This is a genomic window from Allobosea sp. RIT-PG3_2, assembly GCF_057321085.1.
Window position 1 is genome coordinate 342,692 of the sequence record NZ_JBXWCA010000001.1, and the last position, 229,538, is coordinate 572,229.

Annotated in this window: 197 protein-coding genes, 3 tRNA genes and 5 pseudogenes (2 of these 205 running past the window's edge); 99 read left to right on the forward strand and 106 right to left on the reverse strand. The window is 65.1% G+C overall.

The annotated features are described in order from the left end of the window. Positions 1–41, forward strand: the 3' portion of a protein-coding gene (gene gyrA / locus AC2FAN_RS01525) for a DNA gyrase subunit A (RefSeq protein WP_485172458.1). 2,758 nt of this gene lie to the left of the window's left edge; 41 of the gene's 2,799 nt are visible here — the last part of the coding sequence; the start codon falls outside the window, past its left edge; it ends in the stop codon at positions 39–41. Between the two features lie 297 nt (positions 42–338). Next, the gene (gene aat, locus AC2FAN_RS01530; protein ID WP_476806522.1) at positions 339–1,010 is read left to right on the forward strand and encodes a leucyl/phenylalanyl-tRNA--protein transferase; all 672 of its coding nucleotides are present in this window, start codon (positions 339–341) and stop codon (positions 1,008–1,010) included. A gap of 10 nt (positions 1,011–1,020) precedes the next feature. Here aat and AC2FAN_RS01535 read toward each other — a convergent pair whose 3' ends face one another. Together AC2FAN_RS01535 and AC2FAN_RS01540 are read right to left on the reverse strand one after the other, a co-directional pair. Next, positions 1,021–1,593: an FUSC family protein gene (locus tag AC2FAN_RS01535; RefSeq protein WP_265053188.1), complete on the reverse strand. Its 573-nt coding sequence runs from the start codon at positions 1,591–1,593 to the stop codon at positions 1,021–1,023. A gap of 3 nt (positions 1,594–1,596) precedes the next feature. Next, positions 1,597–2,223 carry a DUF2155 domain-containing protein gene (locus tag AC2FAN_RS01540; protein WP_442865016.1) on the reverse strand — a complete coding sequence of 209 codons (627 nt, stop codon included), beginning with the start codon at positions 2,221–2,223 and terminating at the stop codon, positions 1,597–1,599. Positions 2,224–2,467: 244 nt separating this feature from the next. Here AC2FAN_RS01540 and AC2FAN_RS01545 point away from each other — a divergent pair, with 244 nt between their 5' ends. Continuing rightward, positions 2,468–3,193 carry a DUF1028 domain-containing protein gene (locus AC2FAN_RS01545; protein ID WP_485172459.1) on the forward strand — a complete coding sequence of 242 codons (726 nt, stop codon included), beginning with the start codon at positions 2,468–2,470 and terminating at the stop codon, positions 3,191–3,193. Between the two features lie 121 nt (positions 3,194–3,314). On the opposite strand, the gene AC2FAN_RS01550 is transcribed toward AC2FAN_RS01545, so the two are convergent. Together AC2FAN_RS01550 and AC2FAN_RS01555 are read right to left on the reverse strand one after the other, a co-directional pair. Beyond that, complete coding sequence (locus AC2FAN_RS01550; protein WP_265054815.1) at positions 3,315–3,725, reverse strand: NADH:ubiquinone oxidoreductase subunit NDUFA12; 411 nt, start codon at positions 3,723–3,725, stop codon at positions 3,315–3,317. A gap of 120 nt (positions 3,726–3,845) precedes the next feature. After that, positions 3,846–4,568: an NIPSNAP family protein gene (locus tag AC2FAN_RS01555; protein WP_265053186.1), complete on the reverse strand. Its 723-nt coding sequence runs from the start codon at positions 4,566–4,568 to the stop codon at positions 3,846–3,848. A gap of 693 nt (positions 4,569–5,261) precedes the next feature. Between AC2FAN_RS01555 and AC2FAN_RS01560 the strand changes: the two genes are divergently transcribed. Next, positions 5,262–8,987 carry a vitamin B12-dependent ribonucleotide reductase gene (locus AC2FAN_RS01560; RefSeq protein ID WP_476806524.1) on the forward strand — a complete coding sequence of 1,242 codons (3,726 nt, stop codon included), beginning with the start codon at positions 5,262–5,264 and terminating at the stop codon, positions 8,985–8,987. Positions 8,988–9,499: 512 nt separating this feature from the next. On the opposite strand, the gene AC2FAN_RS01565 is transcribed toward AC2FAN_RS01560, so the two are convergent. From AC2FAN_RS01565 to AC2FAN_RS01580, 4 genes are all read right to left on the reverse strand, one after another. Then, a complete protein-coding gene (locus AC2FAN_RS01565) occupies positions 9,500–10,849 on the reverse strand; it encodes an HlyD family type I secretion periplasmic adaptor subunit (RefSeq protein ID WP_485172460.1) in 1,350 nt (449 codons plus the stop codon). A gap of 50 nt (positions 10,850–10,899) precedes the next feature. Next, complete coding sequence (locus AC2FAN_RS01570) at positions 10,900–13,542, reverse strand: calcium-binding protein (RefSeq protein ID WP_485172461.1); 2,643 nt, start codon at positions 13,540–13,542, stop codon at positions 10,900–10,902. Beyond that, positions 13,539–15,335: a type I secretion system permease/ATPase gene (locus AC2FAN_RS01575; protein WP_485172462.1), complete on the reverse strand. Its 1,797-nt coding sequence runs from the start codon at positions 15,333–15,335 to the stop codon at positions 13,539–13,541. Before AC2FAN_RS01575 ends, AC2FAN_RS01570 begins: the two co-directional genes overlap by 4 nt. Positions 15,336–15,420: 85 nt before the next feature. Then, entirely contained in the window at positions 15,421–24,591 is a 9,171-nt protein-coding gene (locus AC2FAN_RS01580; RefSeq protein ID WP_485172463.1) for a peroxidase family protein, read from the reverse strand. Positions 24,592–25,070: 479 nt separating this feature from the next. Here AC2FAN_RS01580 and AC2FAN_RS01585 point away from each other — a divergent pair, with 479 nt between their 5' ends. After that, positions 25,071–26,561, forward strand: coding sequence for a sensor histidine kinase (locus AC2FAN_RS01585; protein ID WP_485172464.1), 1,491 nt, complete (start codon positions 25,071–25,073; stop codon positions 26,559–26,561). A gap of 7 nt (positions 26,562–26,568) precedes the next feature. Here the strand turns inward: AC2FAN_RS01585 and AC2FAN_RS01590 are convergent, their stop codons facing one another. Next, positions 26,569–27,294, reverse strand: a complete 726-nt coding sequence (locus AC2FAN_RS01590; protein WP_485172465.1) for a response regulator — start codon at positions 27,292–27,294, stop codon at positions 26,569–26,571. A gap of 195 nt (positions 27,295–27,489) precedes the next feature. On the opposite strand from AC2FAN_RS01590, the gene AC2FAN_RS01595 reads away from it, so the two are divergent. The 5 genes and pseudogenes from AC2FAN_RS01595 to AC2FAN_RS01615 all read left to right on the forward strand — a co-directional run bounded on the left by AC2FAN_RS01595 (position 27,490) and on the right by AC2FAN_RS01615 (position 31,452). Beyond that, the gene (locus AC2FAN_RS01595; protein WP_476808084.1) at positions 27,490–28,836 is read left to right on the forward strand and encodes an Nramp family divalent metal transporter; all 1,347 of its coding nucleotides are present in this window, start codon (positions 27,490–27,492) and stop codon (positions 28,834–28,836) included. Positions 28,837–29,101: 265 nt separating this feature from the next. Continuing rightward, the gene (locus tag AC2FAN_RS01600) at positions 29,102–29,401 is read left to right on the forward strand and encodes a PRC-barrel domain containing protein (RefSeq protein ID WP_485172466.1); all 300 of its coding nucleotides are present in this window, start codon (positions 29,102–29,104) and stop codon (positions 29,399–29,401) included. Between the two features lie 169 nt (positions 29,402–29,570). After that, the gene (locus tag AC2FAN_RS01605) at positions 29,571–29,828 is read left to right on the forward strand and encodes a hypothetical protein (RefSeq protein WP_485172467.1); all 258 of its coding nucleotides are present in this window, start codon (positions 29,571–29,573) and stop codon (positions 29,826–29,828) included. 193 nt (positions 29,829–30,021) lie between these two features. Further along, positions 30,022–30,272, forward strand: a pseudogene (locus AC2FAN_RS01610) (transposase); the annotation flags it as partial. A gap of 77 nt (positions 30,273–30,349) precedes the next feature. Further along, positions 30,350–31,452, forward strand: a protein-coding gene (locus AC2FAN_RS01615; protein ID WP_485172468.1) for an IS3 family transposase whose coding sequence is annotated in 2 segments (ribosomal slippage) — positions 30,350–30,611 and positions 30,611–31,452 — 1,104 coding nt in all. Because the reading frame shifts where the segments join, the coding sequence is not laid out codon by codon here. A 158-nt stretch (positions 31,453–31,610) separates the two neighbouring features. Here the strand turns inward: AC2FAN_RS01615 and AC2FAN_RS01620 are convergent. The 4 genes from AC2FAN_RS01620 to AC2FAN_RS01635 all read right to left on the reverse strand — a co-directional run bounded on the left by AC2FAN_RS01620 (position 31,611) and on the right by AC2FAN_RS01635 (position 35,180). After that, entirely contained in the window at positions 31,611–32,831 is a 1,221-nt protein-coding gene (locus AC2FAN_RS01620; RefSeq protein WP_485172469.1) for a phosphoribosyltransferase-like protein, read from the reverse strand. A 191-nt stretch (positions 32,832–33,022) separates the two neighbouring features. Beyond that, positions 33,023–33,421 (reverse strand): hypothetical protein, encoded by a 399-nt coding sequence (locus AC2FAN_RS01625; protein ID WP_485172470.1) that lies wholly within the window; start codon positions 33,419–33,421, stop codon positions 33,023–33,025. A gap of 52 nt (positions 33,422–33,473) precedes the next feature. Beyond that, entirely contained in the window at positions 33,474–33,836 is a 363-nt protein-coding gene (locus tag AC2FAN_RS01630; RefSeq protein ID WP_485172471.1) for a hypothetical protein, read from the reverse strand. Between the two features lie 201 nt (positions 33,837–34,037). Further along, positions 34,038–35,180: an alanine racemase gene (locus tag AC2FAN_RS01635; RefSeq protein WP_485172472.1), complete on the reverse strand. Its 1,143-nt coding sequence runs from the start codon at positions 35,178–35,180 to the stop codon at positions 34,038–34,040. Positions 35,181–35,278: 98 nt separating this feature from the next. On the opposite strand from AC2FAN_RS01635, the gene AC2FAN_RS01640 reads away from it, so the two are divergent. After that, a complete protein-coding gene (locus tag AC2FAN_RS01640; protein ID WP_485172473.1) occupies positions 35,279–36,184 on the forward strand; it encodes a LysR substrate-binding domain-containing protein in 906 nt (301 codons plus the stop codon). 246 nt (positions 36,185–36,430) lie between these two features. Beyond that, the gene (locus AC2FAN_RS01645) at positions 36,431–37,435 is read left to right on the forward strand and encodes an asparaginase (protein ID WP_485172474.1); all 1,005 of its coding nucleotides are present in this window, start codon (positions 36,431–36,433) and stop codon (positions 37,433–37,435) included. Between the two features lie 152 nt (positions 37,436–37,587). Here the strand turns inward: AC2FAN_RS01645 and AC2FAN_RS01650 are convergent, their stop codons facing one another. The 5 genes from AC2FAN_RS01650 to AC2FAN_RS01670 form a co-directional block, all read right to left on the reverse strand. After that, positions 37,588–38,937 (reverse strand): LLM class flavin-dependent oxidoreductase, encoded by a 1,350-nt coding sequence (locus AC2FAN_RS01650; RefSeq protein ID WP_485172475.1) that lies wholly within the window; start codon positions 38,935–38,937, stop codon positions 37,588–37,590. A gap of 24 nt (positions 38,938–38,961) precedes the next feature. After that, complete coding sequence (locus tag AC2FAN_RS01655; protein ID WP_485172476.1) at positions 38,962–39,711, reverse strand: ABC transporter ATP-binding protein; 750 nt, start codon at positions 39,709–39,711, stop codon at positions 38,962–38,964. Continuing rightward, complete coding sequence (locus AC2FAN_RS01660) at positions 39,708–40,574, reverse strand: ABC transporter permease (protein ID WP_485172477.1); 867 nt, start codon at positions 40,572–40,574, stop codon at positions 39,708–39,710. The genes AC2FAN_RS01655 and AC2FAN_RS01660 overlap by 4 nt, the downstream gene beginning before the upstream one ends. Before the next feature lie 27 nt (positions 40,575–40,601). Continuing rightward, positions 40,602–41,645, reverse strand: a complete 1,044-nt coding sequence (locus AC2FAN_RS01665; protein WP_485172478.1) for an ABC transporter substrate-binding protein — start codon at positions 41,643–41,645, stop codon at positions 40,602–40,604. Positions 41,646–41,971: 326 nt separating this feature from the next. Beyond that, entirely contained in the window at positions 41,972–42,517 is a 546-nt protein-coding gene (locus tag AC2FAN_RS01670; protein WP_485172479.1) for a cupin domain-containing protein, read from the reverse strand. A gap of 136 nt (positions 42,518–42,653) precedes the next feature. Between AC2FAN_RS01670 and hisD the strand changes: the two genes are divergently transcribed. The 5 genes from hisD (at position 42,654) to AC2FAN_RS01695 (ending at position 48,387) form a co-directional block, all read left to right on the forward strand. Continuing rightward, positions 42,654–43,961 carry a histidinol dehydrogenase gene (gene hisD, locus AC2FAN_RS01675; RefSeq protein ID WP_485172480.1) on the forward strand — a complete coding sequence of 436 codons (1,308 nt, stop codon included), beginning with the start codon at positions 42,654–42,656 and terminating at the stop codon, positions 43,959–43,961. Between the two features lie 125 nt (positions 43,962–44,086). Then, positions 44,087–45,139 (forward strand): ABC transporter substrate-binding protein, encoded by a 1,053-nt coding sequence (locus AC2FAN_RS01680; protein ID WP_485172481.1) that lies wholly within the window; start codon positions 44,087–44,089, stop codon positions 45,137–45,139. A gap of 181 nt (positions 45,140–45,320) precedes the next feature. Further along, a complete protein-coding gene (locus AC2FAN_RS01685) occupies positions 45,321–46,391 on the forward strand; it encodes an ABC transporter ATP-binding protein (RefSeq protein ID WP_485172482.1) in 1,071 nt (356 codons plus the stop codon). Next, positions 46,388–47,557 carry an ABC transporter permease gene (locus AC2FAN_RS01690; RefSeq protein WP_485172483.1) on the forward strand — a complete coding sequence of 390 codons (1,170 nt, stop codon included), beginning with the start codon at positions 46,388–46,390 and terminating at the stop codon, positions 47,555–47,557. The genes AC2FAN_RS01685 and AC2FAN_RS01690 overlap by 4 nt, the downstream gene beginning before the upstream one ends. After that, positions 47,554–48,387 (forward strand): ABC transporter permease, encoded by an 834-nt coding sequence (locus AC2FAN_RS01695; protein WP_485172484.1) that lies wholly within the window; start codon positions 47,554–47,556, stop codon positions 48,385–48,387. Before AC2FAN_RS01690 ends, AC2FAN_RS01695 begins: the two co-directional genes overlap by 4 nt. Positions 48,388–48,528: 141 nt before the next feature. Here AC2FAN_RS01695 and solA read toward each other — a convergent pair whose 3' ends face one another. Next, positions 48,529–49,710 carry an N-methyl-L-tryptophan oxidase gene (solA, locus tag AC2FAN_RS01700; protein ID WP_485172485.1) on the reverse strand — a complete coding sequence of 394 codons (1,182 nt, stop codon included), beginning with the start codon at positions 49,708–49,710 and terminating at the stop codon, positions 48,529–48,531. Positions 49,711–50,339: 629 nt separating this feature from the next. Here solA and AC2FAN_RS01705 point away from each other — a divergent pair. From AC2FAN_RS01705 to AC2FAN_RS01720, 4 genes and pseudogenes are all read left to right on the forward strand, one after another. Beyond that, positions 50,340–51,275, forward strand: a complete 936-nt coding sequence (locus AC2FAN_RS01705) for a sulfurtransferase (protein WP_485172486.1) — start codon at positions 50,340–50,342, stop codon at positions 51,273–51,275. A 72-nt stretch (positions 51,276–51,347) separates the two neighbouring features. Further along, positions 51,348–52,553, forward strand: a pseudogene (locus tag AC2FAN_RS01710) (YeeE/YedE family protein). 239 nt (positions 52,554–52,792) lie between these two features. Then, entirely contained in the window at positions 52,793–54,382 is a 1,590-nt protein-coding gene (locus tag AC2FAN_RS01715) for an OpgD/OpgG family glucan biosynthesis protein (RefSeq protein ID WP_485172487.1), read from the forward strand. Positions 54,383–54,594: 212 nt separating this feature from the next. After that, entirely contained in the window at positions 54,595–56,520 is a 1,926-nt protein-coding gene (locus AC2FAN_RS01720; RefSeq protein ID WP_485172488.1) for an AI-2E family transporter, read from the forward strand. A gap of 38 nt (positions 56,521–56,558) precedes the next feature. Here the strand turns inward: AC2FAN_RS01720 and AC2FAN_RS01725 are convergent, their stop codons facing one another. From AC2FAN_RS01725 to AC2FAN_RS01735, 3 genes are read right to left on the reverse strand one after another with little or no spacing between them, the layout of a single operon-like run. Continuing rightward, a complete protein-coding gene (locus tag AC2FAN_RS01725; protein WP_476807242.1) occupies positions 56,559–57,191 on the reverse strand; it encodes a hypothetical protein in 633 nt (210 codons plus the stop codon). Between the two features lie 44 nt (positions 57,192–57,235). Beyond that, positions 57,236–58,105 carry an alpha/beta hydrolase gene (locus AC2FAN_RS01730; protein ID WP_485172489.1) on the reverse strand — a complete coding sequence of 290 codons (870 nt, stop codon included), beginning with the start codon at positions 58,103–58,105 and terminating at the stop codon, positions 57,236–57,238. A gap of 36 nt (positions 58,106–58,141) precedes the next feature. Further along, complete coding sequence (locus AC2FAN_RS01735) at positions 58,142–59,842, reverse strand: thiamine pyrophosphate-binding protein (protein WP_476807244.1); 1,701 nt, start codon at positions 59,840–59,842, stop codon at positions 58,142–58,144. 168 nt (positions 59,843–60,010) lie between these two features. Here AC2FAN_RS01735 and AC2FAN_RS01740 point away from each other — a divergent pair, with 168 nt between their 5' ends. Beyond that, positions 60,011–60,730: a FadR/GntR family transcriptional regulator gene (locus AC2FAN_RS01740; protein ID WP_485172490.1), complete on the forward strand. Its 720-nt coding sequence runs from the start codon at positions 60,011–60,013 to the stop codon at positions 60,728–60,730. A 13-nt stretch (positions 60,731–60,743) separates the two neighbouring features. Here the strand turns inward: AC2FAN_RS01740 and AC2FAN_RS01745 are convergent, their stop codons facing one another. From AC2FAN_RS01745 to AC2FAN_RS01770, 6 genes are all read right to left on the reverse strand, one after another. Then, positions 60,744–61,604: an ABC transporter permease gene (locus tag AC2FAN_RS01745; RefSeq protein WP_476807246.1), complete on the reverse strand. Its 861-nt coding sequence runs from the start codon at positions 61,602–61,604 to the stop codon at positions 60,744–60,746. Positions 61,605–61,610: 6 nt separating this feature from the next. After that, positions 61,611–62,555 carry an ABC transporter permease gene (locus tag AC2FAN_RS01750; RefSeq protein WP_265053150.1) on the reverse strand — a complete coding sequence of 315 codons (945 nt, stop codon included), beginning with the start codon at positions 62,553–62,555 and terminating at the stop codon, positions 61,611–61,613. A 100-nt stretch (positions 62,556–62,655) separates the two neighbouring features. Further along, the gene (locus AC2FAN_RS01755) at positions 62,656–64,251 is read right to left on the reverse strand and encodes an ABC transporter substrate-binding protein (protein ID WP_485172491.1); all 1,596 of its coding nucleotides are present in this window, start codon (positions 64,249–64,251) and stop codon (positions 62,656–62,658) included. 91 nt (positions 64,252–64,342) lie between these two features. Next, a complete protein-coding gene (locus AC2FAN_RS01760; RefSeq protein WP_485172492.1) occupies positions 64,343–64,801 on the reverse strand; it encodes a RidA family protein in 459 nt (152 codons plus the stop codon). Next, positions 64,794–65,804: an NAD-dependent epimerase/dehydratase family protein gene (locus tag AC2FAN_RS01765; RefSeq protein ID WP_485172493.1), complete on the reverse strand. Its 1,011-nt coding sequence runs from the start codon at positions 65,802–65,804 to the stop codon at positions 64,794–64,796. The genes AC2FAN_RS01760 and AC2FAN_RS01765 overlap by 8 nt, the downstream gene beginning before the upstream one ends. Continuing rightward, entirely contained in the window at positions 65,791–66,924 is a 1,134-nt protein-coding gene (locus AC2FAN_RS01770; protein WP_476807250.1) for a mandelate racemase/muconate lactonizing enzyme family protein, read from the reverse strand. Before AC2FAN_RS01770 ends, AC2FAN_RS01765 begins: the two co-directional genes overlap by 14 nt. A 101-nt stretch (positions 66,925–67,025) precedes the next feature. Between AC2FAN_RS01770 and AC2FAN_RS01775 the strand changes: the two genes are divergently transcribed. Beyond that, positions 67,026–67,472, forward strand: coding sequence for a hypothetical protein (locus tag AC2FAN_RS01775; protein WP_485172494.1), 447 nt, complete (start codon positions 67,026–67,028; stop codon positions 67,470–67,472). Here AC2FAN_RS01775 and AC2FAN_RS01780 read toward each other — a convergent pair. The 6 genes from AC2FAN_RS01780 to AC2FAN_RS01805 form a co-directional block, all read right to left on the reverse strand. Next, on the reverse strand, positions 67,466–68,197 hold the full coding sequence (locus AC2FAN_RS01780) for an amino acid ABC transporter ATP-binding protein (RefSeq protein ID WP_476807252.1): 732 nt from the start codon (positions 68,195–68,197) through the stop codon (positions 67,466–67,468). The two genes, AC2FAN_RS01775 and AC2FAN_RS01780, sit on opposite strands and share 7 nt — an antisense overlap. After that, positions 68,178–68,831: an amino acid ABC transporter permease gene (locus AC2FAN_RS01785; protein ID WP_485172495.1), complete on the reverse strand. Its 654-nt coding sequence runs from the start codon at positions 68,829–68,831 to the stop codon at positions 68,178–68,180. The genes AC2FAN_RS01780 and AC2FAN_RS01785 overlap by 20 nt, the downstream gene beginning before the upstream one ends. Continuing rightward, positions 68,831–69,490, reverse strand: a complete 660-nt coding sequence (locus tag AC2FAN_RS01790; protein ID WP_485173041.1) for an amino acid ABC transporter permease — start codon at positions 69,488–69,490, stop codon at positions 68,831–68,833. Before AC2FAN_RS01790 ends, AC2FAN_RS01785 begins: the two co-directional genes overlap by 1 nt. 108 nt (positions 69,491–69,598) lie before the next feature. After that, on the reverse strand, positions 69,599–70,402 hold the full coding sequence (locus AC2FAN_RS01795) for a transporter substrate-binding domain-containing protein (RefSeq protein WP_485172496.1): 804 nt from the start codon (positions 70,400–70,402) through the stop codon (positions 69,599–69,601). Positions 70,403–70,480: 78 nt separating this feature from the next. Beyond that, positions 70,481–71,467, reverse strand: a complete 987-nt coding sequence (locus AC2FAN_RS01800) for a 2-hydroxyacid dehydrogenase (protein ID WP_265053140.1) — start codon at positions 71,465–71,467, stop codon at positions 70,481–70,483. A 20-nt stretch (positions 71,468–71,487) separates the two neighbouring features. Beyond that, entirely contained in the window at positions 71,488–72,249 is a 762-nt protein-coding gene (locus AC2FAN_RS01805; RefSeq protein WP_485172497.1) for a GntR family transcriptional regulator, read from the reverse strand. A 192-nt stretch (positions 72,250–72,441) separates the two neighbouring features. On the opposite strand from AC2FAN_RS01805, the gene AC2FAN_RS01810 reads away from it, so the two are divergent. Both AC2FAN_RS01810 and AC2FAN_RS01815 read left to right on the forward strand, forming a co-directional pair. Continuing rightward, complete coding sequence (locus AC2FAN_RS01810; protein WP_485172498.1) at positions 72,442–73,641, forward strand: mandelate racemase/muconate lactonizing enzyme family protein; 1,200 nt, start codon at positions 72,442–72,444, stop codon at positions 73,639–73,641. Between the two features lie 10 nt (positions 73,642–73,651). Continuing rightward, positions 73,652–74,419, forward strand: coding sequence for an SDR family oxidoreductase (locus AC2FAN_RS01815; protein WP_485172499.1), 768 nt, complete (start codon positions 73,652–73,654; stop codon positions 74,417–74,419). Positions 74,420–74,535: 116 nt separating this feature from the next. Here AC2FAN_RS01815 and AC2FAN_RS01820 read toward each other — a convergent pair whose 3' ends face one another. From AC2FAN_RS01820 to AC2FAN_RS01860, 9 genes are all read right to left on the reverse strand, one after another. Next, positions 74,536–75,090 carry an invasion associated locus B family protein gene (locus AC2FAN_RS01820; RefSeq protein ID WP_485172500.1) on the reverse strand — a complete coding sequence of 185 codons (555 nt, stop codon included), beginning with the start codon at positions 75,088–75,090 and terminating at the stop codon, positions 74,536–74,538. 354 nt (positions 75,091–75,444) lie between these two features. Further along, positions 75,445–76,401, reverse strand: a complete 957-nt coding sequence (locus AC2FAN_RS01825) for a hypothetical protein (protein ID WP_485172501.1) — start codon at positions 76,399–76,401, stop codon at positions 75,445–75,447. Between the two features lie 135 nt (positions 76,402–76,536). After that, positions 76,537–76,974, reverse strand: a complete 438-nt coding sequence (locus AC2FAN_RS01830; protein ID WP_485172502.1) for a hypothetical protein — start codon at positions 76,972–76,974, stop codon at positions 76,537–76,539. Further along, on the reverse strand, positions 76,971–77,129 hold the full coding sequence (locus AC2FAN_RS01835; protein ID WP_485172503.1) for a TetR/AcrR family transcriptional regulator: 159 nt from the start codon (positions 77,127–77,129) through the stop codon (positions 76,971–76,973). Before AC2FAN_RS01835 ends, AC2FAN_RS01830 begins: the two co-directional genes overlap by 4 nt. Before the next feature lie 385 nt (positions 77,130–77,514). Then, positions 77,515–79,254, reverse strand: coding sequence for a hydantoinase B/oxoprolinase family protein (locus tag AC2FAN_RS01840; protein WP_485172504.1), 1,740 nt, complete (start codon positions 79,252–79,254; stop codon positions 77,515–77,517). Between the two features lie 10 nt (positions 79,255–79,264). After that, positions 79,265–81,346, reverse strand: a complete 2,082-nt coding sequence (locus AC2FAN_RS01845; protein WP_485172505.1) for a hydantoinase/oxoprolinase family protein — start codon at positions 81,344–81,346, stop codon at positions 79,265–79,267. A 36-nt stretch (positions 81,347–81,382) separates the two neighbouring features. Then, entirely contained in the window at positions 81,383–83,047 is a 1,665-nt protein-coding gene (locus AC2FAN_RS01850) for an ATP-binding cassette domain-containing protein (RefSeq protein ID WP_485172506.1), read from the reverse strand. A 17-nt stretch (positions 83,048–83,064) separates the two neighbouring features. Next, positions 83,065–84,939 carry an ABC transporter permease gene (locus tag AC2FAN_RS01855; protein WP_485172507.1) on the reverse strand — a complete coding sequence of 625 codons (1,875 nt, stop codon included), beginning with the start codon at positions 84,937–84,939 and terminating at the stop codon, positions 83,065–83,067. A 39-nt stretch (positions 84,940–84,978) separates the two neighbouring features. Continuing rightward, positions 84,979–86,109 (reverse strand): ABC transporter substrate-binding protein, encoded by a 1,131-nt coding sequence (locus AC2FAN_RS01860; RefSeq protein ID WP_485172508.1) that lies wholly within the window; start codon positions 86,107–86,109, stop codon positions 84,979–84,981. Positions 86,110–86,446: 337 nt separating this feature from the next. Between AC2FAN_RS01860 and AC2FAN_RS01865 the strand changes: the two genes are divergently transcribed. From AC2FAN_RS01865 to AC2FAN_RS01880, 4 genes are all read left to right on the forward strand, one after another. Beyond that, positions 86,447–86,905, forward strand: a complete 459-nt coding sequence (locus AC2FAN_RS01865; RefSeq protein WP_265053128.1) for a hypothetical protein — start codon at positions 86,447–86,449, stop codon at positions 86,903–86,905. After that, positions 86,902–87,603 (forward strand): DUF1028 domain-containing protein, encoded by a 702-nt coding sequence (locus AC2FAN_RS01870; protein ID WP_485172509.1) that lies wholly within the window; start codon positions 86,902–86,904, stop codon positions 87,601–87,603. The genes AC2FAN_RS01865 and AC2FAN_RS01870 overlap by 4 nt, the downstream gene beginning before the upstream one ends. A 20-nt stretch (positions 87,604–87,623) precedes the next feature. Continuing rightward, positions 87,624–88,334, forward strand: coding sequence for a DUF1028 domain-containing protein (locus AC2FAN_RS01875; protein ID WP_485172510.1), 711 nt, complete (start codon positions 87,624–87,626; stop codon positions 88,332–88,334). 186 nt (positions 88,335–88,520) lie between these two features. After that, a complete protein-coding gene (locus tag AC2FAN_RS01880) occupies positions 88,521–90,239 on the forward strand; it encodes a dihydroxyacetone kinase family protein (protein ID WP_485172511.1) in 1,719 nt (572 codons plus the stop codon). A gap of 144 nt (positions 90,240–90,383) precedes the next feature. On the opposite strand, the gene AC2FAN_RS01885 is transcribed toward AC2FAN_RS01880, so the two are convergent. The 6 genes from AC2FAN_RS01885 to AC2FAN_RS01910 form a co-directional block, all read right to left on the reverse strand. Beyond that, a complete protein-coding gene (locus AC2FAN_RS01885) occupies positions 90,384–91,241 on the reverse strand; it encodes a hydroxymethylglutaryl-CoA lyase (RefSeq protein ID WP_265053124.1) in 858 nt (285 codons plus the stop codon). Position 91,242: 1 nt separating this feature from the next. Then, on the reverse strand, positions 91,243–91,947 hold the full coding sequence (locus AC2FAN_RS01890) for an ABC transporter ATP-binding protein (protein ID WP_265054813.1): 705 nt from the start codon (positions 91,945–91,947) through the stop codon (positions 91,243–91,245). Between the two features lie 2 nt (positions 91,948–91,949). Next, a complete protein-coding gene (locus AC2FAN_RS01895) occupies positions 91,950–93,743 on the reverse strand; it encodes a branched-chain amino acid ABC transporter ATP-binding protein/permease (RefSeq protein WP_485172512.1) in 1,794 nt (597 codons plus the stop codon). Then, on the reverse strand, positions 93,743–94,660 hold the full coding sequence (locus tag AC2FAN_RS01900) for a branched-chain amino acid ABC transporter permease (protein ID WP_485172513.1): 918 nt from the start codon (positions 94,658–94,660) through the stop codon (positions 93,743–93,745). Before AC2FAN_RS01900 ends, AC2FAN_RS01895 begins: the two co-directional genes overlap by 1 nt. Positions 94,661–94,777: 117 nt before the next feature. Then, positions 94,778–95,980: an ABC transporter substrate-binding protein gene (locus tag AC2FAN_RS01905; RefSeq protein ID WP_485172514.1), complete on the reverse strand. Its 1,203-nt coding sequence runs from the start codon at positions 95,978–95,980 to the stop codon at positions 94,778–94,780. Positions 95,981–96,134: 154 nt separating this feature from the next. Next, entirely contained in the window at positions 96,135–97,457 is a 1,323-nt protein-coding gene (locus tag AC2FAN_RS01910) for a hydroxymethylglutaryl-CoA reductase, degradative (protein WP_485172515.1), read from the reverse strand. A gap of 156 nt (positions 97,458–97,613) precedes the next feature. Here AC2FAN_RS01910 and AC2FAN_RS01915 point away from each other — a divergent pair. The 11 genes and pseudogenes from AC2FAN_RS01915 to AC2FAN_RS01965 all read left to right on the forward strand — a co-directional run. Beyond that, a pseudogene (locus AC2FAN_RS01915) lies at positions 97,614–97,769 on the forward strand (hypothetical protein); the annotation flags it as partial. A 198-nt stretch (positions 97,770–97,967) separates the two neighbouring features. Beyond that, positions 97,968–99,032 (forward strand): aminotransferase-like domain-containing protein, encoded by a 1,065-nt coding sequence (locus tag AC2FAN_RS01920; RefSeq protein WP_485173042.1) that lies wholly within the window; start codon positions 97,968–97,970, stop codon positions 99,030–99,032. 1,334 nt (positions 99,033–100,366) lie between these two features. After that, positions 100,367–102,520: pseudogene (locus AC2FAN_RS01925) on the forward strand (autotransporter family protein). A gap of 258 nt (positions 102,521–102,778) precedes the next feature. After that, positions 102,779–103,726, forward strand: a complete 948-nt coding sequence (locus AC2FAN_RS01930; protein WP_485172516.1) for a LytTR family transcriptional regulator DNA-binding domain-containing protein — start codon at positions 102,779–102,781, stop codon at positions 103,724–103,726. A 187-nt stretch (positions 103,727–103,913) separates the two neighbouring features. Then, positions 103,914–105,125, forward strand: a complete 1,212-nt coding sequence (gene ampH, locus AC2FAN_RS01935) for a D-alanyl-D-alanine-carboxypeptidase/endopeptidase AmpH (protein ID WP_485172517.1) — start codon at positions 103,914–103,916, stop codon at positions 105,123–105,125. 14 nt (positions 105,126–105,139) lie between these two features. After that, the gene (locus AC2FAN_RS01940) at positions 105,140–111,649 is read left to right on the forward strand and encodes an autotransporter domain-containing protein (RefSeq protein WP_485172518.1); all 6,510 of its coding nucleotides are present in this window, start codon (positions 105,140–105,142) and stop codon (positions 111,647–111,649) included. A 404-nt stretch (positions 111,650–112,053) separates the two neighbouring features. Next, on the forward strand, positions 112,054–112,281 hold the full coding sequence (locus AC2FAN_RS01945; protein WP_485172519.1) for a hypothetical protein: 228 nt from the start codon (positions 112,054–112,056) through the stop codon (positions 112,279–112,281). A 348-nt stretch (positions 112,282–112,629) separates the two neighbouring features. Continuing rightward, positions 112,630–115,338, forward strand: a complete 2,709-nt coding sequence (gene mgtA, locus AC2FAN_RS01950) for a magnesium-translocating P-type ATPase (RefSeq protein WP_485172520.1) — start codon at positions 112,630–112,632, stop codon at positions 115,336–115,338. 54 nt (positions 115,339–115,392) lie between these two features. Beyond that, positions 115,393–115,716 (forward strand): hypothetical protein, encoded by a 324-nt coding sequence (locus tag AC2FAN_RS01955; protein ID WP_485172521.1) that lies wholly within the window; start codon positions 115,393–115,395, stop codon positions 115,714–115,716. Between the two features lie 119 nt (positions 115,717–115,835). Then, positions 115,836–116,312, forward strand: coding sequence for a DUF2493 domain-containing protein (locus tag AC2FAN_RS01960; RefSeq protein WP_485172522.1), 477 nt, complete (start codon positions 115,836–115,838; stop codon positions 116,310–116,312). 155 nt (positions 116,313–116,467) lie between these two features. Further along, complete coding sequence (locus tag AC2FAN_RS01965; protein WP_485172523.1) at positions 116,468–117,184, forward strand: MgtC/SapB family protein; 717 nt, start codon at positions 116,468–116,470, stop codon at positions 117,182–117,184. A 121-nt stretch (positions 117,185–117,305) separates the two neighbouring features. Here AC2FAN_RS01965 and AC2FAN_RS01970 read toward each other — a convergent pair whose 3' ends face one another. The 6 genes from AC2FAN_RS01970 to AC2FAN_RS01995 form a co-directional block, all read right to left on the reverse strand. After that, positions 117,306–117,602 (reverse strand): YciI family protein, encoded by a 297-nt coding sequence (locus AC2FAN_RS01970; RefSeq protein WP_485172524.1) that lies wholly within the window; start codon positions 117,600–117,602, stop codon positions 117,306–117,308. A gap of 44 nt (positions 117,603–117,646) precedes the next feature. Then, positions 117,647–119,374, reverse strand: a complete 1,728-nt coding sequence (locus AC2FAN_RS01975; RefSeq protein ID WP_485173043.1) for an FAD-dependent oxidoreductase — start codon at positions 119,372–119,374, stop codon at positions 117,647–117,649. Then, positions 119,374–120,153 carry an SDR family NAD(P)-dependent oxidoreductase gene (locus tag AC2FAN_RS01980; RefSeq protein WP_485172525.1) on the reverse strand — a complete coding sequence of 260 codons (780 nt, stop codon included), beginning with the start codon at positions 120,151–120,153 and terminating at the stop codon, positions 119,374–119,376. The genes AC2FAN_RS01975 and AC2FAN_RS01980 overlap by 1 nt, the downstream gene beginning before the upstream one ends. Before the next feature lie 93 nt (positions 120,154–120,246). After that, on the reverse strand, positions 120,247–120,987 hold the full coding sequence (locus AC2FAN_RS01985) for an SDR family NAD(P)-dependent oxidoreductase (protein WP_485172526.1): 741 nt from the start codon (positions 120,985–120,987) through the stop codon (positions 120,247–120,249). Between the two features lie 91 nt (positions 120,988–121,078). After that, positions 121,079–121,849: an SDR family NAD(P)-dependent oxidoreductase gene (locus AC2FAN_RS01990; RefSeq protein WP_485172527.1), complete on the reverse strand. Its 771-nt coding sequence runs from the start codon at positions 121,847–121,849 to the stop codon at positions 121,079–121,081. A 50-nt stretch (positions 121,850–121,899) separates the two neighbouring features. Continuing rightward, positions 121,900–122,694, reverse strand: coding sequence for an SDR family NAD(P)-dependent oxidoreductase (locus AC2FAN_RS01995; RefSeq protein WP_485172528.1), 795 nt, complete (start codon positions 122,692–122,694; stop codon positions 121,900–121,902). 558 nt (positions 122,695–123,252) lie between these two features. On the opposite strand from AC2FAN_RS01995, the gene AC2FAN_RS02000 reads away from it, so the two are divergent. The 7 genes from AC2FAN_RS02000 (at position 123,253) to AC2FAN_RS02030 (ending at position 129,868) form a co-directional block, all read left to right on the forward strand. Next, positions 123,253–124,494, forward strand: coding sequence for an ABC transporter substrate-binding protein (locus AC2FAN_RS02000; RefSeq protein WP_485172529.1), 1,242 nt, complete (start codon positions 123,253–123,255; stop codon positions 124,492–124,494). A gap of 77 nt (positions 124,495–124,571) precedes the next feature. Beyond that, positions 124,572–125,513, forward strand: a complete 942-nt coding sequence (locus AC2FAN_RS02005) for a branched-chain amino acid ABC transporter permease (protein WP_485172530.1) — start codon at positions 124,572–124,574, stop codon at positions 125,511–125,513. A gap of 3 nt (positions 125,514–125,516) precedes the next feature. Then, positions 125,517–126,767 (forward strand): branched-chain amino acid ABC transporter permease, encoded by a 1,251-nt coding sequence (locus tag AC2FAN_RS02010; protein WP_485172531.1) that lies wholly within the window; start codon positions 125,517–125,519, stop codon positions 126,765–126,767. After that, positions 126,764–127,516 carry an ABC transporter ATP-binding protein gene (locus AC2FAN_RS02015; RefSeq protein WP_485172532.1) on the forward strand — a complete coding sequence of 251 codons (753 nt, stop codon included), beginning with the start codon at positions 126,764–126,766 and terminating at the stop codon, positions 127,514–127,516. Before AC2FAN_RS02010 ends, AC2FAN_RS02015 begins: the two co-directional genes overlap by 4 nt. Further along, positions 127,513–128,223: an ABC transporter ATP-binding protein gene (locus AC2FAN_RS02020; protein ID WP_485172533.1), complete on the forward strand. Its 711-nt coding sequence runs from the start codon at positions 127,513–127,515 to the stop codon at positions 128,221–128,223. The genes AC2FAN_RS02015 and AC2FAN_RS02020 overlap by 4 nt, the downstream gene beginning before the upstream one ends. 57 nt (positions 128,224–128,280) lie before the next feature. Then, entirely contained in the window at positions 128,281–128,967 is a 687-nt protein-coding gene (locus AC2FAN_RS02025) for a hypothetical protein (RefSeq protein ID WP_485172534.1), read from the forward strand. A 100-nt stretch (positions 128,968–129,067) separates the two neighbouring features. Continuing rightward, positions 129,068–129,868 (forward strand): IclR family transcriptional regulator, encoded by an 801-nt coding sequence (locus tag AC2FAN_RS02030; RefSeq protein WP_485172535.1) that lies wholly within the window; start codon positions 129,068–129,070, stop codon positions 129,866–129,868. 37 nt (positions 129,869–129,905) lie between these two features. Here the strand turns inward: AC2FAN_RS02030 and maiA are convergent, their stop codons facing one another. The 3 genes from maiA to hmgA are packed head-to-tail and all read right to left on the reverse strand — an operon-like array spanning position 129,906 to position 133,213. Further along, complete coding sequence (gene maiA / locus AC2FAN_RS02035) at positions 129,906–130,538, reverse strand: maleylacetoacetate isomerase (protein WP_476807646.1); 633 nt, start codon at positions 130,536–130,538, stop codon at positions 129,906–129,908. A 7-nt stretch (positions 130,539–130,545) separates the two neighbouring features. Continuing rightward, a complete protein-coding gene (fahA, locus tag AC2FAN_RS02040) occupies positions 130,546–131,850 on the reverse strand; it encodes a fumarylacetoacetase (protein ID WP_485172536.1) in 1,305 nt (434 codons plus the stop codon). Between the two features lie 7 nt (positions 131,851–131,857). After that, on the reverse strand, positions 131,858–133,213 hold the full coding sequence (hmgA, locus tag AC2FAN_RS02045) for a homogentisate 1,2-dioxygenase (RefSeq protein WP_485172537.1): 1,356 nt from the start codon (positions 133,211–133,213) through the stop codon (positions 131,858–131,860). A 161-nt stretch (positions 133,214–133,374) separates the two neighbouring features. Here hmgA and AC2FAN_RS02050 point away from each other — a divergent pair, with 161 nt between their 5' ends. The 9 genes from AC2FAN_RS02050 (at position 133,375) to AC2FAN_RS02090 (ending at position 142,057) form a co-directional block, all read left to right on the forward strand. After that, entirely contained in the window at positions 133,375–133,809 is a 435-nt protein-coding gene (locus AC2FAN_RS02050) for a MarR family winged helix-turn-helix transcriptional regulator (RefSeq protein WP_265054812.1), read from the forward strand. Positions 133,810–134,160: 351 nt separating this feature from the next. After that, entirely contained in the window at positions 134,161–134,787 is a 627-nt protein-coding gene (locus tag AC2FAN_RS02055) for a GNAT family N-acetyltransferase (RefSeq protein ID WP_265053115.1), read from the forward strand. Between the two features lie 138 nt (positions 134,788–134,925). Then, the gene (locus AC2FAN_RS02060) at positions 134,926–135,942 is read left to right on the forward strand and encodes a PLP-dependent cysteine synthase family protein (protein ID WP_485172538.1); all 1,017 of its coding nucleotides are present in this window, start codon (positions 134,926–134,928) and stop codon (positions 135,940–135,942) included. A gap of 532 nt (positions 135,943–136,474) precedes the next feature. Further along, positions 136,475–137,011 carry an OsmC family protein gene (locus AC2FAN_RS02065; protein WP_485172539.1) on the forward strand — a complete coding sequence of 179 codons (537 nt, stop codon included), beginning with the start codon at positions 136,475–136,477 and terminating at the stop codon, positions 137,009–137,011. A gap of 50 nt (positions 137,012–137,061) precedes the next feature. Next, on the forward strand, positions 137,062–138,084 hold the full coding sequence (locus AC2FAN_RS02070; RefSeq protein WP_485172540.1) for an ABC transporter substrate-binding protein: 1,023 nt from the start codon (positions 137,062–137,064) through the stop codon (positions 138,082–138,084). Continuing rightward, the gene (locus AC2FAN_RS02075) at positions 138,071–139,090 is read left to right on the forward strand and encodes an ABC transporter permease (protein ID WP_485172541.1); all 1,020 of its coding nucleotides are present in this window, start codon (positions 138,071–138,073) and stop codon (positions 139,088–139,090) included. The genes AC2FAN_RS02070 and AC2FAN_RS02075 overlap by 14 nt, the downstream gene beginning before the upstream one ends. Beyond that, entirely contained in the window at positions 139,084–139,890 is an 807-nt protein-coding gene (locus AC2FAN_RS02080) for an ABC transporter ATP-binding protein (RefSeq protein WP_476807470.1), read from the forward strand. Before AC2FAN_RS02075 ends, AC2FAN_RS02080 begins: the two co-directional genes overlap by 7 nt. A 36-nt stretch (positions 139,891–139,926) precedes the next feature. After that, the gene (gene copC, locus AC2FAN_RS02085; RefSeq protein WP_476807469.1) at positions 139,927–140,280 is read left to right on the forward strand and encodes a copper homeostasis periplasmic binding protein CopC; all 354 of its coding nucleotides are present in this window, start codon (positions 139,927–139,929) and stop codon (positions 140,278–140,280) included. Between the two features lies 1 nt (position 140,281). Then, entirely contained in the window at positions 140,282–142,057 is a 1,776-nt protein-coding gene (locus AC2FAN_RS02090; RefSeq protein ID WP_485172542.1) for a CopD family protein, read from the forward strand. Between the two features lie 108 nt (positions 142,058–142,165). Here the strand turns inward: AC2FAN_RS02090 and lhpI are convergent, their stop codons facing one another. The 11 genes from lhpI to AC2FAN_RS02145 form a co-directional block, all read right to left on the reverse strand. Next, complete coding sequence (lhpI, locus tag AC2FAN_RS02095) at positions 142,166–143,902, reverse strand: cis-3-hydroxy-L-proline dehydratase (RefSeq protein ID WP_485172543.1); 1,737 nt, start codon at positions 143,900–143,902, stop codon at positions 142,166–142,168. A gap of 168 nt (positions 143,903–144,070) precedes the next feature. Continuing rightward, entirely contained in the window at positions 144,071–144,259 is a 189-nt protein-coding gene (locus AC2FAN_RS02100; RefSeq protein WP_265053106.1) for a DUF3008 family protein, read from the reverse strand. A 28-nt stretch (positions 144,260–144,287) separates the two neighbouring features. Then, positions 144,288–144,665, reverse strand: coding sequence for a VOC family protein (locus AC2FAN_RS02105; protein WP_476807466.1), 378 nt, complete (start codon positions 144,663–144,665; stop codon positions 144,288–144,290). Continuing rightward, a complete protein-coding gene (locus AC2FAN_RS02110) occupies positions 144,662–144,982 on the reverse strand; it encodes a GNAT family N-acetyltransferase (protein WP_485172544.1) in 321 nt (106 codons plus the stop codon). The genes AC2FAN_RS02105 and AC2FAN_RS02110 overlap by 4 nt, the downstream gene beginning before the upstream one ends. A 333-nt stretch (positions 144,983–145,315) precedes the next feature. Next, on the reverse strand, positions 145,316–145,879 hold the full coding sequence (locus AC2FAN_RS02115) for a carboxymuconolactone decarboxylase family protein (protein ID WP_485172545.1): 564 nt from the start codon (positions 145,877–145,879) through the stop codon (positions 145,316–145,318). Between the two features lie 36 nt (positions 145,880–145,915). Next, entirely contained in the window at positions 145,916–147,094 is a 1,179-nt protein-coding gene (locus AC2FAN_RS02120; protein ID WP_485172546.1) for a mandelate racemase/muconate lactonizing enzyme family protein, read from the reverse strand. Between the two features lie 11 nt (positions 147,095–147,105). Then, positions 147,106–148,593 carry a M81 family metallopeptidase gene (locus AC2FAN_RS02125; RefSeq protein ID WP_485172547.1) on the reverse strand — a complete coding sequence of 496 codons (1,488 nt, stop codon included), beginning with the start codon at positions 148,591–148,593 and terminating at the stop codon, positions 147,106–147,108. Positions 148,594–148,610: 17 nt separating this feature from the next. Next, positions 148,611–149,462, reverse strand: coding sequence for an ABC transporter permease (locus tag AC2FAN_RS02130; RefSeq protein ID WP_476807462.1), 852 nt, complete (start codon positions 149,460–149,462; stop codon positions 148,611–148,613). Continuing rightward, entirely contained in the window at positions 149,459–150,403 is a 945-nt protein-coding gene (locus tag AC2FAN_RS02135; RefSeq protein WP_485172548.1) for an ABC transporter permease, read from the reverse strand. The genes AC2FAN_RS02130 and AC2FAN_RS02135 overlap by 4 nt, the downstream gene beginning before the upstream one ends. Positions 150,404–150,648: 245 nt before the next feature. After that, complete coding sequence (locus AC2FAN_RS02140; protein WP_485172549.1) at positions 150,649–152,187, reverse strand: ABC transporter substrate-binding protein; 1,539 nt, start codon at positions 152,185–152,187, stop codon at positions 150,649–150,651. Between the two features lie 41 nt (positions 152,188–152,228). Next, positions 152,229–153,260 carry a succinylglutamate desuccinylase/aspartoacylase family protein gene (locus AC2FAN_RS02145; protein ID WP_485172550.1) on the reverse strand — a complete coding sequence of 344 codons (1,032 nt, stop codon included), beginning with the start codon at positions 153,258–153,260 and terminating at the stop codon, positions 152,229–152,231. Between the two features lie 81 nt (positions 153,261–153,341). Between AC2FAN_RS02145 and AC2FAN_RS02150 the strand changes: the two genes are divergently transcribed. Both AC2FAN_RS02150 and AC2FAN_RS02155 read left to right on the forward strand, forming a co-directional pair. Next, complete coding sequence (locus AC2FAN_RS02150; RefSeq protein ID WP_265053097.1) at positions 153,342–154,082, forward strand: GntR family transcriptional regulator; 741 nt, start codon at positions 153,342–153,344, stop codon at positions 154,080–154,082. Next, complete coding sequence (locus AC2FAN_RS02155; protein WP_476807458.1) at positions 154,082–155,278, forward strand: mandelate racemase/muconate lactonizing enzyme family protein; 1,197 nt, start codon at positions 154,082–154,084, stop codon at positions 155,276–155,278. The genes AC2FAN_RS02150 and AC2FAN_RS02155 overlap by 1 nt, the downstream gene beginning before the upstream one ends. Positions 155,279–155,463: 185 nt before the next feature. Here AC2FAN_RS02155 and AC2FAN_RS02160 read toward each other — a convergent pair whose 3' ends face one another. Then, complete coding sequence (locus AC2FAN_RS02160) at positions 155,464–156,480, reverse strand: amino acid ABC transporter substrate-binding protein (protein ID WP_265053095.1); 1,017 nt, start codon at positions 156,478–156,480, stop codon at positions 155,464–155,466. A gap of 363 nt (positions 156,481–156,843) precedes the next feature. On the opposite strand from AC2FAN_RS02160, the gene AC2FAN_RS02165 reads away from it, so the two are divergent. The 10 genes and pseudogenes from AC2FAN_RS02165 (at position 156,844) to hydA (ending at position 168,004) form a co-directional block, all read left to right on the forward strand. After that, the gene (locus AC2FAN_RS02165; protein ID WP_485172551.1) at positions 156,844–157,710 is read left to right on the forward strand and encodes an ABC transporter substrate-binding protein; all 867 of its coding nucleotides are present in this window, start codon (positions 156,844–156,846) and stop codon (positions 157,708–157,710) included. A 262-nt stretch (positions 157,711–157,972) separates the two neighbouring features. After that, positions 157,973–158,806 (forward strand): amino acid ABC transporter permease, encoded by an 834-nt coding sequence (locus tag AC2FAN_RS02170; RefSeq protein ID WP_485172552.1) that lies wholly within the window; start codon positions 157,973–157,975, stop codon positions 158,804–158,806. A gap of 11 nt (positions 158,807–158,817) precedes the next feature. Next, positions 158,818–159,651 carry an amino acid ABC transporter ATP-binding protein gene (locus tag AC2FAN_RS02175; RefSeq protein ID WP_485172553.1) on the forward strand — a complete coding sequence of 278 codons (834 nt, stop codon included), beginning with the start codon at positions 158,818–158,820 and terminating at the stop codon, positions 159,649–159,651. Positions 159,652–159,668: 17 nt separating this feature from the next. Next, a complete protein-coding gene (locus tag AC2FAN_RS02180; protein ID WP_485172554.1) occupies positions 159,669–160,508 on the forward strand; it encodes an ABC transporter substrate-binding protein in 840 nt (279 codons plus the stop codon). Between the two features lie 59 nt (positions 160,509–160,567). Further along, positions 160,568–161,440 (forward strand): polysaccharide deacetylase family protein, encoded by an 873-nt coding sequence (locus AC2FAN_RS02185; protein WP_485172555.1) that lies wholly within the window; start codon positions 160,568–160,570, stop codon positions 161,438–161,440. A gap of 159 nt (positions 161,441–161,599) precedes the next feature. Beyond that, positions 161,600–163,030 (forward strand): amidohydrolase family protein, encoded by a 1,431-nt coding sequence (locus AC2FAN_RS02190; protein WP_485172556.1) that lies wholly within the window; start codon positions 161,600–161,602, stop codon positions 163,028–163,030. 58 nt (positions 163,031–163,088) lie between these two features. After that, entirely contained in the window at positions 163,089–163,994 is a 906-nt protein-coding gene (locus AC2FAN_RS02195; protein ID WP_485172557.1) for a LysR family transcriptional regulator, read from the forward strand. 179 nt (positions 163,995–164,173) lie between these two features. Continuing rightward, the gene (locus AC2FAN_RS02200) at positions 164,174–165,475 is read left to right on the forward strand and encodes a hydantoinase/carbamoylase family amidase (RefSeq protein ID WP_485172558.1); all 1,302 of its coding nucleotides are present in this window, start codon (positions 164,174–164,176) and stop codon (positions 165,473–165,475) included. A 211-nt stretch (positions 165,476–165,686) separates the two neighbouring features. Further along, positions 165,687–166,334, forward strand: a pseudogene (locus AC2FAN_RS02205) (aspartate/glutamate racemase family protein); the annotation flags it as partial. A 188-nt stretch (positions 166,335–166,522) separates the two neighbouring features. Next, complete coding sequence (gene hydA, locus AC2FAN_RS02210) at positions 166,523–168,004, forward strand: dihydropyrimidinase (RefSeq protein ID WP_485172559.1); 1,482 nt, start codon at positions 166,523–166,525, stop codon at positions 168,002–168,004. 443 nt (positions 168,005–168,447) lie between these two features. Here the strand turns inward: hydA and AC2FAN_RS02215 are convergent. Together AC2FAN_RS02215 and AC2FAN_RS02220 are read right to left on the reverse strand one after the other, a co-directional pair. Continuing rightward, positions 168,448–168,524: transfer RNA gene (locus AC2FAN_RS02215), tRNA-Asp, on the reverse strand. Between the two features lie 117 nt (positions 168,525–168,641). Continuing rightward, a complete protein-coding gene (locus AC2FAN_RS02220) occupies positions 168,642–169,037 on the reverse strand; it encodes a hypothetical protein (RefSeq protein ID WP_485172560.1) in 396 nt (131 codons plus the stop codon). A gap of 186 nt (positions 169,038–169,223) precedes the next feature. On the opposite strand from AC2FAN_RS02220, the gene AC2FAN_RS02225 reads away from it, so the two are divergent. After that, a tRNA-Val gene (locus AC2FAN_RS02225) sits at positions 169,224–169,299 on the forward strand. Positions 169,300–169,443: 144 nt separating this feature from the next. On the opposite strand, the gene lon is transcribed toward AC2FAN_RS02225, so the two are convergent. The 5 genes from lon to AC2FAN_RS02250 all read right to left on the reverse strand — a co-directional run bounded on the left by lon (position 169,444) and on the right by AC2FAN_RS02250 (position 176,160). After that, the gene (gene lon, locus AC2FAN_RS02230) at positions 169,444–171,870 is read right to left on the reverse strand and encodes an endopeptidase La (RefSeq protein ID WP_265053083.1); all 2,427 of its coding nucleotides are present in this window, start codon (positions 171,868–171,870) and stop codon (positions 169,444–169,446) included. A 345-nt stretch (positions 171,871–172,215) separates the two neighbouring features. After that, positions 172,216–173,484 (reverse strand): ATP-dependent Clp protease ATP-binding subunit ClpX, encoded by a 1,269-nt coding sequence (gene clpX, locus AC2FAN_RS02235; protein ID WP_265053082.1) that lies wholly within the window; start codon positions 173,482–173,484, stop codon positions 172,216–172,218. A 274-nt stretch (positions 173,485–173,758) separates the two neighbouring features. Further along, positions 173,759–174,382, reverse strand: a complete 624-nt coding sequence (locus AC2FAN_RS02240; protein WP_265053081.1) for an ATP-dependent Clp protease proteolytic subunit — start codon at positions 174,380–174,382, stop codon at positions 173,759–173,761. A 160-nt stretch (positions 174,383–174,542) separates the two neighbouring features. Next, on the reverse strand, positions 174,543–175,985 hold the full coding sequence (gene tig, locus AC2FAN_RS02245) for a trigger factor (protein ID WP_485172561.1): 1,443 nt from the start codon (positions 175,983–175,985) through the stop codon (positions 174,543–174,545). A gap of 90 nt (positions 175,986–176,075) precedes the next feature. After that, a tRNA-Leu gene (locus AC2FAN_RS02250) sits at positions 176,076–176,160 on the reverse strand. 188 nt (positions 176,161–176,348) lie between these two features. Here AC2FAN_RS02250 and AC2FAN_RS02255 point away from each other — a divergent pair. After that, positions 176,349–177,785: a multicopper oxidase family protein gene (locus AC2FAN_RS02255; protein WP_485172562.1), complete on the forward strand. Its 1,437-nt coding sequence runs from the start codon at positions 176,349–176,351 to the stop codon at positions 177,783–177,785. A 160-nt stretch (positions 177,786–177,945) separates the two neighbouring features. Here the strand turns inward: AC2FAN_RS02255 and AC2FAN_RS02260 are convergent, their stop codons facing one another. Together AC2FAN_RS02260 and gnd are read right to left on the reverse strand one after the other, a co-directional pair. Then, complete coding sequence (locus AC2FAN_RS02260; RefSeq protein ID WP_485172563.1) at positions 177,946–178,470, reverse strand: gluconokinase; 525 nt, start codon at positions 178,468–178,470, stop codon at positions 177,946–177,948. 5 nt (positions 178,471–178,475) lie between these two features. Continuing rightward, on the reverse strand, positions 178,476–179,510 hold the full coding sequence (gene gnd, locus AC2FAN_RS02265; protein WP_485172564.1) for a phosphogluconate dehydrogenase (NAD(+)-dependent, decarboxylating): 1,035 nt from the start codon (positions 179,508–179,510) through the stop codon (positions 178,476–178,478). A 56-nt stretch (positions 179,511–179,566) separates the two neighbouring features. Between gnd and AC2FAN_RS02270 the strand changes: the two genes are divergently transcribed. Beyond that, on the forward strand, positions 179,567–179,887 hold the full coding sequence (locus AC2FAN_RS02270) for a DUF2000 family protein (protein ID WP_485173044.1): 321 nt from the start codon (positions 179,567–179,569) through the stop codon (positions 179,885–179,887). A 5-nt stretch (positions 179,888–179,892) separates the two neighbouring features. On the opposite strand, the gene AC2FAN_RS02275 is transcribed toward AC2FAN_RS02270, so the two are convergent. Further along, positions 179,893–180,195, reverse strand: a complete 303-nt coding sequence (locus tag AC2FAN_RS02275) for a hypothetical protein (RefSeq protein ID WP_485172565.1) — start codon at positions 180,193–180,195, stop codon at positions 179,893–179,895. Positions 180,196–180,201: 6 nt separating this feature from the next. After that, positions 180,202–181,212 (reverse strand): 1-aminocyclopropane-1-carboxylate deaminase, encoded by a 1,011-nt coding sequence (locus AC2FAN_RS02280; protein ID WP_485172566.1) that lies wholly within the window; start codon positions 181,210–181,212, stop codon positions 180,202–180,204. A gap of 160 nt (positions 181,213–181,372) precedes the next feature. On the opposite strand from AC2FAN_RS02280, the gene AC2FAN_RS02285 reads away from it, so the two are divergent. The 3 genes from AC2FAN_RS02285 to AC2FAN_RS02295 all read left to right on the forward strand — a co-directional run bounded on the left by AC2FAN_RS02285 (position 181,373) and on the right by AC2FAN_RS02295 (position 182,707). Further along, entirely contained in the window at positions 181,373–181,837 is a 465-nt protein-coding gene (locus tag AC2FAN_RS02285; protein ID WP_442864950.1) for an Lrp/AsnC family transcriptional regulator, read from the forward strand. Between the two features lie 101 nt (positions 181,838–181,938). Then, complete coding sequence (locus AC2FAN_RS02290; RefSeq protein WP_485172567.1) at positions 181,939–182,367, forward strand: MerR family transcriptional regulator; 429 nt, start codon at positions 181,939–181,941, stop codon at positions 182,365–182,367. Continuing rightward, complete coding sequence (locus AC2FAN_RS02295; protein WP_485172568.1) at positions 182,303–182,707, forward strand: carboxymuconolactone decarboxylase family protein; 405 nt, start codon at positions 182,303–182,305, stop codon at positions 182,705–182,707. Before AC2FAN_RS02290 ends, AC2FAN_RS02295 begins: the two co-directional genes overlap by 65 nt. Before the next feature lie 48 nt (positions 182,708–182,755). Here AC2FAN_RS02295 and urtE read toward each other — a convergent pair whose 3' ends face one another. The 5 genes from urtE to urtA all read right to left on the reverse strand — a co-directional run bounded on the left by urtE (position 182,756) and on the right by urtA (position 188,673). Further along, complete coding sequence (gene urtE, locus AC2FAN_RS02300; protein WP_265053071.1) at positions 182,756–183,451, reverse strand: urea ABC transporter ATP-binding subunit UrtE; 696 nt, start codon at positions 183,449–183,451, stop codon at positions 182,756–182,758. 199 nt (positions 183,452–183,650) lie between these two features. Next, positions 183,651–184,415 carry an urea ABC transporter ATP-binding protein UrtD gene (urtD, locus tag AC2FAN_RS02305; RefSeq protein ID WP_485172569.1) on the reverse strand — a complete coding sequence of 255 codons (765 nt, stop codon included), beginning with the start codon at positions 184,413–184,415 and terminating at the stop codon, positions 183,651–183,653. A 5-nt stretch (positions 184,416–184,420) separates the two neighbouring features. Continuing rightward, on the reverse strand, positions 184,421–185,560 hold the full coding sequence (gene urtC, locus AC2FAN_RS02310; protein ID WP_265053069.1) for an urea ABC transporter permease subunit UrtC: 1,140 nt from the start codon (positions 185,558–185,560) through the stop codon (positions 184,421–184,423). Further along, positions 185,557–187,158 (reverse strand): urea ABC transporter permease subunit UrtB, encoded by a 1,602-nt coding sequence (gene urtB, locus AC2FAN_RS02315; protein ID WP_476805929.1) that lies wholly within the window; start codon positions 187,156–187,158, stop codon positions 185,557–185,559. Before urtB ends, urtC begins: the two co-directional genes overlap by 4 nt. Before the next feature lie 225 nt (positions 187,159–187,383). Then, the gene (gene urtA, locus AC2FAN_RS02320) at positions 187,384–188,673 is read right to left on the reverse strand and encodes an urea ABC transporter substrate-binding protein (protein ID WP_476805928.1); all 1,290 of its coding nucleotides are present in this window, start codon (positions 188,671–188,673) and stop codon (positions 187,384–187,386) included. Positions 188,674–189,370: 697 nt separating this feature from the next. On the opposite strand from urtA, the gene rnr reads away from it, so the two are divergent. The 6 genes from rnr (at position 189,371) to AC2FAN_RS02350 (ending at position 194,252) form a co-directional block, all read left to right on the forward strand. After that, positions 189,371–191,686: a ribonuclease R gene (gene rnr, locus AC2FAN_RS02325; RefSeq protein WP_485172570.1), complete on the forward strand. Its 2,316-nt coding sequence runs from the start codon at positions 189,371–189,373 to the stop codon at positions 191,684–191,686. Then, positions 191,686–192,132, forward strand: coding sequence for a DUF983 domain-containing protein (locus AC2FAN_RS02330; protein WP_485172571.1), 447 nt, complete (start codon positions 191,686–191,688; stop codon positions 192,130–192,132). Before rnr ends, AC2FAN_RS02330 begins: the two co-directional genes overlap by 1 nt. A 13-nt stretch (positions 192,133–192,145) precedes the next feature. Then, the gene (locus AC2FAN_RS02335; RefSeq protein WP_485172572.1) at positions 192,146–192,880 is read left to right on the forward strand and encodes an NUDIX hydrolase; all 735 of its coding nucleotides are present in this window, start codon (positions 192,146–192,148) and stop codon (positions 192,878–192,880) included. Positions 192,881–193,042: 162 nt separating this feature from the next. Then, positions 193,043–193,210 carry a 50S ribosomal protein L33 gene (rpmG, locus tag AC2FAN_RS02340; RefSeq protein ID WP_038367996.1) on the forward strand — a complete coding sequence of 56 codons (168 nt, stop codon included), beginning with the start codon at positions 193,043–193,045 and terminating at the stop codon, positions 193,208–193,210. A gap of 352 nt (positions 193,211–193,562) precedes the next feature. Continuing rightward, on the forward strand, positions 193,563–193,838 hold the full coding sequence (locus AC2FAN_RS02345; protein WP_476805924.1) for a hypothetical protein: 276 nt from the start codon (positions 193,563–193,565) through the stop codon (positions 193,836–193,838). Positions 193,839–194,093: 255 nt separating this feature from the next. Continuing rightward, on the forward strand, positions 194,094–194,252 hold the full coding sequence (locus AC2FAN_RS02350) for a hypothetical protein (protein WP_265053062.1): 159 nt from the start codon (positions 194,094–194,096) through the stop codon (positions 194,250–194,252). 444 nt (positions 194,253–194,696) lie between these two features. Here the strand turns inward: AC2FAN_RS02350 and AC2FAN_RS02355 are convergent, their stop codons facing one another. Together AC2FAN_RS02355 and AC2FAN_RS02360 are read right to left on the reverse strand one after the other, a co-directional pair. Further along, positions 194,697–196,073 carry a PleD family two-component system response regulator gene (locus AC2FAN_RS02355; protein WP_476805923.1) on the reverse strand — a complete coding sequence of 459 codons (1,377 nt, stop codon included), beginning with the start codon at positions 196,071–196,073 and terminating at the stop codon, positions 194,697–194,699. A 17-nt stretch (positions 196,074–196,090) separates the two neighbouring features. Next, positions 196,091–196,462, reverse strand: a complete 372-nt coding sequence (locus AC2FAN_RS02360) for a response regulator (protein ID WP_265054810.1) — start codon at positions 196,460–196,462, stop codon at positions 196,091–196,093. Positions 196,463–196,594: 132 nt separating this feature from the next. Between AC2FAN_RS02360 and AC2FAN_RS02365 the strand changes: the two genes are divergently transcribed. Together AC2FAN_RS02365 and AC2FAN_RS02370 are read left to right on the forward strand one after the other, a co-directional pair. Further along, positions 196,595–196,885: a DUF3572 domain-containing protein gene (locus AC2FAN_RS02365; RefSeq protein WP_476805922.1), complete on the forward strand. Its 291-nt coding sequence runs from the start codon at positions 196,595–196,597 to the stop codon at positions 196,883–196,885. Further along, entirely contained in the window at positions 196,882–198,231 is a 1,350-nt protein-coding gene (locus AC2FAN_RS02370) for a DNA polymerase IV (protein ID WP_485172573.1), read from the forward strand. The genes AC2FAN_RS02365 and AC2FAN_RS02370 overlap by 4 nt, the downstream gene beginning before the upstream one ends. Here AC2FAN_RS02370 and AC2FAN_RS02375 read toward each other — a convergent pair. Then, entirely contained in the window at positions 198,188–199,048 is an 861-nt protein-coding gene (locus AC2FAN_RS02375; RefSeq protein ID WP_485172574.1) for a cell envelope integrity EipB family protein, read from the reverse strand. The genes AC2FAN_RS02370 and AC2FAN_RS02375 overlap by 44 nt on opposite strands. Positions 199,049–199,240: 192 nt before the next feature. On the opposite strand from AC2FAN_RS02375, the gene AC2FAN_RS02380 reads away from it, so the two are divergent. The 8 genes from AC2FAN_RS02380 (at position 199,241) to AC2FAN_RS02415 (ending at position 204,991) form a co-directional block, all read left to right on the forward strand. Further along, positions 199,241–199,714: a RidA family protein gene (locus AC2FAN_RS02380; protein WP_265053057.1), complete on the forward strand. Its 474-nt coding sequence runs from the start codon at positions 199,241–199,243 to the stop codon at positions 199,712–199,714. Beyond that, entirely contained in the window at positions 199,714–200,490 is a 777-nt protein-coding gene (locus AC2FAN_RS02385) for a glycerophosphodiester phosphodiesterase family protein (protein ID WP_485172575.1), read from the forward strand. Before AC2FAN_RS02380 ends, AC2FAN_RS02385 begins: the two co-directional genes overlap by 1 nt. After that, positions 200,487–201,725 carry a GNAT family N-acetyltransferase gene (locus tag AC2FAN_RS02390; RefSeq protein ID WP_485172576.1) on the forward strand — a complete coding sequence of 413 codons (1,239 nt, stop codon included), beginning with the start codon at positions 200,487–200,489 and terminating at the stop codon, positions 201,723–201,725. Before AC2FAN_RS02385 ends, AC2FAN_RS02390 begins: the two co-directional genes overlap by 4 nt. Further along, a complete protein-coding gene (locus AC2FAN_RS02395; protein ID WP_485172577.1) occupies positions 201,718–202,494 on the forward strand; it encodes a hypothetical protein in 777 nt (258 codons plus the stop codon). Before AC2FAN_RS02390 ends, AC2FAN_RS02395 begins: the two co-directional genes overlap by 8 nt. A gap of 87 nt (positions 202,495–202,581) precedes the next feature. Further along, entirely contained in the window at positions 202,582–203,010 is a 429-nt protein-coding gene (locus AC2FAN_RS02400) for an HIT family protein (protein WP_485172578.1), read from the forward strand. Between the two features lie 62 nt (positions 203,011–203,072). Continuing rightward, on the forward strand, positions 203,073–203,537 hold the full coding sequence (locus AC2FAN_RS02405; protein WP_485172579.1) for a carboxymuconolactone decarboxylase family protein: 465 nt from the start codon (positions 203,073–203,075) through the stop codon (positions 203,535–203,537). A 74-nt stretch (positions 203,538–203,611) separates the two neighbouring features. Next, entirely contained in the window at positions 203,612–204,079 is a 468-nt protein-coding gene (locus AC2FAN_RS02410) for a carboxymuconolactone decarboxylase family protein (protein ID WP_485172580.1), read from the forward strand. Between the two features lie 21 nt (positions 204,080–204,100). After that, complete coding sequence (locus AC2FAN_RS02415; protein WP_485172581.1) at positions 204,101–204,991, forward strand: sigma-70 family RNA polymerase sigma factor; 891 nt, start codon at positions 204,101–204,103, stop codon at positions 204,989–204,991. On the opposite strand, the gene AC2FAN_RS02420 is transcribed toward AC2FAN_RS02415, so the two are convergent. The 5 genes from AC2FAN_RS02420 to clpS form a co-directional block, all read right to left on the reverse strand. Beyond that, a complete protein-coding gene (locus AC2FAN_RS02420; protein ID WP_476805913.1) occupies positions 204,988–205,350 on the reverse strand; it encodes an AzlD domain-containing protein in 363 nt (120 codons plus the stop codon). The genes AC2FAN_RS02415 and AC2FAN_RS02420 overlap by 4 nt on opposite strands. After that, positions 205,347–206,072: an AzlC family ABC transporter permease gene (locus AC2FAN_RS02425; RefSeq protein WP_485172582.1), complete on the reverse strand. Its 726-nt coding sequence runs from the start codon at positions 206,070–206,072 to the stop codon at positions 205,347–205,349. Before AC2FAN_RS02425 ends, AC2FAN_RS02420 begins: the two co-directional genes overlap by 4 nt. 147 nt (positions 206,073–206,219) lie before the next feature. After that, entirely contained in the window at positions 206,220–206,501 is a 282-nt protein-coding gene (locus AC2FAN_RS02430) for a hypothetical protein (RefSeq protein WP_485172583.1), read from the reverse strand. 7 nt (positions 206,502–206,508) lie between these two features. After that, positions 206,509–209,040 (reverse strand): ATP-dependent Clp protease ATP-binding subunit ClpA, encoded by a 2,532-nt coding sequence (gene clpA / locus AC2FAN_RS02435; protein WP_485172584.1) that lies wholly within the window; start codon positions 209,038–209,040, stop codon positions 206,509–206,511. A gap of 46 nt (positions 209,041–209,086) precedes the next feature. After that, positions 209,087–209,428, reverse strand: a complete 342-nt coding sequence (gene clpS / locus AC2FAN_RS02440; protein ID WP_265054809.1) for an ATP-dependent Clp protease adapter ClpS — start codon at positions 209,426–209,428, stop codon at positions 209,087–209,089. 302 nt (positions 209,429–209,730) lie between these two features. On the opposite strand from clpS, the gene kdsA reads away from it, so the two are divergent. Together kdsA and AC2FAN_RS02450 are read left to right on the forward strand one after the other, a co-directional pair. After that, positions 209,731–210,600, forward strand: coding sequence for a 3-deoxy-8-phosphooctulonate synthase (gene kdsA / locus AC2FAN_RS02445; protein ID WP_476805909.1), 870 nt, complete (start codon positions 209,731–209,733; stop codon positions 210,598–210,600). Continuing rightward, positions 210,593–211,789 carry an MFS transporter gene (locus tag AC2FAN_RS02450; RefSeq protein ID WP_485172585.1) on the forward strand — a complete coding sequence of 399 codons (1,197 nt, stop codon included), beginning with the start codon at positions 210,593–210,595 and terminating at the stop codon, positions 211,787–211,789. The genes kdsA and AC2FAN_RS02450 overlap by 8 nt, the downstream gene beginning before the upstream one ends. Positions 211,790–211,797: 8 nt before the next feature. Here AC2FAN_RS02450 and queF read toward each other — a convergent pair whose 3' ends face one another. Continuing rightward, positions 211,798–212,253, reverse strand: coding sequence for a preQ(1) synthase (queF, locus tag AC2FAN_RS02455; protein ID WP_265053043.1), 456 nt, complete (start codon positions 212,251–212,253; stop codon positions 211,798–211,800). Between the two features lie 316 nt (positions 212,254–212,569). Here queF and AC2FAN_RS02460 point away from each other — a divergent pair, with 316 nt between their 5' ends. Together AC2FAN_RS02460 and eno are read left to right on the forward strand one after the other, a co-directional pair. Continuing rightward, positions 212,570–212,713 carry a hypothetical protein gene (locus AC2FAN_RS02460; RefSeq protein ID WP_485172586.1) on the forward strand — a complete coding sequence of 48 codons (144 nt, stop codon included), beginning with the start codon at positions 212,570–212,572 and terminating at the stop codon, positions 212,711–212,713. Positions 212,714–213,073: 360 nt separating this feature from the next. Then, entirely contained in the window at positions 213,074–214,357 is a 1,284-nt protein-coding gene (gene eno, locus AC2FAN_RS02465) for a phosphopyruvate hydratase (protein ID WP_485172587.1), read from the forward strand. Positions 214,358–214,379: 22 nt separating this feature from the next. Here the strand turns inward: eno and AC2FAN_RS02470 are convergent, their stop codons facing one another. After that, positions 214,380–215,036 carry a hypothetical protein gene (locus tag AC2FAN_RS02470; RefSeq protein ID WP_485172588.1) on the reverse strand — a complete coding sequence of 219 codons (657 nt, stop codon included), beginning with the start codon at positions 215,034–215,036 and terminating at the stop codon, positions 214,380–214,382. 171 nt (positions 215,037–215,207) lie between these two features. Here AC2FAN_RS02470 and AC2FAN_RS02475 point away from each other — a divergent pair, with 171 nt between their 5' ends. After that, positions 215,208–216,176, forward strand: coding sequence for a DMT family transporter (locus AC2FAN_RS02475; RefSeq protein ID WP_476805903.1), 969 nt, complete (start codon positions 215,208–215,210; stop codon positions 216,174–216,176). Here the strand turns inward: AC2FAN_RS02475 and AC2FAN_RS02480 are convergent. The 5 genes from AC2FAN_RS02480 to AC2FAN_RS02500 all read right to left on the reverse strand — a co-directional run bounded on the left by AC2FAN_RS02480 (position 216,108) and on the right by AC2FAN_RS02500 (position 220,083). Next, entirely contained in the window at positions 216,108–216,893 is a 786-nt protein-coding gene (locus tag AC2FAN_RS02480) for a hypothetical protein (RefSeq protein WP_476805902.1), read from the reverse strand. The two genes, AC2FAN_RS02475 and AC2FAN_RS02480, sit on opposite strands and share 69 nt — an antisense overlap. Next, entirely contained in the window at positions 216,890–218,053 is a 1,164-nt protein-coding gene (gene tgt, locus AC2FAN_RS02485; RefSeq protein WP_476805901.1) for a tRNA guanosine(34) transglycosylase Tgt, read from the reverse strand. Before tgt ends, AC2FAN_RS02480 begins: the two co-directional genes overlap by 4 nt. A 184-nt stretch (positions 218,054–218,237) precedes the next feature. Then, entirely contained in the window at positions 218,238–218,594 is a 357-nt protein-coding gene (locus AC2FAN_RS02490) for an ArsC family reductase (protein WP_485172589.1), read from the reverse strand. A 10-nt stretch (positions 218,595–218,604) separates the two neighbouring features. After that, positions 218,605–219,312: a glutathione S-transferase N-terminal domain-containing protein gene (locus AC2FAN_RS02495; RefSeq protein WP_476805899.1), complete on the reverse strand. Its 708-nt coding sequence runs from the start codon at positions 219,310–219,312 to the stop codon at positions 218,605–218,607. Between the two features lie 114 nt (positions 219,313–219,426). After that, on the reverse strand, positions 219,427–220,083 hold the full coding sequence (locus AC2FAN_RS02500) for a 2'-5' RNA ligase family protein (protein ID WP_485172590.1): 657 nt from the start codon (positions 220,081–220,083) through the stop codon (positions 219,427–219,429). Positions 220,084–220,181: 98 nt separating this feature from the next. On the opposite strand from AC2FAN_RS02500, the gene AC2FAN_RS02505 reads away from it, so the two are divergent. Together AC2FAN_RS02505 and AC2FAN_RS02510 are read left to right on the forward strand one after the other, a co-directional pair. Further along, on the forward strand, positions 220,182–221,087 hold the full coding sequence (locus AC2FAN_RS02505) for a LysR family transcriptional regulator (RefSeq protein WP_485172591.1): 906 nt from the start codon (positions 220,182–220,184) through the stop codon (positions 221,085–221,087). A gap of 164 nt (positions 221,088–221,251) precedes the next feature. Then, the gene (locus AC2FAN_RS02510) at positions 221,252–222,169 is read left to right on the forward strand and encodes an alpha/beta fold hydrolase (RefSeq protein ID WP_485172592.1); all 918 of its coding nucleotides are present in this window, start codon (positions 221,252–221,254) and stop codon (positions 222,167–222,169) included. 121 nt (positions 222,170–222,290) lie between these two features. On the opposite strand, the gene guaA is transcribed toward AC2FAN_RS02510, so the two are convergent. Both guaA and AC2FAN_RS02520 read right to left on the reverse strand, forming a co-directional pair. Beyond that, a complete protein-coding gene (gene guaA, locus AC2FAN_RS02515) occupies positions 222,291–223,859 on the reverse strand; it encodes a glutamine-hydrolyzing GMP synthase (RefSeq protein WP_485172593.1) in 1,569 nt (522 codons plus the stop codon). Positions 223,860–223,908: 49 nt separating this feature from the next. Then, a complete protein-coding gene (locus tag AC2FAN_RS02520) occupies positions 223,909–225,207 on the reverse strand; it encodes an RsmB/NOP family class I SAM-dependent RNA methyltransferase (RefSeq protein WP_485172594.1) in 1,299 nt (432 codons plus the stop codon). A gap of 182 nt (positions 225,208–225,389) precedes the next feature. Here AC2FAN_RS02520 and AC2FAN_RS02525 point away from each other — a divergent pair, with 182 nt between their 5' ends. Both AC2FAN_RS02525 and AC2FAN_RS02530 read left to right on the forward strand, forming a co-directional pair. Then, positions 225,390–225,530: a hypothetical protein gene (locus AC2FAN_RS02525; protein ID WP_265053028.1), complete on the forward strand. Its 141-nt coding sequence runs from the start codon at positions 225,390–225,392 to the stop codon at positions 225,528–225,530. A 257-nt stretch (positions 225,531–225,787) separates the two neighbouring features. Beyond that, a complete protein-coding gene (locus tag AC2FAN_RS02530) occupies positions 225,788–226,948 on the forward strand; it encodes a glycerophosphodiester phosphodiesterase (protein ID WP_485172595.1) in 1,161 nt (386 codons plus the stop codon). 125 nt (positions 226,949–227,073) lie between these two features. Here the strand turns inward: AC2FAN_RS02530 and AC2FAN_RS02535 are convergent, their stop codons facing one another. The 3 genes from AC2FAN_RS02535 to AC2FAN_RS02545 all read right to left on the reverse strand — a co-directional run. Next, positions 227,074–227,349: a hypothetical protein gene (locus tag AC2FAN_RS02535; RefSeq protein WP_476805892.1), complete on the reverse strand. Its 276-nt coding sequence runs from the start codon at positions 227,347–227,349 to the stop codon at positions 227,074–227,076. A 185-nt stretch (positions 227,350–227,534) separates the two neighbouring features. Then, positions 227,535–228,251, reverse strand: coding sequence for an amino acid ABC transporter ATP-binding protein (locus AC2FAN_RS02540; protein ID WP_057193382.1), 717 nt, complete (start codon positions 228,249–228,251; stop codon positions 227,535–227,537). A 98-nt stretch (positions 228,252–228,349) separates the two neighbouring features. Then, positions 228,350–229,538, reverse strand: the 3' portion of a protein-coding gene (locus AC2FAN_RS02545) for an ABC transporter permease subunit (RefSeq protein ID WP_485172596.1). 191 nt of this gene lie beyond the right edge of the window; 1,189 of the gene's 1,380 nt are visible here — the last part of the coding sequence; its start codon lies off the right edge, out of view; it ends in the stop codon at positions 228,350–228,352.

A 229,538-nucleotide genomic window follows, 5' to 3' on the forward strand; every position in this document is an offset into this window, starting at 1 on the left:
TCGAGGACAGCGCACCCGGCGAGGAAGCTGCGGAAAGCTGATCTTTCAGCGTGTTGCGGCGGTGTTTTCAGGTCGTTTCTGAGGCCACCGCCCGTCCTGCCTGCAGGAGCCATGCATGATCAATCTCGTCATGCTCGGGCTTGACCCGAGCATCTCGGAAACCAGTTCCCTCCGGTCCTGAGATTCTCGGGCCTGCGCTTCGCTCCGCCCGAGAATGACGCTTGCCATTCCGCTACTCCGATGCGGAGACCGGCGACCGCCTGACGTGACGATCAGCTCCTTTGCGAGTACGGCAGCTTCTGTTTGACTCCCCGCCCACGCCGCGCTCCCATCCACGCATGAAGGCCCGTTCCGTGCCCGTCCGCTCGCCCGCGATCACGCCGGAGATCATGCTGCGCGCCTATGCCGCCGGCATTTTTCCGATGGCGGAGAGCGCCGACGATCCGAGCCTGTTCTGGGTGGAGCCGGAACTGCGCGGCATCATCCCGCTCGACGGATTCCATCTGTCCAGCCGGCTGGCGCGCACCGTCCGCTCGGACCGTTTCGAGATCAGGATCGACAGCGATTTCGACGCGGTGATCGCCGCCTGCGGCGAAGCCCGCCCGGACCGTCCCGAGACCTGGATCAACGGCCGCATCCGCGCGATCTTCAGCGAGCTTTTCGCGCTCGGCCATGTCCATACGGTGGAATGCTGGCGCGAAGGGCGCCTCGTCGGCGGTCTCTACGGGTTGTCGCTCGGCGGCGCCTTCTTCGGCGAGAGCATGTTCCACCGCGAGACCGACGCCTCCAAGGTCGCACTCGTCCATCTCGTCGCGCGGCTCAGGCGCGGCGGCTATCGGCTGCTCGACACCCAGTTCCAGACCGGACACCTCGCACAGTTCGGCACGATCGAGATTCCGCGCGACGCCTACAGGCCCAGGCTCGACGATGCGCTGCGCCACCGGGGCAACTGGCATGCCTGGCCGGCGCGGGCGATCTTGAGCGGCAGCCAGGCGCTCGCCGAACTCTGAGCAGTCCCTATCAGGCCGGCCGGCGCGGATCGAGGCGCTCGGCCAGCCAGACCACGGCGATCGCGACGCTGACGCCCCAGCCCACCTCGACGACGCGCGAGAGCATCATCTGCTGGGCGCTCGTGCCGGGATGGGGAACGAGCAGGATGATGGTGGCGGTGATGCCGGCCAGCCGCGCGGCGCTGGCGACGTTCAGCATCCAGGCGGCCAGCACCGAGAGTGCCGCCGCGAGCAGGTAGCTAAGGATGTTCTGCCCGGTGACCAGCACGACCGCGACGCCGATCCCGCCGCCGATGGCCGCGCCGACGAACTGGTCGCGCGCCGTCGTCCGTGTCGCCCCGAATTCGGTCTGCACCACCGCGATGGCCGTGATCGCCGCCCAGAAGCCCTCGCGCAGCCCCAGCGCCTGCGTCGGGAGATAGGCAGCGAGTGCCGCTGCGCTGGACATCAATGCGTGTTCGAGCCCGTCCCGAAAGCGCTGCCCGGCCGAGAGCCGCTTGCGCAGCTCGGAGAGGCGGCGGCGCAGGCGCCTGATGCGCGTCGTCTCGCGCCCGGCCCCTTTATCGGCGCCGTCGGGCGACACGGATCAGCCGCCGCCGGTCGGGTCGCGACCCTGCCCGGGGTTGGTCGGGAAGAAGCGCTGGCTCGGGCGCTGCGGCTGCACCGGCACGCCGCGCGGCGGTTCGACATCGATGCGCCCGCCGGGCAGCGGCGCCGGCTGCTGCAGCGATGGCGGCTGGTTGGGATCGCGCGGCGGTGTGCGCGGCCGGCGCGGGTCTTCCGGCGCTGGTGGAGGCTCGGCTTCCTTCGGATCGACGACGAGCTCGGTGCCGCCCTTGCAGTCGGTCAGCCACACGTCATAGATCGCGTGCTCGACGCCATGCAGGCCGGGGCTCGCCGCGTACATCCAGCCGGTGAAGATGCGCCGGTATTCGTTCTTGAAGGTGACCTCGTCGACCTCGACGAAGGAGTCGGTCTGCGGCGCCTCGGTCGGCGGCCGGGTCCAGCAGACGCGCGGCGTCAGCTGGAGGGCGCCGAACTGCACGGTCTCGTCGACCGCGACCTCGAAGGAGATGATGCGGCCGGTGATCTTGTCGAGCCCGGCGAAGACGGCGGTCGGGTTGCGGATGCGGTCGGCCTGCGCCGGCCCCATCGCGGCCAGCATCGCGACGGCGCTCGTGGCGAGGCCTGCCAGGATCGGAAAACGGAACAACGACGGCATGCTGGCGCGAATCTCTTCGACAGCGCGGAAGGACCGCGACGAGGCGCAGTAACACGGCAAACGCAGCGGAAAAAGGGCATCGCGCCTGAAATGCCGCCAGCAACCTAAGCTGCACCGACATCGATGGCCGGTGCGGTCTGGCAGGACCACCGGTTCACGTCTCGCGATAGAGCGCGCTTTGCAAAAAGTCGAATGGGCGCCTATTGCCCCTCACTGCCGAGACGAGGAACGCTCCATGACCTGGTCGATTGTCGCAAGACACGCGCAAACCGGCGCGTTTGGCATCTTGTGCGCATCGAAGGCGCTGGCTGTCGGAGCTGTGGTTCCGTATGGAGCCGGCCGCACCGGTGCGATAGCGACCCAAGCCCTCGCCAACCCGTTTTTCGGCGTCGACGGGGTGAGGCTGCTGCAGGAAGGCTGCTCCGCGCGTGACGTCGTGGCTGCACTGTCAGCCTTGGACGAAGGTCGCGACCACCGACAAATCCATCTGGTCGACCGCGAAGGCAGGGTGTCCGCCTATACGGGTTCGGCGTGTATCGGCTGGAGCGGGAACGTCGAAGGCCCACAAGTCTCCGTCGCGGGAAATATGCTGACGGGGCAGCAGGTCGTCGATGAAACCCTGAATGCCTATGTCTCGGCCTCCGCCTTGAGTTTTGACGAGCGCCTCATCGTCGCAATGGAAGCCGGCGAACGCGCAGGAGGCGACAAGAGGGGCCGCCAGTCCTGCGCCATTCGCATATGGACCGAGGCTCCGTTTCCAAGCTTCGATCTGCGGGTCGACGACCATCCTGAGCCGCTGAAAGAGCTTCGTCGCCTCTGGCGGCTTGCCCATCAGGGTTACGTGCCGTTTCAGACCGCTCTGCCAACGCGCTTGAAACCAGCGGGCTGTACGGATCGCGATGCGGTCTACCGCATGTGCGCCGAATATGCGGCGACATGGAACGCTGAGCACGCCGAATAACAGCTGAGCCGGTTCTGTTTCCCCGACCGCCCGAAGCATTCGCCGCGCCGGCTATCTTGCCCCACCGACCATGAAAAAGGCCGCCCCGAATGGAGCGGCCCTGTGTCTCGGAGCCTTCGCCTCAGCGGCCGGGCGTCCAGGCCTGGTAGTCGCCGGTCGCGGCCGGGCGCTCGCCTTCGGCCAGGGTGGAACCCTGCGGGCGATAGGCCAGCGCCGTGCCGGTCCAGTTCTGCTGGTGCGGCTCCTGCCATTCGCGCGGCTGATAGCTTTCCTCGGACGGCGCGACGTCGACGGTGTGGTGCAGCCAGCCGTTCCAGCCGGGCGGGACCTTGGAAGCCTCGGCCTCGCCCTTGTAGATCACCCAGCGGCGCTGGAAGCCGAGCGCCTTGTCCTTCACCCCGCCTGCGGTGCGGTAATAGACATTGCCGAACTCGTCCTCGCCCACCTTCTCGCCGAAGCGCCAGGTGTGGAAGCGCGTGCCGATGGTCTGGCCGTTCCACCAGGTGAAGATCTGCAGCAGCCAGTCCTTCATCGTCGTCAGTCCGTGCAGTTGCGGCGCCGCGCAGATATGCGGGCGCGTCTCGGCCTGACTTATGGCGGCAGCGCCCTGCCCTGTCCAGCCCGGAGCAAGGCGGCCTAGCGTCACGCCGCGCTAACGCAGGCGCGAGCGCCCCGTCGGTATCAGCTCCGCCACCTCGACTGAGGTCGCGGCCGCTCCAGCGCCAATCGTGCCCAGCGCCGCGGCGACGGCAGGGCTCCCGCCCTCTGGCGGCCGAACGACCGTCACCACGACATTCGCTTCCGCCCGCACCGGCAATCGGGGGAAGCCGTTCGGGCTGTGATCGCTGATCAGGCTTGCCAGAACGGTCGCGCCCGCGGCGAGAGCCGTATCCGCGATCCGAGCCGCCTCCTGCCGCAGCTCGTCTTCGGCTGAGATCGCGGGGACGTGATGGGTCGAAACGAGGATCAGCCTCCCTGCATCCGGGAAGATGCCGGTCGGCCGCTCCGGCAGACCGGCGAAAGCCGACTCGCTCCCCGCCGGCTTCAGCATCAGCACATCGTCGGAATCGATCATGGTCTTGTTGGCGGCAGGGCCATGCTTGGCCCAGACCGGCCCGCCATAGAATCGCGGCAGCGAAGCACTGCGCACCGCCTGATCGGCAAAACCGCGGAACCAGACAAAATGATCGGGCTGGCCGGAATCGCGGAACTGTCCGACGACGCTCATGCCGACATCTTCCTGCGTCTCGACGAATTCCGCATCGAACAGGGCGATCAGCGTCTCACGCTGCCCTCGTTTCAGCAGGTAGCGCCTGAGTTCGAAAACGGTATCCGCGGCGGCAAGCGAACTCGCCTTCGATGCGACTTGAATCATGGCGGCCCATATAAGGAAGAGCGATCTCCATCCAATCTCGTCGCGCCAATGCCTGATTCTGTCAGGAGCGCTTTGCCGGATTTTCGCCGTGATTCGGCCTGCCCGCCGCCATGATGCGCGGGCCGAAGCGCACCGACTTCAAGCACTTGGCCCGCTCCCCGAAACCGCCCTATGTGGCACGCTTGCGACACGCCAGGATTCACGCCTCGTCAACCATGAATAGTGGGGATTTTACGGACTGCGCTTCGCTCGGCTCTGTGGCAATCTTGCCGCGGGCCGGCGATTCTCGTCGCTATTTCCAAGGCTTAGCCGGCGCCTTGAAACTTATCCCCATAACTCACACATACCTACCAGATGTCGTGTCCACAGGGATGGCAGCGCACTATTCCTTGACGAACGGTAGCGATCGGCGCTAGATTTTGACCATCGCATGACAGCCGGTGGCAACCCCTCTGGATGACTGCGGAACCCTAGTTTTCCAGAGTGTTCCGGGCCTGCCGCCGCATCCGCGCCTAACGTGGAAGCGAACGGGATTGCGCGGGCATTTTGGGCGTGACCGGGCCTGCAAGCGGGGCGACATCGCCGAGGACCCACAGGGCGTCGAACCGAGTTTTGGCTGACATCAGGAGCCGGTGATCAACCGGCCGCGCGAGGCTTCAAGGCAAGCCCGCGGCAGATCAAGGGACGAAGATCATGCGCATCGAGCGCCGCTACACCACCGCCGGACAGTCGCCCTACGCCGCGATCCCGTTCCGATCGGCCGTCAGCGAGATCAAGAACCCGGACGGCTCCGTCGTCTTCCGGCTGGAGGGTATCGAGGTTCCCGAGGCCTGGTCCCAGGTCGCGAGCGACGTGCTCGCCCAGAAGTATTTCCGCAAGGCCGGCGTCCCCGCCCGCCTGAAGAAGTTCGAGGAGAACGACGTTCCCTCCTTCCTCTGGCGCTCCGTCGCCGACGAGGCCGCTCTCGCCGAGCTGCCGGAGGGCGAGCATTACGGCTCCGAGATCTCGTCGAAGCAGGTCTTCGATCGCCTTGCGGGTTGCTGGACCTATTGGGGCTGGAAGGGCGGTTATTTCTCTTCCGAAGAGGATGCCCAGGCCTTCCATGACGAGCTGCGCTTCATGCTCGCCACCCAGCGCGTCGCGCCGAATTCGCCGCAATGGTTCAACACCGGCCTGCACTGGGCCTATGGCATCGACGGCCCCAGCCAGGGCCATTTCTACGTCGATTTCAAGACCGGGAAGCTGGTGAAGTCTAAGTCGAGCTACGAGCATCCGCAGCCGCATGCCTGCTTCATCCAGGGCGTGCAGGACGACCTCGTCAACGAGGGCGGCATCATGGACCTGTGGGTTCGTGAGGCCCGCCTGTTCAAATACGGCTCCGGCACCGGCTCCAACTTCTCGATGCTGCGCGGCGAAGGCGAGAAGCTCGCCGGCGGCGGCAAGTCCTCGGGCCTGATGTCCTTCCTCAAGATCGGCGATCGCGCGGCCGGCGCCATCAAGTCGGGCGGCACGACGCGCCGCGCCGCCAAGATGGTCGTGGTCGACGCCGACCACCCGGACATCGAGGCCTATATCGACTGGAAGGTGAAGGAGGAGCAGAAGGTCGCCGCCCTCGTCACCGGCTCCAAGACCGTCAAGAAGCACATGAAGGCCGTGCTCAAGGCCTGCATCAACTGCGAGGGCGAAGGCGATTCCTGTTTCGACCCCGAGAAGAACCCGGCCCTCAAGCGCGAGGTGAAGCTCGCCCGCAAGGCGCTGGTGCCGGACAACTACATCAAGCGCGTCATCCAGTTCGCCAAGCAGGGCTACAAGGACATCTCCTTCGATACCTACGACACCGACTGGGATTCCGACGCCTATCTCACCGTCTCCGGCCAGAACTCGAACAACTCGGTCTCGCTGACCGACGATTTCCTGCGTGCCGTCGAGACGGATGCGGATTGGAACCTGATCCGCCGCACCGACGGCAAGGTCGGAAAGACGCTGAAGGCGCGCGACCTCTGGGAGAAGATCGGCTACGCAGCCTGGGCCTCGGCCGATCCGGGCCTGCACTTTAACTCGACGATGAACGACTGGCACACCTGCCCGGCCTCGGGCCGGATCCGGGCGTCCAACCCGTGCTCCGAGTACATGTTCCTCGACGACACGGCCTGCAACCTGGCCTCGGCCAACCTGCTGCAGTTCTACGACAACGAGACCAAGAGCTTCGACGTCGCGGCCTATGAGCATCTCTGCCGGCTCTGGACGGTCGTGCTCGAGATCTCGGTGACGATGGCGCAGTTCCCGTCCCGCGAGATCGCCGAGCTCTCCTACGAGTACCGCACGCTCGGCCTCGGCTACGCCAATATCGGCGGCCTGCTGATGACCATGGGTCTCGGCTACGACTCCGACGAAGGCCGTGCGCTCGCCGGCGCCCTCACCGCGATCATGACCGGCGTCGCCTATGCGACCTCGGCCGAGATGGCAGGCGAACTCGGCCCCTTCCCCGGTTACAAGAAGAACGCCAGCCACATGCTGCGCGTCATCCGCAACCATCGCACCGCGGCCCATGGCCTTGCCGATGGCTATGAGGGCCTGAGCGTCACCCCGGTTCCGCTCGACCATGCGACCCTCGCCCGCCTCGGCGGCTCGGCTGTCACCATGGCGGAGCGCTCGCGCGCCGTCTGGGACCAGGCGCTCGAGCAGGGCAAGCGCTACGGCTACCGCAACGCCCAGTCGACCGTGATCGCGCCGACCGGCACGATCGGCCTCGTCATGGATTGCGACACCACCGGCATCGAGCCCGACTTCGCCCTGGTGAAGTTCAAGAAGCTCGCCGGCGGCGGCTACTTCAAGATCATCAACCGCGCCGTGCCGGACGCGCTCAGGGCGCTGGGCTACCGCGAGGCTGATATCGCCGAGATCGAGGCCTATGCCGTCGGCCACGGCTCAATGAAGCAGGCGCCGGGCGTCAATCCCTCGACGCTGCGCTCCAAGGGCTTCACCGACGAGAAGATCGAGGCGATCGAGAAGGGGCTGAAGAGCGCCTTCGACATCAAGTTCGTCTTCAACAAATGGACGCTGGGCGAGGATTTCCTCACCGGCACGCTCAAGGTCCCGGCCGAGAAGCTCAACGACATGTCGTTCGAGCTCCTGCCCTTCCTCGGCTTCACCAAGGCCGAGATCGAAGCGGCGAACGTCCATGTCTGCGGCGCGATGACGCTGGAAGGCGCCCCGCACCTCAAGACCGAGCATTACAACGTCTTCGACTGCGCCAATCCCTGCGGCCGCATCGGCAAGCGCTATCTCTCGGTCGAGAGCCATATCCGCATGATGGCGGCGGCGCAGCCCTTCATCTCGGGCGCGATCTCCAAGACCATCAATATGCCGAACGAGGCCACGGTCGAGGACTGCAAGAGCGCCTATATGCTCTCGTGGAAGCTGGCGCTGAAGGCCAACGCCCTCTATCGCGATGGTTCCAAGCTCTCGCAGCCGCTGAACTCGGCGCTGATCTCGGATGAGGACGAGGATGCCGACGACGCCATCGAGGCACTGGTCGCAGCGCCGATGGCGGCGCGCGCCACCCAGATCTCGGAGAAGATCGTCGAGCGCATCGTCGAGCGTATCGAGCGCAAGCGCGAGCGCGAAAAGCTGCCCGACCGCCGCACCGGCTACATCCAGAAGGCGGTGGTCGGCGGCCACAAGGTCTATGTCCATACCGGCGAATATTCGGACGGGCGCCTCGGCGAGATCTTCATCGACATGCACAAGGAGGGCGCTGCCTTCCGGGCGATGATGAACAACTTCGCCATCGCGGTCTCGCTCGGCCTGCAATACGGCGTGCCCCTGGAAGAGTATGTCGAGGCCTTCACCTTCACCCGCTTCGAGCCCTCGGGCTTCGTCGCCGGCAACCAGTCGATCAAGAACGCGACCTCGATCCTCGACTACGTCTTCCGCGAGCTCGCGATCTCCTATCTCGGCCGCAACGACCTCGCCCATGTCGATCCCTCCGAGATTGGCCATGACGTGATCGGCGGCGGCGTCGGCCAGGACAAGGCGCCGGACGCGACGGCTCCGATCACCTCGACCCCGCTGGCCTCCACCGGGTTCCGCCGCGGCAAGCCGATCAACCTGCTCGCCATCCAGGGCGGCGGCGCGGCCAACGATGCGGTCGCCCGGTCGGTTTCATCGGTGACGGCGCTCGCCACCGCCGGCGCCACCGCGCTGAAGGAAGAACCGGAAGCCTATGGCGAGGCGGAGATCGCCAAGCTCGGCTTCGCGGCCCCGGCCGCCCAGCCGTCGCAGTCCGAGCGCCGGGCCGAGGCGATCATGAAGGGCTATGTCGGCGACAGCTGCGGCGAATGCGGCAACTTCACCCTGGTCCGCAACGGCACCTGCCTGAAATGCAACACCTGCGGATCCACGACAGGCTGTAGTTGATTATTCCGGGGTGCCCGGTTTGAAAAACGAGGCATAGTGTTGCCGCGATTGTAGGAGAAGTTCCGCAATCTGATTTTTGACGCCCGGCCCTGCCGGGCGTCACTTCGTTTTCAAACAGGCCAAGAAGCTCGGTTTTCCTGCCAGCTGGCAATCCAGTCCGCCCTCTGCAAGGGCGCCACTTCGGCAAAGCTCGTTCGAAAATCGAGTGGCCTCCTGTCGAACTATTGTTGATTGCCCGGTGCCCGCGCCCCTCCCCGCGTCCCGTCTATCGGCTTCGCGAGCGGAACTCCGACAGTTGCGACGACCAATCTACCGCTCTCAATGGCCGGGCGAGCAGCGATGAGCACGTTCATTTCTGGGAACCTGAGCTTCCGAAGCTGGCCCATTGCGGACGTGCGGTATGTCTGCTCCCGGATGGTCCCAGTTTGGCGCGGGCAGGGCCAGCGCGTCGACAATTTCCACGCTGTTAGATCCAGTTACGTTGCTTCAGTTCACTCGCAGGTGAATAGAACTCAGCGCTCCAGGAACATCCGGCTCGCATGGTCGGTGAAAGGCTTGGTCAGGAACGAGAGCGCCTTGCGCTCTTCGGTAGTGATCATCACCTCGACCGGCATTCCCGGCAGGAGCTTGCGGTCGCCGAGCACCGCGATATCCCCTTCGATCTGGACCTCGCATGTATAGTAGTTTTGGCCGGTCGCGGGATCTTTCGTCGTGGCCGGCGAGACATGGCTGACCCTGCCGGGAATTTCGGGCGTCATGTTGCGATTAAAGGCTGAGAAGCGCAGACGCGCGGCCTGACCGGGTTTGACCTGGTCGATATCAGCCGGTGCGATACGGACCTCGATCGTCAGTTTTGCCCCGATGGGAACGATGGTGGCGAGCCGCGCAGCCGGCGTGATGACGCCGCCGATGGTGAAGATCGTCATCTCGTTGATCGTCCCGGCGATTGGGGAGCGGATCTCGGTGCGTGACAGCCGGTCTTCGCCGGCGACGCGGCGGTCCTGCAGCTCCGACAGCTTGGCTTCGACCAGACGCAGTTCGCGCTGCGCCTCCGTCCGCGCGGTGTCGTTGATGGAGATGATCTGCAGCCGGGTTTCGCTGATGCGAAGCTTGGCACGCGCGAGCGTCGCCTCGATCTCCCCGCGCTCACCGAGCAGCCGCGCCCATTCCCGGTTGATGTTGAAGACCTTTGAGCCATCGATATAGCCCTTCTGGAAGAGCCCGAGAAACTTCGTGCGCTCCATCTCGACGAGCCTGAGCTCCTCGGATTTGGCGACATGCCGCGCTTGTAGCCCCTTGATCTCCTCCCCGGACTGGACGATGCCGATCTCGAGCTGCTCCTTGCGGCTTTCCCGATTGGTTCTGTTCCCCTCGAACAGACGCGTCTCGCCCTTGATGATCTCAGCGGCTTCCTCGGAAAAGGCGGCGAGAGGGGAAGGGAAATCGACCTTGTCGAAACCGTCACGCTCGGCGACCAGCCTGGCGCCGCGGGCAAGATGCTCCGCCAGCTGAGAGCGGACGATCGACAGTTCCGCACGGGTCTGGACGTCCTCGAGCTGGAACAGAACCTGGCCCTCGCTGACGTTGTCGCCCTGCCTGACCGCGATCGACCGGATGATGCCGCCGTCGCGATGCTGCACCTCCTTGAGGTTCTGATCGACCTTGACCATTCCCTGGCCGAGAACCGCGCCATTGAGATTGGCCGATACAGCCCAGCCACCGAATCCGACCACGAGCAGCAACGCCAGCGCCACGCCGGAGGCAATGTGCGGACCGAGGCCGAAATCGGCCCGCCGTTCGGCCGCGCGAGCGCCTTTCTGTGCCTTGGCGAAGAGCTTGGCGTCGAAATTTTGGGCATTCATGACACGAACCCTCTCGGCGCCATAGCGAGCGGCGACCACACCACGCTGGATCAGTAATAATACAATTTGTGAGCACCATAGATTTCGATCGAGAAATCCTTTTCGTCCTGCTGCGCGACGAAGACATCGACAAAGGTCCTGTCGTCCTCCCCGATCTTTTCGATGCGGAAACGGAACGGGCGTCGGTCCTCGTCGGTGCCGTTATAGGTTTCGTTGAACGGGTCGATCTCGGTACCGCCAGCCTCGGCGTCGGAATGGACCTGGTATTGCTTGACGATGATGCGGTCGCCCTCCTCGAGATCGAGGATCTGGTGGATCAGGTCGTTATCGGCGGGAGCGGATACATCGAACTCGAACCGGTCATCGCCCCTGCCGCCCGTCACCGTCGCGCCCTTCGACCCCACGATGAAGTGGTCGTTTCCCTCGCCGCCGATCAGGGCTTCGAAATCGAGAACCGTATCCTCCCCGATCTCGATGCCAACGGCCCTGTTCTCCGTCAGGTCGACGGTTACGCCATCGCTCGTCTGGGAAAGATCGAGGGTGTCATGCCCCTCATCGCCATGGAGGCAATCGTCTTGCTGATCCAGTGAGGCAATCACGATATCGTTGCCCGATCCCGCTCTGACCGTATCACGGCCCATTCCTCCATCGAGCGTATCGTTCCCGTCCCCGCCCTCGACGATGTCATCGCCGTCCCCGGCGCGGACAACGTCGTCGCCATCGCCGCCGTCGACCTTATCGTCGCCGGATCCGGCAAACACGACATCGTCTCCGTTCCCTGCATCGACCTCGTCGTCGCCTGTGCCGGCATCGATGACATCACAGCCATCGCCGCCCACGACCTCGTCGTCGCCGGCGCCGGCGAGCAAGGTGTCGTTTCCTTCGCCGCCATCGGCGAGGTCGTCGCCCTCCCCGGCATCGACGAGGTCGTCGCCCCGACGACCGACGAGAACGTCGTTACCGGCCCCGCCCGAAAGCGTGTCGTCACCGTCGCCCCCGTCCAGACGATCGTCCCCCGCCTCGCCGAAGAGGGTGTCGTCGCCCTCCTCGCCGAACAGAAGGTCGGATCCAGCACCCGCCTTTGCGACGTCGTCGCCGCCGCCGAGCCGCATGACATCGCGTCCGGCGCCGAGCTGAACCAGTTCGACGCCAGCGCCGCCGAGCACCGTATTGTTGCCATCGGCGGCGCTGACGTGGTTCAGGCCGTTCCCGACCGAAATGATGTTATCGCCCGATCCGCCGTCAATCTCGCTGTCGCCGTCGCCGGTCGCGATGATGTCGTCGCCGGGACCGCCCGAGATAACATTGTTGCCAGGGCCGCTGCGGATATGGTCGTTGCCCGGGCCGCCATGCAGCTCGTTGTCGCCGGCGCCGCCGTCGATTGCATCGTCACCGGCCTCGCCGAAGATCGTGTCGTTGCCGTCGCCGCCCGAGAGTTCGTCGTTCCCCAGGCCGCCGACAAGAAGGTCGTCGCCAGCTTCGCCGAACAGGCGGTCGTCGCCGTCCTCGCCGTAAAGGCGGTCATTGCCGGCGCCGCCGAATAGGACATCCATGCCGGTGCCGCCATAGACGACGTCGTTACCGGCGCCGGCATAGACGATATCGTTGCCGGCACCCGCTATGATGTGGTCGTCGCCCGCGCCCCCGTGCACGATGTCGTTGCCGGCCCGCGCATCGACGGTGTCGTTCCCATCGCCGGCCCTGATCAGGTCGGCACAGTCCGTGCCGGTCAGCACGTCGTCACCGGCAGTGCCGTCCAGCTCCAGGATTTCGACCACCCGGAGTACCGCGACCTGCGAGACGGTCGCGATGCCATCGGTCACGCCGTAGCTCACGAAGACGGGGCCGTAATATCCGGCAGCCGGCCGGTATTGCCAGCCGTCTTCGGTCAGCTCGATCGTGCCTGACGACACCTGCAGGTTGCGGGCCGTCAGCGGATCGGCGTCGGCATCCGACGCGCCCACCAGCAACCCCGCCGCTGTCAGCAGCAATGTCTGACAGGCACCGATCTCGCCAAGCTGGACCGATTTCGCCAGGCGCGGGGATCGGTTACGGGTCGTTGGATCCTGCGGTCCAACCGGATCGGGATCGGGATCGGGCCCGTCGGGAGGATCATGCGGTTCGGGAACGAAGATCACCGGGTTGAAAGGCGCCACGACGACCGGCACCCGCGCGCCGCCCCCCTCGATCGGGACAAGAAGGGGGCTGCTCGACATGCTCGCGCCGCCGATCGTCTGCGAGCCCTCCGCGGTAAAACGGTTGTCGTTGCTGACCCGGTCCAGGCCGAATGCGATGGTTTCGCGCACGAAGGGCTGCAGGGGCAGCTGCTCATAGTCGATCGGCGGTGAATCGATGCCGAGGAAATCCACCAGCCCCGGCACCGGATCGCTCGCCGCGCCCGAGCCGAGTTCGTGGTCGTTCTTGTCCTCGGGAATCGAACCGGTTTCGTCCGGGTCGCCCTGAGGCTCCACCTCGCCGGCCGGCTGGGGTGCGGCCGCAGTGTCAACTGGGCCTGGCTCCGGTTCGGCCTGCGTCGAGGTCAGCGAGCGCAGATATGCGGCGACCGCCAGAACGATCACCGCGAGAGCGGCCGGCCAGCGTGACGGCGCGGGCTCTCCCTGCGCCTTCCGGTAGATTTCCTCAGCTGAGGGTGCGGAATTCCGAGCGGGCCGGAGCGCCTTGACCTCGATCATGCTGTCACCCTCCTGAGCGGACCAGCGCCCGCATCGATCCCGCTGGCGGCGGGCAGGCGTGGTTCGACCGGAACATCGGTCCCGGCGGGTGCGGGCTGCTTCTGTACGGGGTTGAGGATGGAGTCCCTGGGACCGAAGCCGGTAAGCTTGCCGCCCTGCACGACGCCGAGCAAATCGACCGCGACAAGTGCGCTCGGCCGGTGGGCGACGATGATCGCGATGCCGCCGCGCGCCTTGATGCCTTCTATCGCCCTCGTCAGGGCTGCCTCGCCCTCACTGTCGAGATTGGAGTTCGGCTCGTCCAGCACGACCAGGAAGGGATTGCCATAGAGCGCGCGGGCCAGGCCAATGCGCTGGCGCTGGCCGGCCGAAAGCGCGGTGCCCTGCGGGCCCAGCCGCGTCTGATATCCTTCCGGCAGCTTCACGATCATGTCGTGGATGCCGGCTGCGGTCGCTGCGGCCACGATGGCGGCCGGGTCGAGATCCGGCGCAAGCCGCGAGATGTTATCGCCGATGCTGGCGTCGAGCAGGCTCACCTCCTGCGGCAGATAACCGAGATGGCGGCCAATCGCATCCTCGGGCCATTGCTCCAGATTCGCGCCGTCGAGCCGAACCGAGCCGCGCAGGCACGGCCAGATGCCGGTGAGCGCGCGAACCAGGGTGGTCTTGCCGCCGCCGCTGACGCCGATGATGCCAAGTGCCTTGCCCGCGGTCAGCTCGAAACTGACCTCGCTCAGCAGCACCTGGCCGGATCCCGGCGCGGCGACCGTGATACGATCGACCCCGAGGGATCGGTGCGGTGCGGGCAGCTCCATCGGCTCGACCGCCTTGCTCAGCGCCACCACGGTCTCGCGCAGCCGCCCGAAGGCGAGGCGCGCGGCGACGAAGGATTTCCAGTTGCCGATCGCCTGGTCCACTGGCGCGAGCGCCCGCGCAGAGGCGACCGACGCGGCGATGATCGCGCCCGCGGAAAGCTCGCCCTTGATGGTGAGGAAGGCGCCGAGGCCGAGGGTCGCCGATTGCAGGATCATGCGCAGGACGCGCGCGACTGCGCCGAAGGTCCCGCCGAGATCGCTGGCACTGGTCTGCAGCGCCAAGTGCTCACGATTCACACGGTCGAAGCGTGCCACCGCGCGGCCGGAGAAGCCCATGGCCCGCACGACCTCGGCGTTGCGGGCATGGGTCTCGGCCATCGCATTGCGGGCGATCGCGGCCTGGCGCGAGCTGCTGCTCAGCCTCCGCGCCAGAATCTCGCTCAGGAGCGTCAGCAGAGACAGCACCACGGCGCCGCCCAATGTCAACGCGCCCAGCCAAGGGTGCAGGAAATACACGAAGGCCAGATAGAGCGGGATCCAGGGCAGGTCGAACAGGGTCGCCGGACCCTGGCTGCCGAGAAAGCCGCGCACCGTGTCGACGTCGCGGCCGCGCTCGAGTGCCTCCGTGCTGGAGAAGCCGAAACGCGGCATATCGAGCGCGACGCGATGGGCGAGTGGCGCGATATCTTTGTCGAGCCGCGCGCCGATCCGGATCAGGACCTGCGACCGGACAATGTCGAAGCCGCCCTGGAACAGATACAGGCCGATTGCGAGGATGGAGAGGGCGGCGAGCGTCTGAACACTGCCGCTGGTCAGCGCGCGGTCATAGACCTGCAGCATATAGAACGAGCCGGTCAGCGCGAGGATGTTGATCAAGCCGGAGATCAGGAACAGGAACAATGCGACCTGGCGGAAATCCCGGGTCAGCACGGCTCCGTCGCGTTTGCGGGCTTCGGTAAGACGGGCAGAGGAGGCCATGGCAGCGCGCCCTTGATCTTAGCGGTGAAGGAAAGTGGAGAAGGCGGGCGGACCACGCGGCCCGCCCGCCGGCCTTCGTTCACATTCACAAGACGAAGTTGTTTGCGTTCAGGTTGTGGCTGCCCTTGAGCTCGATGCGGAACTCCTCCGCCGCGTCGCCGCCGACATTGCCGCTCACAACCGTGTAGGCGACGCCTTCCCGCTCCTCGTAGGACACCATCAACTGTGCCGCCGCATCGAAGGCAGGCCCATTGACGAGCGTGAAGTTCTGGTTGCCCGCCACCCCACTATTGGCATCCATGCCGGACAGATCCAGGCGATCTCCGGGCTGGAAGTCGAGGATAGTGTCGCCATCCGCGCTCTCGACATCGGAGAAGCGGAAGACGTCATCGCCGGCGCCGCCCTCCATCACATTCACCGCGCGACTTGCGGTGATCGTGTCGTTTCCGGAGCCGGTCGCGACGTTCTCGATGTGCCACAGCGTGTCGCTGCCGCTCTGGCTGCTGACGGCGCTGCCGCGCCCCAGCATGCCATTGCCGAGATCCACCGTCAGATTGGCGCTGATCGCCGACAGATCGAGCGTGTCGACACCGTTGCCGCCATCGATCTCGTCGCCGTAATAGGTGTCGTTGCCGTCACCCACCTCGCCGACGAACAGGTCGTTGCCGGCCCCGCCGAAGGCAGCATCATCGCCCGCTCCGGCATTGATGACGTCGTTGCCGCCCTGGCCGAAGAGCCTGTCGGCTCCGGCCTCGCCATTGACCAGATCAGCGTCCGCTCCGGCGAAGACATGGTCGTCGCCCGAGCCGCCATGCACCGTGTCGCGACCCGCGCCACCGTCGACGAAATCGGCGCCCTCGCCACCGGAGATCGCATCGTCCCCGGCTTCGCCGATGAGGACATCGTCACCGGCCAGGCCGATGATGCTGTCGCCGCCGCTCGTGCCGAGCAGGACATCGCCCGAGGCCGTCCCGACGCGGACGTTGCTGCCACCCGTCGGCGTGGGAGCCGGCGTACCCGCATCATCGTCGTCAGCGTCGCAATCGTCATCGTCGTCGTCGTCATGATCATCGTCATCTTCGTCTTCGTCTTCTTCATCGCCGGAGCCGAATTGCGGCATCCCATCGCCGGCGGTGAAGCAGATGCTATGTGTCGGACTCGTCATGGTGGTCACGCCGTTCGCGTCGGTCGTGATCTCGTAGTCCTCCGGCGCCGCGCCGTCGGGCAGCTCGATCACGTCCTGCGGCCGCAACGTCCCAACGATGGTGTCGTTGCCGCCATTGGAGCGGAACACGATGCGGTGCGCCGAGGTCAGGGCCGAAATGTCGACAGTGTCGTCGCCGGCCGCACCATCGATCGTGATGGTGTTGAGGCGCAGGCTCGTGGTCGAGAAGTCGCCGATGATCTCGAAGCTGTCGTTGCCGGCGAGACCGCCAGTTCCCGAAGGATCGGCGCCGTTGATGCGAATTTCTTCGATCTCGCTGAGTTCGGCGATCACGGAAGCGGCATCGGTGCCGTTGCGGGTAACGACGATCTCAGTGGCCGCCAACAGCGCCGCTGCCGGATTGAGCGCCGCGAATTCGGCCCTCGTATAGAGGCGGTAGGTTTCGGCCGAAGCATTGCCGACGATCGAGAAGGTGTCGCCGGCGCCGCCTTCGGTGCCGCCGTCGACTACGTCCCTGCCATCGGTCGGGCCGGAGGCATTGGCATTCCAGACGATCGTATCGTCGCCGTTGCCGCCATTGACGGTGTCCACACCGGCATTGAGGCCGGGAATGGTCGCGTTGACGATGAAGTTGTCGATAAAGACGTTGTCGCCGCCATCCCAGTCGCCATTTACCTGGAAACGGATCGCGGATTGCGGCCCGATTTGCTGCGCCGACAGGGCCACCGAGAAGTTGGTATTGGTCGAATTGAGCACGCCACCGGCCAGGTTCTGCCAACTATTGCTGGTGTGATTCCAGGCTTGGACGGTCACGTTCTCCGTGCCGGTGACGCTGCCGTCGCCGGTAAAGGCAAACTGCACCGTCGCCGAGGTTGCGCCAGTCAGGTTGAAGGCGCGCTGGATCCATTCGCCGCCATCAAGGTTCTCGTTGAACTGCAAGCGACCGCCCTCGATGGAGATATCGCCACCGGTGGCACTGGTGGTCTCGCCACCGCCTTCGGCCCAGTCTCCGGCGAAGGAGATTGTGCCATTATTGTTCGAATAGGCCTCGGTGCCGAAGCTGTCGACAAAGGCGCCGTTGTTGCTGCCGATCCCGCCCAAGAGCGTGTCATTGCCGTCGCCGCCATTGAGGATGTCGGCACCTTCGCCACCATTGACGACGTCATTGCCGCCATTGGCGTTGACGGTGTCATTGCCGCCATTGGCATTGAACGTTTCGGAAGTGGTTCCCACGCCGTTGAGCGTATTGGCGTTGTTGTCGCCGTTGATCGTGCTAGTGGGCGCGGCGCCGGCCAGGATGAAGTCGAGCGCGCTGACGCCGACCGCGGTTGCACCGGTGCCGGAGACCGTGGCCTCGACCTCTTCGAGGCGGATGGTCCCGAGGACCACGCCACCGGCAATGCCGCCGGCATCATAGATCGTGATCAGGGTATCGTCCGTCGCACCGTCTTCGATATCGGCGATGGTCACCCGTTGGGCGAAGTTCGCTGCCGTGATCCCCAGGGCGCTGATATTGATCAGGTCCTGGTTGGCGGCGGTGCCACCGACCGAGTCGAAGCTGTTGATGATGTCGGCGCCGAAGCCCGCAGCGTTGTAGACGACGGTGTTGAAGCCGCCGCCGACATCGATGGTGTCGTTGCCGGCACCACCGATGATGGTGTCGTTGTCGTCGCCACCGTTGATCGTGTCATTGCCGTCCCCGCCATCGAGCAGGTCATTGCCGTCGCTGCCATTGAGCGTGTCGGTACCACCGGCACCGAACAGCTCGTTGTTCGCGTTATTGCCGTTGATGACATTGTTGGCGGCGTTGCCTGTCCCTCTGACTGCCGTGTCGTTGAGGTCGAGATTCTCGACATTGGCGCCGAGCGTGAAATCGACGCTGGATTCAACGAGATCGGTACCGCCGACCACGAGGTCCGTATTGGTTTCGGTCACCACATCGCCGGCATCGTCGACGAAGTAGGTGTCGTTGCCATCGCCGCCGATCATGGTGTCGGCACCGAGGCCACCCCGGAGGATGTCGATGCCGCCGAGCCCGCTCAGCGTATCGTTGAGGTCGCCGCCGGTGATGTCATTGTTGCCGGCATTGCCGGTGCCGACAAAGGCTCCCGCATCGGCCCCGCGATAGACGAGGTTTTCGACATTGGCCATGGCTGCCATGGACAGCTCGGTCATGAAGGTTTCGACCGTGTCCGTGCCTTCGCCGGCAGCTTCCACCACCACGTCGAGCAGGTCGTCGACGCCGTAGGTATCATTGCCGAGGCCGCCGACCAGCGTGTCGCCGCCACCCGCTCCGACGAGGTCGAGAGCATCCGGATCGCCTGTATCGCGGGCATCGAGGTCGTCATTGCCCGCGCCGCCGACGAGCAGGTCGTCGCCGAGGCCGCCGACGAGATCGTCATTGTCGCCGCCGCTGAAGATCAGGTCATTGCCGAGACCGCCGGTTATGGCGTCATTGTCCGCGTCCTCACCAGCGATGAAATTATTGGCGGTGGAGGCCGCGAGGTTGACGGTGCGCGTCCCGCCGGTCGGATCCGCCCGGCTGACGGCATAGTCGCCGACCAGCTGATAGCCATTGAAGAAGGCGCCATTGAAGTTGATGAGCTCGATGCCCGTCTCCGCGGTGGTGCCGGTATAGTGGCCATTCACGGTGATGGACTGCTGCGTGCCGGTGGGCAGCGTGTAGTTGATCACCAGATTGCCGTTCTCATTGCCTGTATTGCTGTCAAAGGCATTGAGGGCGTTGATGGTCAGGATCGGCAGGCCATCCACATCGAAGCCCGTGCTGGGGGCCAGGATGGAAATCTTGTCTGCCGTGCCTGCGCCTACGCCGCCGGCTTCGTTGATGACGTCGATGCCGTCACCGAGGCCGAACGAATAGGTGTCGTTGCCGGCCCCACCATTGAGCGTGTCGCCGGCGACAGCACCGCTGCCCACAGTGGTGCGGGTAATAGCCAGGGTGTCGATCGAGACAAACTCGTTTCCTTCTAGCGTGCTGGTGACAAAGCGGATCGCCGCATTTGCCGTGAAGGGACCAGTACCGACGAGAGCGAGATTGATATTGCGCGCCGCCAGGGACGACGTGCTGTTGATAGTGTCGACCAAGATGAAGTCGGCATCGAGGCCGCTCCGCGAGAAATAGACCCTGACAGCGTCGTCGTCTGGTGCGGCGTCAAGGCTGTTTCCGCCGGTGCTGCGGCCCACGGTGTAGGTCAGAGTGGCTGCAATTGCATCGGCAAGGTTGACGGTGCGCTGGATCTGGCCGCCATCCCCGGCATTGAACCGTAGGTTGTCCTGACCATCATCGAGGCGAATCTGGCCGGTAGTTGGGCTGCCTGTCGGTTGGCCGCCGGGCGCGTTGCCGTCGCCGGCTTCTGTCCAAGGCGTCGTCCAAGCGGTATTGCCGTTGGAGTTGGCGAAGCTGCTAGTGTTGAAATTGTCCTGGAAGGTCACGGTCGTTAGGGCAGCGACCGCGCCATCGGCGCCGCCCACCAGGATATCGTTGCCGCCATTGCCGTTGAGAACGTCGGAGCCGGCAAGGCCGAGGATCAGGTCGTCGGCCGCCGTGCCGTTGAGCACGGGCTGGTTGAGCGGAGCCGCACCCTGCGGGGCAAGGCCATTGTCGCTATAGGGCGTGCCCACGATGATGTTGAGTGCGCCGCCGCCGGCGAACTCCACCTTTTCGATGTTGCGCAGCTTGTCGGTGCCATCGAGCGAGTCTTCGACGGCATGCGAAACGACGATCTGCCCATCCGCCGTGGCCGAGAAGGCATATTCGCCGCGGGCGCCCTGGAACCGCGCGATGTCCACGTCGCCGCTCGTCGTGTCCGTCTTGATCGTGCGGACGATGCCGAGCTGGCCGGGATTGATCGAGCCGTTGAACATGCTCGCGGCTAGCGTCGTCATGCTGTTGTGATAGGCGATCGGCGTGCCGGTCCGCTCGGTGGTCGCATAGACGGCGATCTGCACGTCGAGCCACTTGTCGCCGTCGATGATGTCATCGCCGGCATTGCCCTGGATGATGTCGCTGCCGTCGCCGCCGAGGATGATGTCGCCGGCATTGAAGACAACGGTGCCGGCCGCCATTGCGGTGACCTGCGCAGGAGTAAGACCCAAGACTTCGGCAAGGCCAGAGATCAGCGCCAGGCTTTCCTTGGTCAATTGGCTACCGCGATAGCCTTCCTGGCCGGTCGTTCCATCAGGAGCATTGGGGTCGAAGGGCAGGCGTTCCGAGCCCAGGGCATTGGAGCCGCCGAGCACGTCGTTGTATTTCGAGCCCGACAAACCTTCCATGGACGCATATTCGTCGAGGGCGGCATTCGCCGGCAGCGTCGGGGCTTCGTCGAAGACGATGGGCCGCGACAGGTCGGCATTGATGCCGAAAGTGCTGTCCTTGTAGGTCGCCCAGTCATAGCCCGACATGCCGGCCATTTTGCCGCGGCCGGTGCTGCCCACCATGATGTCGTCGCCGCCTTCGCCGATGAATTCGTCGAAGCCGCCATCGCCGAGGAACACGTCGTGTCCGTCGATGCCGTCATGGGCGAAGACCTCGTCGAAATTGTCGCCGGGGGCGCCGTCGAAGGTGCCGGTTTCGATCCAGTCGTCGCCCTCGTTGCCGAGGATGCGTTCGGCATTGCGGTTGCCATAGATGAAGTCGTTGCCGGTGCCGGCGAACACTTCCGAGCCCATGTCGGTGCCGAGGAAGATGAAGTCCTGGCCGTCATTGCCCATGACGAGGTCGAGGCCCGGGCCGGCATGCACGACGTCATTGCCCTTGCCTGCCTTGATGTTGTCGTCGCCGCCCATGTCCTTGATGATGTCGTCGCCGTCACCACCATTGAGGATATCGTTGCCGAAACCGCCTTCGATGATGTCGTTGCCGCCGTCGCCATAGACGGTATCGTCGCCGATGCCGGCAATCAGGACGTCATTGCCCGAGGGATTGAACGTATTGCCCGGATCGGTTCCGCCGAGCACGACGTGGTCGCTGCCATTGTATTTGAGATAGTTGGTGTCAGTGCCTGCCGTCGCCGGATTATTGCGGACGACCAGTTGGGTCAGGATGCCGGTACCGGTCGGGTCAATGCCCAGATTGTCGGCGCTCTCGTCGATATCGGTCGTCAGAGGATTGTCTTCGACAATGCCGTCGGCGCCCCCGCTTTCGCCCAGGCCCGGATTGTACTGCCGGCGCTGGTCGATCTCGAGGATGAGGCCGGGCGTCGAGAACACGTCCGATGGCAGGTGCGTCGCGTCGGTATTGCGCATCATCATGGCGGCGAAGGAATTGTTCTCCATTTCGCCGAAGAGATGCAGGCCGTCGAGGCGCTGCAGGTAGTAGAAGCGGTCCCCGCTCTGCAGCAGTTCCATCTGTGCTTCGAAGACGAAGTTGAAGGTGGCGCCGAGCATGCCTCCGAAGGGCATGATCTTTTCGGCAAGGCCGCCGATCCAGAGATCGATATTCTCGAGGCCGCCCAGGTTCGCGGCATAGATGCCGGTGCCGTTGAGGAATGCCTCCGCATCGGTCGGCATGACGAAGGCCGGATCAGCGGCGAATTTGCCGAAGGGCGTGCCGAAGATCAGCGTCATCGCGGCGTCGCGCTTGCCTTCGGCCGTCGTTTCGCCGGTGATCAGCGAATGCGTGCCGTAGGCCGCCACGAAGTTGATGATCGAGGCTTCGTGCTTGAGGTTGCCCGCAAAGTCGATCCAGCTCGTATAGGGCGTCAGGAGGGCATCCTGGTTGGTCATCTCGAAGAAGGTGCGGCGCGCTTCATTGAGCGAGGGCACGCCGACGTCACGGCCACGGGCGAGGTTGATGGTGGCGAGATCGAGCGGCAGGCCGAGCAGGTTGTTGCGCAGCGCGCTGGTGATGAACTCGTCGATCTCGTTGCCGACCTGGCGGGTCATGCCACGGATGATCGCGCCCGCTGCAATTCCGTCGTCGACGCCATCGGTGCTGGTAAAGGCGGTGGGATTGAGGAAGCCCTGGATCAGGCTGATGTGGTTGGGATTGAAGTTCGGGTCGAACTGGTCGATCGACTCGGTCAGCATGGAGTGGCCGAAGCGATAGACCACATGCGCGAACTCGGCGAAGATCGTCGGGTCCATCATCGTATCGAAGCCATCGGGCACCAGGAACACGTTGATGTTGGGCTGGACCTTGCGGGCGAATTCTTCGAACACCAGGTGCTGGTATTGCATTTCGGTGCCGAACTTGGCCGCCTGGAAGATGCGTTCGCCATCCCAGGTGAAGCTGTCGAGCAGGGCCTTGAGGGCCACGGCGTCGGTCGGCAGTGTCGCCGGCAGGGCGTTGAGCTGCGCCTGGGTGATGTCGACCACGAGCCATTCATTGATGAAGGCCAGGTCCTTGCTCTCGAGCACCGTCGCCTTGGTGTGTTCGGCGAGGCGGTTGTGTTCGGAGTGGAACACGTGGTGGACGGCCGTCAGGCCGATGTTTTCATTGGCGCGACCGTCGCCGGCGACGAAGTGGGCGTCGAGCAGCTCGTTGTCATAGACGCCCGGTTCGTTGCCGGGATTGTCGAGCCCGATGGTGATGTCGCCGTCAGCCAGTCCGGTCGGCACTGCATTATGGGCAATGTCGGCGAGGAAGGCGTGGTTGAGCCGGACCGCCTCGGTCGGGACCGCCGGTGCAACGACGTCGAACAGGTTGGAGGGATTGACCGGATTGGCGAGATTGCCTTCGACCGTGAGGTCGTCACCGGTGTTTGGAATCCCGTCCAGACCGATATTGTAGATGATCTGCGGAAGGCCGTTCGGGCCCGGGATGAAATTGCCATAGGGGTCGGTGCGCAGCAGCGGCACCTTGCCCACATCGTTGTCGGTCAATTCGATGCCGAGCAGGGTCGCGGCCTGCGCCTTGACTTCGCCCCAGGTGGCCATGCCGCCATTGGCGCCTTCGATCAGGTGGCCGGTCGAAACCGGGCCGCCGGCGGTCGCTGCATATTGGCGCAGGAAGACCTGGTGCGAGGGGTGCGAGGTATAGGTCTGGTTCTGGTCGACATAGGCGGTCGTGGTATTGACCGGGCGCACGTCATCCGCCGTACCCAGCTGCCCGTCCGGGCCGGCCGAAACAGTGGCGCGGGTCAGAACCATGAAATTGGTGGTGCTGCCCTGGACATAAAGCGGATCGTCGGGGCTGAGCGGAATCATCACGGTGCCGCTGCCGCCTTTGTTGACGAGATCGAGGCCATGGTCGAAGAACTGGCCGAAGAGGGTAAACCAGGAGTTGAACGGAGCCGAAAGGCCTTCGTCTGGCGCGAAATTCGGGATGTGGACGTTGATGCCGTCCAGCGCGATGCCGTTCTCGGTCAGCAGTTCGAAGAGGCCATTGCCGGTCGGCGCTGGCCCGGCGGCGACATCGATAGCCGCCTTTGCCGCATCGAGGGCGAGCCGCGCCGCATCGGCGGCGTCCTGCAGGGCCTCGTTGCCTGGGCTGGCTGCTGCTGCTGCGGCGGCCGAAGCTTCAGCGCGCGCGGCTTCCTCGAATGTCTTGAAAAGCGGCTTGAGTGGAACGTAGAGCGCGGCAATCTGGCCGGTGATCACCATGCCAGGATCTTCAACCCCGGCATTCTGAAGAGCTGTCAGGATGGCAGCCGGGTTGGAGAGCGTCTGGTCGACCAACAGATTGCTGATCACACGCACATAGGGGTCGATGACATCGCTCGGGCCGGCGCGATTGCCGATGGTGATCGGGCCATTCGGTCCGGGAACCTGCATGGTCGGTCCGTCATTGTCGACGCCGGGCCGATATAGCATCGGAACGGGGCCAGCAGGGCCAGCGCCATCCGGGTCCACCATGATCGTGCGGAAGGTCGGATTCATCAGCTCGTTGAACGGCGTATCGGACGCGCCCCACTTTTCCTGGCCGGGAAGCAGGTGATTGTAGGAGCCGTCGACGGTGCGAAGCCCCCAGGAGAGGTTGTAGGTCGGAATCGATCCACCGGGTCCAAACAGCGGCTTTGCCGGGTTGCCCGGATCGCCGGTCGAGATGCCCTGCCGGAACGCAGCGTCAGCCTCAGCGATCTTGATCTGCTTGAGGATGAAGTCCAGGTCGCTCTTGATGTAGGTTACCATCGTACTTATCCCCAATGTTATGGACACCAAGCGCAACTTCGCGCGAACTGAGCTTTAACAGGGCATCGACGCTGCATTTATTCGAACGGGGCTTCGGTCTTCTCGAAACATGACGAATAGACCGCAATGCGACGCTCATGATCTCAGCGAGTATCATTGTACTGGGGCGCGTTTGTTCATAGATCGGAAGGTCCAGCCAAAGAGTGAGACTTTGGTCCGTATTCCCAGGCGACCTTTTTCGGCTCGATGCGAAGATCGGCAGGGTCGACAACACGTCATGTTGCGCTGCGAATTCACAATCGCAATCGCAATAAATCGCGTCCCGAAACATGATTACAACGCCATGTCAGCACGCTGCCGGGCAACGGCATCAATGCTGTCGTCCGCATGTCGCCATTTCATTCCGATTTGTTGTAGATTTCGTCCCAGATTCGCTGGATGAGTGATTGTTAGGTCTGCGGCCACAAAATGGATCACGGATGGGCAAGCCTACTGATGGAAAGCTCGAAAAAAACCCGGTGACCGTAGAAGGACGCGGGCAAGCGGTTTCCAGTGTTCAAAAGCTTGCGCGCTGGCTGGCGGCGCTGAGCCCATTTGTGAGGCCCTGGCGCGCCCTCAGCTTGGAGCGCAAATTCTTGCTCACTGCCACACTAGCCATCGTGTTATCGATGGTGACGTTGGGTTACTGGGTCGAAAAGCGAATCCGCGTAGGTTGGATTCAGGGCATGGCGGAGACAGGCGCTCTTTATCTCGAGGGCTTTCTGGCGCATCATGTCCAGACGCTCGAAAATTCCCGGATCTTGCCCGCAGCGAGCCAAATCGAGATCCAGAACTTGCTGTCCAATACCCGCCTTGGTAACCGGGTCGCGATCATAAAGATCTGGGGGCTCGACGGAAATCTTATATACAGTACGAACAATTCAGATTCACATGAAAAACTTCATAGCGGCTACATCGATCGTATTAAAGACGGGCAAGTCGTTGTTGATGATGACACAGACGACCATGCTTCAGAATTAAAATCGATTAACATCACTCCGAGACTGATCGAAATTTATGCGCCTATATACAAAATGAATTCCAATAACATAATAGCCATCGGGGAATTCTATGAGTATGATAAATTTCTGATAAGTGAGATTAAAAGCGTCAAATACGGAACCTGGTTCCTGATATTCAATGTTTCAATCATAATTATTGTTCTTTTACATATAATCGTGAGTAAAACTGGCAAAACCATTGGAGACCAACAAGAATTGCTGGAAGCCAATTTTGCCCGCGCGGCCGAATTGGCAAAGAGAAACAACGCCCTGCGGCGCGCGGCAGATCGCGCTCGGCTCAATGCGACGGTCTTGAACGAGACATATCTCGCCAGCATTGGCGCGGATATCCATGACGGGCCCATCCAGGTGCTCAGCCTGATGATGCTTAAACTGCCTGATGCAAAGGCGAACGCAACTCAACCTGACGAACTGGGCATGGTGCGGAAGGATCTGGAGCCCCTGATCCAGCAAACGCTTGCAGATCTGCGTAATCTCTCCGCTGGGCTGGTGCTTCCCGAGGTCGAGAATCTGTCCCCGATGGAGACGATCGATCTGGCGATCACGCGGCACGAACACCAGACCGGAACCATGGTCCTGCGCAATCTCGAGGATTTGCCCGAGCGCGTCTCGCGCGCCATTCGGGTCTGCGCATATCGCGTGGTTCAGGAGGCCCTCAACAATTCCTACAAACATGCAGGAGGCCAGGGGCAACGGGTGTCCGCGCGTCGCAACGGCAAGATGCTGGAGATCGTGGTGACGGATATTGGCACGGCTCCGACATTGCAACGCCACCATCCCGCGCGCAGTGCGAAGCTCGGGTTGCAAGGCATGGACAGTCGCGTCAGGGCGCTCCGCGGCAGCCTGACCATCGCGCGGCTGGTCAACGGCGGGACCGAAGTTCGAGCAATTCTGCCGGTGCGTTCCTGATTCCGGCCTAAATCGATTTCTGCGGCCGCGGCGAAACGCGCATGCCCTCAAAAGCCGAGGGATTCAGCCGCTGTGCTGCGATCACCACTTCCAACCTGTTGCGTGCCTTCAGTTTCTGCATGAGAAGCGTCATATAGCCCTTGACGGTCTTCTCGCTGAGGGACAATGCGCTCGCAATTTCTCGGTTCTGCTTGCCGCACAAAAGCAGCCTGACGATCTGATCCTCCCGAACGCTGAGCTTCGCGCTCTCTGCGACCTGTCGGTCCAGCGCTTTACCGTGCAAGGCGCTGATCACTTTGGCGGCAAAGCAGGGAGTGATGTAAATCTCGCCCCGACACGTCATCTCGATGGCCTTGATCAGTTCATCGGCGCTGCTGCCTTTCAAGACATAGCCTTTGGCGCCCGCCTCAAGGGCTTGAATGGCATGGTCCGTGTTCGTCGAGGCCGTAAATACGACAATCTTCATGTCTGGCGCCGCTTTTGTAGCGTCTTTGATCGCCAGAAACGCGTCCCCCGGCATGTTCAGGTCGACTATCATCGCGTCAGGTCGGAATTTTTCTGTAATCGAATAGATGTCGCCCGCATTTGAGCCGGCTGCAGCCAATGAAAACCCGACATTTCGTTGCATGAGGGCCATAAGACCTTCCATTAAGAGTGGATGGTCGTCGACAACCGCGATCGATATTTTCCCCATATTCCCCTCATTTTTTAGCTTGCATTCACGACGCCGCATTTAGGAGTAACTGCAACACCATGATAAACGATTGAGTAATTGTCAAAATTATACGGATTTGCACTACGAAGTACCTCTTTATTGCCGTTATCTACCCCTGAGTAATAAGAATTCAACTTGCGAATCCTGAGAGCTGACATAGGCTGCTGTTGTTGCGTCATCTTTCCCCGGCGCAACGCCGAGGCCGACGGATTCATGACGGCGAATATTGGCCATCAGCCGAGAAAAATCGGTTGGCAACGCGCCCCGCGCGAACCTTCGCTTGTCGAGGCCTTTGCCTCGGTGCCATTGGGCCCCGGAGCGACATCGTGGCGAAGATTCCTCGCCTTTCTGGGGCCGGGGTACCTTGTTGCCGTAGGCTATATGGACCCTGGGAACTGGGCGACCGCCGTCGCCGGAGGATCCCGCTTCGGCTATGCGCTCCTCTTCGTCGCTTTGCTTTCGAACGTCATGGCGATCGTTCTGCAAGCGCTCTGCGCCCGACTCGCGATTGCGACTGGCCGCGATCTTGCGCAGGCCTGTCGGGACGCCTATCCGCCTTGGATAAGCGTGCCTCTTTGGGTGCTGGCGGAACTCGCCATTTGCGCGACCGACCTCGCCGAGGTGCTTGGAACAGCGATCGCGCTCAATCTGCTCTTCGGCCTGCCGATTGAGGTCGGCGTGGTACTGACCGCGCTCGATGTTTTCGTCGTGCTTTGGCTGCAGAACAAGGGCATTCGCTGGATCGAGGCTTTCATCATCACACTGCTCGGCGTGATTGCCATTTCCTTCGCCATCCAACTGGCGATGGCGAATCCGGACTGGCGCGAAGTGCTAGGTGGATTTGCCCCGAGCCGCGTAATCCTAACCGACCCTGATATGCTCTATCTGGCGCTCGGCATCATCGGCGCAACGGTCATGCCGCATAACCTTTATCTACATTCGGGCATCGTCCAGACTCGCGCCTACGGCCGTGAGGAGCGCGACCTCCGCGAGGCGCTTCGCTTCGCGACGATCGATTCCAGCGCCGCCTTGCTCTTCGCCTTTCTCGTCAACGCCTCGTTGCTCATCGTCGCCGCGGCGATATTCCACTCCGCCGGCCAGACCCACGTGGCCGAGTTGGAGCAGGCTTATAAGATCCTTACGCCGCTTCTGAACAGCGCAACTGCGCCGACACTCTTTGCGATCGCGCTCCTGTGCTGCGGCATAAATGCCAGCGTGACGGCGACCATGGCCGGGCAGATCGTGATGGAGGGCTTCATCGAGATCCGCTTGCCAACATGGCTGCGGCGCCTGGTAACCCGCCTCGTCGCCATTCTGCCCGCGGTGATCGTGCTGCAATTTTACGGCAACACCCGCACCACGGACCTCCTGATCTTGAGCCAGGTCGTATTGGCCCTGCAATTGCCTTTCGCTGTGACGCCGCTGGTGTTGCTGACAGCTTCACGCAAGAAGATGGGGGCTCTTGCACCGCCCCTCTGGCAGACAGGGCTGGCCAGCGCGATAGCGGTTGTGCTGATCGCGCTCAATCTGACGCTTGTCACGGGCATGGTGTTGCGGTGATACGCACCGCCCGCCCAGGAACCGGCTCATTTGGTGGGAGCGGGCGGATATCGATCAGGTCGGACTTTTGAACTGAGCAACTCGGCCGATCGATACCGGCTTTCAAAAATGCTTCTTCGAAATCGAATTCCTGGTCGTTCTTTCGATTCTCCTTCGATTCAAAAACTCTACCGAGACCAAGTCGGTCAGAACTTGATTGGCTCGGCGGCGGAACAGCGGTTGTCGCCACTCGTTCATTCCGCTCTGGGGAACGAGGAGGAAAATCATGGACCATTCGAAGCATGCGCGTCTCTCCGCTACCGAGCTCAACGCCGGCGTCCTCGAGGGGGCTGCGATCTATGGTCCAGGCGACGAAAAAATCGGCTCGGTCTCTCACATCCACGGCGTGGGGTCGGCGACCCAGGTTGTTGTAGACGTCGGTGGCTTTCTAGGGATCGGCGCAAAGCCTGTGTCGGTGGCTCTCGATCAGCTTGAGTTCATGCGAGACGAAGATGGCGATGTGCATGCCGTTACGAGTTGGACCAAGGACCAGCTCAAGGAGATGCCCGAGCATGTCGACCCATAAGGGCCAGGGATTTTCCGCAATCGCCGCAGTCTCGCTCGCGCGCGGCCGGGCCTTTTTGGCATCGACATTCGGTGGGGAAAGGTGTCTGATAATGGGGCCGTCGTCTCCATACCGCTTTTGGACATGACCGCGTGCGGCGCTTCCTGACTCGATTGAGCGGAGACACGCTATGATTACCGGAAATGGCTATCTGTACCTGCGCAATGGGCGCCGGGCTGAAGTTTCCTACGAGTTTGCGAGCAACGACGACGACCGTCGTGCCGGCCATCTTCTCTTCGATACGACGATATTCGACGACACCCTGTTTTGTCACAGGCTCATCTTGGGCTGCGAGGACGGCGAGGCCGTCGCGGTATCGATCTTGAACCGCGGCGATAGGCACCTCGCGGTCACAGGTCGTGTGCTCGCTCGGATTCAGTCTGCATAGGGACACGATTATCGCGCTGGACGATCCAGCCCGGCCACGCTTTCCTGCCTGGCACGGTCCTGACGGCCATTGCCGGAGTAGCGTGGGTGCCAGCTGATAGATGCTGACCGAATATGCCAGATAAGTCCACCTAGGCTCAGGACCTATTAATTTGGTCTGTGGTGTGATTCACGGTGTCTAGGAGGATGCCGTGATGGGGGATTTGTTTCTGCTGAGCGAGCGGCAGATGACACGGATATCGCCGCATTTTCCGCTGTCGCACGGCGTATCACGGGTCGATGATCGGCGCGTGGTCAGCGGTATCGTCTATGTCATCCGCAACGGCCTGCAGTGGAAGGACGCGCCCAAGGATTACGGTCCCCACAAGACGCGTCTCACAACCGCTTCCTCCGCTGGAGCCGGCTCGGCGTCTTCGACCGGATCTTCGCCGGGCTTGCCGGTGATCTGAGCCCTTAAAACTGGATCGCTTTGAGCTAGAGTTTTCCGCGTCGTTTCCCATGGGCTGGGAGGAGCGGAAGACGATGAAGGATTCGAAGTTCTCGGACGCGCAGAAGGCGTTCATCCTGAAGCAGGGCGCGGATGGGATTCCGGTGGCGGAGATCTGCCGGCGGGCCGGGATCAGCCAGGCGACCTACTTCAACTGGAAGAAGAAGTACGACGGGCTGCTGCCGGCTGAGATGCGCCGGCTGAAGCAGCTCGAGGACGAGAATGCGAAGCTGCGCAAGCTCGTCGTCGACCTCGCGTTGGACCGCGAGATGTTGCAGGACGTCATCCGCCGAAAGCTCTGAGGCCTGGTCGCAAGCGCGAGCTTGTCGGCACGATGTGTGGCGAGTGGCAGGTGTCGATCCGGCGGGCCTGTGCGGTCCTGGAATTCGACACCTCGAGCTACCACTACAAATCGTGCCGGCCCGACCAGGCCCCCTGGGCAGCCCGGATCAAGGCGATCTGCGAAACCCGCGTTCGCTACGGCTATCGCCGTGTCGACGTGCTGCTGCGGCGCGAGGGCTGGCATGTCAATCAGAAGCGGATTCGAAGGATCTACAATGAGTTAGGCTTGCAGCTCCGGAACAAGACGCCCAAGCGACGGGTCAAGGCGAAGCTGCGCGAGGACCGCGCGCCCGCGACGCGGCCCAACGATATCTGGGCGATGGACTTCGTCCATGACCAGCTCGCCACCGGCCGCAAGATCCGGGTTCTGACGGTGGTCGACACCTTCTCGCGCTTCTCGCCGACCGTCGATCCGCGCTTCAGCTACCGGGCCGAGAACGTCGTCGCCACGCTTGAAAGGGTCTGTGCGAAACTGGGCTATCCGAGGACGATCCGGGTCGATCAGGGCTCCGAGTTCGTCAGCCGCGACCTCGACCTGTGGGCCTATGCCAAGGGCGTCACCCTGGACTTCTCACGGCCAGGCAAGCCGACCGACAATGCCTTCATCGAGGCGTTCAACGGCCGCTTCCGCAGCGAATGCCTGAACACGCATTGGTTCCTGACGCTTGCGGATGCGGCCGAAAAGATGGAGGCTTGGCTCAGATACTACAACGAGGATCGGCCGCACGGGGCCATCGGCAACAAGCCCCCGATCCTGCTGCAAAATCCCGGCGGAGCGCCCAGCTCACCGTCGTGATTGAAGGCCGGAAACTCCAACCTCCGGCGGTCCAGCAAATGGTCTCGGATCAATCAAACTCAGGACTCTCCCTCAGGTCGGAGGAGAAATGGGTCTCAGGTCACGCATCCCGGGTTGTGAAACCCGGCACCGCTTGCGCGGTGCATTGCTAGACGACACTACGGAGCCCTCAACTGGGTTGGAAAATAGAGCTCATCATCTTGGCGGGCAAGTATTAGCGCCCCGTGCTTTGCTGCTTTCCACCGCAATTCGCGCCGTCCCAGTTTGGTCCGTCGACGGGTCGGAGATAACCATCCAGCAATTGACGCCACTTCCACAATTTCGGTGACTCTGGCGATTGGCAGGCGCGTTCGCGCGGAGAGGCCTTCTATGGACTGCAAACCGCTTCTCACGGCGTGCAGAACAAGCATGGTGTGCGTCCACACGCTGCCCGATTGCTTGTGCAGAATCTCGCGGGCATTCCTAACACCAAGCAATTCTGTCGATTGCTTTACAACATGGTCCGAAGTGTCCGCAACTTGATCCAGCTCCGACATTAGCGTGCTCCGGCCTTGAAAAAGCGGTTGCCAGCCGTTCAGCGAGCTATGAAATATCTGGGGTGCGTTGTTCGGAATGCCGTGAGAAAACGCGATTAGCGAGCCGGTGGCGTTGAACCCCATCGGCCACTTTGATCCCTTCGGATACTTTTTGCACAGATCCTCGATGGCTTTGAGGTCGGCTCCCATGAAGGTCTCACTGACGACGGGACATGCCGCGTAGATCGTCAATGTTGGATTGAGGCGATGGTCAGCCACAGTCTTGGCACCCCATTCTGCGGCTGAATAGTAAACGACCTCGAATTCAATAAGCCCATATGACCGCCAACTCTGGATGCTCGCTACATTTCCGAAAGCTTCCAGCATCTCGCAGGCACGCTTACCCGAGCCGATGAAGTCAGTGACGATGACAATTTTTCGGACCCGCTTCGCTCGCAAATCATCGGGCCCAGGATGAGATAGAACTGTAGCTGGATTGGCATTGCGGAATTTAGATATCAGGGCAGCCAGGATGCCTTCGCTGCCAACATCCTGCCTATTAGGCGACACTAAAACCGGCTGGACGCCATGACCCGTGGCTCGTCCTCGTTCAGTCTTTGGGAACAACGGCAACACAGTGCCGTCTGCTTTAGCCATCTCTCGCTCGGCGTAGAGCGCGATCACCTGACCTGCTTCCCTCGCGCAAGCGGCGATCACCGCGAGTTGCTTGGTCATCTTTGAATTGAACTCGCTGGCACTAATTAGCAGCAATCCATCGAGCAACTTCTTTGCTATCGGCTTGTCAACAGTATCGAAGTTTTGCAGCCAAGCCTCGCCTGCAGCTGTACCCGATAGAAAGCTCATTGTGGTTTCATAGTCCCAGTCATGCGAACTCGCTCCACGTTCAGCGGTATATGCATCTCGCCCCACATGAGCGACTTATAGACTCTGAACGTTGGCGACGCTTTCGACTAGTGTGCCACAGCCCGCCTCGGGTTAGCGCTCGTTGTTGTCGGCGGCGATCGATCGAAAAGCTAACGTCGGTGCATACGGGCTTACGGCTGGCAGACGACATAACCGACTGCTCCGATTTCCGCGCAGGCAGAAAAGAAGCCCATCAGGATCCAATACAGCTGAACGAAATTCGGCCTGGGCGGATGACCGTCAGCGGCTTGCGCAAAGCCATTGGCAACGTCGGTACGGCTCAGCGAGGAGGTAACGATAAAAACCCGGCGGACGACATCAGGCGCCCCGACCACTTGGCCAATCTTGACCTCAACCTCGTCGCGTGCGCCGCCGCGGATGTACCGAGCGATTGCGGTCATCGCTCCATCATTCCGATAGCTAGTGTCCCAGCCTTCGTATTTGACCGCCATCACATCTCCGGCGAGGTTAAGCCGGCCGAGATTCTTGATGCCCTGACCGACGGCATCATGAAAGGCGGATGCGCTCAACGAACGATCGCCGTGCTTGGCGTGATAGAAGCTGATCGTCGCCGGGGTCGTCTCAGTCGCGACGCCGATAAAAATCGGCCCACTCGTCGCCGAGATCGTCGCAGATGAGCACGTCCTCACGCGCAACGCTGTCCACGACAGCGCGGAAGACCGAACCTTGCGAGAACTCGGCCTGTCCGTTCGCGAACGATCCCTTCTCGCTTGTGGCCGCACCGAGCGAGGGATTCGCGATGAGGTGCCGCAGGAACATTTTTCCGCCGCCGACCAGCGCGTCGTCTCGGAAGAGCGTACCGTTCACATACGCTAGGCTGAGATCGTTGAAGAGGACAGTAAACATATCTTCCTCATCAACGTATCGCGAAAGGGGTATGCGATCTTCATCCGCGCCAAGCCCAAGCGCAGCATCTTCGACCATCACATCGGTGAACAGAGGCTTCTCAAGTTGCCTGAGAGCGATCCGGGTTTTGCCGATCCGGAGCGCGCCAACCCTGTCGCAGGCATCTAGGGAGTCTCCAGACTCCAGACGGATGACCGCGACCAGCTCCTTGCGGGCGACTTCGTCGGCGTTAATCCCTGATGAACTTTCCTCCCCGCGATGATCTGAATAATTGATCGCCTACCAGCCGCCGAAGCGTTCCCACCGGACGAGCGCTTTGCCGCCTTCGGCGGGGATGACATCGTAGGCATCGAACTGGCTCGCCGTCGCGCAGGCATGGTTCGGCAGGATGCGCAGCCTGGCGCCAATTCGAAAATCAGGCAACGTCGCGCGACTACCGGGCCTCACGGTTACGATGCCGTGTTCCTGGTTCGCCGACGCCAGGATGAGGTCGGGGATTACGCAGCCCTCCGCGTCGCAGACGACTCCGTAACCCTGGTCCACGGCCTGGTTCGCCGTGCCCCGGTCGCGAGACATGGCCATCCAGCCGGCATCGACAAGAATCCAGCCGCGACAGCGCTGGTGTCCGATCACGGTCGTCAGCACCGAGAGGGCAATGTCGTCGGTCGCGCAGACGCCGATACCGGCCATGAAAAGGTCGAAAAACGTAGAGACGCCCGCCCGGATTTCCGTCACGCCGGCCAAGTTGCGGGCGGCAAGCGCGGTCGGGGTCGAGCCGACGCTGACCACGGGGCATCGCAGACCGGCATCTCGGAGCCGCGTCGCGGCCCTAACCGCCGCGGCGCGCTCCCGCTCGGCGAATTCCGCCTGGGCTTCTTCGCCGACCGCGCCGTAGCTTTCGCCGGCATGGGCCATCACGCCCCGGAGTTCCGCTCCCTCGCTGAGCTGGCGTCCGATCCGGATCAGCGCGTCGTCCTCCGGACCGATACCGCCCCGGTGGCCGTCGCAGTCGATCTCGATCAGCGCCGGAATTGGCGAGCCTGCCGCCCGGGAGGCTTTCACTACGGCATCAGCCTGCTCGGTCGTATCGAGGATCACAGCGAGTTCGCAGCCAGCGGACCGAAGGGCAGCGACGCGGGGCAGCTTCTGCGGGGCGATACCAACGGCATAGAGGATGTCCCGGACGCCGGCTGCAAAGAACATCTCTGCCTCTCGCAGGGTCGAAACCACTGCCGGCCCGTTGCCATCCGCAAGAAGCCGACGGGCAACTTCTATGGATTTCGCGGTCTTGAGATGCGGGCGGAGCGCCACGCCGAGCCGTGCGGGGCGCTCGCGCAGCCGGTCGATATTGGCGAGCATTCGGCTTTCCTCGAGCAGCAGTGCTGGCGTGGGCAGCGCGGCCAGCTTGTCGGCGACTTTCATGGTTGCCTCCCGTCCTGAACGTGTCGGGCGGGACCTTAGCCGTTCGCGCATCCAGGCAGAATTTACCTGATCTGCATCTTGGATTAAGTCTGAGCTTAATGCTGACGTCTCAGGATCTGTCCTTCTTTTCCGCAGTCGCCCGGGCGCGTTCGCTCGCAGCAGCAGCCCGCGAGCTCGACGTAACGCCGCCGGCCGTGTCGCAGCGCCTGCAAGGCTTGGAGGCTCGTCTCGGGGTTCGACTGGTGAACCGCGCAGGTCGTCGCCTGACGCTGACTGCCGAGGGGACGTTGCTCGCCGAGCAAGGTGGCGACGTGCTGGAGCGAATGGAAGGAATTTCGGCTTCGCTCCTCCAACGACGCAATACCGTAAGCGGCCGCCTGCACGTTGCGGCGCCATTTGGGTTCGGCCGCGCCCATGTCGCGCCGGCGATGGCAGAGATGCGCCGCCGCTTCCCGCAGGTCGAGCTCACACTGACGCTGCACGACGATCCCGGCAGCGTCCGCAGCGAGCAATGGGACGTGATCGTCCAGGTTGGTCCTCTGGCCGACAGCGCGCTTGCACTGCGACGGCTGGCCCCGAACCGGCGAATCCTGTGCGCTGCGCCGGCCTACCTCGCTGCACGTGGCGCGCCCGAAACACCGAGCGACCTGGAACGGCATGTCTGCGGCGTCATTCGTGAAGACCGGGCCGACGTGACGCTGTGGAGCTTCTCCGCAAAGGATGGAGACACGGCCACAGTTCGTGTCCGGCCGGCGCTCGTCAGCAACGACGGCGAGGTCATCAAAGGCTGGGCCCTCGCCGGGCTCGGGATCGTTCAGCGATCGGAGTGGGACGTTGCGGACGACTTACGCGACGGGCGGTTGGTCGAGGTACTCTGCCCCTGGCGCCTGCCTGACGCCGACGTCGTGGCACTGCTCGGCCCACGTCAGGGCCGGGCAGCCCGGATGGAGCATTTCGTGCAAATTCTAAAGGATTGCTTGTCACGCACGCCTTGGCGGCGGTGAGAAGGTGCGACGTCCGGCATCCGCTTGCCGGTCAAGCCAAGAGCATTCAAAGCACTGCGCGGCGATGGATGCTTTCAGAATGTGGCTGGCGGATCAAATCGACGAAAGGCCGGCTTCTTTTTAGCCAGCTATCTGGCGTGGCTCCTCCTAGTCGTATCCGGCATAACGCAATGAACGATCGTCGCTGGCCCAAGGTTGCGCTCCGTGCGATTTGTTGACCGAAGCGGCCAGATGCATCGAGCTGATATGACAAAACACGAGGCGAAGGATCTGCCACGGATCACGGTGATCGGGACCGGTGGAACGATCGCGTCTGCGGCTGCGAGCGCGGACGATTTTCACAATTACAGCGTCACCAGCACCGCAAAGGAAATTCTGGCAGCCGTGCCCCAGATCGCCGAGCTGGCCCGCATCGAGATCCAGCAGCCGATCAATATCGAAAGTTTCCGGATCGACAATGCGATCCTGCTGGACATTGCCCGTGCCGTGGCCTCGGCCGTTCAAGACCCTCAAGTCGATGCCGCTATCGTCACACACGGCACGGATACGCTCGAGGAAACGGCCTATTTCCTGAATCTGGTCGTACCGACCGACAAGCCTGTTGTTGTCGTCGGCGCAATGCGCCCGGCCAATGCGTTAAGCGCCGACGGTCCCCTCAATCTTTATAATGCTATCCTTACGGCAACCGCGCCAGAATCCGCCGGCAAGGGTGTGCTGGTTGTGGCGAACGGCCATGTATTTGGCGCGCGCGACGTCGTGAAGCGCGACACGTCTTCGGTCGACGCCTTCCAAGCCAACAAGTATGGAATTCTCGCCGAGATCAGCGGGAAATCTGTGCAGTTTTTGCATCGCTCGGAGCGTCTTCATACGCGGCGGAGCGCATTCGATATCGCTCGTCTGGATCGCCTTCCGCAGGTCGATATCTTGTTCGACCATCCGGGCGCGGGTTCTTACCTTTGCGAAGCCTGTGTGGCTGCCGGTTCCAAGGCGCTCGTCGTCGCGGGCATGGGCAACGGCAGTCTGTCACCGGGCATGCGCAAGGGGGCAACCGTCGCGCGCAATGCAGGCGTCACAGTGATCCGTGCCAGCAGAACCGGCCAAGGCATCGTTGCTCCCCTACGCAGCGACGCCGAGCTCGGCCTTCTCGTCGCCGGTTCACTGACGCCGCAAAAGGCGCGAATCCTGGCGGCGGTCGGCATCGCGAGCGAGATCCCGCACGAGGATCTACAAGCACTGTTCGAGACGTACTGATTTATCGGCGCCCGCGAGCGTATCGTTGATAAATCACTACCCTAGCCCGCCTCGGGGAATGCTATTCGAGACGGCCTTGGATTCGCGGAGATCTGGCACATCGGCCGCTATGGCGGCGGTTCAGGCTGCCAGGCGCGGGACGGCGCCCGCGCTCATGCGGAGCGCTTCGCCGGCACCGCTGGATCGAAGTGGCTGGGAACGGGGTCCAGGCCCAACCGGTCGCGGAGCGTCCCGTCGCCATACTCGCTTCTGAACAGGCCGCGGCGGCGCAGCAACGGGACAACCTCGCCCGCGAATATCTCGAACTGTGCCGGCAGGATCGGCGGCATGACGTTGAAACCGTCAGCCGCGCCGGACAGGAACCAGTCCTCGATGATGTCGGCGATCTGCTCCGGCGTTCCGGTCGCGGTGAAATGGCCGCGCGCGCCGGCCAGGCTGTGCAGCAGGCCGCGCAATGTCGGCCGCTCGCGCGCGACAAGGGCGGTGATCGACTGGGCCCGGCTGCGCGAGGCCTGAACCTGCGACGGGTCGGGGAAGTCGTCCGCCGACAGAACCTGGTCGAGCTTGAGATGCGAAAAGTCGTGTCCGCCGAAGCGGCTCGACAGCCTGGCCAGTCCGACGCTCGGGTGTGAAAGTTCGTTGAGCTCCTCCCAGACCCGCCTGGCTTCCGCCTCGGTCGAGCCGATCGCCGCGCTGAGGCCCGGCAGGATGACGATCTGGTCCGGGCTCCGGCCAAGCGTACGCGCTTGCGTCTTGATGTCGGCGTAGAAACCGATCGCGCTTTCCTTGGTGAGATGCGCGGTGAAGATCGCCTCGGCGTAACGTGCGGCGAAGGCGCGGCCGTCGGTCGAGGCCCCGGCCTGGACGAAGACCGGGCGCCCCTGCGGCGAGCGCGGGATGTTGAGCGCACCGGCCACGCTGAAATGGCTGCCGCGATGCTCGGCGCGCCGGACGCGATCCGGTTGGGCATAGATTCCATGCTCGCGGTCGTCGATGACGGCGTCCCTTGCCCAGCTGTCCCAGAGCTTGGAAACAACCTCGACGAAGTCGTGGGCGCGCGCATAGCGCTGGTCGATGCCGAGCTGCGTCTCCCCGCCGAAATTGGCTGCGGCGCCCGGTGCCCAGGAGGTCACGATGTTCCAGCCGATCCGCCCGCCGCTGAGGTGGTCGAGCGAGGCGAATTGCCGGGCGAGGTTGTAGGGCTCATTATAGGTCGTCGATGCGGTGGCGATCAGCCCGATGCGTTCGGTCAGCGCGGCGAGCGCGCCGAGCAGCGTTAAGGGTTCCAGCTCGCCACGCGCAGCATGGGCCAGCTCGTCGCCGAGCGCGAGCTGGTCGGCGAAGAAGATCGAGTCGAGCTTTGCCGCCTCGGCCGCAAGCGCGAGATCGCGGTAGTAGGCGAGATCGCTCAAGGCCTTCTTCGTCGAGGCGGGATGGCGCCAGGCCGTTTCGTGATGGCCGCGGCCGTTGATGAAGAGATTGAGGTGCAGCTCGCGTGACATGGCGGATCGACCTGTGAGTGGGAGCTAAATGGCATCGGAGACGCCGAGCGCCGCGAGCAAATCGCCGCGCAAGGCCTCGAAACGGGAATCCTTGAGCCGGGGATGCGCCAATGCCACCGGCCGGTCGACGACGATGCTGCCGCCCTCCATCACGAGGACGCGGTCGGCGAGCTTGATCGCCTCGTCGACATCATGGGTGACGAGCAGCACGGTCGGCTGATGCTGGCGGATCAGGCGGAAGAGCAGCTCATGCATCTTGATCCGCGTCAGCGCGTCGAGCGCGCCGAAGGGCTCGTCGGCGAGAAGCAGGCGCGGCTGGCGCACGAGCGAACGCGCCAGCGCGACGCGCTGCTGCTCGCCGCCGGATAGGTCGTTCGGCCAGGCATCCTCACGCCCGGCCAGGCCGACATCGACCAGGGCCGCGCGACCGCGCTCATCCGCATCCGCCACGCGCAGACCGAAGACGACGTTCTGCAGCGCGTTCTTCCACGGCAGCAGCCGGGAATCCTGGAAGAGAACGGAGCGATCGGCGGGAACGCCGATCCGCCCCTCACCCTCGACGCCGTCGTCGAGCCCCGCGATGGCGCGCAAGAGCGTGCTCTTGCCCGAGCCGCTCTTGCCGATGAGCGCGACGAACTGGCCCGGCGCGAAATCGAGCGAGACATCGCTCAGCACATTGCGGCCCGAGAAGCGGCGGGTGACGCCGCGCAGCGTGACGGCAGCCGAAGCGACGCCGCCCGGCGGCAGGTGCAGCGGATGGGCCGAGGCGTTCACGAGGCGAGCGCCTTGCGATAGGACAGCGCCTTGCGTTCCCAGTGCCTGACGGCGAAATCGGAGCCGAGGCCGAGAATGGCGTAGATCGCGAGGCCGACGACGATGATGTCCGTCTGGCCGTAGTCGCGGGCGCGGTTCATCAGATAGCCGATGCCTTCGCTGGTGTTGATCTGTTCGAGCACGACGAGAGCGGTCCAGCAGGTCGTGACGGCGAGCCTCAGGCCGGTGAAGAAGCCCGGCAGAGCACCCGGCAGGGCAACTTCGCGCAGGAAGGCGCCGCGTGTCAGCCCGACGCTGCGGGCGAGCTCGACATGGCGGATGTCGATACCCCTCAGCGCGGCGTGGGTGTTGATGTAGATCGGCACCAGCACGCTGGAGGCGATCAGCGCGATCTTCATCGTTTCGCCGATTCCGAGCCAGAGAATGGCAAGCGGAATCAGTGCCAGCGTCGGCACGGCCCGCTTGATCTGGACCAATCCGTCGAGCGAGGCCTCGCCGATCCGGCTGAGGCCGGAGGCGAGCGCCATCGCAAGCCCGATCGCGACGCCGATGCCGAGGCCGAGATAGGCTCGCTTGGCCGATGCGAGGAAATGGTCGGCCAATGTGCCGTTGGCGAGAAGCTCGAAGCCGGTGAGCAGAGCGGTCGATGGCGCCGCGAGGAACCTGGGAGAGAGCCAGCCGAGGACAGAGGCGAGTTCCCAGATTACGATGAGCGCGACCGGGCCCAGCAGGATTCCTCCTGTCGGCAGCCGTCCGGGCGCCAGCTTGGGCAGCCGGCCCGCATGCGCCCCGGACGTGCGGGCGGCATGCCCCTCGACACCCGCTTCTGCCTGGAATGCGGTGGCATAGGTGATCAGGCTCATGGCGGTCCTTTCGTCCGAACCGGGACGTCAGTTGGTCTTGGTCGCGATGACCTCGTCGAAGCGCAGGTCGAATTCGTCGCGCGCATCAAGCCGCTTCGGCAGGTCGCCCGCTTCATGGATCACGTCGATGAGCGATTGCTGCTTGGCGATCAGGCTGGCCAGCAGCGGAAACTGGTAGTCTCCCTCGGACTCGACGATCTTGCGCCCATCGGCCGGCTTCAGGTTCTGACGCTTGACGTAATAGGCATCGACCCAGGCATCGACATTCTTGTGGGACCAGCGGCTGGCGTCGATCCAACCCGCGACGAATTCGCGGATCGCCGCCGCCTTCGCCGGATCGTCGAGCGCCTTCTTGCTCGCGTAGAGATAGGTCAGGCTTTTCGGCAGCCTGTCGTTCTGCTCCTTGGGCAGCGCGCTGGCGCCGCGATCGGCGAAGTCGGTGAGATAGCGCGAGAAATGCGGCTCGTTGAGCGCGGCGACATCGACCTGGCCGGTCCGGATCGCGTCGGGAAAGTCGGCGGCCCTGAGCGGCACAAGCTTGACGTCCTTGCGCGTCAACCCGGCAAGCTTCAGCGCGTTCAGCACGAAGGGCTGGCGCCCGGTGCCCTCGCCATAGGTGATGCTCTTGCCCTTCAGTTCCTCGAGACTGTTGATCTTGAGGCCGGGACGGACGGCAAAGAAATAGTCTGTCTCGGAGGAGACCCGCGCTGCGACGATCGGGATATTCTCGCCCGCCGCATGGGCCTGGATCGGCGGCGTGTTACCGACCGTCGCGAGATCCAGCGCGCCGGCCCGGAACGCCTCCAAAATCGCCGGCCCACCGAGGAAGTTGGCATAGGTGACGGTGCTCGACAGCTGATCCTGCACGCCGGAGGCCCGGATCAAGGTCTGCAGCGCTTCATTCTGATCGGCAACGACCAGCTTCGTGCCGGCGGGAATCTGCGATGGCAGAACTCCCTGTGCCTTTGCGGCTCCGGCGACAGAGACGATGAACGGCACGAGCAGCGCCGCCTTCAGCAGCGCGCGGCGGTCGGCTTCGAAGCGTTTCGAATGCTCGGTCGCATCGACCATGTTCGTACCCTTTCGCGGATTCGTGTTCGACGCCGATCCAGCGCCGAGGCATCAAATCTTGCGAAAGGATCGTTCGTTAAGTCAAACGAATGTTCTTTTTAATATACGACGCAATCCCGAAGAACCTTCCAGCATCACAACCTGATACGAGAAGGAATAGGTCGAACAGCCCAACGCGGCGGCCGACAAGGCCGATTGCCGATCCGCGTCGGCACGCCAACCGACGCTGGTCGCGCCACGCTATAATTACGTTCCTCCGCCCTGAGCGGAGATTGAGTTCGGCTCTGAGAGCCGACAATCGCAATACGCCCACCCTCGCCCGGCCTCTAATAGGTAGGAGGCGTGATGGCGCTCACGATTTCGCTCGTTTCCGTCGAGGCATTCCGGAATCGGTGCGGCTCCCGGCTGTCGAAATAATAACCATCGCCAGGCTGCAGGATCGACGTCCGGCCCGCGACCGTGACTTCGACGGCGCCGCGGATGACCAGGCCACCTTCCTGGGCCGAGTGGGAGAAGGCCTCGCCCGTATCGGCGCCGGGAGCGTAGGTCTCGTGCAGCATCAGCATCGAGCGGTTAGGAAAGCCCGTTCCGATGACGCGGTAGGAAATGGCGTCCACGCGGCCGATCTCTGTCATTTCCGCTGCCCGGCAGAAGGGATTTGGCGGTGAAACGGCGTGAAAATCCAGAAAGAAGCCCGATAGCGTCGTGCCGAGCGCGTCGAGGATGGCGTGCAGCGTATCGAGCGACGGGCTGATCAGGTCCCGCTCGATCAGCGATACCGAGGAATGGGACACGCCCGAGCGCAAGGCGACGGCGCGGACGGAGAGCTTCCGGCGCTGGCGAAGCTCCCTCAAACGGTCGCCGACCTTCATGGAAAGCCTCCTTCGTGCGGGCGCAGCATCTGAGCGCAACTGGTGATTATTTTCAACACGCCTGCCCGCCCTCCTTGCGTTGCCTCGATGCGCCACGGAAGCTTGCAGCTCACTCCTGCTCACCGGAACACACTGCATGTCCAAGTCTGATCCCGCCCTGGAAGACCGGATAACGCGCATCAAGGCGCCCCAGCGCAGTGCCTGGAGCGACAACACCCCCGTCGAGGCCACGGTGAAGGCCGTTCTGGAGGCGGTGCGGCGGGACGGCGACGCCGCCCTGCGGCATTATTCCCGCGAGTTCGACAAGGTCGATATCGAGGCATTCGAGGTCACGCCCGCGGAGCGCGCCGCTGCGCTCGAAGGACTCGAGAAGCAGACACGCGCTGATACCGAATTCGCGATCGAACGGGTGCGGAGCTTCGCCGAGGCGCAGCGCAAGACGCTGTTGCCCCTGGAGATCGAGGCGCTGCCGGGCCTGCATCTCGGGCACCGCATCATCCCGATCGCTCGCATCGGCGCCTATGTGCCGGGTGGGCGTTATCCGCTGCTGTCGGCGCCGATCATGACGATCGTGCCGGCCAAGGTCGCCGGCTGCGACGAGGTCATCGCCTGCCTGCCGCCCGCAGCCCATCCGGCGATGATCGCCGGCTGTCATCTTTCCGGTGTCGACCGGATCTTCCGCGTCGGCGGCGCGCAGGCGATCGCCGCGATGGCATTCGGCACGGAAAGCATTCCGGCCGTCGACAAGATCGTCGGCCCCGGAAACGCCTATGTGAACGAGGCCAAACGGCAGGTCTTCGGGCTGGTCGGCATCGACCAGTTGGCCGGGCCGAGCGAAATCTTCGTCGTCGCGGACGAGACCGGCGATGCCGTGACGATCGCGGTCGATCTGCTGGCACAGGCCGAGCATGACGTGCGCACCCGTGTCGGCCTGATCACCACCGATCGCACCCTGGCGGAGAAGGTGCTCGTCGAGATCGAGCGCCAGCTCGGCAATCTTTCGACTGCGCCGGTGGCCGCCGCCGCCTGGCGCGATTATGGCGAGATCGTCGTCTGTGCCGACGAACCGGCCATGCTTGCCTATTCCGATCATATCGCCGCCGAGCATCTCGAAGTGCACACGCGCGATGCGCATGCGACGGCGGCGAAGCTGCGCAATTACGGGTCGATCTTCATCGGGGTCGCCGCGAGCGTGGTCTATTCCGACAAATGCTGCGGCACGAACCACACGCTGCCCACCATGGCGGCCGGGCGCTACACCGGCGGCCTCTGGGTGGGTTCCTATCTCAAGACCTGTACCCATCAATGGCTCGACGAGCGCGGCGTCGCGGCCGTGGCTCCGCCGGCCATGCGCCAGAGCGCGAGCGAAGGCCTGGAGGGGCACAGGCGGGCAGCGGCGCTGCGGCTCGCGCCGGCGCAGTTGCTGAGCGAGATCGGAGCCTGACCGGCGACAAGATTTTCCGGAAACCCTCTATCGCACCACGAAAAAGGGGGTTCCAATGAGGGCAACAACGATCCTGTCCGCGAGGGGCGGAGCGGGTCGCTGCAGCAGAAGCAGGGAGAAGATCCATGACGTTTCTGAAATCCATACTCGGCAGCACCGCGCTCGCGGCGGGGCTCGTCATCGCCGGCCTCGGCGCGGCATCCGCCCGTGACCTCACCGTCGTATCCTGGGGCGGCAACTACCAGGACGCGCAGCGCAAGATTTACTTCAAGCCCTTCGCCGACAAGAGCGGCAAGCCGGTCCTCGACGAATCCTGGGACGGCGGCGTCGGCGTCGTCCAGGCGAAGGTGAAGGCGGGAACGCCGAACTGGGACGCCGTGCAGGTCGAGGCCGACGAGCTCGCCATCGGCTGCGCCGACGGCCTCTACGAGAAGCTCGACTGGACCAAGCTCGGCGGCAAGGACAAGTTCCTGCCGAGCGCCGTCAGCGATTGCGGCGTCGGGGCGATCGTCTGGTCGACGCTCCTTTCGTACGATTCCGACAAGCTGAAGACGGCGCCGACCTCCTGGGCGGATTTCTGGGACACCAAGAAATTCCCGGGCAAGCGCGCCCTTCGCCGTGGACCGAAATATGCGCTCGAATTCGCGCTGATCGCCGATGGGGTCGCGCCGAAGGACGTCTACAAGGTGCTGCGCGACAAGGGCGGCGTCGATCGCGCCTTCAAGAAGCTCGACGAGATCAAGTCCGACATCGTCTGGTGGGAATCGGGCGCCCAGCCCCTGCAGCTGCTGAAGTCCGGGCAGGTCGTGATGACCTCGGCCTATAACGGCCGCATCAGCGGCATCAACAAGACCGAGGGCACCAAGTTCAAGACCGTCTGGCCGGGCAGCATCTACGCGGTCGACAGCTGGGTGATCCTGAAGGGCAGCCCGAACAAGGACCAGGCGATGGACTTCATCGCCTTCGCCAGCCTGCCGGAGAACCAGTCCAAGCTGCCGCAGGACATCGCCTACGGCCTGCCCAACAAGGCCGCCGCGGCCGCCGTCCCTGCGGATCTCGCCGCCGACCTGCCGACGGCGCCGCAGAATCTCGAGAACGCGATCGCGATCGACGTCGATTACTGGAACGACAACATCGAGGACCTGACCAAGCGCTTCAACGCCTGGGTCGGCAAGTAGGTCGGCAAGGAGGTCGGCAACCAGCCGCCTCCGGTTTGCCGCTCGTCATCCAACAAGTCCCCGGGCGCGCGAGAACGTGCTCGGGGCTTGCCGGCCGACCGCTTGGCGTGCCCTGCCCTTCCGGCAATCCTCGCCGCGGCCGCAACGGCTTCGCCTCATCCGTCACGGGAATATTGATCCTTTGCGAGATCCGGATCCGTTCATTCATTTCGAGGCCATCAGCAAGGTATTCGGCACGGTAACCGTGGTCGACTCGCTCGATTTCCATGTCGCGCGGGGCGAGTTTGTCAGCCTGCTCGGCCCATCGGGCTCGGGCAAGACGACGCTCCTGATGATGCTCGCCGGCTTCGAGACGCCGTCCGGCGGGGGCATCCATGTCGACGGACGGCGCGTCGAGCATCTGCCGCCGCACAAGCGTGAGATGGGCGTCGTCTTCCAGAACTACGCCCTGTTCCCGCACATGACGATCGCGGAGAATGTCGGCTTTCCGCTCAAGATGCGGGGCGTCGCCCGGGCGGAGCGCGAGACGCGGGTGAAGCGCGCGCTCGACCTCGTGCGCCTTGGCCAACTCGCCGACCGCAAGCCTTCCCAGCTCTCCGGCGGCCAGCAGCAGCGCATCGCGCTCTCCCGCGCCCTCGTCTACGAGCCCAAGGTCGTGCTGATGGACGAGCCCCTGAGCGCGCTCGACAAGCAATTGCGCGAGCATATGCAGCTCGAGATCCGCGCGCTGCATCGCGAGCTCGGGCTGACGGTGATCTTCGTCACGCATGATCAGGGCGAGGCGCTGACCATGTCGGATCGTGTCGCCGTGCTGAACCGCGGAAAGATCGAGCAATTCGATACGCCGTCGGGCCTCTACGACCGGCCGCAGACACGCTTCGTCGCCGAGTTCATCGGCGAGACCAATCTGCTGGCGGGGCGCGTGTCGCAGCGCCAGGGCGAGGTCGCGACGATCGCGCTTGCGGCTGGCGGGAGCGTGACCTGCGACAGGGCGGCAGCCTTTGAGGCCGGCCATGACGTCATGGTCTCGGTTCGTCCTGAAATGCTGCATCTCGTGCCGGATGCTGCTGCGAACGCATTGCCGGTGACGATCGAAGACCATGTCTATCATGGCGATCACATCCGCCTGCACCTCGCCTATGGCGAGAGCCGGCTCGTCGCCAGGGCCGGGCGCCGCGATGCGGCACCGCCGATCGGCAGCAGGGCGTTCGCCAGCTTCGCACCCGGCGATTGCTCGCTGGTGGCACCATGAGCGCGCGCCTCCGGGCAACGCTCCTCATCCTGCCGCTGGTGGTGTTCCTCGGCCTGTTCTTCCTCTGGCCGCTCTGGATGATGGTCTCCACTGCGGTGCAGGGTGGCACCGTTCGGCTGGCCTTTCCGCAAACGGCAATCGCCATCGCGAGCTGGAATGGCAACAGCCCGCCGCCGGCCCCGCTGCAAGCTGCACTCGTCCGGGATTTGCGGGCCGACACGCCGCAGGAGCGCTTCGGCGATGCCGTGCGCACGCTCAACAGCCAGCAGGCCGGCTTCCGCACGCTGCTGCCGCGCACGGCCCGTGCCGTACGGGAAGCTGGCGAAACCGACGTGGCAGACCTCGTCACGGTCGATCCGCGCTGGGGCGACCTAGCCTATTGGCTGGCGTTGAAGCGCAGCATGCCGGCTTATACGGACGCCAATCTGCTGGCGGCGGTCGACCTCAAGCGCAATGACGATGCGCGGATCGAGCCGGTCGAGTCCGACTTCGTCGTCAACCGCGCGATCATGCTGCGCACCTTCATCATCGCGGCACAGGTGACGCTGCTCTGCGCGGCGATCGGGTTGCCCTTCGCGATGCTGGCGGCGAGCGTATCCGGGTGGAAGCGCAATGCGCTGCTCATTGCCGTGCTGCTGCCGCTATGGACATCGCTGCTGGTGCGCACGGCGGCCTGGCTCATCCTGCTGCAGGATAACGGGCTCATCAACCAGACGTTGCGTGCGATCGGGCTGATCGATTCGCCGCTTTCGCTCATCTACAACCGCACCGGCGTGCTGATCGCCATGACGCATGTGCTGCTGCCGCTGATGGTGCTGCCGATCTATGCCAGCCTGATCGCAATCCCGCGCAACCTGATGCCGGCCGCCGCGGCGCTGGGCGCGGCTCCGCTGCAAGCCTTCCGCCACGTCCTGCTGCCACTTGCGATGCCCGGATTGCTCTCGGGCTCGCTGCTCGTCTTCATGGTGGCGCTCGGCTACTACATCACCCCGGCCCTAACCGGCGGAGCGGGCGACCAGATGATCAGCTCGGTCATCGCCTTCTACGCCACGGGAACGGCCAACTGGGGCATGGCTGGCGCGCTCGGCCTGTTCCTGCTGGTGCCGACAACGGTGCTCTACATCGTCTACAATCGGCTTTCGCGCACGCCGCTGGTGCAGACATGAGCGGGGCTTCGATTCGTCCGGGCGGCGTGGCCTTCAACACGTTGAGGCTCGCCTTCGGGGCGCTGGCCGTCGCCTTCCTGCTTTTGCCGCTCGTCGCGATCCTGCCGCTCGCCTTCACCGACAGCGTCTTCCTCGTCTATCCGATCACCGGTCCCTCGACGCGCTGGTTCGGCGCGCTCGCGCAAAGCCAGGCCTGGACCCGCGCAATCGTCAATTCGCTGATCATCGGCACGGGCGCGACAGTCGTCGCGACCGTGATCGGGACACTGGCGGCACTCGGGCTGAGGCGCGAGCTCGTGCCGTTTTCCGGGCTGCTGCGCTCGGTTTTCCTGCTGCCGATGGTCGTGCCTGCCGTGGTGCTCGGCGTCGGCATGCAGATCCTCTACGCCCGCATGGGCTTGGCCTCCAGCTATCTCGGCGTCATCATCGCTCATGCCGTGCTGTGCGTGCCCTTCGTGCTCGTCAATGTCGCGAGCTCGCTCGCCAGCATCGATCCGGCGCTGGAACGGGCCGCCGCTAGTCTCGGCGCATCCCCGGTCAAGGTCTTCAGAAGCGTGACGCTGCCGCTGGCCATGCCGGGCATCCTGACCGGCGCCGTCTTCGCCTTCGCCACTTCGCTCGACGAGGTGGTGATCACGCTGTTCGTCGCCGGCCCCAACCAGACGACGCTCGCCCGCCAGATGTTCTCGTCGCTGCGCGAAAACATCAGCCCGGCGATCGCAGCGGCGGCCTTCATCATCATGATCCTGACGTTCGTGCTGCTCCTCGCCGTGAAGGGTGCCTCGCTCTACCAGGCGCTGCGCAAGCGGCAGAGGATCGAGATCAGCTAGCTCGGGCGTCATTACGAAGGCATGTGTCGCTTCGGTTTCGATTTGCGCCACCTGGTGCCATCCTGGCGTGGCGGTCATGCTCGCGATCGCCGCTCGCCCGCCGCGACGTGTTGAAGATCGGGCAAGCCGCGCGCAGCAGACTTACCCTAGCTTAGCGTCACGGCCATCGCGTCGGTCGAAACGTCCCAGCCGGAAGGACGACAGGTCGATACGGCTTGAGCCATCCAGGACAAGCTGGCTCACGGCTTCGCCGATCGCGGCCGAATGCTTGAAGCCGTGCCCTGAGCATGGCGACACCACGAGAACGCGCTCGCTGCGCGGCCATCGATCGATGACGAAGCCGCCATCGGGCGAAACAGTGTAGAGGCAGGTCGCGCGACGCGAGACATCGACATTCAGGCCATCGAGCCGCCCTTCGATCGCCTTCGCGTAAAACTCCCGCGATTCAGCCTCGTCGCTCGAACGGTCGAAATGGTCCGGGTCGACGAAAACGGACTTCTCCCCATGCGCAACCTTCACCGAGCCGTCGATCGCTGGAAAGCCGTAGAAGCCCTGCCGCTCGCCTGACGCCCAGATGAAAACCGGTGCGTCCTTCCACTCGCGGGCGGCCGCGGACTCCAGACCGTACCAGTGAAGGATTTCGCGCGTAGGGCGCAGCAGGCTGGTGAAGTCCGGGCCGAGCAGCTTGCTCGCCCAGGCCCCCGCGCTCACCACGACGCGGCCCGCGCGGATCGTATCATGGTCGGTCCTCAGCTCGACATGATCACCCTCCGGAACGATCGCCTGGACGCGGGTGTCGAGCGACAGCCGCGCACCTGCCGCGACGGCGAGGCGCAGTTGCGCGGAAACGCAGTGCTCCGGCCGCAGATAGCCGCCCTCCGGCTCGACATAGACCCGCTCGCCCTCGGCCGCGTTCAGCCAGGGATAGCGGCGTCGCGCTTCGACGGCATCGACGACTTCGTGGTCGATCCCCTCCCCTTGCGCGACCGCGGTGACGCGATCGACATAATCTCCGGAGCCCTGGCCCGGCCCGCCGCCAGAAACAGCCAGGAAGCCGACCTGGCCGAACAGGCTCTCGCCGGTGCGTGCTTCCAGTTCCTTCCATATCTCGTGGGATCGCCGCACCAGCGGCACCAGCTCCCTGCCTTCCGCCACTGCAAGCCGCGTGATCCGCGTTTCGCCGTGGCTCGAACCAAGCTGATGCGGCGGACTGAACTGGTCGATTCCGAGGACCTTCGCGCCGCGCGCCGCGAGCTGAAACAGGGCGGCGGAACCCATGGCGCCGAGGCCGAGAACCGCGATATCGACTGATTTCCGGACCATGCAGCACTCGCGACAGCTCGCCGCCCGCAGAGATTCGCGGCGGGTTTAAAGGGTTGAAGGCGATCGCTCACATTGTTGGAGCGGGCGCATCCAGGCCGTCAATATTAGACTACTAACTTAGTAGATTATCTGCTCGACGGCGTTCGTTTGTGGAAAGACTTCCACCGTCCACGGCTCCGGGGGAATTCTCTTCTCAGGTCTATCGAGTGCCGCCTGCCGGGCGGATCGGATCGGGAATCGACCTTTTTGTCTGCCTTGCCTCGTCGGCGCGCCTCTCAGCGGCGCCGGCATAAGGGGCGCAGATCCTTGGCCATCCAGATTTCCCGCTTGCCGCTTGCCGAACAACGCAGCACGAGGCTGCTCTGCCGCAGATTCCCGCGCACAGGGCGACGCGCGCGCCTTCGCCTTCGGACCTGCCGCCGAACAAGATCGAAGACCACACAATGCGGCGCCGAGCCCGGCGAATGGGCAGGGGCAAACGGCCCGTCGAGCCGCGGCGTTTTCTTAAACCTAGGTCGTACGACTTTTTCGTTCTCCGCAGCGGTCAAACAAAAAAATCCTGTTCGGCTTCCGCTGATCGCTCTGTGGCGAAATCATGGCGAACCCATTCAGTTGAAGGAGATCGCGCCATGTCCGCCCTGTCCCTGCTGCGCCGAAGCGTCCTCTCGCTCGCAGCAACCTTGCTGCTCGGCGGCGTCGCGCTCGCGAATTCCGGCCCGCTCGTCACCACCGACTGGCTGGAGAAGAACCTTAGCGATCCGAAGGTGCGGATCGTCGAGGTCAGCGTCGAGCCCGGCCTCTATGAGCGCGGGCACATCCCCGGCGCGCAGAACGTCGTCTGGCATACCGACCTCGTCGACACGGTCGAGCGCGACATCGCCAAACCTGAGAAATTCCAGGCGCTCGCCCGCAAGCTCGGCCTCGACAAGGATGTGACGATCGTCCTCTACGGCGACAGCAACAACTGGTTCGCCGCCTGGGGCGCGTGGGTGTTCGATATCTACGGCCTGCGCGACAACGTGAAGCTGCTCGATGGCGGCCGCAAGAAGTGGGAGCTGGAGAAGCGCCCGGTCTCGACCAATCCCCCGGCCATCAAGGCTTCTGCCTTCACCGTCGCCGAGCCGAACCGGAAGCTGCGCGCCCGCCTCGCCGATGTCGTCGCGACCGTCGAGAAGAAGTCGGAGGCTCGCGTGCTCGACATCCGCTCGGCCGATGAGTTCTCCGGCAAGATCATCGCGCCGGCGGGCTTCCAGGAGCTGGCGCTGCGCGCCGGACATATCCCCGGCTCCGTCAACGTGCCCTGGGCGCAGGCGGTCAACCAGGCCGACGGCACGCTGAAGTCGCCCGAGGAGCTGAAGAAGCTCTACGCCAATGTCGGGATCGACGGCTCGAAGCCGGTCATCACGACCTGCCGCATCGGCGAGCGTTCGAGCCATACCTGGTTCATCCTATCGCGCGTGCTCGGCTATCAGGTCGCGAATTATGACGGCTCCTGGACCGAGTACGGCAACACCGTCGGCCTGCCGATCAGCAACCCCGCCGGCACGGTGTGGGGCGGCAAGTAAGCCGCCTTCGCTTCGATGAGCATATCCGAAGAAAGCGGCGCACTGGAGTATCAGCGCGCCCGCGAAGCGACCATGGCGGGCCCGGCCGCCGCGGCCCATCGCCTTTCCGGCCCCCCTTGGGGCATCGTGATCGCGCTCTGCCTTGCCGGAGCGCTGGCGGCGGCCATCGTCGCGGTCGGCCGCGATGGCGATCCGGCGCCGCAGCTGCAGCTGTCCCTGATCCTCGGCGCCGCATTCGGCTTCGTGATCCAGCGATCGCGCTTCTGCTTCCTCTGCATCTGGCGTGACTGGCTGGACCGGCGCGACCCGCGCGGCCTCCTGGGCATCATCACGGCTCTCGTCATCGGCATCACCGGCTATACGCTGATCTTCGGTGCCTGGCTGCCAGACCCATCAGGATCGCGCCTGCCTCCGACGGCCCATATCGGGCCGGTCAGCCTCGCGCTTGTTCTCGCGGGCCTCGCCTTCGGCGCGGGGATGGCGATCTCAGGTTCCTGCCTCAGCGCCCATCTCTATCGCCTCGGCGAAGGCTCTCCGACAGCGCCCTTTGCCCTGATCGGCGCCGTGGGCGGCTTCATCATCGGCTTCCGAAGCTGGAACGGGCTCTATCTCTGGACAATCGCGGATGCGCCCATCCTTTGGCTGCCTCGCCACCTCGGCTATGGCGGCGCGCTGGTCGCCTCGCTCGCCGTTCTGGCTGTGCTAGCCTTATTCCTGCTGCGCGCTCGCCCCCTCCCCGCGCGGCGCGAACTGCCGGAGCGCGATCCTCTCGTCGCCGTATTCCGGCAGCGTTGACCGGCCTGGCTGGGCGGCCTTCTTGTCGGCCTGATCGGGGTTGGCGCCTATCTGCGCCTGTCGCCGCTCGGGGTGACGGCCGAGATCGGCTCGCGCTCACGCCAATTGGCTGCCGCGTTCGAGTTCCTGCCTTCGCGCCTGGAGGGCCTCGACAGCTTCCGGGGCTGCGCCACCATCATCCGTGACGCCTTGCTGACACCGAACGGCCTATTCATCGCCGGCCTGGTTGTGGCAGCGCTTATCGCAGCCCTCCTTGCTGGGGAGTTCAAGCCTCGCTGGCCAAGCATCGGCCAAATCCTGCGCGGCCTTACCGGCGGCGTCCTGCTCGGCTGGGGAACGGTGATCGGCCTCGGCTGCACCGTCGGCACCTTGCTGTCGGGGATTTCAGCGGGCGCCCTTTCGGGTTGGGTTTTTGCAACAGCTTTGGCCGCGGGCGCCACGGTCGTTCTGAGACTCGGGCGTCGTTTCGGATTGCCTTTGTAAAACGTCGGCAGCGGCCTTTTCGATCAGGCGATCGGCGCCGCACTCAACGCGACCGCCCAAAAGGGCGAGTGTCTCAGTTTACAAGCCCCCGGGTCCCGCCTCCTTCAGGTACCAGAAGCGGACATTGCGGACCTCCGGATGCGTGGCCGCAATGGCTCGTCTGGAACCCGGAAACCTCGCTGCAGTTGGAGGCTTACCCGTAGCGTGGTCGTTATCCTTCCCGGGGTCAGGAGTCTGTCGTGTCCACACCGTCCCGTCGCAGGATCCTCGCCTTGCTGTCCAGCGCCTGGGCGATGGGATACCGCTCAGCGGAGGCTCAATCGACGGCAGATGCCAGGAAGGGCTTCGGCTACGAAAACGTCGTTCAGCAAGCTTTGGCGCTGGCGGAGCGACCTTTCGATGCCGAAAGCGCCGCGATTCCGGCCGAATTATCGAAGCTGACCTATGACAGCTACCGGGAAATCCGCTTTCGTCGCGACAAGGCGTTCTGGCGCGATGGTGGTTCGGATTTCCGGCTCCTGCCTTTCCATCTAGGTTTTCTTCACAACAAGCCGGTCCAGATTCACATCATCAATCACGGCACCGCGGTCCCGATACCGTTCACGACCGGGCTGTTCGAATACGGCAAGGTGCCGGTTCCCAAGGGGCTCTCACCCGCGCTCGGTTTTGCGGGTTTCGCCGTGACGACCAATCTGAACGACCCAAAGGTGCAGGACGAGGTCATCTCCTTCCTGGGCGCGAGCTATTTTCGCCTGATCGGGCGGGGGCATCGCTATGGGCTTTCGGCTCGCTCTTTGGCGTTGGACGTCGGCGGGAAGCAGCCCGAGGAGTTCCCGTTTATGCGGGCGCTCTGGCTCGAGGAGCCCTGGCGCGAAACGACCGAACTCGTGATCTACGCACTCCTGGACTCTCCTTCGGTCACCGGAGCTTATCGCTACGTCGTCAGCCCAGGCCGGGAAACCTATGTGGATGTGACCGCGACGATCATTCCTCGCAAGGAGATCGCGCGGGTCGGCATCGCACCGCTGACATCCATGTTTCAGGCTGGCGAGGGCGATCTGGCCCAGCGAACAGATTTCCGGCCTGAAATTCACGACTCCGATGGGTTGATGATGCAGTCCGGCGGGGGCGAATGGATCTGGCGTCCCATCCGCAATCCAAAGGCGCTGCGCATATCGAGCTTTGGCGACAAGAACCCGCGCGGCTTCGGCCTCATGCAACGCGACCGGGAATTCGGCAGCTATCAGGATCTGGAAGCGCGATACGATGCGCGGCCGAGTTACTGGGTGCAGCCGCAGGGAGATTGGGGGGATGGCCGGATCGATCTCATCGAAATCCCGACGGTGAACGAAGCGTTCGACAATGTGGTTGCGTGCTGGACCCCAAACACGCCCCTGCCCATCGGACGGCCCGCCGAATTCCGGTATCGCATTTCTGCGATATCGGCGACATGGCATCTGCACCCCTACGCGCAGGCGCAACAGAGCTTCAATGGCTCTGATGTCGAAGATGGTGTGGTGGATGGCAACGGCACAAAGCGATTCATCATCGATTTTGCCGGGGGCGACCTCGCCTACTACCGGAACGAGCCAGAGCGATTGGAGCTCGTCGCCACGACGACGAGCGGCGCGATTACTTCCAAAATCCTTGCGTTCAACACGCCGCTCAAGGGGGTGCGCGCGATTGTCGATGCGACCCTGCCTGACGGCCAATCGGCCGAACTCAGAATCTTCCTCAGATCGCGAAATCGAACATTGAGCGAGACGTGGACCGCGACCTGGTCGGTTCCGGCTGGCGACTCTGCTCCACCGAACAAGCCAAAGAATTGACTTACGGGACAATCAGGGCGTTCCGCTCGGTTTCGGGTTCTCATGGTTGGTCGAAGACAGTCCGCGCTCAGATTCCGCTTCACCCCACATTCATCACAAGAGGCCCCATCTCAATCGAACAAAACAGAGACCAAGTAGAGGCTGACAGCCTGCATCGTGAGATCTTTCCCGTCGGATGGTGAGCCGACATCGCGGTCCAAGGAAAATGAAAGATGCGCGAGATCGTGACTTCATCGGCTACCCCGAGTGCAGCAGCGAAGTCGCCCAGCGACGGCGTCGCCAGCCTTGCCATTGGAGCGTTTATCATTGCCGCGCTGTATTTCGGACGAGAGGTCTTCGTCCCGGTGGCGCTTGCGGTCCTGTTCAGTTTTGTCCTGGCGCCGCTGGTCAAAGGATTGCAGAAGCTCCGCGTCCCACGTGCCCTGGCGGTCATCACGGTTGTCCTGATAGCATTCGCGGGACTGGCCATCCTGACCATGGCCATGGTCGGCCAGGCGACGCAATTGGCCGGTCAATTGCCGATCTACCAGAGCACGATGCGCGCGAAGATCGCCGCGCTGAAAGGTTCGGAAGCCGGCAGCGGAGTTCTCAGCCGGGCTGCGGATGTCCTGCAAGACCTGGGCAAGGAACTTGATCGTCCCAAGCCGGAACTCCCCCCTGCCAACGAGCCGCCCGCGGGCGCTCGGGAGGGCCGTCCGATTCCCGTCGAGGTGCACCAACCTGAGCCCGGCGCGATGGAAACGCTGCAGGCATTTCTGTCGCCGCTGATCCATCCGCTCACCACGACGGGAATCGTGCTGATTTTTGTGATCTTCATCCTTCTGAAGCGGGAAGATCTTCGAAACCGCTTCATACGGCTGACCGGCACCCACGACTTGCAAAAGACCACCGCCGCATTCGACGACGCGGCCAGACGTCTAAGCCGGCTGTTCCTTACTCAACTGATCGTCAATGCGGTGTTCGGCATCGTCATCGGTTGCGGCCTTTGGGCCATAGGTGTTCCCAGCTCACTGCTATGGGGCATCCTTGCAGCAATCCTTCGGTTCATACCTTACCTCGGAGCGGTTCTCTCAGCGGTCTTTCCAATGGTGATCGCGGCATCGGTCGATCCCGGCTGGACGATGCTCCTGCTGACGGCCGGCTTGTTCCTGATCGCAGAACCGATTGTCGGCCATGTGATCGAACCGTTGGCCTACGGCCGCTCCACCGGCCTGTCGCCCGTCGCCATCGTCGTCGCGGCGACATTCTGGACCTGGCTATGGGGTCCCATCGGACTCGTTCTGGCGACGCCGTTGACGGTGTGCCTCGTGGTTCTCGGCCGGCACGTCGAACGGCTGGAGTTCCTGGACGTCATGTTGGGTGACCGACCGCCGCTTTCGGCACCGGAGATCTTTTATCAGCGCATCCTCGCAGGGGACCCGGCAGAAGCGGCCGACAAGGCCGAGGAGGTGCTGAAGGAACGCTCGCTTTCCGCATACTACGATGAAGTCGCGCTCGAAGGCCTACGTCTCGCCGCGGCGGACGAGGCGCGCGGCGTTCTCGACGCAAGTCGTCGAGACCAGATTCTCGCGACCGTGCGCGAGGTCGTCGACGATCTGTCGGACCACGACGACCGGCGACCAGGACCCACCGCTGCAACAACCGATCCGGAGAGCGAGGCGGCCGTCGAACAAACAGATGAAAGCGAAGGAACCTCCGATCTGCCCGTGCTCGCCGAGGAGGCGCTGGGCGAGGCCTTCAAAGGCCGAGATCGCGTAATCTGTATCGGCGCACAGTCGCAGCTCGATGAGGCGGCTGCGCTGATGCTGAATCAGATCATGGAGAAGCACGGCCTGGCCGCGAAGGTTCTTCCGCCGAGCACGCTGTCAGCGGAGGGGCTTGCTCAACTCGCTGAACAGAAGCCGGCCCTGATCTGCCTTTGCTATCTCGGTGCGCAGAGTACGGCTCACATGAAATATGCCATCAAGCGCCTTCGCCGTCATATGCCGTCGACCATCCTCGTGCTGGGCTGGCTGTCACAAGCGTCTGATCCAGCAATGGATCTCAAGGGAGCGCTGGACGCCAACGAGGTGGAAACCTCCCTCCGAGGCATTTGTCGGGTCTGTCTCAAATCAGCTGAGCGCGATGCTACGGTTTGACCAAGGGCCTGCGGTCGCTACGCTCGGCAGGTTCGGCGTTATGCCGTCGGTGCCAACAGGCACTCGCCGAATAGATGAAGTCTGACGGCGCGCGGCTTTGCGGCTTCTTCCGGATTGGCGGGGATGAACGAGCTTTCGCCGCCGGCAAGCGCGGTCGGCAGCAGCATCACGCGAACGAAAACGTTTTCGGCGCCGCTGATATTCGTCCCGATGACCGTCTCATGCCCGCTTTCGAACCAGGCCTGTCCGGGCCCGACGCGGTCGAGCTGGTCGCCGACATCGGCGAGCAGCAATCCCGTCAGCAGCCTGCGAATGCCTGGGCCACGGTGGCGATGAGCGGGCGTTCTCGCTCCCGCTCCGGATCCGACACGATCCGCACGGAGCATGAAGTCACCCTCGGGCAAGGTGACGATGCGGGACAGCACCGGCGACAATCCGTTGCCTTCGCGTATGACAGAACCCTCAGGCGTCAGCTCGAACAGCCAGGCACAGCCGGAGCTGGCAACGAGATCTCCCGGGCGCGCGAACCCGCCGTCCCCTTCAGCAAACCGGCAGTCGCCAATCACAACTTCTCCCGCCTGCGCGAACGCGAAGGCGATATTGTCGCGCTCCAGCCTGCAAGTGGCCGGCGCGCCGATATCGTAGGCGGTTAGTCTGTATCGGCGAGCCATTCGTCCGTCCTTACCCGTGTTGCGCGCGCCGAGCCTCCGAGAGATCAGCGGGACTGTCCGACGACCGCCTCGAGGATCGGGCTTCCCGGTTCACGGAACTCGTTCAGGATGTCGAAATGGCCCCAGCGCGGCAGCGTGTGGACTTCCGGATTCATGCCGCTGCGGTGGAGATGATGCGAGTAGCGGTAGCTTTGATCGATCCAATGCCATGGCTCGAGGCCGCCCACGAAGACGGTGACCGGACATCTGACACGCACGTCCCGCCGCTCGACATCGCGGCGTTTTGCGATCTCTTCCGTCAGGCGCACATCCGCATTGACGCTGGTCGGCATGACCGGTCGCGGATCGTAGATCCCGCTGATGAGCACCGCGCCGCTGACGAAGCCCGGATCGACGCCCTCCGCCGCCCAGTCATGCGCGAGGCATTCTGCGACGAGATGGGCGCCCGCCGAATGCCCGGACAGGCTGACGCGCCCGGGATCGCCACCGAAACGGTGCGCTTCGCGTCTCACCCAGGCCAGAGCCGCAATCGCGGATTCCGCCACGCCGTCAAGCGTCGAAGCCGGGCAGAGTTCGTAATTCGCGATCACGGTGGTGATCCCGGCCGCCACCAGCGGAGCGGCGACGAAGGCGAAGTTCTCCTTGTCCTGCGCACGCCAATAGCCGCCATGATAGAAGATATGGACCGGGCTCGGCTCGGTTTTCCGCGGCGCGGGATAGATGTCGACCTTGCGCAGAGCATGCTCGCCATAGGACAGGTCTGCATGGCGTTCCAGCCGCGCCAAGGCTTCGGCATTGATCGGCGCCCGGTCTGCCTGGGCGTCCTTGAAATCCGGGAACGCTGCCTGCGGATTATATTGGAGCTCGTGCTCTTCCGCGCTGAGCGCGGACCAGAAGAACTGATCGGAAGACATCTTAATCCTCTGCCGGTCGATGGCACTGCAATTCCTTCAAGCGGTCCGGGCCAGACGCTCCAACGAGCTGCTGCGCAGCTTCGAAAGCGTCGAGCGGACGGAGAGCGCCTCCGGATCGGTCACCAGCTCGATGAGTGCCCCGGTGCCTGCGCTGCGTGCGCGCTGCAGCGCCGCGTCGAAATCGCCCGTCGCTTCCACGCGCTCCGCATGCAGGCCATAGGCCTGCGCCAGCGTGACGAAATCGGGGTTCGTCAACGCCGTGCCGCTTTCGCGTGCCGGATAATGGCGCTCCTGGTGCATGCGGATGGTCCCGTACATGCCGTTGTTGACGACGATGAACACGATCTTCAGCCCATATTGCGCCGCCGTCGCCAGCTCCTGCCCGTTCATCATGAAGCAGCCATCACCGGCGATCGACACCACCTCGCGCTCCGGAAAGGCGAGCTTCGCCGCCACCGCGGCCGGCACACCATAGCCCATGGCGCCCGAGGTCGGGGCGAGCTGCGTGCGGTAGGTGGAGAAGGGCCAGTGGCGATGCAGCCAGCCGGTGTAATTGCCGGCTCCCGAACAGATGATGGTGTCGTCGGGGAACGCCTCGCGAAGCTGCACGATCACCTCGCCCAGATTCACCTGGCCGGGCTGCGCTGTGGGGACCAGGCTCGCCTCGTAGTCGGCGCGGCACGCGCGCGCCCATTCGGCCCATGCCGGCGCCGCGATGGGCGCCTGCGCCGCAAGCGCCGCGATCGTCGTGCTGGCCGCGGCATTGATCGGCAGATCGGCCTGGTACACCCGGCCGAGTTCATCCGGATCGGGATGCACGTGAACCAACGTCTTCGCGGCTGGTCGCGGCGGGGCCAGGAGCGTGTAGCCCGCCGTCGTCATTTCCCCCAGCCGCGGACCGAGGACGAGCAGAAGATCGGCCTCGGCAAGGCGCCTGACGAGACTGGGCTCAGCCCCGATCCCGAAATGGCCGACGAAGCAGGTGTCAGCGTTCGGCAGATAATCCTGGCAACGCAGCGAAACCGCGACCGGCACGTGGTTGCGGCCGGCGAAGGCGACGAGGTCGCGCCCGGCCTGCGTGGTCCAGCCGCCGCCGCCCGCGATCACCATCGGCCGTTGGGCTTTCGCCAGCATCGCCATGGCATCGGCGACCTGATCCGAGCGGGGCGCGGCCGGCAGCGGGTCGGCCCGCCGCCCCAGGTCGATTTCACCTTCGACGACCGCGCTGAGCATGTCTTCCGGCAGCGACAGAACGACGGGTCCGGGCCGTCCGGCCATCGCCGTCTGGAAGGCACGATGCAGATATTCGGGGATTCGCGCGGGGTCGTCGATTTGCGCCGCCCACTTCGCCAACGGCGCGAACATCGCTCGGAAGTCGACTTCCTGGAAGCCCTCGCGGTCGGCGAAATCGCGCCCGACCTGGCCGATGAACAGGATCATCGGCGTCGAGTCCTGGAAAGCGGTGTGGACGCCGATCGATGCGTTCGTCGCTCCAGGCCCGCGTGTCACGAAGCAGATGCCGGGACGACCGGTCAGCTTGCCGTGAGCCTCCGCCATGTTTGCCGCCCCGCCCTCCTGGCGGCAGACGATCAGCTCGATCTCGTCGCGCTTGTCGTGCAAGGCATCCAGCACGGCGATGTAGCTCTCGCCCGGCACGCAGAAGACGCGGTCCACCGCCTGCAAGGCAAGGCAATCCACCAGCAGCTGCGCGCCCGTCCGTGCCATTCGCTCGCCCATAACAACGCTTCCCTGCATGAAACCGGTTCAATCCTTAACCAATATCACCCAATTACAACCAATGGCCATCGATTTTTCCGCACCGCCTCGGTCGATCACGCCTTTTGAACATCTGGCGAGAATGAGGTATCGATATTCGAGAATTGGCGGGACCAAACCAGACCAAACATGATCGAGCACCTGGCAAGACAACCGGACGAGCCCAGCGCGCGGCTGAAATCCGATTCGGACAGTCATGCCATCTACCAGAGCCTGCGCAGCTCGATCGTCGAGGGACAGTTGCGGACGGGCGCGCGCCTGCCGACCGAAAGGGCGCTCGCTTCGCGCTTCGGCGCCGCCCGCAACACCGTGCGCAAGACGATGAACCAGCTCGCCGACGAAGGGCTGATCATCCGCCATGTCGGGCGGGGCACTTTCGTGGCCCGAAGCCAGTCGAAGACCAGCGCGGAAGCGAACGCCGAACCCGATTTCAGCCTGGGCGAACTGCTGGAGGCCCGCCTGATGTTCGAGCCGACACTGGCCGAACTGGTCGCGGAACGGGCGACCGAGCAGGATCTCGCGGCGCTGTCGACCTATCTCGAAGCACTTCGCAATGCCGCGAGCTGGAGCGAGTTCAAGGAAGCCAAATACGCCTTGCACCTCGCCATCGTCCGCGCTTCGCGAAACAGCTTCCTCGTCTCGGTGTTCGAGCGGATCATCGCGTCGCGGCGCAAGGCAGGTTGGGGTCGACCGGGTGGTCATCCGCTTCCGATCAGCGCCGTGCGCGCGGCCGCCGCTCGCGACAATGCCGCGATCATCGACGCCTTGAAGGCCCGGGACGCGAGCAAGGCGCGCGACCTCATCAGCAGCTATCTCCTGCGCACGCTGATGTCGGTCAGCGAGAGCTGACGCCCCGGCTGGTTCAGCGCCGGTCCATCCGGCGCTGCAGGGCGCGGCCCACCAGCATCAGTGCGAGCGCCGTGATCAGAATGGCGAGGCCCGGAAAGGCCGACATCCACGGCGCCAACAGGATGTAGTCCTTGCCCTGCTGAAGGATCGCGCCCCAGTCGGGCGTCGGCGGCTGAACGCCGAGACCCAGAAATCCGAGTGCGGACTGGATCTGCAGCATGAGCGGAAACAGCACCATGCACTGGACGAGGATGACGGGCAGGACATTTCGCGCGACGTGCCGCATGAGAATCAGGCGCGGCGACAGGCCGAGGCTGCGGGCTGCCTCGACATAGGTCATGCCGGCTTCTGCCATGGCTCCCGATCTGGCGATGCGGAAGAAGAGCGGCACGTAGACGACCGTGAGGGCGAAGACGAGGTTGATGGTCTTCGGGCCGAGGATGCCGGTGACCATCACGCCGAAGATGATCGGCGGAAAGCTCAGGATGACGTCGACGAGCCGGCCGAGCACCATGTCGATGCGCCCGCCGAGGAAACCCGAGATCATGCCGAGCGCGCCCCCGATCAAGGCCGCGGCAGCCAGGGCCGAGGCGCAGATCGACAGGGTCATGCGCGCGCCATGCACGACGCGGGCGAGCACGTCGCGGCCGACATCGTCCGTCCCGAATGGATGAGCCGACGAGGGAGCTTCCATCGCCCTGTCGACATTGACCGCCAGCGGCGAATGGCTGGTGAACAGGCTCGGAAACAGCACGACCAGCAGCACGAAGGCGAGCAGAACCACGCCGAGAGCCAGGTCCGGCTCGAGGCGCGCGCGCAGAACGAGGCGCGACAAGCGGGCGCGGAAGGAAGGAAAGGTTGGTGAGGTGCTCATGTCGGACTAACCCAGCCGGACGCGTGGATCGATGATCCGGTAGGAGAGATCGACAAGCAGATTGACCAGCATGGCCACCACGACCACGACCAGCAGCCCGGCCTGCAGCACGGGATAGTCCCGCGTCTCGATCGACGACAGCAACAACCTGCCGAGTCCCGGCAGCGCGAACAGGCTCTCGATGATGACGGCACCCCCCAGAATCTGGATGAGGATCAGGCCCATGAACGTCACCAGCGGAATCGCGATGTTGCGCAGCAGATGGGTGAAGAAGATGGTCCGCGTGGGGACGCCCTTGGCGGTCGCGGTCCGCACATAGTCCTGCCCGAGGGCGGAGACGATGCTCTGCCGCACGAACTGGCTGTAGGCGGCAGCCTGCAGCAAAGCGAGGCTCAGCACCGGAAGGGCGATCATCGAAAGGTTTTCGCCCAAGGCTTCGGTCGGTGGCACGTACATCAGCGGGGGCGACCAATCGAAGCCGGCCGACATGCCGACCAGCAGCATGAGACCGATCCAGAACACCGGCGCGGCCAGGCCGAGCAGATTGAAGGCCTGGACCGCGCGGTCGAGCGCGCGGCCTTCGTAGATGGCGGAGAGAATGCCGAGCGGGACGCCGATCAGCGTCGCCAGAATGAGGGTGGCGAAGGCCAGCTGAACGGTTACCGCGAGCGCCGAGCCGATCATGCCGAGGACGGGCTGCCCGCGCGTCCAGCTGGTGCCGAAATCGCCGGTGAGGACATGCCCGAGCCAGCCGAGATATTGCCGCCAGACCGGTTGATCGAGGCCGAAGAACTCGCGCAGTGCCTTGGTCGCGATCGGGTCGCTGGTTTGGCCGAGCATCTGGCCGACCACGTCACCGGGCACCGACCGCACCAGCAGGAACACCACCATCGACGCCAGCAGCGCCGTGACGGCAGAGGCTGCCAGTCGTTTTGCGAGATAAGCGCCCATCGGACTCCGCGGATTTCAAGACAGGAAGAATGGCCGGCGCGGAGTTGGAGGCCGCGCCGGCGTTGCAGGCGACGCCATGCGGCGCCGGATGCGGGCGGGATCAGCCGACCCAGGCGCGCGCCAGGCCGTAATACCAGCCGGTGGGATGCTGATCGTAGTTGTGCACCCTTTCGCCCCTGACGACGACATGGTCGGCCGAAAACAGCATGATCGTCGGCACGCTTTCGGCCATCACCTGCTGATAGCGTGTATAGATCTCACGGCGCTTTGCCGGATCGCTCTCGGCACGCCCCTCGTCGAGCAGCTTGCTGGCTTCGTCATTCTTCCAGTTGCGGAAATCGGCGCCTTCCGGCGCCTTGTGGAAGTGCCGGTAGAACAGCAGGTTCGGGTCCGGAACCGTCGCCCAGTCGTTGAAGGTGAAGCCCATCTGCTTCGACTGGAAATTCTTGACCCAAACGCCCAGCTCGACGCGCTGGATCGAGAGTCTGATGCCGACCTTGGCGAGCTGCTCACGCAGGATCACGCTGGCGGCGTCCATCCAGTCGTAGCCGATGATCGAGGTCAGGGTGAGATCGAACCCATCGGGGTGGCCGGCCTCGGCCAGCAGCTTCTTGGCGGCGGCGATGTCGAGCTTCTGGTTTGGCAGCTTGTCGAGCGGCGCGCCCCAGCTCTCCTGCATGCCGGCGACCATGGTGCCGACCACGTTGCCGAGCCCGCCGATCGAAGCGCGCATGATCTCGTCCTTGTCCACCGCCAGGGCGATGGCGCGGCGGACGCGTTCATCGTCGAGCGGCTTGAGCTCGGCACCGAGATCGATGGCCTTCTGGTTGAAGGACGGCTTCCGCTCGACAACGAGCCCGGCGACACCTTCGACCTGCTTGACGTCCTGCGGGCGGCTCAGCGTCGCGATGTCGATGCGCTTGTTGCGCAGGCCGACGAGCAGGCTCGCAGCATTCGGAACGAAGATGAAGTTGATCCGGTCGAGATAAGGAACGCCCGGCTCCCAGTAATCCGGGTTGCGGACCAGGGTGGCATTGCTGTTGGGCTTGAACTCGGCGAGCTTGAACGGCCCGGTGCCGACGCTCGCCTGGTTAAGTTTGGTTTTCGCATCGGCCGCATCGAAATAACCGGCCGGGACGACGCCGCCGTATTTGTTGCCGAGCGTCATCGGCAGTGCCGCGTTGGGCGCCGAGATCGTGATCTTGACCGTCGCGTCATCGACGGCGTCGATCGCCGTGATCATGGCGAAATCGCCGGCCCCGGGCGAGCCGTTCTTCGGGTCCCGAATATAGTTGTAACTGTAGGCGACGTCCTTCGCGGTCATCGTCTGGCCGCCATGGAACTTCACGCCCTTGCGCAGGCGCACGGTATAGACCAGCCGGTCGGCAGACAGGTCGAAACCTTCGGCGAGCAGCGGCATGGCGGTGCCGTCGGGGCTTTCGTAGAACAGCCCCTGATAGATCAACACCGTCAGCCGGATGCGCGCATCGGCCGCCTGATGAAACGGGTCGAGTCCCGGAGGCTCGACGAGCAGACCCATGTTGAGGGTTCCACCCGTCTTCGCGCCCGTGGGCTTCGGCCCGTAGAGTTCGGCCGCGGCGGCCGAACCGGCGAAGGTCGCCGTGGCAATAAATCCTCCGAGGGCCAGCAGCAGGCTGCGGCGGTCGACGCCGCCAAAGAGATCCGAATCCGACATTGTTGTTTTCCCCTCACCGGGCTCCGGTTCGGATCTGCTGAGATCCTGGGATGGCCGGGCGCCCGTTGGCCGGTACCCCATGTCGAGAAGCTCAGTCGCGATAGGCCACTACCAACTCGATCTCGACGGCCGCATCGCGCGGTAGTTCGGCAACCCCGACTGCAGAGCGCGCGTGGCGGCCTGCCTCGCCCAGGATTTCGCCGAGCAGGTCGGAGGCGGCGTCGAGAACCTTCGGCTGGTCGTTGAAGCCGGGAGCCGACGCGACGAAGCCCGTCACCTTCAGGACGCGTTCGATCCGATCGAGGCTGCCCAACGCCTGCTTCAAGCAGGCCAGTCCCTGCAGGATACAGATACGCGCCTCGGCGCGAGCGGCTTCAAGCGAGACCCCGGCGCCGGCCTTGCCTCTGACCTTGACCTCGCCGTCAACCTTGGGAAGCTGACCCGCGACATAGGCGACGCCCCGGTGCAGCCTCACCGGTACGTAGTTGAACGAAGGCGAGGCAGCCTCCGGCAGCTCGATACCGAGCTCGGCAAGACGCTGGTCAATCATGGGCTTGTCCCGGAATTGGCGCGAGAAGATCTTCGACGAGGCCGTCAAGGTCGTAGCGCGGTCCGAAGCCGGTCTCGGACACGAACCGACTGCCGTCGCTCAGCGGCAACAGCAGTGCCGGCTCGATGCGCTCGAACCCGATCTCGACCCCCGGTCGCCTCGCCCGGACGGCCTCGATGATGTCGAGGATGCTCGCCTCGAACCCCTTGATGTTATAGGCCGGCCGGACCGGCCCGCTATGGCGCAGCGCCGTCAGCATCGCCGCCGCCGCGTCGACGACATGCATCAGGTCGACGGGGTGGTCGTGAAACGTCACATGCGCCGGGCGCCCTTCGCGTGCCGCCGCAAAGACCTCGGAGATCGAACTCGCGGCGCCTTGATACCAGAGCCCGGGGCCGAGGATCAGCGGCAGGCGCATGCTGACGATCTCGACGCCGTGCCGGCGCATCAGGAACTCGGAAAGCACCTCCGCCATCTGCTTCGTCACGCCGTAGACGGTGGTCGGAGCCGAGACATCGTCTTCGTTGACATGCGTGGTCGCATAGGCAGATGCGGGGCCATACACCACGGCGGAACCGGTCCAGACGATGCGGTTCACGCCAGCGTGGCACGCGGCCTCGACGAGCCGGCCGTGGCCGGCGACATTGATCTCGAATGCGGCATCGGCCTCGGCTTCCCCGGCGCGCATCAGGCCCTGCTTGCCGACGCTATGCGCCACGCAGGACACCACCTGCGTCGGCTTGAACCGGGCAAAGGCCGCGTCGAGAGCCTCGCGATCGCCGATGGAGCCCTCGAACACCTGATAGCGGCCGGCGACATCGGCAAGCCGGTCCTCGGCCATGGCAGGCCCGAACAGAACCGGGGCATACCCAGCACGGATCAGGGCGCGGACGACATGAGACCCGACAAAGCCCAGTCCGCCGGCGACAAGCACGGTGCCGGCGCTGCCAGGCCTCGACGCCAGCTCGGTGGAATCAGGTTCGACTGCATCAGCGAAGGACATGGCGATCCACCGCATTCCAGTCGATCTCGATACCGAGGCCGGGCGCGTCGGGCACGGCGATCACGCCATCGACCTGCTGGAGCGGATCGACCAGGATTGAATCCCGCAACGGGTTGTCGCCCAGATCATATTCGACCAGCGTCGGGCGCGGGACATTGCCGCCATGGGGATAAACCGGCAGCGACGCGACGAAATGCACCGCCGCCGCCAAACCGACCCCGGTGCCCCAGACATGGGGCGACAGGCGCAAATGCTCCATCATCGCGAGCTGGGCGATCTGACGGCCCTGCCAGAAACCACCGCAGAGCGAGAGATCCGGCTGCACGACATCGACAGCACGCCGATCGATCAGGCGTTTGAAGTCGAAGGCGGTGTAGAGGGCCTCGCCCGTGGCGATCGGGACCGGACTCCAGCGGTGGAGCGCCTCATAGCCGGCGAAATCCTGAGGCGCGAGCGGCTCCTCGACCCAGCCTATGCCGTAGGGGACGAGCCGGCCGATGCTCTCGCGCGCGAGATCGAGGGTGTAGTTGGAGTTGATGTCGACCAGGATCTCGACATCGGGGCCTAGAATCTGGCGCGCCGCAGCGACACGCTGCTCGTCGCTGGCCGGCGACACGCCGATCTTGATCTTGATCGAGCGATGGCCCGCCTTCGCCATCGCTTCGATCTGCGGCTCGAAATCGCGCTCGCTATTCTCCGTCAGATAACCGCCAGACGCATAGATCGGCACCTGGGAAGCCTGCTTGCCGCCGATCAAGCGGTGAACCGGCAGGCCCAGCGCCTTGCCCGCCGCATCCTTGGCAGCCATGTCGATGCCGGAAATGCTCCAGGTCAGGGGACCCTGGACGCCGAAATGGTAATGGCGAGCCAGCATCTGCGAGAAGACATGCTCGATGTCGAGCACGTGACTCCCGAGCAGGTAGCCCTTTACCAGTGGCAGCATGGCGAGATTTACCGTGGGCATGCCCCAGCATTCGCCGACACCTTCGGTTCCGTCGGACAGGCGCAGGCGGACCAGGGTCGTGGCCCGGGCGCTCGCGAGCGACTTTGCCATTCCATAGCTGCGACCGGGGGGAAGCTGCGCCTGCAAGGGGATGAACGCGATGTCTTCGATGATCATGGCCCGTCGCATTCCTTGTCCAGCCAATGCAGATCAATTTCAGCCAATGTTGAACCAATTTGAGGGCGAGCGCAATATCGTCGAGACGTGGCCGTCGCTACATGCTGTGCGGCGCCCATCTGCAGCTTGATGCCAATAGCTGCGCTGCGCATCTCGACCGGCCGAAGCGCGAGCACCGCTTCGCCGGACTATTCAACATCGACAAGAATTCGATCGGCGAAGAGCCCGGGGAACGCGCCCGTCTGAATAAGCAGGCAGGCCAGGATGTTGCGCGCATCAGGGCTTTTCAGGCCATCGACACATGTCTGGCTTGCGCAAGCCAGATCGAAGCAATGCGCCGCGGCTCAACGCGAACTGCCAACCGGGGCGTTGCGCCCGATCAGGTGGCAAGCGCAGTGGCGCCAACAGCCGCCATCGAGCCGTCGTCCGAAAGCGGACGCTCGAAGCTCACCTATGGAATATCCACCTTCGCATTGCGGAAGCAGAATCGTTTGTGCTCCGCCAGGGTCCGAGCCAAATCATCGACGCGGAGCGAAGACGCTCAATGAGCGCCAGCCCTGACGAAGTTCGCCAGCTCAGCGGTCTGGGGGGTTGCGAACAGCGCCTTCGACGCCCCCTGCTCCCAGATTTTCCCCTGATGCATGAACACCGTGGTGTCGGCCACGGTCCGGGCGAAGTTCATCTCGTGGGTGACGAGCAGCATGGTCATGCCACCCTTGGCGAGCTTCTCCATGACGATCAGCACCTCGCCGGTCAGCTCCGGGTCGAGCGCCGAGGTAACCTCGTCGAAGAGCATCACCTTCGGCTTCATCGCCAGCGAGCGGGCGATGGCGACACGCTGCTGCTGGCCGCCGGAGAGGTTGTCGGGGTAGCTGTCGAACTTCTCGGAGAGCCCGACCTGCGCGAGCACGTCCTTTGCCAGTGCGAGCGCCTCCGCTTGGGAGACGTTCTTGGTGATGCGCGGCGAGAGCATGATGTTCTGGCCGACCGTCAGGTGCGGGAACAGGTTGTAGCTCTGGAAGACGATGCCGACATCCTTGCGCAATTCGCGCAGCTTGGTCGGGTCCTGCGTTGTCGTGTGGCCGGCGACCTCGATCTTGCCGGCATGGAAGGTCTCGAGCCCGTTGATGCAGCGCAGCAGCGTCGATTTGCCCGAGCCGGAGCGGCCGATGATGGCGACGACCTGCCCTGTCTCGACGCTGAGCGAGACGCCTTTCAGCACCTCCAGCGAGCCAAAGCGCTTGTGGACGTCTTCAATGAGAACGGCTGGCATTCATCACCTTTTCGAGATGGCGGCTGAGCCGGGACAGCGGGAAACAGATCGCGAAATAGATCGCACCCACCAGGGTGAATATCTGGAAGGCCTGATAGGTCGCGTTGTTGACCAGCATCCCGGCACGCATGAGGTCGACGAAGCCGACGACCTGGACGATCGAGGTGTTCTTCACGAGCTGGACGAGGAAGCCGACCGTCGGCGGCAGCGAGATCCGGACCGCCTGCGGCAGGATGATGTAGCGGTACTGCTGCGACGTGGTCAGCGCCAGCGAGGCGGAAGCCTCCCATTGCTGACGCGGTACGGATTCGATCGAGCCGCGCCAGATTTCGGCGAGATAGGCTGAGACGTAGATCGACAGCGAGGCCGAGGCCGCGAAGAAAGGCGGCAATTCGATGCCAACAGCCGAAAGCCCGTAATAGCTCATGAACAGCACCATGAGGACCGGGATCGACTGGACGACCAGGATGTAGCCGGCCGCGAACTGGCGCAGCAGCTTGACCCGGGACAGGCGCATGATCGCGAAGGCGCCACCGAGGATGCTGCCGATGAAGAAGGCTATTGCCGTGAGCGCCAGCGTCCAGCCGGCGGAACGCAGGATGAAATAGGCCTCTGGCCAACCGAAGGTCTGCATCAGGCGGCCTCCCCATGCGCTTCGGTGAGGCGCGCGAGGCCCGAGACCTGCGGAAAGAGCTTCCGGCCGAGCCAGTTCAGGAACAGCTTCAGCGAGAGCGCCAGCACCAGATAGATCACGGTGACGACGATGTAGGTCTCGAAACTGCGGAAGGTATCCTGCTCGATGATCGCGGCCGTGCCGGAGAGCTCCTGCACCGAGACGAAGGAGCAGATGCTGGACGCCAGCATCATCAGCACGAACTGGCTCGACAGCGCCGGCCAGACACGCGCGAAAGCCGGCTGCAGGATCACATATTGCAGGACCTGGCGCTTGGTCATCGCCAGCGCCATGCCGGCCTCGATCTGCGACTTGTGGATGGAGTCGACGCCCGCGCGAATGATCTCGGTCGCGTAGGCGGCAAGGTTGAGCGTCATCGCCAGGATCGAGGCCTCGAGCCCGTTCATGCGGATGCCGATCTGAGGCAATCCGAAGAAGATCATGAAGAGCTGGACCAGGAAGGGCGTATTGCGCATCAGCTCGACATAGGCATCCACGAGGTAGCCGGCCCAACTGCCTGCGAGGCTGCGAAGCGCGGTCATGAGCGTGGCGAGTACGAGGCCGAGGCCGATCGCGATGAAGGATAGCGCGATCGTCAGCATGACCCCGTTCAGGATCATCGGCCATCTGGAAAAGACGTCTTGGAAGAGCAACGGCGCGCTCCTTCGGCCCTGGAGGTCGAGAGGGATCGCCGGCGCGCTGGAACGCGCGCCGGCTCGAGCGTAGGATCAGAAGGTCGGCAGCGGCGGCAGCGGGCTGCCGACCCATTTCTGGGCGATCGCATCGAGTTCGCCGTTCTGCTTCACGTAGTAGATGAAGTTGTTGAGCCACTGGCGCAGCTCATAGGCGTCTTTGCGCATCGTCATCGAGTTGGGCTGCATGCCGAAGACGAATTTGAGTTCGGTCTCGGTCTCGCCGCGCGCCTTCATGGCGGCGTTGGCCTGGGCGTCGGGGCCGGCGATGGCCTCGACCTGGCCGGAGAAGAGCGCCTGCATCGTGGTCGCGTCGTCCTCGAAGCGCAGAATGGTGAGGTTCAGCTCCTTCTCGCGGCTGGTGAACTCGCGTTCGACGCTGGAGCCGCGGTTGACGCCGACCTTCTTGCCCTTCAGGTCGTCCCAGGTTTTGATGGCGACGTTCTTCTTGGCGTAGATGCCGGTCTGGAAGGCGCTATAGGGAATCGAGAACATCACCGCCTTGGCACGCTCGGGCGTCGGGGCGAGCGTCGCAACGAGGAAGTCGACCTTGTTGGCCTCCAGCGCCGGGATACGGGCCGGCGGGGTGAGCTGCACCATCTCGACCTTGACGCCGAGATATTTGCCGATCAGCGCGATGACGTCGGCATCGTAGCCGATCGCATTGCCCTGCGAGTCGACCGAGCCATATGGCGGCGCGCCGATCAGCACGCCGATCTTGACGGAGCCGCGTTTGATGATGTCGGTGACCGACTGGGCCGAAGCCTGACTTGCCACCAGCATGCCGGCGCCCAGCGCCAGCAAAGTGCCGGCAACCCTGAAATGCTTGAAGAGACCCATGGTGCGCTTCCCTACTTTTTGCGGATTGTCCGCGGTTGGCCCAGCCGGCTTCTTGGCGTCCGGCTCGGAAATCGGAGATCAGGCGACGGCTTTGCCCTCGCGCACGAGGTTGGTCAGAGGCTCGCCGGCGAAACAGCGCCGGATGTTGTCGGCGATCGTCTGCTGGCGGCGGCGGATCGTGCCGCTCGTCCAGCCCGACATATGCGGCGTCATCACGATGTTCGGCAGTTCATGAAAAGGCAACGAGCCCGGCAGGGGATTCGCGTCTTCGGAAGAGGGATATCGGTACCAGGTGTCGATCACGGCACCGGCGATGCGCTCCTGCTTTAGCGCCTCGTACAGCGCAGCCTCGTCGAGCAACGGGCCACGCCCAACGTTGAAGACGACCGCATTGCGGCGCATCGCGGCGAATGCGTCAGCGCCGACGATCCCTCGGGTTTCCGGGGTGAGCGGGAGCGAAACAACGATCGCGTCGGCCGAACCCCAGAACGCGTCGAGCCGGTCGAGCGTGAAAGAGCGGTCGACGATCTCGGAGGTCGCGACCGGGCTGCGATTGGCGACATTGACCTGCATCTCGAAGGCCTTGGCACGCCGTGCGATCGCCTTGCCGATATGCCCGAAGCCGAGCAGGCCGATGGTCTTGCCGGCGATCTCGCCATGGACGCGGTCGGGCGCGCCCGCCCAATAGGCCCAGTCGCCGCGGCGCAGACGCTGATCGGCATCGGCGAGCGGAATGTGCCGCGCCAGCAAGGCGCTCATCACATATTCCGCGATCGCCTGCTCGTGGCCGAAGCAGTTGCAGAGGCTCGTCTCGGACGGGAGCTTGTCGAGCTGGACCGCGTCATAGCCGGCCCCCGGCACATGGAATAGGCGCAGATTCGTCAGGGCGGGCAAGGTGGCATCGAACTTCACGCCGACGACGACATCCGCATCGGCATAAGCACGGCGATCGGCTTCGGCCTCGAGTTGGTCCGGGAGGACACGGATATCGGCGTCCGATCCCACCAGCCCGGCGAAGCCTTCGCTGAAGGAAGCGGCATTCTCACCATGAAAGACGATGCGCATGATCGGCGGCTCTCTTTACGTCAGGTATTTAGCAGCGGCTCTAGGCTGCAATCCAGCAAGGAAGGGTCGATTGCGGCCTCCATCTCGTCGAACATGCCATCGACGAAGCCTATCAACGCATCGGAGGCCGCGACGGCCCGGTCGCCATGACGCGTCGCGATCGCGTTCAGCACGGCGATATGGTGGTCGATGGTGCCTTCCAGCCCGACACGATGGGGCATGTAGTTGTGATAGATGAAGCCGATGCGCCGGAAGATCGTGTGCAGCGGGCGCAGCGTATGTTCCAGGAAGGGCTCGGCCGCCGCCGCCAGCACCATCTGATCGATGCGCCGGTCGAGCGTGTTGAACTCGGCAAGAGTGAGCCCGGCGCGGCGCTCGCGCAGCAGGCGTTCCATGTGCAGCATCTGGTTGCGGTGCGAGGGGCCCGCGCGCTCGGCCGCCAGGCCGATGACGAAGCGCTCCAGATCGCGCCGTAGCTTGAGCAGCAGCCGCTCTCGCGCCAGATCGATCGGAGCGATCTGCAAACCGTGGCGCGGGCGGATGACGATCAGCGTGTCGGCCGCCAGCCGGTTGACCGCGTTGTGGATCGGCGTGCGGCCGAAGCCGGTCAGATCCTGCAGGTCCTGCATGGCGAGAAAGCGGCCCGGCTTGAGCTCGCAGGTCACCAGCATCTCTTCGATGCGCCCATAGGCGAGCTCGAACAGGTTCACGCGGTTTTGCCGCTTCGGCGTCGCCGTGTCGTCGGCTGCAACCAGCCGCGGCTGGTTCTGGCGCTTCGCCATGACCCTGTTCCTCCCGCGTGGCGCTCTGTAGCGGCGCCATCTTGAACGCAACGATAAACATGTTGTGAAATTTTACAAGCGCTCCTATGGTCCCAGACTGCACGGCCATCATCGCCCTTTGGCAGGCCGCGACAAGCGAACAAGGCGCTCCCGAGCTCGTCTCGCCGAAGAGCGCAGCTCCGGGAGGCTGATTTGAAGATCACCGCGATCGAAACGCTGCGGACGGACGAGTTCGCCAATGTGCTGTGGGTACGGGTGCACACCGATGCCGGCATCGTGGGTCTCGGCGAGACCTTCTACGGCGCCGCCGCCGTCGAGGCACATCTGCACGACACGCTTGCGATGCGCCTGCTGGGCAAGAACCCGCTGCATATCGAGGCGCTGCACAAGGAAATGACCAACCTGCCGATGGCGCAGGCCTCGACCGGCGTCGAATCGCGCGCCACATCGGCGGTAGACATCGCGCTCTGGGACATCTTCGGCAAGGTCTGCGGCCAGCCGGTGCATCAGATGCTCGGCGGGCTCTGCCGCGACAAGCAGCGCATCTACAATACCTGCGCTGGCTACAAATATGTCCGCTCGCAGAACATCAAGCCGGTCTCGACCTGGAATCTCGGCGAGACCAGCGGCCCCTATGAAGACCTCGACGGCTTCATGAACCGGCCCGATGCCGTCGCCGAGAGCCTGCTCGAAAGCGGCATCACGGCGATGAAGATCTGGCCCTTCGATCCGCCGGCGATCGAGAATCAGGGGCTGTACATCACACCCGAGCAGATGCGGAAGGCGATCGAGCCCTTCGAAAAGATCCGCAAGGCCGTCGGCGACAGAATGGAGATCATGGTCGAGTTCCATTCGCTCTGGAACCTGCCGACCGCGATCAAGATCGCCCGTGTGCTCGAGCAGTATGAGCCGAGCTGGTACGAGGATCCGATCCGGATGAACTCGCCGCAGGCGCTGGCCGAGTTCGCGCGCTCTACGACGGTCTCTGTGACCGCCAGCGAGACGCTGGGCTCGCGCTTCCCTTACAAGGACATGCTCGACCGCGATGCGATGCATGTCGTCATGGCCGATCTCTGCTGGACCGGCGGCTTGACCGAAGGGCGCAAGATCGCTGCGATGGCGGAGACCTATCACCGGCCCTTCGCGCCGCATGACTGCATCGGACCGGTCGGCTTCATCGCCGCGATCCACGCCTCCTTCAGCCAGCCGAACACGCTGATCCAGGAATCGGTGCGTGCCTTCTACACCGGCTGGTACAAGGAGCTCGTCACCGAGATGCCCGTCATCAAGAACGGTTACGTCTACCCGATGGAGGCCCCGGGGCTGGGCGTCGAGCTGCTGCCGGCAGTCTTCGAACGTCCGGACCTGCATCATCGCCGTTCGAGCCTGTGAGGATTCCGGGATGACCAATCCGCTTTTCGATCTCACGGGTCGCACTGCCCTCATCACAGGCTCCTCGCGCGGCCTCGGGCGGGCGATGGCGGAAGGTCTTGCGGCGGCCGGCGCAAGCATCCTCGTGAACGGTACCGACCCTGCCCGTGTCGGTGCCGCCGTGCAGGAGATGCGTCAGGCCGGCTTCGAGGCCAATCCTGCCGCATTCGACGTCACTTCGGAGGAGCAGGTCGTAAATGCCTTCGCCGGCTTCGACGCGTCCGGTGTCACCGTCGACATCCTGGTCAACAACGCCGGTATTCAGTTCCGCAAGCCGATGGTGGAACTGGCGACAGCGGACTGGCAGCGCGTGATCGACACGAACCTGACATCGGCCTTCGTGATCGGACGGGAAGCTGCGAAGCGGATGATCGCGCGCGGCCACGGGAAGATCATCAACATCGGCTCGCTGACCAGCGCCTTGGCACGTGCCACCGTCGCCCCCTACACCGTCGCCAAGGGCGGCATCAAGATGCTGACCCAGGCCATGGCGGCCGAGTGGGCAGAGCACGGCATCCAGGCCAATGCGATCGGCCCTGGCTACATGCTGACCGATATGAACCAGGCGCTGATCGACAATCCAGCGTTCGATGCGTGGGTAAAGAACCGCACGCCGTCCAAGCGTTGGGGCAGGCCCGACGAGTTGATTGGGACGGCCGTATTTCTTGCTGCGCCCGCGTCGAATTACGTCAATGGACAAATCATATATGTCGACGGAGGGATGATTTCCGTTCTGTGATACTGGAATAGCTCAGAATGGGCGCGACCTCGGCGCGAAAGCCCCGCGCTGCCGGACGCTCGGCTGCACGCGGCACAAACGCGGGAACCGGACGGAGCGAGCGGCGCTTCGATATCTCAGAGGCGCTCCTTGGCGAGTGCGTCGAGCGCCTGATCGAGACCTCGGCTCGATAGGGGCAATGCCAGCTCACGACCGGCCGCGTCCTTGAACAGGATCCGGCCCTGCTCGGTCGCCTTGCGCCACTGCTTCAGCACATCGTCGCCTGGAACGACGTCTGCAAAACAGCCGGTCGGAAGGCAACGCCGCCAAGGCAAGTCGACCGGCTTGGCATCCTTCTCGCCCATGAAGATCTGCACGCTGCTCGGGAAGGAGACGCTGGCCGGCATGACGGCGGTGATACGCACCGGCTCGCCGTTCGCGAGCCGCCCGAGGGCGACCTGCGCAAGCGGGGCCTGCTGGCCCTGCGCCTGAAGAACCTGCGCAACCTCACAGACCCGCGCCGCCCTGGCTGCGTCGACGATGCGCTGGCAGCGCAGCGTCCAGTCGCCGAAGCTCGCCGTCGTGACTGTGGGCTCCGATGAGACCGCAGGGATCGACGGCGGGGCAGCGGGAGGCGCCGCTGCCGGCTTCGCCGGGCCGTTCTGCGCGAATCCCGAGCCAATTGAGGCCACGACCACTCCAAGAGTCGCCAAGCCCAAAATCATCTGCTTCGCCTGCACAGCCCACCTCGACACCGTTCCGTCTCACCCCAGGCGACGACGGCGTTTGCATCAGGGCACTCGGCCCTCGGCAGACGCCCGCTGACGTAAATGAAGCGGGCGGCGAGTTGCTTTTCTGGCGAGGCGACCTTCCAGACGCCCGGATGATGGGCGCATCAATTCTCAGATTGCTCTTCTATGTGCAATATGATTGTCAAAAATGGTCACTTGCCCGCGCCGGCCATGCGGGGTCTTAGACGACGGGCTGCCCGGATCGGCCCGCAGGCCCACAAGATCGCCGCTTCACGGCATTGCCAGACGTCTTCGTCAGCAAGATTGGCTGCCCAATGCCTCAGGAGCCATTTCTCGGCCGAGCAACGGCAAGCCTGACCCAAGCGTCTCTGTGCTTGCCTGCGTCCGTTCGAAGGCATCGTCGATGATTGCAAGCTTCAGAGCCTGGAAAGCGGCGTACTCCAAACGAAAGGTTCTCGACAGCCAGATCGCCGAATGGCCTGGCGCTCCGCACCAGCCTAGCCCACCAAGAGCCGCGGCAGCCGAGAGGGTGCGCCCCGTATGCGTGCGGGACAGCGATAACGGGCGAGCCAGGGATGAAACCGAACTCACATTCGTCATCGCCCTCTCCTCGTCGAAGGAGGCATCTGCGCTCAGACCCGCGATCAACCGATCCATCAGGCTTCCGCCGTCGTCGACGGATGCGAACGCCGCGTAAGTCGGCGCAGGGGCCCGGATCTGCTCGGATGTTAAGAGTCTCTCAGCCACGAGCGGCGCCAGCTCGGACAGAAGAGGATGCCCTGCTTCCGTCCAGCGCAGCGCACGATTGTCGCCATCCAATGCGTCCAGTGCTGTCAGATGGAGGACATACCACTCGATCAGCGCTCCCAACGTCGCGCCGGCTGGCTCAACCAGCCCGGCGCCGTTGCCCGCGCCGCGGTTGACCGGCTGTATCAGGCCGTACTGGAGCGCCTGCGCGAAGAAGGCCGTGGCCGTGTTCCGGCTGGCCAATCGATAAGCCAACACGGCATCAACAAACTCCTGCCGTGTAATCCCGAAGCGCCCTGCCCTCGCCGCTTCAAAAAAGCGCCAGAAGGCCGCATGGCACATCAGCCAACGCTGCTGTGTAGAGAATTGGGAAGCGAGGCGCGGAGCGATCGTCTGCACCCCAACAAATCCCGATGCGAGCCGATGCACGACACGGTGGAAGCGACGATCAGCCAGCCAATCCTGCGCTTTCGATTCCAGTGACTGCGATTCCAATGATTGCATTCGCTGCCCCCGCAAATACGAACGAACCTGCTGCCGCAACGTGCGCCTAGCACAAAATGCACATGTTGGAGAAAACTGAGAAACCGAAAGCAAACCTGAATCGAACGTTTGCCAGCCTGTGCGCGCCAGCGCTGCTCAGGCGGCTCCTTCCACGGTGCCGTGGAGCAGGGCTCGAACCATACCGCGATAGCGAAGTATCAATTGGTCAGGCGGAATTGGCGGCAAGCTCTGATTGGTACCGCGTGCACCGTCAGCCAATAGTTGAGCCAGATCGGCAGGACTTATTCCCGCCCTGATCTTAACAAGGGCCTTCGCCTCAAGCTCCTCGATGAAAGAGGCCAGCTCAGCTTGAAACGCAATCGCCGACGCGACCATAATATCGCGGCAGCGACGAAATGCCTGATCATTGATCTCGACCGCATGAGGCGACCTGGCCAGCCGGCGCCGCGTATCTCCATAGCGAACGTCAAGGATCGTCGCGAGCACGTCGACCGTGCTTTGCCCACTGACCAAAGCCGATCGAGCGGCGCTCATGCCAAGATCGACTGCGTAAGCGTTACCGTTCTCGATCAAAAATCGAAAATCTTGCTCTTATTTCTAAAATAGTTATACAATGTACGACGCGTTACATCTACCGATTTGGCGATGCTGATCATCGTAAGGTTAGCATGGCCGTGATCAAGGAACGCCCGCTCCAGCCTTGATACCAGCTCTGTTCGAGTGACCATCAAACCCGCCTAATCGACTTCCGGATCATCAAGTGGGAGCTATGCTCCCCGTCAGACGATTCAGCCGACTGATACTTGTCGCGGTTTTTTCCAGACCGCAATGCAAGTTGGTTCTCGAGCTGAGCCGACAGTCACGAGCGCCGCAATGGGTCCCTGATCTCGTTACCCGGAAGGCGTCCGCCACTTGAGGCAGGCGGACGACGCGGCCGCCCGGCTCCGGAGAGAGCCGACCATCGGGATATTCAAAGAGCAGCGGCCGCATGGCAGGCGCTCGTTAGCGCGTCGCCATGCGGCCGGCAGCAAGCTCGTCATCAGTCACGAGCCTTGGTGCTCGGGCGGCCAGTCATTCACCTGAGCAGATCAGGAGATGCACCGGTATCGCGCCTCAAGCCGTCGGCAACAGCGAACAAGCAGTGCGGGCCTTGCGCGTTTCGGTCTCGTCGATGTCCGAGCCATCCTCGCTGAGCACGATCTTGTAGAGGCTCTGCGCCGCGCGGGCGGAGACCAGTCCCTGCCGGACGTCTCGCAGAACAGCCTTGGGCGCACGCTCGGCCGGATCGCCGAAACCACCGGCGCCCGCTGTCCGCATGCTGAGCACATCGCCTTTCCGGAGAGGATATGTCCCCTTGGAGTGCAGGTTGCGCTCGCCTGGCTGGCCCGGGTTCAGGATCGTGGCCCCCAGAGAGCCCGGCAGCCCGCCTTCCAACCCGTAAGGCGCGTTGACATAGCGGTCGCCGAGGTTGGTCACGAGTCCGGCCTCGGCCAACAGGCGCACGTCCTTGCGTACCGCCATGCCACCCCGGAACCGCCCTGCCCCCCCGGTATCAGGTATGAGTTCCATCCGCTCGACAAAGACCGGCGCATTCATCTCCTGGACCTCGACCGGTGTATTGGTGCCGTTCGTCGGAGAGGTCGTGGCCTCCTGACCGTCGCGGTGGCGGTGCGCTCCGACGCCGCCGATTGCCGTCATCCAGGCGAGGAAAGGCTTGCCGGTATAGGGGCTGACAAAGCCGCTGACCTTCGGGTTGCAGAAGCCGGAGCTGGCAGCGATCACGCGGTCGGGCACGATCTGCGCAAGCGCGCCCATCACCACCTCGTAGATGCGGTTGGCGTTGACGGCGCGCGCGCCGCTGGCCGCTCCCGGATGGGGATTGACGTAGCTGCCCTTGGGCGCCCGGATCTCGATGCAGCTGATGATGCCGAAATTCTGGGGCGAGCGCGGGAGCGTGACCGCCTTGATGGCCGCAATGCAGTAGGATCGCGTGTACTGCATGTAGGCGTTGATGCCGGCCGGCCTCTGTGGGCCGGTGCCTTCCCAATCGCAGATGATGCGACCGTCCTCGACGGTGAGCGCAAGCTGAAACGGCACGGGCTCCGTGCCCGGCCCGACATCATCGAGTACGTCGCTGAAATGGTAGGTACCCTTGGGTAGCTCCGCGATCGCTTCGACCATCGCGTCACGGCTGCGCGAAACGATGTCGCGCATGCAGTCGGCGAGTTGCGTGGTCCCGTATTGCCGAGCGAGCGCCTGCATGCGGGCGACACCGGTCATGTTCGCCGCATATTGGGCATGCAGGTCACCGAGAACATCCTTGATGCGGACATTTCCCTCGATGATGCGCAGGATTTCCCGGATCGGCTCCCCTGCCTTGTAGAGAAGGACGGGCATCAGCTTGATGCCCTCCTGGCAGGTTTCGCTGACGCCGACCACTTCCTCGCTGCCCGGCGCACTACCGCCGACATCGATATGGTGGGCGATATTGACGGCGTAGCCGATCAATTCGTCGTCATGGAAGACAGGCGTGACCATGAAGAAGTCCGGAAGATGCCCGGAGCCGATCGTGGGGTCGTTGCAGATGACCGCGTCGCCCGGTCCAAGAGTGCCTTTCGGGTAGTAGTCGAGCATCTGACGAACGGTGAACGCCATCGAGCCGAGATGGCCAGGGCTGTAGTCGCCCTGTGCGATCATATTGCCCTCGGCATCGAAAACGCCCGTCGAGAAATCGGAGCCTTCGCGCACCGTCATCGAATATGCGGTGCGCAGCAGCGTGCTGCCCATCTCGGCTGCAGTGGAGAGAAGGCCGCCCCACACCACCGAGAACGTAACTGGATCGATCGTGCTCATCGCGGTTTCCTCAGTTCAGCGTGGTGATCAGGTTGCCGTGGGTGTCGACAGTGGTTTTGCTTTCCGGAGGCAGGACGATGGTCGACTCCCGCTCCTCGACGATGGCAGGCCCGGCAAAGACATCGCCGGCGCTCAGCGCGTAGCGGTCATAGACGTCGCACAGCGTGAATCCGGCGGTCTCGGGGAACCAGACCTGACGCTGGCCGCGCCTGGCCCGCTCGACACCTCCGTGCAGCTTCGGCAGTTCGTCCATGGTCAGCGTCTTGCCGACGGCGATCGCGCGCAACCGCCAGTGAACCGCGACGATCGTCCAGTCGGGATCGAACGTTCGGGCGCCATAGGATTTGGCGTAGGCGGCGTGGAAGGCCTCGCGAAGCATGTCGAGATCGGACTCCGCGTAAGGATAGGCTGGCAGATCGACGGCAATCTCGAAGCCTTGGCCAGCAAAGCGCATGTCGCAGCTCGCCGAGAAGCTCTGCCTGTCGCGCGGGACGCCGGCATCATCGAGCTGCCCGCGCGCCTGTTCCTCAAGGTCACAGTAGAGGGCGTTGATCTCGTTGATCGCGCCGGCGTCAAGATTCATCACCTGGGTGCGCGCCAGATCCAGAGAGGTCTCCGCCATCAGGAGCCCGACGGCGGACTCCACGCCCGCGGCGCGCGGGAAGACGACCTTCGGGCAGCCGAGCATGCGTGCGAGGCGGGTGCCATGGACCGGGCCGGCGCCGCCGAACGGCACAAGCGCGAACAGGCGGGGGTCCTTTCCGCAATTGATCGTCACCGCGCGCGCGGCCTGCGCCATCTGTGCGGTTACGATCTCGTGGATGCCCCAGGCAGCCTGCATGACGTCGATGCCCAGCGGGACGGCGACGTCCCTCTCGATCGCCGTAAGGGCCGCTTCGCTGTCGAGCTTCATCTCGCCGCCGAGGAAGTAGTCCGGATTGAGATAACCCAGCACGAGATCGGCATCCGTGACGGTCGGCTTGGCGCCGCCGCGCCCATAGCAGGCCGGACCGGGCACGGAACCCGCGCTTTCGGGGCCGACAGCGATCGCGCCGAGTTCGACCTTGGCGATGCTTCCGCCTCCCGAGCCGATCTCGATCAGATCGACCGCCGGAATGCTGACCGGCAGGCCGCTACCCTTCTTGAGGTGGGTCATGTCCACCTCGAACTGGCTCGTCAGCAACGGCTTTCCATCCTCGACCAGGCAAAGCTTAGCGGTGGTGCCCCCCATGTCGAAGGAAATGAGATTGTCAGTGCCCGCTGCGGGTGCGAAGCGCGCTGCCGTCAGGACGCCGGCGGCTGGGCCGCTTTCGATGATGCGGATCGGAAAGCGCTTCACCGTCTCGACGGTCGCCACGCCGCCGTTGGATTGCATGATCAGCATCGGCACTTGCGCGCCCAATGCCCGCAGCTGCCGATCCAGCCGCTCGATGTAGCTGGCCACCCCGGGCATGACGTAGGCATTCATGACCGTCGTGCTGGTCCGCTCGAACTCCCGATAGAGAGGCGAGACCTCGCAGGAAATCGACACCATCAGATCGGGGGCGTCCTCCCGCAGAATGTCCGCGACGCGCTTTTCATGCGAAGGGTTTGCGTAGGAATGGAGGAAGCAGACTGCCACGGCGACCACGCCCTTCTCGACCAGTTCCCGAGCGATCGAGCGGACCCCGTCCTCGTCGAGCGCGGTCTCGACCTCTCCGGTCCAGAGCATCCGTTCGGCGACCTCGAACACAAAGTCCCGCGGAACCAACGGCGCCGGGCGCCCCGCCATGTTGTCGTAGAGCTCGTACCGCTTCTGGCGGCCGATCAGGATCACATCACGAAAGCCCTTGGTGGTGATCAGCGCGGTCGGCGGGCCCTTGCGCTGAATCACGGTATTCGTGGCGATCGTCGTTGCATGAACGACTTCGGCAATCTCGCTCATCGGTCGGCCGCTCTGGGCCATCCGGGCCTTGAGGCCCTCGATCACGGCCTCGGCCGGATCGGCCGGCGTGCTCAGCACCTTGCCTATCTCAAAATGCCCCGTAGCCGGGTCGAGCACTGCAAAATCGGTGAATGTGCCGCCGATATCGACGCCAACGCGCAAGCCCATCGCAGGGACCTCCAAATGGAACGGCTTCGAGCCGGATCAGTGAGCAAGACTGGGCGCGAGGCCCGATGACGCAGAGGCGGAGGCCGAGACATGCTCTCCGCCGAGGTAAGCTTCCCGGACCGCCGGGTTCTCGCGCAGTTCGTCCGCGCGGCCTTCCATGATCACGATGCCGTTGCGCAGGACGTAAGCGCGGTCGACCAGCTCGAGTGCCTTGTTGGCGCTCTGCTCGACCATGAGGATGGTCAGACCTTGCGACTTCCAACGCGCGAGGATCTCATAGACGCGGTCGACCATCAGTGGGGACAGGCCCATCGAAGGTTCGTCGATGCAGAGGATTAGCGGTTTGCGCAGCCAGGCCCGCGCCATAGCGACCATCTGCTGCTCGCCGCCCGACAATGTTCCGGCGAGCTGGTCGAGCCGCTTGCCGAGCCAGGGAAACTCGGCGACAGCCGCCTCGACGTCGCGATCGAGTTGCTGGCGGGGCACATGGCGCCGCGCATAGCCACCCATCAGAATGTTGTCGCGGACCGTAAGCTCGGCAAACATGCGCCGACCTTCCGGGATCGAGGCAATGCCCTGATCGATCACTTCGGCCGTGGAGCGTGCCTCCAGAGGTCGTCCATACAGCAACACCTCGCCGCTGCGCGGCGTCGTCAGTCGCAACACCGTCTTGATGGCGGTGGATTTGCCGGAAGCGTTGCCGCCGAGCACCGCAACGGCCTCGCCGCGGCCAACCTGCAGGGAAACGCCGAAAAGAGCCTGGACCGAGCCATAGAAGACGTCGACCCCCTTGAGTTCGACGGCCGGGCTGTCCGGCTCCCCCGGCATCGCAATCTCGGGCTGGTGGTCGATATGACCTTTCACGACAATGGAACTGCGCGCATTGCCGCCTTGGCCGAGATAGGCCGCAGCCACTTCCGGGTTGGCGAAAGCCCGATCGGGCTCGTCATCGACGATGATCTTGCCCTGCGCCATGACGATCGTGCGCTGCGTCAGCTTGCGGACGATATCGAGTTTGTGCTCGACCATGACGATCGCCATCTGGGGAAAGCGCTGGCGCATATCGATGAGCAGGTCGGCGAGCTCGTGGCTTTCCGTCGGATTCATCCCGGCGGTCGGCTCATCGAGCAGCAGCAGATCCGGAGATGTCGCCAGCGCTCTGGCGATGTCCAGGCGCCGCCGGTTCGCATAGGAAAGGCTATGCGTCGGACGATCGCGGCGCGGCCAGAGACGCTCCCCGAACATCTTGAGGATCTCCTCGACCTTTTCGTCGGCCTCCCGGGTTGCCGTTCGATATGCCGCGAGGCCGAAGATCGCCCCGAGCGGCTCGGTGAGATGTCCGAAGCGGGATCGTTGACGACCACCGCCTATAAGGCCGCGTTGCGTGCCCACGCGAGCGCTCTCGGCGATCGTCAGCGCCGGAAAGACGCGGCTGGTCTGGAAGGTGCGGGCGACGCCCAATGCGGCGATATCCTCCGGCGCCAGCCCGTCCAGACGATGCCCCTTGAAGCTCACGGACCCGCCGGTCGGCTTGACGAAGCCCGTAACCGCCTGGATCAGCGTCGACTTTCCGGCGCCATTGGGCCCGACGATGCCGACAAACTCGCCGGGGGCCACCGACATATCGACGCCGCCGATCGCTTTGAGCCCGCCGAAGCTGACCTTCAGATCGGTCAGCTCGAGGTTGGGATTTGGGTTCATGGCTCGTGTCCCGTGCATCAGCGGACTCCGGCAATCCCCTGCGGGCGGAACCGCAGCGTGAGGTAGAGGACTGCCCCGAAGAGGATCATGCGGAACTCGGCCGCATCGCGGAGCATCTCGGGCAGGACGATGAGCGCGGCAGCGCCGAGCAGCGCTCCCGTCAGGTTGCCAAGGCCTCCGAGCACGATGATGGCAACCATCAGGAACGAGGTGTCGAGCCGGAAGCTGTCCGGGCTGATGAAGCGCTGCAGAAAGGCGAAGAGGCCTCCAGCCAGACCGGCGCAGATTCCGGCCATGACGAAGGCGGTGACGAGATAACGCCGCACGGGCAGCCCGGCCGCATGGGCCGCGACGCGGTCTTCCCGGATCGCGCGCCAACTCAGCCCGACAGGCGATGCGAGCAGGCGCCCCACGACGAGCACGGCCACGATCAGCAGGCCGACAGCCAGCCAATACTGTGTCGAGACCGACGCCATCGACACGTCCGGCAGAAAAGACAGCGAAGGGCGGGGTATGCCGAAGACACCGTTGGGGCCGCCCGTGACATCGGTCCAGTTGAGCAGGACGAGCCAGATCAGCACGCCAATAGCGAGAGTGGCGAGCCCAACGACATGCCCGGTCAGGCCGGCGCAGACGAGGCCGACGATCCCGGCCAGAGCGGCGCTGACAGCCGCCGCCGCCAGCAGGGCGAGATCGGCTGGTGCCCCCTGCTTTGCGCTGAGAGCAGCGACATAGGCCCCGACGCCGAAGAAGCCGGAGAAGCCGAGGAACATGATGCCAGCCGCGCCCGAAAGCATCGTCAGCCCGGCCGCCAGCAGTCCGAAGATCGCGATCAGCAGCGCAACCTGAATGACATAGGCGGAAACCGGCAGGAAAGGCAGGACCAGGCAGGCCGCGACGCCCAGGGCCAGCAGCGGATAAGGCAGGTTCAGCCCGCGGATCTGCGGCAGCGCCTGGCCGCCCTGCCCGATCAGGATGCTGGTCGAGGGCATCACACCGGAAGCGCCCCGCGAGCCGCCCAGCGCGTCGAGCCGCTTGTCACCAAACAGGCCTTGCGGCCGGAAGGTCAGGATGACGAGCAGGATGCCGAACGCAACCATGTCGCGGAAGCCTTCGCCGACATATCCGACTGCGAGCGCCTCCAGGATGCCCAGCAGAAGGCCGCCGGCGACGGCGCCGGGAATGCTCGCGAGACCGCCGAGCAAGGCCGCCGTAAAGCCCTTGAGACCGAACGGCACACCCATCTGCGGATAGACGGTCTGATAGTACATTGCGACCATGACACCGGCGACGGCAGCCAGGGCCGCACCGAGGCCGAAGGCAAGCAGGCGCAGGCGGTCGGTTCTAACCCCCATCTGCCGGACGGCATCCATATCCTGCGACATGGCGCGCAGCGCCCTGCCCGCCCAACTCCGCGTCAGGAACAGATACAGCGCCACCATCGAGGAGAGAGAGATCACCAGGATCGCTGCGTCCATGCCGGTGACATAGGCTGCGCCGACAACGACGCTGTAACCCGATAGCGGGTTCGGAAATGGATGTGCTTCCGGCGTCCAGATGATCTCGGCCGCCTGATCGAGCATGAAAGTGATCGCAAGCGTCGAAAGCAATGGAGCAATCCAAGGCGCATTCTCGAGCGGGCGCAGCGCCACCCGTTCGATCAGCATGCCGACTGCGGTGGTGAGCGCCACGGAACAGAGAGCAGCCACCGCCAGGGGCAGCCCGAGGCGCACGCCGGTATAAGCAAAGAAGGCGCCGAGCATCAGAAGGGAGCCCTGAGCGAAGTTGATCAGGTTCGTCACGCCGAAGATCAGCGAGAAGCCGATGGCGACGAGCGCGTAGACGTTCCCGATCACCAGCCCGTTCAGGATCTGGCTGAGGAATTCGATCATGGTTGCGGCATCCTCTCTGAAGCCGGCGCCAACAGACGGTCAGTTGAAGGGTTCGTAACCCTTGCCCTTCACCACGATGTAGTTGATCTGCCGCTCGCCAAGGTCGCCGGAGCCTTCGTATTTCAGGCTGCCGCTGACGCCCTGGATCGGCGCCGCGGCGGCGATCTGGTCGCGCACGGCCTGGCGGGTAAGCGGCTTGCCCGCGGCGGCCAGCTCCTTCATCGCGCTGGTAACGATCAGCATCGCATCCCAGGTGAAAGCCGAGTAATAATTCGGCTCCTTCCCGAACTTCGCCTCATAGACCTTCGTGAATTTCACCGCTTCCGGCGCCGAAGCCAGGAACAGGGTAGGCATCACGACGCCCTCGGCGGCACCGCCGGCCAGTTCGATGAACTTGGGGTCGTTGAGGGTATCCGTGCCGGCAACCTTGAGGTTCGGCTCGGCCTGGCGCAACTGCTGCATGAACAAAGCCGATTCCGCATAGTGGCTCACAAGGAAGATGCCATCGGGAGCCGCGGCCCTGATCTTGGTGATCAGCGGGCGGAAATCGCGGGTCTCCGGGATCATCGCCTCGGACAGCACGACCTCGGCGCCCAATTCCTTGAGGCGCTTGCTCATCATGGTGTTGGTCACCATACCCCAATCGTCCTTGAAGTAGACGATCGCGATCTTCTTCATGCCGAGCTTCTTGAGCAGCATGTCGGCATGGGGCTGCACCATGGAAGCGTGTGTGGGCGTCGTGCGGAACTGGTAGGGGCTGATCTTTACATAGTCCGGATGACCGGCCGTCGGCGCCACCTGGGCGAGCTTGGCTTCCGCGAGAATAGGGCCGGCCGCCATCGATTCCGTCGAGGTCTGCCCACCGACCACTGCGAGCACCGCCGCATCCTGCGCAAACTTCTGGGCCAGCGTCGCCGCCTCGCGCGGGTTACCCCGGCTGTCCTCGACGCGAACCTCGATCGGACGCCCTCCGATTCCGCCTGCCCCGTTCAGCTCATCGGCGAACATCGTCGCCGCCTCCTTGAAGCGCACCCCCAATGCCGAGCGCTCGCCGGACATCGGACCGAACAATCCGATGACGATCGGCTCGGCGGCTTTCGCCGCGACATGCGCCGATCCTGTCAGCGCAAGCGCAACGGTCGCGCCGATCAAAAATGCAGAACCCTTCATGTGACCCCTCCCAGGGCGATGAGAACCATCGACTGAAAGTTTATTGACTAAACTAATTGGATCGCAAGCGAAAAATATAGACGCCCGGCGACCGCCCCATCGACAGCGATGGGAATACCACTTCAACATATTGTAAAATCGACTTTAATTCAGATTTTATCACCGACAGCAGACCGCAGAACGAGATGGAAGATGCCGTTAAACTGAACGTTAAAGGCCTAAATTTCGGGCGCTCGCGCTTTCTAGAATTCGAGCACCAAGCCCCGACTTACTAAACATTCCTCTTGATCGTCAGCGGAGAATGGCGTTTGGTTGCGCCATGACGAGACCTAAGAAAATGCCCGCCTCTACGGCCCGAGATTTCGAACTGTTCGACGAGCGCATGCCCGTCCGACGCTACAAGTTACTTTTGCAGGCGTTCCTGAAGCGCCGAGGCACCGGCGCGCGCCAGGCGATTGCCGAGTCACTCGGCCACACGCGCAGCTTCGTGACGCAGATCACCAGCCCAGCCTACGATCTCGCGATCCCGGGGGGACAAGTCCGAGCGATTGTTAAGCTCGCGGAGCTGACGCCAGAAGAGGAGCGCATCTTTCTGGAGGCCTATGTCGAAGCGCATCCCGAACGCGCCGCAGAAGTTTACGCGCAAGCGGATCGTTCCTTGAGCATCGCGCTTCCGGACCTGGGCGACCCCGCCGCGCAGGCGCGGCTCGAGACCCTCATCCGCCGCCTTGCCGAAAGCGCGATCGAGAGCTTCGTGGATGAAGCCCGTTCCCAGCAGATCGACGACGCCGCATGAACATCGATCTGACTCACAGGGGCACGATGCTGAGCGTGCTCGCGCGGGACCCGCGCGACCGCACACTCGGCATCGCACTCGCCTCGAGCTCGATAGCGATCGGTTCGCGCTGCCCCCACCTGGAAACGGAGCAAGCCGCCATCGCGAGCCAAGGCTTCACCAATCTCAAGGTCGGGCCGCTGGCGCTGGATCTGGTGCGTTGCGGATTGACCGCCGCGGAGGTTCTGGAAGCGCTGCGTCAGCACGACCGCTGGCTCGAATATCGTCAAATCGGGATTCTGACCGCCGACGGACAGATCGGCGCGCATACGGGCAGCGAGGCAACCGGCTGGGCGGGGCATCGGATCGGCGATGACCTGCTCTGCCTCGGCAATGGCCTTGCGCTGGGCGCGGCGGCGCTGGACGCCGTGGCAGAAGGCTTCGCCGGCACGCCATCCGGAACGCTGATGGCCGATCGCCTGTTGACCGGCCTGGAGAGCGCCAGGCGGCTGCTGGGCGACAGCTTTCCGATCAACTCCGCCTCGCTTCTCGTCCGCTCGCCTGGTGCAGAAAGCCAGATCGACCTGCGCATCGACCTGCCGAGCCGGTCGATCGAAGACGGCGGTGATGCTCTTGCCGATCTGCGCCGTCTCTACGGCGAGTATCTGCCATTGGTCGACACTTACGCCGCCCGCTCGGTGGCACCTCGCGCCTTCTGACCCAAGCTGGGAGATCGCCCATGACGTTCACGATTGTCGCCCGCTGCCCTGAAACCGAATTGCTTGGCGTCTGCCTTGCGACCAGCCCACTCGCGGTGGCTTCCCGCTGCCCGCATGTACGTGGCGGCGTCGCGGCAATCTCGTCGCAGTGCCATTCCGATTGGCGGCATGGCCTGACCGGCCTCGAACTCGCCGCCAAGGGGTGGAGCCCCGATGAGATCCTCGTCGCCTTGCGGCACAAGGATCGCTTCTTCGACTACCGCCAGATCGGCATTGTTACCGCCGATGGCTGTGCGGCTGCTCATAGTCCCGTAAACGGGGCCGCACATACCGGCCACCGTGTCGGCGAGGGCTTTGTCGCAATGGGCAACGGACTCGCCGGCCCCCAAGTCGTGGACGCCATCCACGATGCGTTCGTCGCGAACGAAGCCATACCGTTCTTCGAGAGGTTGGTGCGGGCGATCGAGGCAGGCGCCGCCGCGGGCGGAGAGCCGATCGGTCACAAATCCGCCGGACTCATCGCCTGCGCTCCGGACGTGGAGAGGCCCTTGATCGATCTGCGGGTCGACATGGCGAACCCATTGCCGGCCGAGGGAGGAGATGCGGTACGCGACCTGCGCCGCATCTTCGACGCCTATGAACCGCTCGTGCCGTACTATGCGGACTATTGGCTGGATCATCCCGATATCTCCTATGCGCAATTCCTGGATCTCGACAGCCGGAGGCCGTGAGCGTCCGACCGCTGGGCGATCGGCTTGTGTCGAGTCTCGGAGAGCGATCGATCGGCACCGATGAATCCGAGGGCCTGCACAGGCTGAAATTCCATGGCCGAGCAGCCCCATCGCTGCGAGCCGCAATTGTGATAGTTGGCCAAGCCATACGAAGTGAGATCCGAGCGGGCCTTGAGGGAGCATGACGTGAAGAAGCTCATCAATGACCCGCGTCAGGTCGTCAGGGAAATGCTCGAGGGCGTCGTCGCGCTCCATCCTGAACTGGCCCTGCTGGCGGAACACGACGTCGTCATCCGCAGCGATCTCCCCGAACCGGCCCGGCGCGGTGTTGCGGTGATTTCCGGGGGTGGTGCTGGGCACGAACCAGCCCATGCAGGCTATGTCGGCGCGGGCATGTTGCACGCCGCCGTCGTGGGGGACGTATTCACCTCGCCCTCCGTCGACGCGGTGCTTGCCGCCATCGATGCGGTCGCGGGGCCGTCGGGAGCGGTCCTGATCGTCAAGAACTACACCGGCGACAGGCTCAACTTCGGCCTGGCTGCGGAAATCGCACGAGCAGGCGGCATCCCTACCGAGATCGTGGTCGTGGCGGACGACGTCGCCCTCCGTGAGCGGGTGCTAAAGGAACGAAGCCGGGGAATCGCGGGCACGGTCCTGATCCACAAGATTGCGGGAGCGCTGGCCAAACAGGGGCAATCCCTAAACGAGGTCGCCGCAGCAGCGCGGGCTGCGGCCGACTCCGCTAGGACCATGGGTGTGGCACTCGGTGCCTGCACGATTCCGGCGGTCGGTGTCCCGAGCTTCGAACTGGGTGACGACGAAATCGAATTCGGCCTGGGCATACACGGCGAACCCGGCATGGTGCGGCAGAAAGTCGATTCCGCAGATGCCATCACGGACCGGATGTTGGATCTCGTCCTCAAGGATGGCGGCTACGGTGATGCCGCACGCGTCGCTCTGCTCATCAATAATCTGGGTGGCACCACGCAGATGGAGCTGTCCATTATCGCGCGGCGTGCCCTCGCCTACCTGCGCGAGCGAGGCCTGGTGGTCGAACGCGCCTGGGCCGGTACCCTGTTGAGCGCGCTCGAGATGCCGGGCTTCTCGATTTCCGTCATCGCTGTCGACGACGAACGGCTCGAACTCCTGGATTGGGCTACTCAGGCTTCAAGCTGGCCGGGGCCCGGGATCATACCGCGGACCACGGCCACAATTCCTGCGGCGAAGCCGGACGTTGTGAAGGATGTGGTGACTTCGGCCGACAGCCTTGGTGCTGTGGCCCGAGCGGCCGCGCTCGCCTGTGCGGAAGCACTGGAAGCGGCCGAGCCACGCCTGACCGAGTTGGACAGGAAGGGGGGCGATGGAGACCTCGGAGTCAGCATGTGTCGCGCCGCAGCCGCGATCCGTACCTGCTGTGCCTCCGACAGTTCCGCCAGTGCTGCAAGCGTGCTCTTCCTTCTGGCCAATGAGTTGCGACGCGCGATTGGCGGCAGTTCGGGACCGTTCTACGCGGTAGGCCTTTTGCGAGCGGCACGCCGTCTCGCCGAGGGGCCGAGCACCAGTCTCGCAGACTGGGCCGATGCCTTTGCCAGGGGCGCCGAAGCCGTTTCCGAGCTTGGAGGCGCACGCGCCGGTGACAGGACGATGCTCGATTCTCTTCTGCCGGCGGCAGACGCCCTGGCCGACGCGGCTCGTCGGAAGCTGCCTCCGGCCGAGGCGTGGCGGCTGGCAGCGGATGCTGCAGCGGCTGGCGCAGAGGCTACGGCAGCGATGCAGCCACGCCTGGGGCGAGCGAGCTATCTTGGAGAACGTGCACTGGGTTCACCAGATGGCGGAGCCGCCGCGGTTTCGACCTGGCTCGACGCGATTGGCCATCGTTCGCGCGGGCTGTTGTTGGCGCCCTGAAGCCGACTGCGCTCGCCGATGCCGCCGATTGCTGCAAGCATGAATGTGCGCTGACTTAACAATCCGCCACTGGGCCGTACAGCCGGACAAAGGACTTCACCGAGTTGCGATAAGCCGGATCGACAGCGCCGCCTTTTCGATACGTCACGATCGCAGGAGAGTGCCGATCCACGCGGCCGCGCTACGCAATGCGACGAGGTCGATGCCGGTTTCGATACCCTTCGCTGCGAAGTGAGCCGCGAGCCGCTCCGTGGCCAGATTGCCGGCCGCTCCCGGCGCATAAGGGCATCCGCCCGTGCCCCCGATGGCGCCGTCGAAAACGCGCAGACCGAGCCGCCAGGCCGCCTCGACGTTGCCGAGCGCGCGCCCGGAGGTGTCGTGGAAATGACCGGCCAATTTCGTGGCGGCGGCAACGCGCAGGGCCGCTTCTATCATCTGCGCAGTACGGTCCGGAGTGCCTCGCCCGATCGTGTCCGAGAGCGCGATCTCCGAGCAGCCGATGGCGAGGAGTCGCGCCGTGACTTCGGCGACTGCTGAAGGCGCGATCTCACCCTCGTAAGGGCAATCAAGCGCGCAAGAGACGTAGCCGCGTACCGGCACGCCTGCACTTCGAGCAAGCGCCAGCACCGGCTCGAAGCGGGAGATGCCCTCCGCGATGCTGCAGTTCGTGTTCTTCTGAGAGAAGCTCTCGGAGGCGGCCGTGAATACCGCCAGTGCCTGCGCACCGGCTGCGAGCGCCGCTTCCGCTCCGCGTTCATTGGGCACCAGCGCAGAATATGTCACGCCCGGCCGCGGGAACAGGCAGCGCATCACGGCGTCATGGTCCGCCATCTGCGGCACCCAGCGCGGCGAGACGAAGGCAGTCGCCTCTATCCTGGCGAGGCCGACGCTGGCCAGCTTGCCGATCAGGGCGAGCTTGTCGGCGGTGGCGATCGGGACCTTCTCGTTCTGCAGCCCGTCGCGCGGACCGACCTCGACGATGACAACCTCACGATCTGCCATCTCAGGCGCCGAGATAGGCCGAGCGGACGCGCTCGTCGCGAAGCAGCTCTGCGCCGGTGCCTTCGAGCGTGATCGTGCCGGTCTCGATGACATAGGCCCGGTCGGCTACGGCAAGCGCCTGATTGGCCATCTGCTCGACCAGCAGGATCGTCACTCCCTCCTCGCGCAGCCGGCGGATCACGGCAAAGACCTCGCGCACGATCAAAGGTGCCAGGCCGAGCGAGGGTTCATCAAGCAGGAGCAGCTTGGGCCGGCTCATCAGGGCGCGCGCGATCGCCAGCATCTGCTGCTCGCCGCCCGACAGCGTACCGGCAAGTTGGTCCCGCCGCTCGGCCAGCCGCGGGAAGATGCCGAAATAGCGCTCGATATCGGCGGCGATGCCATCGTCGTCCCGACGGGCATAGGCACCCAGCACGAGATTGTCGCGTACGCTCTGGTCGCCGAAGACCATGCGCCCCTCCGGCGAATGGCCGATGCCGAGACGCACGCATTCGTGCCCCTTGATGCCGGCGATGTCGCGCCCCTCGAAGCGGATCGCGCCGCCGGCGACCTTCACCAGCCCGCCGACAGCCCGCATCAGCGTCGACTTGCCTGCGCCATTGCCGCCGATCAGCGTGACGACTTCGCCCTGCCCGACGGACAGAGAGATGCCTTTCAGTGCCTCGACCGCGCCATAGCGGACCTTGAGCCCCTCGATCGCGAGCATGGTCATGCGGCGTCTCCGGTCACGGCAGCGTCGTCCTCGGCGCCAAGATAGGCGGTGACGACCTTTGGATCCTTCCGGATCACCTCCGGGCGCCCTTCGGCGATCAATGCGCCGTAATCGAGCACCAGCACATGCTGCGAGATGCCCATGACCAGATCCATGTGATGCTCGATCAGCAACACGGTGACGCCGGCCTGCTGGATGCGGCGGATGACCTCGCCGAGTTCATGCGTCTCCTGCGGATTGAGCCCGGCCGCGGGCTCGTCGAGCAGCAAAAGCTTCGGCCGCGAGGCGAGAGCGCGGGCGATTTCGAGCCGACGCTGCAGGCCATAGGGCAGGCTTTTGGCGGGCTCGTGAGCGCGCTCGCCGAGGCCGAGGTCGCCGAGGAGCGCCAGCGCGTCGGCGCGCGCCTTGGCCTCGACATGACGGCTCGATGGCAGGCCGAGCAGCGAGGCGGCAAAGCCGGTCTCGATGTGCAGATGCGCACCGAGCAGGACGTTGTCGAGGGCCGAGAGATCGCCGAACAGCTTCAGGTTCTGGAAGGTTCGGGCGATGCCGAGCGCAGCGACGCGATGCGCCGGCAGGCCGACCGTTTCGTGCCCCTGGAACCTGATCGAGCCGCCATCGGGCACGACATGGCCGGAGAGCAGGTTGAGCAGGGTCGTCTTGCCGGCGCCGTTCGGGCCGATCAGCGCATGCACCTTGCCGGCACCGATCGCGAAGGAGACGTTGCGAACCGGCACGATGCCGCCATAGGCCTTGTAGAGGTCTTTCACGACCAGGATTTCACCGCCCGCCAACGCCGCCGGCGCCGCGGCCAGAGCGCTGTGGCCGGCGACGCCGGGCAGGCTCCGGTCACGCCTGCCCCAACGCTTCGCAAGGCCCGAAACCGCGCCGGCGATGCCGTTCGGCATCAGATAGAGCGAGAACAACAGCAGGGCGCCGTAAGTGAAGTGCTGCAATGCCGGCCAGCGCGCCAGCCAGGCGTCGAGCAAAGTCAGGATCACCGCGCCGAAGAGCGGGCCGTAGAGCGAGCCCGAGCCGCCGAAGATCACCACCACCAGCAGGAAGATCGACAGGTTGAAGGTGATGAAGTCGGAGTTGAAATACTGGTTCTGCTGCGCGACCACGGCGCCGGCGAGCGCGCAGGTCACGGCCGAGATGACGAAGGCCAGCGTCTTGGCGCGCACCACCGAGATGCCGACCGACTGCGCCGCCGGCTCCGCCATCTGCACCGCGAGGAAGGCGCGGCCATAACGGCCGGCGAGCAGCGAGCGCAGCATCAGATGGGTCGCGATGCAGAGCGCGCCGACGAACCAGACCCAGTGCAGGTTGGTGAAGCTGGTACCGCCGAGCGAGGGGGCGTTGATGCCGTAGAAACCGGCCTGGCCCTTGAAGATGTCGGTCCACTCCGTGACGACCTTCTCGACCACGATGCCGAAGCCGATCGTCACCATGGCGAGGCTCGGCCCCGAGACGCGCACCGACGGCATGGCGATGACGAGGCCGAAAATCGCGCCGAAACCGCAGGCCAGCACCAGCGAGAGCCAGGGATTGATCCCCCATTCGATATTGGCGATCGCCGCCGTATAGGCGCCGACTGCGAAAAGGCCGGCATGGCCCAACGATTTCTGGCCGGCATAACCGACGAGCACGTTCAGCCCGGCGGCTGCGAGATAGTTCACCCCGATGGTGAACAGGATCTGCAGGTGGAAGTCGTTGAGGGAAAGATAAGGCACCAGCGCGAGCGCCGCCGCCAGCGCCCCCACCCCGATGGCATGGCCGAGCGCGGGCATCAGATCTTCTCCACGCTGCGCGCGCCCATCAGCCCGCCGGGCCGGACGACCAGCACGATGATGATCAGCAGGAAGATGGTGATCTCGCGCATCTCGGCACGCCAGAGCCCGACCAGCGCCTCGACCACGCCGAGCAGGAAGCCGCCCAGCATGCAGCCGCGCGGGCTGGTCAGCCCGCCGACGATCGCGGCAGAGAACGCCTTGAGCGCGATGCCGAGTCCGATGAAGACGGAAGCCGTTGTGATCGGCGCGATGAGGATGCCGGCGAGCCCCGCCAGGCCCGACGAAATGACGAAGGCGAGGATAACGATGGTTTCGACGTTGATGCCGACGATCGCAGCCGCCTGCGGGTTGAAGGCGACGGCCCTGAGCGCCTTGCCGAAGCGCGTCTTGCGCAGGACGATGTCGAGCCCGATCATCACCGCGACCGCGACGACCGCGATCAGGACCTCCTGCGGCCGGATACCGGCGCCGGCGATGCGCCAGACCTCGCTACCGAGCGGCGACGGCACGGCGATCGAAGCCGGGCCCCAGATCGCCAGTGCGGTGTTCTGCATGATGATGCCGAAGCCTATCGTGCTCAGAACCCAGTTCAGCCCCCCTGCCCCGACGAAGGGCTTGATCGCGCAGTAGTACAGCGCGACGCCGATCGCGCCGACCACGACGACGCTCGCCACCGTCGCCAGCCCATAGGCCGTGAGCGTCATCTCCTGCTGCGAGAGATTGCCGAAATGCGGCTTACCGGCAGCCAGCAGCAGGAGCGAGACGCCGACCAGACTGCCCGGCACGAGGAAGGCGCCCTGGCCGAAATTGAAGGTCTTGGTCGTGGCATAGGTGATGTTGAAACCGAGCGCGATCAGCCCGTAGATCGCGCCTAGCGCCAGACCGCTGGCCAGAGCCTGAAGAAAAGCTGTCATGGTCTCTCCGCGAGCCGGCTGTGCCGGCACCGAACCTTGCGATCTGACATCACGCCCTCGTCCCGGCTTTGTGCAACGCTTCGGCCGGGACGACCGGTTCGCTTCTTCACCTGCCGCTTAACGCTTCAGATCGGCCGCCGTCAGCCCCTTCACGACGGCGTCGTCGACCTTGACCACACGCCCGTTCTTCCACTGCGCCAGATGGAAGTCGGCAACGCCCAGCGCCTCGTGCTGCTCCTTGCTGAAGGGCTTGTCGTAGAGCTTGATGATGCCCTGGACCTTGCCAAGGTTCTCCAGCGCCTGCTGAAGCTTCGGACCATCGGTGCCATCCGCCTGCTTGACGGCGGCGGCGATCAGCATCACCGCGTCATACCCTTGAGCGGCCGAAACGAAGGCAGGCATGTTGGGATACTTGGCGATGAGGCGCTTGTTCAGCGCGACGGCGCGCTCGTTCGCGTCCTCGGTCGTCGAGGCGGCGAAGATCGTCTTCTCGGAGAGCTTCTGCCCCGCGATGTTGACGAGCGGCGTGTTGATCGAGCTCCAGGTCGAGAGCAGGCCGGGATAGTAGTCCATCTTTTCCATGCTCTTGAGCACTTGCGCCGTGGCATCTCCCAACGAACCGGAGAGCACCATATCGGCACCGGCGGCCTTCAGCTTGGCGAGCTGCGAGGTCATGTCGGTGTCTTTGGGGCCGAACTTTTCGATGCCGACCGGCGTGATGCCGTGCAGCGCCAGGATCTCCTGCAGGTCCTTCGTCGCGGCCTGGCCGTATCCGGTGGTGTCCGCGATGATCGCGATCTTCTTCGTCTGGGAAGCCTTGACCGCATAGGCGGTGAGCAGGGCGAGCTGCTCCCGGTCGACCATCGAGACGCGGAAGATGTAGTTCTGCGCTTCCTTGGCGTAGCGGGCGGTGATGTCGGTCGCCGTCGCGACATGCGATATCACCGGCACCTTCTTCTGCTGCGGGATGTGCAGCCAGGCCAGGGCGTTGCCGGAATTGGTCGGGCCGACGACGGCAGCGACCTTCTCGTTGTCGATCAGCTCGTTCATGTTCTGGATCGACTTGGGCGGCGCGCCAGCATCGTCGCGCACCACGCCGACGATCTTGCGGCCGAGCACGCCGCCCTGCGCGTTCAAATCCTCGATCGCGGCCTGGAAGCCGTAAAGGCCAGCCAGACCGAGCTCGGCGGCGCCGGTGGCCGACTGGTCGGCATTGTAGCCGATCTTGATCTCGTTCTGGGCGAAGGCCGGCAGCGCCAGTGTCATGCCGGTCGAGACCAGCAATGCGCCAAGCGCGCGACGGGAAATCAGGGTGTTCATGCACGTTCCTCCGGTGGTTCGTCCGCTTTGCGCGGTTCTGTGGTGATGGATGGTATCGCGGCGTCTAGATGGTGTGGTCCTGGCTCGAAGCCGCGTCGTTATCCGGGGCAAGCCCGCGATTGGAAAAGCCGCTTCCTGACATGGCGAGCATGCTTCAGCCCCCGCGCCGCCGTTCGGCGAGCAGCTCGCGGGCCCGGTCGACGCGGACATCGTGGTTGCGGGCGAGCTCAGCGGCGACCGCGTCGATCTCCGCGCCCTCGGCCCCGGCGACGATGGCGATGTTCCGGGCATGCAAGGCCATATGGCCGCGCTGGATGCCTTCCGTCGCCAGCGCCCTGAGCGCCGCCATGTTCTGGGCGAGCCCGACCGCGACCGTGACCTCGGCCAGCTCCTGTGCCGTCTTGACCCCGAGCAGGCGCAGCGACCATTGCGCCAGCGGATGCGTCTTGGTGGCGCCGCCGACCAGACCGAGCGCCATCGGCATCTCGATCGAGCCGACGAGATTGCCGTCGCGATCCTCCTCCCATGTCGTCAGCGAGGTATAGCGGCCGCTGCGTGCTGCATAGGCATGGGCGCCGGCCTCGATCGCGCGCCAGTCATTGCCGGTCGCGACCACGACCGGGTCGATGCCGTTCATGATGCCCTTGTTGTGGGTGGTGGCGCGGTAGGGGTCTATCGCCGCGAAGACGTAGGCGTCGAGCATGCCCTCGATCATCCGCCGGCCAGAGAAGTCCTTTGTCGCCAGCGCTGCCTCCGGAACGGTGACGGTGGCACGTGCCAATCTGAGATCGGCGAGGTTCGACAGGATGCGCAGGCGAACCGTTCCGCCGGTGACGCGCTCGACGATCGGCGCCACCGTCTCGGCCATGGTGTTGACCGTATTGGCGCCCATCGCATCGCGTACATCGACCAGCAGGTGCATCACCACGATCGGTCCGCGCGGCGTTTGCGGGAAGACATGGACCTCGATGTCGCGACAGCCACCGCCGAGCGAGACCAGAACCTTGTCCTTGGCATTGGCGGCGGCGACGATCTCGTCGCGCGCGGCGATGAGCTTGTGCCGCGCGCCCTCCGGATCGCCGATGCCGAGAAGCTGGACCTGCGCCCGCATGATCGGGCGGTCGCTCGACGTCCGGAAGCCGCCCGAGCCGCGCGCGATCCGCGCCATATAGGAGGCGGCGGCGACGACGGAAGGCTCCTCCACCGCCATCGGGATCAGATAGTCCCTGCCGTTGACGGTAAAGTTCGTCGCGACGCCGAGCGGCAGCTCGAACGTGCCGACGACATTCTCGATCATGCCGTTGGCGAGATTGAGAGGCAGCCCGCCGGGCTGAGCCAGCAGGGCTACGTCCTCCGGACCGAGGCCGGCAGCGGCCACCGCCGTGTCCAGCCGCGCGGCACAGGAGAGGCTACGGTAGTTTTCGATACGCGAGTTCACTGGGCGCGCGACGCCATCGCGCGCTTCTGCCGTCGTCATGGTGTTTCCTCCACCCGCAGCCCGGGCCTTCTGTCGGCTTATCGCCCGACTTGTTGATTGACAGGCTCAAGCAAAGGCGGGACAGGAACAAGGGACAATTTGCTGACAAACCCATTCTCTGTACCAGTCAGTTTGCTGGTACGACCGCGAGGGGCGATGGATAAGCAGGCCGAGGTCAACCGAACCGAAGGCATCGTTGCGCGCATCGTCCGTGCGATCGAACAAGGCCTGCTTCAGCCGGGCAAGCGCATGGGATCGTTGCGGGCAGCGGCGGAAGAATACGGCGTCTCGAAGAACACCATGGTCGAGGTCTATGACCGGCTGGTCGCGCAGGGGCGGCTCGAGGCGCGGCGCGGCTCCGGCTTTTTCGTTCGGGCGCCAGGCCAGCGCCCCAACGACGTCGCTCCGCCGCATATGACCGAGGCGATCGACATCGTTTCGCTGTTGCGCGAGCAGCTTTGCCAGGTCCATCCCGTCCGCGTCGGAGACGGACGCCCGCCAGCGTCCTGGATGGAGGATTCCGAACTCGGCCGCCATCTGCGCATGCGCACCGGCAAGGGCGATCCGCCGGCAGAGCACGGCTACGGCGACCCAACGGGTTATCCACCGCTGCGCGCCCAGATCGGACTGATGCTGGCGGAGCGCTCGATCCATGTCTCGCCAGCGCAGATCTTGATGACTTTCGGCGCCAACCACGCCCTCGACCTGATCATCCGCCATCTCCTGCAGCCCGGCGATACAGTCCTTGTCGACAGCCCCGGCTACTATCCGCTCTTCGGCAAGCTGAAGCTCGCGCGCATCGAGATGGCGGGCGTCCGGCGCCGGGCGGACGGCCCGGATCTCGACGATCTGGCAGCTCAGATCGCGCGGTATCGGCCCAAGGTCTTCTTCACGCAGTCGTTGGCGCATAACCCGACCGGCGGCTCGCTCACTCTGCCGGTCGCCCACCGTCTGCTTCAGATTGCGGCTCACCACGATCTGACGATCGTCGAGGACGACCCCTTCTCCGACGTCTTGCCGGTCAGCGCGCCGCGGCTCGCCGCGCTCGATCAGCTCGAACGCGTGATCTATGTCGGGACATTCTCAAAAACGCTCTCGGCCAGCCAACGTATCGGCTACGTGGCGGCAAGCCCGGCACTCACCCGTTCACTGGGTGACATGAAGATGCTTACCGTTGTGAACAGCTCCGGCTATCTGGAGCGCCTGGTCAGCGATCTGATCGCCAGCGGCCAGTATCGCCACCATCTGAAGCGCCTGCGCGAACGCATCGGCAAGGCCACGGCGCGCGCGCTCGGCAATCTCGAGCAACTCGGTCTGCCCGTTTTTGCGCGCCAGGTAGGCGGCTATTATCTTTGGGTCGCATTGCCATCGGGGCTGGACGACCTCGCGCTCGCGCGCCGCGCCTCGGAGCAAGGGATCTTCATCGCGCCCGGCACAGTCTTCCTTCCTGACAGGCGTCAGCTGGAACTGGACGGTGGGTTGAACGGCATGCGGGTCAACGTCGCCTATGCGGACGACCCGGCCTTTGTCAGCTTCCTTCAGTCGGAAATGGCCAGTTTCGCCAAGCTTGCTTAGATCAGCCGGCCCCGAGACGTTTCCACTCGGCTGTGTGGCTTCAGAGGCAAGAGCCGGGCTGCTGTCGGAGATCGAAGTCCCGCCGGCCACTTAATCCCTTCGATGAACGGGCCGTTGCAATCTGGGAGATCGTGACCAGCAACGGTGAGCCATGCGTCTCCGCGAGACGGCGAGCAAATCCCGACCCGGCAAACCCAAATGGTAGAATCGACCTGACCGTTTGCGCACAAACGGGCGTCCGACCAGTCGATTGTACTCAATTATCAGGATGTTTCGATATTGCCGGCAGTCCCCAAGGCATTTTCCGGTCGACTTCATGCTCCATCGGCAGCATTATACCGGGGCTCGACTACATGCGAGGCCTGTATATGCGGCGACGCCTGCGAGAGACCAGGACAAGGCGAAATTCTACTCGCGGCTTGATGCCTGCACTTGCGCCGGGTCTCTTTGGGCTCTTGGCGGCTTTGCCTGCCTGGGCGCAGTGCGCGCCCGATCCGCCGGGACCAGGCGCGACGGTGACCTGCTCGGGCTCCGATAGCGACGGTTTCGCGGCGCCCGCCAATACGCCGCTCACCGTCGATGTCGTGCCGGGCGGCACCGTCCTGCAGGCTCCCGCGACGGGACAGGCCGTCACCTTCGGCCTGAACACGGCTGGAAACGTGCTCAACAACAATGGCTCGATTGCCGCTTCCGGAAACGCCGCCACCGCGTTGACAGGCGTGACTTTCTTGTCCGGTACGGGCGCCGGCACGAGCATTCTCAACAATTTCAGCAGCATCTCCGCCACCAACGCGGGGGCCGGCAACGCGCTCGCCATATCTCTCCTGCAAGGCAACGCGATCTCGACGATCCGGATCGTCAATGCCACCGGCGCGACGATCGCCGGAACGGCGACGGGAGGCGGCGCCGGCGTGGGCGTGAACCAGAATTTTGCGGCGGGCGCTTCAGCCCGCTCGCTGGTGATCGACAATAGCGGGATCATTCGCGGATCGACCAATGCGATCGCTGCCGGCACCGGCGCGTCCAGCGCCGCACAGACCATCGTCATCAACAATGGCTTCGGCGGCGCGGCAGCTCAGATCAATGGCGGAACCGGCGCCGCGATCACCTTTGCCGGCAACGGCCTCAACACCCTCAACAACCTCGCCACCGGAACGATCAACGGCGACATCGTCAGCACCGGAAACGCCTCGATCGTCATCGACAATTCCGGCGTGATCAACGGCAACGTCAATCAGGGCAACAGCGCCGATACCTTCATCATGCGCGGCGGCGTGGTGAACGGCACCGTCGATCAGGGCAGCGGCCTCGGCGATGGCGTCGATCGCTTCACGATGACCGGCGGCACGATCAACGGCAACGTCAACCAGGGCGGCGAGCTGGACTTCGCCACGATCTCCGGCGGCGTCATCACCGGGGGCCTGAACGAAGGCGATTTCGTCACGGTCACCGGCGGCCAGATCGGCTCGATCGACATGACGCTCGCCAACAACATCCTCACCATGTCGGGCGGGCTCGTCGTCGGCAATGTGCTGGCGGCTCAGAACAACGACACGCTCAACCTGGCCGGCGGGCGCATCGGCGGCCTCGTCAATTTCGGCAACGGCAACAACGTCTTCAACATTGCCGGCGGCAGCGTCGGCGGCTTCCTGCTCAGCGGGAGCGGCACCGACACGGTGAACTGGAACGGCGGCGGCGTGCTCGAATCCGGCTTTCGGTTGGGTGCAGGCAACGACGTGGCGACCTTCACCAACCTGACGACAGCGAACATCGTGCCGGGCGCCGTGATCGACGGCGGGCTCGGTGTCGACCGCCTGACCTGGGTCAATACGAGCGCAACCGGCGTCGCCCGCTTCACCAATTGGGAGCTGTTCGAGCTCACCAACAACTCTCAGCTTACCTTCGCCAGCACGCTCACGCTCGGCGATGCCGGCAGCGGGACGGGAACGCTGTCGATCGACGCGACGAGCACAGTCTTTGCCGGCAACGGCATCCATGCGATCGCGCCCTTCACGGCCGGCCAGTTCATCACGGTCAGCAACGCCGGCACCGTCGATCTCACCAACGGCCCTGCGGCCGCGAGCGACAGCCTCACCATCATCGGCAGCTATATCGGATTGAATGGCGGCTTGAGGTTGCAAACGGTGCTCGGCGACAGCACCTCGCCCTCCGATCAGCTGATCATCTCCGGCGGCTCGGCGAGCGGGCAGACGGGCATCACGGTCGTCAACCTGGGCGGAACCGGCGCACTGACCCTGGGCAGCGGTATCCGGGTTGTCGATACGATCAACGGCGCGACGACCGCGGCCGGAGCCTTCACGCAGGCGGGGCCGATTGCGGCGGGGGCCTTCGAATACGCTCTCTATCGCGGCGGCGTCACCCCTGGCACCGAGCAGAATTGGTATCTTCGCTCCACCGCGCCAGCGCCGTCCACCGTGACGCCGCAACCTCAGCCGGCGCCGGGAGCCCCAACCGCCATCTTGCCGCCATCCCCGGGCGCGCCAACGATCGCGACGCCAGACGGGCCGGTGGTGGCGCTCTACCGCCCCGAAGTAGCGCCCAATGCGCTGTCTCCCGCAACCGCGCGCATGCTCGCCCTCGGCACGCTCGGAACCTTCCACGAGCGCCAGGGCGATCAGGAGCTGTTGCGGGCAACCGGCATCGCATCAGCCGGATGGGGACGCGTCTTCGGCCAGCAACGAGAGCAGCGGCTTTCCGGCGATGTCAGCCCGGAATTCAAAGGCAGCATCATCGGCCTGCAAACCGGCCTCGATCTCTATGGCATCGACCGGCCAAGCGGTCACCGCGACCGCTTCGGCGCCTTCTTCGGCTATGGGAGAGCCGAAGGTGATGTTCGCGGCTTCGCCCTCGGGCAGGTGCGTGCATCCACGGGCAAGCTCGGGCTCAATTCCTACAGCCTTGGCGCCTACTGGACCCATATCGGACCGAGCGGCTGGTATGTCGACACCGTCCTGATGAACAGCTGGCTGGATGGCACGCCGCGTTCCGACCGCGGCATTCGTTCGGAGGCGGACGGTTCGGTCTTCACCGGCTAGGTCGAGGCAGGCTATCCCATTGCGCTGGGCGGTGGCTTCGTCCTGGAGCCGCAGGGCCAGCTCATCTGGCAACGAACATCGCTCGATCGGACGAGCGACCTGTTCTCCTCGATCGAACAGGGCGGAACCGACGCGTTTACAGGGCGTATCGGCGCGCGCCTGCAGGGCAGCCTGCTCTGGGGCCCGACGGAGATCAGGCCTTATCTGACCGCCAATCTCTGGCGCAGCTTCGGCGGCAGCGACAAAACCTATTTCGATACCAACCTGATCACGACCCAGCGCGAAGCGACCGCCTTTGAAATCGGCGGCGGTGTCAGCGCGCAGATCACCCAGGCGGTGAGCCTCTATGCGAAGGCGAGCTATCTCACGAACACAGATTCGAACCGCAATCGCGGTTTGAGCGGCAATGTCGGGCTTCGCGTGACCTGGTAGCATGGAAGATTGACGCGAGCTTCCAGGCAACATTCGTTCGACGAGATGTTTCGAACCACGTCAGATTCTCGTGAAGGCCGACCCGTCTCCGGGGCTGGGAAACGGACATTCGCGGCCAGCCGAACGCCATATCTTCACGGCGAGCAGATTGTCCCGGATGGCCTATTCTGGCGCGCGCAGAATCAGGGTCTCATGACACGATCACCTGGAGTGGAGATCGCGTCTGTGACAGCCAGCCGGCATCGACAAACCGGTGCGATGCATCCGACCGAGCAGATCACGAAAACCGAATGGCGCGATAGCGTCTATGAGGTTCTTTCATTTGCTGCCTGCGCCGCCCATTCGGCACCGGACTGGGCCTATCTGGCGGCCAGGCAGCTTATGCAACAGCCAGGTGATGCGGCGATCTCAGCCACTCTGGCCGAGATCGGCAGAGCGGCTGGCGCCGACCGGGCCTGGATGTTCGAGTACGACGACGATCTCCTGCGGTTCAGAAACACCCATGAATGGAGCCGGGAAGGAGTCCACTCCTTCGTCGAGGACCTTCAGAATACGCCGGTGACGATGATCGCCTGGTTGCATCAGTTCCTCGCTGCCGGCGAGGCCGTGATGATCAACCGCGTGGCCGATCTGCCGCGGCCGGCACGCCCGCTGCAGGTGGAAATGCTCCGTCAGGGCGACAAGAGCGTGCTCAGCGTCCCGGTTTTTCACGAGGGGCGGTTGAAGGCCTGCATCGGCTTCGACGCCACGGCCGCGTACCATCGGTGGCCGCCGTCCGACATCAAGGCCCTGTTCCAATCTGCGGAGCTGATCGGGCTGGCGCGCTATGGCGAGCGGGCGAAGCCGGCGCCGAGCGGCAGCGCAAATACCTTCCCGCCGCTGATCTATCTGCGCCGGCAGGGGCGAGCAGTCGGCGTCGAGCTGAACGCGATCGTCGGGGTGCGGTCGGCGCGCGACTATGCGGAGGTCTGGCTTCGCGACGGAACGAAGGTGCTCGACCTGCGCCCGCTGGCTCTCTGGACGGGGCTCCTGCCGTCGGCGTCTTTCCTGCGCATCCACCGCACCGCCATCGTCAACCTGCAGCATGTGCAAGGCCTGGACCGGGCCAGCGGAGACCGCTGGCATATCGCCTTCAGGCATTTCGCCGAGACATGGCCGGTTTCGCGCAGCCATAGACAGGAACTCCGCCAGCGGCTCGGTGTCTGACGAGGGAGATTCCGATACCAACGGGCACGCTCGAAATCCCTTCCGATTGGTAAATTTTCGTCATCAAGCTCGCGCGGTCCGGTCATTCACCGAACCCGCATGTCGATTGGTCGAAATACTGTTGAACTGGGACGCCGGCGCGAACTCCCGTTCTCATCCGATCAGAGGATGAAACACCAGATTCACCGTGCCGCTTCCCCATCTCCGCCTTAGCTCCGTTCTCGGCATCGTCGGCGCGGTCAAGCGCCGTGCGGCGCTCCACTCCCTCCTGCCCGCGGCCCTCGTCGTCGCGCTGTCATCGGGCTTGCCACGTCCGGCGGCAGCCGAAGACCTCGCCCTGCGGGACGCCGCCTCGATGGCCGGCGTCGCGATGTTCCTCAATGCCCGTGCCCCAGGCCTCGTGCTCGCCGTCGTTCACGGACAGGACAGTTTCGTGGCGGGCTATGGTGAGACGAGTCCCGGCAACGGCAAGGAGCCCGATGGCCGCTCGATCGTCCGCGTCGGGTCGATCTCGAAGGTCTTCGCAGGCGATCTTCTCGCCAGCATGGCCGCGGAAGGCCGCGTCTCGCTCGAGGCTCCGCTTGCCCGCTATGCTCCGGCGGGCAAGGCGCCGCTGCCCTTCGGCGACCTGCCGATCACGCTGCTCGACCTCGCGACCCATTCAGCCGGCCTGCCGCGGGAGCTTGCCGATCCCGCCACGCCGCCTGGCGAGAAGAACCCTTTCGCCGGCTTCAAGGCCACTTATTACTGGGACTGGATTGCCACTCACCGCCCCGCCTATCGCCCGGGGACGGCTGCGATCTACTCGAATTTCGGCTTCGGCCTGCTGGGCGAGGCACTCGCGAAGGCGGGCGGCAAAGCCTTCGCGGACCTTGTCCAGACACGCATCACGGCACCGCTTGGGATGTCCGACACTGGCTTCGCGCTGTCGGAGACCCAGAAGCCTCGCCTGATGTCCGGGCTCGACCCGCTGGGCAAGCCCGACCCGAACTGGGAGGTGACCGAGGTGATGCAGGCCAGCGCCGGCATCTATTCCACGGCCGACGACATGGTGAAATGGATGCGCTGGCATCTGGCGGACGACATTGCCGGCCAGCCGGCCCGCACGCTCGCCCATGCGATATGGCGACCGCATGACGGGCTCACCCGACTTGTCGGAGTCGAGGCGACGGATTCGATCGGCATGGGGCTCGGCTGGATCGTCAGCCGCCCGCGCGAGCGCGTCCCCCTGCTCCTCGGCAAAAGCGGCGGCCTCGGCGGCTTCATGAGCTATGTCGTGCTCGCGCCCAACCGGAAGCTCGGTATCTTCGTGTCCGTGAGCCGGGTCGATTTCGGCATGTTCGAGGGGTTGCGGCAAGCGGTCCGCGATCTGGCGGCAGAGCTAGCGCCGGCACAGTAGGACGGCTCTGACCCATGGCACAGCCGGGCATTCGGGGGACGGGACAAGCGGCCGGCTCGGGAGCCGAGCGCGTCCCCCCTGTTTCGGTATCGATCGCCACAGCGACCGGAAAGCCGCCGCGAAACAGCCTCCTGTCCGAGCTGTCCTCGACGACGGCGTTCACCGGAGCCGCCCGGGTTCTGGCTGCGTCGGTCACCTTCTGCGGTCTTGTCGCAGCAATTGTCCCCGCCCAGGCGCAATATGTGGCCGGCGGCAGCGGCGGCTCGGCAGGGCCCTCGTCCGATCATGGCGTCCAGTCCGGGGGTGGCGGCTTCGTCGGAGGTGGCAATCCCTATCAGGGCGGTAGCGGCGGCGGCGGCGCCAGCGATCAAGCGGGCTCTCCAGGCGCTTCTGCTGGCGGCGGAAGCGGCGGACATGGCGGCAAGGGCGGCACGGCGGGAGGGGCTGGCGCCATCGGCCCGGTCACGAGCGGCCTCGGCTCGCCGCTTCCCTCCGGTTCGGTCTCCGGCGCCGCGGGCGGTGGCGGTAACCCGGGCGGCACGGGGGACAAAGGCATCGACTTCGGCAAGGCGGGACGGGCCGGCGGCGGTGGTGGCGGCGGCGGCGGCGGCGCGCTCGGCTGGCAATCCGGCTTCGGCACCACCGTCACCGGCATCGGCCAGCAGATCAGCGGCGGCGCGGGTGGCGCGGGCGGAGCCGGCGGAACCGGCGGCAATGGCATTCTGAGCTACTGGATCTACATGAATCTGGCCCAGCCCGGCGGAGTGGGCGGTGGCGGTGGCGGTGGTGGCGGCGGCGGCCCTGGAATCGTCGACCATGGCTGGCTGACCATCGCGACGAATGGCCTGGTGACCGGCGGCGCTGGTGGCAAGGGCGGCAATGGCGGCATATCCGGCACCAGCTACGGCGGAACCGGCGACGGCATCCCGACCTGCACCTACACCGAATTCGGTGTCTCCTGCACCGACTTCCCGAGCCTGCCGGCCAGCCCCGGCTATTCGGGATCGGGAGGCAGCGGCGGCGGCGGCGGATACGGCATCCTCGGCCTCAAGCTGGGCAGCACCAACTACGCGATCACGAGCCAGGCGGGAGCCACTATCCGCGGCGGTGACGGCGGCGCCGGCGGCAACGGGTCGGTCGGCGGCGAGGTCGCCGGAAACGGCGGCAATGGTGGCAATGGCGGTGGCGGAGTCTTCCTGGACGACGGCTTCTGGATCGACAACAGCGGCACAATCGCCGCTGGAAACGGCGGCCGCGGCGGCAATGGCGGTGGTGGCCTCACCGCCGGCAATGGCGGCAAAGGCGGCAACGGTGGCGATGGCGTCCTTGTCCAGAACGGCACCGTCCTCAACGCAGCCGGCGCAGCGATCTCCGGCGGTAACGGCGGGGCCTCGGGGAAGGGAGCCGTCGTCACGCAGGGTACGAGCGGGAGCGATGGCGAGGCCGGCGATGGCGGCAGCGCCATCCGGATGCAGGGCGGCCCGAGCATCACGAATTTCGGCACCATCGCCGGGGGCAATGCCGGTGCGGGCAGCACCGCGGCGCGCGGCGGAAGCGGCATCCTCGCCTTCGGCTCCACCACGGTCGTCAATGGCGGCACGATCAGCGGCGGGCTCAATGGCGACGGGACACGCGCGCCCGCCATCATCCTCTACAACGCGATGAGTGCGCTGGAGCTGCGAGCCGGGTCGAACATCGTCGGCGACGTCCGCGGCGCGTTCGCGCCACGGCTGATCTTCGGCGGAGACCAGAACAGCAGTTTCGACCTGTCGGCGCTTGGCAGGACATACAAATCATTCCCGCTCCTCGTCAAAACCGGCCTGAGCACCTGGGCGCTGTCGGGAACGCCGCTCGCGTCAAACCGGGAGGTGGATGTCGAAGGGGGAACGCTGGTGCTCTCGGCCGGAGCCAGATTGCTGACCTATGGCGATGGATACATCAACCGCGCCTCGGGCCCCTCGGCCGAGATGCGCGTCGCGGGAGCCAATGCCAGCTGGGAGGTTTCCAATGCCTATAGCGGCAGCGGCGGCATCACCGTCGGCGACACCAGCAGCGGCAGCCTGACCGTCGCGGCTGGCGGAAAGGTCCGCGCTATGGCCGTCACAGCTGGCGACAAGGCGGGCGGCGACGGCAACGTCACCGTGACGGGAGCCGGATCGAGCCTGACAGCGGACGCGATCACGATCGGGCTTTCGGGCACCGGCGCGCTCACGGTTTCGGATGGGGGCAGCGTCAGCCCGGGCGGCAGCGGCAGGATCGACGTCGCCAGGAACGTCGGCAGCAGCGGCGCGGTCAATATCGGCACAGCAGCCGGCCAGGCTGCGGTCGCTCCGGGAACCCTGGCGGGCGATATCCGCTTCGGCGCCGGCTCCGGCGCACTTGTCTTCAATCATATCGCCAGCGACTACAGCTTCTCCCGCACCATCTCTGGCGCCGGCAGCATCCGCTTCCTCTCGGGCACGACGACCCTGACCGGCAACAGCAGCGGATTCACCGGCGCGACCGCTGTAGAAGCCAGTACGTTCAGGATCGCGCAGGGCGCGCAGCTCGGCGGCACTCTCGCGATCGGTGCGGGCGGGCGTGTCGAGGGCGAAGGCCGCATCGGCGCGACGACGATCGGCAATGGCGGGACGCTCGCGCCCGGCGGTGCAACCTCGCTGACGATCGCCGGCGGCCTGACCGCGAATGCCGGAGGTACCCTCACGCTCGGGACGGCGGCGCCGCTGCTCGTCACCGGCGATTTCACGCTCAACGCCGGCAGCTTCGTCGGCTACCAGCTTCCGGCCACACTGGCCGGTGTCGCCCTTCCCGGCTCCTCCGCCGTCCAGGTGAGCGGCAATCTGGCGCTCAACGGCGCGCTGCTCAACATCGGCATCGCGAGCAGCAGCGCGCAGCCGGGCATCGGCTACCAACGTCTTTTCACCTATGCAGGCGCGCTGTCCGGCAACCTGCTCCTCATCGGCTCCACGCCGCCGACGACCCCTATCGCCTACAACTATCAGGTCGACACCACACGCAGCGGCGTGGTCGACCTGCTGGTCCAGCCCAATGGCCTCAACATCCTGCAGCTCTGGGGCACGACCTCCTCGGGAGGCGGCACGGGCAACTGGAACGCCGGCAACGCGAACTGGCTCGATCTCGGCGGTAGCGTTCCGACGAGCTGGGGCTCCGGCTATGGCGTGTTTCGCGGCCCCGGCGGGGTGGTGACGATCGACGGTGCGCACAACGCGGTGGGGCTTCAGTTCGCCGGCGGCAGCTACACCCTCGCGGGCGGCGCAGGCGGCAGCCTGAACCTGCACAGTTTTAGCGGCGGCGGCTTCTCGATACCGGTTCCCGAGATCAGTGTCCTTGCCGGCGAGACGGCGACGATCTCGGCGACGATCACCGGATCGGACGGCCTCGCCAAGACCGGCGACGGCACGCTAGTCCTCGGCGGCGCCAACAGCTATGGCGGCGGAACCACGATCGCGGGCGGCGTCCTCCAGATCGCCGGAGACGGCAATCTCGGCGCGGCGAGCGGCGGACTGACCTTCCAGAATGGCAGTCTGCGCACAACAGCGGATATGCTGTCCGCCCGCAACGTGATCTTCGGCGGTTCCGGGGCGTTCGATACAGATGCGGGTACGACGCTACGGCTGAGCGGCAATCTCGGCGGAGCGGGCGGCCTGCTCAAATGGGGCGACGGCACGCTCGCCCTGTCCGGCAGCAACAGCTGGGCCGGCGGCACGCTGATCAGCGCCGGCACCGTGCGGGCCGAAAGCGCAGGCGCCCTGCCCTCCCACACAGGCTACGTGCTCACCGGCGGAAAGCTCGATCTCAACGGGTTTCCGTTGACCGTGAGCCTGCTCGCCGGCACTGGCGGCGAAGTTGCGCTGGGCAACAGCGGCGACCTGACGATCGACCAGATTCAGGACAGTGCCTTCGCCGGCACGATCACAGGCAGCGACGGCATGCTGACCAAGGCGGGCGCAGGGACGCTCCTGCTGACCGGCATCAACACGCATGGCGGCGGCACCTCCGTCATCAGCGGAACACTCGCCATCACCAGCGACGCGAATCTCGGCGCGGCCGCCGCCCCGCTCCTGATCTCCGGCAGCCGATTGGCGGCGCTGGCGAACATCGACAGCACCCGGCCGATCATCCTGCAGGGCTCCGGCGTCATCGATACGTTGATCGGGACCACCTTCAAGAGCAGCGGCCTCATGCTCGGCGATCACCTGACCAAGGAGGGCAGCGGGACGCTCGTTCTGGCCGGCACCGCCGCTCACACCGGCGGCACGACCATCACCGCCGGCATGCTGCAGATCGGCGATGGCGGGACGAGCGGCACTCTGGCCGGCGATGTCGTCAACAACAGTCTGCTCAGCTTCAACCGCTCCGACAACCTGACCTTCGCGGGGACGATCTCGGGCGCCGGCGCCGTGATCCAGTCGGGCAGCGGCGTCACCACCCTCACGGCGGCAAACAGCCATGCGGGCGGCACCGCCATCCTGGCCGGCACTCTGCAAGCCTCGGCGGATGCCAATCTCGGCGCCGCCGACGCACCACTCAGCTTTTTCGGCGGAAATCTGCGGTTCGGTGCCGGCTTCACCCTCGGCCGAGCGCTGCTTCTGCCCGGCAACGGCACGCTCGACACGAATGGCTTCGATGCGACGGCCTCGGGCGGCATCTACGGTGTCGGCGACCTGATCAAGACGGGAGCGGGCTCGCTGACGCTCGCCGGGCCGAGCTTCTATCGCAATACAATCGTCCAGGCCGGCACACTGATCGGCGATGCGTTTTCGATCCGAGGCGACATCGCCAATAATGGCACCGTCATCCTCGACCAGCGTGCCGATGCGAACCTTGCCGGCGCGATCTCCGGCACGGGCAGCCTGCTCAAGGCCGGCGGGGGCCTTCTCGAGCTGACCGGAAACAGCGCCGGATTCACGGGGGCGACCACCGTCACGGCCGGAACGCTTGCAGTGAACGGCACGCTCGGCGGCTCGCTCGATATCCAGTCCGGCGCGAGGCTCCAGGGCAACGGGACCGTGGGCGCAACAACGCTTCGATCCGGCGCGACGGTGGCTCCCGGAAATTCCATCGGCACGCTCAGCGTGGTGGGCGACATCACATTCCAGACAGGGGCGACCTACGAAGTCGAGGTCAACGCCGAAGGAACGCAGAGCGATCTGGTCCATGCCAGCGGCACGGCGCGCCTCGACGGCGGCAGCGTCGTGCATATCGGCCAGGACGGCTTCTACAAGCCTTTCCAGCGCTATCGGATCCTCGCCGCGGATGGGGGCGTCGCGGGCCGCTTCGACGGGGCTTCCTCCCGATTCCTCTTCCTCGATCCGACGCTCGCCTACGATGCTACCGGCGTCGACCTGACCCTCGTGCGCAACGACCTGCCCTTCGCCGCGGTCGCGCAGACGCGCAATCAGACACAGACCAGCCTCGGCCTGGAGGGGCTTTCCGACACGAATCCGCTCTGGCAGCGCTTCACGCAGCTGCGGGACACCGAGGTTGTCCGACAGGCCTATGACAGCCTGTCAGGCGAAATCCACGCCTCCGCCAAAACGACACTGATCGACGGCAGCTCGATAATCCGGGATTCGGTCAGCGAACGGCTCCGCTCCGTCTTCGCCGCCATCGGCGCGCCACGGATCGCCACCCTGGCCTATGCATCGAGCGCGGGCACGGCTTCGACCCTGACGGAACCCAACCTTGCCGCATGGGCGCGCGGCTTCGGTTCCTGGGGGCACACAGAGGGCGATGGGAATGCTGCCTCGCTCAGGCGCGCGACGGGCGGTATCATGGCCGGCGCGGATGCCGCGCTGGGAGAGAATGTGCGCATCGGCATCGCCGCCGGCTACTCCCGTTCGACCTTCTCGGCTCCGGGCCGTGCATCGTCCGGCGAGACTGACAGCTATCATATCGGCCTCTATGGCGCCGCGCGCTTCGACCGCCTCCGGCTGAGCGGCGGACTGAGCTATACCGGCCACGACATCTCGACTTCGCGGCTCGCGGCCTTCCCGGGCTTTGCCGAAAGGCTCACGGCGGGTTACCGCGCCGGGACGCTCCAGGCTTTCAGCGAAGCCGCCTATCGCTTCGATCTGGGGCGCTTTGCCCTCGAGCCCTTCGCCAATCTCGCTTACGTCGCGCTGCGAACGGATTCCATCCGCGAAGAAGGCGGCGCGGCGGCCCTCTTTGCCAAACCCCAGACGAGCGCGGTGGCCTTTGCGACGCTTGGGATGCGCATCCAAATGCAGTTCGAGCTCGCCGGAGCAGCAGCGACACTGAACGGAACGCTGGGCTGGCGCCATGCCGGCGGCGACGTCGTGCCGGTTTCCTCGCAGGGCTTTGCGGGGGGAGCGCCCTTCTCGATCGCCGGCGTCCCTATCGCGCGCGATGCCATGATCGTCGGTGCGGGCATTGGCGCCAGAATCGGGCAGAACGCCGAACTGGACGTGTCCTACCAGGGCCAGATCGCGAAAGGCGCTGCCGATCATGCATTCAACGCGAGGCTCGCCGTGTCGTTCTAGGCGTCCGGGCCGGTCCGCATCATCCACGCCAGAATCGCGTGAGGGCAAAGGCCGTTGCGGATATCCGGAATGGATATTCGAGCAGCGGGGCCCGAGGTCAGATCTCCAGGATGTTTCTGAGCCAGAGATCTTACATCTCGCCGCGCCCGATATGTTGACAAGCAGAATCGAAGGGGTTACCGCGGTTCTGTCCGGCTTGGATCGGACCTTCTTTACAGCATCAGCAAGCATAAAAATGGACAGCTACCCTAGCTGCGCCCATTCGGCTGCAATTGTGGCCTGCCGGGCGCAATCTCAACTCTGCAAGACTGCCCCCGGACGCACCGGCCGGGCGGGTTTCGCACGGCTCTAGGGCTGTCCGTCGCTCGCCTTCGATCGGTGCGAACCGGTCGAAGGAGTGCGCCATGAACGTTTCGTTCAATCCATCACATCATGCCTTTCATGCTCTGAAAGGTTCGACTCAACTCCCCAGCTTCTGCGGCCGCGGCGACCATCGTTCGCCGACGGCGTCGTACCCCCCGCGTCTCGCCGCATCCTGGCGCGTTGACGCTGCATCCGCTCAGCTGACCTGCGAATGGACGCTGGTCGGCAAGGCTGACGACACCCGTACGATGACGCGAGGCGAGCGATGAAAAGCCTCGTCCTCTCTGCCGCGGCAGAACGCTTCGCCAGCATCGCCCGCAAGGCCATCCGTTGGTTCGCCGACGGAACGCGCCCGCGCGCAGTCATGTGCCCTGCCCCCGCGTCATTGGTCTGGTCCTCGCGCAGGATCCGCCATTCGCTGCATGCCGGAGGCCATCATGGACCCTGGAAGTAGTCGCACGCTCGCCGTGCGGCGAAAGCCGGCGGCGAGCGCCCCCACTCGACCGATCCCTCTGAATTTTTCGCCGCCTCCTTCGGAGCGCGGGTGCGCAGCGTCGCCTTCCTGAGGCGCGCCAGCTTGCGCCCGCGCCGCCATGGGCGGCCGAAAGGGCGCAGCCATGAACATCACCAGCAAGTCCGGATCCAAGCTGGATCCACGTCCAACCGGAAAAGCTCCGGCCGAACCGAAGCTTTCGATGCGCGCCGCGCTGGAAGCCCGCAACCATCTCGAAACGACACTCGAAATCCTCCGGACCGGGCCTGAAGGCCTGGTCGAAGCGGAGGCGACGCGACGCTTTGCCAAGGATGGTCCAAACGAGGTCGCGCACGACAAGCCACCTCATTGGACCCTGCAGTTGCTGGCAGCGTTCAAGAACCCGTTCATCCTGGTCCTCGTCGCGCTGGCACTGATCCAGTACGTCAGCGATCCCGAGGATCTGAAGCCGGTCATCATCGTCGCCGTCATGGTCGGCCTGAGCGTAGGGCTGCGCTTCTGGCAGGAATTCCGCTCGGCGCGCGCGGCGGAGCGGCTCAAATCCATGGTTCGCACGACAGCGACGGTGCTCCGGCGCTCGCGCTACGGCGCGAAGCCCGAGCGCGCCGAGATTCCGATGCGCGAGCTGGTTCCCGGCGACATCGTGCTGCTTTCCGCAGGCGACATGATCCCTGCGGATTTGCGCTTGGTTGAATCGCGCGATCTCTTCGTCAGCCAGGCGGTGCTCACCGGCGAATCGCTGCCAGTCGAGAAGTACGACACGCTCGGCAATGTCGCCGGCAAGTCGGCGATGGATCGCGCCGGCATCGGGACCGATCTGCTCGACCTGCCGAACACCTGCTTCATGGGCACCAACGTGGTCAGCGGCACGGCCACGGGCGTCGTCGTCGCGACCGGCGCGCGCACCTATTTCGGCTCGCTCGCCAAGTCGATCGTCGGCCAGCGGGCGCAGACGAGCTTCGACCGCGGCGTGAACAGCGTCAGCTGGGTGCTGATCCGCTTCATGATGACGATGGTGCCGGTTGTCCTCGTCATCAACGGCCTGAACAAGGGCGATTGGTGGGAGGCTTTCCTGTTCGCGGTGGCGATCGCGGTCGGGCTGACGCCCGAGATGCTGCCGATGATCGTCAGCGCCAATCTGGCCAAGGGCGCCGTGGCCATGGCCAAGCGCAAGGTCGTGGTGAAGCGCCTGAGCGCGATCCAGAACTTCGGCGCCATGGACGTGCTCTGCACCGATAAGACCGGCACGCTCACGCAGGACAAGGTCATCCTCGAACGGCATGTCGACGTCACCGGACAGGAGGACGAAGAGGTCCTGCGCCTGGCATGGCTTAACAGCGCCCATCAGACGGGACTGAAGAACCTGCTCGACACGGCCGTGATCGAGGCGGCGGAAGATCGGCGCCGTTCGGCCGACTTCCGGCGCCCGGTGCAATTCCGGAAGGTCGACGAACTGCCCTTCGACTTTGTTCGCCGGCGGCTTTCGGTCGTGGTGCAGGCCCCGGGCGGCGAACAGCTTCTGGTGTGCAAGGGAGCGGTCGACGAAACCCTGGCGGTCTCCTCCTGGGTCAAGGAAGGCAGCGGCGTGTTCCCGCTAGACGCCGCTAGGAGAGTCAAGCTGCTTAATCTCGTGCGGCGGTTCAACGAGGACGGACTGCGCATCGTTGCGGTCGCGACGCGTGAGATCCCCGTGGCGGACGCCAAGATGCGCTACGCATCCGAGGACGAATGCGAGCTCGTCCTGCAGGGCTTCCTCGCCTTCCTCGACCCGCCAAAGGAAAGCGCCGCGCCGGCGCTGCGCGCCCTGCGCGACAACGGCGTGGCCGTGAAGGTCCTCTCGGGCGACAGCGAAGTCGTTTGCCTGAAGATCTGCCGCGAAGTCGGCCTCGATGGGGGCACCCCGATCCTCGGTCCGCACATCGAGTCGCTCGACGACGACGCCCTGCGCGAGGTCGTGGAACGCACCACGGTCTTCGCCAAGATGGCGCCTCTGCAGAAGGCGCGCGTCATCAAGGCGCTCCAGGCCAACGGCCACACCGTCGGCTATTTGGGCGACGGCATCAACGACGCGCCGGCCCTGCGTGACGCCGATGTCGGCATCTCCGTCGACACCGCGGCCGATATCGCCAAGGAATCCGCCGACATCATCCTGCTGGAGAAGAGCCTGCTCGTGCTCGAGGCCGGGGTGATCAAGGGCCGCGAGACCTTCGGCAACATCATCAAGTACATCAAGATGACGGCCTCCTCGAACTTCGGGAACGTCTTCTCGGTCCTGGTCGCGAGCGCCTTCCTGCCCTTCCTGCCGATGCTCGCGATCCATCTGCTGATCCAGAACCTGCTCTACGATCTCTCCCAGCTTTCGCTGCCCTGGGATCGCATGGACCGTGAATTCCTGGCCAAGCCCCGGAAGTGGGAAGCCAAGGACATCGCCCGCTTCATGATCTTCATCGGGCCGATCTCGTCGATCTTCGACATCGTCACCTATCTGGTGATGTGGAACGTCTTCGCTGCGAACGCCCCCGAGCACCAGTCCCTGTTCCAGTCCGGCTGGTTCATCGAAGGGCTGCTCTCGCAGACGCTGATCGTCCACATGATCCGGACGCAGAAGATTCCGTTCATTCAAAGCACGGCATCCCTGCCGGTGCTGCTGCTCACGGGCGCGATCATGGCCTTCGGGATCTACGTGCCGTTCTCGCCCTTGGGCGATGCAATCGGCCTGCAACCCCTGCCGATGACCTACTTCCCGTGGCTGGTCGGCATCCTGCTCAGCTACTGCGTCCTGACGCAGCTGCTGAAGACGGCCTACATCCGCTACTTTGGAAAGTGGCTCTGACCCCTTGATGGCGCTGCGGTTTTCCGCAGCGCCGCTCCCGAAAAGGAGGCGGCCATGCGGCTCGCCATCAATATCGCCGACACGAAGCACCAAGCATTGCTGTTTGTCGCACGCGCCAGTCTGCGCGTTGCGGATCGACTGCTGCGCTCGAGCTTCAAGGGGTTTCGCGCCGGTTATCTTCCGCTGGGCATCCTGCGGATAGCCACCCGCATCGCGGAGAAGCTCCGGCGCTTCAGCCTGCGCTGCTGGGACGTGTCGAGAGGCCCGTCCCGAGCAACCGCCGAGGATAGCGAGGAGCGCAAGCCATTGCCGGAATGCCTCACCCGGCTGCTAGCGGCGCCCGCCGGCAAACCGACGCGAATGCCGGTTCGCCACTGATCGCATTCCGGTGCGACCAGAGATGCAACTGCGGCGGCTCTGGCAGCTGCCGCAGCGTCAGAAGGGGCAGCCGATCTGCCTCTCGCACATCCTGCATATCAACCCGAAAGGACAGAGCCATGCGTGTTCTGATCTGTGGTGGGCGTCACTTCGAGGACGCTGATACCGTACACCGCGAGCTGGTTCGGCTGCATTGGCAGCGCCCCATCCAGGTCCTGATTCACGGCAGCGTGACGGGTGTCGGCATCGCCGCCGAGGCTTGGGCGCGCCGCAACGGCGTTGCCGTTATTCGCTACCCACCCAACTGGGAATACTTCGGTAAGCGGGCAGAGAGCCTGCGCAATGCCTTCATGCTCGAAGACAGCCGGCCCGATCTGGTGGTCGCCTTTCCGGGCGGCCGGCACACCGCCGACCTCGTCCGTCGGACCAAGGAGCGTTCGATACAGGTTGTCGTCGTCTCTCCCGATGGCGAGCCGTCGGGCACTAAGGCCCCGGAAGATGCGGAAATACCGCGATCTGCGGTCCAAGGCGACGACCCCGTCTCGCTCCGCCCGTTCCGGCCGGTTCAATCGTCACAAAGCTCCGCCACAGCGTGAGGGAGCCACGCGGCGCGCGAACAGAAATGGCGTTGCGTGGCGACCGCTTTTGAAACCACCTCCGGCAAAGCCTCGCAGCGGGCTTTGCCGGCTTGCCCGTCGAGCTGAGCTTTCATGGATAGAAAAACGCTCCCTCGCCGTGCCGGAGACTATCGATGCGTTTCGTCCAGACCTTCGCGCTTCTTCCCTTTCTCGACACGTTCGCGAGCTTGCTGTCGGCGTTCTTCCTCGGCGCGCTGATCGGCGCGGAGCGGCAATATCGCCAGCGCACCGCCGGGCTGCGGACCACCGTGCTCGTGGCGGTGGGCGCCGCCGCCTTCGTCGACCTGGCCATGAGGCTCACAGGGGCTGAAGGCGCGATCCGTGTGATCGCCTATGTCGTCTCCGGCATCGGGTTCCTCGGCGCGGGCGTGATCATGAAGGAAGGCATGAACGTCCGCGGGCTCAATACGGCGGCGACATTGTGGTGCTCGGCAGCGGTCGGAGCCTGCGCCGGCGCCGACATGATCGCCGAGGCCGCTCTGGTGACGGTGTTCGTGATTGCCGGCAACACCCTGCTGCGACCTGTGGTCAACGCCATCAATCGCATTCCGTTCAACGAACGCGCTCTTGAAGCCACCTATGAGGTGGTCGCGACCACCACTCCGGCCGCCCTTGGAGAGACGCGTGAGACGCTGATCGATTATCTGGAGGCCGCGCAATATCCGGTCAGCGACATCACCACGATCGAACGCAGCGAAGACGTGGTGGATATCGTGGCGAGGCTGGTGAGCACGGCGGTTGACCGCAAAGAACTCGATCACGTCGTCGAAAAGCTGGAACGTCTACCTGCCGTTTCCCACGCGACATGGGAAAGCAGCACAGCCGACTAGCACCTCGCCCCGCGGGCCAGCCCGAAAGTGGCGCTGTCGCAGCGGCGACCGGCAACGCAGGATTCTTCCGCCATGCAGATCACCACGGCATGGCTTGATCGGGACGATCGCGTCCTTCCGGTCAGATATAGGCCTTCCCGTCGTAAAAGGCCTTCCGCCATCTGACGACCGTCGGGTTTTTGTAGAGCCCACCCGTGTAGAATGGGTCCGCTTTCACAAAATTCTCAGCCACCTCCCGGCTGTCAGTATCGAGTATGATGAGTCCACCGATCCCGGTCTCGCCGGAATCGTCAAGAAGCCCACCGCTCGCAAGCACATTGCCGACATTCTTGCGCATGTAATCCAGATGGGCATCTCGGAGATCCCGGCGCAGCTCAGCGGTTCCCGGCTCATCCATCCAGCTAATCGCATAGGGCACTGATATCTCTCCTATCCATTTCGAAGTAGCGAGACCAAAAAAGATCAGGCCTGCTCATCCAGCGCTTTCAGAACCGCCCTGTAGGCGAATACGACTGCAGGGCCGAGCGTGATCCCGCCGCCCGGGTAGAAGCCGCGCATAGACGAGGCCAATTCGTTCCCGCACGCGAACAAGCCTGGGATCACCGCCCCGGAGGCGTCGAGCACCTGAGCGTCACGATTGGTCTTGAGCCCCACGGCCGTACCGAGCGTCGCCGGCAGGATGGGCAGGGCGACGAAGGGGGCTTTCGCGATCGGCGTCAGATTGGGATTGGGTCCCGCAGTCGGATCGCCCCAGACGCGATTGAACGACGTCGATCCCTTGCCGAAATCGACGTCCTTGCCGGTCTTGGCAAATGCGTTGTGACGTTCGACGGTCGCTGCGAGGGCATCCGGATCGATACCGATCTTTCGCGCAAGCTCCGGCAGGGTCGGAGCTGTGGTGATGTAGCCGTTCCGAACGAATGGCGACAAACCGGGCGACCATGGCCAGGGCCGTATCGCACCCAGACCGTTCTTTCGAACAAAGGCCGCGTCGCAGATGAAGTGGAAGGGGGCATCCGCGCCAGCCCCGAGCGATGCCCGGCGCTGGAACAGAGCCGCCACGATGTCATGGTACGAATTGGACTCGTTGACGAACCGGCGTCCCTCGGGGTCGACCGCGATGATCCCAGGGCGGCCACGGTCGAGATAGCCGTAGATGACCGGGACGTTCTTCCCGTCATGCTCCTTCAGCAAAGAAGATGGGGTCCAGAGGCAGGGGCTGCTCAGCTCCGTGTCGATGACCGCACCGACGGCGCGTGCTGCCCGCTGGCCATCGCCGGTGTTTCCCTCGAACGCCATCGAATGGTCGTGCGGGAAAGAAGCGGAGAACTCACGGCGAAGCGCGGGGTCTTGAGGGAACCCGCCCGTCGCGAGGACAACCCCCAGCCGCGCATGCACCCGAACGGCACGTCCTTGCCTTTCGACGATCGCCCCTTCCACGCCGTTCCCGGTTCGTATCAGCTCCTTCAACGGCGCATCGACCCAGATCTCGGCCTTGTGCATCCTGAGGCTGTGAAGCAGCCTCGCAACCAGAGCGTTGCCGTTGCTGACCTGCGCACCCCGCCGATATTTGAGCCGATCAAGGCCGTGCCGCGCCAGCCGTCTGACGACGCGGTTGAAGTTCGCCAGGGAGGCGAAAGGCCTGACGAAAGCGGGAATCTCGTCCGGGCCGACCATCATGCCGCCGCAGACCATCAGCCTGTCCATCGGCGGACGCACCAGTTCGAAATCCGCTCCCAGTTGATTGCCGTCGTAGCGGCGCGCCATGATCGAGCGCCCCTTGTCGACGCCGCCCGGGCTATCCGGATGGTAGTCCGGCGACTGGATCAGGTCGAAGGCGACCGAGGTGCCATCCTCGATGTCGTCGATTGCCGGGCCCGCGCTCTCCAGGAACGCCTCAGTGAGATCCTCCCGATAATAGTTGCCGAGCTCATGGCGGAGATAAGTCCGCGCCTGCTCGATCGTGTCATCGATCCCCGCCTCTTTCGCCTGGCGGTTGCCGGGCACCCAAAGCACGCCCCCCGAAGTCGCGGTGGTGCCGCCGAGCAAGCCGGACTTCTCGCACAGCAGCACCTTCATGCCGCGCTTGGCAGCGAAGAGGCTTGCCGCCAGTCCGCCGGCTCCGCTGCCGAAGACAAGGATGTCGACGACCTCATCGGCCGCCGCCCCGCCCCTTGAGACGGTGTGCATCAGAGCGATCCCGCTTCCGCCTCGGCATACGGCTCCGGCAGGAACTTGGTGCCGGACCAGCCACCGTCCACGGGCATCACGATGCCCGACACGAAGCTCGCCGCATCGGAGGCGAGGAAGGCGCAGACTTCCGCGATTTCCTCGGGGCGGCCCGGGCGGCCCAACGGGCAATCCTCGATCATCGACCGCCGAAACCATGGGTTCGTTTCCAGCCGCTCGCGGACCAGCGGGGTGGCGATAAGCCCCGGCGAAACCGCGTTGACGCGTATGCCGTCCCGGCCGTACTCGGCCGCCAACTGCCTCGTCAGCCCTGCCAGGCCCGCTTTGGTCGCGGCATAGGCGGAGGCGCGCGCCGTTCCCAACATCCCGAATACCGAGGCGATATTGATGATATTGCCGCCTTTGCCCCGCATCACGGAGATCGCCGACCGGCAAAGCGCGAAAGGCGCAGCGATGTTCACGCTGAGATAACGAGCGAGGTCCTCGTCGCTGGTATCGAGGACCGGCCGTGAATTGCCGATGCCTGCGTTGTTCACGAGGATGTCCACGCGGCCGTGCTTCTCCATCGCGTGCGCGACGACTCGCTCGGAGGCTCCCGGCGAGGTGAGATCCAGCTGGAGTGTGTCGAACGCCTTAGCGCCGGCGAAGTCGGCCGGAGCGGCATTCTGATCGACGCCGAGCACAGTGGCGCCCTCGCGTAGAAAGGTCTTTGCGATGGCAAGGCCAATCCCGGACGAGCTGCCCGTCACGATGGCAACCTTATCTTTCAACCGAAGCATATTTAGATCCCTTTTCGACCCGATGGCCGTAAAATCGCGCGCGATCCGGGCGCTCAGGCCTGGATGCCGCGCGCAAGCTGGATGCGCCGCCTCTCAAGTCGCGAGCCCGCCGAGCGAGCGCCCGCCGTCGACGAGGATCGTCTGGCCGGTGATGAATTCGGTCTTGGCAGAGGCGAGGAACGAAACCATCGCCGCGATGTCTTCGGGCCGACCCAGATGGCCGACGGGTTGGGCCGTCGCCAGCTTGGCCCTGGCCTCGTCGCTCCAGGCCGCCAGGATCGGCGTGTCGATGACGCCGGGCGCGACCGCGTTCACGAGAATTCCGCGCGGAGCCAGTTCGAGCGCCAGGGCGCGGGTCAAACCGACGACGGCGGCCTTCGAAGAGACGTAGTGAGCGTAGTCGACCGCGCCGAGATAGGCTCGGGACGCGATGTTGACGATACGCCCGCTCGACGTCATGCGCGCCGCGGCGCCTCGGGCCAACACGAACATGCCGATCACGTTGATGTCGAACATCCGGCGAAAATCGTCGGTGGTGAGGTCGGCCGTCTTCTTGACCTCGAAGATTCCCGCGTTGTTGATCAAGGCGTCGATGCGAGCGAAACGACCGAGAAGCGACTCGCAGGCGCTTTCGTCCCGGATGTCGAGTTGGTGTGCCTCGACCGACAGGCCCGCCTCCGCAAGCGCGGCCGCCGAAGCCTCGACGGCTTGTCGGTCGATGTCCGTCATCACCACGTGGAAACCGTCGGTTGCCAACCGCTTTGCAGTCGCAAGCCCGATGCCCCTGGCTGCACCGGTGACGAGGCCGATCGGCCTGGTTGTTTGCTGGCTCATTTTCTAACGCCAATTCTGCTTGGATGCGACGACGACGGCCCGAGGCGCGATGCGACCGGCCCTTCGATTCATCGAGCGCGAGAGGCGCCCGTTACAGGCCGAGCCTTCCGCCGGCGACGTCGAACACGGCGCCGGTGGTGAAACTGCAAGCCGGTGTGGCGATCCAGGCCACGCTGGCGGCCACTTCTTCCGCCTTCCCCAGGCGCCCCATGGGAACGCGCCCGGTCGCCTTCTGGATGAAGTCCGCCGACATCTGCAGTTTGAGATCCGTATCGATCAGCGCGGGAGCGACGCAGTTGACCGTGATGCCGTCGCCTACGAGCTCTTTGGATAGCCCGATGGAGAAGCCGATCACCCCGGCTTTCGACGCGCCATATGCCGAGCCGTCGGTGAGGCCGCGAATCCCGGCGACAGAAGCGATGTTGATGATCCGTCCGGACTGCCGCTTCTTCATCCCCGGCACGAATATCCTGGTGACCGCATAGACGGCCGTGAGGTTCACCGCGATGACACGGTCCCACGCGGTCCGCTCATAGTCCTGCAGCGGGACCGTCGGCCCCTGGATGCCCGCGTTGTTCACCAGGATGTCGGGCGATCCGATAAGGGCGGCGGTCTGGGCTTCGGCGGCCTCGATCGCTTCCTGGCTCGTCACATCGACCGCGATGGCGTCGAGCTTGCCCGGCATCGTCTCGACGGCGGAGACGTCCAGGTCCCACACAACCACGCGGCAACCCAGCGCCATGAGCTCGCGAACGATGGCGGCGCCGATGCCCTTGGCACCTCCCGTAACGACCGCAGTTCGATGCAAGAGCGAATATCTCTCCGGCAACCAGCACGTCGTGGCTTGATCGGAATTCGACATTGGATTTCTTCCCTAGGACTTCTTGTTCGATCGCGATGAGCGAGATGCGGTTACCGCCCGCCGTCGTCGTAGCCCGGCCGCGGGACGTGGATCATCGAGGTGTGCGAGAGCCCGCCATCCACCACCAGGTTGTGGCCGTTGACGTATCGGGCGTAGCCGCTGGCGAGGAACATGACCGAATTGGCGACGTCACGCGTCGAACCCAGGGAGCGAAGAGGCACGAGCTTGCTGCGCTGCTCGGTCACGCCCGGGACCGCGTAGAATTCGGTATTGAGCGGCGTCGGGATGAAGCCGGGGCTGACGGCGTTCACCGTGAGCCCGGACGGGCCCCATTCCAGCGCCAGCTGCTGCGTCAGCATGACGACCGCCGCCTTGCTCACGCTGTAGGACCCGCAATAGGGATGAGGTTCGGTGGCTGCTATCGACGCGACGTTGACGATCGCTCCCGAGCCGCGCTGCCGCATGTGCTCGCCGAAGCGCTGCGCACATAGCAGATAGCCCTTGACGTTGACGGCGATCGTCAGGTCCCAGGTTTCCGGGGCGACCGTCTCCAAGGGTCCAAAACGCAGGATGCCTGCGTTGTTGACGAGGATGTCGCAGTCCCCGAATGCCTCTTTCGTCCGGTCGACGGCACGATCGATGGAGGCCGCATCGGTCACGTCGGCGACGATCGAGATCGCCGCGCCGCCGGCGTCGAGGATCATTCTCTCCGTCGCTTCAGCCCCCTCTCGACTGTGGTCGAGAACGACGACCTTCGCGCCAGAGGCGGCGAACGATGCCGCGATTTCCTGCCCGATACCTCCGCCGGCCCCGGTGACCACGCAGGTCTTGCCCGAGAAATCCAACCACGCCTCGCGTTGAGCACTCATCAGCTGTTTCCTGCCTTCGTTTTTGGTGACGGACCGGCTGCGAGGCCGCCCGCGTCTCGCGCCCCGTCACCGACGACAGGGCGATCTTCGAACGTTCGTTCGCTCGAAGATTATTTTGAATGCGACATCGAATACTTCTACCCCGCGTCGATCCAGCGCGCCGCCTCGTTGACAGCCCCCTGGAGGTATGCGACCGTATTCTCGTTATATGCGAAGTTTGATCGCACAAGAAAATGTTCTGCACAAGGGGGAGGAACCGCGAAATGACCCTAATCGCCCAAGCGACAGACGGCTGACCGGCCGGGGAAAACCCTTGTCGGCCATTGGGATAGATCCATGGTCAATCGCTGCGTGACGCTTGACCCCTGATGGGTTTCGGGCGCGCTTCGACGAGTCGAAAAGCAGCTGAGAGACGACGGCCGAGATTTAGCGCGGCGAATCCGATCGCAGCGGGTGGACTCAGCTTGCGTATTCGCTATCGCTGCCTATCCAAAGTTCACAACAACATAAAATACGATACCTAGGGAGTATTCGATGAGAAAATATCTTCTTTCTACCGCCGTCGCCGCGTTGTGCGCCTTCGGCAGCGCCGCCGCTCACGCCGAGCCTCTCAAGGTCGCCGTGATCGAGGCGTTCTCGGGGCCGAACGCCCAGACCGCCATCCCCTTCGTCGAAGGCGTCCGTTACGCCATCGCGAAGTTGAACAAGGACGGCGGGTTCAACGGCGAGCCGATCGTCGTGACCGAATACGACAGCCTCAATCAGACGGCGGGCGCCGCCGAGAAGCTGAAGGCGGCCATCGCCGATGGCGCGCGCATCATCATCCAATCGACCAACTCGGCGATCACCGCGCAAATCTCCGAGGACGTTCGCAAATACAATCTGCGCAACAAGGGCAAAGAGATCCTCTTCATGATGGAGGGATCCGAGGCCGCCGAATTCACTGCGGAAAAATGCCATTTCTGGGCGTTCAAGGGCGCCAGCAACCCCTTCATCAGGATCAAGGCGCTCGTGTCCGCGATGAAGGATACGGGCAAGCTGGGCAGCAAGGTCTACAGCATCAACCAGAACTACTCGTATGGCATCGACCACGAGAAGGCACAGGCGCTCAACGTGAAGGCCGCCGGTGCACAGATCGTCGGCTCGACCCTGCACGACACCGCGAAGATCCAGGATTTCTCGCCTTACGTCGCGCAGATCAAGGCCTCGGGCGCGGACACGATCCTGAGCGGGAACTGGGGCAACGACCTCATCCTGTTCATGCGCGCGCTGGGCGACGCCGGCCTCAAGGCCAATGTCGGCAACACCAGCCTCGATACGACCGGGGCGCTGAGCGCGATGGGGCCCTCGGCCTTGGGTGCCGTCCTCGTGAAGCTCTATAACCTGGAGGCGGGCGGCAAGGCGGGCGAAGCCTTCGCGGAGGACTTCAAGGCAGCGATCGGCCACTACCCCTATAACGAAGAGCCGACTGCCGCATTCGGCACGCTGCTTCTCGGCGAGGCCTTGAAGAAGGTCAGCAAGCCGGGCGCCAAGGTCGACATGCAGGCCGTCGCCCTGGCTCTCGAGACAGCCAGCTACGAAAGCCCGGCCGGCCGCTGGTCGTTCAGGAAGGAGGACCATCAGCTGCTTCTCCCCGTGACCGTTTCCGAGGTCTCGAAAGACGCTCGCTACAAGGTCGATGGGACCGATATGGGCTTCAAGCTGCTGAAGGTCGTCTCGCCCGAGGACAGCGCGGTGCCGGTCGATCCGAAGTGCAAGATGGATCGCCCGTCGTAACGCACTCACGATCAAGACGAGTTGAGCGCCGGTTTCCGACCGAAGGGAGCCGGCGTTCTCGACAAGGATAATCCGGCATGGAATTCATCGTCATTTCGGCGCTCAACGGCCTCGTCTACGGCCTGCTCCTATTCATGGTTTCTGCCGGGTTGACGCTCATTTTCGGCATGATGGGCATCGTCAACTTCGCTCACGCGTCGTTCTACATGCTGGGGGCCTATCTCGCCTTCACGATCGCCCGCATGTCCAATTTCTGGCTGGCCTTGCTGATCGCGCCCTTGATCGTGATGGCCGCGGGCATGTTCATCGAACGCTTCATGCTGCGGCGCGTCCACGGCTTCGGGCATTCGCAGCAGCTCCTCCTCACCTTCGGCATCGCCTTCGTGTTCGAGGAGCTGATCAAGCTCTTCTGGGGCAATTTCCCGGTCGCCTACCGTCCCCCATCCCTTCTCAGCGGTCCGGCTTTTTCGCTGTTCGGGACGAACTTCCCCTCCTACCGGGTCTTCGTCGCCGTCGTGGCGATGGTGCTCCTCGGCATCCTCTACCTGCTGCTCCAAAAGACGCGCATCGGCATCGTCGTTCGCGCGTCCGTCCAACGCCCGGGCATGGTTTCCGCGCTCGGCCACAACGTCCCCCTGGTCTTCCTCGGGGTCTTCGGCGTCGGCGCGTGGATGGCCGGCCTTGCCGGAGCCGTGGGCGGCGCTCTCCTGACGACGAGCCCCACGATGGCGGCGGAGATGAGCGTCATCGCATTCGTCGTCGTGGTCGTCGGCGGCCTCGGCTCGCTTCTCGGGGCCTTCATCGCGTCGCTGCTGATCGGCCTCCTCACCTCGTTCTCGGTCGGGTTCCAGGTCTCCCTCGCGGATCTCGCGCAGATCTTTGGCTACGGCGAGCAAGCCAGGCAGATCGGGGGTCTTCTCACCTTGGAAGTCTCGTCGCTGTCCGCCTCCCTACCCGCGCTGCTGATGCTCGTCGTGCTGCTGACGCGGCCCGCCGGCCTCATGGGCGACAGGAACTAGAACATGCTCCGGATCGGAATACTGGCTTCGGTCGTCGTCCTGCTGCTCGGCGCGCCCCTCGCGCTCAGCGGACATGTGGTGGGCGTCCTGACGACGGCGCTGATCGCCGTCCTGTTCGCGATGGCGTTCAACCTTCTGAGCGGCCGGGCCGGCATGCTCTCCTTCGGCCACGCGGCCTACTTCGCCATCGGCGGGTTTGCCGTAATCCACGCGATGCAAGCGATCGAGAAGGGCAATCTTTGGCTGCCGACCCCGTTCCTGCCGCTCGTCGGCGGCGTCGCCGGGCTGATCGGCGGGCTTTGCGCAGGGTACTTCGCCACCTTGAGAAGCGGCGTCTACTTCTCGATGGTGACGCTCGCCCTGGCGGAACTGCTTCATGCGATAGCGCCGAACCTGGGCGGGATATTCGGCGGCGAGGTCGGGCTGACGACCATGAGGATGCCCTGGTCGTCGTTCGACTATGGCAACGAGGTCCACGTGTACTACACGGTCGTCGCCTGGGTCGTCCTCTGCATCGGCTTGCTCTACGCGTACAACCAGACGCTGTTCGGCCGCTTGACCGTCGGATTGAGAGAGGCCGAGCGCCGGGTTTCCTTCCTCGGTTACAACCTCCATCACACCAAGATCATCGTGTTCGGCGTGTCGGCCATGTTCTCCGGCATCGCGGGCGGCCTCCTGGCGTTCACCACGGAAAGCATCAACTACTCGATGCTGGGCATGGGCATGTCGGCCTCGGTCGTCCTGCACACCTTCGTCGGCGGTTCGGGCGTGTTCTTCGGCCCGGCAGTCGGCGCCTTCATCTTCGCGCTGTTCGGCAGCCTGGTCTCCGACGTGACGAAGAACTGGCTGCTCTATCAGGGCATCCTTTTCGTCGTCATCATGATGTTCATGGGCGATGGCCTGGCCATGCTTTGGCTGAGGATCGTGAACGAGTTCAAGGAGCGCAACTGGGGCGCCCTCAAGCTGCGAGCCCTCTTGCTCCCACCCGGCCTGCTTGCCGCGGCGGGTGTCGTCACTCTCCTCGAGCTGGCCTCCCGCATCCTCGATCAACAGTACTCCGCAATCGTCGGCCGGACGAAGGCCTGGCCACCCGTACCCCTGTACGGCCTCAAATGGGACCCCATCGCCGCGTCGACCTGGCTCGTCCCGGCCCTGGCGATCGGCGTCGGCGCCGGTCTCGCATTCCTGGTGATATCGCGGACGGGTCGCGAGACAGCCCCGACGGCCGCGCTCGCCGAGGAGCACGCCCGATGACCAACGACATCATCCAGCTGGCCGGCCTCAGGAAGCGTTTTGGGGAGAGCGAGATCATCCGGGGCGTCGATCTCGGCGTGAAGCCGGGCGAACGACACGCCCTGATCGGACCCAACGGCGCCGGAAAATCGACGCTCTTCCATTTGATTTCGGGCCTGTACAAGCCATCGAGCGGCGATATTCGCCTGAACGGCACGTCCATCGCGGGGCTGGCACCACATCTGATCACCCGCCGTGGATTGTCGCGATCGTTTCAGATCACCACGATCTTCCCGCGCCTCAGCGTGTACGAGAATCTTCGGATAGCGGCGATGGCCAAGCACGGGCGGCGTTATGCCCTGTTCTCGCTCGCCTCGAACGCCACCGCCGTCAACCGCGACACCGACGAGTTGCTGGAGTTGGTCCGTCTCACGCAAGCGCGGGACAAGTTCGCCGGTGATCTGACCTATTCGGAGCAGCGCGCCCTCGAGATCGGAATGGCGATCGGACCGGGCGCCGACGTGATCCTTCTGGACGAGCCCATGGCCGGCATGTCGCGCGAGGAAACGCACTACATGATCAATCTGATCCGAGACATCACGCAGGGGAAAACGCTCCTCGTCGTCGAGCACGACATGGAAGTCGTGTTCTCCCTCTGCGACCGGATATCCGTCCTCGTCTACGGCGAGATCATCGCGTCTGGCACGCCGGACGCGATACGTACGAACAGCCGGGTCCAGGAAGCCTATCTCGGCGAGGTGGCCGCATGACCCTGCTTTCGGTGACCAACCTCCATACCCACTACGGCAAGAGCCACATCCTGCACGGCATGAATTTCACGCTGGCGGCCGGCGAGATGATTGCCCTGCTCGGTCGCAACGGGTCGGGCAGGTCGACGGCCATGAAAGCCATCATGGGACTGGTCCCGCCGACGCGGGGTTCGATCAGATTGGGAGCGAACGAGCTTGCCGGGCTCCCGTCCTACAAGATCAACCGCGCGGGCATCGCCTATGTCCCGGAAGAGCGGCTGGCGTTCAGCAATCTCACCGTGGAAGAGAACCTGCATATCGGGGTCTCCACGCCCCGGCCGAACGCCAAGGCGTGGAGCCTCGAAGACATGTACGGCTTTTTCCCTCGCCTCAAGGAGCGCCGCAACGTCAAGGCGGGGTCGATCTCCGGCGGCGAGCAGCAGATGCTCACGCTCTGCCGTTCGCTGCTGGGCCAACCGACCGTCATCCTGATCGACGAGCCGACCGAGGGGCTCGCGCCCAAGATCGTCGATCATCTCGCCGACGTGATGCGCGACATCAACCGACAGGGCGTGGCGTCTGTGCTGGTCGAGCAGAAGATGACGATCGCCCTGAAGCTCTGCAGCAGATGCCTGATCATGGGCCACGGCGCCATCGTCTTCGAGGGAACGCCGGAGGAGTTGCTCGCAACGCCTTCCGTGCGGCGGGAGTGGCTTGAAGTTGCCTAGGCACCGGCTGTTCGCACCCATCTGCGCGGCGGACGCCAGCCGCAGGAGCTGCACTTGATGGCATCGAAATACTTCATCTACCTGGCTGGCCGCGATCGCAGCCGAAGGGCGGACTTCCAATCGGCCTACCTGCGGGCCGCTCGCAAAGTCGCCGCCGCTCTTCCCCAAGGCGGGAAGCTGATCGTCAACCTGGTCGAGGAAACGCCGGAAGGGGTCCCGTTTCGCCCCGTGAACCTGCGCACCGCGGAGGCTGATGCGGTCTACGACGTTATCGTCGAGCTCTCACCACCGGCGGACGAGGCAGAGCAAATTCTGGAGACACTCGTCTCCTGCGCCGAGGACGTCGCCACCACCGAGATCTACCAGGTCGAGGAAATCGTTCAGCTCGACCGGCAGGTCATCGTCCTTGGGGAACGATCTCCCGGCATCAAGTATATCGGGCGGTTGAACTTCCACCCCGATCTGCCTTCGACGGCGGCTCGGCGCAGCTGGGACATCCACGTTCCTCTTGCGCTGCGAGTTCATGTCGGAATGGACAAGTACGTCAGAAACTGGATCGTGGATGCCTCGCGAGGACGCCCTGCCGGCGGTATTGCCCAGCTGAACTTCCCGACAATCGACGACATGCTGACGCGATACTTCGACAGCGATCGTGGGCGGGAAGAGATCATGCACGACATATCGCACTTCATCGCGAACGGAGCCCGTTTCTTCGCGAGCGAATTCGTTCTTTGCGACCGATAACATTCGAACGGCTCGCGATAACTCCGAATGTTTGACTTTTCGTCGATCTACGCCGACACAGAAAGACGGACTTGATGCACGATGAAACGAGAAAGTACTGATGCCTCCTGCTAAGTCACAGAACGAGACGTCTGTACTTAAGCGCGTCGCCGAAATCTTGAATCTGTTTTCGGAGGATTCACCGACCATCTCGCTCGGAGACGTCGAATCCGTGCTGCAGGTCAGCCAGGCGACGGCTTACCGGTACCTGCACGACCTGCATGAAATCGGGCTCCTCTCGCGGATTTCCGGGCGCTACGCGCCTGGCCCGACGATCATGGAACTTGAATTCATACTGGCGAACTTCGATCCGATCCTGCTGGCCGCAAGGGAGGTGATGGAGAAGCTCTCGACGACTCTCGGCATCCATACATTCCTGTGCAGGATGTACCAGGACCGCGCGGTGAACGTCTATTCCACGAGGCCGGAGAATTCGTCCGAAATGCCGTTGAGGCCGGGAAGGCGGCTTCCCGTCTTCAGGGGGGCCCAGGCGCGCATCATCCTCGCCCATCTCGACAGGCGCCGCCAAAGGCGGATTTTCGACCGCTCCGAGGAGGACTCCGGAAGAAACGGCATCGGGTCCGACTGGGCGTCCTTCAGCGCCGCGCTCCAGAAGAACCGCCGCGACGGGTACTATCTCTCCCGCGGCGAGATCTCCGAAGGTCTGGTCGGTATCGCGAGCCCCGTATTCGATGAGAACAACGAGATCATGGGCGCGATCTCGCTGTCTTATCCCACGCTGAGTCCTCCGCCCGTGACCGAAGCCCAGCTGATCAAGATCACCAAGAAGGCGGCGAAGGACATCACGTTGCGCGTGGCCGAACTCGCCGACGGCAAGAAGAACCTGGACGCCGCGGAATAAGCCCTCGGGCGACAGCGACCCGCGGGTCCGGGACGATCTAAGGAACGGCGTCAGCCTGGCTGCTGGGATGCGCGGCCTGGAAGGCTGCGTGCTCCGCCGCCAGTTTTTCGACCCGCGATATCCGCACATATGAATCGATCGGGACCGCGAAGCGTCGGGCCGCGTATAGCTGAGGGATGAGATAGGCATCGGCCAAGCCCGGCGACGCCCCGAAGCAATAGCCCTCCTCGCCGATCATCGCCTCTACGGCGGCAAGCCCCTGCTCTATCCAGGTCGCGATCCACCCCTCGACCTCCGCTTCCGGGCGCCCGAGGGGGCCCCGCAGATAATTGAGCGGCCCGACATTGTGAAGCGGGTGCACGTCGCAGCCGATGATCGCCGCGACGGCGCGAACTTTCGCACGCGCTACAGGCTCGGCGGGCAACAGCGGCGGATCAGGGAAAACTTCCTCCAGATACTCGATGATGGCCGGCGATTGCGTCAACGCGGTCCCATCGTCGAGGACGAGGACAGGAACGCGCCCCTGGGGATTGAGCGCGCGATAAGCCTCGGTCTTCTGCTCGCCGCGAACGAGATGAACGAAAGCCTGCTCCGCATCTATGCCCTTGAGCGCCAGCGCGATCCGCAGGCGGTAGGAGGAGGTCGAGCGCCAATAGCCGTAGAGCTTCATCGGACTCTCACCTCGCTGGAAGGACGATCGCCCGGCATTCGCCGAAGCCGATCGACGTAAAGCCATCGCGACGTGCCTGGGCCCTCAGCATGATCTCGTCGCCGTTTTCGAGGAAGCGGCGCTCTTCGCCGGAGGGTAGGCGGACGGGTGTCCGACCGCCTTCCGTGGTTTCCAGAAGGCTGCCGCGACTGGCCTGATCCGGACCAGATATCGTACCGGAGCCCAGCAGATCACCAGCGGCGAGGTTGCAGCCGTTACTGGTGTGATGGGCCAGCATCTGAGCGACGGTCCAGTACATGTGCCGCGTATTGGAATGCCCGAGACGATGCGGCGGCGAACCCTGCCGACGCATCGTCTCGGTGGTGATGAACACCTCCAGGTCGAGATCGAAAGCGCCGGCAGCCTTGTCCCGGCTGTCTGACAGATAAGGCAGCGGCTCTGGATCGCCTTCCGGGCGCGGTGGCTGCGCGATGCGGAACGGGGCCAGGGCCTCCGGCGTGACGATCCAGGGCGAGACCGTGGTGGCAAAATTCTTGGCCAGGAACGGTCCGAGCGGCTGGTATTCCCACGCCTGGACGTCGCGCGCGGACCAATCGTTCAGGAGGCAGAACCCGGCGATGTGCTCGGCCGCCTCGGCAATCGGAACAGGCTCGCCCTGCTCGTTGCCTGCCCCCACCCAAATCCCGAGTTCCAGTTCGTAGTCGAGACGCCGCGACGGGCCGAAGACGGGGGCTGCCGCGTCCGGCGCCTTCGTCTGTCCGTTCGGGCGCCGCACAGGAGCGCCGGACGGTCGGACCGAAGAAGCTCGCCCGTGGTATCCGATAGGGACGTACTTGTAGTTCGGCAGCAAGGGATTGTCCGGACGGAACAGTTTTCCGACCTCGGTCGCGTGGTGGATGCCGACGTAGAAGTCCGTGTAGTCGCCGATCCGCGCCGGCAGGTGCAGAGTGCAGGAGGAGGCCGAACGCAGACAGCGCGCCGCCTTCGTCTCGTCACGCCCCCCCAGAGCGAGAAGGGCCGAGACGCGACGGCGAAGCTTCACACGCGCGGCCGAGCCAAGCGAGAGAAAGCCGTTGAGGCTGCCCTGTGCGCAGGCTGCGCCCAAACCGGCATCCTCCGCCATGAGCCCGCCTTCCAGCGCCAGCTTGAGGTCGAGGATCTTGTCGCCGATCGCGATCCCGCCCCTGGGAGGCTCGCCCGGCGGGCTGAAGACGCCGATCGGCAGGTTCTGGATGGGAAAGTAGGCATGGCCGTTCGCGGACGCCTCGAAACTGCGAAGCGTCGCGTCGTGGGTTTCGTCGAGGGCAGTCATCTTTGTCTCAAGGCTTGTTCGGATCGAAGTGTTTCGTCAGCTTGTGGCCATAGCCGCCGTAGTCGCCCTGAAGCGCGTCCGTTCCTGCGGCGAAAGCGGTGACCTGCTGCGGGAAGCGCGTTTCGAACATGAAGGCGAGCGTGCCTTCCAGCTTGTGGGGCTTGAGTTCTACGTTGCTCGCGCGTTCGAAGGCGTCGACGTCGGGGCCGTGCGGCAGCATCGAGTTGTGCAGCGAGATGCCGCCGGGCACGAAGCCGCCGCCGGTCTTGGCATCATAGACACCGTAAACCAGCCCCATGAACTCGCTCATCACGTTCATATGGTACCAGGGCGGCCGGAAGGTGTTTTCCGCCACCAGCCAGCGGTCCGAGAAGATGACGAAATCGATATTCGCCGTGCCGGGCGTCTCGGAAGGCGAAGTCAGCACCGTGAAGATCGACGGGTCAGCGTGGTCATACAGGACCGGCCCGACCGGAGAGTACTTCCTGAGATCGTATTTGTAGGGGGCGTAGTTGCCGTGCCAGGCGACGACGTCGAGCGGCGAGTGTTCGATATCGGCGACCCAGAGATTGCCGCCCCATTTCACATACATCTTCGAAGGCGCGTCGCGGTCCTCGTAAGCTGCGACAGGCGTCAGGAAGTCGCGCGGATTGGCGAGGCAGTTCGCGCCGATCGGTCCGCGCTCCGGCAGGGTGAAGGCGCCGCCGTAGTTCTCGCAGATGTACCCGCGCGCCGGGCCGTCACGCAGCTCGACGCGGAGCTTCACGCCGCGCGGGATGACTGCGATTTCCCCTGGCTCGATGTCGATGATGCCGAACTCGGTCCACAGGCGCAGGTCGCCCTGCTGCGGCACGAAGAGCATCTCGCCATCGGCGTTGTAGACGTATTCGTCGACCATGGAGCGCGTGATCAGGTAGACATGCGCACCCATTCCGCCCTGGGCTCCGGCGTCGCCGGCCGTCGTCATGCTGTGCATACCCTCGACGAAGGACAGCGGCCGCGAGGGGATGGGGATCGGGCTCCAGCGCATTGGTGCGATCGGCAAGTCGACCTCGCGCGCCGGCGCCGTGCGCCACAGGCCGATCTCCGCCTTCCGGAACCGGTTCCAGTGCGACACGGTCGGCCGGATGCGATAGAGCCAGGAGCGTTCGTTGGTTGTGCGCGGCGCGGTGAAGGGCGAGCCGGAAAGCTGCTCGGCATAGAGGCCATAGGCGCATTTCTGGGGAGAGTTGCGGCCGATCGGAAGCGCGCCCGGCAGCGCCTCGGTCTCGAATCCGTTGCCGAAGCCGGACATGTAGCCCGCCTGGATGGCGCTTCGGACCTCCGGGCCCTTCGGATTGGACGACGGATTTTGAACGTTCATGTCTGTTCTCCCGTGGGGAATTACCGCCGAGGACGCAGGCCCGGCCCCGAGAAGCGGTGAAACGTCGTCGGCATTCCCGATCCAGCGACCTCATCGCTTCATTCGGCGCTCGGACAAATATATCGTTGCATCGGTAACCGTCCATTTTGTAACTAACAATGATGACGAAGCTCGCTCTCGAAGAATTCCTCCCCTATCGCCTCAATCGGCTCGCCACGACGGTCTCGCAGGCCTTTCGGGCCGTATACGGACCGCATCACGACCTGACCGTTCCCGAATGGCGTGTTCTGGCGACGCTCGGCCAATTCGAGACGATGAGCGCCAAGGAGATCGGCACTCATTCCGCGATGCATAAGACGAAGGTGAGCCGTGCCGTGCGCGCTCTCGAGGAGCGCCGTTGGCTCAAGCGGCGCGAGAGTCCCCATGACAGGCGCGAAGAGATCTTATGCCTGACGCCGCTTGGGCTGAAGACCTACACGGAAATCGTCCCGCGGGCCCTGGCTTTCGAAGCGAAAATCCTGGGAGCACTCGGCAAGGATGCCAAGCGCCTGCTCGCGGCCATTCATCAACTGGAGCTCGCACTCGATGAGGCATGACTGAAGCCGGCTCGGAGACGGCCTCTTGCGGAGATGCACAACGGGCCAGCTTCTCGGCCGGCCGGTAAGCGCTGTCGGCGACGAGCCCGTGTCAGCCGGCAACCGCATGGGGCTGGACGCCACGGCGCTCATCCTGCCGAGCCCGGGGAGCTGCGTCGAAGCCTACCCGCGCTCAGCGAATAGCATAAATCCATCTGGATCGCCCTCGCGCGTGGAAGTATTTCTCAAAATCATAACCAGAATAAATGCACGTATTCTTATTTTCCAACGATCGTTGATTGTTTCGATGATCTGAATATTGATGTCATCGGCGCTCTTTTCGCGATTACGCGATACCGTTGGAATTCTGCTATGCCTGACCTGATCGTGCGATCATCTCCTCTTTCGCCTGAAGCAGAGGCCTTGGTCGAAGGGCTCGTTGCCGAATATGACGGCCGGTATGGCGTCAACAGCAGGCCGGGCGGCGCGCGCTCCGAGCTCATGCGCTATCCGGCGGAAGCGTTCGCACCGCCGCTCGGGGATTTCCTGCTGGTTCAGCGCGGCGGTGAGACGATCGCGGGCGGCGCTTTCATGAGCCATGACGACGAGACGGTCGAGCTCAAGCGCATCTGGACGCGCGAGACTCTGCGGCGACAGGGTCTGGCGCGCCGCATCGTGCTGGCGCTCGAGGAGAGCGCTGCCGAGCTCGGCTACACCAGAGCCTATCTCACGACCGGATTCCGGCAGCCGGAAGCGACGGGCCTCTATCTGTCGCTCGGCTATCGACCGCTGTTCGACACCTCCGTCGACCCGGTCCTGTACCGGTCCCTGCCCTTCGAGAAACATATCGGGGCAAAGGCCGGCGTGGCCGGCAGCGCGCCCGTCTATGCCCCTGCCGCATCGCCGGATGAGGCGACAGCCCGCGTGGGCGCGATCAAGGCCCAGCAGGAAGCAGGGATTGCAGCCCGGCTGGCCGCCCGTCGCGCAACCGCGGCGTAGCGAAGGTGAAAACTTTTCCAGGTGCGAGACGGGCCGTGAGCCGCGACTACCGATGAAACGACGGGTGGCTGCGAGCCCGATCGGCGGGCGCACCCGTCCGTGACGGCACAAGTCGCCATCCCTCTGCGAGAGACCGTGATGGAACCGAGAAACAACAATTTTGCAGCTTTGGTCGGCAATACCCCGTTGCTGGAGCTGCGCAGATTTGCGGAAGGATTGCATCTCGGCTCCCGCATCTTCGCGAAGATCGAGTACCTGAACCCGGCCGGCAGCATCAAGGACCGTGCGGCCTGGGGCATCATCCGGGAAGCGGAGGAGAGCGGCCGGCTGAAGCCGGGCCAGCGCATCGTCGATCTCACCAGCGGAAACACCGGTATCGGGCTCGCGGCCCTGGCCGCCGCGCGTGGCTATCGCTCGAAGTTCTACCTCCGGAACACGATCAGCGAAGACAAGATCAAGCTGCTCCAGCACTATGGCGCCGAAGTCGTCCTGATCGACAACAGCGCATTCCTCGAGGCGGGCGCGATCCACACCATCATCGACCGCGTGCGCCGCGAGAACCCCGACGCCTACTACACCAACCAGCGGGCGAACCCCGCAAATCCGCGCGTTCACTTCGAGACGACCGGCCCCGAGATCTGGCGCGACACGAAGGGCGAGGTCGACATCTTCGTGGCGGCAGTCGGTACCGGCGGCACGATCTCGGGCACCGGTCGCTTCCTGAAAGCGCAGAAACCCGGCGTGAAAGTCGTCGTCGTCGAGCCGGGCCCGGCCTCGATCCCCTCACCGGAGGCGCCCTACCCCGACAGTATCGAAGGCGTCCATAAGGTGACCGACGTCGAAGCCGGCTACCTGCCCGAGAATTTCGACGCAGCCGTCGTCGACGAGGTGATCGTGACCGACACGGCCCAGGCCCGCGAGGTCGCCCGGACGTTGGCGCAACAGGAAGGCATCCTGGCCGGCACATCGTCTGGGGCGGTGCTGTTTGCCGCCTCAGCGCTTGCCATGCGCCCCGAAAACGCCGGCAAGACGATCGTCGCGATCGTTGCCGACAGCGGCGAACGCTACCTCAGCCCTCCCAAGCTCGGCCCCGCCATCCCGCTGGCGCGGACGGAGAGAATGCCATCGTCACTGGATATCGCCGCAGCCTTCTGAGGATCGTGCACTGCTGGATCTGGCGTCCCTGATTACGTCGCTACGTGCCCGCAACAGGAACGAATTATCGCCTTCCTTCAATAAAAACGCATAGTTTGTTTCATTGCCACAAATAATACTCTGCGCGATAATCTTGATCGTGAAGAGCAATACCAAACTCTTCGCCGCGGGATTTGCTGGAGCAGCTTGCGCCGCGCCAGCAACGCTAAAAGAACCACGATGTCTCGTGGGCTCCTTTGCTTTGGAGACGCGAATGCCTCTGATTTTTCGAAGAACATTGCTCGGCGAAAAACCGCCCTGTCATCGCAGACTATGATCTTCGCCATCCGACTGTCGTCTGCAGCAACGCGGACGATACGCCGTCGGAGCACCGAACCGCAGTCCGCAGTGTCGGATATCTCGGACGGCGATCCACCGACCAAAGCGCTGGAATCTCGACTTCTTCCGCGCAGCCGCTTCCCCGCGGCTGCGTGCCGAACGAGCGCGCCTTGTCCAGGCGCTCCATCAACAGATACGCGCAGAGCCGTCATCCATGTCCAATCTCACGGAATATCTCGCACAGAAGCGCGAAGCCCTGTTGCGTCGCAAGGCTTACGCCCGCTCCGCGGAGGCGCGTCCGCAACGCCTGCAAGCCCAGGCCAGTGCAGAGGGGCGCAGCGGCGTCAGGCGAATCCGCATCCGTGATTTCCAGGTCATCAGCGACAGCCCGCCCGATTTCGCGGGATACGATCTCGGACCGAGCTCGCCGGAACTGCTGCTCGGCGCGCTGTCGAGTTGCCTGACGCATACCTACCTCATCCAGGCGGCCGACCAGCAGATCGATCTGCAGGATGTCTCGGTTGAAGTGCAGGGACAGCTCGATCCGCGTGCGGGTACGCCCGGTTTCGAGACCACGCCGGTCTATCCGCATGATCTTTCCTACACGGTGCGGCTGACCACGGATGCGACCGAGTTGGACGCACTCAATACCGCCGTCGAGCGCTTCTGCCCGATCCTCAACCTGCTCCGGCGCGGCACCGAGGTGCGCGGCACCGTCGAGCGCATTCCCGTGAGCCGCGCCGCGGCCTGACCCACTCCTGAAACATCATGCAGCCGCCAGTCGGGCGGCAAGGAGCCACCATGACCCTGCAAACCACCTTCCCTTCCCGTCGCGCGCTTCTGCGCGGGGCCGCCGCTCTTGCCGCCGCTCCCCTCGCCGGTTTCGCCGGACATCATGCCTTCGCCCAGGCAACGCCGCTCGCGCAGCGGCAGACGATCAAGCTGGCCTGGGGCCAGACGGCCGTCTGCCAGTCGCCGATCTCGGTCGCGCTCAAGCAGGGCCTGTTCGAGAAGTACAACCTCAATGTCGAGCCGGTGAACTTCAGCGGTCCGACCGATGCGCTGCTGCAGGCGATCGCGACCGGCCATGCGGATGGCGGCATCGGCATGGCATTGCGCTGGCTCAAGCCGCTCGAGCAGGGCTTCGATGTCGGCCTGACCGTCGGCACCCATGGCGGTTGCATGCGACTGCTGGTTCCCGAGAACGCCAGCATCCGCAGCCTGAAGGACCTGAAGGGCAAGTCCGTCGCCGTCACCGATCCGGCGAGCCCGGTGCGCAACTTCTTCGCCATCCGCCTCGCCGAGATCGGGCTCGATCCGGAGAAGGACGTCAGCTGGGTGCAGTACCCGCAGGACCTGTTCGGCGAAGCGCTGAAGAAGGGCGAGGTTCATGCGCTGGCAGGCGATGACCCGCATCTCTACCTCATCCGCGAGAGCGACAAGCTGGTCGAGCTCGCCACCAACCTCGAAGGGCAGTATGCCAAGTCGACCTGCTGCGTGCTCGGCCTGCGCGGCGCCCTGATCCGCGACCAGCCCCAGGTCGCAGCCGCGATCTCACGCGCCATCGTCGAGGCGCAGGCCTGGACGGCGGCCAACCCCGACAAGACGGCGGAGATCTTCGCGCCCTTCGTTCCGGCCAAGGTGACGCCGGAGACCGTGGCCGCGATCCTGCGCAGCCATACGCATGACCACCACTCCACCGGAGCGGCGCTGCGCGACGACGTCGCCCTGTTCACCGAACAGCTCAAGCTCGTCAACGTGATCCGCAAGAACACCGACGCCAAGGCCTTCGCGCAGAAGATCGTCCCCAATGTCCCCGTTTGAACAGACCGGCCCCGCACCGACCTTCGGCCGGCCGCGCCTGCAGGTCGACGGCTCGGTCCTGGCACGTGGCGCGCTTGCCACGACGGCCTGGACCGCCGTGGCCGCTTCCGTCACGCTGCTCGCGAACAAGAAGGTCGGTTTCGCCGAACCGCTCTACGTGACCGAAACCAATCTGGGGCTCGCCGGCTGGGCGGCCCTGCTGGCCATCGCCACGACGATCGGTGCCTTCTGGCCGCCCCTCGGCGCAAGAGTCGCCAGGGCTGCGCCATGGCTCGTCGTGCTCGCGCTTTTCGTGGGCCTGTGGGACCTGCTGACGGCGAAGCTGGGCGTGCTGCCGGTGCCCTTCTTCGCGCCTCCCTCGTCCCTGGTGGAGGTCTATGCCGATGATTGGCCGCGGCTGGGCGAGAGCGTGCTTCATTCCCTGCGCCTGCTCGCGCTCGGCTTCCTGTTCGGCACGATCTCCGGCTTCGTCACCGGCGTCGCGATCGGCTGGTCGCGCGGGCTCGGCTACTGGGTCCACCCGGTGCTGCGCTTCCTCGGGCCCATTCCCTCCACCGCGCTGCTGCCGATGGCGTTCTTCTTCTTTCCGTCGAGCTTTTCGGCGGCGATCTTCCTGATCGCGCTAGCGACCTGGTTCCCGGTCACGGTGCTGACCTGGTCGGGCGTCGCCAGCGTCGACAAGGCCTATTACGACGTCGCCCGTACGCTGGGCGCGGGCCGTGCCTTCCTGATCTTCAAGGTCGCGATCCCCGCCGCGCTGCCGCATGTCTTCGTCGGCCTGTTCATGGGCCTCGGAGCGTCGTTCTCGGTGCTGGTGGCGGCCGAGATGATGGGCGTCAAATCCGGCCTCGGCTACTACCTGCAATGGGCGCAGGGCTGGGCGGCCTACGCCAACATGTATGGCGCGCTGATCGTGATGGCGCTGATCTTCTCGAGCCTGATCACGCTGCTCTTCGCCGCGCGCGACCGGCTGCTCGGCTGGCAGAAGGACGTGGTGAAATGGTAGCCGCTCAGCTTGCGGTCTCGACGCCACGCGGCACCGCTGCGTCGCGCGGCGCCGACCTCGCCATCGAAGGCGTCTCGCATGCCTTCGATCTCGAAGGCCGCCCCCTGCCAGTGCTCGACGACATCGACCTCGACATCAAGGCGGGTGAGTTCGTGGCCCTGCTCGGGCCGAGCGGTTGCGGGAAGTCGACGCTGCTGCGGCTGGTCGCCGGCTTGGAACAGCCATCGCAAGGCCGCATCGCAGCCGCCGGCGAGCTGATCACGGCGCCCGACCCGTCCCGTGTCGTGGTGTTCCAGGACCCGACGCTCTATCCCTGGCGCACGGTCTGGAAGAACGTGGCGCTTGGGCTAGAGGCGCGTGGCCTGCTGGCCTCCCAGAAGAGCCGCGTCGACGACGCGCTGAAGACGGTCGGGCTCGCCGGCTTCGAGCGCGCCTTCCCGCGCCAGCTTTCCGGCGGCATGGCCCAGCGCGCGGCGCTGGCCCGCGCGCTTGTCAACGATCCCAACGTGCTGATCCTGGACGAGCCGCTCGGCAAGCTCGACTCGCTGACGCGGATCGCCATGCAGACCGAGATCGCCGAACTCTGGCGCCAGCGCGGCTTCACCACGCTGCTCGTCACCCACGACGTGGAGGAGGCGCTGTTCCTAGCCCAGCGGGTCATCGTGCTGAGCGAGCGCCCGGCCCGGATCAAGGCCGAGATCATCAATGACCTGCCCTATCCGCGCCATCGCGGCGACCCGCGCCTCGTGGAGCTGCGCGGACAGGCCCTCGCCCATCTCGGGCTCGACGCGAGCTGGTGAGCCCGCGCCGCCGCTTTTCAATCATAGGATCGGTCCATGTCTCGACGTCTCGGGCTGGCATTCGCCTTCGCCCTCGCCTCATCGCAGGCCTTCGCCCATGCGCATCTCAAGACCGCCTCGCCGGCCGACGGAGCGACGGTCGCACCGCCTAACGAGATCATTCTCGGCTTCACGGAGGATCTGGAGGTCAAGCTGAGCAGCATCACCGTCAAGACTGCAGGCGGCGAGACCGTCAGTGCCGCTCCGGCCGAAGCCGTGCCCGGTGACCGCAAGGCGTTGAAAGTCCTGCTCGAGACAGTTCCGCCAGGCGCGTACACCGTCGAGTGGGCTGCAACCTCGGTCGATACCCACCGCGTCACCGGCCAGTATCGGTTCACCGTCAGGCCGTGATGTGGATGCGCTGATTGGGGCGGCGCTGCCGGCAATCCGCTGGCTTCACCTCGCCGCCCTGTTGTCCGGCCTCGGCGCCGAGGCCTTTCGCCTGCTGTCGCGGCGCGCGCTCGCCACCACTTCGGCCGGCGAGGCGCTGCTTCGCGGCCTTGTCTCCTACGCCCGGCTCTCCGTGCTTGTCACCCTCGCCAGCGGCGCGGCGTGGTTCTGGCTGCAAGGCAGCGCGATGCTGGGGCGGCCTGTCGACAGCATCGAGGCGGCCCGGACCATTGCCGAGACGCTCTTCGGTCAGGCGCTGCTGCTGCGCGCCAGCCTGCTGGTTCTCACGATCTGGCTCCTGCGCAGCAGTGGGCGCGCCGGATCGGCCGCTCTGCCCGTGCTGGCAATTGCCGTCTTGCTGCAGGGCTGGCTGGGGCATGGCGCCGCGACCGATCGATGGACGACGGCGGCTTTGGGCCTTCACGTCTTGGCGGCGGGTCTTTGGCTCGGATCGCTGCTGCCATTGCTCGCAGCCTGCCTGCTGCTGCCGATGGAGGCGCCTGCGCTCGCACGACGCTTCACGCCGCTCGGAATGGCCTGCATAGCCGTGCTCGCGGCCACGTCCCTCCTCCAGACACAGGCACTCGTCGGCACGCTGGCGGCGACGCTCGGCACAGACTACGGCAAGCTCGCCCTCGCCAAGCTTGCCCTGTTCGGCATCCTCCTGCTGCTGGCGGCTGCAAACCGTTTCCGCTTCGTGCCGCTTGCCGAATCCAGCGGTTCGGCGCGCGGCCTTGCCCTGTCGATCGCGGCCGAAGCTGGCGTGGGGCTGGCCACCGTTGCGGTTGCCGCCGCGCTGGCCAGCCAGCCGCCGGCAATCCATGAGCAGCCTATCTGGCCTTTCTCGCTGCGGCCGGTTCCGGGCCTATGGGAAGACGCCTATCTGCGCGACGGGCTTTTCCGGCTGCTGGCTCCCGCCGTGATCGCGCTGGCGCTTTTCACCCTTGCCGCCCTCGCGAGGAAGCTGCGCTGGCCTGCCCTTCTCGCCGGAGTGGCCGTGCTGGCCTCCATCCAGCTGCCGCCCTGGCGCCCCTATGTCGCCGCGGCCGTTCCGACGACCTTCCAGCTCTCCCCCACCGGCTATGGCGCACGATGGGTCGCGACGGGGCGCGAGCTGTTCCAGCGCGATTGCGCAAGCTGCCATGGCCAGGATGCCCGTGGCCGTGGGCCGGTTGCTGTCGCACAGTCCGTCTGGCCGCCGGATCTTTCCGCGCCGCTGATCGCCGGCCGCCCGGGTGGGGAATTGTTCTGGTCGATCCGGCACGGCATCGGCACGATGCCGCCGGCGACGCAGCTTGAGGATACAGCGATCTGGTCGCTGATCGATTTCATCCGGTTGCGGGCCGGCGCCCGCATCTTCATCCCTTCCGACATGCGCTGGGGTGGCGTCACGCGCATGCCGGGCTTCGCCGCCCGCTGCGAGGGGGGCGTCGTCGTCACGCCGGGAGGCGGGAAGCCGTTGCAGCTCTGGCTGGGGCACGACGAGCATGGCGCGAACGCGCAGGTTCAGGCCGATGGCGCCGCCGAGCGATGCCCTGTCGAGGATCCGCTGCCTTTGTCGGCAGCTCTGGCGGAATTGACCGGGAGCCCCTCGCCACCCGCACAGATTCTGGTCGATGCCAATGGCTGGCTGAGGCGCGCCTTCAGGACCGAGAGCGACGCTCCGCCTCATGCCGTCGCGTCCGAGCTGGCGCTCATTCGGGCGAGCCCCCTGGACGGCTCCTCCATCCACCACTGACCGCCGTCGAGCGCGGCCGGCGGCTGCCCGGGAAAGCCGAGCTGTTCCGCCCGTTCATGGCCGCTCGGTCTGCGCGATATCAAGCCGCGCTCGGCCGGCCTCGTATACTCAGCTCCGGGGAGGCTCCCGCCCCGATATCCTCGCGGCAGAAAGCCACCCCGGCAACCGGGCTGCTGCAGAGCCTGTAACGGCCGCCTCGATGCAGTCGTCGAGCGTCCCGAGCCTGACGGTGCAGCCGGAAAGCCCCGGCCCGTAATGGGCGTACTTCCCTGAGTTGGTCAGGACCACCTTCGCCCGCTCGGGGAAGACGGGGCGCGTGATCGAACACCAGCAGAGATCGGGAATCACGCCGACGCCACTGTTCCGGAGCCTTGCCAGCGTTCCCTCGGCTTCGGCCACCGCCACGACATCTCGCCCGGCGGTGATGATGAGGGAGAGATTCTCGGCGACAGGACGTCCGTTGAGCCGTTCGGCAACGGCTCGGCATTCCTCGAGCGAGGCATGAGGGCTGCCGATGGCGACGAGATCGACACGCGCCGGGCCGTCATTCAGTTTCCGCCAGCCGGCTGCGAGGGCCTCGCTGTCAATGACGACCTCGTCCTCCGGGTTGCTTCCAAGGCCTTCCGCCTCCGGCGTGATGCTTTCGATATGCAGCATGGAAGCCGCCGAGGTCGTGCCGAAAGCGGCGCAGAGTGCCTTGAGATCGTCCTGCATCGGACGGGTTTTCGCGAGGCCCTTGATCAGCGGAATGCGATCGGGCGAGGCCAGCCCGGCGAGATAACCGATCAAGGGCCAGGCCGAGCCGTCCACTCCGTCCGGCACCTCCACCCTCACCGCTCGCCGGGCACGCCTTCCCTCATCGAGGAAGGCGCCGGCGAGTGGCGCGCGGCCGGTGACGGCGATGCAGAAATCCAGGAAATCGGGATGCTTCGCCGTCCGGGCTCCCAAGACGGAGTTGGCGAAGATCACGGCGTTCGACTCCGACCAGCCGATCGCTTCGCCGAAGCCGGGCGGATCCGGCAGGGAATAGGGAGCGCAGGTGAAGCTCGCGCGGCACCCCATCCGCACATAGGCATCGGCCAGGCGCGCGGCAGGTTCACCGAAGGCCGGCGCCACGCCCTGGCAGCGCCAATTGGCGTGGTCCACCGAGATCGCGTTCATCGTCGTCGGGACGCGAACGCGCGCACCGAGCTCTTCCATCTTCTCGGCGAAGACCAGATTGGCCGGGCCGGCATAGATGCAGCCGTCGACATGGGCCCGCGTCACATCGACGAGCGCGGCCGCGCCCTGCTGGCTCGCCATGGCGCAGACGATGCGCATCGCCTGTTGCGCGGCGCTGCCTTCAGCCCCGTCAAGCAAGCGGCGATCGTCGGGGGAAAGATGCAGTTCGGCATGTCCCACCGCCGAAAGAGCGATATGCACGCGTCCGCCATCGGCCACGATGGCGTCCGGCGCGATCTTCGCCTCCGCGGCGGATGCGAGCCTGCCAAACGCGTCGTCCGAGAGGCGCATCACCGGAATGCGGCGTTCGAACATTTCCGCCGCGACGATGGCCCCAAGCGTCAGCGTGTCCTCGGGATCGGCGAAGATCAGCGCGGCGGGGGCCTGGCCTGAAAGCGCCAACTCCAGCAGCACGCCGGAGCCAGAGCAGGAGCCACGGCTGCCTGGCATCATCACGACCGCACCGGCGAGTGAAGTGCCGTGTGCAGGGTGGTGCACATCGATCACCACTCCGGTGGACGCATCGACGCCGCCCCAGAAACTCAGGGGCTCCTTCATCACGACAATTGGCCCGCAGGCCGTGCCAGGAACGATGGCAATTCCAGTTTCGCGCGGTGAGGTCATGCACCGATCATTGCAAAGCGAGTGCGGAAGCGAAACGGGCGGCGCCACAAAACGCAGCTCTCGGGACCGAGGCCATTCCGCCGGCGCGGAAGCGCGTACTGAAACGCGCGTTCGTCCGGAGGCTAGTGGCGACCTCCCGACCTCTTCAGATCCATCGCCGCGATGATGTCAATGCTTGGCCTTGTGCTCGGGCTTTCCCTTGCGCTTGGTCGAAGCCATCTTGTCGAGCTCGCTCTCGCTCATAGATTTTTCCATCGATTTGGAAGCGCCCTTGAGCTCGCTCTTCTTCATATCGCCACGCTTTGCCGCGAGCGCGGCGCCGGCGGCCTTCTGCTGGGCAGCGGATTTTGCAGGCATGTCGTGCTCCTTCACTGAGTGAGCGGGTTCACCGGGATGAGCGGGTGACGGCTTCGATTTTGTTGCCATCGGGATCGAAGACGAATGCGCCGTAATAATGGGCGTCATATTCGGGACGAAGGCCCGGCGGGCCTGCATCGGCGCCGCCACGGGCTAAGGCAGCCCGGTAGAAGCCGTCGACCACGTCCCGGCTGCCGGCCGAGAATGCGATATGGGTTCCGTTCCCGCCGGAAGCGCGGTTGCCGTCGACCGGCGCCTCGATGCTGAACAGGATGCCGCTGACGCCATAATCCGCCGAACGGCCGGTGCTGCTCAGGAGACGCAGCCCAAGCTCAGCCAGCACCGCGTCGTAGAAGGCCCGCGCTCTGGGCAGATCGTTGCTTCCCACGGAGACATGATCGATCATCGCGCCGACTCCTTCCGGCCGCCGAGAACGTCCTGATACTCGGGATGCCGCCTCGCCCAGTCGGCAATGAAGGAACACGCGGGGACGATCCGCTCGCCACGATCCCGGGCATGCTCGAACAGCGCCCGAGCCAGCTCCGAGCCGACACCGTGGCCGCGCAATGTCTGTGGAACCTCGGTATGCGAGACGACCAGATAGTCGTCGATGCGCCTGTAGGTAGCGAAGGCTTCCCCGCCCGGAACCGTCATCACGAAACGGTTGTTCTCGGCCTCGTCGCGAATGCCCGGAGAGATTCCCCGCTTTGATTGCGCCGACATGGTGGCTCCTTCGGAAAAGGCGCTGCCCGCAATGAACCCCCGCCCCGGATCGGAGTTCCCGGTTTACGGCGACGTTTTCGTGCCGCCCTGCACAACGTCGATCGCCACGGGGACCGCCTGATCGGCGTCGGACGAGGACGGCAATCCCATCGGGCGGGTGTTCGTCGGGGTGGCCAGAAGCGGCAGCACGTCGGTATTGCATTGCGAGTTCGGGGAGCTTGCGCCCGATGCTCTCACCCATGCGGCGATGCAGGCCGCGTTCTGTTTGGCGCTGGCGGAACTCGGCGACGACGACGCGTGGAGGCCGATGGGATCTTAGACGAACGAGCCCGCTCAGTCGCTCTTAGGCGGGCCTGCTTCCGCGAGCGGCCGCTCGGCCATCTCCGCCGCGACGGCAGTGTCGATCGGCGTGTCGTAGGTCATCAGTATATAGCCGAGGACCGAATAGAACCCGACCGTCGCGATCAGGTCGAAGACGGCCTTGCGGCCGAGGGCGGCGGCCAGTTCGGCTTCGAGGGCGGGCGACAGGCGACGGTCGTCGAACAGAGCGTCGACGGCGCGCGCGATCAGCCCATCCTCACCTTCCGGCATGCCACGCATCGCGATGATGCGCTCGTCGCTCATCCCGAGCACCCGCGAACGGCTGACGTGGTGCGCCCACTCATAGGGCGAGCCCATGCGATGCGCCGCGCGCAAAATCACCACCTCCGAGCGCACCGGGCCGAGAGCGCTGTCCTTGACGACATGCTGGCGCAGCGGCGCCCACGCCTTCAGCAGCTCGGGATGGTGCGCCATGGTGCGATAGACGTTGAGCGCCCCGGCGAAACCGCCCTTCATCCCGGCAATCGCTTCTGGCCAGTCGGCATCATCTATCGGCGGGCAGGCAGAGGTCGTCATCAGGCTTCTCGCAGATGGGGCTGTTCCGTATGCCCTTCAGAGAGAAGGAGTACTATAGAGCCGCTCTCCTGCGACCACGATTTCAACATCCTGAAGATAGCTGCGAAGCGCCGCGGTATCGACCTCTATTCCGAGCCCCGGAGCATCCGGCGCTGCGATCCTGCCCAGTGTGTCGCGCTCGATGTGATTGGCCGTGATCGCCGTTGCGAGCGGCTTCGGCATGGCCGGGTATTCGCAGATTTCATGGTCGGCGAGCCCGGCATAAGGCTGCAGCGAGGCCGACAGCGCCAGATGCGAGGTGAAGGTGTGATTGACGAAGGTCACGCCTTTCGCCACCGCATAATCGGCGACCGCCTTCGACGGGCCGATGCCCCCGATCCGGCCGCAATCGATCTGGATGTAGCCGATGCCGCCATAGTCGATCAGCTGCTTGGCCATGGATTCGTTATGAGCGCCTTCACCGCCGGCAAGAAGCACTTTGCGGCTGCGCTTGGCGAGAGCCCCGTAGGCCTCCAACGCGCTGGCATGAAAAGGCTCCTCGAACCAGAGGACATGGGCCTTCTCCATGGCGGGCAGCCTCGCCGCCGCGCGCTCGACGTCCTCGATGAAGATCTGGCCGGTATCGACCAGCAGAATGCCATCCTCTCCGAGCCCCTCGCGCGCCGCGACGAAATGCTCGGCATCGGCCTCGACACTGCCGCGGCCGATCGGGCCCCAGCCGAACTTCGCGGCGCGGAAGCTTCGTTTCCTGGCGCCGCGGGCGCGTTCGAGCGTCTCCTGCGGGCTGTCGCCGAAGAGGACGGAGGCATAGGGCGTTTTTGGAGTGCTCTTGCCATAGCCGAGCAGGCGCCAGACCGGTTCGGAACGCATCTTGCCGAGGATATCCCATAAGGCCATTTCGACGCCCGAGAAGGTATGGGGCGCCTGCAGCAGGTCCATCGAGTTGTAGGCCACCGCCGCAGCGATGCGCGCAATGTCCGCGGGGCTCTCCAGCGGTTGGCCAAGCACGGAATCCGCCACCGGCCGGCAGACTCCATGGGACATGGGGCAGATGAAGGCAGCGATGGACGGCAGCGGCGCGGCCTCGCATTCGCCCCAACCGATATGGCCTCCCGCCGCCACCCGCACGAGCAGCGCATCCTGGCTTCCGTCGGCCTCGTCGGTGACCACGGGCATGGCGAGATAGAAGAAGTCAACGGCTTCGATGCTGGGCACAGGCTTGCTCCTCACAGTTCGTAGATCGTCGCGCGCGGCGCGAAGGAGACGTTCTCGTCGAGCGGATAGACCGGGCGGGCGCAGATGCGATGGCCGAGGCTCTTCAGGTTCGCGGAGGTTGCGCCGGGAGCGTCGACGTTGAAATTCCGCGCGCACCACTGGTCGTACATGTGGAACTCGGTGTGGGGCGACTTCACCACGATCAGGTCGAAATCGGCCGGGTCGAGCCCGTTGGCGTAGTACATGGCACGGTCGAACAGACTGACGGAGCGGCTCATCACGACGACGGTGACGTTGTCGTAAGTCAGCACGGCGGTCGGCCCGGCCCGGAGAGGCGCCTTCATCGTCTCCAGCGATGCCTCTCCGTCCGAGAGCAGCTTGACCGTCGCGGTCACCGGCATCGGCGGGAAGCGGGCGGGATCGATCGTGCCACCGAGGGTGAGCGTCACGGTCACTCCGACGCCGGCTTCATGGGCCGCTGTGGCCGCCGGCGCGTCGACGATCTGGGCCAGCACGCGCTTGCCGTAGCCAGCCTTTCGAAGCGCGGCCAGGATCGCATTGCTGTCGCCAGAGGCGCCGGACGAGGTCGCATCGGCGGCATCGGTGAAGATCACGGGGCCGTCGATGCTGCGTGCCTGGCCGATGGCGCGATCAACAGGCACGAGCTTGCCCTGCATGCGAAAGCGCAGCGGCCAGAACTCCTGCGCCAGCCGGATGGCCTCGCGCTCGGCGGTCTCCCTGTCGCCGTCGGTGAGGATCAGCACCTGCGAGCACAGTTCCGGCACATCGGTGAAAGGGTTGCCGATCATGATGCCGGCCGCGAGCGCCCGCCCCTCCTCCTCCAGCCGGCGGCATTCGGCGAGGAGCTCGCCATAGCAGCCGGTCTTGGTGATGAGCTCATCGCCGCGTACCAACGCGGGAATGACCACGCGGGCGGCGACGGGTTTGATCCCGCCATCCATCAGCTTCAGCAGCAGTTCGGCGGCGCGCCGGCCGGTATCGGCGAAATCGACATGCGGATAGGTCCAGTAGATCGCGAAGCCGTCGACGTTGCGCAGCATGCGGTCGGTAAGGATGCCGTGCAGGTCGAGCGAGATGACGATCGGCATGTCCGGGCCGACCCGCTCGCGCAGCTTCTCCAGCAGGTAGCCTTCCGGGTCGAGTTCGCCATCGGCGCCCATCGCGCCATGCAGCGAGACATAGATGCCGTCGATGCCGTCAAGCTTCGCGGAGATCGCGGCCAGAATCTCCTCGGACAGCTTCTTCCAGCCTTCGGCCGAGAGCAGCCCGGCGCTGCCGGCGCGGGCGCAGATCGTCGGCACGATCTCGATATCGGGCCGGGCATCGAAGACCGCGAGTGCGCCGCCGAGTTCCTGGTTCTTGCCGCGCTGGTCGTAGAGCCCCTCGCCATGGCCGATCAGGAAATTCTCGTAATGCGACGGCAGCGGATTGAAGGAGGAGATCTCCTGCTTGCAGTCGGCGATCAGGATGCGCTTCATCGGGCGGCTCCGGCGGGTCAGAATTTCAGGCGAGGGTCGAGCACGTCGCGCAAGCCGTCGCCGAGGAGGTTGAGGCCGAGCACGCAGACGATGATCGCGAGGCCGGGAAACACCGTGATCCAGGGCGCTTCGCGCATAAAGTCGCGGCCTTGGGCGATGATCGAGCCGAAAGAGGCTGCCGGGGGCGGCGGACCGGCGCCGACGAAGGACAGCGCCGCCTCGGCGAGGATCGCAATGGCGAAGACATAGGTCAGCCGCACGATCAGCGGGCCGGCCGCATTGCGAAGCACATGCTTGAACAGGATGGTCCATTCGCCGAGGCCGATCGAGCGGGCGGCGGACACGTATTCCTGCTCCCGCTCCAGCAGCACGGAAGCGCGCACGATGCGGGCCGTGTGCGGCGTCGTCGCGATAGCGAGCGCGATCACGACATTGGCCAGCGAAGCGCCGAGCACCGCCGAGACGACCATGGCGAGCACGATCGAGGGGAAAGCCATCAACGCGTCCATCACGCGCATGATCGGCTGGTCGAGACGGTAGAAGAAGCCGGCGACCGCGCCGCTGAGCGTGCCGGCGATGCCGGCCACCACGACGGTGAAGGCGCCAATCGCGAGCGAGATGCGCGCCCCGACCATGACGCGCGAAAGGATGTCGCGCCCGAAATGGTCGGTGCCGAACCAGTGGACGGCGTCGGGCGCCACGAGCCGGGCGCGAATATTGCTGCGCAGAGGATCGAACGGCGACAGCAGGCCAGCGAGCAGCGCGACCGAGACCATGGCCAGCACGAGCACGGCCCCGATCACGAAAGAGCGGTTGCGCAGCAGGCGTGCCCAGACGGCGCGGCCGGCGAGCGGTATGCCTTGCGTCACGACAGCCTCACCCGGGGATCGACCACGGCGTAGAGGATGTCGACCACAAGATTGATCGCGAGATAGACGACGGCGAGGAAAAGCAGCCCGCCCTGCAGCACGGGGAAATCGCGGGACGCGATCGCACCGACGATCAGGCGGCCGATCCCCGGGATCGAGAAGACCTGCTCGACGATGACCGCGCCGCCCAGCAATGCGCCGGAGACGATGCCGATGACGGTCAGGATCGGGATCATGGCATTGGGCAGGGCATGCCGCAGGACGACGTCGAGCTTCGCCAGGCCCTTGGCATCGGCTGTCCGGACATAGTCTTGCCCGAGCGTGTCGAGCATTGAAGCGCGCGCCATCCGGGCGATGAAGCCGACCTGGACGAGGCCCAGCGTCAGGGCCGGCAGGATCATGCCACGCAGCCAAACTCCCGGCGATTCCATGAAGGGTGTGAAGCCGCCGCTCGGCAGCCATCCCAGCGAAACCGCGAAGACCAGGACCATTACGAGACCGAGCCAGAAATCCGGCACGGAAAGACCCAGCAAAGCCGTGGTCATCACCACCTGATCGGGCCAGCGGTTGTGGTTGACGGCCGCGATGATTCCGGCAGCGACACCGAAGAGCACGGCGAAGGCGAGCGCCAGCGCCGCCAGCGAGAGCGTGACCGGCAGCCTCTCGATCAGGGCGGCGCTCACCGAGCGGTTCAGCAGGATCGACTGGCCGAGGTCGCCGCTCAAAATGCGGCCGTACCAGCCCAGCATCTGCTGGGGCAGCGACAGGTCGAGCCCGAGCGCGCTGCGCAGCGTGGCGATCTGCTGCGGTGTTGCCGAGGCGTCGAGAAAGGCCGCCGCCGGATCGCCCGGCACCAGCCAGATCAGCGCGAAGGACATCAGCGATACCAGCGCGAGCACGACGAAGGCGCCCGCGAGCCGGCGGATCAGAAAGCTTCCCATGCTGCCCTCCTTCCGAGCGTTGGCGCTTCATTTTGACAAGTGCGGGTCATCCCGGGCGACCCACCGGGTACGACCTTCGTCGGCCCGATGACAGGCTCCGGGAGACCCGGAATCCATTCCGGAACGCTTCCGATGAAGGTTCAGGCATGGATCCCGGATCGGCGCCGCTTCGCGGCTTGTCCGGGATGACGCCGCAGTTGAGGCGACGGCCGATGCCTATGACGGCTGGTATCGACCACGCGCGCTCAGGGCTCCAGCCAGACGCCCCACATGCGGGGGATGCGATAGGGCTTGAAGTTCTTGAGCTTGGCCGTCGAGGCCTGGAAGACGCCGTAATTGCCGGCCTTCATGGCGACTGCAGCGTCGTACATATGTTTCTGGAAGGCGTCGTAGAGTGCCTTGCGCCTGGCTTCGTCCAGCTCGGCGTTGAAGGCGGCGGCGATGCGGTCGATCTCCGGGTCCTTCGCCTGCTGCGAGAGGCCGTTGACCCAGGGCGCCATCACCGATCCGGGTCCTTCGAAGGGCTCGATGCCGAAGCCGTGGGTCCAGAACGTCCAGCCTGTCGGCGTGAAGCCGATCTTCGAGACCGTCGGCCAGTCGGAGACGGCGATGTCGACATCGACGCCGATCTCCTTGAGCCGCTGCTGCACCACCGTCGCGGTGTCGACATTGGCGCGCAGGTTGTCGACGATGAAGGTGACCTTGCCGCCCTTGTAGGAGGACTTGCCGAGCAGTTCCTTGGCGAGCTTCAGATCGGCCTTGTTGTACTTGTCGCTGCCGGCCGTCCCGTAAAAGGCGGAGCCGGGATAGAGCCAGCTCGGATCGAGCTGATAGATGTCGGCGTAGGAGATCGCCATGATCTCCTCCATGTCCAGCGCCGCCTGGACGGCGAGCCGGAAGTTCACGTCATTGGCCGGTGCTTGAGCCTGGTTGAACTTGATGACCTGCAGGCCGAACGGCATCACCTTGTGGATGGTGAAGCGGTTATCGGTGCCGAGGCGCTTCGCCGTCGGGCCGTCGACGGTCTCGTTGAACTGGATCTGGCCGGCTTCGAGCGCCGCCGTCCGCGCTCCGCCCTCCGGCATGAAGCGGAAGGTCACCGTGTCCAGGAAGGCTTCCTTCCTGCCGGCGAAGCCGTCGCGGCCGGTTCCCTTCGGATTGGGCGCATAGCCGTCATAGCGCGTCAGCTTGACGTGGCTGTCCGGCTTGTACTCGACGAATTTGTAGGGGCCGGTGCCGACGATCTCGATCTTGCCGGCCTCCTTGGCAGCCTCGCTCGCCGGATAGATCGCGATCGGCGCACGCGGCGATGACAGGTTGTCGAGGAAGGTCGATTGCGGCTGCTTCAGCGTGACCGTGACCTCGTGCTCGCCACTCGCCTTGACCGCATCAATGGCAGCGACGAGGGCTGGCGAGGCTCCGATCTTGCGATAGCGTTCGAGCGAGGCCACCACGTCGCCGGCATCGAGCTTCTTGCCGTTGTGGAAGGTCACGTCCTTGCGGATGGGGAAGACATAGGTCTTGCCGTCGGCCGAGACCGTGACGCCCTCGGCCAGCTCGGGCACGGGCTTCGCGTTCTCGTCGCGGGCGTAGAGCGTCTCGAAGATGTGGAGCGTGATGTTCCGGGAGGCCTGCGCCGAAGTGATCTGCGCATCGAGCGAGGGTGGCGCCTGGCTGATGCCGACGACGACGTCGCCACCCTTGCGCTGGGCCATCGCGGCCGGCGCCCCTCCCAGGGCAATGGCGACCGCGACAGCGGCGCCGAGGATGATGTGCTTTGCCATGTTCTTCTCCCCTGCGGATTGATGGTCAGGCACGAAGACAGTCAGGCTGCGGCTCGCCGCGCGTCGTAATCCTCCATCAGCACGGCGACGACATCGCCGCGCTGCACGCGACCTGGTCCCGCCGACATCCACAGCACGCCGTCGCGGCGGTAGCGGACCTCGAGGGGCGAGCGGTCGACATCCTCGACGAAATGCAGGTATCCGGCGAGCTCTCCCGCGCGGCAGACGTCGCCGACGACGTTGCGCGGCTCGAACAAGCCGCCTGCCGGCGAGAACGAGTAGCCGGACGCATCGCGCACCATCATGTGGCGGGTTTCGGGAGAGCCGTCGCGCTGGCGGGTATCCGGCGTGCCCTCCATCAGCCCGAAATGCTTGAGGATGTTGGTCAAGGCCCGGTCGGCGATGCGCACGCCCTCGACATTGACGCGGCCCCAGCCGCCGAGTTCGGTCCCGAGCGAAAGAATGCCGCGCCGCTCGACCGAGGAGGTCAGGGTTGCGCTCTCGTCGACGCCCCAGAAAACGACATTGTAGGGCGCGCCGAACGCCGCAGCCGCCGCCATGGTGCGCTCCCGCAAACTGGCATCGTCGACATAATGCATGTTGGTCGAGAGTGCGGAATCGCCGGAATGACCTGCCGTATGCAGATCGACCGAGACATCGACCAGCGGCAGCAGCACCGCATCGACGAAATGGGCCAGCATCTCCGAGAAAGTGCCCTTCGGGTTGCCCGGAAAGCAGCGGTTCAGATCGCGATTGTCGACGGGCGAGAGCCGCGTGTCGTTCATCACCGCGGGCATGTTGAGGGCGGGGATCATGATGACGCGCCCCTGAACCGAGGCCGGATCGAGGCTGCGCGCGAGGCGAGAGATGGCGATCTGCCCCTCATACTCGTCGCCATGGACCCCACCTGTGAACAGGATCGTGCGGCCGGTGCCATTTTTCACGCTGACGACGGGAATTTCGACTGTTCCCCAACCAGAGGTGTTGCGGGAAAGGGGCGCGCGCAGATAGCCGGCCTGTCGCCCCGATGCCTCGAAGTCGATGTCACAGCGCACCCGACTCTCGGACGTCATGGCCAACCCCTCCTTGCCCTTGTGTTTGTAGGATTGTATACGATCATACAAAGTGTCAAGCGAGACTCGAGCGAGGCCTGAATGACGGAGACTGGCGAGCGCGCGGAGGCGATCGAAAGGGCTGGACCTCCCAGCCCGGACTGGCAGCCGCTCCAGCCCCAGACCCTCGTCGATCATGCGATCGAGGCGATCATAGCGGGCGCGGCCGCAGGACTGATCCTGCCGGGCGACCGCATCGTCGAGGTCGAGCTCGCCCGGAAACTAGGGGTGAGCCGTGTGCCGGTGCGCGAGGCGCTGCGCCTGCTGGAAAGCCAGGGCGTCGTGGTCAGCGAAGCCTATAAGGGCATCCGCCTGCGCCCGGTCACGAACGAGCGCGTCGCGGACCTGATCGAGGCCCGCATCGCGCTGGAAGCCAGCGCAACGGCGCGCGCCGTCACCGCAGGCCGAAACCGCGGTAGCCATCTCGATGAGCTGCGCAGCGCGGTCTCCGAGATGGAGCTGATGGCGGCTCGCGGCAGCGCCTATGGCGTTGCGGTCGCCGATACCCGCTTCCACCGCGCTCTCTGCCAGCTCGGCGGCAACAGCGTCACGCTCGATTTGTGGGAGACGCTCGCGCCGCAATGCACGATCATCTTCGGCCTCGCGACTTTCGGAAAGCCGATGGCCGGCGTCGTCGAGGAGCATGTCGATCTGCTCGCCGCCTTCGAAGCCGGCGACATCGAAGAGATCGCACGCACGCTCGATGACCACATCACCGTCATGAACCACGCGATGGACTACGAGGCCATCGTCGCGCAGCGCCGCAGGGAAAGGGACGCATAGTGACCGATCAGGCCATCCAGCAGACGCGCGCGCGGAGCCGGCCGGGGCTGCCGCCTTTCCGGATCACCCGCATCGAGGCGGCGCCTCTCTTCGGGGAAAGCCCGAAAGGGGGTTGGTCGGCGGAAATCCGGCCGGAGGATTCGATTCACGCGCTGATCGCCGTCCACACGGATCAGGGGCTCATCGGCTATGGCAGCGTCTTCACGGACGGACGCCTCGTGCAGGCCGCGCTCAAGGTGCTGGAGCCGCTCTTCATTGGAGCCGATGCGCTGTCCCCCGATTTCGTCAGCGAGAAGCTGCATCAGAACACCTTCTGGATGGGCCGCGGCGGCACGTTGACCCACACGATCAGCGGAATCGATATCGCGCTCTGGGATATCCTCGGCCAGGCCACCGGGCTCAGCGTCGGACGGTTGCTCGGCGGCCGCTACCGCGAACGCGTGCAGCCTTATTGCTCGCTCCTGATGGAGGAACCTGATGCGATGAGGGATGTGGTCGCCGGCTTTCGCGACAAAGGCTTCACGGCGTTCAAGATCGGCTGGGGCCCGTTCGGCCGCGCGCTCGACGTCAAGCTGGACGAGGCGATCGTGCGCGCCGCGCGCGAGGCCGCAGGCGAGCGCGCCAAGCTCTTTGTCGACGCCGGGGCCAGCGACGCGCTGTGGCCCCACGGATTGAAATGGGCCAAGCGCACGGCCGAGATGCTGGCCGACTACGAGGTCGGATGGTTCGAGGAGCCGGTCAGGCCCGATGCGATCGACGACTACCGCGAATTGCGCCGATCCTCCCCCGTGCCGATCGCAGGCTGCGAGGTGCTGACCCGGCGCCAGAGCTTCATCCCCTGGCTGACCACGGGCGCAGTCGACATCGTCCAGCCGGATGTCACCAAGGTCGGCGGCATCTCGGAACAGCGCCGCATCGCCTGGATGGCCTACGATCTCGGCATCCGATATGTCGGCCATGGCTGGAATACGGCGCTCGGCCTGGCCGCGGATCTGCAGATGGCCTCCGCCTTCCCCGATGCCGACCTCGTGGAGTTCATCGGCGGCAGCCCCTATGTCGACGGCATCCTGGCCGAACCCTTCGCGCTCGATGAGGAGGGTTGGCTGACCATACCGGACCTGCCGGGGCTGGGGGTCGTGATCGATCGCGAGAAACTGTCTCGATACACGCCCGAGGCGCATGCCCTTTTCGAGTGAGTGTCCGGGCCGCTTGCCGGCCGACAACCACTTTGACGCATCAGCTGCGGGCCCCTCAGCGAGACCAGCCCTGCTGTCCCTGGTGTGAAACAGGCTTGAGCAAAAAGGCCCAGCCGCAGTGCGGCCGGGCCCATCTTTTGGAAAGCGGCACGTCGATCGCGCGACGCGCAGCTGCCGGCGCTCGCCTAGCGGATCGGCGGCGCGTATTGCAGGCCGCCATTCGTCCAGAGCGCATTTTGTCCGCGCGCGATCTTCAGCGGCGACTGCTGCCCGAGATTGCGCTCGAAGATCTCGCCGTAGTTTCCGGCGGTCTTGATGATGCGGTAGGCCCAGTCGTTATCGAGCCCGAGCGACTGGCCGAAGGCGCCTTCCTTGCCGAGCAGGCGCCTGATGTCGGGGTTGTCTGACTTCTCGCGCATCTCGTCGATATTGGCCTGAGTGACGCCCAGTTCCTCGGCTGTCACGAGCGCGTACTGCGCCCAGGAGACGATGTCGAACCACTGGTCGTCCCCGTGGCGCACGGCGTAGCCGAGCGGCTCCTTGGAAATCGTCTCGGGCAACACGACGTGCTCCGACGGATCCTTGAAGCGCAGGCGCTCGGAATAGAGGCCCGACTGGTCGGTGGTGAAGGCGTCGCAACGGCCGGCCTCGTATGCCTCCGTCGCCTCGTTGTTGGTGGCGAAGGTCACCGGCTCGAACTTCATGTTGTTCTTGCGGAAATAATCCGCGGTGTTGAGCTCGGTGGTCGTGCCCTGCTGAATGCAGATCGAGGCACCGCTGAGTTCCTTGGCGGATTTGATGCCCGTGGACTTCTTCACCATGAAGCCCTGGCCATCATAGTAGAACACCGTGCGGAAATTCAGGCCGACCTGGACGTCGCGCGACATGGTCCATGTCGTCGTCGCCGAGACGAGGTCGCTTTCGCCCGCCTGCAGCGCCGTGAAGCGGTCCTTCGAGGACAACGAAACGAACTTCACCTTCGCCGGATCGCCGAAGATCGCAGCGGCAATCGAATGGCAGAACTCGATATTGACACCGCGCCAGGTTCCGCCTGCGTCGGCGAGGCCGAAGCCGGCGAGCCCGGTGCCGATGCCGCAGCTCAGGACGCCCCGCGCCTTCACCGTCTTCAACGTCTGAGCCTGGGCTCCCGACGCCAATACGATTGCGGTTGCGGCAAACACAGCCTTCAAGACAAATTTCATTATGGTCCCCTTCGTCGACGCACGACGAATTCAGAGACACTACGGCGGCCCCAAAGGCAATTCCGTCGGCTATCAGTTTTTCGGCCCCTCCATAACTCCGCCGAATTGAAGACTACGCCGCAGAAGTCCTCGCTTACTTCGATCCCGCTACGGCAGGCCGGCCAGCACATGGGATGGCCTTGAATCGCCCGCGCATATAAGCGCGCCGAATAGCGGCCGGAGATAAATCATAGCGCGCGGGCGCCCCGTTCCGAAACCTGCCCGCTAAGATCGCTGCGGCGTCGATCGAAAGGCGCCCGCCTGTCGAGCGTGGCTGCCCTTGGGGCGCCCGCGATCTCGTCAGCGACAAAACGGGGAACAACAATGACCGCCAAAATCGCAGCCGGACGATATCTCCCGACAGCCGCATTCGCCCTGACGCTCAGCCTGACGGCAATGACGCCGGCCGCCGCCCAGCAGGGCAGCGTCCCGCTGCCCGCCTCGCTCAAATCCGCCGGGCATATCGCGGTCGGCATCGAAACCACCTACCCGCCCATGGCCTACAAGGATCCGAAAACCAACGAGCGCGTCGGCTTCAACGTCGAGCTCGTCAACGCGATCGCCAAGGAACTCGGCATCCCCGTCAAATGGGAGGAAATGAGCTTCGAGCAGCTCATGACCTCGCTGACGACCGGCCGCATCGACATGATCGGCACCGCGATCAGCGACCTGCCGTCCCGCCGCGACAAGCTGACCTTCGTCGACTACCTCGCCACCGGCGCGCAGCCCTTCGCGCTTGCGGCCAAGGCCGGCGAGCTGAAGAGCAATGCCGATCTCTGCGGCAAGACGGTCGGCGCGCCCCGCACCACGAGCTACATGCCGGTCACTGCCGCCTGGAGCGAGAAGAACTGTGCCGGGGCCGGCAAGCCGGCGATCACCGTGAACGGCACCGCCGGCGCCACGGCGACCCGGCTCGAACTCAAGCAGGGCCGGCTCGACGCCGCCGTGCTTGGCCCGGAATACGTGGCCTATCTCATGGCGGACGAGCCCAACACCTATGCCTTCGTCGGCGAACCGCTGAACAAGACGCTCTTCGGCCTCGCCTTCGACAAGAAGAACACCGAGCTGCGCGATGCCGTCGCCAAGGCAACCTCGACGGTCATGAAGAACGGCAGCTACCAGCAGGCCCTGAAGAAGTTCGGCCTCGAGCGGCAGAGCCTTCCGGAACCGACCGTCGACGCCGGGCAGTAATGCCCGGCCGATGAAAGCCGTCAGGCTGCCGCGCTTGTGCAGGCCGGAGGTGCTCGTTTGCGAGGATGCTCCGGCCCCGCGCACCGGGGCGACCGACAACGCCGTCTGCATATAAGGCACGCGAATACCGCAGCGGGATAAATCATAGGCGCGCGCGGCGGAGCCGCGTCCTATACCGGTTCCCCTTCGGTAAGATCGAAAGCGCGGCAAGCCTGCGCCTATCCCTCATGCTCCCCCGACGACCTGAAGCCATCGAGGCAAGATGATCGCAGAATCCGACAACCTTATCATCGTCCCCCGACGACATTTCGGGCGGATCGTCGGCGCGGCGATCGTCTGCCTGGCGCTGGCCGCGATCGTGCGCGCCTTCGCGGTCGGGCAGATCGAGTGGAGCTACGTCGCCGAGTTCCTGACGGTCGAAGCCATCATGAAAGGTCTCGTCAATACGATCGTCATGGCGATCCTGGCTATGTTCCTCGGCGTCACGCTCGGCGTCGTCTTCGCGATCATGCGGTTGTCCGCCAATCCCGTGCTGTCGAAGACGGCGGTCGGCTATATCTGGTTCTTCCGGGCCGTGCCGGCGCTTCTGCAGCTGCTGCTCTGGTTCAACCTCGCTTTGGTCTTCCCGACCATCGGCATACCCGGCCTGTTCTCGTTCAAGACCGTCGAGGTGATGACGCCCTTCGTCGCGGCGCTCCTCGGCCTCGGCATCCAGCAAGGCGCTTTCACCGCGGAAGTGGTGCGCGCCGGCCTGCTCTCCGTCGACAACGGCCAATACGAAGCGGCGCAGACGCTGGGCATGACGCGCCTGAAGCTGCTGCGGCGGATCATCATGCCGCAGGCCATGCGCGTGATCGTGCCGCCCATCGGCAACGAGTTCATCGGCATGGTGAAGCTCACCTCGCTGGCGAGCGTGATCCAGTTCGCCGAGATCCTGCACAGCGCGCAGAACATCTACTACGCCAATTCGCGCGTGATCGAGCTGCTGATCGTCGCCGCGATCTGGTACGTGATCGTCGTCACCGCCCTAAGCCTGATCCAGGGTCGGATCGAGGCTTATTATGCCCGCGGCGTCGCCGCCCCGGCGCGACGCTGAGGAGTGGCGCGATGACCGACATCCTCGCTCAAGCCGCCCTCCCCAATGTCAGGACTATCGACCCCGATCATCTCGCCGCCGGCGCCCCGCTCGTCCTCGCCCAGAAGGTCGAGAAGCATTTCGGGCAGCTCAAGGTCCTGAAAGGTATCGACCTCGCCATTCCGAAGGGCGAGGTGCTGTGCATCATCGGCCCGTCAGGCTCGGGCAAGAGCACCTTCCTGCGCTGCATCAACCAGCTCGAACGCATCGATGGCGGCGCGCTCTGGGTCTCGGGCGAGCGCGTCGGCTACCACCGCGAGGGCAACAAGCTCTACGAGCTCGACGACGCCGCGATCGCCCGCCAGCGCCGCTCGATCGGCATGGTGTTCCAGCGCTTCAATCTGTTCCCGCATCTGACCGCCCTGCAGAACATCGTCGAGGGGCCGGTGCAGGTGCTCGGAGAGCCCGCAAGGGAAGCGACGGGGCGTGCGCTCGCGCTGCTCGAGCGGGTCGGGCTCTCGGACAAGCGCGACGCCTACCCCTCCCAGCTTTCCGGCGGCCAGCAGCAGCGCGTCGCCATTGCCCGATCGCTCGCCATGCGCCCGGAGCTCCTGCTCTTCGACGAGCCGACCTCTGCGCTGGATCCCGAGCTGGTCTCGGAAGTGCTGAAGGTGATGCGCGATCTCGCGGAAAGCGGGATGACCATGATCTGCGTCACGCACGAGCTCGGCTTCGCACGCGATGTCGGCCATCGCGTCGCCTTCATGGACCAGGGCCAGATCGTCGAACTCGGTGATCCACGCGCAGTGCTGGTCGATCCGAAGGAGCCGCGCACCCGCACCTTCATCAATGCCGTCAGACACTGAAGCCAAAGGGGAAAACCATGTCGAAATCCATCCTGCTCGGCCTTTCGGCCATAGCGCTCTGTGCCGCCGCCGGCCTCGCCCAGGCCCAGAGCCTGCCGGCCCGCATCCTGGAAAAGAAGGCGCTCGTCGTCGCCAACGTGCCGAACTATCCGCCGCTGGAATTCAAGGACCCCAAGACCTCGAAGCTGACCGGCCTCGACATCGATCTCGGCGAAGCGCTCGGCAAGAAGCTCGGCATCGCCGTCAAATGGGAGGAGATCAGCTTCGAGCAGATGGTTTCCGCGCTGACCACCGGCCGCGTCGACATGATCCTGTCGGGCATGAGCGATCTGCCGGGGCGGCGCGAGACGCTGGATTTCGTCGATTATCTGGCGTCGGGCGCGCAGTTCTACACCAATGCCGACCGCAAGGACGAGTTCAAGGACCTGGCCGCCCTCTGCGGCAAGAAGGTCGGGGCCAGCCGCCGCACCTCCTTCCCCAAGGAGATGGAAGGCTGGAGCAAGGAAAACTGCGAAGCGAAGGGCAAGCCCGCGCTCCAGATCGTCGGCACGGAAGGCTCGGCCGACGCGCGCACCCAGCTCCGGCAAACGCGCCTCGATGCCGCCGTGCAGGGCAGCGAGACCCTGCCCTATCTGATGAATCAGGAGCCCGGCACTTACGCCATCCTGGGGACGCCGTTCACCACCGTCTACCAGGGCCTGGCGTTCGCCAAGAAGGATACCGAACTTCGCGACGCCGTCGCCAAGGCCTTCACCGAGATGCTCGCCGACGGCAGCTATGCCGCCGTGCTGAAGAAGTGGGAGCTGGGCGACGCCAAGGTCGACAAGCTCATGATCAACAGCGAAGCCAAGAACTGACCGCCTCCGTTGTGCCCGGCACCACAGGCCGGGCATTTTCCAGCGAAAGACGAACACCCATGCTCACCGACTTCCCCCACCGCATCGCCAACCCCGCCGACCCGGCCCCGGACTATCCCTGGCCGGCCGGATACCGATGCGCGGTGTTCCCTGCCTTCGACGTCGATGCCGAGACGGCCTGGCTGCAATACGACGCCAAGAACACCGACCGCCTGGTGACGCTTTCCTTCGGCGGCTACGAGGAGCGTGTCGGCATTCCGAAGATCCTCGACCATCTCCGCTCGGTCGAGATCAAGGCGACCTTCTTTATCCCCGGCTGGGTGGTCGAGGTGCATCCTGGGATGTGCGAGGCCATCGTCAAGGACGGTCACGAGGTCGGCCATCACGGCTATTCGCACAAGCGGCCGGACCCCGACGACTTCACCGCCGACAAGGAGGAGATCGACAAGACGCTCGATATCTTCAAGCGCATCCTCGGGGTGACGCCGATCGGCTACCGCGCGCCTTCGGGCGAGAACTACGACGAGCTGCTCGGCTATCTCCGCGACAAGGGCATCGTCTATTCCTCCTCCTTCCGCGACGACATCCGCCCCTACCGCCACAAGCTTCGCGACGGCTCGAAGGGGCCCGTCGAGCTGCCGGTCAACATGTCGTTCGACGACTGGCTCTATGGCCTGTCGCAGCGCTTCTCGCCGCGCCCGATGTTCCCGAAGGAGCACGTGCTTTCGATCTGGAACGACGAGCTCGACCAGACGCGCGAATGGGGCGGGCTCGTCTCCATGGTGATGCACCCCCAGGTCTCGGGCCGGCCGATGCGGATTGGCATCATGCGCGACTTCCTGGCGCGCGCCCGCGGCTATGGCGATGTCTGGATCGCAACGGGCAAGGAGATCGCCGAGCACTTTCTCGCGCACGAAAAGAAGGCGGGCTGAGCGGCACCCCGCGACCACTTACGGGCAACCGCCGTCATTCTCGGGCTCGACCCGAGCATCTCGAACCGGGAGAGGCGCCCGAACCTCCGCGTCACAAGATGCCCGGGTCAAGCCCGGGCATGACGCCTCCCCGCCTTCCCATCGCAGCGAGACCGCGCCATGACCACCCGCATCCGCAATGCCGACATCGTCATCGCCTATGATCCGGCCGCCGACGACCATGTCTATCGACGCAATCTCGACGTCGTCTTCGACGCAAGCGGCATCCTTCATCTCGGCGAGGGCTTCGCCGGCGAGGTGGAGCGCGAGATCGACGGCAAGGGCTTCATGGTCATGCCGGGCCTGGTCGACATCCACTCCCACCCGTCGAGCGAGCCCGGCAACAAGGGCATGACCGACGAGGTCGGCACGCCGAAGCTCTACAGCTCCTCGCTCTACGAATTCCTCTGGCTGTTCCGCGCCGATGCGGAGGGCATTCCGCATCTCAACCATGTCGCCTGGTCGGAATTGCTGATGTCCGGCGTCACCACGCTGGTCGACCTCTCCTTCCCGAGCGATGGCTGGCTCGACCGCGCCGCGGCAAGCGGCCTGCGCATGGTCATGGCGTCGATGTACCGCAATGGCCGCTGGTTCACCCGCAACGGCTACACCGTCGAATACGAGCTCGACGATGCCGCTGGCCGCAAGGCGATGGAGGAGGCCTTCAAGGTCATCGACGCCGCCCTCGCCCATGAGTCCGGGCGACTCTCCGGCCTCGCCTGCCCGGCCCAGATCGACACCTGCACGGAAGAGCTGTTCCGCGCCTCGATCGCCGCCGCCGCCGAGCGGAACATTCCGATCCAGACCCATGCGGGGCAGTCGATCAGCGAGTTCCACGAGATGGTCCGCCGCAGCGGGCTCTCGCCTATCCAGTGGCTCGACAGCATCGGATTCCTCGCGCCCAACGCCTCTATCGCCCATGCCATCTTCCTCGACGACCATCCCTGGGTGCGCTGGCCGACCCGCACCGATCTGACGCGCCTCGCCGAGACCGGCACCTCGGTGGCCCATTGCCCGACCGTCTTCGGCCGGCGCGGTTTCACGCTGCGCGACCTCGGCCGCTATCTGAAGGCCGGGGTCAATATCGGCATCGGCACCGACAGCTTCCCGCACAACATGCTGGAGGAACTGCGCCATGCCGGCGTCTATGCCCGCATCACCGGCGAAAGCCATGCGGTGGTGACGACGGGACAGGTCTTCCGCGCTGCGACGCTGGGCGGGGCGAAGCTGCTCGGGCGGGACGATATCGGCCGGCTGGCGACGGGCGCCCAGGCAGACCTCGTCATGGTCGACCTGACCCACCCGATGATGCGCCCGACCCGCGACCCGCTGAAGAGCCTCGTCAACGCCGCAGCCGACCGCGCCGTCGCCCATGTCTTCGTGCAGGGCAAGCAGATCGTCGCCGACGGCAAGGTCGTGACCATGGACTACCCGGCGGCCTCCGAAGGGCTCGAAGCCGCGCAGCGGCGCGCGCTCGCCAAGGCCTCCTCGCTCGACTGGGCTGGGCGCTCCGTCGACGAGCTTGCTCCGCCGAGCCTGCGCTGGGCCTGAAGCTGGCATATGATTTGCTGACCGAATAGAGTGGGGTCACTCTATTCGGAGCGGGCATATGAACCTTCGCCAGATCGAGCTTCTGCGCGCCGTCGTCCGCTGCGAGACGACGGTTCGCGCGGCGCATGAACTCGGCCTGTCGCAGCCGGCGGTCAGCAACGCGATCAAGCATCTCGAAAGCCAGGTCGGCTTCCCGCTGTTCGAGCGCGTCAACAACCGGCTGTTCCCGACGGCCGAAGCACGCATGCTCTACAAGGATTCGGACCCGATCTTCAGCCTGCATGCCGCCTTCGAGGCAAAGCTGCAGGACATCAAGGAGAACCGCGCCGGCCATATCCGCATCATCGCCACGCCGCCGCTGGGCTATGGCGTCATCCCGTCGGCGCTGCGCAACTACCTCGCCAAGCGCCCGAAGGTCCGGGTTTCCTTCGATGTCCGGCGCTTCGAGAACGTCGTCGAGAGCGTCGAGAACGGCACGGCGGAGCTCGGCTTCGTCATGGGCCTGGACGATGATCGGGGGCTCGATTCCGAGACGTTCTTCGCCGGGAACATGGTGTGCGTCATGCGCCCCGACCATCCCCTGGCCGCGAAGCCGGCGATCACCCCGGAGGACCTGCGCGACGTGCCCTACATCGCCCTCGAACAGGGCACCCGCATGGGCACGATCGTCCGCAAGGCCTTTGCCCAGGCCGACGTGCCGTTCAAGTTTTCCGTCGAGGTCCGCTATTGCAACACGGCCTGCGTTCTCGCGGAAAGCGGCGTCGGCGTCGCCGTCGTCGACCCCCTCTCCCCGGTCTTCTGTGGACATTACGAGCTGGCGATCCGCCCCTTCGTTCCGGCCTCCGAAGTGATCGCCTCGGCCGTCCGCTCGCGCAAGCGCCCGATCTCGCGCGCCGCCGAGGCCTTTCTGCGCGAAGTCAGGCTGGTTGCCGCCGAAACGGCCGCCAAACTCGGCCAGGGCTGAGTGCTCCCGCGGTATTCAACACGCAAATGTCACCCCGAAATTCCGCATAGGCGACGCCATTGTACGGCCGCGCAGGCTGGCCCAAGGTTTCAGGGCCGGCTGCCGGCAGCGACATCGGTCCACCGCGGATCATCGATCCCGGCCGGACGCAGGCTCAACCGACCGGATCGACGACGACCATGACCGCAACCGTCCAGACGCCCCGCGCCGACACGGCGATCGCCGAGGCCGTCGCCGCCCAGCGCGACTGGGTGAAGACCCTCTTCGACCGACTGGCGGCCGGCAGCCGTGACGAGCCCGGCATCACGCGCGACACCTATGGCGCGGGCGAGGATTTCGGCCACCGGCTGCTGGCAGAGCACGGCAAGGACCGCGGGCTCGTCGTCTCGCATGACTTCGCTGCCAACAGCTATGTCACATTGCCGGGCCGCGACGCCGCCTCCCCGCGCATCCTGATGGGCTCGCATCTCGACAGCGTGCCGCATGGCGGCAATTTCGACGGGGCGGCAGGCGTCATCGCCGGGCTCGTCGTCATCGAGACCCTCCGCGCGCTCGGCATCCAGCCGCGCTGCGACGTCACCGCGATGGGTGTGCGGGCCGAGGAGAGCGTCTGGTTCCAGGTCTCCTATATCGGCAGCCGCTCGGCGCTCGGGACCCTGCCGGACGGCGCGCTGGAGGCACGGCGCATCGATGACGGCCGCGTGCTCGCGGCGAGCATCGACGCCAGCGGCGGCGATTCCGCAGCGATCCGCCGGCGCCAGCGCCATCTCGATCCGGCTGCGATCCGGGCCTTCCTCGAAGTCCATATCGAACAGGCGCCGAGCCTGGTCGAATCCGGCCTGCCGGTCGCGATCTGCACCGGCGTGCCCGGCAATTTCCGCTACCCGGATGCGCGCATCGTCGGGCGGCACGACCATGTGGGCACGCCGCGCCGCTTCCGCCGCGACGCCGCCATGGCCGGCGCGGAATTCGCCGTGATGCTCGACCGGCTCTGGCAGGAAGAGGAAGAGGCGGGCTTCCAGATGGCCGTCACGCTCGGCCGCTTCCACACCGACCCCGCCGTTCATGGCCTGACCACGGTTCCCGGCAGCTTCGCCTTCAGCCTCGACGTGCGCGCCTATGACCCCGCCGTGCTGGAGCGTGTCGAGGCGAGGATGCTGGCGGCTGTCCGCGAGATCGAGGCGCGCCGGCGCGTGACCTTCGAACTCGGCGCGCGCGCCAGCGCCGCCGTCGGGCCGGTCGACCCCGCCATCGTCTCCGGGCTCGAGGCGGCGGCGGCGCGCCAGCGTATCGCGACGATGCCGCTCGGCAGCCCGGCCTCCCATGATTCGGCCGCCTTCGCCGCGGCCGGCGTGCCCATCGCCATGCTGTTCGTGCGCAACGAGCATGGCAGCCACAATCCGCAGGAGGCGATGGAGATCGACGACTTCCTCGCCGCCTGCACGATCCTGGCCGATTGGGTGGCGAGAGAGGTCGCCTGAAACGGCGAGCGGTGCCATGTTGAAACCTGGACCATGCAGCTTTTGATCGGAAACGCGGGTCATCCCGGCCGGAGCGAGGCGAACAGCCGGGATCCATGCCTCAGCCTCCATCGGAAGGGCTCAGGGATGGATCCCGGGCCAAGCCCGGGATGACTGCGTGGTTTGATGCAAAATCAGCAGGTTCCGAGTCATTCTTTTCAGGACTTCGCCCATGAGCCGCCGCCCCCGCATTTTCGTCATCAACCCCAATTCGAACGAAGCGGTCACGGAAGGGCTGCGGCAGGCGCTTGTGCCGCTCACCTTCGCGGAGGGGCCGGAGATCGTCTGCGAGACGCTCAGAGAGGGTCCTGCCGGCATCGAGACGCAAGAGCATGTCGAGAGCGTCACCCTGCCCCTGCGCCGCCGGATCGAAGCCGCCAACGACGTCGATGCCTTCGTCATCGCCTGCTATTCCGATCCCGGTCTTCACGTCGCGCGCGAGGGCACGGCGAGCCCGGTCTTCGGCATCGCGGAATGCGGCGTGCTGACGGCGCTGACGCGGGCGGACCGCTTCGGCGTCATCGCGATCAAGTCGCGCTCCATCCCGCGCCACATCCGCTATCTCAGGCAGATCGGACAGATGGACCGGCTGGCGGGCGAACGACCGCTCGAAATGTCGGTCGCGGAAAGCGCCTCGGGCGAAGGCACGCTGCAGCGCATGATCGCGATCGGGCGCGAGCTTCGGGACGAGGACGGCGCCGGCACCATCGTCATGGGCTGCGCCGGCATGGCGCGCCACCGCAGGCCGCTGGAGGATGCGCTGGGCATCCCCGTCATCGACCCGACCCAGGCCGCGGTCGCGATGGCGATCGGCGCGATTATGCTGCGTTGGAGAAGGGCCTGCCCACGAAACCTCATCCTGAGAATCAGCTGCGAAATGCGTCTCGAAGGATGTTTCAGGAGGCTCCGGGACCATCTCGACCATCCTTCGGGACGCCGCTACACGGCTCCTCGGGACGAGAGCTCGACAAGGATCAAACTGGCCGTGGAATGCGAGAGGCAAGCAGCATGACGACAACCTATGATCTGGTCATTCGGGGCGGCACTGTCGGCTCCGCGACCGGCAGCTTCCGGGCCGATGTCGCGGTCAAGGACGGCAAGATCGCCGCGCTGGGCCTCGGCCTCGCGCAATGCGCCCGCGAGATCGACGCCAGCGACAGGCTCGTCCTGCCGGGCGGCATCGACACCCACGCCCATGTCGAGCAGGTCTCGGCCGGCGGGCTGCTCAACGCCGACACCTTCGAAAGCGCAACGGCCTCGGCGGCCTTCGGCGGCAACACCACGCTGATCTCCTTCGCCGCCCAGCATCGCGGCCTCGATCTCAGGCAGGTCGTCGACGACTATGCGGCGCTCGCCCGGCGCGGCGCGCTGATCGACTACGCCTTCCACCTCATCGTCGCCAATCCCGACCGCAAGACGATCGAGCAGGATCTGCCGGCGCTGATCGGCGAGGGCCACGCCTCGATCAAGGTCTTCATGACCTACGACCTGATCAAGGTCGACGACGAGCCCCTGCTCGACCTGCTGCTGACGGCCCGGCAGAACCGGGCGCTGATCTGCGTCCACGCCGAGAACCACGGCATGATCTCCTGGATGGGCAGGAAGCTGGTCGAGAAGGGCTATGTCGCGCCGAAATATCACGCGATCAGCCATCCGCGCGGCTCGGAGGCCGAAGCCTTCAACCGGCTGATCACGGCGGCCGAGCTGCTCGACCAGCCGATCATGATCTTCCACGTCTCGACCGCCGAGGGCGCGCAGGCGATCCGCGCAGCGCGTGGACGCGGGCTCAAGGTGTTCGCCGAGACCTGCCCCCAATATCTCTTCCTCACCCGGCACGATCTCGACAAGCCCGGGCTGGAAGGCGCGAAGTGGATGTGCTCGCCGCCGCCGCGCGAGGTGGCGGACCAAGAGGCGCTCTGGCAGGCTCTGGCGCTCGGCGACATCCAGACGGTCTCGTCCGACCATGCGCCCTACCGCTTCGACGAGACCGGCAAGCTCTCGGCCGGCCCGAATCCGACCTTCAAGCAGATCGCCAACGGCCTGCCGGGGCTGGAGACACGGCTGCCGCTGCTCTTCGATGCGCTGGTCTCGAAAGGCCGGCCTGAGTTCGCCGGGCGGGGGCTGGAGGCCTTCGTCGAGCTGACCGCGACCGCGCCCGCCGCGATCTACAACCTGCCGGGCAAGGGCGCGCTCCTGCCGGGCTATGACGCCGACATCGCGATCTGGGATCCGCAGAAGACGGTCACGATCACCGACGCGGCGATGCATGACCTGACCGGCTTCACGCCCTTCGCTGGCCGCAGCGTCACGGGCTGGCCGGAACGTGTCCTCGTCCGGGGCGAGGACATCGTGGCCGATGGCGCGCTGCGGGCCAATCCGGGCTCCGGGCGCTGGCTGAGCCGAAAAGGCGGCCCCGCAGCCGCCCCGGCGGGCAGGCTTGTCGCGGATATCGACCCCGAGCGGAATTTCGGCGCAGTCTTGCTCGATTGAGAAGGAACCCAGCGCCCCGGCCGTCCGGCGGCGCTGTCACCACGCAGGCGATAAAGCCTTACGGCGTGTACCCCGGTCTGCGCGCGCCAGCGATTTCAATGATGCCGCGGATATCGAGCCGAGACCGATCCACACCCGGCAGACGACCCTAGAGCCTGCTGCGTTTTCGTCGAAACGCGGGTCATCCCGGACGGAGCGAAGCGGAGATCCGGGATCCATGCCTGAACCTCATCCAGGCAGGCTCTGGCATGGATCCCGGGTCAAGCCCGGGATGACTGCGTGGTTCTATGAAAAGTAGCGCGCTCGAGGTCGGGGTGTTGGCGCAAGCCAGCGCGAAAGCCAGGCAAATTTCCGCAGGACAAACCGGGGGCGGATATTGTAACGGCCTCACTTGAAAAAGTGTAGCGGCCGAGGGGAGAAGAGCTCTAAGCCCTTGAAGTATATGGCGCGGGCGACGGGGCTCGAACCCGCGACCTCCGGCGTGACAGGCCGGCACTCTAACCAACTGAGCTACGCCCGCGCAGGGCGGCTGAGGCATTCGCCGCCAGCGACGTGGTGAGTATTGCCCCCGGCCGGAAGTGTCAAGCGCGTGATGCCGGCAAATTTGCCTCTGGGGAAAAATCCCCTTCGCCGGCACTCAGGGCTCGGGGACACTGCCATCATTCGCAGGCGATGCGAGGCAGGGATCGAGCAGGACATGGCGGCGGTCCTGGCGGTTATATCCGCCCCGCAGGATGGCCTTGTCGCCCAGTTTGAGGTGGTTGGCGCTGTAGGTCACGCAGAGCACGCGCACGCCCGGCTCCGCGCAGATGGCGACATACCAAAGCGCGCCGTCCGTCCGAACCAGACTGACCTCGCCCGCGATTGCCATGTCTACCCGCGAATCGGCCGGCACCGAGTCGGGCAGCTGCCCGGCGATGTCCTCGCAGCTCGCCGGCTTGCCCGGCTGCTCGGGATGCGAGAAGGCCGGGCGACCGGCGAAGAACGCATCCGGCAGCAGCGATTGCGGGAAGGCAGGCTGCACGCCCAGCATGACGGAAAAGCCGGCGACGGCCGAGAGGCGGCGGCGGACATTCAAGCGGCTCAGGAATGGCGTATTCACACGCGCCAGCCTGCCGATGAAGATGGCGGAATTCCGCCCGTGCGCGTGGATTCGTGAGGGGCGCCGGCCGAGAGCGCTTGCGATGCCGCTCCCGAAGCCTTAAACGCAAGCGCCCGGGGGCGGTTAGCTCAGTTGGTAGAGCATCTCGTTTACACCGAGAGGGTCGGCGGTTCGAGCCCGTCACCGCCCACCATCATTTCTCCCGGTATTCCCTTCTCCAGGACGCTGGCCCGTTGGGCAGCATGACCTGCGCGGTTCTGCCCCTACCGCTGCCCTGCGCCCAAAAGAAAACCGCCGGCGCTTGCGCACCGGCGGCTCTCATGTCTCTCGCGAGAGGTCAGTGGGCGACGACGCCCGCTGCCTCGTCGTCCGCACTCGGAGCGGGCACGGCCTTGAGATCCTCTTCCCAGACGATCGGAACCGGCTGGCGGGTCAGCGCATGCTTCAGCACCTGCTCCATGCGCGAGACCGGGACGATCTCCATGCCGTCCTTCACCGACTTGGGAAGGTCGATCAGGTCCTTGGCGTTCTCCTCCGGGATCAGCACCTTCTTGATGCCGCCCCGCAGCGCCGCCAGGAGCTTCTCCTTCAAGCCGCCGATCGGCAGCACCCTGCCCCGCAGCGTGACCTCGCCGGTCATGGCGACGTCGCGGTTGGTCGGGATGCCCGTCAGGATCGAGACGATGGCGGTGGCCATCGCGATGCCTGCCGAAGGACCGTCCTTCGGGGTCGCCCCTTCGGGAACGTGGACGTGGATGTCACGCCGGTCGAAGAGCGGAGGCTCGATGCCGAAATCGACGGCCCGCGAGCGGACATAGGACGCCGCCGCCGAGATCGATTCCTTCATCACGTCCCGGAGGTTGCCGGTGACGGTCATGCGACCCTTGCCGGGCACCATGACGCCCTCGATCGTCAGCAACTCGCCGCCGACCTCGGTCCAGGCCAGACCGGTGACGACACCGACCTGATCCTCCGTCTCCGCCATGCCGTAGCGATAGCGCGGCGGGCCGAGATATTCCTCGAGCAGCGTCTCGTCGACGACGACCTTTTGCTTCTTGCCGAGCACGATGTCCTTCACGCCCTTGCGGACCGTGTTGGAGATCTCGCGCTCGAGGTTACGGACACCGGCCTCGCGGGTGTAACGCCGCACCAGGGTCTGCAGAGCCTCGTCGGTGACCGACCACTCCTTGCCGGACAGCCCGTGCTTCTTGATCGCATTCGCGATCAGGTGCTTGCGCGCGATCTCGGTCTTCTCTTCCTCGGTGTAGCCGGCGATGCGGATCACCTCCATCCGGTCCAGCAGGGCCGGCGGGATGTTCAGCGTGTTCGCCGTCGTGACGAACATCACGTTCGACAGGTCGTAATCGACCTCGAGGTAATGGTCGTTGAAGGTCGAGTTCTGCTCGGGGTCGAGCACCTCCAGCAGGGCGGCCGAGGGATCGCCGCGGAAGTCCTGGCCCATCTTGTCGATCTCGTCGAGCAGGATGAGCGGGTTCGAGGTCTTGGCCTTCTTCATCGACTGGATGATCTTGCCGGGCATCGAGCCGATATAGGTGCGGCGGTGACCGCGGATCTCGGCCTCGTCACGCACGCCGCCGAGCGACATGCGCACGAACTCGCGCCCGGTCGCCTTGGCGATCGACTTGCCGAGCGAGGTCTTGCCGACGCCCGGAGGGCCGACGAGGCACAGGATCGGACCTGCGAGCTTGTTGGTGCGCTGCTGCACGGCGAGGTACTCGACGATGCGGTCCTTGACCTTGTCGAGGCCGAAGTGATCGTCATCCAGCACCAGCTGAGCGGCGTTGAGGTCCTTCTTGATCTTCGAGCGCTTGCCCCACGGGATGCCGAGCATCCAGTCGAGATAGTTGCGCACGACGGTCGCCTCGGCCGACATCGGCGACATCTGGCGCAGCTTCTTCAGCTCCGCCGTCGCCTTATCGCGGGCTTCCTTGGTCAGCTTGGTGCGGGCGATGCGCTCTTCCAGCTCGGCCAGCTCGTCACGGCCTTCCTCGCCGTCGCCCAGCTCCTTCTGGATCGCCTTCATCTGCTCGTTGAGATAGTACTCGCGCTGGGTCTTCTCCATCTGGCGCTTGACGCGCGAGCGGATGCGCTTCTCGACCTGAAGCACTGACATCTCGCTCTCCATGAGCGACAGGACCTTCTCCAGACGATGGGCAACGTTGGTGATCTCCAGCACGCCCTGACGATCGGCGATCTTGACCGCCAGATGCGAGGCCACGGTGTCGGCGAGCTTGGTCGGCTCGTCGATCTGCGAGACCGCAGCGACGATCTCGCCCGAGATCTTCTTGTTGAGCTTCACATAGCTCTCGAACTCGCTGACGACCGAACGGCCCAGCGCCTCGACCTCGACCTTCTTGCCCTCTTCCTCGGCAAGGCCGGTAGCCTCCGCCTCATAGAAGGATTCGGCGGCCGAGTAGGAAAGCGCCTTCGCGCGGCCGACGCCCTCGACCAGCACCTTGACGGTGGAGTCGGGCAGCTTGAGCAGCTGGAGCACGCGGGCGAGCGTGCCGATTTCGTAGATGTCCGTGGTCTGCGGGTCATCGTCGCCGGCGTTCTTCTGGGTCGCCAGCAGGATGAGCCCGTCCGTCTTCACCACCTCCTCGAGCGCGCGGATCGACTTCTCGCGGCCCACGAAAAGCGGGACGATCATATGCGGGAAGACGACGATGTCGCGCAGCGGCAGAACCGGGTAGGTGCCGGTCTCGCCTGGGACGAAGGGAGCGCGTGGCGTCGAGCCAGTCATGGCAGTTCCTTTGCAGTTGCGCCCGGCGGACCCCCAAGATGGGCGGAGCGATCGGACGTGTGCGGAGGGACGCGACCATTCGCTCCTCCGCCCTCGCGCATCGCACCCTCTTAGGCATGCGACTCTCGCAAGTGCACCTAAAGTGGAGACTTCCTCGCCGGCTTTCAAGCGAGGTATCCAGGCCATGCACCGCTGTCCTGCAACGGGCGAAGGGCGGATACCGCAACCTGTGGCGGTTCGGTCTCGTGTCGAGCTGCCGCGATGCAGCACCGCGCCAGCCCATGTCTATCAAACGCAAAACGCGCGCCAAAGGCGCGCGTTGCGTTGTCGCAGGGCCACGAAGGATTAGGCCGAGGCGGTTTTGGTCTCGTCCTCGCGCTCGGCGTAGATGAACAGCGGCCGGGCCTTGTTCTCCACGGCCTCGGGGCCGATCACCACCTGTTCGACGCCTTCCAGCCCCGGCAGCTCGTACATGGTCTCGAGCAGGATGCCCTCCATGATCGAGCGCAGGCCGCGCGCGCCAGTCTTCCGCTCGATCGCCTTGCGGGCGATCAGGCTGACGGCCTCGTCGGTGAAGGTCAGCTGGGTGTCCTCCATCTCGAACAGGCGCTGATACTGCTTGACCAGCGCGTTCTTCGGCTCGGTCAGGATGGTCTTCAGCGCCGGCTCGTCGAGATCCTCCAGCGTCGCCAGAACGGGCAGACGGCCGACGAATTCCGGGATCAGGCCGAACTTCAGCAGATCCTCGGGCTCGACCTCGCGGAAGATCGCGCCGGTGCGGCGATCATCCGGCGACTGGACTTTGGCGCCGAAGCCGATCGAGGTGCCCTTGCCGCGGCTCGAGATGATCTTGTCGAGACCGGCGAAGGCGCCACCGCAGATGAAGAGGATGTTGGTGGTGTCGACCTGCAGGAATTCCTGCTGCGGATGCTTGCGCCCGCCCTGCGGCGGCACGGAGGCGACGGTGCCTTCCATGATCTTCAGCAGAGCCTGCTGGACGCCCTCGCCCGACACGTCGCGGGTGATCGATGGGTTGTCCGACTTGCGGCTGATCTTGTCGATCTCGTCGATATAGACGATGCCGCGCTGCGCCCGCTCGACATTGTAGTCGGAGGCCTGCAGCAGCTTGAGGATGATGTTCTCGACGTCCTCACCGACATAGCCCGCCTCGGTCAGCGTCGTCGCATCGGCCATGGTGAAGGGCACGTCGAGGATGCGGGCGAGCGTCTGCGCGAGCAGCGTCTTGCCCGAGCCGGTCGGCCCGATCAGCAGGATGTTCGACTTCGCGAGCTCGACGTCGTTGTGCTTCGTCGCGTGCGAGAGGCGCTTGTAGTGGTTGTGAACCGCCACGGAGAGCACCTTCTTGGCGTGCTCCTGGCCGATGACGTAGTCGTCCAGAACCTTCCGGATCTCCTTGGGAGTCGGCACGCCGTCCTTCGACTTCACCAGCGCGGATTTCGATTCCTCGCGGATGATGTCCATGCAGAGCTCGACGCATTCATCGCAGATGAACACGGTCGGGCCCGCGATGAGCTTGCGGACCTCGTGTTGGCTCTTGCCGCAGAAAGAGCAGTACAGCGTGCTCTTCGAGTCGCCGCCGGGCTTATTAGCCATTTTCCATCTCCAGTTCCGGAGACCGGGACAACACCAGCCTAGGCCGATGCAACCGTCGTCTCTCCGTCATAAATTAAGCGCCCAGATCACGATGATTAGGTTAACGGCCCGTTCCGATACATCCGGATACGCTGGACCGATCCAAACCGGATCAACATGGAGCGCTTGTCCGCTCACCCCCGACCCCATGCAAACACGGGGCCGGCCTGCTTTCAATATGGTCCCTGCGGGCCGGCGCGCCAACCCACAGCTTCGAGACCACGCGTCGCAGGCATCAAGCCGCCTCTTCCGGGCGCCTCTCGATGACCTGGTCGATCAGCCCGAAATCCCTGGCCTGCTCGGCGGTCATGAAGTTGTCGCGCTCCAGAGCGTTGTGGACGTCCTCGTAGGGACGGCCGGTGTGCTTCACGTAGATTTCATTGAGCCGCTTCTTCAGGCTCTCGACTTCCTTGGCATGGATCAGGATGTCGGTGACCTGGCCCTGATAGCCGCCGGAGGGCTGGTGGACCATGATGCGCGCGTTCGGCAGGGCGAAGCGCATGTCCTTGGCACCGGCCGTCAGCAGCAGCGAGCCCATCGAAGCGGCCTGGCCGACGCAGAGCGTCGTCACCGGGCAGCGGATGAACTGCATCGTATCATAGATCGACAGGCCCGAGGTGACCACGCCGCCGGGCGAGTTGATGTAGAAGGAAATCTCCTTCTTGGGGTTCTCGGCCTCCAGGAAGAGGAGCTGCGCCACGATCAGCGACGCCGAATAATCCTCGACCGGGCCGGTCAGGAAGATGATGCGCTCGCGCAGCAGGCGCGAATAGATGTCGAAGGCGCGCTCGCCCCGGCTGGACTGCTCGACCACCATCGGGACGAGATTGTTGTAGGTCTCGATCGGATCGCGAAGCATGGATCTGTCCTCGGGTGAATGCGCCTGTAGCGGCGATTGGTCGAATCAGCGGTGTTCAGGAAGACACCCACATAAGCACGCCAAGCGTGGCTGAAAAGGGAAGCGCCGCCGGTCGCGAGAGCCGGCGGCGCAAATAGTGGCATTAAGGTTGCCGTGGCCCTCAGGCCGAAGCGTCGTCGGCCTTCTCGTCAGCCTTGGCCTCGGCCTTCTTGGTCTTCTTCGCGGCGGCCTTCTTCGGCTTGGCCTCGGCGGTCTCCTCGGCCTCGTCGTCGGCGTAGAGCGCCTCGCGCGAGACCGTCTGGTCCTCCACCTTCACCTGGCCGAGCAGATGATCGACGACCTTCTCCTCGAAGATCGGGGCGCGGATCTCGGCCAGCGCCTGCGGGTTCTTGCGGTAGAACTCCCAGACCTGCTTCTCCTGGCCGGGGAACTGGCGGGCGCGCTCGATCAGGGCCTGAGTGACCTCGTCCTCGGAGATCTGCACCTTGGCCTGCTCGCCGATCTCGGCCAGCACCAGGCCGAGGCGGACGCGACGCTCGGCGATCTTGCGATAGTCGGCGCGGGCGGCGTCCTCGGTGGTGTCTTCGTCCGCGAAGGTCTTGTTGGCGGCCTTCATGTCGGCCTCGACCTGGCTCCAGACGCTGTTGAACTCCTGCTCGACCAGGGTCGGCGGCAGATCGAAGCTGTACTTCTCGTCAAGCGAGTCGAGCAGGCCCTTCTTAAGCTTGCGGCGAGACTGCGCCTGGAAGTCGCGGCCGATCTGCTCGCGCACGGCGGTCTTCATGGCGTCGAGCGACTCCATGCCGAAGGCCTTGGCGAGTTCGTCGTCGATCTTGACGGCGTCCGGCCCCTGCACCTCGGTGACGGTGACCTCGAACTCGGCCGGCTTACCGGCGAGGTGGGTCGCGGTGTAGTTCTCGGGGAAGGTCACCTTGATGGTGCGGCTCTCGCCCTGCTTCACGCCTTCGAGCTGCTCCTCGAAACCCGGGATGAACTGGCCGGAGCCGAGATCGAGCGGGATGCCCTCGCCGGTGCCGCCCTCGAAGGCCTCGCCCTCGATGGTGCCGACATAGGAGATGATCAGGCGGTCGCCGGTCTCGGCCTTGGCCTTCTCGCCCTTCGGCGAATAGCTGCGGTTGCCGGCAGCCATGCGCTCCAGCGCGGCGTCGACATCGGCGTCCGGGACTTCGGCGACCGGCTTGACCAGCGCGACGTCCGAGATGTCGGCGAGCTCGATCTTCGGCAGAACCTCGAGCGCCACGGTGAAGGCGAGATCGCCCTTGGCCTCCATCGCGGCCTCGATCTCTTCCTTGTTCTCGGGGAAGCGGATCTGCGGCTCGAAGGCGAGCTTCAGGTTGTTGTCGGCGACGATCTTCTGGTTCGCCTCGTTGACGGCGTTCTGCAGCACGTCGGACATCACCGAACGGCCATAGAGGCGGCGCAGATGCGCGACCGGCACCTTGCCCGGGCGGAAGCCGTTGATCTTGGCCTTGCCCTGAAGGTCCTGCAGGCTGTCGTCGAGCCTGGTCTTCAGGTCGGCGGCGTTCAGCACCACCTGGAATTCGCGCTTGAGGCCCTGGGACAGGGTTTCGGTCACGTTCATTTTTGTACCGCCAACAGCTCGTTTACGTCTCAATGTCCAAAGCGCGACGCCGGATCGACCGCCGCCGCGCTCGCGAAAAAACCAAACCGATGGTGCGGGCGGAGGGACTCGAACCCCCACGACTTTCGCCGCTGGTACCTAAAACCAGTGCGTCTACCAATTCCGCCACGCCCGCCGGCCCGATAGCGCTGCGCGCGAGCAAACGCAGCGCGGCCATCATTGGGCCGCGGTGCTATACGCATTTCAGCCGGCGCTTGCAGCAAAAAAATGACGGTTCTGCGAAGAAGCCCGCGCAGCCGCGTTTCGGCGCGGGCGAGAAGCCCCCTCTCGCCAGAGCGGGCCGCCCGGATTATGCGATAGGCCATGACGAAGCAGAACTCCGCCCGATCCTCCCGCATATCCCGCCGCCATCTGCTGGCGGGAATAGGTGGCACCGGTATGTTTCCGTCATTGGGAGCCCTCGCGCAGACACAGACCGACCCTCTCAAGGCTCCGGCCGATCCACAGACCCGCACCCTCGTCGCTGCCTCGGCCAAGGCGCGATTACGCCCGACACCGCCGCTCGATACCGAGATCTGGACGTTCGACGGCGCCACGCCCGGGCCTACGCTGCGAATCAAGCAGGGCGAGACCGTGAACCTGAAGCTCGAAAACCGGACGACTGCGCCGCTCGGGCTGCACTGGTACGGATCGCGCGGCGATGCGGCGAGCGACGGCGTCGGCGGCTTCAGCCAGCCGCCCATCCTGCCGGGCGAGACCGGCGAGGTCCGCCTGACGCCGCCCGACACGGGCACCCTGCTCTATCGGCCGCTCGTGCTCGGCGGCTCGTCGGAGCCCTGCGGCCGCGGGCTGAGCGGCCTCCTCATCGTCGAGGAGAAGGAGCCGCCGGCGGTCGATCTCGATCTGCCGGTGCTGGTGACGGACTGGCTGCTGGGCGACGACCAGTCGCTCCAGCCCTTCGTCCTGCAAGGCAACCCTGCCGCCTCGGCGGGACGGCTCGGCAGTTGGGTGACCGTGAACCGCGGTTCGCCGCCGCGGCCCGTCACCGCCCGGCCTGGCGCGCGCATCCGTCTGCGCCTCGCCAATGCCTGCAACGCGCGGATCATGCGGCTGCGTTTCGACGGCGGCAAGCCGACCGTGATCGCGGTCGACAGCCAGCCGACGGAAAGCTTCGAGCCGGTCCGCTCGCAACTGCCTTTCGCGCCGAGCACGCGCTACGACGTCATCCTCGATCTGCCGGTGGAAGTCGGCGCCTCCGTCAACGTCACCGCCCTGATCGGACCGGGCCTGCCGCTCGTGCGAATCGTGACCGCGGGAGAGCCGAAGGTACCGCCCGCCGCAGTTCCCCAGCTCAAGCTCAACCCAACGCTGCCCGCAGCCGTCCGAATGCAGGATGCGACGCGCCCGGAGATCGTGATCGAAGGCGGCGCGAAGCTGAGCGACGACCAGAAGCTCGATTTCTCCGGCGTCGATTTCGCGAGGCCCTGGCGGGTCAACGGGGGCGTCGGCAGCCTCGACGGCAAACCGCTGTTCAGCGTCAAGCGCGGCACGCCGATCGTGCTGGCCATCGACAACCGCACCGCCTTCATCCAGCCGTTTCACGTCCATGGCCACAGCTTCCGGCTGCTGCACCCTCTCGACGACGGCTGGGAGGCCTATTTCCTCGACACCGTGCAGATACCCGAGCGCAAGAAGCTGCACATCGCCTTCATCGCCGACAATCCGGGCCGCTGGCTGATCTCCTCGACCGTGCTGGAGCGCTTCGACCTCGGCGTGTGGAGCTGGTTCGAGGTGACGTAAAGGCTAAGGCGGAAACACCCTGTCATTCCGGACAAGCGACGAAGTCGCGCCGATCCGGGATCCATGGCAGAACTCAGGCGGAGATGTTCCGGCATGGATCCCGGGTCTCCCTCCGGTCGCCCGGGATGACCGCGTGAGGTAGGCCAGTCCCTAGACGACCTTACAGCCCCAGCCGGTCGATCACGTCCTGCACGATCGCGTCCTTGCTGTCCTCGACCGAGACGACGAGCGGTCTCTCGTCGGCGCCGGGCTCCTCCAGCGCGGCGAACTGGCTGTCGAGCAGCGCCGGCGGCATGAAGTGATGCTGGCGGGCCGCCATGCGCCGGCCGATGAGTTCGCGCGATCCCTTGAGGTAGACCAGGGCCACATCCGGCCGATCTCCGACGATGACCTGCCGGTAGGCGCGCTTCAGCGCCGAGCAGGTGACGATGCCGTGCTCGCCGGTCGCCCTGAGATCGTCGATCCAGGCAGCGATGGCCGCGAGCCAGGGCTTGCGGTCCTCGTCGGTCAGCGGCGTGCCGCCGGCCATCTTGGCGACATTCTCCGGCGGGTGAAAGGAATCGGCGTCGCGGAATGGCCAGCCGAGCCGCTCCGCCAGCCGCTCGCCCAGCGAGGTCTTGCCCGAGCTGGCGACGCCCATCACGACGACGACGGCCGGACTGCCGCCCTTATGTTCTGCGCTCAAGCTGGTCAGCCCTGCTTTTTGGGTTCGACATGGCCGCCGAAGCCGGCGCGCATGGCGGAAAGGATCTTCTCGCCGAAGGTGTGGTCGACGCGCGAGCGGAAGCGGGCGAACAGCGCGGAGGTCAGCACCTCGGCCGGCGTCGCCGTCTCGACGGCGGCATCGACCGTCCAGCGGCCCTCGCCCGAATCCGAAACATTGCCGGTGTAGGAGGAGAGCTCCTCGTCGGCGGCGAGCGCCTCGGCCGTCAGGTCGAGCAGCCAGGAGGTGACGACCGAGCCGCGCCGCCAGACCTCGGCGATCTCGGTTGCGTCGAAGTCGAAGCCGTATTCGGCGGGCAGCCCTTCCTTGGCGGAAGCGTTGCGCAAGAGGTCGAAGCCTTCGGCGAAGGCCTGCATCATGCCGTATTCGATGCCGTTATGGACCATCTTGACGAAGTGGCCGGCGCCGGTCGGGCCGCAGTGCAGATAGCCCTGCTCGCTCGTCGGGTTGCGGCCTTCGCGGTGCCTGGTCGGCTCGATCTCGCCCTTGCCAGGCGCCAGCACCTTGAAGATCGGCTCCAGCCGGTCGAAGGCTTCCTTGTCGCCGCCGATCATCAGGCAATAGCCGCGCTCCAGCCCATGAACGCCGCCGGACGTGCCGATATCCATGTAATGGATGCCCTTGGCCGCCAGCTCCCTGCCGCGGCGGACATCGTCCTTCCAGAAGGCATTGCCGCCGTCGATCAGCGTGTCGCCGGCATCGACGAGACCGGCGAGCTCGGCCAGCGTGCCTTCCGTGATCTTGCCGGCCGGCAGCATCACCCAGATCGCACGAGGCGCCTTCAGCTTGGCGACCATGTCCTTGAGGTCGGAGGCCAGCACGGCGCCGTCGGCGGCAAGTGCCTGGCCCGGCTTCGGGTCGCGGTCATAGACCACGCATTCATGGCCGGCGCGCATCAGCCGGCGCACGATGTTGCCACCCATCCGGCCGAGGCCGATCACTCCGAGCTGCATGTCAGACACTCCTGCGGCAAAGCCGGCTTGCGTGCCTGCTTGAAGCATGGCGGCGGCGGGCTGAGCAAGCCGGCGGCGCTTCAGCGCGATGCTTTGGAACCATTCTGAAGGGTGCCTCGCCTGAACTGGCGGGCGAACCTTACAGCGACGGCTCCGGCCGCTTCTACGGGCCCTTGATCCGCCAGCCGGTGCTGATCTTCGCTGCGACCGCCGAAGAATTGACGGGGGTCTTGCAGCGAGCCCAGCAGCGCGGCGTCCGGCCCCATCTCTACACGAGCGCGCTTTTCGCCACCGGCAACGATGTCGACAACCGTGCAGCTGTTGCCGCCGTCCCGACCGCCGAGCTCGACCTTGTCGGCCTCGCGCTCCACGCCGAGCGCAAGGAGACCGACAAGATCATCAAGGGCTTGAAACTGCACGGCTGATGCGTTCACGGAAAGAGCGGCTCGGGCGGCTCGGTCCCACGGACCGGCTCGACCGTCAGCAACCGCGTATGGACGCCGCCCGGAAAGGCGGAGTCCGCCTGCCAGCGCGCCAGAATAGCGCTGGCGTCGCCCGTTTTCGCAAGATCGACGGCCATGATCTCGCGGACCGTGCCCCCGGCGATCCGCTGCCTGGCGACGAAGCGGAGTCGGCCCTGGCGGGCAAGAGCCAGCGCCTCGACCCGGCGGAGCAGCGCCGGCCGGGTGCTGAACGGCTGCGCGTCGTATTCGAGGAGGAGCAGCGCTTCCATCGCGGCTCAGCCGTTGCGGAAGGTGTAGCTGTAGCCGTTGATCGCCGGCACGCCGCCGAGATGGGCGTAGAGCACCTTCGAGCCCGCGGGGAAGAACCCCTTCCTCACCAGATCGATCATGCCCTGCATCGATTTCCCCTCATAGACGGGGTCGGTCATCATGCCTTCGAGCCGGGCGGACAGGCGGATGGCCTCGATGGTCTCCTGCGAGGGTACGCCATAGACCGGATAGGCGTAGTCCTCATTGAGGACGACATCCGCTTCGACGATCTCCTTGCCGCCGATCAAGGCCGAGGTCTTCTGCGCGATCTCCTGCACCTGCGCTTTGGTCTGGGCCGGGGTGAATGATGCGTCGATGCCGATGACGTTGCGCTGGCGGCCATCCTCGGCAAAGCCGACGACCATGCCTGCATGGGTCGAGCCCGTGACGGTGCAGACGACGATATAGTCGAACTTGAAGCCGAGCTCGGCCTCCTGCGCCCTCACCTCCTCGGCGAAGCCGACATAGCCGAGCCCGCCGTATTTATGGACGGAAGCTCCGGCCGGAATCGCGTAGGGCTTGCCGCCCTTCGCCTTCACATCCGCCAGGGCATTTTCCCAGCTCGCGCGGATGCCGATGTCGAAGCCTTCATCGACCAGCTCGACATGGGCGCCCATGACGCGGGACATCAGGATGTTGCCGACACGGTCATAGACCGCATCGTCGTGCGGCACCCAACTCTCCTGCACCAGCCGGCACTTCATGCCGATCTTGGCGGCGGTGGCGGCGACCATGCGGGTGTGGTTCGACTGCACGCCGCCGATCGAGACCAGCGTGTCGGCACCCGAGGCGATCGCGTCGGGAACGATATATTCGAGCTTCCTCAGCTTGTTGCCGCCAAACGCCAATCCTGAATTGCAATCCTCGCGCTTGGCGAAGAGCTCGACCTGGCCGCCGAGATGAGCCGAAAGGCGCGGCAGTTTCTCGATCGGCGTCGGGCCGAATGTCAGGGGATAACGCTCGAATTTACTCAGCATGGCAGCCGGTCCTTCATCGGGTTCGATGCCCGGAAACCTACTGAAAAGCGGCTGGAACGTCCTTCCGAAGTGAGGCATCTTTCTGCCTCCGATCAACGTAATAGTGGCATTCGCTATAGCTGCGATCCCAGAATATGGCCTCAATCTGGAAGATTCTTTCATGACTCTGAATCTCGATCGGACCGACCTCAAAATCCTGCGCCTATTGCAGTCGGACGGGCGGCTCGGCAATGCCGAGATCGCCAAGCGGGTGAACACCAGCGCCGCGACCTGCCACCGCCGGATCCAGCGCCTGTTCACGGAGGGTTACGTCACCTCGGTCCGGGCGCAGGTGTCGCCGCATAAGGTCGAGATGGGGACGCTCGCCTTCGTCGGCGTGGTGCTCGACCGCTCGACGCCCGAGAGCTTCGGCGACTTCGAGGCCGCCATACGGGGCATGCCGGTGATCCTGGACTGCCACATCGTTGCCGGCGACTTCGACTACATCCTCAAGATCCGGGTCCGCGACATGGCCGATTTCAACAAGCTTCACGCCGACAAGCTGATCGCGCTGCCCGGCGTGCGGCAGACGCGGACCTTCTTCGTGATGAAGGAGGTCGTCGACAACGCGCCGCTGGCGTTTTGAGCACCCTCTCGAGGCGTCGAAAAATTTCTCGGCTGCGCTGTTGACTTAGAGTGCGCTCGAACTCGTAGCTTCCGGGGCGTCACGACGAGAAGAAGGCGGCCATGAAGATCGGCGAACTGGCCCGGCGTTCGGGGCTGACGGCCCACACGATCCGCTATTACGAGCGGATCGGGCTTCTGCCTTATGCAGACCGGGACCGGTCGAGCCAACGCGACTACGATGCCTCGATCCTCTCCTGGACCGAGTTCCTGGGCAGGCTCAAGACCACGGGCATGCCGATCCGCGATATGCTGCGTTACGCTGCCTTGAGGGAACGGGGTGCAAACACCGAAGCCGAAAGACGCGCGCTGCTGGAGCAACATCGCGAACAGGTCCGAACCCGCATCGCCGAACTCGGCGCCTGCCTTCTCGTCCTCGACACCAAGATCGCCGGCTATGCCGACGTGGAGAAGAGGATCGACGACCATGACGCAAGACATTTCCAACCCCGCAAGCAGCCGGCGCGAACGCGGCAAGCGCGCGCTCGCTGAAATCGACGGCGAGGCTGGCCACAAGGTGATCGCCGCGCTCGCCGACATCGCGCCGGACTTCGCCGACTACGTGTTCGAATTCCCGTTCGGCGACATCTATTCGCGCCCCGGCCTCGACCTGCGCTCCCGCGAGGTCGCGACGATTGCCGCGCTGGCCGCCATGGGCAATGCCGCGCCGCAGCTCAAGGTGCATATCGAGGCGGGGCTGAATGTCGGGATATCGCGCCAGGAGATCACCGAAATCCTGATGCAGATGGCTGTTTATGCCGGTTTTCCCGCCGCCCTCAACGGGCTTTTCGCGGCAAAGGAGGTGTTTGCGGCGCGTGATCTCGCAGCGTGAAGCAAAGCTTGGCTGGACCCGCTGACTCCTGATCAGCGGGTCTCGCCTTCACACCTGGATCAGCCGCTGCACCTGATTGCCGTCCAGCTCGTTCATAGGGCCGGAGAGGACGACCTCGCCGCGATCCATCACGAACATCGTGTCGGCAAGGTCGCGGGCGAAGTCGAAATACTGCTCGACGAGCACGATCGCCATGCCGCCCTTCTGGCGGAGGTAGTCGATGGCGCGGCCGATATCCTTGATGATCGAGGGCTGGATGCCCTCGGTCGGCTCGTCGAGAACCAGCAGTTTGGGCCGGGTGACCAACGCCCGCGCTATGGCGAGCTGCTGCTGTTGGCCACCCGAGAGGTCTCCGCCGCGCCGGCCGAGCATCGACTTCAGCACGGGGAACAGGTCGAAGAGTTCATCCGGGACATAGCGGTCCTTGCGCTTCAGCGGCGCGAACCCCGTCTCCAGATTCTCCTTCACCGTCAGCAGCGGGAAGATCTCCCGCCCCTGCGGCACATAGGCGATGCCGGCACGCGCGCGATCCTCGCTGCGCAGGCCGGAAATGTCCTCGTCATCGAAGCGGATATGGCCGCCGGAAATCGGCTGATGGCCGACGATGGCGCGCATCAGCGAGGTCTTGCCGACACCGTTACGGCCCATCACGCAGGTGACCTTGCCGGCCTCGGCCGCGACCGAGACGCGGCGCAGGGCCTGGGCGGCACCGTAGTGGAGGTCGATGGCTTCGACGGTCAGCATGGGCTCGACCCGATCCCAGCCAAAACGTCGGAAGAGAAGGCGCCGTTGTCCTGGACAAGCGGCGAAGCCGCGCAGATCCGGGATCCATCATAGAGCACCGTCGTCGCTCGATGATGGATCCCGGCGCTCCGCTTCGCTCCGGCCGGCATGACGGTAAGGCTGGGACGACGGTAAGAGCAACAAGACAGACGCATCATCCTCACCGCCCCAAATACACTTCGACGACGCGCTCATTGGCGCTGACCTGGTCGAGCGGGCCTTCGGCCAGCACGGAGCCCTCGTGCAGCACCGTGACCTTCACGCCGAGCTCGCGGATGAAACCCATGTCGTGCTCGACGACGATCACCGAATGATCCCTGGCGATCTCCTTGAGCAGCACGGCGGTCTGCGCCGTCTCGCCATCCGTCATGCCGGCGGCGGGCTCGTCGACGAGCAGGAGCCTCGGGTCCTGCGCCAGCAGCATGCCGATCTCGAGCCATTGCTTCTGGCCGTGCGAGAGCGAGCCGGCCAGCCGGTCGCGCTTGTCGGCGAGCTTCACGATGCCGAGGATGTCGTCGATGCGCTTCTGCTGCGGCTCCTCGGTCTTCCAGAACAGCGTCTTGCCGACCGTGCGCTTCGATTTCAGCGCCAGCAGAATGTTGTCCTCGATGGTGTGGAAGTCGAAGACCGTCGGCTTCTGAAACTTGCGGCCGATGCCGAGATTGGCGATCGCGGCTTCGTCGAGCCTGGTCAGGTCGACGGTGCCGCCGAACATCACCGTGCCGAGGTCGGGCTTCGTCTTGCCCGTGATGATGTCCATCATCGTGGTCTTGCCGGCGCCGTTGGGGCCGATGATCGCGCGCATCTCTCCGGGAGCGATGGTGAGCGAGAGATTGCGGATGGCCTTGAAGCCGTCGAACGAAACGCTGACGCCGTCGAGATAGAGCAGCGAGGAGGTCAAGGCGCCGGGAACGGGAGCGTTCATCGCCTTTACTCCGCCGGGGCCGGCTCGGCGGCCGGGGTCGGTTCGGGCTTGCGGCGGCGCGCCCACAGTGCTTCGGCCGTGCCGAGGATGCCCTTGGGCAGGAAGAGCGTGACGACGACGAAGAGGCCCCCGAGCGCGAAGAGCCAATAGGGCGCCATGAAGCCCGAGGTGAAGACGGTCTTTGACCAGTTGACCACCACCGCGCCGAGCGCCGCGCCGACGAGCGTGCCGCGCCCGCCGACGGCGACCCAGATCACGGTCTCGATCGAGTTGGCCGGGGCGAATTCGCTGGGATTGATGATTCCGACCTGCGGCACGTAGAGCGCGCCGGCGACGCCTGCCATGCAGGCGGAGACGGTGAAGACGAAGAGCTTGAAGCGGTCGACCCGGTAGCCGAGGAAGCGGGTTCGCGACTCGGCGTCGCGGATCGCGATAACGACCTTGCCGAGCTTCGAGACGACGATGCCGCGCGCGATCAGGAAGCCGGCGGCGAGCATCACGCAGGTCATGGAAAACAGGGCGGCGCGAGTCCCTTGCGCCTGGATGTTGAAGCCGAGGATGTCCTTGAAATCGGTCAGGCCGTTATTGCCGCCGAAGCCCATGTCGTTGCGGAAGAAGGCGAGCAGCAGCGCGTAGGTCAGCGCCTGGGTGATGATCGAGAGATAGACGCCGGTGACACGCGAGCGGAAGGCGAACCAGCCGAAGACGAAGGCGAGCAGGCCGGGCACCAGCAGCACCATCAGCATGGCGAAGGGGAATGAAGAGAAGCCCCACCAATACCAGGGCAGCTCCTGCCAGTTCAGGAAGACCATGAAGTCCGGCAGGATCGGATTGCCATAGACGCCGCGGGCGCCGATCTGGCGCATGAGATGCATGCCCATGGCGTAGCCGCCGAGCGCGAAGAAGGCGCCGTGGCCGAGGCTCAGGATGCCGCAATAGCCCCAGACGAGATCGAGCGAGATCGCGAGCAGCGCATAGCAGAGATACTTGCCCCAGAGCGACATGGTCGAGGTCGGGACATGGAATGGCGAGCTTGGCGGAAGCAGCAGGTTCGCCAATGGCACGAGGACAGCGAGGCCGAGCAGGATGGCGAGGAAGATGCCGCCGCGCTTGTCCATGTTCTGGAGGAGGAAGCGGGTGATCATGCTTCCACCGCCCTGCCCTTCAGCGCGAACAGGCCGCGCGGGCGCTTCTGGATGAAGAGGATGATGCAGACCAGCAACGCGATCTTGCCGAGCACGGCGCCCGCGTAAGGCTCCAATAGCTTGTTGGCGACGCCGAGCGTCATCGCGCCAACCAGCGTGCCCCAGAGATTGCCGACGCCGCCGAAGACCACGACCATGAACGAGTCGATGATGTAGCTCTGGCCGAGGTTCGGGCTGACATTGTCAATCTGCGAGAGCGCGACACCGGCGAGCCCGGCGACGCCGGAGCCGAGCCCGAAGGTCAGCGCGTCGATGCGCCCGGTGCGGATGCCCATGGCAGAGGCCATGCGCCGGTTCTGGGTGACGGCGCGCATCTGCAGGCCCATCGGCGTCAGCTTCAGGATCGCCAGCAGGGCGCCGAAGACCAGCGCCGCGAAGACGATGATCCAGAGCCGGTTATAGGTGATGGCGAGCCCGCCGAGTTCGAAGGCGCCCGACATGAAGGACGGCGCGCCGACCTCGCGGTTGGTCGGGCCGAAGGCGGTGCGCACCGCCTGCTGCAGGATCAGGCTGATACCCCAGGTCGCCAGCAGCGTTTCCAGCGGCCGGCCGTAGAGGAAGCGGATGATGCCGCGCTCGATCGCGATGCCGACAGCGCCCGCGACGATGAAGGCCGCCGGCAAGGCGATGGCCAGCGACCAGTCGAACAGCCAGGGCGCATTGGTGCGGATCAGCTCCTGCACCACGAAGGTGGTGTAGGCGCCGAGCATGACCATCTCGCCATGGGCCATGTTGATGACGCCCATCACGCCGAAGGTGATGGCAAGGCCGATCGCAGCCAGCAGCAGCACCGAGCCCAGCGAGAGGCCGTACCAGAGATTCTGCGCCACGCGCCACAGCGCGAGCCGACCCTCGATGGTGGCAATCGCCCTCGTCTGCGCATCTCTTAGCGAAGGCGATACTTCGCCGGACAGGCCACGCAGCGCGGCCAGCGCATCCTGGTCGCCGCGCTCGCGCAGGACCTCGACGGCCGCGACCCGGTCGAGCGGCTGAGCGTCAGGCTTCGCGATCAGGATCGCGGCCTGGGCCTGGCGCAGCGCGGCAAGCGCACGCGGGTCGTTTTCCTTGGCGATGGCAGCTTCGACGACCGGCAGGAGGCTGGCGTCGCGCGACTTGAACACGGCTTCCGCCGCAGCCGCGCGCTTGCCGGGATCGGGATTCAGCAGCCCGATGCCGCCGAGCGCGGCCTGCACGGTCCGGCGCACGGCGTTGTTCAGGCGCACCGGCTTCAGCCCGCCTGGAGCGGACGCCAGGGCCTGCCCGGTCCGGGCATCGACAAAGCCGCCCGTAGGCGTCTTGACCACAACGGCTCCGCCGCCGGCGAGCAGGCGCCCGTCGCTCAGCGCCTCGACGATCACTGCCGCATTGGGATGCGCTGTCGCGATCAGGATCTCGATCGCGCGGGAGGTGTCGGAATAGCTGTCCGCCGCGAGCCGCGCGAAGGCTTCGTCGGCCGTCTGCGCGAAGGACGCCACCGAGGCCGCGACCAGCGCCACAAGAATGATGACCGCGTGCTTCAGGCGGTGAAGTAAGGACATTGAGACCAGCTTCCGCATTCACGTCATCCCGGGCGCCCGGAGGGCGACCCGGGATCCATGCCTGAACCCTTCCCGGAAGAGCTCAGGCATGGATCTCGGCTCTGCGCTTCGCTCCGGCCGGGATGACGGAGCGGTGGAACAGCGCAGGTGGAAGGGCGGGTGAATGAAGGGCGGCCGGGATTTTCCCGTGCCGCCCTTCCCCCTCATGATCTCACATGCAGCCCATCAGGCGCTGCCGCACTTGCCGGTCTTGACGTTGAAGTTGCCGCACTTCTTGTCGACCCAGTCGCCGACAAGGTCCTTCGAGCCGTCGAGTTCCTTCGACCAGGCGTCGCCCGGAACGAGGCCGCTGGTCTTCCAGACCACGTCGAACTGCCCGTCATCCTTGATCTCGCCGATGAAGACCGGCTTGGTGATGTGGTGGTTCGGAAGCATCTTCGAGACGCCGCCCGTCAGGTTCGGCGCCTCGATGCCGGGCAGCGCGTCGATGACCTTGTCCGCGTCGGTGGTCTTGGCCTTCTCGACCGCCTTCACCCACATGGCAAAGCCGACGACATGGGCTTCCATCGGGTCGTTGGTGACGCGCTTCGGGTTCTTGGTGAAGGCCTGCCACTGCTTGATGAAAGCGTCGTTCTCCGGCGTCTTGATCGACTGGAAATAGTTCCAGGCGGCGAGATGGCCGAGCAGCGGCTTGGTGTCGATGCCGGCAAGCTCCTCCTCGCCGACCGAGAAGGCGACGACCGGGATGTCGGTGGCCTTGATGCCCTGGTTGCCGAGCTCCTTGTAGAACGGCACGTTGGCATCGCCGTTGATGGTCGAGACCACCGCCGTCTTCTTGCCGGCGGAGCCGAACTTCTTGATGTCGGAGACGATGGTCTGCCAGTCGGAATGGCCGAAGGGCGTGTAGTTGATCATGATGTCCTCGGCCTTCACGCCCTTGGACTTCAGATAGGCCTCGAGGATCTTGTTGGTCGTGCGCGGATAGACGTAGTCGGTGCCGGCCAACACCCAACGCTCGACCTTCTCCTCCTTGGCGAGATAGTCGACGGCGGGGATCGCCTGCTGGTTCGGCGCGGCGCCCGTATAGAAGACGTTGCGCTCGCTCTCCTCGCCCTCGTACTGGACGGGGTAGAACAGGATGTTGTTGAGCTCCTTGAAGACCGGCAGCACCGATTTGCGCGACACCGAGGTCCAGCAGCCGAAGGTGGCCGCGACCTTGTCCTTGGTGATCAGCTCGCGCGCCTTCTCGGCGAAGAGCGGCCAGTTCGACGCGGGATCGACGACGACGGCCTCCAGCTTCTTGCCGAGGAGGCCGCCCTTCTTGTTCTGCTCCTCGATGAGCATGAGCATGACGTCCTTCAGCGTCGTCTCGGAAATCGCCATGGTCCCCGAGAGCGAATGAAGGATGCCGACCTTGATCGTCTCCTGCTGCGCCGCCGCCGGCAGATAGGAGGATCCGAGGAAAGCGGCACCGGCCAGAGCCGTGCCGAGGAATTCGCGACGATTGCTGTTCACGGACATCTCCCGAAGGATGTTTGTTTGGCGGCGCCCCTCGGCGCCGGCAGGCCTCCCTGGCCCGTGAGGGGTATTGGCAAGCGCCGTGCCAAGCGTGCCCAACGTCATCCAAGTGACGCAAATCTCTGCTGCCAGAGTCGCGTTTGCCGAACTTCCTGCGAAAGCGTCGTGCCGTTACGCAATCATCCGGCATCCAAGGCCGAATCCGCCTATTTTATAGACATATGCCTTGCCACTTGTTTGTGCATCGCAGCATCTGCCCGGAATTTCATCGACACGCACTGGCTTTGCATAGCGGGGCACAGCGCTTTTTTTGGCATTTACGAGTCCCGGAGAATCGCCTTAGCCTCATCTTCGTCGGTAACAACTGAAAGGAGGTGATCCAGTGTCTCATTGTCATCAGCCGCTGGTGCAAAGCGGGTGGACCTGGACCTCTTCTTCCCGGGGTTCGTGTTCCGCGTGAGTTTTCGCACCTTTGATCCGGTTCGCTGGATCGCGGTTCGACAATGGAAGGGCTGTCCGAAAGGACGGCCCTTCTTCTTTTGACGCAGATATCTGTTGCCGCATCGGATTTCTCCGAAAACCGGGACCCACTTTTCGGTCCGATGCTCTGGCGAATGCTGGCGCGAGAGCGCAAGGCATGGCAGACAGGCGCCGTGTCCTGGTTTTTTCCTACTCCGCCAAATGAGCCCCGGCCGTGACCGTTCCTGAGCCGAGCCGCGAAGCCATCCTCGACTTCATCGAGGAGGAGCGCGCCGCTGGCCGCGAGGTCGGCCGCCGCGAGATCGCCAAGGCCTTCGGGCTCGATCAGGGCGGCAAGATCTGGCTGAAGCGCCTCCTGAAGGAAATGGCTGAGGAGGGCGAGATCGGCGGAGACGGCAAGGAGCGCCCCGTCCATCCGCGCGGCGCGCTGCCACCCGTGATGCTCTCCGAGATCAAGCGCCGCGACCGCGAGGGCGACCTCATCGCCCAGCCGCTCGAATGGAACGAAGCCGAGGATGGCGCCCCGCCGCAGATCCTGATCGAGAGGTCGCGCGAAGGGCGCCGGAAGGAAAAGACCGCCGCGCCCGCGCCGGGTGTCGGCGACCAGGTCATCCTTAAGCTGACCCGGCTGCGCGGCGTCGAGGGCTTCGGCTATTCCGGCCGCGTCCTGAAGGTGATGGGCAAGGCCAAGGCCGCCATTCTCGGCATCTTCCGCGCCTTGCCAGACGGCTCGGGCCGGCTGGTACCGGTCGACAAGAAGGCGCGTGAGCGAGAAGCCATCATTCCGAAGGGCCGCACCGGCGACGCGCAGGACGGTGACCTCGTCTCGGTGTCACTGCGCCGGGAGAGCCGGTTCGGCCCGCCGGAGGCGCAGGTGCGCGAGCGGCTGGGCTCGATCAAGTCGGAGCGCGCGGTCAGCCTGATCGCGATCCATGCGCATGGCATCCCGCATGAATTCCCGCCGGCCGCCCTCAAGGAAGCAGCCGAGGCGCCGCTCGCCAGTCTCAAGGGGCGCGAGGACTGGCGCGACCTGCCGCTCGTCACCATCGACCCCGCCGACGCCAAGGACCATGACGACGCCGTCCATGCGGCGCCCGACGAAAGCCCCGACAATCCCGGCGGCTTCGTGGTCACCGTCGCCATCGCCGATGTCGCGGCCTACGTCCGGACAGGCTCGGCGCTCGATCGCGAAGCGCTGGAGCGCGGCAACTCGGTCTATTTCCCCGACCGTGTCGTGCCGATGCTGCCGGAGCGGATCTCGAACGACCTCTGCTCGCTGCGCGAGCACGAGGATCGGCCGGCGCTCGCCGTCCGGCTCGTGCTGAAGGCGGACGGGTCGAAGAAGGGCCATTCCTTCCATCGCATCCTGATGCGCTCGGCCGCCAAGCTCTCCTACCAGCAGGCTCAGGCCGCGATCGACGGCAATCCCGACGACAAGACCGGGCCGATCCGCGAGAGCATCCTGATGCCGCTCTGGGCGGCCTATGGAATCGCGGCCCGCGCCCGCGATCAGCGCCAGCCGCTCGAACTCGACCTGCCGGAACGCAAGCTCGTGCTGAAGCCGGACGGTGCGGTCGATCGCGTGATCACGCCGGAACGGCTGGCGGCGCACCGGCTGATCGAGGAGTTCATGATCCTCGCCAACGTCGCGGCGGCCGAGACGCTGGAGAAGGCCGGGAGCCTGCTGATCTATCGCTGCCATGACGAGCCCTCGCTCGAGAAGATGCGCGCGCTCGGCGAGGTACTGGCGTCGATCAGCATCAAGCTGCCCAAGGATGGAGCGCTCCGGCCGGTGCTGTTCAACCGCATCCTCGGCATGATCAAGGGCTCGGAAAACGAGACGCTGATCAACGAGGTGGTGCTGCGCACGCAGGCCCAGGCCGAATACGTCGCCGAGAATTACGGCCATTTCGGCCTCAACCTGCGCCGCTACGCCCATTTCACCTCGCCGATCCGGCGCTATGCCGATCTGATCGTGCATCGCGCGCTGATTTCCGCGCTCAGGCTCGGCGATGACGGCCTGCCGAAGAGCACGACGCTTGCCGAACTGCGCGAGGTCGCGACGCGCATCTCCGCCGCCGAACGGCGCGCCATGGCGGCCGAGCGCGAGACCACCGACCGGCTGATCGCACATTTCCTTGCCGACCAGATCGGCGCCAGCTTCGACGGACGCATCGGCGGCGTGAACCGGGCCGGGCTCTTCGTGAAGCTCGACGGGACCGGTGCAGACGGCTTCATTCCGGCCTCGACACTGGGCGGCGATTACTACCGCTATGACGAGGCCGCCCATGCCCTCATCGGCGAACGCACCGGCGAGAGCTGGAGGCTGGGCGACAGGGTGCATGTCAAGCTGGTCGAAGCGGCCCCTGTCGCCGGCGCCCTGCGCTTCGAATTGCTCTCCGCCGGTCGGACTGTGGCGACGGGACGCGCTGGCAAGCGGCGCGGCGGCGCGCCATATGGCGAGAGCCGGCCGGCCAGCTTCGCCAAAAAGGGCAAGCCGAACTGGGGAAAGCCCGGCAAGAGGCGGTGATGGGCGTCCAGATCCATAGCGCAGGTATGCATGTCGAGAGCCGCGACTGGCGCCAGGCCGTGGCCCGCGGGCTGAAGGGCCAGTGCCCGCATTGCGGGCGCGGTCGCCTGTTCCGCGCCTTCCTCAAGCCGGTCGACCGCTGCGAGGCCTGCAGCGAGGACCTGCACCACCAGCGCGCCGACGACCTGCCGCCCTATATCGTCATCACCATCGTCGGCCATATCGTGGTCGGCGGTATCCTGCTCGCCGAGAAATACGCCGACTGGCCGATGTGGTGGCATATGGCGCTTTGGCCGGCGCTCACCCTGATCCTGTCGCTGGTCCTGATGCAGCCCGTGAAGGGCGGTGTCGTCGGCCTGCAATGGGCCGTGCGCATGCATGGTTTCGGCGGCGTGCCCGACAGGCCGGAGCGCCAGCCCCTGCCCTCACCCGGCCCCCAAGCCTGAAACGAACCGCGTCATGACCGATCACACCGTCACCCTGACCCAGGCCGAACGGGCACGAACCGGGGTCAATCTGCGGCCCAAGGACGCCGCCACCATGATGATCCTCGACCGCAGCGGGGCGCGGCCGAAGGTGCTCATGGGCAAGCGCCATGCGGGCCACAAATTCATGCCGGGCAAATACGTCTTCCCCGGTGGACGCCTCGACGAGGGCGACCGGCGCATGGTCGCGACCGGGGCTGTGCCGCAGATCTGCGAGGACCGCCTCGGCAAGCGCTGCCTGCGCCCGAGCGCCGGAAAGGCGCGCGCGCTGGCGCTCGCGGCGATCCGGGAGACCTTCGAGGAGACCGGGCTGCTCTTCGGCTCGGATGAATTCGGCGCGCCCGAGAGTCCACCGCCCGGAAGCTGGGCCGATTATGCGGCGCAGGGCGTTTTCCCCGATCTCTCGGCCGTCACCTTCGTCGCCCGCGCCATCACGCCGCCGCGCCGGCCGAAGCGCTTCGACACGCGCTTCTTCACGATCGACGCCTCGGCCGTCGCCAAGAAGGTCGAGGGCGTGATCGGCCCCGATTCGGAACTCGTGGATCTTGTCTGGGTCGATTTCGACGAGGCCAAGGAACTCGACCTGCCGACGATCACCAAGGTGATCATCCAGGAGGTCGAAACCCGCATCGCCGGGGGCTTTGCGCCCTATCTGCCGGTTCCGTTCTATTGGGAGAAGCGCGGCAGCTTCGTTCGCGAGGAACTCTGACGGCGCGGATGCCTGTCCATGCGGGTCGGACGTCATCCAATCGTTATTCTTTCTTGACTTCACCGGCCCGTTGCGGCATTCCCCGCGCTGACGGTTTGCCGGGTTCGCCCGGCCATTTTCTTTTCCGAGGGCCGACGGCCCGCATGGTTCGAGGATAGTCCCATGGCCAAGGCCGTGACGATCAAAATCAAGCTGCTTTCGACCGCCGACACGGGCTTCTTCTACGTGACGAAGAAGAACTCGCGCACGATGACCGAGAAGATGTCGAAGAAGAAGTACGACCCGGTCGCGCGCAAGCACGTCGAGTTCAAGGAAACCAAGATCAAGTAAGGCTTGGCCTTACCGATCTGGCACAACATGAAACCGCCCTTTCGGGCGGTTTTTTCTTGCCAGGATTTCAGTGTGCTTTTCGTCGCCAGCACCCACGGATCGAGCGAGCGCAAAGCCCTATCGAGCGGCCAAAGCGGCTAGATTTCGAGCGGCAGATGCGTGCGATCGGCGATGAGCCACGACAACAGGCCCGTGCCCAGCATGAGGACGGCCACCAACAAGGCTTCGACCATGACGCTACTGCCCCCGATTCCCCGCGCGGCAATAGCTAGAATTTTAATGTTTTGTAAATGAATTTGTTGAGCAGAATCGCGTTGATGAAGGCTGCATGACACCTGTGGAGCAGCCCGACATGGACGAACTCTCTGAAGCCGGGCTGGATCTCGAGCTCGGCGAATTCGGCAAGCGATTGGATTCGCTCCTGATTTCCCGCGGCTGGAACCCGAAGGCTCGTCGAGGCCAGCGCTCCTCCTTCGAGTTTTCGGCCAAGCGATATGCTCCTAATTGTGTACACATCGTGCTGGACGCGATCATCCCGGAAGCCGCCGCCAGGGAAATCATGACGCTCGTCGCCCGACATGGCGTCATCGAAGCCACAGAGCAGCAACAGCCGCCTCCGCAAAGCTGAACAGCTCGAGGCCGGCCACAGGCCGTCGATAGCCATCGAGCACGAGAATTTTGAGCCTGCCTCCCCCGGGAGCTGCCCAGCAGCATCCGCCATTGACTCTTTCGGGAAAGCGCCGGCCAGATGACCCTTCAACGAGGTCACGCGACCTGAATCTTTTGACGCATGACCAGCGAGGCCACATTGCCCCTCAGGGGCCGGCCTTCGCCTCGGATATGTGGTGAACGAGATCGGCAGGCGCGACAGGGCGCGAACGGCATGTTGCGAGGGCTGCTGAAACTACTGGTCGAGATCGATTCCTCGCGTTTCCTGACGACACGCGCTGCGGCGGCACTCGGCCTGATCGCCTTGCTCGCGGCCTTCGGCGCGGTGGGATACTGGCTGCCGGCAGCTATTGCCGGCTATTTCGGTCACTGACCTTGCGCCGAAAAACGAGGTGGCCGGCCGGCGGCGGTTCTGAGGAGGCCAGAATTCCGTCACCGACCGACCGAGCCCTCCGGTTTCCCAGGAGATGCGGCGGACCTGAGCACCCGAGGGGCATTTGGGAGCGATCCGTGGATCGCTGCCTCGCAAGAACCCTTACAATGCAGCGTATCCGAATCAATCAAATCCGACCGATTCGCTAATGTTCATCGATCGTTAACCCTACCTGCTAATCTTAAATTTCCGGGATGCCGACCTGACTCTACGGCAATTGTCAAAATAACTTCAGAATCTTGCCCGCGGTTCTTCGCGCATTGGATGAGAACCCTCACCGAAGCGCGCCGAAGCCCGAACGATCGACGCAGCCGAAGCCGCCGCGGGATCGACCCGAGCCGCTCCTACCCTCTTAGGAATTGGGAATGGCGCCGGGAGGCGTCGTCAGGCGGCGCTGGCGACGATGACGCGATTGCGGCCGTTGGCTTTCGCCCGATACACGGCGTCGTCCGCGCGCTTCATGATATCGGCCGAGGAGGCATCCCCCGCGCGACGATTCGCGACGCCGACCGAAACCGTGACCCTGATGTCGCGCGTCTTGTTCTGGATCGCGAACGGCTCGCTTTCGACCCTCTCGCGGATGCGTTCGGCGACCTGACAGGCGGCATCGCGCCCGGTATCGGGCAGGACGACGACGATCTCTTCGCCGCCCATGCGGGCGACGAGATCGATGCCGCGCGTACAGGCACGGACGCGGTCGGCGAATTCGCGCAGCACTTCATCGCCGGCATCATGCCCCCAGCTGTCGTTGACCGCCTTGAAGTGGTCGACATCGAGCACGAGGATCGCCAGCGAACGGGCGCGCAAAGCCGACTCGTCGAACATCATCGCCAGCCGGCTGTCCATGAAGCGGCGGTTGTACAGGCCCGTGAGCTGGTCCATCACCGCCATCTCCATCGAGGACTGCACGCTGTCGCGCAGCCGCTCGGTGAAGCGCTTGCGGCGCACCTGGGTACGGACGCGGGCAAGAAGCTCGTTGCGGTCGATCGGACGCATCAGGAAGTCATGCGCGCCGATGTCGAGGCCACGCAGGATGCGGGCGCGGTCCTCGACCTCCCCCATCAGGAGCACAGAGATGTTGCGCGTGCGCTCCAGCGAACACAGCTGGCTGCACAGCCGCAAGCCATCCTGGTCCTTCAAGTCGAGGCTGATGATGACGCTGTCGAAGCTGTCTTCGGCTGCCCGCACAGCGGCTTGCCGGATATCGCTCTCGACCTCGACCGCGTGGAAGGCCGAAAGCGCGTTCTGAAGCCGCTCGACCACATGCGGACGGTCCTCGACCAGCAGGATGCGGCCATTGAGCCCCGTCTCGGCGGCGGCAGCCACCAGCGGATCGGCGATGCCGAGCCGGACCGAGGCGACGGCACGGCCGCGCAGCTCGTCCGTCATCGCCTTCAGCCTTGCCAGGCTGCGGACACGCGCAAAAAGAGCCGCATCGTCGAGCGGCTTGGTCAGGAAGTCGTCGGCCCCGGCATCGAGCCCTTGCAGGCGGTCGCGCGGCTGGTCTAGCGCCGTCACCATGACCACGGGAATATGGGCGGTTGCCGGCGTGCTCTTCAGCCGGCGGCAGACATCGAAGCCGTTCATGCCGGGCATCATGACGTCGAGCAGCACGATGTCGGCCTCGCCGCGCTCGCAGATCGCGATCGCCTCGGCGCCGCTCAATGCCGTCACCACGGCGAAGTACTCGGCCGAAAGCTTGGCCTCGAGCAGCTTCACATTGGCGGCTATGTCATCGACGACGAGAATGCGGGCGGGCATGGATCGCTCTAGGGTCGTCAGGCCGCGCCGGCATAGGTGCGGACTGTCTCCAGGAATTTCGCGACCGAGATCGGCTTGGAAAGATAGGCCTCGCAGCCACCTTCGCGAATCCGCTCCTCGTCGCCCTTCATCGCGAAGGCGGTGACCGCGACCACCGGGATCATCTTGAGGTCGTCGTCCTCCTTGATCCATTTGGTTACTTCGAGGCCCGAAACCTCGGGAAGCTGGATGTCCATCAGGATCAACGCCGGATGATGCGTCCGCGCCAGCTCGATGGCCTCGATGCCGTCCGACGTCTTCAAGGTCGCATAGCCATGCGCTTCGAGAAGATCGTTGAAGAGCTTCATGTTAAGCTCGTTGTCCTCGACGATCAGAACCGTCTTCATCAGGCCGCCCTTCATTTGCGCCAGGGATACCCGCCGTGAGGCGGTGGTCTTCCCAAAATGGCGGCGTCGTTGGATGATTGCAGTAGCACGCGAGCAGTTGACGAAACGCAAACCGGATACGCGACTCCAAGCCCCATGGCACTCAGACTGACCTACGAGGACGCAGAAGCGCTGGCACTGCGTGCCCTCGGCTTCCTTGCCGCCGAACCGGAGCGGATCGAGCCGTTCCTGAGCACGACCGGCCTCGGCCCCGCGAATCTCCGCTCCGCTGCGAGCGAACCCGGCTTCCTGGCGGCCGTGCTCGACCATATCTCGGGCAGCGATTCGCTACTGCTAGAGTTTGCAGAGAATTTAAGGCTGAATCCGGAAAGAGTCGGCGAAGCGCGCCGCCTGCTCGCCGGGCCGGAGCCGGACGACTTCGCTTGAGCGCGGGCGCCCTCTCGCTACGCAGCCTGTGCCGCGATTGCCTGGCGGACCATGATGGACCCGAACCGTTGCGGCGCTGCCCGGCCTGCGGCTCGCCGCGCCTGATCCACCACGCCGAGCGCGACACGCTCAGCCTCGCCCATATCGACTGCGACGCCTTCTACGCGACGATCGAGAAGCGCGACGATCCCAGCCTGCAGGACAAGCCGGTGATCGTCGGCGGCGGCAAGCGCGGCGTCGTCTCGACCTGCTGCTACATCGCCCGCACCTATGGCGTCCGCTCGGCCATGCCGATGTTCAAGGCGCTGAAGGCCTGCCCCGAAGCGGTAGTGGTCAAGCCGAACATGGCGAAATACGTCACCGTCGGCCGCGAGGTCCGGCAGATGATGCGCGAGCTGACGCCGCTGGTCGAACCGCTCTCGATCGACGAGGCCTTCCTTGATCTCTCCGGCACGGAGCGGCTGCATCATGCCAGCCCCGCCGCGACGCTGGCGCGCTTCGCCAGGCGCATCGAGGCCGAACTCGGCATAACCATCTCGGTCGGCCTGTCCTATGCCAAGTTCCTGGCCAAGGTCGCGTCCGACCTCGACAAGCCGCGGGGCTTCTCGATCATCGGCCGCGGCGAAGCGGTCGCCTTCCTCGCCGACAAGCCGGTCAGCCTCATCCCCGGCATGGGCCCGGCGAGCGTCGCGAAGCTGGCGGAAGGCGGGTTCAAGCTGATCGGGGATCTGCGCGAGGCGCCGGTCGAGAAGCTGTTCCGGCTCGCCGGCAAGGACGGCCCTCGCCTGAAGAATCTCGCCAACGGCATCGATGCGCGCACGGTCACGCCGGAGCGCGAGACCAAGAGCGTGTCCAGTGAAACGACGCTCGATGTCGATCTCTCGGGCTTCGATGAGCTGGAGCCGATCCTATGGCGGCTCTGCGAGAAGACCTCGAAACGCCTGAAAGCGCAGGAACTCGCCGGCCGGAGCATCACGCTGAAGCTGAAGACGGCCGATTTCCACACCATCACCCGCGCCACCCGGTTGCCCGAGCCGACGCAGCTTGCCGCGCGGCTCTTCGCCGCCGGCCGCGACCTGCTGAAGCGCGAATGCACAGGACCGCGCTATCGCCTGATCGGCATCGGCACGAGCGATTTCAGCCCGCCCACGGAGGCGGACCATGGCGACCTCGCCGACACGGCGACGCCACGCCTGAAGGCGATGGAAGGCGCGCTCGACAAGCTGCGCGCCCGCTTCGGCGACGAAGCGATCGGCAAGGGGCTCAGCCTCAGGCTGCCGCAGCGGCGCTCGGGCGAACCGGCTATTTCGCGCAAGCTTCCTGAGGAAGAAGATCCAGACGCGTGAGCGTGCCGCGCAGCGCGAAGCTGCCATAGTCGAGCTTGATCGCGCCGGTGACGCCGTTGTCGTAGAGCTCGAACGAGATCGTATAGGACGGCGTCGATTCACCCGAGCCGACCTTGAAATACGAGATCGTGACCGGCCAGCGCGCGATCTTCTCGAATTCGGGACGCTGCAGCGGCTTCTCCGTCGGCTCGCTCTCGATGCGCTTTCCGATGACCGAAAGCGTGTCGTAGACCTCCTTGCCGGAGTTCGCGCCGTCATAGAGCCGCACGTTCAACGTATGCTGGCCGGCGCGCGCTGCCTGGATGACCGCCTTCATCTGGGCATTCGGGAAGAGCGCGTCGCTGCCGTCGCGATGGGTTTCGTCCTTGGGCTGACGCAGCTTCACCTCGTAGCCGCCGCCATTCTTCGCGGCGGTGCCGTCGACGGTCTCAGGCTTGGCGCCGCCGGACGAGCTTTCGGTCTTGAAGCGGTAGCTGGCGCCGTCGCCCGCCTCGAAGCTGGTGGTGCGGGCATCGATGACGCGCGGGCCGGCTTCGGTGCCGAGCTGCGTGACCTGCCGGAACGACAGGGCATAGCCCTCGCAGGCATCGCCGGTGAACTCGAAGGCAATGCGGCCGCGCGCCGTCTCGATGTTGCCGGAAGGCTTGGCGTTGTCGAGCACGAGATCATAGACCGCGCGATGCGGGGCGAGGATCACGCGATCCGCCCCCGATTGAGCCGCCGTTCCCTGCGCCCAGGCCGGCGCCGCGGCCAGCATCAACGCTGCGATACCGACTTGGCCCGCGTAAGCCGCGAGCCTCAAACCTGTTCCGTTCATGCGCCGCTTTCCGTTCCGTCCTCGTTGGAAATCTAGGTGCATTGCGGCAATGGCGCAAACATGGCGAAACACCGTTTCGCGAGCGGCGCAGCGGCCCTGCCGAGGCGGCATGGCGCGATGCTTGCGGGCCGTCCGGGCTTCGGCCATGAAAGACCGTCTCGAAAGACCCTGCCTCGCTCGCGGAGCCACGCCATGAACGTCGTCGAAACCCGTCTCGCCGAACTCGGCATCACCCTGCCGAGCCCGGCCGCGCCCGTCGCGAACTATGTGCCTTACGTGATCACGGGCAATCTTCTGATCATCTCGGGGCAGATCTGCTTCGGCCTCGACGGCAAGCTCTCCGACTCCCACAAGGGCAAGCTCGGCGCCGAGATCTTCAACGAGGCCGGGCTGGAAGCCGCGCGGCTCTGCGCCATCAACGTTCTGGCCCAGGCCAAGGCCGCGCTCGACGGCGATCTCGGCCGCATCGTGCGCTGTGTCCGCCTCGGCGGCTTCATCAATGCCGCCCCGCATTTCGCCGCGCTGCCGGCGATCATGAACGGCGCATCCGACCTGATGGTCGAGGTGCTCGGGGACAAGGGCCGCCATGCCCGTTCGACCGTGGGCGTCGCCGAGCTGCCGGCCGATGCCGCAGTCGAGGTCGAAGCGATGTTCGAGATCATCTGATGGCTCAGGCTTCCAGGGATGCCGGCCGACCCGATCTCGGCTGGCTGGTCGCACGGCCGATCGCCCATCGCGGCCTGCACGATCTTGCCGCCGGTGTGATCGAGAACAGCCCCTCGGCCGCACAGGCTGCGATCGCCGGCGGCTTCGGCATCGAGTGCGACGTCCAGCTCACCACCGATGGCGAGGCGGTCGTGTTCCACGATTTCGTGCTCGACCGCCTGACGGGCGAGACCGGCGCGGTCGTCGAGCGCAAGGCCGAAGCGCTTTCCGGCATCACGCTCAAAGGCAGCAACGACCCTATCCTGACGCTCTCGGCCTTCCTCGACCTGATCGGCGGGCGGGTGCCACTCGTCATCGAGATCAAGAGCCGCTTCGACGGCAATCTGGCGCTGACGCGCCGGACGGTCGAGGTCGTCGCTGGCTACAGGGATCATCCGATCGTGATCAAATCCTTCGATCCCACGATCGTGACCGCGTTGCGTGAGCTCGCGCCGGACATTCCGCGCGGCATCGTGGCGATGAACTCCTATGACTATGGGGACTACGACAAGCTCTCCCCGGAGCGAAAGCATGCTCTCGCCAACCTGCTGCACTTCACCGAGAGCCGGCCGCATTTCCTGTCATGGAAGGTCACCGACCTCGAAAGCGCCGCGCCTTATCTCTGCCGCAACGCGCTGGGCCTGCCGCTGATGAGCTGGACCGTGCGCACGCCGGAGGAACGGCAGCGAGCGGCGAAATACGCCGACCAGATGGTCTTCGAGGGTTTTCGCCCTTGAGCGAGCCTGAGGGCGGCGATCTCACCGTTCGTGTCGCGACCTCCCTCAAGGCCGTCCCCGCAGGCGCGTGGAACGCCTGCGCCAATCCTCACGCGCTGCTGGATGCCGTCTCGGTGCCCGGCAGCGCTCGCCCGGACCTGGCCATCGACCGGGACAACCCCTTTGTCAGCCACGAATTCCTCACCTCTCTGGAGGAGGGCCGCTGCACCGGCGGGCGCAGCGGCTGGTCGCCCGCCTATCTGGTCGTCGAGGATGGCGCGGGGCAGATCCTCGCCGCCGCGCCGAGCTTCCTGAAAAGCCACAGCCAGGGCGAATATGTCTTCGATCATGGCTGGGCCGACGCCTATGAGCGCGCGGGCGGTCGCTACTACCCCAAGCTCCAGGTGGCGGCGCCCTTCACGCCCGCGACGGGCCCGCGCCTGCTCGTCGCCGACGGCCCGCGCGCTGAGGAAGCCCGCGCGGCCCTGATCGCGGGGCTGGAAGCGCTGCGCGCGCAGACGCAAGCCTCTTCCGTCCATGTCACCTTCGCGCAGGAGCCCGATATCGCTGCGCTGAAGCAGGCCGGCTATCTCGAACGCAACGATCTGCAGTTCCATTGGCAGAACGAAGGCTTCGGCACCTATGACGACTTCCTCGCCACGCTGGCCTCGCGCAAGCGCAAGGCGCTGAAGCGCGAACGGCGCGAGGCCGTCTCCGCCGGCATCACCATCGAAGCTTTGTCGGGCCGCGATCTCACCGAGGCGGTCTGGGACGATTTCTTCGGCTTCTACCAGGACACCGGCTCGCGCAAATGGGGCCGCCCCTATCTCAACCGTGCTTTCTTCTCGCAAGTCGGCGCGGCGATGGGCGAGCGCGTCGTCCTGATCATGGCCAGGCGCGCCGGCCGCTATATCGCGGGCGCGATCAACTTCCGCGGTGCCAACACGCTCTATGGCCGCAACTGGGGCTGCATCGAGGATCACCCCTTCCTGCATTTCGAGGTCTGCTACCATCAGGCCATCGACTATGCGATCGCGCATGGGCTCACCCGCGTCGAAGCCGGTGCACAGGGCGAGCACAAGCTGGCGCGCGGCTACAGGCCCGTCATCACCCACTCCCTGCACCATATCGCCGATCCCGGCCTGCGCCGGCCGGTCGCGGCCTACATCGCGCAGGAGCGCGATCAGATCGCAGCGGCACAAGTGGCGCTCGCAGCCGAAAGCCCTTTCCGCAAGAGTGACACGGCCGATGACTGACGCCCCGGGCATTGCGGCCGCGCCGGCCGCGTCGAGCTTCTGCGGGGATGCCGAACTCGGCTACCGGCGCAGCCTCACCGATTTCTCCGCGCCGCTTCGGCTCGACGACAGCTACCGGCTGGCACATCTGCCGCTGGTCGCGCCGGAGCATCCGGGGGTGATCGCCCGGCGTGCGGACGGGTTCTACGAGATTGGGCGGCACCCGCGTGTGTTCTCGCTGGTGCTGCCGGTCGAGGATGCAGCGCTACGCGCCTCGCCCGCATTTCTCGCGCTGGAACAGGACCTGAAGGCCGCGCCTTTCGCCCGCAAGATCGCCTGGGACATCCTTCCGAAGCGACAGGACAGGCTCCACGCCACGGTCTGCGGCTCGCTCGGCATCGGGGAGCCGCCGGTCATCGCCGAGGAGACCGCCAGGGCACTCCGGCAGGTGGGACCTTTCGCCGTGGAGCTGCGCGGGCTGTTCTCCGGCAACGTCAATCGCGGCAGACTCTACCTCGCCGTCTATCCGGAGAAGCGCGGCGGCAGGAACATGCTGCAGGCCGCGCAAGCCGCGTTCGGGCGCCCGCCCGGCGATCTCTGGCTCGTCGGCCTCTACAATCTCGTCGACGATCTCGATGCCGCCGAGACGGCGGCGTTGGCCGGCATCGTCTCGCGCTGGTGGAACGAGCCGCTGCTGCGCCTGACCGTGATGGAGCTGCAGGTCATGGGCGCCTGCGACGATCTCGTGCTCGACAGCGCCGTCGAGACGACATTGTCGCTGGGTGCCTGACGCAGGACGGGTCCGATTTCGCGGCCTTGACGCCCTCGCTAGCGAGCCACAGGTTGCATGTTCCGCTTCCAAGCCGCCGGAACCGCCATGACCGCCTATGATCCGTCCAACGTCTTCGCCAAGATCCTGCGCGGCGAACTGCCCTCCCACACCGTCTACGAGGACGACGAGACGATCGCGATCATGGACATCATGCCGCGCGCCGACGGGCATGTGCTGGTGGTCCCGAAAGCGGCCTGCCGCAACGTCTTCGACGCGCCGGCCGAGGCGCTGAAGGCCGTCGCGCTGTCGACGCAGAAGCTGGCGCGGGCGGTCAAGACCGCCTTCGCCGCCGAGGGAGTGACCATCCAGCAATTCAACGAGGCCGCCGGCGGGCAGGTCGTGTTCCATCTCCACGTCCACGTCATGCCTCGCTTCGACGGCGTGGCGCTGCGGCCGCACACCGGCGCGATGGAGAAGAACGAGGTGCTGGCTGACAATGCCGAGAAAATTCGCGAGGCCCTGAAAAAAATCTGACGGCGGATGTCACAGGGGCGGAGGCTGCCTCGTCTTATCGTCATCAACCGATGGAGATGACCATGAGCCAACGCCTCAATGCCTTCCAGGTCGCGCCCGGAGCGATCGAAGCGCTGCTGAAGACGCAGAATTACGTCAACGAGAGCGGGCTCGAGCACAGCCTGCTCGAGCTGGTGAAGATGCGGGCGTCGCAGATCAACGGCTGCGCCTACTGCCTGCACATGCACGCGATGGACGCCCGCAAGGCCGGCGAGACCGAGGCGCGGCTCTATCTGCTCGACGCCTGGCACGAATCCGAGCTCTACACGCCGCGCGAGAAGGCCGCTCTCGGCTGGACGGAGGCCCTGACCCGACTGTCGGAAGCGACCCCGAGCGACGCAGCCTTTGCGGAACTCCGCGCCCATTTCAGCGAGAAGGAATGCGTCGATCTCTCGCTCTCGATCAGCACGATCAACGCCTGGAACCGGATCAATGCCGGCTTCCGCTCGCGCCATCCGGCCGACAAGCCTGCCAGGGCTGCCGCCTGACCTCCACCTCTTGACGCTCCCGGCCCCGAGGCCGAACCTGAAGGCCGGGAGCCGCACTGCCAGCGAGAACCACGATGAGCAAACGTCTCAATCCCTACACAGTTGCGCCCGATGTCATGAAGCCGCTGATCGCACTCGAAGCGGCGATCAAGGATTTTGGCCTGGAATACAGCCTGATCGAGCTCGTCAAGATGCGGGCGTCGCAGATCAATGGCTGCGCCTACTGCCTGCACATGCATTCGGCCGATGCCCTCAAGGCCGGCGAGAGCGAGGCGCGGCTCTACCTGCTCAGCGCCTGGCACGAATCCGCCCTCTACACCCCGCGCGAGCGCGCCGCGCTGGCCTGGACGGAAGCCTTGACGCTTCTGCCGCAGACCCACGCGCCGGATGCCGACTATGAAGAGACGCTGCGCCATTTCAGCGAGGAGGAGATGGTCAAGCTCACGCTGCTCATCGGCACGATCAATGTCTGGAACCGGGTCGCGGTCGGCTTCCGCTCGCACCATCCCAACGACAGGGCTCCGAAGGCCGCAGCGGCCTGAGCCGTCCGACGCCACCGGAGCATGACAACAGCACCCGCCAGCCTCTTCGAGGCGCATCGGTCCTATCTGACCCGCCTCGCCTACCGCATGCTCGGCTCGCTCAGCGACGCCGAGGATGTGGTGCAGGACGCCTGGCTGCGCTGGCACGATTCCGCCCCGGAAGCGTTGTCGAACCCGCGCGCCTGGCTGGGGCGCGTGGTGACGCGGCTTTGCCTCGACCTGATGAAATCGGCGAGGCGGCGGCGCGAGAACTATGTGGGTGCATGGCTGCCCGAGCCGCTGATCGAGGAGATCGGCGGCGCCTCCCATAGCGATGAGGGGCTCGACGTTCCCTATGTGCTCCAGCTCGCTCTGGAGCGCCTCTCGCCGCTCGAACGCGCCGCCTTCCTGCTGCATGATGTCTTCGACCTGCCCTTCTCCGAGATCGCCGACACGCTCGGGCGCAGCGAGGCGGCCTGCCGGCAGCTCGTCTCGCGGGCGCGCCGGCATGCGCGGCAGGACGGGCCGCGCCATCCGCTCTCACCCGAGGAGGCGAAGCGCTATGCCACGGCCTTCTTCGAAGCCGCCCACAGCACCGATCCGACCGCGCTGAAGGGCCTGCTCGCGCAGGACGCGGTGCTCCATGGCGACGGCGGCGGCAAGGCGAACTCGGTGCTCAACCCGATCTTCGGGAGCGAGAAGATCGGCCGTTTCTTCGCCGGTCTCGCTCGCAAGCCGGAACAGCAGGGCTTCGTGACCCGCTACGAGCCGGTGCTGATCAACGGCATGCCCGGCTATATCAGCGCCGAAACGGACACGGAGCAGGCCGTGGTGCTCGACATCCGCGACGGGCAGATCCAGGCGATCTACGTCATCCGCAACCCGGACAAGCTCGGTCCCGTGCGGGACCGGCTCAACGCGACGATCAGCTAGACCGCCCCGAACAGCCAGACGCCCCCGATCAGCACCACCTCGCCCGAAAGCACGGCCAGCATCATCCGGCGGCGGCTGATGGCCATCACGGCGGCGGAGGTGGCGAGCGCGGCGACGCGGATGAACAGCGGTGCGTGCGCCAATGCCCCCGGCGGCGAGACCATCAGCTTGGCGACGATGCCGGCGAGCAGCGCCGTGGCGACCGCCCTCACCCATTCGAGCAGCGGGGAATCCGCGTCGAGCCCGCGCGCGAAGCCGACGGCGAGCCAGCGCCAGATCTCGGTCGGCAGCACGGCGAAGAGCATGAGCGCGAGATAAGGCCACAGCGGCCCGTCGAGCAGGGCGATCGGCTGGGTCATGCGGCCGCTCTGCGCCGGCGGCCGACCAGGAAGGCGATGCTGCCGGCGGTCAAGCCGGCGACGATGAGATCGAAGCCGCCGCCGATGAAGCGCTCGCAGATCGGCGCTAGCGCCAGCCCCAGGACCAATGCGGTGACATCGCCGCGATGACGCAGCCCCGCCGTCAGCGAGACCAGGAAGAAGATCGGAGTCAGGCAGAGCAGCCCGGCCGCAAACGGTATCGGCAGCGCGTCGAGCAGGTAATACCCGGCGAAGGTTCCGATCGAACTCACCGCCATGCAGGTGTTGGCGAAGCCGAGGAAATAGGCCACGCGCTGGTTCACCGGGATGCCCGGCAGCCGGCGAAGCCCTTCCGTCCAGGCTGTCACGGCAACGTAGTGCGCGAGGAAAAGCTGCTGCCAGACGCTCTGGCCAGGCCGGCGCAGGAGCGGCAGGATCGCCATCGTCATCGGCAGGAAGCGCAGCGAGGCAAAGGCGATGGCGATCGCGATCGCGCTCCAGGCGGCGCCGGCGGCGATCGAGGCGAAGAACAGTACCTGCGATGGGCCGGCCCAGACCAGGATGGTCGAGAGCACGGCGACATCGACGGGATAGCCGACGTCGCGCGCCAAGGATCCTATGCCGATCAGCCCGAAGCCGACGATCCAGGCCGGGAGCAGCAGCGCATCGCGCATGCCGGCCAGCGCCACGCGCTGCCAGCTCCAGTCTGCGGATACGCTCATCGGATCATTGCTGCGAGCAGCCTCGAGAAAACGAAAACGCCCGCGCCGGAGCCGGACCTGTTGTCCCTATGGCTTATGCCGGGAAGGCTCGCCAAGGCGTCGCAGGGAGTGACGGCCTTGCATGGCCCGCAGAGCCGCGTGCGCCGGTCAGCTCTTGCCGCCCTTCATCGCCACGGCGATCAGCTCATTGGCGAAGTCGATCAGCTCTTTGGGAATGCCGCCGACCGCCTTGATGCCGAGATAGATCAGATAGACCAAGGCCGGCACGAGAATCCAGCCGAGCACTTCCTCGAAGATCTTGCGGCGGCGCCGGCGGCGGTCGCGCTTCTCGAACCAGCCCAGCTTCTCTCTTGCCGGGCGGGCCGGTGCCGGGGTCGCTGGCATGCCCTCGCCGTCGGCGGCGAGGGTTGCAGATTTGCGTTTGAACAACACGTTCTCAGGCCTTTGTCAGCGGAACCTTCGGCACGGTACGGACCGCACGGCCGGAGGCCTTGGGCGGCGTACCAGGCTCGTCATCCGGCCCGGCTCCGCCCTTCGGGCTTCGCCGCGGCGTGGCTTTCGCCGCCTTGCCGCCAGCCGCCGCCTTGGCGCGCGGCTTCGGCGACCTCTTGGCGGTCGCGGCTTCGACATCCTTCTCGGGCTTGGGCTTCGCCGGCCCGTCCGGGAATTCGAGGCCGAGCACCTTGATGCCGGTCTCGGACTGGACGACCACCACCTTGACGGCACCGCCATTCTTGAGGCGCCCGAACAGCACCTCGTCGGCAAGCGGGGTCTTGATGGTCTGCTGGATCAGCCGGGCCATCGGCCGGGCGCCCATCGCCTCGTCATAGCCGTTCTCGACCAGCCATTCGCGGGCCTCGTCCGAGAGCTCGATGGTGACGTTGCGGTCGGCGAGCTGGGCTTCGAGCTGGAGCACGAACTTGTCGACGACGCGGGCGACCACCGTCTTCGGCAGGTGGCCGAAGGAGATGACGGAGTCGAGCCGGTTGCGGAATTCCGGCGCGAACAGCTTGTTGATCGCCTCGGTATCGTCGCCCTCGCGCTTGCTCCGCGTGAAGCCATAGGCGTTGCGGGCCATGTCGGCGGCTCCGGCATTGGTCGTCATGATGAGGATGACGTTGCGGAAATCGACCTGCTTGCCGTTGTTGTCGGTCAGCTTGCCGTGGTCCATCACCTGCAGGAGGATGTTGAACAGGTCCGGGTGGGCCTTCTCGATCTCGTCGAGCAGTAGCACGGAATGCGGATGCTGGTCGATCTGGTCGGTCAGCAGGCCACCCTGGTCGAAGCCGACATAGCCCGGAGGCGCGCCGATCAGCCGCGAGACGGTGTGGCGTTCCATGTATTCGGACATGTCGAAGCGGATCAGCTCGACGCCGAGCGAGGAGGCGAGCTGGCGTGCCACCTCGGTCTTGCCGACGCCGGTCGGGCCGGCGAAGAGGTAGCAGCCGATCGGCTTCTCGCCGTCGCGCAAGCCGGCGCGGGCGAGCTTGATCGAGGAGGACAGCGCCTCGATCGCCTTCTCCTGGCCATAGACGGTGCGCTTGAGCGTCTGCTCGAGATTGCGCAGCACCTCGGCATCGTCCTTGGAGACGGTCTTCGCCGGGATGCGGGCCATGGTCGAGACCGCGATCTCGACCTCCTTCACGCCGATGGTCTTCTTGCGCTTGTGCTCCGGCAGCAGCATCTGCGAGGCGCCGGTCTCATCGATGACGTCGATCGCCTTGTCCGGCAGCTTGCGGTCGTGGATGTAGCGCGCCGAGAGTTCTACCGCCGCCTTGATGGCGTCGTTGGTGTAGCGCAGCTTGTGGAACTCCTCGAAATAGGGCTTGAGGCCCTTGAGGATCTCGATCGTGTCCGGCACCGACGGCTCGTTGACGTCGATCTTCTGGAAGCGGCGCACCAGCGCCCGGTCCTTCTCGAAATACTGGCGGTATTCCTTGTAGGTGGTCGAGCCGATGCAGCGCAACGTGCCCGAGGCAAGCGCCGGCTTCAGCAGGTTCGAGGCATCCATCGCACCGCCCGAGGTCGCGCCCGCGCCGATCACCGTATGGATCTCGTCGATGAACATGATCGCCTTGGGGTGCTGCTCGATCTCCTTCATCACCTGCTTGAGGCGCTCCTCGAAATCGCCGCGATAACGGGTGCCGGCGAGCAGCGTGCCCATGTCGAGCGAGAAGACGGTCGCGTCCTTCAGGACCTCCGGCACCTCGCCGCGGGTGATCTTGAGGGCGAGGCCTTCGGCGATCGCGGTCTTGCCGACGCCGGGGTCGCCCACCAGTAACGGGTTGTTCTTCTGGCGGCGGCAGAGGATCTGGATCGTGCGCTGCACCTCGGCCTCGCGGCCGATCAGCGGATCGATGCGCCCGTCCCTCGCCTTCCGGTTCAGGTTGACGCAGTAAGCGTCGAGCGCGCTTTCCTTTTTCTTCTTGTCCTTGTCCTCGCTGCTGCTGCCCTGCTCGGAGCGCTGCTCGCGCTGCGGCTCGCCCTCCTCCTCGGAGCCGCGCACCGGGCGGCTCTCGCTGGCGCCCGGGCGCTTGGCGATGCCGTGGCTGATGTAGTTGACCGCGTCGTAACGGGTCATGTCCTGCTCCTGCAGGAAATAGGCGGCGTGGCTTTCGCGCTCGGCGAACATCGCGACGAGCACGTTGGCGCCGGTCACCTCTTCGCGGCCGGAGGACTGGACGTGGATCACCGCGCGCTGGATCACGCGCTGGAAGCCGGCGGTGGGCTTGGAATCATCGCGGCCGTCGGTGACGAGATTCGTCAGCTCCGAGTCGATGTAGTCGACGAGGTTGCGGCGCAGCAGGTCGAGATCGACGCTGCAGGCGCGCATGACCGCGGCCGCGTCCTGGTCGTCGACCAGGGCGAGCAGGAGATGTTCGAGGGTGGCGTATTCGTGACGGCGCTCATTGGCCAGGGCCAGAGCCCGGTGAAGCGCCTGTTCGAGACTGCGCGAGAAACTCGGCAAGGGGAGCGCTCCTATCTGTTTGCGGAGTGTGCGATCGGACCCAAGGCTACTTTTTCTCCATCACGCATTGCAGCGGATGCATGTGCTTGCGTGCAAGATCCATGACGAGCGTAACCTTGGTCTCGGCGACCTCGTAGGTGAAGACGCCGCATTCGCCGACGCCGTTCTGATGCACATGCATCATGATATGCGTCGCTTCGGCGCGGTCCTTGTTGAAGAACCGCTCCAGAACGTGAACGACGAACTCCATGGGGGTGTAGTCGTCATTCAACAGCAGGACACGATAGAGGTTCGGCTTGCGTGTGCGGGTGCGGGTCAGCACCGCGGTGCCTGTGCCGTCGCGTCCACCATCGACAGGCGGTCCGGCGCGCTTGGGACGATCAGCCATGACAAGCCCGCCCGAACCCGCCCGCACGGGCGATGTCGGATCGGCTCGCATTGCTGTGTCCTTGCCTGCCTGCATCGTTCCCGTCCGCGCCATGCCTGCCGAAACCCGGTCCAAATCGATCCTGCGTTCCCACCCGAGATAGTGCTTCGCTTGCGAATTTACAGACCTCTCCGCCGCTTCGCCAGCCCGTTCCCGCCTCCTGCACCCAACTCTTCGCGACATGGCAGCCAAGCGCCCCGCCGCTTGACCCATCATACCCGCCGGACATAAGCCCCTCGGGCCGCTGGATGAAGGAAATCGCCATGACCCCCAACGCCGTCGTCACCATCGGCGAGGATCTCGCCCGGCCCGTGCGCTTCGGCAATGCCCTGCCGCTCGCCCTGATCGCCGGTCCCTGCCAGATGGAAAGCCGCGACCATGCGCTCGAATGCGCCCTGGCGCTGAAGGACATCGCGGCCGCTCTCAACATCGGGCTCGTCTTCAAGGCCTCCTTCGACAAGGCGAACCGCACCAGCGTCAGGGGCGCCCGCGGCATGGGGATGAAGGCCGCGCTGCCCGTCTTCGCCGAAATCCGCGCGCGCACGGGGCTCCCCGTCGTGACCGACGTGCATGACGCCGCCCAATGCGCTCCGGTGGCGGAGGTCGTCGACATCCTGCAGATTCCGGCCTTTCTCTGCCGCCAGACCGACCTGCTCGTGGCGGCGGCGCAGACCGGCCGCGTCGTCAACGTCAAGAAGGGCCAGTTCCTGGCACCCTGGGACATGGTCAACGTCGCGGCGAAGGTGACCGAAAGCGGCAACTCCAATGTCATGCTGACCGAGCGCGGTGCCTCCTTCGGCTACAACACGCTGGTCACCGACATGCGCGCCTTGCCGATCATGGCGGAGATCGGCGCACCGGTGATCTTCGACGCCACGCACTCCGTGCAGCAGCCCGGCGGCAAGGGAGCCTCGACGGGCGGACAGCGCGAGTTCGTGCCCGTGCTGTCGCGCGCGGCGGTCGCCGTCGGCGTCGCCGGCCTCTTCATCGAAACGCATCCCGACCCGGATCGAGCGCCTTCGGATGGCCCGAACATGGTGCCGCTCTCCGAGTTTCAGGGCCTGATCGCCGAGTTGCAAGGGTTCGACCGCCTCGCCAAGAACCGCCCGGCCCCAGCCGTCGCCTATGTCTGAGCCCGCGCCGGCGTCCAGGTCCGATCTCGGTGCCCTGATCCCGGTCCTCGGGCTGTGTGGATTCGCATCGACGTTCACGATGCGGCTGATCGACCCGCTGGTGCCGACGCTCGCCTTCGAGTTCGGCCAGAGCGTGCACCAGATCGCATTCCTGGCGACGGCCTTCTCCGGATGCTACGCGCTCGGCCAACCCTTTCTCGGGCCGATCGCCGACTCGGTCGGAAAGCTGCGCAGCATCTCGACCTGCCTCGCCTTACTCTGCGTGCTGTCGGTGCTAGCGGCTTTCGCCACGAGCTTCTGGGTCCTGCTCATCCTGCGCGCTGCCGGCGGCGTGATGGCGGGCGGCGTCATCCCCGCGGCGATGGCGGCGATCGGAGACCGCGCGCCGATGGCCGAGCGGCAGATCATGCTCGGCCGTTTCCTCGTCATCATGATCATCGGACAGATGGCGGGCGCGACCTTCTCCGGCCTCGTCGCCGATCATGTCGGCTGGCGGGCCGTGCTGCTGGTCGCCGGTGTGCTCGCCGGCGGCGGCGCGCTGGTGGTCCGGCTGGTACTGAGGCCGCGGCCCGATGCGGCCCGCCCGCCGCTCAGCCTCGCCGGCGCGGTCGTGAGCTACAAGGCGGTCTTCGCCAATCCGCGCAGCAAGCTGCTCTACCTGTTCGTCCTGCTGGAAGGCTCGCTCGTCTTCGGGCTGTCGCCGTTCATCGCCGCCATCCTGCACGAGCGCTCGGACGCCAGCCCCTCGCAGGCCGGCATCGCAATCGGTGCGATGGGACTCGGAGGCCTCGTCTATGGCGTGCTGACCCGCATCCTGGTCGAGCGGGTCGGGCCGCGGCAGATGATGCGGTATGGCGGCCTTGCCGTGGCGCTTGCCTACTTCGCCTTCACCCTGCCCGCCCCCTGGTGGACCGCCATCGGCGTCTTCCTCCTGATGGGCTTCGGCTTCTTCCTGATTCACGGCACGTTCCAGGCGCAGGCGACCGAACTCGCGCCGACGGCCCGCGGCTCGGCCATGGCCCTGTTCGCGTGCTTCTTCTTCATGGGACACGCAACCGGCCCATTGGTCATGGGTGCGCTGCTGAATCTCATCGGGACCCAGCAGGCACTCATCGTCTTCGGCATCGGGATCGGCGTGCTCGGCTTCGTGACGCCGCGCCTTCTCCCGCCGCTCGGCTCGCGTACCTAGAAGGTTGGTCAGCGCCCGCGATAGGGCGCGACGCCCTGGTCCGGCAGCCAGAGGCCCTTCGGCGGCTCACCGGTCTGCCAGAACACGTCGATCGGGATGCCGCCACGCGGATACCAATAGCCGCCGATCCGGAACCATTCCGGCTCGAGCAGATCGACCAGCGTCTTGCCGATCGAGACGGTGCAGTCCTCATGGAAGGCGCCATGGTTGCGGAAAGCGCCGAGATAGAGCTTCAGCGACTTCGACTCGACCAGCCACTGGCCCGGCAGATAGTCGATGACGAGGATGCCGAAATCAGGCTGCCCCGTGACCGGGCAGATCGATGTGAATTCCGGACAGGTGAAGCGCGTGAGATAGCGCGTGCCGGCATGGGGATTGGGTACGCGGTCGAGCCGCGCCTCCTCCGGCGAGGCGGGCAAGCTGCTGCTCTGGCCGAGCTGCAAGGTCGAGGCGTCGATGGCCATGGGACATGCTCCTGAAGTTTGCCGGAGCCTGTAGCGCATCTTTCGCGGAAGGGGGAAGCCACCGAACGCCGAACGGCCATCGCCGGCGAAGATCGCGCTCACGGAATTTCAAAGCATAGGCCGGCATCAATTCGATCAATGTTTATCGAATGTCCACACCCTTCCTTGCTTCGATGTAGATCACACTATAGCTCAACGTTGTTATTGGGCGGCCGATCACTACAATTCTATGATAATTGCAGGCATATTGTTCTTGGTCGGACTGTTAATCGGTCTTTCATACGGATATCCGGCGATTGTCGGCGCCAGCACGCTTGTGACCTTCGTGATCTTTCCGCTTTGGCTGATCCGCGGGGAACTCGGCCTGTTCAGCATCCTCTTGTGGATCGGCTATCTGTTCGCCCTGCAGAGCGGCTTCATGCTCGGCAGCTACCTGGGCATGCCTGGCGACGAGGAATAGGCCCCCGGCCGACTACCAGAACCAGATCGGCCGACCGACGAACAGGCACAGCCCTGTCCACCAGAGAAAGGTCAGGCTGCACCAGAACAGAACAGCGAGCAGCGACGGTCGGCGGCGACTGGACAGATTCTGGAACATTTTCGTTTCTCGAAGGAATGCGGCGCGGCGTTCACCCTGCCTGTCCGCAATCCGTGGACCAGCCGGGCCAGCCAGCATCGAACGCGCGTGGGCACCCACGGCCCTCCCTCCCAAACACCGACCGCTTCATGCTCCCCGGATGCGGATCGGGGCTTTCGCAACGACAGGCTGTTGGCTAGAAGCGCGTCAGTCGTCTCACCCACCTCCCCTCCGGAGCCTGCCATGACCGCGATCATCGACATCATCGGACGCCAGATCCTGGATTCCCGCGGCAATCCGACTGTCGAGGTCGATGTCGTGCTCGAGGACGGCTCGATGGGCCGCGCGGCAGTTCCCTCCGGCGCCTCGACCGGCGCGCATGAGGCCGTCGAGCTGCGCGACGGCGACAAGAGCCGCTATCTCGGCAAGGGCGTGCTCAAAGCCGTCGAAGCCGTCAACGTCGACATCGCCGAGGCGATCGTCGCGATGGACGCCGAGGACCAGACCGCGATCGACCAGACCATGATCGAGCTCGACGGCACCCCGAACAAGTCCAAGCTCGGTGCCAACGCCATCCTCGGCGTGTCGCTCGCCGTGGCCAAGGCAGCTGCGGAGGCCGCCGGCCTGCCGCTTTACCGCTATGTCGGCGGCACCTCGGCCCGCGTTCTGCCCGTGCCGATGATGAACATCGTCAATGGCGGCGCCCATGCCGACAACCCGATCGACTTCCAGGAATTCATGGTCATGCCGATCGGCGCGACCTCCTTCGCCGAAGGCCTGCGCATGGGCGCGGAGATCTTCCACACCCTGAAGAAGAAGCTGCACGACGCCGGCCACAACACCAATGTCGGCGACGAGGGCGGCTTCGCTCCGAACATCAAGTCGGCCGAGGCCGCGCTCGACTTCGTGATGCAGGCGATCGAGGCCGCCGGCTACAAGCCGGGCGATGACGTCGCGCTGGCGCTCGACTGCGCCGCGACCGAGTTCTTCAAGGACGGCGCCTACGTCTACGAAGGGGAGCGCAAGACGCGCGATCCCAAGGCTCAGGCCAAGTACCTCGCAAAGCTCGTCGGCAACTATCCGATCGTCTCGATCGAGGACGGCATGTCCGAGGATGACTGGGAGGGCTGGAAGGCGCTGACCGACCTCGTCGGCTCGAAGTGCCAGCTCGTCGGCGACGACCTCTTCGTCACCAATGTCGAGCGCCTGTCGCGCGGCATCAAGGGCAAGACCGCCAACTCGATCCTGGTCAAGGTCAACCAGATCGGCTCGCTCACCGAGACGCTCGCCGCCGTCGAGATGGCGCAGCGTGCCGGCTACACCGCCGTGATGTCGCACCGCTCGGGCGAGACCGAGGATTCGACCATCGCCGATCTCGCGGTCGCGACCAATTGCGGGCAGATCAAGACGGGCTCGCTGGCCCGCTCCGACCGGACGGCGAAGTACAACCAGCTGCTGCGCATCGAGGAAGAACTGGGCGCGCAGGCGATCTATGCCGGCCGCGCTGCGCTGAAGGCGCTGGCCTGACCGACGCTTCTCGTGCCGCGCCTCACCAGCGCGGCAGCAAGCTCGTCGTCTGGGACAGGCCCCAGGAACCGGCCGCCTGCACGCTGCCGGCCGCCCCCGAAACTGCGTCGACGACTTTGGTCGCCGGCGCGACCACGTATCGGCTCCAGGAATCGTCGCGCGACGATTCCATGGCCTGCACCGTTTCGATGGCCGATGCCGCAGCGGGAGGCAGGATCACCAGCGGCCCGGCCATCGCCGTGTAGCGCTCCGACGGCGGCACGCTCCGGCGCGCGGGAGAGGCTTGTCTGGTCCGCTCGCCCGCGTCCGGGCGCGGCTTGGCGAGTGCAGCGAATTGCGGCGGCGCCCACTCGCCGCGCTCCGGCCAGGTCAGCGACATCGGCATCGCGAGGGCTGCCGGCGTGATCTGCAGGTTCGCCGCAGAATCCTCGCCACCCGCGATGTCCATCACATCCAACCGGTCCGTGATCTTGCCGTCCCGCAGCAGCGCCAGTTTCGGAATCATCGCCTGCTCGATGCGCGCACCGACAGCCTCGTGCCTTGTCGCAGCGCCGGACAGGAGGCCCGGCAGCGCCGCGAGCATCGCGGTCGCGGTCGCGATTCCCAACGACAGCAGGAGATGGTTGCCGAGGCGGCCCGCCATCGCGGCGGGCCTCGGGGAATAAGGGTGGCCGGGCATCGGCTGTCTCTCCGGTGGCTGCGCCCATTTGGTATTGCAACGCAAGCAAGCCGCCCGCTCTGGGCGCCAGCGGGGCCGAAACGCGGCGCAATTACGGTCTACCGCCGCTTGCGCGGCTGCCATGCGCATCAGCCCGTAACGGCACTGCAGCGATCCACGCTATGCGACCTCATGGATCAACGCATCGCTAGCCTTCCGGCGCCACACGACAGGGAGCGCCGGCGACGCCGGCTCGCCGTGGCGGGCATGCTGCTCAGTGTGGTGATCTTCGGCTCGAATTTCGTCATCAGCCGCCACGCCGTGCTCCACGGCATCACACCCTATGACCTGCTGGCGCTGCGCTTCGCGACGGCCGGACTCCTGCTCCTGCCGCTGTTCCTGCGGCCGGGGCTTGCGAGCTGTGGCGGCGTCGGCTGGGGACGCGGGCTGTTGCTGGCGCTGTCGAGCGGCTTCCCGATGACGTTCCTGATGCTGATGGGGCTCACATTGGCGCCCGCGGCCCATGGCGCCACGATCGGGCCGGGCACGGTGACGCTGATCGGCATCGTCGGTTCGGTGGTGCTGTTCGGCGCGGTGCTGACGCGCAATCTCATCATCGGCATCTGCGGCGTGCTTGCCGGCCTCGCCTGCCTCGCCATTGCGGGCACGACGGGGGCGAGCGCCGGCACGCTGCGCGGCGATTTGATGTTCCTCGGCGTCGGCCTGCTCTGGGGCTTCTATCCGCTGATGATCCAGCTCTGGAAGGTCGACGGCCTGCGCGCAGCGGCGGTCGTCTCGGTGCTGTCCCTCGCCTGGCTGCCGGTCTACGCCCTGTTCTTCTTCCGCGGCTTCGACATCGCGCCATGGTGGGTGCTCTCGCTGCACGCGCTCTATCAGGGCGTGATCAACGTCATCATCGGCCTGTGGATCTGGGGTTGGGCGGCGCATGTGCTGGGGCCGGCGGTCGTCGGACGCTTCCCGCCGCTGATCCCCGTTACCGGCACGCTGCTGGCGATCCCGGTGCTCGGCGAGATTCCGTCCTCGCTCCAGCTCATCGGGATCGTGCTCATCATCAGCGGGCTGTTCGTCGCCTCATGGCGCAAGCCGCCGCGAAAGGCCGGTCACGAGCACGTTCCAGCCGACCGAGACGGCCAGGCCTGACGCCAAGGCCGCCCAGGACCCGAACGGCACCGCCATCAGGTGCACCACGGCGAGCCCGAGCCCGACGCCGAGCAGGCCGAGCGCTCCGCTGCCGATCACCGCAGCTGCGGCCGGTCCGCCGACCCGCGGCTGGAGAATGACGATCAGGCTGGACAGGACGATGGGCAGCCCGGCGAGGACACCGGCCCAGGCCGCACCGACCCGTTCGCTGGCGACGGTGACGATGCCGACGAGCGCGGCCACGCAAGCGGCACGCAGCGGGATGGCGTAACGCGATAGCGTGACCGGGCCGGCCGCACGGACGGCGAGATAGGGCCGCACGAGCCGGTGCACGATAATGAACGCAAAGACCGTTAGGACGGCGAGCGGCAGCGCCTGCAGGTTCAGCGAGCGCACGGCCAGGAGCACCGCAACCCAGACGGCCAGGGATATCGCGAGCGAAGGCAGCGTCGTCAGGCGCTGTGCCAAAACCACATAGCTCAGCACGAAACTCGCATGGGTGACGTTGGCGTTCATCGTGCCCAATGCGCTGGCCGCGATGAACGCGGCGTCATGGTCCAGCGCCAGGAAGACGAGGACGGGCCCGAGCGAGATCGGCAATGTCGCGATCATCGCCGCGACGAGCGGTCCGGCGCGCTCGGCCAGCAGCGAACAGCTCACCACCACCGCGGCGGCGATGGCCATCTTGATCGGCAGCAGAGCGAGCCCTGCTATCAAGCGGTCTCGCCCCGCGCCCAGCCTTCCCTGGTCTCGGCGATGAAATCTGCGAGGCGACCGGCTGCGATGGCGGCGCGCAGGCCTGCCATCAAATCCTGGTAGTAGGCGAGGTTCACCCAGGTCAGCAGCATCTTGCCGAGCATCTCCTCGGCCTTGACGAGGTGGTGCAGATAGGCGCGCGACCAGTTGTTGGCCGCCGGGCAGGAGGACTGCTCGTCGATCGGGCGCGGGTCCTCGGCGTGCTTGGCGTTCTTGAGGTTCATCCGGCCGAAGCGGGTGAATATCTGGCCGTGGCGGCCGGCGCGCGTCGGCATCACGCAGTCGAACATGTCGATGCCGCGCGCGACGGACTGGACGATGTCGTCTGGCGTGCCTACGCCCATGAGGTAGCGCGGCTTTTCCTGCGGCAGATGCGGCTCGACCGTCTCGATCATCGCCAGCATGACGTCCTGCGGTTCGCCGACAGCGAGCCCGCCGATGGCATAGCCCTTGAGGTCCATGGCGGTGAGCTCGCGCGCGCTCTCGACGCGCAGATGCGGCACGTCCCCGCCCTGCACGATGCCGAACAGCGCCCGGCCGGGATGGTCGCCGAAAGCCGCCTTGCAGCGCTCGGCCCAGCGCAGCGAGAGCCGCATCGCCTTTTCCGCGACCTTCTCCTCGCAGGGCAGCGCGACGCATTCGTCGAGCTGCATGACGATGTCGGAGCCGAGCAGGTTCTGAATCTCGACCGAGCGCTCGGGCGTGAGCATATGCTTGGAGCCGTCGATATGGGAGCGGAAGGTGACGCCCTCCTCGGTCAGTTTCCGGAGTTGCGACAGCGACATCACCTGGAAGCCACCGGAATCGGTCAGGATCGGGTGCGGCCAGTTCATGAACCTGTGCAGCCCGCCGAGCCGCGCGACACGCTCGGCGCCCGGGCGCAGCATCAGGTGATAAGTGTTGCCGAGCACGACATCGGCGCCGAGCGCCCTCACCTGCTCGGGATACATCCCCTTCACGGTCGCGGCGGTGCCGACCGGCATGAAGGCCGGCGTGCGGATGACGCCGCGCGGCATGGTGATCGCGCCGGTGCGGGCGGCGCCATCGCGCGCGGCGACGCGGAAGGTGAAATCGGTGGTCGCAGCGGCTTCGGGCTGCGCGGGCTGGAACGGAGCGGTCATGGCCTGCGAGGTAGAGCAGCGCCGGCGTTTAGGGAAGAGACCCGAACGCCGGATGGCCTTTCCCCGCCGTCATGCTCGAGCTTGCCCGAGCATCTCAGGACGCGGGGGCTCTTGAGCCCCATTCGGCATGAGATTCTCGGGTCGACGCTACGCGCCGCCCGAGAATGACGGCGATTATCCAGGCTCAGCCCTTCGAGACCACCGCCTCGTAGATCTCCGGCTTGAAGCCGACGATCGTCTTGCCCCTGCCGAGGTCGAGCACAGGGCGCTTGATCATCGAGGGCTGGGCGAGCATCAGCGCGATAGCCTTGCCGGCATCGAGCCCTTGCTTCTGATCGTCGGGCAGCGCGCGGAAGGTCGTGCCGGCACGGTTCAGCACCGTCTCCCAGCCATGTTCCTTGACCCAGCGCTCGAGCGAGGCCTTGTCGATCCCGTCAGCCTTGTAGTCGTGGAAGCCGTAGGCCGCGCCATGGCTGTCGAGCCAAACCCGCGCCTTCTTCATCGTGTCGCAGTTCTTGATGCCGTAGATGGTGATAGCCACGTCGGACGCCTCAAGCCGGCCGCTTCGGGATGTCGAGGCCGCGCTGCACCGCCGGGCGCGACAGGCAGCGCTCCAGCCAGATCGGCACATGCGTCAGCGTCGCGTAGTCGACGAGTTCGCCCGCGCCGTAGAAGCCGACGAGATTGCGCACCCAGCCGAGTATGGCGATATCGGCGATGGTGTATTCGTCGCCCATGATCCAGGGGCGGCTGGCGAGCCTCTCCTCAAGCACGCCGAGCAGGCGCTTGCTCTCGCTGGCGTAGCGGTCGCGCGGGCGCTTGTCCTCGTATTCGCGGCCGGCGAACTTGTGGAAGAAGCCGAGCTGGCCAAACATCGGCCCGATCGCCGCCATCTGGAAGAACACCCACTGGATGGTCTCATAGCGGGCGGCGGGGTCCTTGGGCAGGAGTTTGCCGGTCTTCTCGGCGAGGTAGAGCAGAATCGCGCCCGACTCCCACAGGCCGAGAGGCTTTCCGTTCGGGCCATCGGGATCGATGATCGCAGGGATCTTGCCGTTCGGATTGAGCGAGAGGAATTCCGGGCCCCAGGTCTCGTTCTTGCCGATGTCGATGAGGTGCGGCTCGTAGGGCAGCCCCAGCTCTTCCAGCACGATCGAGGCCTTCACGCCATTCGGCGTCGGCAGCGAATAGAGCTGGATGCGCTCGGGGTGGCTGGCGGGCCAGCGCTTGGTGATCGGGAAGGCGGAGAGGTCGGCCATAAGGTGCTCCGGTTGAATCGGATGAGCGTCGGCGCAGGACGATAGAGCCGGGCGCGCCCAAAGCAACGGGCGGCTCGGCCCAATCCCGCAAGGCTGGCTTGCGGCAGTGCACGATCACCGACCGGCGAGGTTCCAGCGGCCTAGAATCTCATAGGGGCGCAGCGGAACGCTCCGGATCAGGGCAAAGTCCGTCACAAGCCAGCTCAGCGGCTGCACGCGGAACGTCTTGGTCCAGAAGCGATCGTAAAGCAGCGCCAGATGCGGACGGCCCGAAGACCGCCGGCCGCGAAAGCCCTCTGCCCGCATCTCCCACTCCAGTTTGTCCTGAAGCCTATCGGCTCCGATCACGCTATCGCCGCCGGTGATGACGAGCGCGGGTGTTTCGGCGCTTTGCGCGAAGGTCGCCACTTCATCGAGGCGCAGCTTGAAAGCGTTCTGCCTGACTCGCAGCGCGACGCGATTCATCAAGGCAAAGTCCTTGGCGTCCGGCTCTCGATGCTCGGACCAGCGCCAGAGCGTAACATGATACTTGCCGGGGCCGCGCGGAGCGGCCGACAGGCCAAACCAATTACGCAGCGCGCGGGCCATATGGTCGGCCGAAGCCGCCGCGACGGGATTGGGCAGAAGCGCGAAGAAGTAGTTCGCCTGCCTTGGAAGCCAGATACTCCGCTCCATGGTCGCCTCCTTCAGAAAAGATGGCAGAAGCGGCATTATAGAACAAAACGTGAACATGTAAACACGGCTGCCGGCAGAACCTTCGCGCGAAAGCACGACGCCGCCGATCCGAGCTGTCGTCACTTCGACATGGCGCGGGCAGCGTGTTCGGCTATGCTGCGAGCATCAGGTCGATTTTCCGGAAAGCTCGAACAATGAAGCTGGACGGCATCGCGGGCTTCGTGGCGGTCGCCGAGGAAGGCTCGATCAGCGAGGCGGCGCGCCGGCTGCGGCTGTCGAAATCGGTGGTCAGCGAAAGGCTGGCGGAACTGGAACGGAGCCTCGGAGCCGCGCTCCTGCATCGCACGACGCGCAGGATATCGGTGACGGAGGATGGCATCGCCTTCCTCGAACGCGCTCGTCGCATCCTGCGCGAGGTGCCGGAGGCGGCGACGGACCTCGCCGAACGCCGCGGGACGCTCAGCGGCCCGATGCGGATCGCGGCGCCGGTCACCTTCGGGCGGATGCATCTGGGCCCCGCGCTCTACCCGTTTCTGGCCGCGAATCCCGGGATCGAACTGACGCTCGATCTCGACGACCGTCGCGTCGATATCGCTTCCGGCGTCCATGACGGTGTCGTGCGGCACGGAACCATCGAGGATTCCCGCCTGATGATCTGGCGCCTGGCCCCGAGCCGCCGCGTACTGGTGGCATCGGCCGACTATCTGGCGCGTTGCGGCCTGCCTGCGACGACGACCGAGCTCGATGCGCACAAGGGCATCTTCTATACGAACCGCGGCGCATCGGATTGGCGCTTCACCACGCCGCAAGGGGCCGAGATCGTGCGCGCGCGGGTCGGGCTCAGGGTCAACAACGGCGACATGATGCGCGACGCTGCGCTCGCCGGCCTCGGCATCGCATTGTTGCCGCTCTTCATCGCCGGGCCTGATATTCGGCAGGGCCGGCTTACGGTCGTCGATGTCGGCGTCCTGCCGGCACCGGAATTCATCTACCTCGCGCATCCCGAAGGCCGGCTGCCTTCCGCGAAGCTGCGCGCGGTAGCCGCTCATCTGCGAGCCGCATTCGGCGACCGGCCCTCCTGGGAGGACGGAGTCCCTTGAAACCATTCGGGCACGCCATGCCGGCCGGATTGTTCGGTTTCCCTGGAAACTAGAACCACTCGGAGCAGGCTAATCCGAACACTACGACAGCTTTACCTGAAACGAGCCACGGGGCTGAAAGCGACGGTCGCAGCGACCGCCCTCCCGATGGGTGGGATCATGCGATGTTGAAGTTCGTTCTGGCTCTCGGAGCCCTCGCCCTCGGCGCGCCCGCGATGGCGCAGGTCCCGGCCTTTCCGACGTCCTTCACGTCGCGAGCTATCGAGACCAACGGTGCAACGATCCATGTCCGGGTCGGCGGCTCGGGGCCGGCCGTCGTTCTGATCCATGGCTATGGCGAGACCGGAGACATGTGGGCGCCGATGGCGGCCGACCTCGCCCGCGATCATACCGTCGTCGTGCCCGATCTGCGCGGGCTGGGGCTCTCCTCCAAGCCGCCATCCGGCTTCGACAAGAAGACGCAGGCCGGCGATGTGGCCGGCGTCCTGGACGCGCTCAAGATCGAACGCGCCGACCTGGTGACGCATGACATTGGCAACATGGTCGGCTTCGCCTTCGCCGCGCAGCATCCGCAGCGCGTCCGCCGCTTCGCCCTGATCGACGCGCCGGTTCCCGGCGTCGGTCCCTGGGAGGATATCCTGAAGAACCCGCTGCTCTGGCACTTCCGCTTCGGCGGCCCGGATATGGAGCGACTGGTGGCGGGGCGCGAGCGCATCTATCTCGACCGCTTCTGGAACGAGTTCTCGGCGACGCCGAGCCGTTTCAGCGAAGCCTCGCGCGAGCATTACGCCAAGCTTTACGCCTTGCCCGGCGCGATGCATTCCGGATTCGCCCAGTTCGCCGCCTTCGATCAGGACGCGATCGACAACCGCGCCTATCTCGCGGCCGGCGGCAAGCTCACCATGCCGATCCTGGCGATCGGCGGCGAAAAGTCGTTCGGCCCGACGATGGCGGCCGTGATGCGCGCTGCGGCGACCGACGTGACCGAAGGCATCGTGCCCGATTCAGGCCACTGGATCATGGAAGAGAACCCCGAAGCCACGACGAGGATGGTCCGCGCCTTCCTCGACAAGGCGCCCTGAGGCGGACATCTCCGGCCGGCGGGTATCCGCCGGACATCGAGACGAAACCGAACAACAAGGGCAGGTCGACGCACCCGCCCTTGCCGACCGAATCTTTGGCGCCGGCCGCCGGGCCTCTAGGTCACTCCCACTCGATCGTGCCGGGCGGCTTGCTCGTCACGTCGTAGACGACGCGGTTGATGCCCTTGACCTCGTTGATGATGCGGGTCGCGGCGCGGCCGAGGAAGTTCATGTCGAAGGGGTAGAAATCCGCCGTCATGCCGTCGACCGAAGTCACGGCGCGCAGCGCGCAGACATGATCGTAAGTGCGGTAGTCGCCCATCACGCCTACGGTGCGCACCGGCAGCAGCACGGCGAAGGCCTGCCAGATCACGTCGTAGAGGCCGGCCTTGCGGATCTCGTCGAGATAGATCGCATCCGCCCTGCGCAGGATGTCGAGCTTTTCCTTGGTGATCTCGCCCGGGCAGCGGATGGCGAGGCCCGGCCCCGGGAAGGGGTGGCGGCCGACGAAGGCCTCGGGCAGGCCGAGCTCGCGGCCGAGCACGCGAACCTCGTCCTTGAAGAGCTCGCGCAGCGGCTCGACGAGCTTCATCTTCATGCGCTCGGGCAGGCCGCCGACATTGTGGTGGCTTTTGATCGTCACCGAGGGGCCACCAGAGAAGGACACGCTCTCGATCACGTCCGGATAGAGCGTGCCCTGGGCGAGGAAGTCGGCGCCCCCGATCTTGGCGGCCTCGGCATCGAAGACCTCGATGAAGAGGCGACCGATGGTCTTGCGCTTGGCCTCGGGGTCGGCCCCGCATTTGGCGAGCTCGGAGAGGAAAAGCTCTTCCGCCTCAACATGGACGAGCGGGATGTTGTAGTGATCCCTGAATAGACGGACGACCTCTTCGGCCTCGTTCATCCGCATCAGGCCGTGATCGACGAAGACGCAGGTGAGCTGGTCGCCGATCGCCTCGTGGATCAGCACCGCCGCCACCGCCGAGTCGACGCCGCCGGAAAGGCCGCAGATGACGCGGCCGGTGCCGACCTGATCCTTGATCTTCTTCTGCATCTCGGCGCGATAGGCCGACATGCTCCAATCCGGCTTGCAGCCGCAGATATCGACGACGAAGTTGCGCAGCAGCTTGCCGCCATCCGGAGTGTGCACCACCTCGGGGTGGAACATCGTGGTGTAAAAGCGCCGCTCTTCGTCGCTCGCCACCGCGAAGGGGGCGTTCTCCGAGGTCGCCTTGACCGAGAAGCCCTGCGGCAACTGCGTGACGCGATCGCCATGGCTCATCCAGACGGGATAGCGCGCGCCCTTCTCCCAGACGCCGGCGAAGAGTGCCGAAGGGGCGAGGATCTCGACATCGGCGCGGCCGAACTCGGCGGCATGCCCGCCCTCGACCTTGCCGCCGAGCTGATGCGCCATGGTCTGCTGGCCGTAGCAGATGCCCATCAGCGGAATATTCGCCGTGAAGACCGCTTCGGGCGCTCGCGGGCTGCCCTCGTCCGGCACCGAGGCCGGGCCGCCGGAGAAGATCACGCCCTTGGGCTTCAGCCGCTCGAACGCCTCACTCGCCGACTGGAATGGCGCGATCTCGCAGTAGACGCCGATCTCGCGGATGCGCCGCGCGATGAGCTGCGTCACCTGCGAGCCGAAATCGATGATGAGGATGGAGTCGTGATGGGGCTGAGCGCTCGTCATCGCGTCCCGTTAATGGATCACGCCGGCGCGCGCAACGGCCGCAACCGCCTCAATCCCCGCGCCGGAGGCAGGCCAGGTAGAAACCGTCCGTGCCGCTGCGTCTTGGCGAGAGCTGGAGGCCGAACTCCGTGGCAAAGCGCGCCAGCAAGGAAAAGTCGCTTTCCGCCCCCTTGAGCACATCGATCGGCGCCACGGGAGCGAAACCGGAGTGACGGCCAAGAAAGGCGCGGATCGCCTCGTCGTTCTCCTCCGGCAGGACCGAGCAGGTGATGTAGGCGATACGCCCGCCGGGGCGAACCAACTTCGCGGCTCGGGCCAGCACCTCGGCCTGGTCCTTGATCCGCTCGGCAAGGGCGCCGGGGCGCACGCGCCATTTCGCATCCGGATTGCGGCGCCAGGTGCCGGAGCCGGTGCAGGGCGCATCGACCAGCACGAGATCGGCCTGGCCGGCGATGTCGGCGAACGGCTCGTGGCCGCGCGAACGGGGGATGCGGACCTCGACGATGCCTGCGCCCGAGCGCGCCACGCGGTCATGCAGCGGCGCGAGCCGGCGGCTGTCGAGATCGGTGGCATAGAGACTGCCGCGATTGGCCATGAGGGCCGCGAGCGCGAGCGTCTTGCCCCCTGCCCCGGCGCAGAGGTCGATCACGGTCTGCCCCGGCTGCGCCCCGGCGAGCAGCGTCACCAACTGCGAGCCCTCGTCCTGGATTTCGAACGCGCCGGCGAAGAAGCCGGGCTCGGTCTGGAGCGAGGGGCCCCGCCCGTCATGGCCCGGCTGGAAGCGCAGTGCGTCGGGAGACCAGGCGCCCGGCTCGGGCTGGAGATGGGTGAGGTCTCCGAGCACGGCGTCGCGGCTCGCCTTGAGGCGGTTGACGCGCAGGTCGATCGGCGCGCGGGACGCCAGCGCGCGGCCTTCTGCCACCGCCGCCTCGCCGAAACCGCTCTCGACGGAGGGCCAGAGCCATTCGGGGACATCGGCGCGCACCCAATCGGGGGCGCCCTCGTCCGTAAAAGCGGTCAAGAGCGCCGTCTCGTCCGCATTCAGCGGGGCCGGAGCATGATTCTCACCCGAGAAGAGCTCGCTGATTTCCGCCAGAGGCAGGCCACGCAGGCCCGCCAGCATGCCGAGAACCAGCGCGCGAGGCTCCTCCGACGCCATCGCGTAGCCGGACGAGGCTTTGCGGCGCAGCGCGTCATAGACCAGCGAAGCGATGGCCGCGCGATCCTTCGAACCGGCGAAGCGCCGCGACAACCCCCAATCCTTGAGCGCATCCGCCGCCGGGCGGCGGCGCTCGATGATGTCCTGCAGCACCTCGATGGCGGCGCTGATCCGGGCGGCTGGCGTCATGATGCGTCATTCCTGGCGCAGGCCGCTGCGGCCGGCGCCGCAAGGCGGTGAGTGGGTTGTGCTTCGACCAGTTCAAACATGACGCCGAGGCATGGGGGCTTCTGCGGCATGCTCTTGACGCGGTCGTTTCACAAGCGGAAAGACGATGCAACCGCATGTCGCGGTCTCTGGGGTATCCACATATGAAAAGCGCCAGCCGCATCGTCATCCTGAGCCTTGTCGCCCTCGGCCTCGCCGCCTGCGCGACCCAGCCGCAGCCGGACTTCACCCCGCCGGCTTCCAAGCGCCTGGACGCAAAGACGACCCTCGAGAACCGCCGCTGATACGGCCCCGACGCGAGAGGCAAGCCGCCAGAGCGCGGCGCCATTGCGACGCGCCTGTTTGCAATCCAGTGAAACCCGCATCGACCCTCACGTCGGCGCGGGTATTTTCATGCCGGCAGGCCGCGAAAACTCCGTGGTCCGGACTATCGACAGCTGCTTGGGCCCCCCGAAGCAGAGAATCCGAATGCCGGCCTTCATGGCGTTGTCACAGCCTCTGACCTAAGTTCGCGCGTATTTCCGCGATCCGGGGTCAAACCATGAAAAAGACGTTCCTTCTCTCGACATCGCTTTTCGTCACGCTGGCCTTGCAGCCGCTTGCGGCCGTCGCCCAGCCGGCGCCCACCCTCTCCGGCCAGAAGCCGCTCGTCGTCGCTCACCGCGGCGCCAGCGGCTACCTGCCCGAGCATACGCTTGAGGGCTACAAGCTCGCGATCGAACAGGGCGCGGATTTCATCGAGCCCGATCTGGTCTCGACCAAGGACGGCGTTCTGGTCGTGCGCCACGAGCCGATGCTGAGCGGCACCACCGACGTCGCCGACCGGCCGGAATTCGCCGGCCGCAAGACCACGCGCAAGGTCGACGGCGTCGACACCGCGGACTGGTTCGCGAATGACTTCACGGCGGCCGAGATCAAGACGCTGCGCGCCAAGCAGGCCTTCGCGGACCGCGACCAGTCCCATAACGGCAAGTACCAGATCCCAACCTTCCAGGAGGTCATCGACCTCGCCAAGGCCGAGAGCGCCCGCACCGGCCGGACGATCGGCATCTATCCCGAGACGAAGCATCCGACCTATCACGCGGCTCTCGGCCTCGCCTTCGAGGACAAGCTCATCGATATGCTCAAGGCCGCCGGCTGGACCGAGAAGACCTCGCCGGTGTTCATCCAGAGCTTCGAAACGGGCAACCTCAAATACCTGCGCAAGAAGACGCAGCTGCGTCTCGTCCAGCTCGTCGATGGCGACGGCGTCGACAAGGACGGCAAGGTCTCGCTGGCAGCGCCGTTCGACCGTCCCTACGACTTCGCCGTGCTCGGCGACAAGCGCAGCTTCCAGGACATGCTCTCCGCCGAAGGGCTCAAGGAAATCGCGACCTATGCCGACGGTGTCGGCCCCTGGAAGCCCTATCTGCTCGGCGCGAAGCAGACGATCGGGGCCGACGGCAAGCCGCAGGACCTCAACGGCGACGGCGCCATCGACGAGCGCGATCGCACGCTGATCGCGCCGACCAACGTGGTCAAGGATGCCCACGCAGCCGGCCTCCTCGTCCACAGCTGGACCTTCCGCAGCGAGCCGAAGCGGCTGGTTTCGGACTTCAAGGGCGACGCTGGCGCGGAGTACAAGGCTTATTTCGCGCTTGGCATCGACGGGCTGTTCTCGGATTTCCCCGACCAGGCCGTGAAGGCGCGCGACAGCAAATAAGCCTCCTGCGACAGATCAACAGAAAGCCCGCGGCGTATTCCGCCGCGGGCTTTTTATCGGCCGGTCCGATCAGTCAGGCTGGACCTGCTTCTCGAAACAACTCTGTAAGCAACTCTGGACGCAACTCAATCACAGACGCGGGTGGTACGACGCACCATGCCGCGCGGGGTCTCCCGCTCGGTCGTGACCGTGCGGCAATCCTCGCCGCGGTAGTTCGCGCGCCGCCACTCGCGTTCGCGCGCCCGCTCATAACGGTCGTGACGCATGTCGCGATCTATGGCCCGCTCTTGCGGCGAGCGCGTGTCGACGCTGACGCCACCGGGGCCGACATTGATCGACTGAGCATAGGCGCCGCCCGTCATCAGAACAGCGGCGATAATAGCAGGAACAAGACGTTTCATGACGTATCCTCCGTTCCCGCAGATAACGCATCACGTAAGGAAGCGTTCCGCCGTCGGAGGTTTTTCTGCAACGACATCCTTCGCGATGCTTCCGCGGCGCCCCGGAAAAGCGAAGGAGCGCGCCGGCAGAACCGGCGCGCTCCTGAACGTTGGAAAGCTTCTTTGACTCAGTTCAGAATCTGGTCTCAGTGCAGAATCTGGCTGAGGAAGAGCTTGGTGCGCTCGTGCTGCGGGTTCTTGAAGAACTCGTTGGGCTCGTTCATCTCGACGATCTGGCCGGCATCCATGAAGATGACGCGGTCGGCGACCTGGCGGGCGAAGCCCATCTCGTGGGTGACGCAGAGCATGGTCATGCCCTCATCGGCCAGCGAGACCATGGTGTCGAGCACCTCCTTGACCATTTCCGGGTCGAGCGCCGAGGTCGGCTCGTCGAACAGCATGATCTTCGGGCTCATGCAGAGCGAGCGGGCGATCGCCACGCGCTGCTGCTGGCCGCCGGAGAGTTGGCCGGGGTACTTCAAGGCCTGTTCCGGGATCTTGACCCGCTTGAGATAGTGCATCGCGATCTCCTCGGCGTCTTTCTTGGGCATCTTGCGCACCCAGATCGGAGCGAGCGTCAGGTTCTCCAGGATCGTCAGATGCGGGAACAGGTTGAAGTGCTGGAAGACCATGCCGACGTCGCGGCGGATCTCGTCGATCTTCTTCAGATCGTTGGTGAGCTCCGTGCCGTCGACGATGATCTGGCCCTTCTGGTGTTCCTCCAGACGGTTGATGCAGCGGATCATCGTCGACTTGCCCGAACCGGACGGGCCGCAGATCACCAGCTTCTCGCCGCGCGAGACCTTAAGGTTGATGTCGCGAAGAACGTGGAACTCGCCGTACCACTTGTTGACGCCGATCATCTCCACCGCCGTCGCGGTGTTGAGCGAGGTCTGCTTCAGCGCGGCGGGCCGGGCGTCGGTCATCTTGGTTTCTGCCATTGCCATGGTCGTCATTCCTCTCAACGTTTTTGGCCGGCGGCGAGGCGCTTCTCGACAGCTACCGAGTAGCGCGACATTCCCCAGCAGCAAAGAAAATAGAACATCGCGGCGAAGGCATAGCCGGTCGTCCGCGTCGTCGGCGTCGCCCAGGTCGGGTCGACGAGAGTCGCCTCGATGGTGCGCAGGAAGTCGAAGATGCCGACGATGGTGACCAGCGTCGTATCCTTGAACAGCCCGATGAAGGTGTTGACGATGCCGGGGATCACGATCCGCAGCGCCTGCGGCAGGATGATGAGGCGCATCATCTGCCAGTAGCCGAGGCCGAGCGACATCGCGCCCTCGTACTGGCCCTTGGGGATCGCCTGCAGGCCGCCGCGCACCACCTCCGCCATATAGGCGGCGGCGAAGAGCGCGACGCCGATCAGCGGCCGCAGCAACCGGTCCGGAGACCATTCCTGCGGCACGAAGAGCGGCAGCATGGTGTTCGCCATGAACAGCACCGTGATCAGCGGGACGCCACGGACGAACTCGATGAAAATCACCGAGAGCAGCTGGATCGCCGGCAGCCGCGAGCGACGGCCGAGCGCCAGGAGCACACCGAGCGGCAGCGAGAACACGATGCCCACCGCCGAGATCAGGAAGGTCACCGTCATGCCGCCCCAGAGGCCGGTATCGACGCGCGGGAGGCCGACCTTGTCGGCGAGAACGGCGAGAATGCCGAACACGACGAGCGCGATCAGGATCAGCCGCTTCGGCCGATAGAAGCGCTGCCAGGCCGGCGCGGCCTCCTCTACGGCAAGCTGCCCCTCCCCGATCCAGAACTTCACCAGACTCGGCGCGAAGGACAGGACGAGATAGACCACGGCCAGCGCGAAGCTGAGCAGGATCAGGAAGCGCAGGAAGCCCTCGGCCCGGTCACCGCCGAGCAGCAGGATGAAGGCGCTCGTCGGCAGGATGACGAAGAAGAAGAATACGCCGATCTTCTTCATCGGCGCCCGGTTCCAGAGCAGCCAGATCACGCCGAGCGCGAACATCGCGAAGACGATGTTGACCCGCCAGCGCTCCGTCACCGGATAGGAACCGTAGATGAAGTACTGCAGACGATCGCCAATATAGGCCCAGCAGGCGCCGACCGGCCGCCCGACCTTGTCCGCGAGGCAGGCGTCGCGGCTCGTGCCGGTCCAGACCGCATCGAGGAAGTAGAACCGG

Bases quoted from the DNA above. Each gene is read 5' to 3' on its own strand.
- AC2FAN_RS02255 (WP_485172562.1), top strand. From the start codon at position 176,349: ATGACGAAGCAGAACTCCGCCCGATCCTCCCGCATATCCCGCCGCCAT.
- AC2FAN_RS01670 (WP_485172479.1), bottom strand. From the start codon at position 42,517: ATGAAGGTCGGCGACCGTTTGAGGGAGCTTCGCCAGCGCCGGAAGCTC.
- AC2FAN_RS02000 (WP_485172529.1), top strand. From the start codon at position 123,253: ATGAGAAAATATCTTCTTTCTACCGCCGTCGCCGCGTTGTGCGCCTTC.
- AC2FAN_RS01980 (WP_485172525.1), bottom strand. From the start codon at position 120,153: ATGCTTCGGTTGAAAGATAAGGTTGCCATCGTGACGGGCAGCTCGTCC.
- AC2FAN_RS02150 (WP_265053097.1), top strand. From the start codon at position 153,342: ATGACGGAGACTGGCGAGCGCGCGGAGGCGATCGAAAGGGCTGGACCT.
- guaA (WP_485172593.1), bottom strand. From the start codon at position 223,859: ATGACGAGCGCTCAGCCCCATCACGACTCCATCCTCATCATCGATTTC.
- AC2FAN_RS01760 (WP_485172492.1), bottom strand. From the start codon at position 64,801: ATGATTGACCAGCGTCTTGCCGAGCTCGGTATCGAGCTGCCGGAGGCT.
- AC2FAN_RS01730 (WP_485172489.1), bottom strand. From the start codon at position 58,105: ATGTCTTCCGATCAGTTCTTCTGGTCCGCGCTCAGCGCGGAAGAGCAC.
- AC2FAN_RS02070 (WP_485172540.1), top strand. From the start codon at position 137,062: ATGACCCTGCAAACCACCTTCCCTTCCCGTCGCGCGCTTCTGCGCGGG.
- AC2FAN_RS02200 (WP_485172558.1), top strand. From the start codon at position 164,174: ATGACCGCAACCGTCCAGACGCCCCGCGCCGACACGGCGATCGCCGAG.
- AC2FAN_RS02190 (WP_485172556.1), top strand. From the start codon at position 161,600: ATGACCACCCGCATCCGCAATGCCGACATCGTCATCGCCTATGATCCG.
- tgt (WP_476805901.1), bottom strand. From the start codon at position 218,053: ATGACCGCTCCGTTCCAGCCCGCGCAGCCCGAAGCCGCTGCGACCACC.
- AC2FAN_RS01955 (WP_485172521.1), top strand. From the start codon at position 115,393: ATGCGGCTCGCCATCAATATCGCCGACACGAAGCACCAAGCATTGCTG.
- AC2FAN_RS01660 (WP_485172477.1), bottom strand. From the start codon at position 40,574: ATGAGCCTGATCACCTATGCCACCGCATTCCAGGCAGAAGCGGGTGTC.
- AC2FAN_RS02280 (WP_485172566.1), bottom strand. From the start codon at position 181,212: ATGCTGAGTAAATTCGAGCGTTATCCCCTGACATTCGGCCCGACGCCG.
- AC2FAN_RS02065 (WP_485172539.1), top strand. From the start codon at position 136,475: ATGTCCAATCTCACGGAATATCTCGCACAGAAGCGCGAAGCCCTGTTG.
- AC2FAN_RS02530 (WP_485172595.1), top strand. From the start codon at position 225,788: ATGAAAAAGACGTTCCTTCTCTCGACATCGCTTTTCGTCACGCTGGCC.
- AC2FAN_RS01860 (WP_485172508.1), bottom strand. From the start codon at position 86,109: ATGAAGGGTTCTGCATTTTTGATCGGCGCGACCGTTGCGCTTGCGCTG.
- AC2FAN_RS02100 (WP_265053106.1), bottom strand. From the start codon at position 144,259: ATGCCTGCAAAATCCGCTGCCCAGCAGAAGGCCGCCGGCGCCGCGCTC.
- AC2FAN_RS01705 (WP_485172486.1), top strand. From the start codon at position 50,340: ATGTCCGCCCTGTCCCTGCTGCGCCGAAGCGTCCTCTCGCTCGCAGCA.
- AC2FAN_RS01815 (WP_485172499.1), top strand. From the start codon at position 73,652: ATGACCAATCCGCTTTTCGATCTCACGGGTCGCACTGCCCTCATCACA.
- urtB (WP_476805929.1), bottom strand. From the start codon at position 187,158: ATGTCCTTACTTCACCGCCTGAAGCACGCGGTCATCATTCTTGTGGCG.
- AC2FAN_RS01560 (WP_476806524.1), top strand. From the start codon at position 5,262: ATGCGCATCGAGCGCCGCTACACCACCGCCGGACAGTCGCCCTACGCC.
- AC2FAN_RS02220 (WP_485172560.1), bottom strand. From the start codon at position 169,037: ATGCTGGGCGTGCAGCCTGCCTTCCCGCAATCGCTGCTGCCGGATGCG.
- AC2FAN_RS01930 (WP_485172516.1), top strand. From the start codon at position 102,779: ATGCATCCGACCGAGCAGATCACGAAAACCGAATGGCGCGATAGCGTC.
- lhpI (WP_485172543.1), bottom strand. From the start codon at position 143,902: ATGACCTCACCGCGCGAAACTGGAATTGCCATCGTTCCTGGCACGGCC.
- AC2FAN_RS01965 (WP_485172523.1), top strand. From the start codon at position 116,468: ATGCGTTTCGTCCAGACCTTCGCGCTTCTTCCCTTTCTCGACACGTTC.
- AC2FAN_RS02240 (WP_265053081.1), bottom strand. From the start codon at position 174,382: ATGCTTCGCGATCCGATCGAGACCTACAACAATCTCGTCCCGATGGTG.
- AC2FAN_RS01905 (WP_485172514.1), bottom strand. From the start codon at position 95,980: ATGAACACCCTGATTTCCCGTCGCGCGCTTGGCGCATTGCTGGTCTCG.
- AC2FAN_RS02375 (WP_485172574.1), bottom strand. From the start codon at position 199,048: ATGAACGGAACAGGTTTGAGGCTCGCGGCTTACGCGGGCCAAGTCGGT.
- AC2FAN_RS02025 (WP_485172534.1), top strand. From the start codon at position 128,281: ATGGCATCGAAATACTTCATCTACCTGGCTGGCCGCGATCGCAGCCGA.
- AC2FAN_RS02010 (WP_485172531.1), top strand. From the start codon at position 125,517: ATGCTCCGGATCGGAATACTGGCTTCGGTCGTCGTCCTGCTGCTCGGC.
- AC2FAN_RS02105 (WP_476807466.1), bottom strand. From the start codon at position 144,665: ATGATCGATCATGTCTCCGTGGGAAGCAACGATCTGCCCAGAGCGCGG.
- AC2FAN_RS01680 (WP_485172481.1), top strand. From the start codon at position 44,087: ATGACGTTTCTGAAATCCATACTCGGCAGCACCGCGCTCGCGGCGGGG.
- AC2FAN_RS01735 (WP_476807244.1), bottom strand. From the start codon at position 59,842: ATGGGCGAGCGAATGGCACGGACGGGCGCGCAGCTGCTGGTGGATTGC.
- AC2FAN_RS02015 (WP_485172532.1), top strand. From the start codon at position 126,764: ATGACCAACGACATCATCCAGCTGGCCGGCCTCAGGAAGCGTTTTGGG.
- AC2FAN_RS01690 (WP_485172483.1), top strand. From the start codon at position 46,388: ATGAGCGCGCGCCTCCGGGCAACGCTCCTCATCCTGCCGCTGGTGGTG.
- AC2FAN_RS01570 (WP_485172461.1), bottom strand. From the start codon at position 13,542: ATGATCGAGGTCAAGGCGCTCCGGCCCGCTCGGAATTCCGCACCCTCA.
- AC2FAN_RS02330 (WP_485172571.1), top strand. From the start codon at position 191,686: ATGGGCGTCCAGATCCATAGCGCAGGTATGCATGTCGAGAGCCGCGAC.
- AC2FAN_RS01585 (WP_485172464.1), top strand. From the start codon at position 25,071: ATGGGCAAGCCTACTGATGGAAAGCTCGAAAAAAACCCGGTGACCGTA.
- AC2FAN_RS01695 (WP_485172484.1), top strand. From the start codon at position 47,554: ATGAGCGGGGCTTCGATTCGTCCGGGCGGCGTGGCCTTCAACACGTTG.
- AC2FAN_RS01720 (WP_485172488.1), top strand. From the start codon at position 54,595: ATGCGCGAGATCGTGACTTCATCGGCTACCCCGAGTGCAGCAGCGAAG.
- AC2FAN_RS02030 (WP_485172535.1), top strand. From the start codon at position 129,068: ATGCCTCCTGCTAAGTCACAGAACGAGACGTCTGTACTTAAGCGCGTC.
- AC2FAN_RS02275 (WP_485172565.1), bottom strand. From the start codon at position 180,195: ATGGAAGCGCTGCTCCTCCTCGAATACGACGCGCAGCCGTTCAGCACC.
- AC2FAN_RS01775 (WP_485172494.1), top strand. From the start codon at position 67,026: ATGCTGTGCGGCGCCCATCTGCAGCTTGATGCCAATAGCTGCGCTGCG.
- AC2FAN_RS01620 (WP_485172469.1), bottom strand. From the start codon at position 32,831: ATGAGCTTTCTATCGGGTACAGCTGCAGGCGAGGCTTGGCTGCAAAAC.
- AC2FAN_RS01835 (WP_485172503.1), bottom strand. From the start codon at position 77,129: ATGGTCACTCGAACAGAGCTGGTATCAAGGCTGGAGCGGGCGTTCCTT.
- AC2FAN_RS02400 (WP_485172578.1), top strand. From the start codon at position 202,582: ATGACCGCCTATGATCCGTCCAACGTCTTCGCCAAGATCCTGCGCGGC.
- AC2FAN_RS02425 (WP_485172582.1), bottom strand. From the start codon at position 206,072: ATGAGCGTATCCGCAGACTGGAGCTGGCAGCGCGTGGCGCTGGCCGGC.
- AC2FAN_RS02080 (WP_476807470.1), top strand. From the start codon at position 139,084: ATGGTAGCCGCTCAGCTTGCGGTCTCGACGCCACGCGGCACCGCTGCG.
- AC2FAN_RS02355 (WP_476805923.1), bottom strand. From the start codon at position 196,073: ATGCCCGCCCGCATTCTCGTCGTCGATGACATAGCCGCCAATGTGAAG.
- AC2FAN_RS01900 (WP_485172513.1), bottom strand. From the start codon at position 94,660: ATGACAGCTTTTCTTCAGGCTCTGGCCAGCGGTCTGGCGCTAGGCGCG.
- AC2FAN_RS02110 (WP_485172544.1), bottom strand. From the start codon at position 144,982: ATGTCGGCGCAATCAAAGCGGGGAATCTCTCCGGGCATTCGCGACGAG.
- AC2FAN_RS01910 (WP_485172515.1), bottom strand. From the start codon at position 97,457: ATGACGACGGCAGAAGCGCGCGATGGCGTCGCGCGCCCAGTGAACTCG.
- AC2FAN_RS01580 (WP_485172463.1), bottom strand. From the start codon at position 24,591: ATGGTAACCTACATCAAGAGCGACCTGGACTTCATCCTCAAGCAGATC.
- AC2FAN_RS01740 (WP_485172490.1), top strand. From the start codon at position 60,011: ATGATCGAGCACCTGGCAAGACAACCGGACGAGCCCAGCGCGCGGCTG.
- AC2FAN_RS01945 (WP_485172519.1), top strand. From the start codon at position 112,054: ATGAACGTTTCGTTCAATCCATCACATCATGCCTTTCATGCTCTGAAA.
- AC2FAN_RS02170 (WP_485172552.1), top strand. From the start codon at position 157,973: ATGATCGCAGAATCCGACAACCTTATCATCGTCCCCCGACGACATTTC.
- AC2FAN_RS01630 (WP_485172471.1), bottom strand. From the start codon at position 33,836: ATGGTCGAAGATGCTGCGCTTGGGCTTGGCGCGGATGAAGATCGCATA.
- AC2FAN_RS01750 (WP_265053150.1), bottom strand. From the start codon at position 62,555: ATGGGCGCTTATCTCGCAAAACGACTGGCAGCCTCTGCCGTCACGGCG.
- hydA (WP_485172559.1), top strand. From the start codon at position 166,523: ATGACGACAACCTATGATCTGGTCATTCGGGGCGGCACTGTCGGCTCC.
- AC2FAN_RS01665 (WP_485172478.1), bottom strand. From the start codon at position 41,645: ATGGTCGATGCGACCGAGCATTCGAAACGCTTCGAAGCCGACCGCCGC.
- AC2FAN_RS02475 (WP_476805903.1), top strand. From the start codon at position 215,208: ATGGATCAACGCATCGCTAGCCTTCCGGCGCCACACGACAGGGAGCGC.
- AC2FAN_RS02365 (WP_476805922.1), top strand. From the start codon at position 196,595: ATGGCACTCAGACTGACCTACGAGGACGCAGAAGCGCTGGCACTGCGT.
- clpX (WP_265053082.1), bottom strand. From the start codon at position 173,484: ATGGCTAATAAGCCCGGCGGCGACTCGAAGAGCACGCTGTACTGCTCT.
- AC2FAN_RS01640 (WP_485172473.1), top strand. From the start codon at position 35,279: ATGCTGACGTCTCAGGATCTGTCCTTCTTTTCCGCAGTCGCCCGGGCG.
- AC2FAN_RS02495 (WP_476805899.1), bottom strand. From the start codon at position 219,312: ATGGCCGACCTCTCCGCCTTCCCGATCACCAAGCGCTGGCCCGCCAGC.
- AC2FAN_RS01940 (WP_485172518.1), top strand. From the start codon at position 105,140: ATGGCACAGCCGGGCATTCGGGGGACGGGACAAGCGGCCGGCTCGGGA.
- AC2FAN_RS02405 (WP_485172579.1), top strand. From the start codon at position 203,073: ATGAGCCAACGCCTCAATGCCTTCCAGGTCGCGCCCGGAGCGATCGAA.
- AC2FAN_RS02415 (WP_485172581.1), top strand. From the start codon at position 204,101: ATGACAACAGCACCCGCCAGCCTCTTCGAGGCGCATCGGTCCTATCTG.
- queF (WP_265053043.1), bottom strand. From the start codon at position 212,253: ATGGCCATCGACGCCTCGACCTTGCAGCTCGGCCAGAGCAGCAGCTTG.
- AC2FAN_RS01575 (WP_485172462.1), bottom strand. From the start codon at position 15,335: ATGGCCTCCTCTGCCCGTCTTACCGAAGCCCGCAAACGCGACGGAGCC.
- AC2FAN_RS02525 (WP_265053028.1), top strand. From the start codon at position 225,390: ATGAAAAGCGCCAGCCGCATCGTCATCCTGAGCCTTGTCGCCCTCGGC.
- AC2FAN_RS01755 (WP_485172491.1), bottom strand. From the start codon at position 64,251: ATGTCGGATTCGGATCTCTTTGGCGGCGTCGACCGCCGCAGCCTGCTG.
- AC2FAN_RS02140 (WP_485172549.1), bottom strand. From the start codon at position 152,187: ATGGCAAAGCACATCATCCTCGGCGCCGCTGTCGCGGTCGCCATTGCC.
- AC2FAN_RS01825 (WP_485172501.1), bottom strand. From the start codon at position 76,401: ATGCAATCATTGGAATCGCAGTCACTGGAATCGAAAGCGCAGGATTGG.
- AC2FAN_RS01920 (WP_485173042.1), top strand. From the start codon at position 97,968: ATGGAGGATTCCGAACTCGGCCGCCATCTGCGCATGCGCACCGGCAAG.
- AC2FAN_RS02510 (WP_485172592.1), top strand. From the start codon at position 221,252: ATGTTGAAGTTCGTTCTGGCTCTCGGAGCCCTCGCCCTCGGCGCGCCC.
- AC2FAN_RS02295 (WP_485172568.1), top strand. From the start codon at position 182,303: ATGACGCAAGACATTTCCAACCCCGCAAGCAGCCGGCGCGAACGCGGC.
- AC2FAN_RS02535 (WP_476805892.1), bottom strand. From the start codon at position 227,349: ATGAAACGTCTTGTTCCTGCTATTATCGCCGCTGTTCTGATGACGGGC.
- solA (WP_485172485.1), bottom strand. From the start codon at position 49,710: ATGGTCCGGAAATCAGTCGATATCGCGGTTCTCGGCCTCGGCGCCATG.
- AC2FAN_RS01645 (WP_485172474.1), top strand. From the start codon at position 36,431: ATGACAAAACACGAGGCGAAGGATCTGCCACGGATCACGGTGATCGGG.
- AC2FAN_RS02505 (WP_485172591.1), top strand. From the start codon at position 220,182: ATGAAGCTGGACGGCATCGCGGGCTTCGTGGCGGTCGCCGAGGAAGGC.
- AC2FAN_RS01795 (WP_485172496.1), bottom strand. From the start codon at position 70,402: ATGGGTCTCTTCAAGCATTTCAGGGTTGCCGGCACTTTGCTGGCGCTG.
- AC2FAN_RS01785 (WP_485172495.1), bottom strand. From the start codon at position 68,831: ATGCAGACCTTCGGTTGGCCAGAGGCCTATTTCATCCTGCGTTCCGCC.
- AC2FAN_RS01780 (WP_476807252.1), bottom strand. From the start codon at position 68,197: ATGCCAGCCGTTCTCATTGAAGACGTCCACAAGCGCTTTGGCTCGCTG.
- AC2FAN_RS01545 (WP_485172459.1), top strand. From the start codon at position 2,468: ATGACCTGGTCGATTGTCGCAAGACACGCGCAAACCGGCGCGTTTGGC.
- AC2FAN_RS01650 (WP_485172475.1), bottom strand. From the start codon at position 38,937: ATGTCACGCGAGCTGCACCTCAATCTCTTCATCAACGGCCGCGGCCAT.
- AC2FAN_RS01985 (WP_485172526.1), bottom strand. From the start codon at position 120,987: ATGAGCCAGCAAACAACCAGGCCGATCGGCCTCGTCACCGGTGCAGCC.
- AC2FAN_RS02135 (WP_485172548.1), bottom strand. From the start codon at position 150,403: ATGGGAAGCTTTCTGATCCGCCGGCTCGCGGGCGCCTTCGTCGTGCTC.
- AC2FAN_RS01850 (WP_485172506.1), bottom strand. From the start codon at position 83,047: ATGAACCCAAATCCCAACCTCGAGCTGACCGATCTGAAGGTCAGCTTC.
- AC2FAN_RS02175 (WP_485172553.1), top strand. From the start codon at position 158,818: ATGACCGACATCCTCGCTCAAGCCGCCCTCCCCAATGTCAGGACTATC.
- AC2FAN_RS01875 (WP_485172510.1), top strand. From the start codon at position 87,624: ATGACGTTCACGATTGTCGCCCGCTGCCCTGAAACCGAATTGCTTGGC.
- AC2FAN_RS02165 (WP_485172551.1), top strand. From the start codon at position 156,844: ATGACCGCCAAAATCGCAGCCGGACGATATCTCCCGACAGCCGCATTC.
- urtC (WP_265053069.1), bottom strand. From the start codon at position 185,560: ATGATCACCCGCTTCCTCCTCCAGAACATGGACAAGCGCGGCGGCATC.
- AC2FAN_RS02395 (WP_485172577.1), top strand. From the start codon at position 201,718: ATGACTGACGCCCCGGGCATTGCGGCCGCGCCGGCCGCGTCGAGCTTC.
- AC2FAN_RS02410 (WP_485172580.1), top strand. From the start codon at position 203,612: ATGAGCAAACGTCTCAATCCCTACACAGTTGCGCCCGATGTCATGAAG.
- AC2FAN_RS02055 (WP_265053115.1), top strand. From the start codon at position 134,161: ATGCCTGACCTGATCGTGCGATCATCTCCTCTTTCGCCTGAAGCAGAG.
- AC2FAN_RS01765 (WP_485172493.1), bottom strand. From the start codon at position 65,804: ATGTCCTTCGCTGATGCAGTCGAACCTGATTCCACCGAGCTGGCGTCG.
- AC2FAN_RS01555 (WP_265053186.1), bottom strand. From the start codon at position 4,568: ATGATTCAAGTCGCATCGAAGGCGAGTTCGCTTGCCGCCGCGGATACC.
- AC2FAN_RS01890 (WP_265054813.1), bottom strand. From the start codon at position 91,947: ATGCTCGCGATCGAGGGGCTCAAGGTCCGCTATGGCGCGGTCGAGGCA.
- AC2FAN_RS01805 (WP_485172497.1), bottom strand. From the start codon at position 72,249: ATGGCGAAGCGCCAGAACCAGCCGCGGCTGGTTGCAGCCGACGACACG.
- rpmG (WP_038367996.1), top strand. From the start codon at position 193,043: ATGGCCAAGGCCGTGACGATCAAAATCAAGCTGCTTTCGACCGCCGAC.
- tig (WP_485172561.1), bottom strand. From the start codon at position 175,985: ATGAACGTGACCGAAACCCTGTCCCAGGGCCTCAAGCGCGAATTCCAG.
- AC2FAN_RS01895 (WP_485172512.1), bottom strand. From the start codon at position 93,743: ATGCCCGCGCTCGGCCATGCCATCGGGGTGGGGGCGCTGGCGGCGGCG.
- AC2FAN_RS02115 (WP_485172545.1), bottom strand. From the start codon at position 145,879: ATGACGACCTCTGCCTGCCCGCCGATAGATGATGCCGACTGGCCAGAA.
- AC2FAN_RS01840 (WP_485172504.1), bottom strand. From the start codon at position 79,254: ATGAGCACGATCGATCCAGTTACGTTCTCGGTGGTGTGGGGCGGCCTT.
- AC2FAN_RS01635 (WP_485172472.1), bottom strand. From the start codon at position 35,180: ATGAAAGTCGCCGACAAGCTGGCCGCGCTGCCCACGCCAGCACTGCTG.
- AC2FAN_RS01870 (WP_485172509.1), top strand. From the start codon at position 86,902: ATGAACATCGATCTGACTCACAGGGGCACGATGCTGAGCGTGCTCGCG.
- AC2FAN_RS02145 (WP_485172550.1), bottom strand. From the start codon at position 153,260: ATGACGTCCGAGAGTCGGGTGCGCTGTGACATCGACTTCGAGGCATCG.
- fahA (WP_485172536.1), bottom strand. From the start codon at position 131,850: ATGACTGCCCTCGACGAAACCCACGACGCGACGCTTCGCAGTTTCGAG.
- AC2FAN_RS01990 (WP_485172527.1), bottom strand. From the start codon at position 121,849: ATGTCGAATTCCGATCAAGCCACGACGTGCTGGTTGCCGGAGAGATAT.
- AC2FAN_RS02285 (WP_442864950.1), top strand. From the start codon at position 181,373: ATGACTCTGAATCTCGATCGGACCGACCTCAAAATCCTGCGCCTATTG.
- AC2FAN_RS02180 (WP_485172554.1), top strand. From the start codon at position 159,669: ATGTCGAAATCCATCCTGCTCGGCCTTTCGGCCATAGCGCTCTGTGCC.
- copC (WP_476807469.1), top strand. From the start codon at position 139,927: ATGTCTCGACGTCTCGGGCTGGCATTCGCCTTCGCCCTCGCCTCATCG.
- AC2FAN_RS01790 (WP_485173041.1), bottom strand. From the start codon at position 69,490: ATGATCCTGAACGGGGTCATGCTGACGATCGCGCTATCCTTCATCGCG.
- AC2FAN_RS02350 (WP_265053062.1), top strand. From the start codon at position 194,094: ATGTTGCGAGGGCTGCTGAAACTACTGGTCGAGATCGATTCCTCGCGT.
- maiA (WP_476807646.1), bottom strand. From the start codon at position 130,538: ATGAAGCTCTACGGCTATTGGCGCTCGACCTCCTCCTACCGCCTGCGG.
- AC2FAN_RS01600 (WP_485172466.1), top strand. From the start codon at position 29,102: ATGGACCATTCGAAGCATGCGCGTCTCTCCGCTACCGAGCTCAACGCC.
- AC2FAN_RS02195 (WP_485172557.1), top strand. From the start codon at position 163,089: ATGAACCTTCGCCAGATCGAGCTTCTGCGCGCCGTCGTCCGCTGCGAG.
- AC2FAN_RS01590 (WP_485172465.1), bottom strand. From the start codon at position 27,294: ATGCGGCGTCGTGAATGCAAGCTAAAAAATGAGGGGAATATGGGGAAA.
- clpS (WP_265054809.1), bottom strand. From the start codon at position 209,428: ATGGCTGATCGTCCCAAGCGCGCCGGACCGCCTGTCGATGGTGGACGC.
- AC2FAN_RS02020 (WP_485172533.1), top strand. From the start codon at position 127,513: ATGACCCTGCTTTCGGTGACCAACCTCCATACCCACTACGGCAAGAGC.
- aat (WP_476806522.1), top strand. From the start codon at position 339: ATGAAGGCCCGTTCCGTGCCCGTCCGCTCGCCCGCGATCACGCCGGAG.
- AC2FAN_RS01800 (WP_265053140.1), bottom strand. From the start codon at position 71,467: ATGCGCATCGTCTTTCATGGTGAGAATGCCGCTTCCTTCAGCGAAGGC.
- AC2FAN_RS02520 (WP_485172594.1), bottom strand. From the start codon at position 225,207: ATGACGCCAGCCGCCCGGATCAGCGCCGCCATCGAGGTGCTGCAGGAC.
- AC2FAN_RS02060 (WP_485172538.1), top strand. From the start codon at position 134,926: ATGGAACCGAGAAACAACAATTTTGCAGCTTTGGTCGGCAATACCCCG.
- AC2FAN_RS02160 (WP_265053095.1), bottom strand. From the start codon at position 156,480: ATGAAATTTGTCTTGAAGGCTGTGTTTGCCGCAACCGCAATCGTATTG.
- AC2FAN_RS01745 (WP_476807246.1), bottom strand. From the start codon at position 61,604: ATGAGCACCTCACCAACCTTTCCTTCCTTCCGCGCCCGCTTGTCGCGC.
- AC2FAN_RS02380 (WP_265053057.1), top strand. From the start codon at position 199,241: ATGAACGTCGTCGAAACCCGTCTCGCCGAACTCGGCATCACCCTGCCG.
- AC2FAN_RS01865 (WP_265053128.1), top strand. From the start codon at position 86,447: ATGCCCGCCTCTACGGCCCGAGATTTCGAACTGTTCGACGAGCGCATG.
- AC2FAN_RS02335 (WP_485172572.1), top strand. From the start codon at position 192,146: ATGACCGATCACACCGTCACCCTGACCCAGGCCGAACGGGCACGAACC.
- AC2FAN_RS02075 (WP_485172541.1), top strand. From the start codon at position 138,071: ATGTCCCCGTTTGAACAGACCGGCCCCGCACCGACCTTCGGCCGGCCG.
- AC2FAN_RS02290 (WP_485172567.1), top strand. From the start codon at position 181,939: ATGAAGATCGGCGAACTGGCCCGGCGTTCGGGGCTGACGGCCCACACG.
- AC2FAN_RS01855 (WP_485172507.1), bottom strand. From the start codon at position 84,939: ATGATCGAATTCCTCAGCCAGATCCTGAACGGGCTGGTGATCGGGAAC.
- hisD (WP_485172480.1), top strand. From the start codon at position 42,654: ATGTCCAAGTCTGATCCCGCCCTGGAAGACCGGATAACGCGCATCAAG.
- mgtA (WP_485172520.1), top strand. From the start codon at position 112,630: ATGAACATCACCAGCAAGTCCGGATCCAAGCTGGATCCACGTCCAACC.
- gnd (WP_485172564.1), bottom strand. From the start codon at position 179,510: ATGCTTCAAGCAGGCACGCAAGCCGGCTTTGCCGCAGGAGTGTCTGAC.
- AC2FAN_RS02385 (WP_485172575.1), top strand. From the start codon at position 199,714: ATGGCTCAGGCTTCCAGGGATGCCGGCCGACCCGATCTCGGCTGGCTG.
- AC2FAN_RS01975 (WP_485173043.1), bottom strand. From the start codon at position 119,374: ATGCACACCGTCTCAAGGGGCGGGGCGGCGGCCGATGAGGTCGTCGAC.
- kdsA (WP_476805909.1), top strand. From the start codon at position 209,731: ATGACCCCCAACGCCGTCGTCACCATCGGCGAGGATCTCGCCCGGCCC.
- hmgA (WP_485172537.1), bottom strand. From the start codon at position 133,213: ATGAACGTTCAAAATCCGTCGTCCAATCCGAAGGGCCCGGAGGTCCGA.
- AC2FAN_RS01770 (WP_476807250.1), bottom strand. From the start codon at position 66,924: ATGATCATCGAAGACATCGCGTTCATCCCCTTGCAGGCGCAGCTTCCC.
- AC2FAN_RS02450 (WP_485172585.1), top strand. From the start codon at position 210,593: ATGTCTGAGCCCGCGCCGGCGTCCAGGTCCGATCTCGGTGCCCTGATC.
- AC2FAN_RS01845 (WP_485172505.1), bottom strand. From the start codon at position 81,346: ATGGGCTTGCGCGTTGGCGTCGATATCGGCGGCACATTCACCGATTTT.
- AC2FAN_RS01960 (WP_485172522.1), top strand. From the start codon at position 115,836: ATGCGTGTTCTGATCTGTGGTGGGCGTCACTTCGAGGACGCTGATACC.
- AC2FAN_RS02185 (WP_485172555.1), top strand. From the start codon at position 160,568: ATGCTCACCGACTTCCCCCACCGCATCGCCAACCCCGCCGACCCGGCC.
- AC2FAN_RS02125 (WP_485172547.1), bottom strand. From the start codon at position 148,593: ATGAAGCGCATCCTGATCGCCGACTGCAAGCAGGAGATCTCCTCCTTC.
- AC2FAN_RS01725 (WP_476807242.1), bottom strand. From the start codon at position 57,191: ATGGCTCGCCGATACAGACTAACCGCCTACGATATCGGCGCGCCGGCC.
- AC2FAN_RS02540 (WP_057193382.1), bottom strand. From the start codon at position 228,251: ATGATCGGCGTCAACAAGTGGTACGGCGAGTTCCACGTTCTTCGCGAC.
- AC2FAN_RS02470 (WP_485172588.1), bottom strand. From the start codon at position 215,036: ATGCCCGGCCACCCTTATTCCCCGAGGCCCGCCGCGATGGCGGGCCGC.
- AC2FAN_RS01605 (WP_485172467.1), top strand. From the start codon at position 29,571: ATGATTACCGGAAATGGCTATCTGTACCTGCGCAATGGGCGCCGGGCT.
- urtE (WP_265053071.1), bottom strand. From the start codon at position 183,451: ATGCTGACCGTCGAAGCCATCGACCTCCACTACGGTGCCGCCCAGGCC.
- AC2FAN_RS02345 (WP_476805924.1), top strand. From the start codon at position 193,563: ATGGACGAACTCTCTGAAGCCGGGCTGGATCTCGAGCTCGGCGAATTC.
- AC2FAN_RS02420 (WP_476805913.1), bottom strand. From the start codon at position 205,350: ATGACCCAGCCGATCGCCCTGCTCGACGGGCCGCTGTGGCCTTATCTC.
- AC2FAN_RS01565 (WP_485172460.1), bottom strand. From the start codon at position 10,849: ATGAATGCCCAAAATTTCGACGCCAAGCTCTTCGCCAAGGCACAGAAA.
- urtD (WP_485172569.1), bottom strand. From the start codon at position 184,415: ATGAACGCTCCCGTTCCCGGCGCCTTGACCTCCTCGCTGCTCTATCTC.
- eno (WP_485172587.1), top strand. From the start codon at position 213,074: ATGACCGCGATCATCGACATCATCGGACGCCAGATCCTGGATTCCCGC.
- AC2FAN_RS02005 (WP_485172530.1), top strand. From the start codon at position 124,572: ATGGAATTCATCGTCATTTCGGCGCTCAACGGCCTCGTCTACGGCCTG.
- AC2FAN_RS02050 (WP_265054812.1), top strand. From the start codon at position 133,375: ATGACGAAGCTCGCTCTCGAAGAATTCCTCCCCTATCGCCTCAATCGG.
- AC2FAN_RS01885 (WP_265053124.1), bottom strand. From the start codon at position 91,241: ATGGCAGATCGTGAGGTTGTCATCGTCGAGGTCGGTCCGCGCGACGGG.
- AC2FAN_RS01550 (WP_265054815.1), bottom strand. From the start codon at position 3,725: ATGAAGGACTGGCTGCTGCAGATCTTCACCTGGTGGAACGGCCAGACC.
- lon (WP_265053083.1), bottom strand. From the start codon at position 171,870: ATGACTGGCTCGACGCCACGCGCTCCCTTCGTCCCAGGCGAGACCGGC.
- AC2FAN_RS01595 (WP_476808084.1), top strand. From the start codon at position 27,490: ATGACGGCGAATATTGGCCATCAGCCGAGAAAAATCGGTTGGCAACGC.